The sequence below is a fragment of the Lysobacter brunescens genome (assembly GCF_042677005.1).
Lineage (GTDB): Bacteria > Pseudomonadota > Gammaproteobacteria > Xanthomonadales > Xanthomonadaceae > Lysobacter_I > Lysobacter_I brunescens.
Genome location: NZ_JBHTIF010000001.1, coordinates 340,887 through 571,572, shown reverse-complemented (window position 1 = coordinate 571,572; position 230,686 = coordinate 340,887). Strand labels below are relative to the sequence as shown.

Below are 230,686 nucleotides of genomic sequence, written 5' to 3'. Positions count from 1 at the left end.
CCTTCACCAGCAGGCCGCCGACCGCGGTCACGCCGAAGGCGACGCCCAGTTTCAGGCCGTAGTCGCGGGAATGCGTGCCGTCGCCCGAGCCCGGGCGGAGGAAGCCCAAGGTGAGCGTCCAGAGGCGCTGGCGGTAGATCGCCACCACCGCGAGGATCGCGCCGGCCTGGATCGCGACGTTGAACAGGTCGCTGCGCGCGCCCAGCCAGTGCTGCGCGATGAGCAGGTGGCCGGTGCTGGAGATCGGCAGGAACTCGGTGATGCCTTCGATGATGCCGAGCAGCAGCGCGGCGAGCAGATCGGTCATTGCGCGGGGCTTCTAGCAGTAAACCGCTAGTGTAGCGGCCCGTGCCTGAGCCCGCCGGCCATGCACTTCCGTACCGCCTCCCCACACGGGGAGGCGGCATTGGATCGATCGGTGGTCGATCGATCAGGGACTGGTCACGAGGCTGAGACCCGGGAATGCAGCGAGAACCGGGGCGATCGGCTGGTAGAAGGAGCGCGTGGGATCTTGCAGGGGGCCGACGAACGAGCAGGAGGCCTCATAGCCACGCGTGCCCGAAAGTACGCCCTGCGCCTGACCTTCCGGAGTGACGAACGATCCGCCGGAATCCCCCGGATCGGCGCAGGCAGTCGTTGAAGACAGCCCCCTGACCTGCCCTTCGGCATAGTTGACCGTCACATTGGTGTTGAGCAAGGCGCCGCAGGAAGCGCCGGACGTCCGGCCGGAGCGGCAGATCGCCGCGCCGATCACCGCCGGCTGGGCACCACGCACCACCAGGTTGCCGCCGTACTGGTAAGCGTTCACCCAGGGGCGCGGCATGCCCTGCGGATTGGTGTTGTGAACGACCGCGTAGTCGCTTCCGGGGAACACGCTCTGATAGATGTAGCCGACCGGCTGGCCAGTGATGTGGGTCAGGTTCTGCCCCGTCGGGCCGCAATGGCCTGCGGTGACGAAACCGTTGTTCACCCCCAAGGTGACGGCAAAACCGATCGAGCACCTGTTCTCGTAGCCGGGTCGTCCAGGTGTCGGGTAGCTGTAACCGTCGCCGCCACGGATATCGAAGGCGGTCGTGCGCGGGCGTGCGGCGGATTCCTTGAAGGTCACCATCCGACGATCGACACCCGCGACATAGACGAATTCGGCCGCACGTGCGCCAGCGCCGATGTCCGTGGTGATCACGACGCGATTGCTGCGTGGATCGACATGCCAGGAATGAATGCGCACATCCAGGCCAGTGCCCTTGACGCTGCGCAGGGGGGTACGGGAGGCATTTCGCGCCACGGCATCGAGCTTTGCCTGCGCGCTTTCGAGCTTGTCCAGACTGTAAGCGACCACACGCGTGGGCTGGGCGATACCGCGCACCATGACGGTGCCCGGGTGAGTGGAGGCGACAACGGTGCGGTAGTTGCCCTTGGCGTCGCGTTCCAGCCACGTACCGGCGTATCGGGCACCCAGGCGGGTGCGGGCCTCGCGTTCGGCGCTGGCGGCGAGGCGTTCCGCGTCGAGGTACTGCGGGATCTGCTGCGGCTGGATGTTCAAGTCGCGCTGCATGGCGAACCGCAACTGCGTCGGCAGGGTGTCGGGGGAGGGCGGTGCCGCCGACGCGGTGGCGGCGACGAGCAGCGAAACGACGAGGACACCTGCAGACGTACGGGGATTGCGCATCGAAAACTCCTTTTTCAGGGGGATGCGGACGCGGGTCGATCCCGCGCCGGTCCGCATGGCGCCTTCGGCGACGACGTGCGACATCGAGGCGTGGAATCATTCCCGCGCACCGACATCGGACGTGTCTCCGTCGTATCGACGGCTTCGCGAGGCCGTCGGTACGTACGCATCCATGCGTGACGTGCACAGCGTATGCGGATCCTGTCTCGGTGGATGCGATGTGCCGGAGCCGTCGGGCGGCTGCACACGACCGCTCATCCGCAGCGCGCGAAACCCTGCGCGATCGAAACCCTGCGCGACCTCAGTCCGGTTGCCCCAGCCGGAAGAACACGGCTTCCTCGCCGCCTTCGGCGAGGCCAAGGCCGAAGTAGATCGGGCCCAGCGGCGTGTCCAGCGCGGTGTAGACGCTGCCGCCGAAGATCGTGCGTTCCAGCGAGGGCTCCTGGCCGCGTCCCCACAGCTGGCCGGCTTCGAGCGAGCCGCCGACGAACAGCGGGTACTCCATCACCTGCGCCAGCGGATAGTTGAACTGCAGCGTGCCCAGGGCCGCGCCGTTGCCGCGCAGGGTGTCGATGCCGTAGCCGGACAGGCGGAACGGGCCGCCGAGCGTGGCCACGTCCTCGAACGCGCTGCCGCGCCGGTCGTGGCTGCGCAGGCCCAGCTGCCAGCGTCCGCCGAGGCCGGTGAAGGCGAGGTTCGCGTTGAAGCGCGAGGTGAAGCCGCGGGTTTCGGCATCGAGGATGGGCAGGTAGCGGGTGTGCCGCGCCTGCACGTACCAGCCCTTCGACGGGAATTCGGCGTCGTCCTGGGTGTCGACCACGAAGTTCAGGTCGAGGCCCGCGCTGGTGGTGGTGCGCGGGATCGTGGTGCTGACCGAGTCGCGGCGCAGGTCGAAGTGGTTGCGCCGCGCGAACGGCGCGATCGAGGCTTCGCCCCAGTCGCCGAACACCGCGCCCAGCCCGGTGCGCGCCTGCCAGAAGCTGTAGCGGTACTCGCCTGTGGTGTTGCCGCCGTCGAGCAGGGTCTCGTTCTCGCCGCGCCATTCCAGCGAGGGCCGGAAGAACACGGTGCGCTGCAGGGTGAGCGGCTGGTGCAGTTCGGCGAAGGCGCGGTTGCGGTCGCCGATGCGTGCTTCCAGCAGCAGCTCGCCGCCGAAGCGGTTGAGTTCGCGCCGACCGTAGCGCGCGCCGAGCTGGTATTCGCCCTGGCCCTCGAAGTCGTCCTGCATCAGCAGGCCGAGCTTGAGCGTGCCGTCCTCTTCCCAGCGACGGCTGCGCGCGACGTAGGTCAGCACGGTGTCGTCGCAGTCGTCCGATTCGATCGTGTAGTAGACGCGCGAGAACTCGCCGAGACCGTACAGGCGGCCGAGGTCCTGCTCGATCTTCTTCGCGTCGACGGCCTCGCCGGGCTTGGCGGACATGCGCGCGAGGATGGCTTCATCGTCGACGCCGGAGGTGTTGGCCAGCTCGACGCGGTCGATGGTGCCGATCGGCCTGAGCTTCGCCGCGCGCGCCGTCCTCCAGGCGGCGTAATCGGCTTCCGACACACGCATCGCCTGCAGCTGCGGCAACGCGGCCACGGTCGCGGCTTCGCCCAGCGCCACGCCCTTGTCCATGCCTCCGGTGAAATCGGCCGAGCCCAGGTCGGCCAGCTCGGGCACGATCAGCACGTCGCGCGGGCCGAGCCGGTCGCGCTGGCGCTGGCTTTCCTTCTGCATCAGCGCGGTGATCATCTGGTCGGTGATGCTGAAGGGATCGAGCAGCTGGTCGCGGCTCTTCAGCTTCGCCGCGATGTCGACCGCGATGATCCGCCGCGCACCCCATTTCTGCGCGATCTCGACGGGGAGATTCATCGCCACGCCGCCGTCGATCAGCGAACGCTCGCCGTAGCTCACTGGCGAGAACGCGCCGGGCACGGCCATGCTCGCGCGCACGGCGTTGACCAGGTCGCCGCTGTCCATCGCCACCGCGTCGCCGGTTTCCAGGTCGGTGCCGACCGCGCGATACGGAATCGGCAGGTCGTCGAAACGCGGGATCGTCGCGCTCGGCAGCAGCGCGGCGCGCAGCGCGACCGCCAGGCGCTGGCCTTCGAACAGCGACGGCGGCACGCCGACCTTGCCGTCGCGCAGGCCGAAGCCGCCCTTGGCGAGGAAGCTGCGGTCCTCGGCCTTGCGCCGCGCCGGGAACACGCTGCGGTCGATGCGGTCGACGAACATCGTGTTCCAGTCCAGCGCGCGCATCTGCGTTTCGATCTCGGTCGCGGTCAGGCCGCTGGCGTAGAGGCTGCCGACCACCGCGCCCATGCTGGTGCCGACGATGCAGTCCACCGGGATGCGCTCGCGTTCGAGCACCTTGATGACGCCGATGTGCGCCATGCCGCGCGCACCGCCGCCGCTGAGGACCAGGCAGGTGTCGAAGTCGGCGGCGCGGGCGGGGGCGGGCGCCACGAGGTATGCCAGGGAGAGGGCGAGGGTCGCGGCGAGCTGACGCGCGGTCTTGCGCATGACGGGGAGGCCGGATGGGACTGCCGCGCAGTCTATCGTGCCGCAGCGCGGCCCCGACTATGATCCGGCGCTGTGCCGGCATCACGGGCCCTCGGGAGGGACAGCATGAAGACGATCCGCTGGGGCATCATCGGTTGCGGTGCGGTCACCGAGGTGAAGAGCGGCCCGGCTTACCAGCAAGTGCCGGGTTTCGCGCTGCAGGCGGTGATGCGCCGCAATGGCGCCCTGGCCGAGGACTATGCACGCCGCCACGGCGTGCCGCGCTGGACCGACGGTGCCGATGCGATCATCCGCGCCGACGACATCGATGCGGTCTACATCGCCACGCCGCCGGACACGCACCTGCACTACGCGCTGCGGGTCGCCGCCGCCGGCAAGCCCTGCTGCGTCGAGAAGCCGATGGCACGCACGCCGGAGGAATGCGTCCGGATGAATGCCGCGTTCCGCGAGGCGGGCGTGCCGCTGTTCGTCGCCTACTACCGGCGTTCGCTGCCGCGGTTCGCGCAGGTGGCCGACTGGCTGCGCGAAGGCCGGATCGGCCCGGTGCGCCACGCGCACTGGACCTTCTCGCGGCCGCCGAAGCCCGACGATCTCGCGGGCCGCAGCGGCTGGCGCACGGATCCCGCGCAGTCCGGCGGCGGCTACTTCGTCGACCTCGCCAGCCACGGCCTCGACCTGCTGATGCATCTGCTCGGCGATATCGAGGATGTCGCCGGCACGGCGCTCAACCAGCAGGGCCTGTATCCGGCCGAGGACGCGGTCGTCGCCCACTGGCGCTTCGCGCCGCAGGCCGATGGCAGTCGTGCCCTCGGCAGCGGGTTCTGGAATTTCGCCGCCGACCGGGGCCGGGACAGCGTCGAGATCGTCGGCCGCGACGGAACCCTGCGCTTCTCCGTGTTCGACGAAGCGCCGCTGGTGCTGGAATGCGGCGGGGTCTCGACCGAGCGCGTCATCGCCCATCCGCCCCACATCCAGCTGCCGCACGTTACCGCCATCGCTCGGCACCTGCGGGGCGAGGCATCGCATCCATCGACCGGTGCCTCCGCCGCGCGCGCCACCGAGGTCATGGCGCGGATCCTGGGGCAGGGCTGAGGCGGCCTGCGTGCGCCGCCTGTCCCGGTCGGCACGCGGATGGTGCAATCCAGCCTTGGCTGCACCAGATTGGTGCGATCGTGATTCGGGGAAGCAGCTTGCCCGCGTGGAATCAATGGCTTGCGTGACGAAACTGGCTGGCACGCCCCTTGCAATGGGAGAGGCATTCCTCACCCTGCCGGAGTTTCCGAGATGTCCCTCGAACACGTCGAAAAACTGATCAAGGACCACAAGGTCGAATTCGTCGACCTGCGCTTCGCCGACATGCGCGGCGTGCAGCACCACGTGACCTTCCCGGCCTCGATCGTCGAACCCGGCCTGTTCGAGGACGGCAAGATGTTCGACGGCTCGTCGATCAGCGGCTGGAAGGGCATCAACGAATCGGACATGGTGCTGCTGCCCGATCCGTCGACCGCCTTCCTCGACCCGTTCACCGCCGACCCGACCGTCGTGCTGACCTGCGACATCCTCGACCCGGCGACCATGCAGGCCTACTCGCGCGACCCGCGCGGCGTGGCCAAGCGCGCCGAGGCCTACCTCAAGGCCAGCGGCATCGCCGACCAGGCCTTCTTCGGCCCGGAACCGGAATTCTTCATCTTCGACAGCGTCCGTTTCGCCAATGAAATGGGCCACACCTTCTTCCACATCGACTCGGAAGAAGCGCACTGGAACTCGGGCCGCGAATACGCCGGCGGCAACACCGGCTACCGCCCGATGGTGAAGGGCGGCTACTTCCCGGTCGCCCCGCTCGACTCGCTGCACGACCTGCGCGCCGAGATGTGCAAGACGCTCACCTCGCTGGGCATCGAAGTCGAAGTGCACCACCACGAAGTCGCGAACGCCGGCCAGTGCGAGATCGGCACCAAGTTCAGCACGCTGGTGAAGAAGGCCGACGACCTGCTGACGATGAAGTACGTCATCAAGAACGTCGCGCACCGCAACGGCAAGACCGCGACCTTCATGCCCAAGCCGATCGTCGGTGACAACGGCAGCGGCATGCACGTGCACCAGTCGCTGGCCAAGGGCGGCGTGAACCTGTTCTCCGGCGACGGCTACGGTGGTCTGTCGCAGATGGCGCTGTGGTACATCGGCGGCATCTTCAAGCACGCCCGCGCGATCAACGCCTTCGCCAACTCGACCACCAACAGCTACAAGCGCCTGGTGCCGGGCTTCGAAGCGCCGGTGATGCTGGCCTACTCGGCGAGCAACCGCTCGGCCTCGTGCCGCATCCCGTACGTGGCGAACCCGAAGGCCCGCCGCATCGAGATCCGCTTCCCCGATCCGATGAACTCCGGCTACCTCACCTTCGCCGCGCTGATGATGGCCGGCCTCGACGGCATCAAGAACCAGATCGATCCGGGCGAGCCGAGCAACAAGGACCTGTACGACCTGCCGCCGGAAGAAGAGAAGGCGATTCCGACCGTCTGCCACTCGCTGGACCAGGCGCTGGAAGCGCTGGACAAGGACCGCGAGTTCCTCAAGGCCGGCGGCGTGTTCACCGACGACTTCATCGACGGCTACATCGCGCTGAAGATGCAGGAAGTGACGCGTTTCCGCGCCGCGACGCATCCGCTCGAGTACCAGATGTACTACACGATCTGATGCCTCATCTCCCTCCCCCGCGCGCGGGGGGTGAGGAGGCGCGATTACGGAGCACTGCTCCGTGCGCTGACGAACGCCAGCAGGCTATGCCTGCTGGCAGGGAGGGCTGGGGTGGGGGCGTTTCGCCACCGCCAACAAACAGGTCCCTCACATGCGTTCGGGATGACAGGGGGATATCGGCATCGTGGACATCCGCATCGACGACCTGCGCGGTGTCGAGATCGCCAGGTTCCTGCAGGACCATCTCGACGACATGCACCGGCATTCGCCGCCGGAGAGCGTACATGCGCTGGATCTGGACAAACTGCGTCGTCCGGACATCACTTTCTGGACGGCGTGGGAGGGCGAAGCGCTGCTCGGATGCGGCGCGTTGAAGGCGCTGGACGGCACGCACGGCGAGATCAAGTCGATGCGCACCGCACCGGTGCATCGCAACAAGGGCGTGGCGGCAACATTGCTGCGCCACATCGTGGCGACGGCGCGCGAGCGCGGCTACCGGCGGCTGAGCCTGGAAACCGGTTCGCCCGAGGTGTTCATGCCGGCGCGCATGCTGTACGAGCGGTTCGGGTTCGTGATGTGCGGTCCGTTCGCGGATTACGTCGACGACCCCTGGAGTGTGTTCATGACGCTCGAACTGTGACGGTTCGGGCCTGACGAGAGGAACGAGGCAGACGCCCCGGGCCGGGGCGAACGAGAGTGCGGTATGCGGCCTGGCGCTCTGCGCCGGCCCACATCAGTTCAAGGGTTCAAGGCCGTGCGCGCGCTTCGACGGAAGACGCGGGCGGCGACGAGGTCGCGGGAGACGCATCGCAGCTTCCTTCCCCACGTCGGAATGCGGTGCGGTATCCCGGACGGGAGCCGGCGGGGCGGATCGACGCCTGCGTGCATCGATCCGCCACGACCGGCGTTCATCCTGGAGCGCGTGGTGCGCTTGCGCAGGCATCCGGCGCTCCGTCCACACGGGGAGAGCGCATGAAACTGATCACCGCCATCATCCGGCCGTTCAAACTCGACGAGGTGCGCGAAGCCCTGTCCGAGATCGGCGTGTCCGGCATCACCGTCACCGAAGTGAAAGGCTTCGGGCGACAGAAGGGTCATACCGAGCTGTATCGCGGCGCCGAGTACGTCGTGGATTTCCTGCCCAAGATCAAGGTCGAGGTCGCGGTGTCCACGGACCAGCTCGATGCCGCGATCGAGGCCATCCAGCAATCCGCCGGCACCGGCAAGATCGGCGACGGCAAGATCTTCGTCGTCGCGCTGGAACAGGTCATCCGCATCCGCACCGGCGAAGTCGGCGCGGACGCGCTCTAACCCACACCTCGGAGACCGTCCCATGACGACTGCCCTGTCCGGGTCGCGCGCCCGTGCATTCGCTTTCGCGATGCTGCTCGCTGCGACCACCCTCTGTTCGACCTTCCTCGCCTCCGCGCAGACCGCCCCGGAGGCACCCGTCGCAAGCGAGTCCGTCGCGGCGACATCTTCTGATGCCGCACCTGCAGACGCCGCGCCTGCCGACGCTGCACCGGCCGAAGCAGCAACTGCCCCGGCCGCGCCTGCGGCGGATGCCGCCGCAGAGGCCGCACCCGCACCCGCGCCGACTGCCAACAAGGGCGACACCGCGTGGATCATGGTCTGCGCCGCGTTGGTGATCTTCATGGCGCTGCCGGGCCTTGCGCTGTTCTACGGTGGCCTGGTGCGCAGCAAGAACGTGCTGTCGATCCTGATGCAATGCCTGGTGGTGTTCTCGCTGGTCGCGGTGCTGTGGGCGGTGTACGGCTACAGCCTCGCGTTCACCGCCGGCAACGCCTTCATCGGCGGCGGCGACCGCCTGTTCGGCGCCGGCCTCAACGGCGCGATGGCCGCGACCTTCACCAAGGGCGTGTACATCCCAGAACTGGTGTTCTTCGTGTTCCAGGGCGCGTTCGCCTGCATCACCTGCGCGCTGATCGTCGGTGCGTTCGCCGAACGCGTGAAATTCGCCGGCGTGCTGCTGTTCACGGTGATCTGGTTCACCTTCGCCTACACGCCGATGGCGCACATGGTGTGGTTCTTCCCCGGTCCCGATGCGTTCACCGACGCCGAGGCCGCGAAGACCGCGACCGCCGCCGCCGGTTTCCTCTGGGCCAAGGGCGCACTGGATTTCGCCGGCGGCACCGTGGTGCACATCAACGCCGCGATCGCCGGTCTGGTCGGCGCCTACGTGATCGGTCCGCGCATCGGCTACAAGCGCGAGGCGATCAAGCCGCACAACCTCACCCAGACCATGGTCGGCGCCTCGATCCTGTGGGTCGGCTGGTTCGGCTTCAACGCCGGCTCCGCGCTGGAAGCCAACGGCGTGGCCGCGCTCGCCTTCGTCAACACCTTCCTCGCCACCGCCGCAGCGGTGCTGAGCTGGAGCGCGGCGGAGTGGATCGCGCGCGGCAAGCCGTCGATGCTCGGCGGCGCCTCGGGCGCGGTCGCCGGCCTGGTGGCGATCACCCCGGCGGCCGGTCTGGTCGGCCTGATGGGTGCGATCGCGATGGGTGCCATCGCCGGCGTGGTCTGCTTCTGGGGCGTCACCGGCCTGAAGAAGCTGCTGCGCGCCGACGACTCCCTCGACGTGTTCGGCGTGCACGGCGTCGGCGGCATCGCCGGTGCGCTGCTCACCGGCGTGTTCGCGGCGCCGTCGCTGGGCGGTGCGGGCCTGTGGGACTACGTCACCGAAACCGCGCTCGCCGACTACAGCATCGCCTCCCAGGTCTGGGTGCAGCTGCAGGGCGTGCTGGTCACCGTGGCATTGTCCGGCGTGGTCTCGCTGGTCGCCTTCATGGTCGTGAAGTACACGGTCGGCCTGCGCGTGAACGAGGATGCCGAACGCGAAGGCCTGGACATCGCGTCGCATGGCGAGGCCGCTTACGAGCACTGAGGCGGTCGGCCTGCGACCGCATGCGTGACCGACGGCGCCGGAGCGATCCGGCGCCGTCGCAGTTTGTCGTCGAGGCTTCAGGCAGCGCCCGCGCGGATGCGCGCGAGGACGGGCGCGCGCCACACCGCGATGCCGTAGGCGCTGCCGCAGACCGGATACGCGTCGTCGTGCGTGCGCGCTTCGGCATCGCGGCCCCAGGCGCTGCCGGCGGCCGCATCGCGCACCGGGCGCAAGGCGTGCGCGCCGGCCTCCACGGCGTGCGTCAGCGCCAGCACGAGTTCGGCCGGATCCGGATAGAACGGCGACAGGCTTGCCGCGCGCGCCGGCGCATCGCCGGCCCAGGCCACGGCATCGGCGAGCATCGCGGTCGCGGCGGATGCGCCCGGAAGATGGTCGAGCGACAGCGCGGCCAGCAACGCGAGCACGTTCGCGGTCGCCGTGCAGTCGATCACATCGTGGCTGCGTCCTGCGCGATGCCAGGTCGAGAAGACGCCGGTGCGCAGCCATGGCGGGCGCAGCAGCGGCAGCGTGGCGATGCGGTGCCGACCGATGGTGCGGCAGGCCGTCCGTCGTGCCGCATCGATGTCGATGCGGCCTGCGCGCACGAGTTCGAAGAGCATGATCGCGGTGTCGTCGGCATCGCCCGGCAGCGCGGGTGCCCAGGCCGGGTGTGCGTGCTCCGGCCAGAAACCGAAACCGCCTTCGCCATGCCGACAGCGCTCCAGCGCGTCGAGCATCACGTCCGGGACCGCGCGTCCCTGGCGACGCAGTGCGCGCACGGCGAGCGCGCCGACGAATCCATTGCGGTCCTCGCGCCGCTGGCCGCCGTGCTCGAACACGCCGTGCTCGAACATGCTGGGCACGATGCCGTCGGCATCGACGCCGTCCGGCCACGTCGACGCGCGGCTCAGGTCGGGCGCAGGCCGCACTGCAGCCATGTCCTGCCCTTCACGTCGATGCCCGCGCCGACCATGCCGTGTCGCCAGGCGCCGTCGTCGCTGCCGGCGACGAGCGCGGCATGGACCGCGCGCGGCGCGCCATCGCAGAGTGCGCCGAGCGTGGTGGCCGCTTCGGTGTCGTCGCGGAACAGTGCCTTGGCGAAGATGAACCAGGTCAGCGCGAGCGCGCGGCCTTCGGCATCGAGCGTGAGGCTCAGTCCCGAAGGCCGGGGCAGCTCCTGCCGGCGGGTCAGGGCGGCGAGCAGCGTCTCCAGCGCCGCGCCGTTTCCGGTCACGGCATCGGCGAGCCGGCCGACCGTCGCGCGATCCAGCGATGTCCCCTGGCCGTAATACTCGCGGCTGCCATCGACGTTCAGGCCGACCATGCGCCAGGCCATGCCGTCGGCGCGCAGCAACGGGTGGTGATGGCGGTCGGGCAGCGCGATGCCTGCAGGCAGCTCCACGTAGAGCTTGCCGACCGTGTCGTGGGCATGGCGCATGCCGAGCCAGGCCCCGTACTTCAGTCGTGCGTCGCGCTGGAGCCGATGCCACGGCGCCAGGTCGATGCGCTCCCGGTCGGGCAGGTGGGCAGCGGCGATGGCCAGTCGCGCGCGCTCATCGGATTCCGGCGCCGCGACCTCGGCCGTCCAGCGCACCGCGGTCTCGCGCGACGACCACGCGAACTCCATCGGCATGCCCGATGAGGTGAGCCGACTGAAGCGCCACGCCATCTCCGGCCACAGGCTGTCGCCGATCGGCGACAGCACGCGGCGCAGCCAGGCCTCCGCGATCGTCGCGGCCTGCGGCAGCGGGCCCGCCAGGCGCGCCAGCGTGGCGTCGATGCCGGCGGGCAGTGGCGACAGCGACAGCCGTGCGTCGGCAGTTGGGCAGGCTTGCGCGTTCATCGCACCGGGACCAGTTCTTCCTCGCTCTCTTCCCATGCCCGCTGGTCGAACGTGCCCGCTGTGCCGACGAAGGTGAAGCGGCGGCGATAGCGGCGCAGGGTGCCGTCGCGCAGGGCGATGCGAAGCTTCACGGGATCGGTGGCGTCGCCGCGCAGCTCCAGGCGCTCGCTCCGCTCGTAGGCGTTGTCCGTGTCGCGATACTCCACATCGATGAACACGCGGCTGACCGAGGCGGGATCGAACAGCGGAATGAATTCCAGGCGCAGCGCGGACGCGAACAGGTCGTGGACCACCAGTTGCGGGATGTCGACCTCCACCGGCGTCGTGCGTTCGGAGGTACCGTCCTTGAGCCGCTGCACGTACTGCACGGTGACACCGCGATTCGCCGGCGCAGGCTTCGCGCCGCGCAGTTTCCATGTCTGCGCTCCGCCATCCGCGGTGAGCATGAGGGCGGCGCGCGGTTCCGGCGAGGCGTAGCCGCGCGCCTGCAGGCGCACTTCGATCGCTTCGACGATCTCCCAGTCCACGTCGCCGGGCGTCGCGGCGATTTCGCGGAACTCCACGTGCTCGTAGGGATTGACGAACAGCGTGCGATCCGCAGTGTCCCGCGACGGAACCTCGTAGCTGTGCCGGTCGGCCGCCCAGTCCGACTGCGGGTCGAAGTGGTACTGGAAGCCCGCCGCGTATTCGACGTCGCGGGTCGAATTCATGAAGACCTCGAACGTCTGCGTGGAGGCATCGCCGGGCAGGAAGGTGAAATCGTCGTGGCGGTGGTCCTGCGGGCGCGCGGCATCGCCGTAGTCCAGCGCGACCTGCGCCGAGAGCATGCCGATCCGCGCGAAGTCGATCGGGCAGCTCGCTTCGACCTTGAATTGCCGGAAGAAGGGATCGGCCAGGTCGATCTCGCGGAAATACTTGTCCTTGTTGCGCAGGTCGCCGAGGAGCAGGCCGAAGAAGCCCTGCGGGGCATAGGTGCGACGGGTCGCTTCCGCACGGTTGTAGCGCAGGGTGAGGGTCTTGCGTTCTTCCTGGCGCACGAACTTCAGCTTGAGCGACACCGCGACCGGCGCATTGCCGCCGCCTGCGGCCGGTGGGCGCGGCTGCGGCTGCGGCTGCGGCTGCGGCTGAGGCTGAGGTTGCGGCTGGGGTTGCGGCTGAGGTTGCGGCTGGGGCTCCGGACGGATCGAGGCGGGTCGACGCAGCGTCCCCGACCAGCGCGATGGCGCGCTCGCGGCACGCTGGCCGATCACGTGCACCACGCGGTTGTCCGGATCGCCGCCCATCGCCGAATGGCTACCCGGACGGTTGGAGGCCGGCGCGTCGCCGTGCGCGCTGCCACCGGCGACGGTGCCGCCCGCGCGCTGCACGATCGCCAGCGCCACGTCGCGCCTGCGCTGCGCCAGGCGCATGTTGTGCTGCGCGCGCGGGGCTTCGCCTGCGCCGCTCGCGTGCTCGTGGCTCGCATAGGCTTCGACGCGGACGTTGCGCGGCGTCGGCAGGGACTGGATCCAGGCGCGCAGCCGGTCCGCGCCGCGCTCGCTGCCGCTCCAGTTGCCGTCGCCCTCGATGCGGAGCGTCCCGGACGCGTCGCGGAAGCGGGGATCGGTGGTGGTGTTCTCGACGTAGGCGCGGTACTCGGTCGAAGGCGGGTTCACCCGCCAGCCGGCTTCGGCGGGTTTGTCGAAGTCGAAGAACAGGCCGAAGGTTTCCTCCGTGCGCTGCGCGGGCCATTCCACCTCGATGCGCTTTTGCGTGTTCGGCGATACGGTGGTGCGCACGCGACCGGCGCTGTCGGCGGCGACCGCCTGGCCATCGATGCGGATCGTCGCGCCCGCGCCGGTGATGGTGAGGGTTTCCTCCAGGCCGCTGGCGGCCGGCGAATGGGTGACGGACAGCCCTGCCGGCAGCGGATCGGGCGAATGCGCGTCGTGCGTCAGCGTGGCCGGCTGGATCTGCTCGGCGCCCGGCGTGGCCGGTGTGTTCGCTGGCGTACCCGTCGGGTTGTTCGCGGGGGTGTTCGACGAGGGATTGGTCGTGGTGCTGCCGTTGTTCCCGGTCACGTCGCGAAGCAGGTCGCGACCGGTCGCGATCACCTCCGACAGCGGGTCGGCGTCGGCGACATCGGCGGCGGTCTGCCCGGGCGTGAGGCTGGGCTCGAACCACTTCGACAGCAGGTCTTCCTTGAAGAACTCCAGCGCCCAGCGCTCCTGTTCGCGTTCATCGTCCTGGTCGGTGAAGTTCAGCACCTTGATCTTGATCGCGCCCGACTGCACCAGCGACTCGAAGGCGGCATCGATGCCGCCGCGCAGGTACATGTACTGCGCTTCGAGGCTGGCGCTGAAGTGGGTGAAGATGCGTTCGAAATCCGCAGTGATCTCCACGTCGATCGCGGGACGCATCGCCAGGTACTTCATGTCGTACAGCACGCCGATCGGGGTCATGCCGTTGGACATGGCCTGTTCGAGGATCGTCGCGCCCTCCTGCGACAGGCTCAGGCTGAAGGCAGCGCCGTTCTCGCTGTCCATCGTGGGGACCGATGCGCCCAGGATGTGTTCGACCGCGTTGAACGCACCCTCGGGCGGCGGCGTCGCCGAGGTGCCGCCGCTGCCCTGCAGGTTGAGCGCGATGCACTGCACGGTGCCTTCCTCGAACGGCACCGCAGCGAGCCGCACCGGCGGCGTGACGCCCGGTTCGGCGTTCAGTCGGCCGATGAGGCGCGACTCGGTCGACGGACTCAGGCGCAGCGATGTCTTGAAGGTGACGAAGCCGCCACCCTTGCGGGCCACGTCGACGCTGGCGGCCTTGTACTTGAGGAAGGTGAATTCCGCCAGGTTCTCGCCGGCGCGACGCGCGAGCGAGACCGGTCCGGGCAGATACCAGAACTGGTTCGGATCGGCGTGGTCGCGGAAGACGGTCAGGCCGTCGATGGTGAGCGGTTTCTCGAGGCTGAGCATGGAATGGGTCCTTGCGCCGGTGCGCGTTGCGTTCGGAGCGGCGCCGCGCGAAACCGCGCGGCGCGGCGGTCAGCGGCAGTCGCGCCACCCGTCGAGGAAGTCTTCCCCCATCCGGTTGGCCTGGCCGCGCAACTGCGGCGTCTGCGTCTCGCCGGGAAAATGCGTGGACATCAGCGCGTTGACCTTCGATGTCAGCTCGGTCATCAGCGTGTCGTAGGTGATGGTGTACGGGCAGGTGTCGATGAGGTCCAGGAAGGACTTGGTGAGCAGTCCATGCCCGATCGTCTCGTGTTCCATCGCGACCTGCGCCGCGGAGCTGGCGGCGATCAACGTCGACTTCGCGTTCTGCACCAGGCGTCGCGAGGTGTCTTCCTCGACGACCACGCCGGCATTGCGCGCGGTCACCCGGCGGATGTTGCCGTCGAGGGCGTTGCGCTGCGCCGGCGGGAGGCAGATGCCGCACGGCACCATCGTCCTGCACTGGGTCAGCGCCTGCACCAGTTCGGCGGAGAACGCGGGCGAACGCGCGCGGCGCGCCCGCTCGGCTTCGTCGTGCATGCCGCCGGAATGGCAGCTGTCGAGGATCATCGTGAAGTTGGCGACCGAGTGCTCCAGCGTGTCGGCCAGCGAGAACAGCTCGTGGTCGCTGATGTGCTGGCCGGAGTACGGGATGATGGTCTCGAACATCTGCGCCGGGTTGGACGGATGGGGCGTGCGCCCGCCGTGGCCGGAGTAGTAGAAGCAGATCACGTCGCCCGGCTGCGACTGGCTGACGCAGTAACGCAGCGCCTGGCGGATGCGGCTGGAGGTGGCCCGGGCATCGGTGAGGTAGAACATGTCCTGCGGATCGAAGCCGAAGGCGTCGCGCAGCAGGTGGTACATGGATGCGGCGTCGGCGACGCAGAAGCGCAGGTTGTTGTAGCCCTGCACCGAGTAGTCGTTGACGCCGACGATGACGGCTCGCTTGGTCATGATGGACTCCTTGTGATGTCGTGCGGCGTCGGCGTCAGGCGACGATGCCGAGGATGTCGTCTTCGGTCTCCACGGCCGGGCGGCGCTCGGTGCGGCCGTCGGCGTGGACCAGCGTGAGCTGGTGGCGCCAGACGCGGCGCTTCGGATCCGGGGTGGAGAAGCGCACGCTCAGCTCGGTCGCGTCCGGCTCCAGGCGCAGGCGCTGCTGGCGCACGTAGTGGTGGCTCGCGTCCTCGTAGGTCACGTCCAGCATCGCGGCGCGCAGGCTTCCGAAGTCCAGGCTCGGGAAGATGGTGATGTCGAGCGAACCCGGGAACGGGTCGTCGATCACGACCGAGGTCGCACGCGTCGTCGCCTTCGGCAATGCGCGTTCGGTGCCGTCCTTGAGTTTGTGGCGCACGGTGTAGGACCAGCTGCGCGGTGCGTTCGGCGACGTGCGCAGCTTCCAGGTCTGGGCTTCCGGCGCGTCGGCATCGATGCGTACGGTGTGCTCGCGTCGCCATCCGGCCGGGTCCGCGTATTCCAGGTCGATCTCGATCGCATCCACCACGCCTGCATCGATGCGTCCGGGTTCCAGCCGCACCGAGAGGAAGCCGACCGCCTCGGCCGGGTTCAGCACCAGCGTGCGGTCGTCGGTCGAGGCCACGCGCGGGCCGTCGTATGAGCTGCGCACGCCATCCCAGCCGCTGGCCGGGTCGAAGTGATACTGCGCCTGGTACGCGTACGTCCGGTCCTTGCGCAGGTTGGTCATGAATTCGACGGTCTTCGGCCCGCGATCCTCGGCGGTGAACACGAAGTCCTTGCGGCGGTGGTTGTTCGGGTCGCTGGTCGGGCCGTAGTCGATCTGCAGGTGGATCTCGCGCAGGCCGACGCTCTCGAAATCGAATGGTGCCTTGGCCTCGATGTCGATGCTGCGGAAGAACGCGTCGTCGATGTCGATCTCGATGAAGTACGGCGGGCGGCGCAAGTCGCGCGCGAGCAGGCCGATGAAGCCCTGCGGTGCGTAGGTGCGCTGCTGGGCTTCGGCGCGGTTGTACTCGAACGTGACCTTGCGCCGTTCCTCCTGGCGGATGGTCTTGAGCCTGAACGCCGCGACGGTCTCGTCGCCGCTGCGGCCCGTCGTGCCGCCTGCACCGGCGCCGTCCGCCACCGCGTCCACGGCCGCGCCGCGATCGCGACGGACCGCGAGGCCGGCCGCACCGGAGGCCGGTGCGGGTCCGGTCGTCGCCGGCTCGCCCGTGCCTTCGGTGGGGCTGGCATCCGCACCGCCGCCGCCGGCGGGCAGTGCCATGCCGGCCGGCGCATCGCCGTGGCCGCTGCCTGCGGTCGGGCTCGGGCCGTGGTCGACGGGGTCGGCCGGCGCCGGGGTTTCCGGCGGGCGCTCGGGTGCGGGCGGCTGCGGCGGGCGCAGCTGCGCGCCGAGCGCACGCACCTGGTCCAGGCTGTCCGCCTGCGCGGCCGCAGCGGCGAGGGTGCCGGGCGTGAGCACCGGCGTGAACCAGGTGTTGAGCACCTGTCCCTTGAAGAAATCCAGCGCGTCCTTGATGCGCGTTTCGTTCTCGGCGCTGTTGGTCATGTCGGCGACTTCAATGCGGATCGCGCCATCGCGGACGAGGCGTTCGAAACCGGCATCGATGCCGGCGCGGACGAAGCCGCGCTGGCCGTTGGCCGAAGTGCTGAAATGGGTGAAGACCTGGTTGAAGTCGGCGGTGATCTTGACGTTGAACGCCGGACGCAGGCCGGTGTACTTGAGGTCGTAGATCACGCCGATCGGGGTCGTGCCTTCCTGCAGCGCCTTCTCCAGCAGGGTCGCGCCCTCTGCCGACAGTTCCAGGCTGAAGACCGCAGTATTGCTGCCGGCCAGCGAAGGCTTGCCCGCGCCGAGGATGGTCTCGACCGCATTGAACGCGCCTTCCGGCGCGGGCGTGGCACGCGTGCCGCCCGAACCCTGCAGGTTCAGCGCGACGCAGGCCACGGTGCCCTCGTCGAACGGCACCGGCGCCAGCTTCGGCCGGCCACGACTGATCGAGGCCAGGCGTTCCGTCACCCGGCGTTCGAGATCGCGGTCGAGCGCCAGTTCGGTCTCGATCATCAGGTAGCCGCCGCCGCGTCGCGCGGCGCCGGGGCGGTTCTTGTACTTCAGGAAGGTGAACTTCGCGCGCTGGTCCGCTTCTCGCCGGGCCAGCGACACCGGCCCCGGCAGGTACCAGAACTGCGAAGGATCCGCGTGATCGCGGAACACGGTGACGCCTTCGATCGTCAGCGTGCGCGAATCGAGCTGCAGCATGATGTCCTCCTCATGGAATCTTCGCGGCCAGGTCGGTCGCTGCGGTCGCGGTCCAGTTGCCGCTCTTCGACAGGCCGTTCTCGAACAGGAACGAGGCCTTGTACTCGTAGCGCATGCGCGCCGGATCGACGTAGTCGTACTCGAACTCGGCCAGGCTGCTGCCGTTCTCGAAGACGAACTCGTCCTCGAACGCGAGGCCCGCCGCGAAGTCCTCGAAGCGCAGGCGCATCGTGCACTTGCGGAGCTTCCTGCGTTCGAAGTCGGCGGGCGGGCGCACGGTGACGATGCGGCGGCCCTTCGCGTCGGCGCGCAGCGCGATGCGGTTGGCGTTGGTCATCGACTCGGGCAGCTCGACGAAGCGCCCGTCCTTGTAGTGCAGGCCCACCCGGTAGAACACCGACTTGCGCGAAGGGTCGCGCAGGTCGACCGCGAACGCCTTCGACGACGCGCCCTCGCTGAAGCTGAGCGATTCCTCCACGAGCAGGTCGTTCGCCGGGTCTTCGTAGCGGAAGTCGACGAAGGCTTCGGACACCTCGCTCCAGTTCACGCTCGGCACCACCTGGACCACGCGCCGCGTCGGGAACGGATTGCGCACCACCACCTGGGTGTCGTCGCAAGGCGTCCAGGCGTGTTCCACGTCGCGGTTGTCCTTGGCGCGGAATACCTTGCGCACCTCGAATCCCGTGCGCGCGGGATCGAGCATGAACATCTTCCAGCTGGCCGAAGTCGCCTCGGCGGTCAGCCGGAACATGTCGCGCTGCGCGATGCCGTTGGCGCTCGTCGGTGTAGCGCAGGTGCACTTCCACCGAGGTGTAGCGGTCCCAGGGGAAGTTCTCGGCGAGCACCGGCACGGTCGCGATTGCGTACAGCTCCCTGGGCATGATCTCCAGGTTGTCGACGTCGACCATGCGCGGCTTTGACTTGAGGACCGCAGGCCGCTCGGCGGTGTCGACCGACTTGAACGTGACTTCGTAGTCGACCTCGACCTCGCGCACCATCGCGCCGTTGCGCAGTTCGCTCAGCCACTCGAAGCTCGCCTCCGGGGCCGCCGGGGTCAGCAGCGCGTTCTTGGGTTTGCCCGCATAGCGCGCGCGCAGGTTGATGCTGGCGATGTCGTCCGCGGCCATGTCGGCGCGGACCACGCCCTTGATCCGCCGCTTCTGGAACCAGTCGTTGTCGAGACTCACCTGCTTGACGAAGCGGTCCAGCGGCAGCCCGCCATCGCGCAGCGTCTTCGTCAGTGCCGCCAGGTGGCCCTGCGGATGGATCGACTTCTTCACCGCGACGCGCTCGGAGAAATTCACGTTGAGCGACTTGCGGTCCATGCGCGTGTAGTCCATGCGCTTGTAGGAGAAGCTGGGCATCAGCCCCATCGCCGGTCCGCCCGCCGCATGCGCCGCCTGCTGGCCGGCGAAGCGGCCCACCGCGTCCATCGCGCGTTCCCAGTCCGGCTTCTTTTCCGGCGTCCACGGCGGCAGGCTGACGTTGAAGAACGCCTCGGTGATCATCGCCCGCACCTGGGCCAGCGCGGCATCGCGACGGTCGATGATCCCCTTGGTGTCATCGCTCTCGACGACGAAGGTGTCCGACTCCAGCACGATGGCGCGACTGTCGACGAGTTCATCCACCGCCTTGCCGATCTCCGACGAGCCGAATATGAAGCCGACGGAGAAGCTCTCGTCCATGTGCTTCTGCACGCGGTCCCAGTCGACCTTCAGGCGGATGTTGTAGGCCGGGCGCAGGCCGAGGAAATCCAGCGAATAGATCACGGCCACCGGCAGGATCTCGCCGTCCAGGCAACTGCGCATCAGGCTGAAGCCGTCCTGGTCCAGCCGCACGGAAAACGCCGCCTGGTTGTTGCCGTACAGGGCGGGCTTGGCGTGATGATCGATCTTGAGGACGAAGTCCTGCGTGCCGGTCGGTGCGGCCGTGCTGTCGCTGGCCTTGCCCAGCATCAGCAGGCGGACGGTGCCGTCCTCCAGCGGCACCGGCGCCAGGCGCGGCGCGTTGCGCAGGTTCTCGTCGTTGGCGATGGCCTGGGCCAGCCGGTCGATCTGCGACTGGCTGGCGCCCACGTTCACGTCGAAATTGAGGAAGCCGCCGTTGCCCGCGTCGCCGCGGAAGCCGAGCAGCAGGAACTGCGGGACGTCCACTCCCGCAGTGCGATCGCGCACCGTGGTCAGGTGCGGGGCCAGCGGCATGTAGTACCACTGCTCGGGATCGGCATGGTCCGGAAAGACCGTGATGCCGTCGATCTCGCGCGTGCGGCTGTCGAGTAGGAGCATGGCTGCGTTCCTCAGGCGGGGACTTCAAGGAACAGCGACAGGTCGGTCATCGGCTTCGGGCCCTCGGTGACCCTGCGCCCGCCATCGACCATGAAGTAGGTGATCGTCGCTTCGTAGCCGGTCTTCGTAGCGTCCTTGATCGGCACCTTCCAGTTCTTTTCGGCATCGCCCGACTTGAAGCGCATCTCGATGCGTTCGTTGACGCCGTTGTCGGCATCGACGTACTTCAGCGCGACGTTGACCAGCTTGACCTTGTCCCAGTCCATGAGGTCCGGCACCACCGCGACTTCGAGGAAATCGACGGTGCCGCTGCCGATGGTGATCGTCGGCCGCTTCGCGGGCGTCTCCGGCAACTCGCGCATGGTGCCGTTGCGGAACGTGATCGTCGCCGACCAGCGCACTTCGCCGAGCGTGTCGTCGATCACCGGGAACGACCAGTCTTCCGCCGGGTTGTCCGACGACAGGTTCTTGCGCACGGTCTGCCGATAGTTGTTGCCCGGGTCCACGTAGACCGCGTCGACCGTGATCGCCTGGATGTCGTTCTCCAGGTCGCCCACCGCCCGGAAGGCGACGGTCTTGATCGAGCTGAACGGATCGTCGATGTAGAGCTCGGACGCCAGCTGTTCCTGTTCGGGCCGCTTGATCTCGCGACCGTCGGCCATCTGGTAGGTGACCTGGTAGAGGATCGGGTTCGTGCGCGGACGCTCGATGACCTCGCGCACCGAGAAGGTGTTCGCGTCCTTGGTCATGTTGAACTTCTTCTCGAACGGACGCACGCCGCCGCTGTAGCGCACGGTGATCATCGCCCGGTCGACCTGGCCGAAATTGATGTCGCCCGGCGCGATGTCGAGCGCCAGGATGCCCAGGTCGTCGACGTTGATGGTCAGGTTGGTGTCGTCGGTCTCCTTCTCCTCGGAGCGATAGACGAAGGCGCTTCCGCGGTAGTTGACCGTGTACTGGTACTTGAACTTGCGGATGCCGTTGTGGACGAAGCATTCGAACTTGGCGACATCGTCGGGCGAATCGAAGGTGAATTCCCGGGTCTTGGCCAACGGTCCGTGCGGGTACCAGATCTTCACCTCGACGCTGTGGATCGGCAGCTTCGTGAAGTCGGCGTTGACCCGCATGCTGACCTGCAGGGTCTTCAGGAATTCGTCGACGCTGACCTTGCTGTAGTAGTCCTCCCACTTCAGCGGCTTGTTGTCCTTGCCCTTCATCGCGGGAATCGAAGGCAGCATGCCCTGCGGATTCCTAGGCACGAGGATGGTCTTGGCTTCGCTCCACTTGACTTCGACGTTCGCCATCTGGGTCTTGTTGATGCTGCGGCGGATGTCCTCGATGTCCTGGCCTTCGCGCAGCTCCTTCGTGTTCGGGTCGACTTCGGCGATTTCCTTCAGCAGGTTGCGCTGCACGGCCGCTTCCAGCTGCTTGGTGATGATCGCGCGGATCTCGGCTTCCAGCTTCGTGTTCTCTTCCGGGCTGAGGTTCGGCGCCTGCACGAACTCGAAGTGCGTTTCCGTCACGTCGTTCTTGTATCGCGAGGAGTTCACCACCTCGGTGTAGCTGTCTTCGCTCCAGAAGTTGTCTTCGGTGTTGATGTCCTGGAAGAACGAGTAGAACTCGGATGCGTTCCAGCGGCCCCAGGCCTTCATCTCGGGCAGCCGGATGTAGTGGTTCAGCTTGTAGACGACCGTGATCGCGCTGCCCGCACCGGTGCTCAATGTCTCCTTGAAGACGGCCGTGCCCAGTTCGCTCAGTTCCATCTGGAAAGACGCGACGTTGCTGCCGAACAGGGACGGTTTGCCGGGAGAGCGGATCTTCTCGACCAGGGCGCCGCCTTCGGTGAGCAGGAGCTCCACGGTGCCGTCGGTCCAGCTGACGGTGGCGAGCTGGACCTTGGGCGCCTGCCTGCCGGTGCGCTGGTACTTCGCATCCACTTCCTTCTGGAGGTCGGTGGTGATCTTCTTCATCGCGTCGTCCGGCACGCAGAGTTCGGCGTCGAATGCGATGAAGCCGCCGAATTTCTTGCCGCCGTCCTCGCGGATCTGACCGTACTCGACGAAACGCAGGGCAAGGCCTCCGTTGTCCAGCCGCTTGATGGTCGGCTCCTTGGGGTAGACGTAGAAGGTGTGGTCGCTGGCGTGGTCGCCGTGCACCTGGTAACCGTGGAGCTGGCGGACGTTGTCCAATTGCATCATGGTCGTACTCCTTGACGTGTGCGATGGCCGATCCGTGCGGTGTGAGGCGATGGCGTGGATCGTGCCGTGTGTGATGCCTGCTGCTTCGTCAACGCGTTGCGCGGGTCGATGCGGACAGCCGGCGATGCATGTTTTCGAACGGATTTTCGAGCGGGTTCTTGAGCGGGTTTTCGAACGGAGGCATGGCGGACACTCATTCGCGCGCATGAGTCCGCCCTGCACGATCCCGCGTGGAGATCGCGTCTGGAGATGCCGCCTGGGGACCCTGCGCACGGATCCCATGTGGAAATGCCTTTCGACCCCGCACGGGGTCCGGCGAAGCGCCGGGATCAGGGCGGACGGATTCGCCAGCTCGTCGCATCCGCGAACGCTTCGCCGGACGTCGCATCGCCGCCGCTCGTGGTGTCGGTGGCGAGCGTGTCCGTCGTGGTGAACGATGCGTGGCCCGCAGCGTCGTCGACGCGTACCGAAGCGTCGACGTGCGCCGAGGCGCTGTCGACCGATGAGGTCGTCGTGCGTGCGCCTCCGGGCAGCGTCCACGCGTAGGCGACGCCGAACAGTCCTGCCTCGCCGGCGAGCGCGCGTTTGACTTTGTCGGCGCGCGCGTCGTCGAGCATCAGCGAGAACGCGGCGTGGTAGGGCGGCATGCCGGAGGACTGCGTGCGCGCTGCATCCTCCCAGGCGCCGGCGCCATCGCCGAAGCGCAGCACCACATCGCCGACCGCATGGGGCGACGGGCGCAATTCGATGCGTGTGGCATCGATGCCCGCTTCCGCTGCGAGCGCAGCGCGCGCGGCTTCCAGCTGCGGCGTGGGTACGCCCCAGATCGCCGTCAGCGACAGCATGTGGATGCCTGCGGCCGAGATCAGCGTGATCTGCGACGTTCCTCCGTCCGCAGCGATGCCCGGATGTCGCGCGCGGTAATGCCAGACGCCGGTTTCTCCGGGGACCGGCGAGAACACGGCGTCTTCGATGACTCGTTCCATGTTGGCTCCTTGCGCCGAACCCGGCGCGTTGCTGCTGTGCACGGTCAGTGCCGATTCGGGCGACATCACCGGCGACCACCGGGACTGGCCGTGGCGGCGCCAGAGATAGCCGGGACGCAAGGGCGACGTTGCCGTCCAGGTCCATCGCTCGTGCGGTGACGCAGGCGTGAGACGCAGCAGGCGGATCCGCGTCGGCTCGTGCTCGCGACCTTCCGGCACCACTTCCACCAGGATCTCCCGACTCGCGTCGTCGAAGACGCCCATGACATCCAGCGCGCGCGCGCCGCTGCCTTCGAAGCTGAAGGCATCGAGGGTCAGCGCTTCGACCGGGATGGGCGCCATCGTCGCGCGCGCATCGCCCGCGAGCGCCTCCGCAGTCGCGGACAGGGTCGCGCCGACCACGTCGCGCGGTACCGCGAACGCGGCTGTGGGTGCATCCCGGTCGAGCTTCGCCGAAAGCGACCATGCGCGTCCTTCGCGCGTTCCCTCGACGCGCACGGTGACGCTGGCCTGGTCGAGGAACGACCGTTCGCAGTCGACGTTCACCAGCGAGAGGCCGAAATCCTCGATCCCGACGACCAGCATTTCGCGGGTGGATTCGCGCTCGGGTCCCGGCAGCATCGCCACGCGTCCAGCGTCGACGACGAAGGCCTGGGTGCGCCAGCGGTAGGCGAGCGGCTCCGACGGCGACAGGCGCAAGGTCGCCACGGCAGGCGAACGATCGCCGGGCAGCGGCAAGCTGGCCTTGCTCGCGAATGGGCGTGCCGGTGGCCTGGCTGCGGCGACCATGTCCACCTGTGCGCGCAGCAGGCCGACGCGGCGCTGCGGTACGTTGGCAAGGACCGTGATGGCGTGCCAGCCGCTGTCGAGCGCGGGTGCGGTGCGGTCGCGCAGCACGTCGCGTTCCAGCGCCGATGCGTCGAGGTCGCGCAGCGGGCCGAGCGGATCGGCGGCGAGCGCGAAGACGCGTGGCGCCAGCAGGACGTCGTCCAGCGACCAGCGCAATTGCGCCGGTCCCATCCGTGCAGGATCGAAGCGCAGATGGATGCGGTCGTCGCGCTCGCCCGGCACCGGTTCGGCGAAGCGCGCCGCGCATCGATCGAGAACGGCCTGCACGGCCTGCGTGCGGTCGCGATCGGGCACCTGGCCGAGCGGCGCGAGGCCCAGGCGCGCAGGATCCGCGAGCAGGGTCTCGCGGAGCACGTCGATCGGGATCCCGATCGCATCCGTCGATGCGGCGGCATCGACGGATGCGATCGCCCGCAGGCCGGCGAGCAGTGCGGGCGGATCGACGGAGAGCGAGAGCGGATGACGCGCTGCGACGCCACGGACGCGACACCAGGCATTGGCGTTGACGAGGGCCATGCCGCGACGCAGCGCGCCGATGAACAGTTCGGTCGCCGTCGCGTCCAGCCGGACGCCCAGGGCCATCGAGCCGCCGCCGGCGATGTCGAGCGGCTGCAGCGCGCGTACGGCATCGGGCAGGTCCAGTGCGCCGACGGGATCCAGGCGGATCCAGCCGCGTTCGATGCGCATCGGATGGAAGTCGAGCGCGTCCGTTCCCTGTGCTGCGCCTGGCGTGGGCAGGTGCGTGTCCACCGCGAAAGCGAGCGACAGGAACGAGAATTCGGCGAGGCCGTCGCGATCGCGATCCTGCCGATAGCGGTCCAGCCTGAGTGCGGGGCCGCCGTCGTGCGTGCGCGCCACCAGCGCGGTCGGCGGCACGACGAACATCGCAGGTCGCTCCCATGCGGCGAACGCCGCATGGCCGTCGAAGGCGATGGATGCATTCCAGTCGGGGGAACCAGCGAGCATTGCGGCGCCTGTCGAGCGATCGGTGGGGGAAGTCCTGCCAGGAACGCGTGCGACCGAAGGCGTGTGCCGACGGCGCTGGTCCGCTGGCTCAGGGCATGGGGGCGAACAGCACCGCGAGGTCGGATTCGCGCCATTGCGGATCCGTGCGCTGCGGACCGGACACCGGAATCAGCGTTTGCCGGAAGCGATAGCGGCCTTCGGTATCGCGTCGCAGCAGGATGTCCATCAGCGGCACCGGCACCTGCACGGTCTGTTCGATCTGCGTCGCGCTCAGGCGCACCGATCGATTGCCGGCGAACTCGATGATGATCATGCGCAGCGCGCTGCCCGGCGTGCCGTCGCCGGCCAGCACCGACGGGTCGGTCATCACCGTGATCTCGCGCAGCGTGTCCTGTTCGATGCTGTTGTCGAAGGTCTGAGCGAACACCTGTTCCGGATCGGGCAGCGCAACGATCGCCGACGTGTCGAAGATCGCATCGGTCGCTCCCTGCGCATCGTCCGGCCACGGCGCGTCCGGCAGGACTTCGATCAGCAGCTCGCCATCGGCGTCCATGCGCAGGGGTTGCGAGAGGTCGATGCCGCGCACGCTCGCGGGCAGCATCGTCGCGCCCCGTGCGAGCCATGCAGGCAGTGCGGAAATGGACAGTGCGCCCTCGGTGAGATTGCGCAGGCGGACCGACATGCCGCCAGTGGCGGGATCGGGCGTCTCGACGTACTCGAAGAGTTCGCCCTGCATGCGGCAGACATCGATCTCCACCGGGATCAGCGCATCGCCACCCATGCCCGTGGACACCGCGACGCTGCCGCGCAGCAGCGTACCGGGTTGTTCCGAAGTCAATGCGGCGAACACGTCCTGGAACGCATCCATCGCGAATCGGTCGCTGAGCTGGAATCCGTTGGCCAGGTCGACCGGGATGTCCAGCGTGACCTGCTGCATGCGTCCGCCGCGTGGCAGTCCCAGGCGCAGCACCGAGCGTGCGAGCAGTGGTTCGAGCGTGATCGGGCGCGGTGCGACGCCGGTCGCGGGGATCTTCGCGGCCAGCGCGGTGCGCGCGGCCAGCAGGCGCTTGCCGTCGGTGACCGGCTGCACATCGGCGATCAGTTCCACTTCCGTCGCGTCCTCGCTTTCTCCCTGATCGACCACGAACGCGAGCGCCGGGCGGAACGGCGCCGTGCTGGTGCGCGCGAGGCGGAAGACATCGGGCAGGTACCAGAACCGCGACGGGTCGGACACGCTCTGGAAGTAGGCATGGTTGCGTGCCGCCTGCCCCGGCGCCGTCCACGCCACCGTGTGCAGGGTCAGCGCGCTGCCGGCCGCGGCATCGGGCGCACCGCTGGGATAGATGTAGGGATGCAGGTTGCGATCGAACCACAGCGGGATCGCGATGGGCTGATGCTGCGGCGCCTGCCGGTACAGCGGCTTCGCGATGACGGCCGGCGGCAGTTCGATGCGGGGACGTTCGCGGATCAGCGGACGTGCATGCAGGGTGGGGGTGGCGCGGATCGACGCGATGTCGAGGCGCCGCATGCGCGTCGCCGCGAGCGCGCCATCGGCCGGCACGGCATTCGCAAGCCTGCCTTCCGCAAGCCTGCCCTCGGCAAGCACGCCCTCGGCAAGCGGGGACACCGGACGTGGATCGACCGGCGTCACGCGTCCACGCGGAATCGGCTTGCGCAGGTGCGGAAAGGGCCGATCCGGTTCGATCCGATCGACCGGTATCGACGTGCCCGGATCCACGGGCGTGGCGTCGGCCGGGGCCTCTTCGCCGGTCGGTACCGCGACAGTGTATTGCCGCGCCACGTCGAGCGTCGTCTTCGACTCCCGGGTCATGAATGCGCCGAGGACATCGTCGCGGTCGGCAAGCGGCAGCCGCAGGATCGCCACCGGTCCGCCCGCGTCCTCGACGATCTCGTCGACGGCCAGCCGTCGCTCCACCGTAGTGCCTGGCAGCATGAAGCGCAGCGTGGCCGCGATGGTGTGCGGCAGGCGCGCGGCGGTCTGCGCCGCTGTCGCGATTTCCGGTGCGGGATAGCGTTCCAGCCCGAGGCTCAGCACCCAGCGACCGTCCGCGTCCGCGACCACGCCCACCTGATAGCGACCCTGCGTCGCGGCGCGCAGTCGATAGCGCGGCAGCCAGTAGCGCGTGGCGCCGTCGGCCGATTCGAACAGCTGCGTGTCGTCCGGCTGCGCGGTCGCGGCGATGGGATGCGACGACGACTCGCGCGGGAAGCTGGTCGCGACCTGGAACAGGTCCGGCCGCATCAGCTCGAGCTTCGGGCGAATGCGAAGCAGTTCGGCTCTTGCGGGCTGGATGGACAACGGCTGCGCATGCAGCGCAACCGCGCTGATCGTTGCGGTGGACGCCACCGTGGCCGCATCGGGCGTCGCCGGCGGCGCGACCACCGCCTCGGCGACGCGAAGGTGCGGCGCCAGCACCACGTGCTGGAGTTCGAAGAGTCGTCCGTTGGGCATGCCGTGTCTCCGTGGGCACGCGGTGCGTCCGCACCGCAGGTTTTCCATGTCGGCAGTACGCTTGGGTCCGCCGGTCCGCTTTCACTGCAACGCGTCGCGATGTCGCGAGCGGCCACCCTGCGACGAGCCGAACGCATTCCGACGAACGGTCGGGCCGGCGTGTCCGTCGCCGCGACGCATTCGCGTCACAACCTGAACAGGCAGTCGCACAGGGAGCAGCGCGCATGGCGTTCGTAGTGACAGCGGAACATCTGGCCAGCATCGCGGGCGCATCGACGCGCTGGATGCCCGAGCTGGCGCAGTGGATGAATCACTATTGCCCGCAGTACGAGATCGACACCGCGCAGGAGTACGCGCATTTCCTCGCGCAGGCCTGCCACGAGACCGATCATTTCCGCGTGTTGCGCGAATACGCGTCGGGCAAGGCCTACGAGGGGCGCGCCGATCTGGGCAACACGCGCCCGGGCGATGGGCCGCGCTTTAAGGGCCGCGGCATCTTCCAGACCACCGGACGCGCCAATTACCTGCAGCTGGGCATCCGCAGCGGTCGTCGCGACCAGTTCATCAATGCGCCGGAGCTGCTCGAAACGCCGCAGTACGCGGTGTGGAGCGCATGCGAGTACTGGCGCACGCGCAATCTCAACGACCCGGCGAACCATCCCGACACGAGCAAGCTCTCGAAGAAGTACCGGGGCAAGGTGATCCAGGTGTCGCCGGTGGAATACATCGGCATCACCATCAACGGCGGCTACAACGGCATGGCGGAGCGCAAGAAGTTCTATGCGCTGGCGCGGAAGCTGCTCAAGGATCCGCCGCCGCCGCCCGCGCCCCCGGTGCCGGCCCCCAAGCCTGCGGAACCGAAGCGCGGACGCCTGCGTCGCCTGTTCGATCGTTGATGGCAGGGACGTGCTGCTGCATCGTCGTGATGATGCCGGGCGAGAGGGGCAGTGCATCGCCTCTCAGGACGGAACGACGCATGCGCACGGATCCCGGCATCGTCAAAAAAGACACCCGGCGCGCTTCCGTGCGCGCTGGGTGTCCTGCCGAGGACGGTTACTGGAGGTTGGCGGAGATGCCGACGTAGCCGAGGCAGTCGCCTTCGCCTTCCACGCCGGAGAAGGCTTCGAGGTTGTGGGAAAAATCCGGGCCGCTGTAGACGTATCCCGAGCTGACGTTCGGATAGTTGCCGAACGAGAATTTCTGGGCGATGACGTTGGTGTTGCGGTTCCAGGCGACGGCATGCGCGGAAAGCGAGCCCGATCCGAACGGTACGCCGGGGGGCGCGGACACACTGCCGTTGGCGCTGGCGGCTGCACGCGCGTAGTAGGGGTTGAGCCCGCCGCCACCGTTGCTCATGTAGTACTCGGCGGTCGCGCTGACGTAGGCCGTTCCGCTGTACCAGATGGTCTGACGGGTCGACCAGTTGAAGTAGCTGCATTGGATGGCGCCGAGCTGACTTGCTCGGGTGGTGGCGTTCGAACGCTGGCGTTCGAATCGCTCGGCGGTCCGCTGCAGCCGCTTCACCTGCGACTGGAGCACTGATCGTTCGCGACCGCTGGCGGGCACGCGGGCGCGCAGGGCGGCCAGGTCATAGGCCAGGCCGGATTCGCCGAGCGTGATGGTCCTGCCGGCGAGAGCGCCCTTCGTCACCAGGTATACGCCTGCGTCGATGCGTTCGACGCTATCGGCGTAATCGCGTGCGAACTGGTCTTCGCTTTCGATCCGGAAGCCGTCGGACCTGGGGGTCTCGGCAGTGGCGTGGCCTGCGAACAGCAGGGCTGCGGCGGCGATGTAAAGCGTGCGATGCATGGGTGTCGGATTCCTTGTCTGCGATGCGGCGGCTGGGCCGGTGGAAACCGGCCCGATCGCGCTTCGATGGGCCGGTTTCCTTCATCAGCGGGAATCGCACGGAAACAGGATCATCGCGTCGTGCATCGCATGGTGGCGGCATCGAGTCCGTCCGCGATCGGCGCGCATCACTCGTTCATCATCACGCTCAGCGTTTCCTCCGTCGTGTGCACGGCAGGCGTGAGCACGGACGTCGGGATCGACGGGCTGTGGTAGTTCAGCAGGCCGAACTGCATGCTCTCGGCCCACTGCTCGGGCAGCTCGGCGCGATACAGCACGACGCCGCCGGGGCCGAGGATCTCGAACGCCGAGTCGACGGGATTGACGATGCTGCTGGATCCCTTGTCGCCGATGCCGATGATCCCGATGTCGTCCGTGCCGCCTTGCGGGAGGCTCATGATCTGCAGGTCGTCGCCCGGCGGATCGATCGTGTCGTCATTGTCAGGCAAGCGGTTGCGCTGATGCCACTGCAGCGCCATCGGGATTCTCGCCTCGGGCTGATCCAGCGTGAGGCTCGCCACGACCTGTTGGGTCGAATGGCCCGAATCGGGATCGGGCCGTCGGACTTCGATGACTTCGGCCACGGTCGGCGTGCCCCGATCGGTGCTTTGCCGCAGGCGCAGGCGATACAACGTGGACGGGAGGTTCTTGCCCGTGTCCGGCCAGCCGTTCCAGCGGAACTCGAACTGGATGATGTCCACCCAGTCGCCACCGGCAGGCAGCGGCTGTTTGTCGATCTTGAAATCCAGCCGGTAGGTCAGTGCGGTATTCAGCGGCGCGCTGCGCAGGTCGGGCAGGCCGAGCATGCCGAAGCCCGCGCGTCTGGCGTACGGTGGCTGGATCCCCAGCCCCGGTTCCGTACTGGTGGGACCCGGGAACTCGATGCTGCTGTCGCCCGTCCGGCAGTTGCCGGTGCCGGGCAATTCATTCGAATGCCGCTGCAGTGCCACGAGAACGTCCGCATCGCCGACGAAGCTGGTGGAGACGCTGAGGTGCGGCACGGCGTTGCCGTCCGGCAGGGACAGCACCGGGTCGACGTCGACTGGCTCACGCGGGCAGGGCGGATGGGCGAATGCGACGGGGGCGCACAGCGAGAGCAGGGCAAGGGACAGGGTGCGTCTGGACATGGTCTGGGTGTGTCGGAGGTTGGTGTGTCTGTACGAGCGGAAATCCGATCCGGGGAGGATCAGGGCGTCCGCACGGGCGCAGGGACGGGGGCAGCGATGGTCGGTGCGGGGGAAGCGAAGCGACGCATCGCGGCGGCCTGCTTGTCCGGGATCGCCTGGCCCAGTCGTGTCCACATTCGCTGGATGGCGACGATTTCGGCCATGGCCCGGTCGTGCAGCCCCTGCGCCGCCGCCGCTTCGGCCAGCGCCAGCCTGAGGTTGCCGAGCCGGGTGGCGTCCGACGCGTCCTCGGGCAGTTCCGGCGGATTGGACAAGGCCTCCAGGCATCTCGCATGGCGTCCCAGCGCATTGAGGGCCCGCGCCCATGCAACTTCGAAGCGCAGGACATCGGCATGGCCCCGTCCCTTGAGCCGGCGCCCGATCTCCACGGCTCTCGCAAAGTAGGGTTCGGCCCGGACAATGTCGTTGCGGTACTTCCCCAGGAAATGCCCGGTGTTGAATTCCGCATGCGCGCGTTCCGTCGACACCAGCGGCAGCTTGGCGCGATGGATCGCGTAGGCCTTGGCGACCAGGGCGTCCTGTTCGGCGCGGTCGTCGGTCGTGTCCACCATGTATTCGTAGGCCTTCGCCGCTTCCAGCGATTCCTCGCCGTACAGCCGGACCGCCGTGTCCCGCCAGCGCAGGATGGCGGCCGTGAGCGACGCATCGGCGCGGCTGTCGCTCTCCCGTTCGCGCACGAGCAGGCGCAGCGCGCGGACCTGCAGCGCGGGCGTGAAACCGTCGAGCGGCTCGCCCGCGATCCGCGCGCAGATGCGCCGGCTGTCCTCGATGCGGTTCGCGCTCAGCAGCGCATTGCCCAGGTCCACGCGCAGCTGCAGGGATTGTTCCGGCGACAGGGTCGCCCCGTGGTCGCGCTGCGCCGCTTCCAGGGTCCGCGCCGCCGCGCCGAACTGCGAGCGACGCTCATGCAGGCGTGCGCGCAGGCTGGCCGCCTCCACGCGCATCCACGGTGTCGTGGCGATGGCCTCCAGCTGCGACAGGGCGCGGTCCAGCTCGGGGCCGTCCGTGTCCAGGCGGATGTGGTGACCGAGCGACAGCCGCCGGGCACGCCAGCGCGCATCGGGGTCTGTGGTCGCCAGTCGTTCGATCACCGTGTCGTAGCGGCGCAGCAGGTCTTCGCTTTCGCGCAGCAGGCCCATGCCCGCGTAGCTTTCCGCCAGCAGCAGCGCCAGTTCGGCCTGCACGTCCTGCTGGCTTTCGAGTCCGTCCAGGCGTCGCCGGCCGCGTTCGATCAGCTCGCGCGCGAGCAGGTCGCCGCGCGTGGCTCGTCCCGGATCGGCTTCCTCGAAGGTGTCGCGCATGAACGCGGCGACCGTGCGCGCCCGGTCGCGGTCGACCTCGGACTGCCGCCGCGCGGCCTCGGCGGCATCGCGCTCCCTGCGCAGCGCGTCGGCCTGCCACAGGGTCACGCCGAGTGCGACCAGCAGGCCCGCGAACGCGGTCGTCGCGAGGGCGACGGTCAGCCGGTGCCGCTGCAGGAACTTGCGCGCGCGGTACAGCCGGTCGCCGCGCGCGATCGAGATCGGATGGCCGCCGAGCCAGGCGCGCAGGTCGCGGGCGAGTTCGCCGACTTCGGCGTAGCGCTCGGCAGCATCCTTGCGCAGGCACTGCGCGACGATCGCATCGAGGTCGCCGCGCAGCGCGGCCGCAGGCACCGGCGCGCGTCCCGGCGCCAGGCCCGCGACAACATCGCTCATCCGCGGCGGCACCAGTTCCAGGATCGCGCGCTGCAGCTCGACCGGCGAACGCTTCGGCTGCTCGAAGGGCAGCCGGCCGCACAGCAGCTGGTGCAGCATCGCCCCGAGCGCGTAGACATCCGCGCCGACCGCGACCCGTTCGCCGCGCACCTGCTCCGGGGCGGCGGTCATCGGCGAGAAGAACGCGTCCTGCGCCAGCGTCTGGCCGTCGGCGTTCGGCACCAGCGAGCGGGCGATGCCGAAATCCAGCAGCTTCAGGTGGCCGCTGTCGTCCACCAGCACGTTGCTGTCCTTCAGGTCGCGGTGCACCACGAGGTTGCGGTGCGCGTACTGCACGGCGTCGCACAGCTGCAGGAACAGCGCGATGCGTTCGCGCAGGCTGCTGTTGCGCTGCGCGCACCAGGCGCACAGCGTGTCGCCGGGCACGTACTCCATCGCCAGCCACGGTGTGCCGTCGGGCAGTTCGCCGCCGTCGAGGATGGTGCAGATGTTGGGATGTCGCAGCTGCGCCAGCAGCGCGCGTTCGCGCGCGAACCGCTCGCGGCCGGCCTCGTCGCCGACGAAACGCGGCATGAGTTTCAGGGCGACGCGCTGCGCGAATCCGCTGCGCCGTTCGGCCAGGTAGACCACGCCCATGCCGCCGCGGCCGATCCGTTCGACCAGACGGAACGCGCCGATGTCGCTGATCCCGTCCACGGGGTCGGGCAGTTCCTGCGGGCGCACGCTGCGCGCGGTGTGCGCGGCGTAGGCATCGTCGATGGCCAGCAGCCTGCGCAGCCGCGCGGCCATCGCCGGTTCGCGCGCGGCCATCGCCGCCAGCGCGCGCGCCTGCGCGTCGCGCGTCAGTTCGCAGAGGTCTTCGAACAGCTGGCCTTCGTCGATGCCGCGTCCCTGCTCAGCCATCCCCGACCGGCTCCACCCCGAAGTGATCGATCAGCCAGGCGCGTGCGTAGCGGTAGTGGCGGACCACCGTCGCCCGGGACAGGTCCATCGCCTCGGCGATCTGTTCGTTGGTCAGGCCGGCGAAGAATTTCAGTTCCACCACCTGCGCGGCGGCTTCGTGGTGTTTCGACAGTTCGGTCAGCGCCGCATCCACCGCGATCCAATCCACGGTGTCGTTCAGCGGCGCAGCGGCTTCGTGCTCGATCTGCTCCAGCTTCTCGAACGGCAGGCCGCTGCCGCGTTTCTCGGCGCTGCGCCGGCGCAGGTAGTCGACCACGATGTTGCGCACGATCCGCGCTGCCAGCGCGTAGAAATGCTCGCGGTTGTTGAAGCGCCCGGGGAAGTCGTGCATCAGCGCGATCCACGCATCCTGGGCCAGGTCCGACGCCTGCAGGGTCAGGCCGCTGCGCCCGTGCAGCTGCAGCGCGGCGAGGCGTTCCAGGCGCGGCCACAGTTCTGTCGCCAACGCCTCCAGGGCCGGCTTGTCGGCAGCCTCGCGCCGGTTGATCAGCTCGGTCAGATTGGCGGGCGGTACCACGGACATGACGATGGACTCCGGTCGCAACGCCGTGTCCGTATCGGCGGAAGCGCGGCAATGGCGTGCGACCCCCTTCCCTGGAGCGCGTCCACCCGGGCCAGCCCGGGCGCGTCGCGATCATAGCGCGCGCCCCGGCCGGGGTTTCCCGTGCCGATCGGCACGGGCGGGGCGCGGATCGAAACGCCCCGGGGGTCTGGCCGGGGTTGCCGGAGATGTCGATGGCGCCTGGTGTCTGCGGCCCTGGATTCCGGGCGCCGCGACCTCAGTCCCGCGACAGGTGCGCCAGAGCGACCGTGGCGGCTTCGCGGTCACCGTCGTCGAAGGGCTGGACCCGGACGGCGCGTGCCGGGTCCGGATCGAGGCAGCGCACGTTGACGCTGAAGCCGTCGGGATGGCTGCGTGGGACGTAGAAGGATTTCACGCCGCAATGGCGGCAGAAGAGGTGTCGCGCGGTGCCGGTGTTGAAGCGATAGTCGGTGAGCGCGTCTTCGCCCGAGACCAGCCGGAAGCGGGAGGCGGGGACGATCAGGTGGAGGAAGCCGGTCATCCGGCAGATCGAGCAGTTGCAGTCGAGCGCATCGAGGTCGGCCGGTGCGTCGACCTCGAAACGGACACGGCGGCAATGACAGCCGCCGTGGTGGGTGATGCGTGACGCCGGGGCGTCGGTCATCGGCTCAGTCCTTGCCTTTGCCCTTGCCGTTGCCTTTGCCTTTGCCCTGTCCCTTGCCGCCGCCATGACCGGGACCGTGGTCGCTGCCCCGGCCCTTGCCGCCATGGCCCGGGCCGTGGTCGGGGCCATGATTCGGGCCATGACTGGGGCCGCCCGAGTGGTGCTTCGGCCCCTTGCCGCGTCCGGGGAAGTCGCGTTCGAGCTGGGTGTCGAGGCTGATCGGCCGGCCCCAGCGGTCGTAGCTCGGCACCATGCCGCGTTTGAGGCGGTGGAATTCGGCCGAGCCGGGCTTGATGCCCATGCGCTTGGCGATCGCTCCCCAGCCCTGGCCATGGTCGCGTTCCCAGATGTCGACGACGTAGCGGCACGGCCGGCCGACCAGCTTGGCCAGGGCGCAGGCGAAGTAGACGTCGCCCGGCGCCCAGCGGCGGCGCGTGAGCAGGTCGACCACCAGTTCGCGCGGTGCGCTGTGGTGACGGACCAGTTCATCGATGAAGGGATCGCGGTAGCGACTGCCGTAGCGGTTCATGTCGCCCAGCCAGGTGTCCACCCAGACGTCGCCGCTGCGCGGGTTCCAGCCGATGCTGAAGTCCTGGGCGTGGGCGGTGCCGGCGGCGAGGCCGAGCGCGAGCAGCGAGGTGGCGATCAGGCGGCGCATGGCGGTGGACTCCGGAGGCTCGGGAGGGGCATCTTCCGGCGCATGCCTGCCCGCGTCCAGCCACGGTGTCGCAGTTTGCGGACGGGCATGTCGCATGCCGGAAAGACGAACGCCGCGCGGGGCGCGGCGTTCGGAGGTGGCGGGAGACTGTCTGCGCAGGAAAGGATCAGTGGCGATCGCGCCAGTGACGGCGATCATCGCGGCGGTCGTAGCGCGGATCGTAGTACTCGACCCGGCAGCGACCGCGGCTGTCGCAGACCTGGCGGCTGTAGCGATGGTCGCGGTTGCGGTGGTAGCCATAGGCGTTGCCGTACGGCGGGCCGTCGTGGCGGTAACCACGCGGCACCTGGCGGTAGTAGACCGGGCGACCCCGGCGGTCGCGTTCGACGATGAGGCGGTCGTTGTAGCCGTAGCCGCCGTGGCGGTAGTACGGATGCCCCGAGCGGAACACGATGTCCGGCAGGTCGACGATGACGCGGATCAGATCGTCGCGGGCTTCGGCCGGGGCGGGAATCAGGACGCCGGCGCCGAGGGCGGCGGCGAGGGCGACGGGGGCAATCCAGCGGGCGAGGATCGTCATTTCGGTTCTCCAGCGTGTCGCGGGACGGTGCGACGTGGGGCAGACGATGCCGCCGCGCGCGTGAACCGTTTTTTAATTCTTGCCGGTCGGCGGCAAGCGCCCCGATCCCGTTCAGCTTCCACGTTCAGCCGGCCGCCAGCGCCCGGATCGCCGCAGGCAGTTCCGCGGGGCCGTCGACCGTGCGGATGCGGTCGGGTGCGATCGGCGGCGCGGTCTCGTTCTCGTGCGCCCAGGTCACGTGGTAGGGCATGTGCACGCCGCAGCCGCCCAGCGCGACCACCGGCACGATGTCCGAACGCAGCGAATTGCCGACCATCGCGAACTGCTCGGGCGCGATGTCGAATTCGCGCATCAGCCGCGCGTACGTGGCCTCGTCCTTCTCGCTGACGATCTCGATGCGCCGGAACAGGTCGGACAGCCCGGAGTCGCGCACCTTGGCTTCCTGGTGGAACAGGTCGCCCTTGGTGATCAGCACCACCGGCCAGTCGCGGGCGATGTCCTCGACCGCGTCGCGGATGCCCGGCAGCAGTTCGACCGGATGCTGCAGCACCGATTTGCCGATCTCGACGATGCGGTGGATGTCGGCGGCGCCGATGCGCGCGTCCGTAATGTCGATCGCGGCCTCGATCATCGACAACGTCATGCCCTTGGCGCCGTAGCCGAACAGCGCGATGTTGCGTTTCTCGACCGCGTACAGCCGGTCGTGCGCATCGTCGAGGTCGACGTAGGTGCCGACGATGCGTTCGAATTCGACCTGCGCGTCGCGAAAATAATCCTCGCTGCGCCAGAGCGTGTCGTCGGCGTCGAAGCCGACCATCCTGAAATCGCGTGTCATGCGAGGAGTATGCCGCATGGCTGCGGACTCACGCAGGTTTTGCGGTCGGGGCGGGCGTCTTCACCGGTGCGTTCTGCGACGCCTTCGACGGAACCTGCGCGGGCGGCTGCGCAGGATCAGGGCGCGCCACCGCGTCGGCCGGGCGCTGCGGCGGTGGCGAGAGCGCGGCCTTGTACGCGTGGTACAGCGCCTGCACCTTCTCCAGGTAGGCCTTGGTTTCCGCGTACGGCGGCACGCCGTCGTAGCGCGACACCACGCCGGGCCCGGCGTTGTAGGCGGCGATGGCCAGCGTCACATCGCCCTTGAAGCGCTTCAGCAGCGCGGTGAAATAGCGCGCGCCGGCGTCGATCGATTCAGCCGGTGAGAACGGATCGACGACACCCAGTTCCTTTGCGGTGTCGGGCATCAGCTGCATCACGCCCTGCGCGCCCTTGGGCGAAACCGCCTTCTCGTCGAACAGGCTTTCTGCGTGCGCGATTGCGCGCAGCCAGGCGTCCTCGACCTTGTGCTTCTTCGCGGCGGCCTTGAACAGGCGCGGGTGGCGGTCGAGCTGCGGCTTGCCGACCCGGCCCAGGCCCTCGTGCGCAGGCTCGCCCGGCGGCGTGGCCACGGTGAAGCGCAGGAACACCCGCGAGCCGGGCAGGTTGCGCGTGCCGTAGACCAGTTTGCCGTCCTGCTCGCGCTCGTAGAGCGTGCCGCTGAACACGCCCATCTCGCCCCACAGGTTCGGCGTCTGCACGGCGTTGTCGTCGATCTGCTTCGCTTCGCACTTCGAGCCAGGTTCCGGCGCGGTCGACAGGCTGACCGTGTTGTTGCGCACGCAGCGGTAGACCGTGCGCGCCTCGGCGGGCGCGCAGGCGAGCGCCGCGCAGAGCGCGAGGGTCGAGGCGGTGGGGATGGTGGCGGTCGGGCGGGGCATGGCCGGGGGATTCTATCGGGCGGCCACCGGATCAGCCGCATGCCGTCGGCATGCGGCGATCGCAGGCAGGCTCTAAGATCGACGGGACGACGAGGATCCAGGGGGGCTACGATGATCGACATGGCGGCGATAGGGCGCAGGATCGGCCTGTGGCGGATCCGCGGGCAGCATATCGACCGTGCGGCAGTGCTGGCCCACATCGAGGACGGTGCGCGCCTGGATGCGCGCTACGCGCTGATGGTCACCCTGGCCTGCGGCATCGCCCTGCTGGGCCTGCTGCAGAACTCGGTGGCGGTGATCATCGGCGCGATGCTGATCTCGCCGCTGATGGGGCCGATCATCGCATTGGGCATGTCGCTGGCCACGTTCGATTTCATCAGCATGCGGCGCGCGCTGAAGACGCTGGCGACCGGCGTCGCCCTGGCGCTGGCGATCGCGATCGGCATCGTGCTGGTGTCGCCGCTGCAGGAGGCCACGCCGGAGATCCTCGGCCGCACCGAGCCGACCCTGTTCGACCTGCTGGTCGCGGTGCTGTCCGGCATCGCCGGGGCCTACGCGACGATCACCCGCAAGGGCGAGACCATCGTCGGCGTGGCGATCGCGACGGCGCTGATGCCACCGCTGGCGGTGGTCGGCTTCGGCATCGCCACGGGCAACGGCGGCATCGCCGGAGGCGCCGCCTTCCTGTTCATGACCAACCTGCTGGCGATCGCGTTCTCGGCGACGATCGTGGCGCGCTGGTACCGCTTCGGCACGGCCGATTCGCCTAAGCAGTCGGCCTGGCAGGCGGGCCTGATCGTCGCCGGTTTCGTGCTGCTGTCCATCCCGCTGGGCCTGGCCCTGCGCGACATCGCCGCGCGCGGCGTCGCCGAGCGCACCATCCGCACCGCGCTGGACGACGCGGCGGCGGAAGCGGGCGGGCGCGTCAGCGCGCTGCGCATCGAGCGCGACGGCGAGGTCTACGCGGTCGACGCGGTCCTGCTGGCGGCGAGCCACCGTCCGGGCATGGCGAAACGGATCGAATCGCAGGTCGAAGCGGCACTGGGTCGGCCGTTGCGGCTGCAGCTGCGCGAGGTGCTGACCACCGACGACGGTGCCGTTGCCGCGCAGGCCGATTCGCTGGCGCGCCTGCGCGAGAGCGTGGCCGCGCTGCAGAACGATGCGCAGCGGCGCTCGGCGGCACGCGATGCCATGGAGGCGGTGCGTGCGAAGGCCATCGCGCATCTCGGTGCCTTCGACACGAGCGACGGCGGCCGGGTCGTACGCTGGCGCCTGCATCCGCGCGCGGGCCTGGATCTGGCGGCATCGCGCGCGCTCGAGTCGGCGATGCGTGCCGAGGCCGGCGACATCGCGATCGAGGTGATCCCGGCGCTGCAGGCATTGCCCATCGTCCCCCTGGCTGAGGACGCGATCGACGAGCAGGGCGCACTCGTCGAGGGCGCACCGGCGATTGCGACGCTGGAGTCGGTCGCCTGGGCGCTGGCGCGCTGGAACGTCACGGCGGTGCGGGTCGACGCCGCAGACCGTGCGCGCGGCGACGCGGTCGCGACCTGGCTGGGCGCGCGCGGCATCCGTGCCGAGGTGTCGGTGGTGGCCGGCGCCGGCGATGCGGTGAGCATCGGCCTGCCCTGACCGCGTCGCCTTGCGGTCAGCGCGCGCCGGCGATCAGGCGCGCGATGCGCCAGGCCAGCGGGCGGAACAGGTAGGCCGCGACGATGGCGGCGGGCAACGCGATCGCCCAGGCCTTCAGCCAGCGAAGCGCGAACGCTGCGTCGATGCCGGTATTGACTGCGGTCACCACGGCCGCGACGAAGGCGGACATGCATGCGGCCAGCACCGCCGGGAGCAGGCGTTGCGCGCGTGCGTCCGCGTCGGTGCGGCCGTTGGCGATGCTTCGGTCCGTGCCGCGCGCGCTCAACGCGTCGGCGCCGGATCGCGCGGCCAGGCGTGCGCGCTGCCGCGCAGGCGCATGCGGTTGCGGTCGTGCTCGTCGTGTTCCTTGCCGTAGCGGCTGGTCACGGTGGATTCGAGCGCTTCGACCACGCCGGTGTCGCGACGGAACAGCATCATGCCTTCCTCGCGCAGCGCCAGGTCCTTCGGCCGGCCTTCGCCGCGCGCCGTCTCCAGGCCGCCGGTGGTCAGTTCCGACACCAGGCCCCACAGCGGCGCGGGGTCGCCGGAGGTGTCGAGCGTGTGCGTCCATTCCACGCGCGCCAGCGTCGGATCCTGCTTGTCGACGGTGAAGGTGAATTCGCGGCGTGCCGGCAGCTTGCGGCCCAGCAGCGGCGATTCGATCGGCTCGGCGTCGCGGTAGCGCTTGCCGACTTCGTATTCGCCACCGGAAAACTGGGTGACGCCCTTCACGCCGCCGGTGGTCATGGCCTCGACCATTTCGTCGGTGAAGAACTTCGCCATCATCGCTTCCATGTTGCGCCGGGCGATGGCCAGGATCATCTCGCGGTCGGCGGGCGCCATGTCCGGGTCGATGCGCGCGCTGATGTCCTCCAGGCTGGTGCCGCCGAGCGGCAGCATCACCTGGCGGATCTTCGCGGCGGTCTCGTCGAGGTTGCGCAGCTTTCGGTAGCGACCGTCGGGACCGAGTTCGATCTGCACCACGAAGCCTTCGAACTGGTCGAGCAGCGGCGCCACCGCATCGGTCGTCGCGCGATCGCCCTCGACGGTCTCGATCCGGCTGTCGCGGGTGGTCCAGTGCTGCAGGATGCCGCCGGGCCCGGCCTCGACGATGCGCACTTCGCTGACGTCGCTGCTGCGCGACACGCGGATGCCGCCGTCGTCGAGTTCCCGCTCCAGCGATTCCGATTCGTAGGTCAGGGTCTGCCCGGCCTGCCAGGTCACCGGCCAGCGGATGCGTTCCTGCGCCAGCGCCGGCAATGCGGCCAGCAGCAGGGCGGCGAGCAGGGGCGTGCGCAGGCGATGGGCGGCGCGCGAGAGGGGCATGGGGGTCATGGCGTTTCCTTCGTGGGCGAGCATGGGCTCATGCATCGCGCGAGATCAGCTCGCGCATCCGTTGCAGTTTGGGCGTCACGATCGGCACGGTCAGCATCGTGCTGGCCAGCGCCATCAGCAGCAAGGCGGTGAATGTCGCGCTGGTGATGATGCCCTTGTCCAGCAGCACCGTGGCGAAGATGATCTCGATCAGCGCCTTGGTCTGCAGCAGCCAGCCGATCACCGAGGCTTCGCCGCGTTTCCAGCCCAGCAGGCGGCCGGCGAGGTGCACGCCGGCCTGCTTGCCCAGGATCTGCATCGCGAGCAGGAACCCGGCGGCCAGGAACACGACGGCGCCGCCCACTTCCCAGCTGGTGCGCAGGCCGGTGCTGAGGAAGAACACCGGCATCATCACCAGCAGCACGTTGTGGCGCAGGGTGTCGAGCTTGTCGCGGTCGAACCAGTGGTGGTCCATGACCACGCCCGCGAGAAACGCGCCGACCATGTAATGCAGGCCGCACCAGTCGGCGCCGAAGGACACCACCGCCAGCCAGATCAGCGCGATGTACCAGCGGTCGCGTTCCGGCAGGCGAGTCATGAAGCGGCGGAAGAGGAAGCAGGCCGGCACGAAGGCGGCGATGAAGATCGCCTGGCGTTCGAGGCGTGCCCAGTCCATCACCACGACCGCCAGCACCGCCCAGATCGCGATGTCGTCCAGGCTGGCGTAGCGCAGGATGCGCTGCCCCAGCGGCGTGCGCAGGATGTCCATCTTCTCCATCAGGAGCACGAGGATCGGCAGCGCGGTCACCGCGGCGGCCATGCCGATGCCGAGCACGAACTGCCAGGACTGCGCCTTCTCGCCGATCCAGCCCGGGAACTGGATCAAGGCCAGCGCGGCGAGGCTGCCGAACACCAGCGGCATGCCCAGGGCCATGCCGGCGGTGACCGCGCTCTCGCGGCGCTGCTTCCAGGCTTCGCCCAGGTCCAGCTCGATGCCGGCCAGCCACACGAACAGCATCACCGCCCACCAGGCCAGGCCGTTGAGCGACTGGATCACGTCCTTGGTGAAGACGAACTGGTAGTAGTCGGGAAAGATCGCGCCCAGCACGCCGGGGCCGAGCAGGATGCCGGTGACGATCTGCACCACCACCAGCGGCGCGAAGTAGTCGGTGCGGCCCAGGCGCCAGATCAGGTAGGGCACGCAGAAGATGATCGCCATCGCGATCAGGTACAGCTCGGTGGTGGGGATGGCGTTCGGCATCGGTGCGGGTGGGCGGAGTGGCCGCACAGGATAGCCGTCGCAGGTGCGGCGCGGCGTCGCTCGTCCGGCCTCGCGCGCGGCCGTGACCCGGCCTGGTCGAGGCTGAATCCGCTCCGCCCGGCGGTCGCCGGCCCATCGGCGTGTCCGTGCGCCCGTGCTACCCTCTCGGCGTTGACCCGCCGGATGAGGCGTAACCCATTGATTCGTAGTGCCATGCCCCGTCTCGTGACGACCGTGCTGGCGTCGACGCTGGCAGCCTCGCTCGCCGGCTGCGCGACCCAGACGCCCCCGCCCAAGCCCGCCGCCACGGTGGTCGCGCCCGAACCGGCCCCGGTCGTGGTGTCGCCCCTGCTGCCCAAGGTCCCGCAGCCGCCGGAGCGCCCGGTGGCGCCGCCCGAGGTCACCGACCCGGCCATCCCGCGCGAACAGCGCATCGCCGCCTTCGTCGACTACACCGCGCGTACCTACGGCGTTGCGCCGCAGCAGGTCCGCGACGTGCTGGCGCAGGCCGAATACAAGCAGAGCATCATCGACGCCATCACCCGCCCGGCCGAGGCGGTGAAACCCTGGCGCGACTATCGCCTCATCTTCATGACCCCGGCCCGCATCAATGGCGGGCGCGACTTCTACCTGGCCAACCGCGAGGCGCTCGACCGCGTCTCCGCCGAGACCGGCGTGCCGGCCGAGTACATCGTCGCGATCATCGGCGTGGAGACCAGCTACGGCCGGATCACCGGCAGTTTCCGCGTCATCGACGCGCTGTACACGCTGGCCTTCGACCATCCCAAGCGCGCGCCTTTCTTCGCCGGCGAGCTGGCGCAGCTGTTCGCGCTGGTGAAAGCCGAACCGCAGCTGGACATCGTCGGCCTGAAAGGCAGCTACGCCGGCGCGATGGGCATGGGCCAGTTCATGCCGTCGAGCTACCGCCTGTGGGCGAAGGACGGCGATGCCGACGGCCGGCGCGACCTGCTGACCCACAAGCCGGACGTGTTCGCCTCGATCGCCAACTACTTCGTCATCCACGGCTGGCAGCGCGGCGGCCCGGTGGTGGCCCGCGCCGATCTCGACCCGTCCAAGGCCGAGTTCGTGCCGGAAACCGTCGACCCGGTGCATCCGCTGCCGTCGCTGGCCGAACGCGGCTATCGCCCGCGCAGCGGCGAACCGGTCGCCGAAGGCGCCACGGTGGTGAATTTCGACGGCGAGGCCGGTCGCGAATACTGGCTCGGCTACCGCAACTTCTACGTCATCACCCGCTACAACCGCTCGCCGATGTACGCCCTGGCCGTGCACCAGCTCGCCCAGGCGATCCGCGCCGGCGTGGATGGCGCCGCCATCGCTGCTCCCGCCGGCACGGATGCCGGAACAGGCCAGGGCGCCGCCCCATGAGTGCCGCGCGCCTCCTGACGGTCACCGGGCTGATGCTCGCCCTCGCCGCCTGCAGTACCGCGCCGAAGAAGTCCGCGCCTCCTCCCGCCGAGACGTCTCCGCGTCCGCACGCCTCGGCGCCGGAACGTCCCGCGCACGGGCCCAAGCGTTCGCCCTACGCCCCGGCGCAGGAAGATCCGTCCAAGCGCGGCGATTACGTCGCCGGTGGCCTGTACGCGCCGCACATCAAGGACAGCGTTCCCGACTACGTGCCCGACGTCGACGCCATCCCCGAGCCCGAGGTGAAGCGCGAGCCGCCCTCCCGTTTCGGCAACCGCACCTATTCGGTGCTCGGCAAGACCTACCGCGTGCGCGACTCGGCGCATGGCTACGTCGAGGAAGGCCACGCCTCGTACTACGGCAACAAGTTCCACGGTCGCCGCACCTCCAACCAGGAGGTCTACGACATGTACGCATTCACCGCCGCGCACAAGACGCTGCCGTTGCCCAGCTACGTGCGGGTGACCAATCTCGACAACGGCAAGTCGGTGGTGGTGCGCGTCAACGACCGCGGCCCGTTCCATGCCGGGCGCGTGATCGACCTGAGCTATGCCGCCGCCGTGAAGCTGGGCTTCGTCAAGCAGGGCACCGCGCGGGTGGAAGTGCGCGCGCTCCTGCCCGACGGCAGCGACGGCCGCGAACTGGCCGGCCGCGATGCCGGACAGGAGCGCGACGAGGCCAAGGCGTCGCCGTCGGCCGTGCCGGATACCTCGGTGCGCGCCGAGGAATTCGAGCGCTGGATGCAGGAGAAGGGCATCCGCTTCGCATCCGGCACCTCGGCCTCGGTGGCATCGGCTTCCGCGGCGCCTGCGGAGGTTGATACGCGCGTCGCCGTCGCGTCGCGCCCGGTCGGTGGCGGCCCGCTCGCCAAGGCCGAACCGGTGGTCGTCGCATCGGCCGCACCCGTGCTCGCCGCCACTGCGCCGGCCGTCGGCGCCGACGGCGTGCTGCTGCAGCTGGCTTCGTTCTCGGCGCGCGACAACGCCGAGCGCGCGCATGGACGGCTGCGCGACGCCGGCGTCGAGTCGCTGCGCATCGACCAGGGCCAGGCCAACGGCCAGCCGGTCTGGCGCCTGCGCGTCGGCCCCGTGCCGAAGGCGCGCGTCGCGGAACTTTCCGCGCGCGCGGCCGATCTCGGCTTCGATGCCGTGCACGTCGTGCCGGCGGATGCGACGCACGATTGATACCGGCTGGCCGCATCGCGCTGATTTTCACCGTGCGATCCGACAGAATGCTTGTCCGACCTTGATGATCGAACGGCCCCGCGCCGTTCCGCTGGAGTAACAAATCGATGAAACACCCGCTTGCGATGCGCAGACAGGCGAAACTCCTGATCGCCGGCCTCTGCGCCACGCTGCTCGTCGGCACCGTCCTCGCCCAGACCGCGCCGGCCCCGCAGGCCACGTCCCCGAAGCCCGCCCTCGCGCCGCCGCCGCTGGCCGCACCGCCGGCACCCAAGCCGGTCAGCGCCAAGGCTTGGCTGCTGATGGACGACGCCACCGGCAAGATCCTCGCCGGCGAGAACATCGACACGCGCCTCGAACCGGCGAGCATCACCAAGGTCATGACCTCCTACGTGCTCGGCGCCGAACTGGCCGCCGGCCGGATCAAGGCCAGCGACAGCGTCACCATGACCGAGAACGCCTGGCGCACCGGCGGCGCCGGCACCGACGGCAGCTACAGCGGCTTCGAGGTCAACAAGTCCGCGCCGCTGACCGAGATGGTCAAGGGCATGGCCATCCAGTCCGGCAACGACGCTGCGATCGCCCTGGCCGAGCACACCGCCGGCAGCGAGGCCGCCTTCGCCGACCTGATGAACCAGTACGCCGCGCGCATCGGCCTGAAGAACACCCGCTTCGCCAACGCCACCGGCCTGTCCGCGCCGAACCACTATTCCACCGCGCGCGATCTCGCGCTGCTCGGCCGCGCGCTGATCCGCGACTACCCGGAAGAGTACGCGTACAACAAGATCCGCGAATTCACCGTCGGCCCGATCACCCAGCGCAACCGCAACCTGCTGCTGTGGCGCGACGAGACCGTCGACGGCATGAAGACCGGCCACCACTCCGGCGCCGGCTATTGCCTGCTGTCCTCGGCCAAGCGCGGCGACCAGCGCCTGATCGCCGTGGTCATGGGCGCGGCCAGCGAAGAAGAACGCGCGGTCGATTCGCTGGCGCTGCTCAACTGGGGTTTCCGCTTCCACGAAACCCACCGTCTCTACCAGGCCGACACCGCCATCGCGACGCACAAGGTCTGGAAGGGCAAGACCGACGAAGTGAAGCTCGGCGTCGCCGTGCCGCTGCTGGTCAGCACCCCGCGCGGCCGCTATGCCGACCTCAAGCCGCAGATGGACGTGCCGAAGGTGCTGGAAGCGCCGATCAAGGCCGGCGCCGTGATCGGCACCGTGCGCGTGATGCTCGACGGCCAGGTCGTCGTGCAGGCGCCGCTGGTCGCTGTCGAAGGCGTGCCCGAGGCCGGTTTCTTCAAGCGCCTGTGGCACGAATTCCTGATGTGGTGGGACTCGGTCTGAGCGTGATCTGACCCACCGGCGCGACGCACGACGAGGCGACGACCATGGACCCCGGTGAATTCCTCGCGCTGATCGTCGCGCCGGACGCGCCAGAGCAGACGCAGTTCGAGCGCGTCGCCGCCTTCACCCGCGACGCGGATGAGGCGATGCTCCGTGAAGCGCTGGGCCGCGCCGGCCTGCACCCGTTCTATCGCGACCTGCTGACGCAGGTCCTGCACCTGCGCGAGCTGGAAGAGATCGAGCACGAACGCGAGCAGCAGCGCGAACGCCTGCGCCTGTTGCAGGAAGGCGACCCGGCACGGCAGGAGAAGGGCCAGGAGCCGCCGCGTCGCAGGCGCGTGCGCTGAAGAGCGATTCCGGCGGCATCGACTGCTGACACCGGTGGGTCCCACCGGGGGTAAGCTGCGGGCATTCCCGTCACGGAGGTCCGCCATGGCCCATCGCAGCCGCCTCGCCGGTTTCATCATCGACTGCCAGACCGACGACCTCGACGCCGCCGCACGCTTCTGGAGCGACGCGCTCGGCCTGCCGGTCGGCGAACTGTCGCCGGAGGAATCCGCGACCTACGCCAAGCTCGACGACGCTCCCGGCGGGCTGCACGTCGAAGTGCAGGCGGTCTCGCACCCGTCGCGCGTGCACCTGGACATCGAAACCGACGACATCGAAGCCGAGGTGCATCGCCTCGAAGCCCTCGGCGCGAAACGCATCCGCGTCGTCCACACTTGGGTGGTGATGGAAGCGCCCACCGGCCAGCGCTTCTGCGTGGTACAGATGAAGCACCCGGAGCGTGGCGCCGCGCCGAATGCGTGGTGAGGCGGGATCAGCGGTCGGTGCGTCGCCGCAGCCACGCACGGCGGACGAAGAACGCGGTGGTCATCGCGGCGAGGAACACGCCGTAGCCCAGCGAGGTGGCGAGCACCTGCGGCCACATGCGGCCGTACGAGCGATCGGCGATGTCCTGCGACCAGTGGATGCTCCACAGGAACGCGGCGGTCGACAGCACCAGTGCGGCGAGGTCGAACAGCACGCGCGCGACGTGGCGCGGCTGGCGCGGATAGACCCAGTACAGCACGCCGAGGATCAGGAACCACGGCAGGAACAGGATCAGGGCAAGGTTGAGTTCGGCGAAGGCGTTCATGTCGTGCGACCTCAGCCGGCCTTCGCCTGTTCGCGTGCGTCCTCGGCGCGCTTCAGCGCGTCGAGCGCTTCACTGGCGCGCGCGGCATCGGCGCCGGGTTCGAGCACGGCGTTCGCTTCGGCCAGCGCAGCGGCGCCTTCGCGCTTGAAGCGCGCGACCCAGGCGCCGGCGTCCTTGGGATTGTCGAAGCCGATGCTCTGCAGCAGCACGTCGTCGCCGTCGGCGAGCTTGAAATGGAACTTGCCGTCCTTCTCGCGGTACTGCTTGATCTGCGGCGTCGCGGCGGCCTTGTGCGATTCGGCGGCGACCTCGGCCGGCATCTTCGACAGGTCGCGCAGGCCCACGGCTTCGCGCAGCTGGCGCATGAACGGCGTGCCGAGACGTTCGCGCGCGGTGCGTGCGCCGTCGAGCAGCTGCTGTTCGATCAGCGCCGGCTTCGCCATCAGCGTTTCGTAGCGATCACGCAATGGCGCGATCTCGGCGTCGACGCGATCGAACAGCTTCTGCTTCGCATCGCCCCAGCCAATGCCGTCGGCGAAGGCTGCGCGCATCGCGTCGGTTTCCTCGGCGTTGGCGAAGGCCTGGTAGAGCTGGAACAGCGCCGAGCCCTCGGTGTCCTTGGCTTCGCCGGGCATGCGCGAGTCGGTGACGATCGAGAAGATCAGCTTCTTCAGCTGCTCGCGCGGCGCGAACAGCGGGATGGTGTTGTCGTAGCTCTTCGACATCTTGCGGCCGTCGAGGCCGGGCAGGGTGGCGACGTGTTCCTCGATCATCGCCTCGGGCAGCACGAAATACTGTTTACCCACCGGTTCGCCATACAGATGGTTGAAGCGCTGCGCGAAGTCGCGCGCCATCTCGATGTGCTGGATCTGGTCGCGGCCCACCGGCACCTTGTGCGCGTTGAAGATCATGATGTCCGCGGCCATCAGCACCGGGTACATGAACAGGCCGGCGGTGATGCCGTGGTCTTCCTGCTCTTCGAGGCCCTCGGCGCGGTTGCGGTCCACGGCGGCCTTGTAGGCGTGGGCGCGGTTGAGCAGGCCCTTGCTGGCGACGCAGGTGAGGAACCAGGTCAGCTCCGGGATCTCGTGGATGTCGCTCTGCCGATAGAACCACACCCGGTCGTTGTCCGGCTGCAGGCCGCAGGCCAGCCAGCTCGCGGCGATCTCCAGGGTCGAGCGCTGCACCTTGGCCGGGTCCTGCACCTTGATCAGCGCATGCAGGTCGGCGAGGAAGTAGAAATTCTGCGTGCCGGGCGTGCGGCTGGCTTCGACGGCGGGACGGATCGCGCCGACGTAGTTGCCCAGGTGCGGGGTGCCGGAGGTGGTGATGCCGGTGAGGATGCGGGTGACGGTCATGGGCCAGCACGGGGGAAGCGGAAGCAGGCCGGGCAGTTTACCCGTGGCTGAACATCGCCGCCTGCGGTCCGGGGCCCGGTCAAACCCCATCCATCCAGGCGGGCGTTGAATGACAGTGTCCGAACCGGACACCCACCCACCGCCGGAGTCCTCCCATGCTGCGCGCCACCGCCGTTCTGCTCACCGCGCTCCTCGCCACCACCGCCTGCGGCACCTCGCGCGCGCAGTCGCTGGTGGACATCGACCTCATCGACCGCGACACCGGGCAGTGGCTGCCCGAGTACCGCCACCGCAGCCAGACCTGGGTGCCCGGCGTCCCCGGACACCGCTACAGCGTGCGCCTGACCAACACCACCGGCGAGCGCGTGCTCGTGGTCCTGTCGGTCGACGGCGTGAACGCGATCAGCGGCGAAACCGCCGGCACCGGCCAGGCTGGCTACGTGCTCGGCCCCTGGCAGAGCACCGAGATCGCCGGCTGGCGCAAGTCGCTGCAGGACGTGGCCCAGTTCTACTTCACCGACCTGCCCGACAGCTATGCCGCCCGGACCGGTCGTCCGGACAATGTCGGCGTGATCGGTGTGGCCGTCTTCCGCGAGCGCAGCTACCCGCGCCCGTACTACGAACCGGCACCGATCGCCCGCGAACAGGACGATTACGATCGCAGCCGTCGGGACCAGGCCGGGCGCGCCGAGAAGGCGGCCCCGGCAGCTCCGGCGGCACGCGGCGCCCGCGAAGCCTCCTCGGCCGATGCCTACGGCGGCGTCGGCCAGGGCATCGGCACCGGCCACGGCGACCGCGAGTGGTCGCCGGTGAACCGTACCGAATTCGTCCGCGCCAGCCGCACGCCCACCCAGGTCGCCCAGATCCGCTACGACGATGTGCCGAATCTGGTGGCAATGGGGGTGATGCCGCGCCCGTACGAGTGGGATCGCCGCCGCCGGCCGGCCGGTCCGCAGGCCTTCCCGGGCGGTTTCGCAGCAGATCCCCCGGGTCGCTGGTAATCCATCACGGTTTCATCCGCCATCTTCCCCGAGACGGGCCGGCCATGCCGGCCCGTCGTCGTTGGGGGATTCCTTGTCGCGACAGTTGTGCCAGTATTTGCGCTGCCATCGATCACAGAATGACGACGACGCGAGTCATGCTCGAAGGCCGTCGGGACGGAGTCCCGCCGAAGCAAGGAGACGTGCTGTGGCCAGAGTTGCCGGAAGAGGGGGCAGGGATCGACCGTCGCGAGGACGGTCGCAGGGGACGGGCTTATCCCGTCGCTGGCCCGTGATGCCAATCGGTATCCAGGACATCGGAACAACGCGAAGGCGCGACGCGCGGCATTGACCGCGTCGCGACTCGTGGCGTGGACGCGTGTCCGGGGAGGACGCGCGAGGTCGCTCGCCTGATCGGCGATCGACGGGGAAGGGAGCGGGCGACCCGAAGGTGCCCGTGGCACATATCGAACAGGAGTGGAGCAGGATGCAGTTGATCGGCGAAGACAGGGGAGCGGCGCGTGCCGCCGGAGCAGCGCACCGGGCGTTCGAACGCCATGCCGCGGAACGGCCGCAGGCACTGGCGCTGGTGCACGGGGATGTGCGGATGGATTACGCCACGCTCAACCGACTGGCGAACCAGCTGGCGCACCGTTTGATCGCGCTGGGGGTGGGCCCGGACGACCGGGTCGCGCTGTGCATGCCGCGCGGACCGGGAATGGCGGTCGCGGTGCTGGGGGTGCTCAAGGCCGGTGGCGCTTACGTACCGCTGGACCCGGCGCATCCGACGGAGCGCCTCGCCTACATGCTGCAGGACAGCCAGCCGCGCGCGCTGCTGACCGAGACGCGCCTGCGCGACCTGCTGCCGCCCTGCGATGCGCCGGTCCTGGCGCTCGATGACGATCCGGTGCTGGCGACACAGCCCGTGCACGACCCGGAGGTCGCGACGCTGTCGGCCGACCGCCTGGCCTACGTGATCTACACCTCCGGTTCGACCGGCCGTCCCAAGGGCGTGATGGTTCCGCACGCGGGCGTCCTGCATTACCTCGCCCATGCCGTGCCGAACTACCTCCGCGACGACGTGCGCGGCGGCCTGGTGGCGACCTCGCTGGGCTTCGACGCCACGGTGACGACGCTGCTCGCGCCGTGGCAGGCCGGCAAGACGGTCGTGCTGCTGGACGAGAACCCGCAGCGCTGCCTGGAACAACTGCAGGCGTATTGCGCGGGATCCGAGCCGTGGCTGTTCAAGCTGACCCCGACCCATCTGGATGCCTTGTCCGCGCTTGAGGGCGCATCACCTTCGCCGACGCGGCATCGCGTGGTGGTGGGCGGCGAGCAGTTCACGCGGCGCACGCTGGCGCGCTTCCGTGCGTGCGTGCTGCCGCAGGCGGTCGTCGTCAACGAATACGGCCCGACCGAGACGGTGGTCGGCTGCACGACGTACACCAGCGACGGCGCGGCGCAGGACGACCTGCCGACGATCGACGGCATGCCGCTCGACAACGTGCCGATCGGCCGCGCCATCGAGGGCATGCAGGTTCATCTGCTCGGCGCGGACCTGCAGCCGGTGGCGCCCGGCGAGATCGGCGAACTGTTCATCGGCGGCGCGGGCGTGACGCGCGGCTACCTCGGGCGCCCCGAACTGACCCGTGAACGCTTCGTGCCCGATCCGTTCTCGACGGCGTCGGGCGCGCGGATGGACGCGCGGATGTATCGCAGCGGCGACCTGGCGCGCGCACTGCCGGACGGCACGCTGGAGTACCTCGGCCGCAACGATTTCCAGGTGAAGCTGCGCGGCTTCCGCATCGAACTGGGCGAGATCGAGTCGGTCCTGGCGGAGCAGTCCGGGGTGGCCGAGGCGGTGGTGCTCGCGCGTCCGGATGCCTCGGGCGAAAAGCAGCTGGTGGCCTGGTATCGCCCGGCCGGCGAAGGCGTGACCGCGTCGGCGTTGTGCGATGCGCTGACGCGCGTGCTGCCGGCGTACATGGTGCCCTCGGCCTACGTGGCGGTGCGCGACTGGCCGCAGACCGTGAACGGCAAGCTCGACCGCGACGCGTTGCCCGCGCCTGCGGCGGAGGACTACCCGTCGGAAGCCTATCTCGCGCCGGAAGGTGCGACCGAAACGACCTTGGCCGGGCTGTGGGCGGAGCTGCTCAAGCGCGAGAGGATCGGCCGCGACGACCGCTTCCTGCGCATCGGTGGCGATTCGCTGCGGCTGATCCAGCTGGCCTCGCGCATCCGCGCCGTGTTCGGCGTGTCGCTGCCGATCCATGCGCTGTTCAAGCCGATGTCGCTGGCCGAGATGGCGCGCGCGATCGAGGCCACGGCGGCTTCGGCGGCGGATGCGGGCGAAGCCCCGGGCGTGGACGATTCCTTCGATCGCTGGACGCGGCCCGAAGCGGGTCTGCCGGCGCGTCCACCGCTGTCGTACCAGCAGTACGGGCTGTGGCTGCTGGAGCAGCTGACCTCGACGTCGATCGCGTACAACGCGCAGAACGTGGTGCGTATCCGCGGTCGCTTCGACCCGGTGCGTTTCGGTCGCGCGATCGAACACCTGGCGCAGCGCCACGAGATCCTGCGCACCACCTTCCATGCCGGTGAGGACGGCGAGCCCTACCAGCAGGTGCATCCGGTCGCGGAGGGCATGTTCGAGTATCTGGAGGCGGCGTCCCCGTGGGACGAGGAGACGACCACCGCGTTCGTCCGCAGCCAGGTGCTGCGCAGTTTCGACCTGGCGCAGCTGCCGCTGGCCAAGTTCACCCTGGTGCGGCTGGCGCCGGAGGAATACCTGCTGGTCCAGGTCGAGCAGCACTACGTGCACGATGGCTGGAGCATCAACCTGATCCTGCGCGAGCTGCTGGCGATCTACGACGCGATGGGTCGCGGCGAAGCGCCGCCGCTGGAGCCGATGGCCGTCCAGTTCGGCGACTACGCGACCTGGCAGCGCAGCGAAGCCGCGGCTGCGCGCTTCCGTCGCCAGGCCCGCTACTGGAAGGACAAGCTCGCCGGCGCCGCGCTGCAGCTGCCGATGATCACCGACCGCCCGCGTCCGGCGGTGCCGAGCTATCGCGGTGGCCAGTTGCGCATCGAGCTGCCCGAGGCGCTGGCCTCGGCGCTGCGCGCGTTCTGCCAGCGCGAGGGCTTCACGCTCTACGCCACGATGCAGGCGATGTTCCAGCTGACGATCTCGCGTTACGCCGGCTGCGAGGATTTCGTGATCGGCTCGGCCGTGGGCAACCGCGTCACCCAGCGCAGCGAAGGCCTGGTCGGCATGTTCGTGAACATGGTGCCGGTGCGCTGCACGCTGTCGGGCGACCTGACCGCGCGCGGCCTGCTCGATCGCGTCACCGCCGACCTGGCCGAAGCCTACGACCACCAGGAAGCGCCGTTCGAGTGGGTGGTGCGCGAAGTGCAGCCCGAGCGCGACGCCGGCCGCAACCCGTTGTTCCAGGTCGCCTTCAGCTCGCACAACTCGGTCGGTCCGCGCCTGAAGTGGCCGGAGTTCGAGCTGGACATCCACGAGGCCTACAGCAACGGCACCTCGAAGTTCGATTTCGACGTGATCATGATCCCGCGCACGCGTCACGACCCCGATGGCGTGACCATGCTGTGGAGCTACGCGGCCGACCTGTACGACCGCGAGACGATCGAGGGCATCTGCCGCACCTACCTGCACCTGCTCGCCACCTGCATCGCCGACCCTGACCGCCGCCTGGCACGGTTCGAGGCCTGCGATCCGCAGGCGCGCGCGCGCATCCTGGCGCTGGCCGATGCCGCGCGCGAAACAGCGGATGCACAAGCGGGCGATCTGCTGCCGGTGCACGCGCGGTTCGAGGCCCACGCGGCGCGCGCGCCTCAGGCACTAGCCGTGAGCTGCGATGGCGAGTCGCTCGACTACGGCACGCTCAACGCACGCGCCAATCGCCTCGCGCACTGGCTGCGCGCGCAGGGCGTCGCACCGGACGCGCGGGTCGCGATCTGCACCGAGCGCAGCGTGGCCGCGATCGAGGCGATGCTTGCGGTGCACAAGGCCGGCGGCGGCTACCTGCCGCTCGACCTGTCGTATCCGGTCGATCGCCTGGCATACGTGCTGTCCGATGCACGGCCTGCCGTGGTCCTGGCCGATGCGCCCGGACGCGCGCTGCTGGCGCAGGCGCTGGCGGATGTCGACCCCGCGTCGCGGCCGCGCATCGTCGATCTGCAGGAGGACGCATCGCAGTGGGCCGAGCTGTCCGCGCAGGATCCGGACCGTGCCGAAATCGGTCTGCGCCCGGATCACCTGGCCTATGTCATCTACACCTCCGGCTCGACCGGACAGCCCAAGGGCGTGATGGTCGAGCATCGTCAGCTCGATCGCCTGTTCGCGACCGAGGGATCGTGGGGCGGCTTCCATGCCGACGACACGATCACCGCCAGCCATTCGTTCTCCTTCGACTACTCCGTCTGGGAAATCTGGAGCGCGCTGAGGCATGGCGCGCGGCTGGTGGTGGTGCCGCGCGACGTGGCGCGGTCGGCCGACGACTTGCATGCGCTGCTGTGCCGCGAAGGCGTGACCGTGGCCGCGCAGACCCCCGGCGGCCTGCGCACGCTGATCGAAGCGCAGGCCGCGAGCAGCGAGCGCCACGCGCTGCGCCTGCTGCCGTTCGGCGGCGACAGCTTCGATGCCGCGATGTTCGCGCCGTGGTTCGCCGATCCGCGCAACGCGGGCACGCGTCTGGTGCAGCTCTACGGCATCACCGAGACCACGGTGGTGTCGACCTGGCGCGAAATGGTGCCGACCGACGTCCATCGCGACGGCCCGAACTCGATCGGCGTCGGCTACGACGACACGCCGCTGTACGTGCTCGATCCTGAGCGCCAGCTCTGCGCCTTCGGCGTTGCCGGCGAGCTGTACATCGGCGGCGCGGGCGTGAGCCGCGGCTACCTCGGACGCGAGACCTTGACCGCCGAGCGCTTCATCGACGATCCGTTCCGACCGGGCGGACGCCTCTACCGCTCCGGCGACCTCGCACGCATGCATGCGGACGGCAGCCTGGATTACCTGGGACGCAACGATTTCCAGGTGAAGTTCCGCGGCTACCGCATCGAACTGGGCGAGATCGAGTCGCGCCTGGCCGCGCTGCCGGGCGTGCTCGACGCGGTGGTGCTCGCGCGTCGCGACGGCAGCGATCCGGCGCAGAAACTGGTGGCGTACTATCGGGCCGCCGATGGCATCGAAATACCGGCCGACGCGCTGCGCGGCGGGCTGCAGGGCGCCCTGCCCGAGTACATGCTGCCGTCCGCGTTCGTGGCCGTGGCGGCGTGGCCGCTCACCGCCAACGGCAAGCTCGATCGCGCCGCGTTGCCCGCGCCGGGCGCGGACGACTTCGACGCGGGCGCCGCCTACGTCGCGCCGCGCACGCCGGTGGAAGAGGCCATGGCGGAGATCTGGGCGCGCCTGCTCGGCCTGGAGCGCGTCGGCGTGCAGGACAACTTCTTCACGCTCGGCGGCCACTCGCTGCTCGCGACGAAGCTTGCGCTGGAGACCCGCGAGGCCCTGGGCATGGACGTGAGCCTGCGCGACCTGTTCGAAGGGCCGACGATCGAGCGCCTGCTCGACGTGGTGTTCTCCCGGATGGCGTCCGAAATGGCGGAGATGGCATGACAAGGCGCGGTTTGTCGTAAGGGGTGCCGTGACCGGGCCGTCGCAGTGCGGCCCGGCGGCCACCACGCGGAAGCGCAACCACGCCGGCGCATGCGCCCGGCGCGCGGAGTTCGTGGAACGCAGATCAACCACACGGAGCAGGACCATGGATCCAACACGGCATGATGCCGTCGGGACCGGAGCATCCCGGATGGAGAATTCGCAGGTCGTCGCCCTCCACCGGCGGGTGGAAGCCTGGGCGGCGCGCGAGCCGTCGCGTGCGGCGGCGGTGTGCGGCGAGGATCGCCGCGATTACGCGACATTGAATGCGCAGGCGAACCGGCTGGCGCGGCGGCTCCGCGCGCTGGGCGTGGCGCCGGAGCGCAACGTGGGCCTGTGCATGGCGCGCGGCGTGGGCATGCTCGAAGGCCTGCTGGCGGCGCTGAAGGCCGGCGGCGCCTACGTGCCGATGGATCCGGAGTATCCGGCCGAACGCCTGCGCGCGATGGTCGAGGACGCCGCGCTTGCGGTGGTGCTGACCGATGCGGCGGGACGCACGGCGATGGCTGCGGCACTGTCGGGCCTGCAGGACGCACCGGCATGCGTGTCGCTGGAGGACGCTGCGGACTGGGCCGGCGAACCTGCGGAGAACCTCGACGACACGGACGAAGCGACGGTGTCCTCGCGTCGTGCCTACGTGATCTACACCTCCGGCTCGACCGGCCGGCCGAAAGGCGTGGAAGTCGAACATGCGGCCGTAATGCACCTGTGGCGTTCGCTCGATGCCGTGCTGCATCCGCAGGGCGGCGATGCGGCGCGACCGCTGCGCGCGGCGATGAACGCCTCGCTGTCGTTCGACGTGTCGGTGCAGGGCTGGAGCCGCCTGCTCAGCGGCGACTGCGTGGTGATGGTGCCGCAGGCGGCGAAACAGGACCCCGAGGCGATGCTGTCGCTGCTGGAGGCCGAGCGCGTCGATCTGTTCGACTGCACGCCGTCGCAGCTGGGCGGGCTGCTGGACGCGGGCCTGCAGCGCCGCGACTCGCTGCATGGATTGACCGTGGTGGTGGCGGGCGAAGCGATTCCGGCCGCGATGTGGCGGTCGATGGCATCGAGCACGACGCAGCGGTTCTTCAATGCCTACGGTCCGACCGAGGCGACGGTGTACGCGACGGCGATGGTGATCAACGACGCGGGCGATGCACCGCGGATCGGCGTGGCGCTGCCGGGCGTGCGGATCGGCGTCTTCGACGAGGCGCTGCGTCCGGTCGCCGACGGCGAGAGCGGCGAACTGCTGATCGCCGGCGACGGCCTGGCGCGCGGCTACCTGGCGCGTCCGGAACTGACTGCCGAACGCTTCGTCGCGATCGACGGCGAGCGCTGGTATCGCACCGGCGACCTCGGCCGCGTGCTGGCGGACGGGACCATCGAGTACCAGGGCCGCAACGACTTCCAGGTGAAGGTGCGCGGCTTCCGCATCGAGCTGGGCGAGATCGAGTCGGTACTGTCGAGTCTGCCGGGCGTGCGCGATGCGGTGGTGCTGGCGCGCGACGAAGCGGGCGACAAACAGCTGGTCGCATACGTGCGCGGCGATGCCGAGGCGACGGTGCCGTCGGCACTGCGCGAAGCGCTGTCGACGCGGCTGCCCGGTTTCATGGTGCCGTCGGCCTACGTGCGCGTGGAGGCATGGCCGCAGACGGTGAACGGCAAGCTGGACCGTGCGGCGCTGCGCGCGCCGTCGGCGGAGGACTATCCGTCGGAGGCGTATCGTGCGCCGGAGGGCGAGGTGGAGACCGGCCTGGCGGCGCTCTGGTGCGAACTGCTGCGGCGCGAGCAGGTGGGCCGCGACGACTGCTTCCTGCTGCTCGGCGGCGACTCGCTGCGGCTGATCCAGCTCTCGTCGCGGATCCGCCAGCGTTTCGGCGTATCGCTGCCGATCCATGCGCTGTTCCGGCCGATGACGCTGGCGGAGATGGCCGGCGCGATCGCGCAGGCTCGCGCCGGCGACGACGCGATGGGCGCCGCAGATGAGGGTGGCTTCGACAAGGCGAGGATCGAGCCGATGTCGGCTGGACGCGCTCCGCTCTCCTACCAGCAGTACGGTCTGTGGCTGCTCGAACAGCTGACGTCGACCTCGACGGCGTACAACGCGCAGAACGTGATCCGCATCCGCGGTCGATTCGACGCCGATCGGTTCGGCCGCGCGATCGCGGTGCTGGCCGAGCGCCACGAGATCCTGCGCACGACCTTCCACGCCGGCGCGGACGGCGAACCCTACCAGCAGGTGCATGCCTCGGCACCGGGCATGTTCGAGTACCGCGAGCCGGAGGGCGGGCTGGACGAAACCGGGATCGCGGCGCTGATCGAGTCGCAGGTGTTCCGCAGGTTCGATCTCGCGCAGCTGCCGCTGGCGAAATTCACGCTCGTGCGCCTCTCCGCGGACGAACACCTGCTGATCCAGGTCGAGCAGCACTACGTGCACGACGGCTGGAGCATGAACCTGATCCTGCGCGAACTGCTGGCGATCTACGACGCGATGGGCCGTGGCGAAGCGCCGGACCTGCCGCCGATGGTCGCGCAGTTCGGTGATTACGCGAACTGGCAGCGCAGCGAGGCAGCGGCCGCGCGTTTCCGCCGCCAGGCGCGCTACTGGAAGGACAAGCTCGCGGGTGCCGCGCTGCAGCTGCCGATGATCACTGACCGGCCCCGGCCTGCAGTCCCCAGTTATCGCGGTGGCCAGGTGCGCGTCGAATTGCCGAAGGCGCTGGTCTGCGAACTGCGCGCGTTCTGCCGTCGCGAGGGCGTGACCCTGTACGCCGCGATGCAGGCGGTGTTCCAGCTGACGATCTCGCGCTACGCCGGCTGCGACGATTTCGTGATCGGGTCGGCCGTCGCCAATCGCGTCGCGCGCCGTGCCGAAGGCCTGGTCGGCATGTTCGTGAACATGGTGCCGGTCCGCTGCAACCTGTCCGGCGATCCGAGCTACCGGACCCTGCTCGACCGCGTGATGGCGGATCTCGCCGAAGCCTATGACCACCAGGAAGCACCGTTCGAGTGGGTGGTGCGCGAAGTGCAGCCCGAGCGCGACGCCGGCCGCAATCCGCTGTTCCAGGTGGCCTTCAGCTCGCACAATTCGACGGGACCGCGCCTGGCGTGGCCGGAGTTCACGCTCGACATCCACGAGGTGTACAGCAACGACACCTCGAAGTTCGACTTCGACGTGATCATGATCCCGCGCGCGCGCCACGATCCCGACGGGGTGACGATGCTGTGGAGCTATGCGGCCGACCTGTACGACCACGGCACGATCGAAGGCATCGCACGGACCTACCGGCACCTGCTGGCCGCGTGCATCGCCGATCCGCACCGGCCGCTGGCCGCCTTCGAGGCCTGCGATCCCGATGCGCGCGCGCGCCTCCTCGCGTTCGGCGCGGACGTGCGCGAATACGACCGCAGCACGCCGATCCATGCCCGCTTCGAGGCGCAGGCCGCGCATGCCCCGGATGCGATCGCGGTGAGCTGCGGCGACGACGCATTGCGATACGGCGCGCTCAATGCCCGCGCCAATCGTCTCGCGCACTGGCTGCGCGCGCAGGGCGTCGCGCCGGAAAGCCGCGTCGCGATCTGCATGGAGCGCGGCATCGGCGTGGTCGAATCGGTGGTGGCCGTGCTCAAGTCCGGCGGCGGCTACGTGCCGCTGGATCTGTCGTATCCGGCGGACCGCCTCGCCTACGTGCTGGCCGATGCGCGGCCGACGCTGGTCCTGGCCGATGCCGCCGCGCGACCGCTGCTGGCCGAAGCGCTTGCGGATGTCGTGGCCGACGGGCGGCCGCGCATCGTCGACATCGATGACGATGCCGGTCTATGGGCCGCGATGCCGGAGACGAATCCGGATCCCGCGGCCGTCGGCCTGCGCCCGGATCATCTGGCCTACGTGATCTACACCTCCGGTTCCACCGGCGAGCCGAAAGGCGTGATGGTCGAGCACCGGCAGATCGATCGCCTGTTCGCGACTACGGCCTCGTGGTCCGGTTTCCGTGCCGACGACGTGGTCGCGCTGTTCCACTCGTTCGCCTTCGATTTCTCGGTCTGGGAGATCTGGGGCGCGCTGCGCCACGGCGGCCGTCTCGTGGTGGTGCCGCGCGACGTGGCGCGTTCGGCGGATGCGTTCCACGACCTGTTGTGCCGCGAGCGCGTGACTCTGATCGACCAGACGCCCGGCGCGCTGCGCGCGCTCATCGAAGCGCAGGCACGCAGCGACGACCGGCATGCGCTGCGCACGCTGATCTTCGGCGGCGAGGCGCTGGACGCGAAGATGCTCAAGCCGTGGTTCGCCGATCCGCGCAACGCGGCGACGCGGCTGGTCCAGGTGTACGGCATCACCGAAACCACGGTCATTTCGACCTGGCGCGAGATGACCGTGGCCGACACCGACCACGAAGGCCCGAGCCCGATCGGCGTGCGCTACGACGACGTCAGCCTCTACGTGCTCGATCCGCAGGGACAGCTGTGTCCGTTCGGCGTGGTCGGCGAGATCCACATCGGTGGCGGCGGCGTCGCGCGCGGTTATCTCGACCGCGATGCGCTGACCGCCGAACGCTTCGTCGCCGATCCCTTCCGCCCGGGCGAACGTATCTATCGCTCGGGCGACCTGGCGAGGATGCGCACGGACGGCAGTCTCGAATACGTCGGCCGCAACGATTTCCAGGTGAAGGTGCGCGGTTACCGCATCGAACTGGGCGAGATCGAATCGCGACTGGCCGCACTGCCGGGCGTGCGCGATGCCGTGGTACTGGCGCGACAGGACGCCGGCGATCGCGCCGCGCGGCTGGTCGCGTATTACCGCGTCGAGGGTGACGGCGCGCCGGACCTGCCGGACGCGCTGCGCCAGGGGCTGCAGCGCCAGCTGCCCGAATACATGCTGCCCTCGGCCTACGTGCAGGTGGACGGCTGGCCGCTGAACGCCAACGGCAAGCTGGACCGACGCGCATTGCCGGCGCCGGATGCGGGCGACTTCGGCGGACGCGCCGCCTACGTCGCGCCGCGCACCCCGATCGAAGAAGAGATGGCCCGCATCTGGTCGCAACTGCTCGGCGTGGCGCAGGTCGGCGTCCACGACAACTTCTTCGCGCTCGGTGGACATTCGCTGCTCGCCACGCGACTGGCGATGGCCACGCAGGATGCCCTGGGCGTCGACGTGAGCCTGCGCGACCTGTTCGAGGGACCGACGATCGAACGCCTGCTCGACGTGGTGTTCTCACGGATCGAGCAGGAAGACCTCGTGGAGTAGTCGTGCCCGCCCGATGCGTCGGGCGCGTCGCGTCATCGCAATGTGCGACATCGCCGGCCGCGTACGCGCGCGCCGGCGGCAATCGGATCGAAGGGAGCAATAGATGTTCACGAAAGACATGCTGAGCCGGATGACGCCCGACCAGCTTCGAGCGATGCGACGCAAGTCGGACGAGATTCCGCGCCAGCCACGCGATGGCCGTGCGCTGCCGGCGTCGTTCGCGCAGCAGCGGCTGTGGTTCATGGCGCAGGGGCCTTCGGATGCCTATCCGATCTCGCGCGCGACCGAGTTGCACGGCCCGCTCGACCGCGACGCGCTGGCCTGGGCACTGGGTCGGCTGGTCGCGCGCCACGAGAGCCTCCGCACGCGGTTCGAAGCGGTCGACGGCATGCCGATGCAGTGCATCGAGGACGCGACGTGCTTCGCCATGGCCGAGGACGATCTGTCCGCACTGACCGGCGATGCGGCGCGCGCGGCGCTGGCGAAGCTGCAGCACGACGAAGCCGCGCAGGGCTTCGACCTCGGCCGTGCGCCGTTGCTGCGCGCGCGCCTGGTACGCATGGCGGAGACGCGTCACGTGCTGCTGCTGACCGTGCACCACATCGTGTTCGATGGCTGGTCGATGGCCGTGTTCCTGCGCGAACTCGATGCGCTGTATGCCGCGCGCCTGCGCGGCGAGGACGATCCGCTGCCGCCGCCTGCGCTGCAGTACGCCGACTATGCCGTCTGGCAGCAGTCGCGCATCGACGACGCGCGCATGGACGCCTCGCTGGCCTACTGGCGCGAGACCCTGCGCGGTGCGCCGGTGCTGCTTGAGCTGCCCGCCGACCGTCCACGTCCACCTCGCCAGGATTTCCGCGGCGACTGGATGCCCCTGCGCCTCGATCCGGCGCTTGCCTCTGACCTGAAGGCGTTCGCGCAGCGTGAAGGCGTCACCCTGTACATGCTGATGATGTCGGCATGGGCCGCCCTGCTGTCGCGCCTGAGCGGACAGACCGACATCGTCGTCGGCGCGCCGGTCGCCGGGCGCGATCGCCAGGAACTGCAGGACATCGTCGGCTTCTTCGTCAACATGCTCGCGATCCGCGTGCAGGTCGAGGGCGATGCGCGCACGCTCGCAGCGCGCATGCGCCACGCCATCCTTGCCGCGCAGGACCACCAGGACGCGCCGTTCGAGCGCGTGGTCGAGCAGGTCAACCCACCGCGCAGCGTTTCGCATGCCCCGCTGTTCCAGACCGCCTTCTCCTGGCAGGGCAAGGTTTCCGATGGTCTGCGCCTGCAGGGCGTGCACGCCGTGCCGCTGCTCCAGCCGCACACCGTGTCGAAGTACGACTTCATGCTCAGCCTCGGCGAAACCACGGACGGCGCGGTCGAAGGCGAGATCGAATACGCCACGGCGCTGTTCGATGCGGCGACGGTGCGCCGCTTCATCGGCTACTTCGAGCGCCTGCTGCGCGGCATGGTCGCCACGCCGGAGGTCGCACTGGCCGACCTGCCGATGCTCGACGATGCCGAACGCACGCGCCAGCTGCGCGACTGGAACAGGACGCAGGCCGCATGGACGCCCGGCTTGCTGCAGGACGGCTTCGAGGCGCAGGCGCGACGCACGCCCGACGCCGTCGCGCTCGCGCATGGCGACGCGACGCTGACCTATGCCGATCTCGACGCGCGCGCCAATCGGCTGGCGCATCGGCTGCGTGCGCTCGGCATCGCGCCCGATGCGCGCGTGGGTATCGCGATGCCGCGCGGCATCGATCTGGTGGTCGCGATGCTGGCGGTGCTCAAGGCCGGCGGCGCCTACGTGCCGCTGGATCCGGCGTATCCGCCTGAGCGCCTGGCCGGCATCCTCGACGATGCCGCACCCGTCGCCGTGCTCGCCACCGGCACCGGCATCGACGTGCTGCGCCGCATCGCCGAGTCGCATGTCGCGCCGCTGCCGCCCTGCATCGACCCCGTGGCCGATGCCGCCGTGCTCGCCGCGCTGCCGTCGACCGCGCCGGCGCGCGACGACATCGGCCTGTCGCCCGCGCACCTGGCGTACCTGATCTACACATCGGGTTCGACCGGCAAGCCCAAGGGCGTGGCGATCGAACATCGCCAGGCGTCGAACTTCATCGACTGGGCCTTGCGTTCGTTCGATGGCGACGAACTGGCCAACGTGCTGTTCGCGACCTCCATCAACTTCGATCTGTCGATCTTCGAGTGCTTCGTGCCGCTGTCGGCCGGCGGGCGCGCGACGGTGGTCGAGAACGCACTGTCGCTGCTCGATGCCGCGCCGCCCGTCACCCTGATCAACACCGTGCCATCGGCGATCGCCGAACTGGCCGCCGCCGGCGCGATCCCGCCGAGCGTGCGCACCATCAACCTCGCCGGCGAGGCGCTGCGCCGCGAACTCGGCGAGCGCCTGCTGGCGCTGGAGCACCTGCACCGGCTGTGCAATCTCTACGGCCCGTCGGAAACCACGACCTACTCGACCTGGGTGTCGATGCGGCCGCAGGACGGTTTCGCCACCCACATCGGCGGACCGGTCGGCAACACCCGGCTGTACATCCTCGATGCGCAGCGCCGGCTGCTGCCTGCCGGTGCGATCGGCGAGCTGTACATCGGCGGCGCGGGCGTGGCGCGCGGCTATCTCGGTCGCGACGATCTCAGCGCGGAGCGTTTCCTCGATGATCCTTTCGCTGCCGGCGACGACACGGCGCCCGACGGCCGCACGCCGCGCATGTACCGCACCGGCGATCTCGCGCGCTGGCGCGACGACGGCACCATCGAATACCTGGGGCGCAACGACTTCCAGGTGAAGATCCGCGGCTTCCGCGTGGAACCGGGCGAGATCGAGACGCATCTCGCCACCTGTCCGGGCGTCCGCGAAGCGGTGGTCGTGGCGCGCGAGGACGCGCAGGGCGTGCGCAGTCTGGTCGCGTACTGCCTGGTCCATGCCGCTGCGGATCAGGACGCCTTCGATGCCGGCGTCGTGCGTGCCGCGCTGGCGCGCGTGCTGCCCGCGCACATGGTGCCGTCGGCGTTCGTCGCGTTGGCGCAATGGCCGCTCACCCCGAACGGCAAGCTCGATCGCGGAGCGCTGCCCGCGCCGGTGCTGGAAGCGGTCTCCGCAGCCGATCGTGCGCTGCCCGAGACGCCGCAGGCGCAGGCCATGGCCGCGATCTGGCGCGACGTGCTGCGCGTGCCGGAAGTGGGTCTGCACGATGACTTCTTCGCGCTCGGCGGCCATTCGCTGCTCGGCGCGCGCCTGATCGCGCGCGCGCGCAGCGCGTTCTCGGTCGAAATGCCCCATACCGCGCTGTTTTCCGCGCCGACCATCGAGACCCTGCTGGCGCTGGTCGAGGCGCGCCTGCACGACGACAGCGAAAGCGCCAGGACGCAGACGCGCGACGCGATCAGCAGGATGACGCCCGAACAGTTCAAGGCGATGCGACGCAGGACGAACACCATCGCGCCGCGTGCGCGCGACGGCCGCGACGTGCCGGCCTCGTTCGCGCAGCAGCGATTGTGGTTCCTCTCCGGTCATTCGAACGGGCTCGATGCCTACCTGCTCGCGCAGGCCACCGAACTGCGCGGCGTGCTGGATCGCGACGCCCTGCAATGGGCGCTGGACCGCATCGTCGAACGCCACGAAGCGCTGCGCACGCGTTTCGAAGCGGTCGATGGCATGCCGATGCAGCGCTTCGACCTGCCGCCTGCGTGCCCGCTGGCCTGGCGCGACCTGTCCGCGCTCGATCCCGACGCAGCGCAGGCCGCGCTGCAGGATCTGCAGAACGAGGACATGACGACGCCGTTCGACCTCGGACGCGGCCCCCTGCTGCGCGGCGTCCTCGTGCGGATGGCGGCGACACGCCACGTGCTGCTGCTGACGATGCACCACATCGTGTCCGATGGCTGGTCGCTGGGCGTGTTCGCGACGGAGCTGGAAGCGCTGTACGCCGCGCGCCTGCGCGGCGAAAGCGACCCGCTGCCGCCGCTGCCGGTGCAGTACGCCGACTACGCCGCGTGGCAGCGCGAGCGCCTCTCCGGCGAGCGGCTGGCCCGGGAAGCGACGTTCTGGCGCGAGGCCCTGCAGGGCGCGCCGGCGCTGCTGGAACTGCCGACCGACCGTCCGCGCCCCGCTGTGCAGGACCATCGCGGCGACTGGGTCGAGGTCTGCCTCGATCCGGCGCTGTCCGCATCGCTCAAGGCCTTCGCCCTGCGCGAGCGCAGCACGCTGTACATGATCGTGCTGGCGGCGTGGGTCGCGACGCTGTCGCGTCTGTCGGGGCAGGACGATCTGGTCGTCGGCACGCCCGTGGCCAACCGCACGCGCAGCGAGATCCAGGGCCTGATCGGCTTCTTCGTCAACACGCTGGCGATCCGCATCGGCGTGGAAGGCGCATCGTCTGTGGCGACCTTGCTCGATCGCGTGAAATCGGCGGTGCTGTCCGCGCAGGACCATCAGGACCTGCCTTTCGAGCAGGTGGTGGAGCAGGTGAACCCGGTGCGCAGCCTGTCGTATTCGCCGCTGTTCCAGACCGTGTTCGCCTGGCAGAACAACGAATCCGGCGACCTGCGCTTGCCCGGGATCGAGGCCTCGCACATCAAGCAGCCGCACGCTGTGTCGAAGTTCGACCTCACCCTGAGCCTCGGCGAACGCGAGGACGGCGCCATCGCCGGCCTGGTCGAATTCGCGACCGCGCTGTTCGATGTCGCGACCGTGCGTCGCTGTTTCGACTGCTTCGAGCGCGTGCTGCACGCCTTCATCGCCGACACGACGCAGCCGGTGGACCGCCTGCCGCTGCTGGGCGATGCGCAGCTGCGCGAGGTGACCGAGACCTTCAACGCCACAGCGCATGATTTCGGTTCGTGGCGCCCGGTGCACGCCTGCTTCGAGGCGCACGCGGCTTCGCATCCGCAGGCGCAGGCGCTGACCTGCGGCGACGTGGAACTGACCTATGCCGAGTTGAACGCGCGTGCCAACCGCCTTGCGCACTGGCTGCGGGCGCAGGGCGCGGTCGCCGAGTCGCTGGTTGCGGTGTGCATGCAGCGTTCGGAGTTCGCGATCGAAGCGGTGCTGGCGGTGATGAAGTCCGGTGGCGCCTACGTGCCTGTGGATCCGAACTATCCGCAGGAACGCGTGGCCGAGATGTTGGCCGACGCCGCGCCGGTGCTGGTGCTGACCGATGCGGCGAGCCGCGCGGATGTCGAAGCGGCGCTGGCGTCGGTGGGTGTGGCCTCGCGCCTGGTCGCGGTGGATGCCGACCGCGCGCAGTGGTCGGACGCCGCGTCGACCGACCTGCCGGTCGAGCAGACCGGCGTGCACGTCGACTCGCTGGCCTACGTGATCTACACCTCGGGCTCGACCGGCAAGCCCAAGGGCGTGGCCTCGCGTCACGGCGGTCCGAGCGCGCTGATGCACGCGCTGCGCGAGCCGTTCGGCCTGGACGAGACCACGCGTGTGCTGCAGTTCGCCTCGTTCAGCTTCGACGCGTTCGTGCTGGAGTGGGTGATGGCCTACGGCTTCGGCGGCTCGCTGCACCTGGCCGGACCGGAGGACTCGCTGCTGGGCGAGGGGCTGGAGGCGTTCGTGGTGAAGCAGCGGCTGACGCACTGCTTCCTGACCCCCACGCTGCTGTCGTCGCTGCCGGAGACGGCACGTCTGGAGACGATGCGGCTGCTGAGCTGCGGCGGCGAAGCGGTGCCGTCGGCGGTGTATCGCAAATGGCACACAGGCAGGAAGTTCTTCAACGCCTACGGCCCGACGGAGACGACGGCGCTGAGCATCGTGCAGCACTGCACGCCGGAACTGGCGGCGGGCGAGCGGCTGCCGATCGGCCGTCCGCTGGCGAACGAGCGGGTGTACATCCTCGACGCGCACCGCCAGCCGGTGCCGGTGGGCGTGACGGGCGAGTTGTACATCGGCGGCGCAGGCGTGGCGCGAGGCTACCTGCACCGTCCCGAGCTGACGGCGGAGCGCTTCGTGGACAGCCCGTTCGTGGCCGGCGAGCGGCTGTACCGCACCGGCGACCTGGGGCGCTGGCGGCCGGATGGTCTGATCGAGTACCTGGGCCGCAACGACTTCCAGGTGAAGATCCGCGGTTACCGGATCGAGCTGGGCGAGATCGAGTCGCGGTTGTCGTCGCAGCCGGGGGTGAAGGAAGCGGTGGTGCAGGCGGTGCCGGGCGCGGACGGCCTGCCGCGTCTGGTGGCGTACATCGAAGCCGTGGAAGGTGTCGAGGTGGATGCAAACGCGCTGCGCGCGGCGCTGCAGTCGCAGCTGCCGGAGTACATGGTGCCGACGGCGTACGTGGCGATGACGGCGTGGCCGTCGACGCGCAACGGCAAGCTGGACCGTTCGGCGCTGCCGCTGCCGGAGGCGGCGTCGCTGGGCGGCGGCAGCGAGTATGTCGCCCCCGAAACGCCGCTCGAAATCGAACTGGCCGCGATCTGGTGCGAAGTGCTGGGCGTGCCGGCGATCGGCCTGCGCGACGACTTCTTCGCCTTCGGCGGGCATTCGCTGCTCGGCGTCCGCCTCGTGGCCCGCATCCGCGACCGGCTCGGCCTGGAATTGCCACAGAATGCGTTGTTTGCCACACCCACCATCGAACGGATGATCGGGTCATTGGCCGCCTCGCTGGGTCTGGGCGGAACCGGCGACGACGATCGCGACATGACGCCAGCCCGCGAACAGCTCGAACGTCTCACCCCCGAGCAACTGCGCGCGCTGCGGCGCAGGCGACAGGGCATCCCGCTCCTGCCGCGCGGCGGTCGCAGCCTGCCGGCCTCGTTCGCGCAGCAGCGGCTGTGGTTCCTGTCGCGCATGTCGGGAGCGATCGACGCCTATCACGTCCCGCTCGTCACCGAGCTGCGCGGCGCCCTCGACCATGACGCCCTGCGCTGTGCGCTGGACTGCATCGTTGCCCGTCACGAGGCGCTGCGCACGCGGTTCGAGGCCGTCGATGGCGCGCCCTGCCAGCGGATCGATCCCCCCGCACCGTTCGCCCTGCCGCTGGAGGACCTGTCGGGCCTGGCGGCCGATGCCATCGATGCGGCGCGGGATGCGGCCATCAGGGTCGAGGTCGAGGCACCGTTCGATCTCGAACATGGCCCGCTGTTCCGGGGGCGCCTGCTGCGTCTCGAGGCCACCCGGCATGTGCTGCTGCTGACGATGCATCACATCGTCTCCGACGGCTGGTCGATCGGTGTGCTGACGCGGGAGCTGCATGCGCTGTACGCGGCGCGGCTGCGCGGGGAAGACGATCCGCTGCCGCCGCTGCCGGTGCAGTACGCCGACTACGCCGCGTGGCAGCGCGAGCGCCTGAGCGGCGAGCGCCTGGCGCAGGAAGGCGCGTACTGGCGCGATGCGCTGCGCGGCGCGCCGGCGCTGCTGGAACTGCCGGCCGACCGCCCGCGTCCTGCCGAGCAGGACTTCCGCGGCGCCAGCCTGCCGCTGCGCATCGAGCCGGCGCTGGTGGCGCGCTTGAAGGCCATGGCCGGTACGCGCAGCATGACCCTGTACATGCCGCTGATGGCGGCGTGGACGCTGCTGATGTCGCGGCTGTCGGGTCAGGACGACGTGGTCGTCGGCACCCCGGTCGCCAATCGCGGACGCAGCGAGATCGAAGGCCTGATCGGCTTCTTCGTGAACATGCTCGCCATCCGGGTGCCGCTCGACGACGCGCCTGATGTCCAGACGCTGCTCGAACGCGTGCGCGTCGCCGTGCTGTCGGCGCAGGACCACCAGGACCTGCCGTTCGAGCAGGTGGTGGAGCAGGTGAATCCTGCGCGCAGCCTGTCGTACTCGCCGCTGTTCCAGAGCGTGTTCGCCTGGCAGAACAACGAGGGCGGCGAACTGGCGTTGCCGGGTGTTGCGGCGACGATGCTCGATCCGGTCGGGATGACGGCGAAATACGACCTGACCCTGAGTCTTGCCGAGCGCAGCGACGGTGCGGTGAGCGGTTCGATCGAGTACGCGACATCGCTGTTCGACGCCGCGACGGTGTCGCGCTTCGCCGGCGCCTTCGTGCGCCTGCTCGAAGGGCTGGCCGGCGACACGACGCAGCCGGTGGACCGTCTGCCGCTGCTGGGCGATGCGGAACTGCGCGAGGTGACCGAGACCTTCAACGCCACCGCACATGATTTCGGTTCGTGGCGCCCGGTGCACGCCTGCTTCGAGGCGCACGCGGCCTCCCATCCGCAGGCGCAGGCGCTGACCTGCGGCGACGTGGAACTGACCTATGCCGAGTTGAACGCGCGTGCCAACCGCCTCGCGCACTGGCTGCGCGACGAAGGCGTGCGCACCGAGTCGCTGGTTGCGGTGTGCATGCAGCGTTCGGAGTTCGCGATCGAAGCGGTGCTGGCGGTGATGAAGTCCGGCGGCGCCTACGTGCCGGTGGATCCGAACTATCCGCAGGAACGCGTGGCCGAGATGCTGGCCGACGCCGCGCCGGTGCTGGTGCTGACCGATGCGGCGAGCCGCGCGGATGTCGAAGCGGCGCTGGCGTCGGTGGGTGTGGCCTCGCGCCTGGTCGCGGTGGACGCGGACTGCGATGCATGGTCGTCGGCGGCTTCGACCGACCTGCCGGTCGAGCAGACCGGCGTGCACGTCGACTCGCTGGCCTACGTGATCTACACCTCGGGCTCGACCGGCAAGCCCAAGGGCGTGGCCTCGCGTCACGGCGGTCCGAGCGCGCTGATGCACGCGCTGCGTGAACCGTTCGGCCTGGACGAGACGACGCGTGTGCTGCAGTTCGCCTCGTTCAGCTTCGACGCGTTCGTGCTGGAGTGGGTGATGGCCTACGGCTTCGGCGGCTCGCTGCACCTGGCCGGACCGGAGGACTCGCTGCTGGGCGAGGGGCTGGAGGCGTTCGTGGCGAAGCAGCGGCTGACGCACTGCTTCCTGACGCCGACGCTGCTGTCGTCGCTGCCGGAGACGGCACGTCTGGAGACGATGCGGCTGCTGAGCTGCGGCGGCGAAGCGGTGCCGTCGGCGGTGTATCGCAAATGGCACACAGGCAGGAAGTTCTTCAACGCCTACGGCCCGACGGAGACGACGGCGCTGAGCATCGTGCAGCACTGCACGCCGGAACTGGCGGCGGGCGAGCGGCTGCCGATCGGCCGTCCGCTGGCGAACGAGCAGGTGTACATCCTCGACGCGCACCGCCAGCCGGTGCCGGTGGGCGTGATCGGCGAGTTGTACATCGGCGGCGCAGGCGTGGCGCGAGGCTACCTGCACCGTCCCGAGCTGACGGCGGAGCGCTTCGTGGACAGCCCGTTCGTGGCCGGCGAGCGGCTGTACCGCACCGGCGACCTGGGGCGTTGGCGGCCGGATGGTCTGATCGAGTACCTGGGCCGCAACGACTTCCAGGTGAAGATCCGGGGTTACCGGATCGAGCTGGGCGAGATCGAGTCGCGGCTGTCGTCGCAGCCGGGGGTGAAGGAAGCGGTGGTGCAGGCGGTGCCGGGCGCGGACGGCCTGCCGCGTCTGGTGGCGTACATCGAAGCCGTGGAAGGTGTCGAGGTGGATGCAAACGCGCTGCGCGCGGCGCTGCAGTCGCAGCTGCCGGAGTACATGGTGCCGACGGCGTACGTGGCGATGACGGCATGGCCGTCGACGCGCAACGGCAAGCTGGACCGTTCGGCGTTGCCGCTGCCGGAGGCGGCAGCGCTGGGCGGCGGCAGCGAGTATGTCGCTCCCGAAACGCCGATGGAGGAAGTACTCGCCGGCCTCTGGAGCGAACTGCTGGGCATCGAGCGCATCGGCGTGCACGACCGCTTCTTCGACCTCGGCGGCCATTCGCTGATGGCGATGCGGCTGCTGGCTGCGGTGCAGGACACCTTCGGCTTCAGCCTCCCGCTGAAGACCTTCTTCGAGGCACCCACCATCGCCGACATGGCGCGCGCGCTGCTGCCGGAGGACGAGGCCGCCGGCGTCCACTGAGCCGGCCAGGTCCCGTCCGCAAGGCCTCGTTCTCGAAAACGACGACGCCGCTGCCCGGAGGCAGCGGCGTCGCAGTGGTCCGCCGGAGGGCGGACGCGGTCAGTCGTCGCTGCGGAAGAACGGCTCGACTGTCCCCTTGACCTTCATGGTCATCGGCTGGCCGCGGCGGTCCAGCGCCTTGCCGGCGATCACCCGCACCCAGCCTTCGCTGACGCAGTATTCCTCGACGTTGGTGCGTTCCACGCCGTTGAAGCGGATGCCGATGCCGCGTTCCAGCAGGTCGGCGTCGTAGTACGGGCTGCGCGGGTCGTTGCACAGGCGGTCGGGCAGGGTGTCGGTCATCGGAGGGCGGCCTGATCGTTGCGGAATGGATTGCGAGGGGCGGCATTATCGCCCCGTCCGGGCCGGCTGTGCACCGGCCACGGTCCCATCCTCAGCCGGGGCCGCCGAGCCGTTCGCCGCGTCCCAACGGGTCGGGCAGGGCCTCCCCGTCGCCGACGAAGCCCAGCGCCACCGAGTTCAGGCAGTAGCGCAGCCCGGTCGGCTTCGGGCCGTCGGGGAAGACGTGGCCCAGGTGCGACTCGCAGCGCGCGCAGACGATCTCGATCCGCACCATGCCGTGGCTGTCGTCGCGCAGATTGCGCACATGCTCGGCCGCATAAGGCGCGAAGAAGCTCGGCCAGCCGGTGCCGGAATCGAACTTGGCCGAGGACCGGAACAGCGGCAGGCCGCAGAAGCGGCAGACGTAGGCGCCATCGCGCTTGTTGTCGAGGAACACGCCGCAGAAGGGCGCTTCGGTGCCGTGCGAAAGCAGCACGCGGCGCTCTTCGGGCGACAGGTTCGCCGCCAGCAAGGCGCGCTGGGCATCGGTGGGCGGGGTCAGATCGAACGTGGGCATCGCGATGTCTCCAAGTGCGCGCAGCGGGAATGTCAGTCGGAGGCGGCATCGGCGCCTGCGGTTGCGTTGACCGCAGGCGCTGATGCCGCATGCCCGCTCCACTGCCGGCGGGCGTTGGCGATGATCGCACGCATCCGCGCCCGGTCCCCGATGCGCGACACCGCGATCGCGCCCAGTTCGAGCGCCCGCATGCGCGTGGCCTCGTCGATGTCGTAATGCGCCACGCTGCGCTTGTCCTGGAACGCGTGACGAGGCATGCCCAGCCGTGCGGCGAAGGCATGCAGTTCGTCCAGATCGTCGGCCATCAGGTGCGCCCAGCGCCGGCCGCGCCACGGGAAGACCGCGTTGTCGACATAGACCGCCATGGCCCAGTGAAGCACGCAGCGCCGGGGCCGGCAATCCGCATGACGCAGGGCGGGACCCGCTGTTCCTCGGCATGGAATGGAACGCTGGAACACCATGGATGGGCCGATTACGGGCTTTGAAAGCGGGTGCGCGGGCCTCATCATCCCTGCATGACTTCCCAGACCACTGCGCCCGAAACGCCGGCGCCCACCGTCGTGCCTTCCGCCGTGCGCGCGACCTCGCGTACCGAATGGCAGGTGCTCCGCGAACTCGCGCCGTACCTGCGCCCCTTCCTGGCCCGCATCCTGTTCGCGCTGGGCCTGGTGGTGATCGGCAAGCTCGCCAACCTCGCGGTGCCGTTGACCCTGAAGGAACTGGTCGATGCGCTCGACCTGCGCGGCCAGCCGACGGCGCTCGTGCTGCCGGTCGGCCTGCTCATCGCCTACGGCGCCTCGCGCATCGCCACTACGCTGTTCGCCGAACTGCGCCAGGTCGTGTTCGCGCGGGTCATGGCCCGGGTCTCGCGCCGGGTCACGCTGCAGGTGTTCCGCCACCTGCACGCGCTGTCGCTGCGCTTTCATCTCGCACGCCGCACCGGCGGCGTCGCGCGCGATGTCGAACGCGGCGGCGAGGCCATCTCCGATCTGCTCGACTGGGTGATCTACACCATCCTGCCGACCCTGTTCGAAGTGGCGCTGGCCACCATCGTGCTGGTCTGGATGTACGACTGGAGCTTCGCGCTGATCGTGATGATCACGCTCGCGGCCTACATCGCCTACACCTTCGTCGTCACCGAATGGCGCACGGCCTACTACCGCGCCTCGGTCGAGGCCGACACCCGCGCCAACGAGCGCGCGGTCGACTCGCTGCTCAACTACGAGACCGTGAAGTACTTCGGCAACGAAGAGCACGAAGCCCGGCGCTACGACCAGACGCTGGTGAAACTGGAAGAAGCGCAGGTCATGTCGCGCAAGACGCTCGGCGTGCTCAACCTCGGCCAGGCCGCGATCGTCGCCCTCGGCGTGAGCGCGATGATGTGGCGCGCCGCTGACGGCGTCGTCGATGGACGGATGAGCATCGGCGACCTCGTCCTGGTCAACACCCTGCTGCTGCAGCTGTCCGCACCGCTGAACCTGCTCGGCATGATGTACCGCGAGATCAAGCAGGCCTTCACCAACCTCGAACGCCTGTTCGGCCTGCTCGACGAACGCATGGACGTGCAGGACCGCAGCGACGCCGTGCCGCTGCGCGCGGAGCGCCCGAGCCTGCGTTTCGAGGACGTACGCTTCGGCTACGATCCGCGCCGCGAGATCCTGCGCGGGATCAGTTTCGAGGTGCCGCGCGGCGGCACCGTCGCCGTGGTCGGCCATTCCGGTTCCGGCAAGTCGACGCTGGCGCGGCTGCTGTATCGCTTCTACGACGTCGACGCCGGTCGCATCGCGGTCGAGGATGCCGACGGTGCGGTGCGCGACCTCCGCGACGTGACCCAGGCGTCGCTGCGACAGGCCATCGCGATCGTTCCGCAGGACACCGTGCTGTTCAACGACACCATCCACTACAACATCCTCTACGGCCGGCCCGACGCCAGCCGCGAGGAGGTCGAGGCAGCCGCCAAGGCGGCGCACATCCACGACCGCATCCTCGCCTTCCCCGACGGCTACGACACCGAAGTCGGCGAACGCGGCCTGAAGCTGTCCGGCGGCGAGAAGCAGCGCGTCGCCATCGCCCGTGCACTGCTGAAGAATCCTGCCATCCTGATCTTCGACGAAGCCACCTCTGCGCTGGATTCGAAATCCGAACAGGCGATCCAGGCCGAGCTGGACCGCATCGCCGAAGGTCGCACCACGATCGTCATCGCCCACCGCCTGTCCACGGTGATGAACGCCGACGAGATCCTGGTCATGGACCAGGGCCGCATCGTCGAACGCGGCCGCCACGGCGAACTGCTCGCACACGGTGGGCACTACGCGCAGATGTGGGCGTTGCAGCAGCAGGACTCGAACGAAGGCGCATGAAAAAAAGCCTTCCCCGCGAACGGGGAAGGCTCGGTGTTGCGAGTCATCGTTGCGATTTAGCGCGGGGATGCCATCCGTGGCGGTGCATGATCGGCTTCGGAACGCCCGGCCCGCGCATCCTTGTGCGGGCGTTCGCGCCCGCACATCCCTGTGGCACGCAAGCGCGGGCACTCACCCTTTGACGCACACGACCTGCCGGAGGGTATGCACCACTTCGACTAGGTCGCGCTGCGCCGCCATCACCGCGTCGATGTCCTTGTAGGCTGCGGGCGATTCGTCCAGCACACCCTGGTCCTTGCGGCATTCGACGTGCGCGGTGGCTTCGCGATGCTGCTTCAGCGTGATGCGCTGCTTCGCGGCGCCACGACTCATCGCGCGTCCTGCGCCGTGGCTGCAGCTGCAGAAGCTGTCCGGGTTGCCCTTGCCTCGCACGATATAGCTCTTCGCGCCCATGCTGCCCGGGATGATGCCCAGCTCACCCGCGCGGGCGCTGACCGCGCCCTTGCGGGTGACCAGCAGCGATTCGCCGAAGTGCTCTTCGCGCTGGACATAGTTGTGGTGGCAGTTGACCGCCATTTTCTCCAACTGGAACCTGGGAAGCTGCCGGCGCATTTCGTGTAACACCCGCGCCATCATCGCCTCCCGGTTGGCCCGGGCGTAATCCTGCGCCCACGACACCGCTTCCACGTAATCGTCGAAAAGCGGTTCCCCCTCCATGAAGAAGGCCAGATCCCTGTCGGGAACATGGAAGCCGAGCGTGCGGGTCATCAGCTTCTCGCGAGCGCGTTCGATGAAGTACGTGCCGATGAGGTTGCCGGTGCCGCGCGACCCGGAATGCAGCATCACCCAGACGGCGTCCGATTCGTCGAGACAGATCTCGATGAAGTGGTTGCCGCCGCCGAGGGTGCCGAGCTGCCGGTCGACCTTGTCGATCCGGATCTGGCGGTGCTTGCGTTTGATCGCTTCCAGCCGCGCGAAGAGTCCGGATTGGGAGAGTTGCGTTTCGATGCTGTCGGGGAGCCGTCGGTGTTCGCCGCCGGCGCCGTTGCCCACCGGCACGCTGCGTTCGATCGATGAACGCAGGTAGGCCAGGGACTCGGGCAGGTCCTTCGCCTGCAGCGTGGTGCGCACTGCGGCCATGCCGCAGCCGATGTCCACGCCGACAGCGGCCGGGATGATGGCGCCGCGGGTCGGGATGACCGAACCCACGGTGGCGCCCTTGCCCAGGTGCACGTCCGGCATCACCGCCACCCACGGACCCACGAAAGGGATCATCGCGATGTTCTGCAGTTGCCGGTGCGCCTCGGGCTCGAGCGGCACGCCGTCGACCCAGCCCTTGATCGGGGTGGGCGTGCTTTCGGCGTGCAGGAGTTGGAAGGATGAGGTGCTCATTGGGGTGTCTCCGTGCTGCGTCGGTCGCGCGCAGCACCACGAATCATGTGTTCAACATACCGCGTTGACCAGGCGGCGGGCACGCAGTTCGCGCACCGAAACTTGTTGTTTGTCGGCAGCGTACACGCCGGTGCGTCCGAAGAGCGTGAGATTGCTGGGAATACCCCCTGCATCCACGATGTCCGGGCAACTGCAGGCCGGGAGGCCGCGCAGTTTGTCGAAGATGCCGTGATAACGGCTTCGGGCAACCTTCGCCAGAGTGATTCGATACCAGATGCCATCGATCATGTGCAGCTGCGTCGAGTCATCGATCACGATTCCGGTGCCATGGCTCTTCTTCAGGCGAATCAGGTGCTCGATCTTCTGCTGCAGTCTGATCGCACGCTTTTTCCGTGCGCCCTGTCTGTTCAGGCAAAGCAGACCCGTTCGCGGATCCACATAAAACCTGAGCCAGGTCAGATTGCCGACTGGTTCATAACCCAGTCGACCATTCCAGACGAGGATCGTGTCGCCATCGGCAACGGCACGGGTCTCGACGAAATCCTCCAGATGCTGATGGATATGCCGCTGCACGGTATTGCGACGATCGATGCCTGCGCTGATCTCCGAGTACACCTTGTCCCACGGGCGTCCCACCTGCGAGGCGAGATAGCGTTCCAGCGGGCGCAGGTTCTCGTTCAAGCATTTGCGACTGCGATGTCGGCGTTTCAGGCCTTCCTGCTTCGGCGAATCGTCCAAGTCGGCCGGTATCGGCGCTTCGCTTCGATATCCGCCGCCACGGCGCGGACGCTCGACGATCACCTTGTACATGTCCTTGCGCATGATGCGTACTCTCGAAAAACGCGTGGCCGTCCTCGCGGCCACGCGGGTGGGTTGTCAGGTTGCGAAGTCGCGGCACTTGATCTTGGCGATCAGGCGCTTGCCGCTGCGGGTGCACAGCTCGATCTTCGGCCGCGCGACGATGCCTTCGGCTTCGAAATCGCCCCAGGCGGAGCGGATGCCTGCCTTGGCCCGGGCGACCGCATCGTGCAGCGTGCCCTCGCCGATCACCGGCACGACATCCAGGCCGAGCTTCGCAGCCACGTCCTCGACATCGTCCCGCTGCAGCCACCACCGGTCGACGCGCACGTCGAACAGCACGAAGTCCGCATCCGGGCGATACAGCCCGCCGCCCTTCTGGATCCGCGCGCCGTAGCCTTCGCCGTAGAGCACGACGGGTCCGCTGCCGAACAGTTCGGCGAACGCGACCGCCATCGGCAGGAAGCGACGCTCGAGTCGCGTCAGCAGGAACGAGGGAATCTCCGCCGCATCCGTGCGTCCGCCGAAGCTGACCACGCCGTTCTCGAAGATCACGCGGATGTTGGTGCCGTCCACCTTCTCGGTGAACGTCCAGGTGTTGTCCGCGAGGAACTCGAACTCGGGTCGCGTCCACTGGCCTTCGATCAGCGGCTTGTGCGGTCTCGACATGTCGCGTTTGAACAGGCTCTGGATCTTGTGGTATTCGGTCATGGCACACACTCGAAATACTTGATGGGACATGCGGCCGGATCCTTCCGGCCGCACGCGGTTACTGCTTGAGGGTCACCAGCTGCTTCAGCACGCCATCCAGGCCGCCGAACACGGTGAGCTTGTCGATCTTCTCGGTCACCTTCTCCAGCGCCTCCAGCTCCTTGAGGCGCATCAGGGTCGGGTTGTCCTCGATCAGCTTCGCGGTGTTGAGCAGCGAACGCGTCGCGTTCGACTCTTCGCGACGGCGGATCACGTTGGCCTGGGCCGCCTTCTCCGCCTGCACGACGCTGTTGAGGATCTCGCGCATCTCGCCCGGCAGGATCACGTCCTTGACGCCGACGCTCAGCACCTCGACACCGAAGGCATCGACCTTGCCGCGCACGTGCTCGAAGATGTCGCCATCGAGCGAGGCCTTGTCGCCGAGCAGTTCGTCAAGCGTTTTGGCCGAGACCGCTTTGCGCAGGCCGTACTGCAGCTCGCGGTAGACCTGGTCGGCGAACTTTGCCACCCGGGTCCGGGACGCCACGGCGTCGACGACGCGGATGCTGGCTGCGAGGTTCACGCGCAGCGAGACCTTGTCGCGCGTCAACAGCTCCTGGCCGGCCACGTCGACCGCCTGCACGCGCAGGTCGACGGTTTCGATCACCACGTTCTTCTGGAGGTTCCAGAAGGCGTAGCTGCCCGGGGGCAACATGCGCTCGAAGCGGCCCTCGATGAACAGCAGGCCGACGAACTCGGTCGGCACATCGGCGACGGCGGCCACGCGGGCGAGCGCGCCGAGCTGACGCAGACGTCGTGCGACATCCGGTCGCACGTCCAGGCCGTCCTGCAGCGTGATGCGTTCGATCTCGACGCGCACCGGCGCACGCCAGTACAGCTTGCGCGTGCCGGGCAGGAGCACGTCCTCGATCCTGCCGTTCTTCGACACCAGTCCGACCTCGTCGGTGCCGATGTCGCCGAGCACGAAGTGCGCGCCGAGCGTGTTGCCGAGCGAGGCGACCAGGGTATCCACGTCGGTGCCGGTGTATTCCGGCTTCGCGACGTTGTGCACCTTGATCTCCATGCGGCCCAGCGGGTCGGAGAAACGGTAGACACCGGGGACTAGCACCTGCTCGAACCTGCGGTTACGGAACACCAGGCCGCGTTCGCCGTCGCCGATCACGACCCTCTTCTTCCAGAACATCGGAATTCTCCAGTTGATTTGTTTGTATGTGGATGTGGCTCTGGTGGTGCGATCCGTGTGATGGGCGAGGGATCGTGTCTCGCGTGGAAGGGAGGGGATCGCCCCGGCGGCGATGTCGCGGAGCCGGCGTGCGCCGATCGTGGAGGCTTGCGTCGTCGGCATTGCGGACGAGGAGCCGCGCAATGCGTATCGACGGAACCCGCACGACCGGAGGACGCGAGCCCGGCGGCGTCGCCGTTGCGGTGCGTCGATCGCATGCATTGTTCCGCCTGCGATGGACGCGCCGCGCGGGGCGGTGTCCCTGGGCTTTCGCCCGGTGGGGTGTTTCTTTCGAATCACCAGTTGGGTTTCGGAGCGGGAATCGAACCCGCAAGGCTGAAATCTGAATTCAGTGCTCGACCATTGAGCTTCCAAAGAAGTGACGAACCGGAATCGAACCGGTGGTGGCGTGAGCCGGCGATGTTCAGTCGCTGCCCGACCATCGGGCACTCGTCCTCTCGAAACACCGTCTTGCGTCTCCGGCATACGCCACGGCAGGGCCGCGCGCACCGGGTGGAATGACAATCCACGCCGCTGGAAACGTTCGAGCGATGCTTCGCATTGCCGACGCTCGCGCATCGGCAATTCGTTCGATCGACGTGTGTGCATCGATCATGTCGGGGTTCCGCTTCGAACGCCGCCCGCGTCGAAGCACCACAACGCACGCGAATGCGTCTGGCAGCGTGCCCTTGGCCTCAGCGTGGGGATTGGCGCCGGGTGCTTCAGGGCGAAGCGGAATGTGAAGGGAAACCACGCAGGAATGCCTGCATGGGCGCGAACGCGCGCGGTGTGGACAGCGGGTCGATCAGCGGTTCGGCCGCTGGAAACGAAACGCCCCCGGAGGGCATCCGAGGGCGTTCGCGTTCCTCGGAGATCGGGGCAACCGATCTCCCGGAAGGGTGATCAGTCCGCTGTGAAGCCGATGTCGAATCGTGCCGCGCCATACCCGGCAAGGCACAGACCGTGTTCGCGGCGATCGCGCGACATCGGCTTGTTTTGCTGGTGGTTGGCAGGCTTCATTCGGCGGGCTGTCGTCGTGATGTGGAAGGGAGTCATCGCATTCGTGCTGCGATGGGCGCGCACATTACACCCGTCTTTTTTCGAATGCAAACACTTTTTTTACATCCGGCGACGAATGGCGTGCATGCATGCGACGAATGCGCGGACGCAAAAAAAGACGAAGCGGCCGAAGCCGCTTCGTCGATTCGCTGCAGGATCCGGATGCGATGTGATGCGATGCGATCAGGGCAGCAGCACGCGATCGATCACGTGGATCACACCGTTCTTCTGCTTCACGTCGGCGATGCTGACCTTGGCGGTGTTGCCCTTCGCATCGGTGATGGTCACGCCGCCGCCGGCGGTGCGCGCGGTCAGCGCTTCACCCTGCACGGTGGTCAGCGTCGCGCTGCCGTTGCCGGCCTTGATCTTCGCGAGCAGCGACTTCGCATCGACGTTGCCCGGCACGACGTGGTAGGTGAGCACGCCGGTCAGCGTGGCCTTGTTCTCGGGCTTGAGCAGCGTGTCGACCGTGCCGGCGGGCAGTGCGGCGAACGCGGCGTTGGTCGGTGCGAACACGGTGAACGGCCCGGGGCCCTTCAGCGTGTCGACGAGGCCGGCGGCCTTGACCGCAGCGACGAGCGTGGTGTGATCCTTCGAGTTGACGGCGTTGTCGACGATGTCCTTGCTGGCGTACATCGGCGCGCCGCCGACCATCGGGTTGGCGGATTTGCCGGCCTGCACGGTGAGGGTGGCGGCGGCGAGGGTGGCGAACAGCGTGGCGGACAGCAGTTTCGTGTTCATCGGGCGAACTCCGTTGGTTGGGGGTGTCCGGCGCGGGGGAAGTCCGCATGGCCGGTACGGAGTCGTCTACGCGCACCCGTCGGGGGCGGATGCACGGGGATGCAGAAAAATGCTGAAAATCAGCGATTCCGTGAAAAATCGGCGCGTACGCGCGAAGGCGATGTCCGGATGCAGCCGGTGACGTTCGGATACGCCGTGGTGCGGAATCAGTTCAGCAAGGGCGCCAGTGCGGTCCAGACGTGGTCGCGCAGCTTCGGCTGTGCGGCGGCGGTCGGGTGCAGGCGATCGGCCTGGTACGCGCGGTCGTCGAGCGCGATCGGCTGCAGCAGGAAGGGCAGGAACGCGGTCTTGTGTTCGCGCGCGAGATTCGCGAATGCCTGCTCGAAGCTGCGCGTGTAGTCGGGGCCGTAGTTCGGTGGCATGCGCATGCCGATCAGCAGCACGCGCGCGTTCGCGGCTTTCGCGGCGGTGATCATCTTCGCGAGGTTCGCGCGCGTCTGCGCGACGGGCAGGCCGCGCAGGCCGTCGTTGGCGCCGAGTTCGATCACCACGACCGCAGGCTTGTGCCGATTCAATTCCGCAACGATCCGCGCTGCGCCGCCGGCGGTAGTTTCGCCGCTGATGCTCGCATTGACCACGCGCCAGCCGGGCCTGTCCTTCGCGATCTTCTGCGCGGTCAGCGCGACCCAGCCCTGCGAGGCCGACAGGCCGTACGCGGCCGACAGCGAATCGCCCATCACCAGCACGGTGCGCTGCGCCTTCGGCGTCGGTGCCGGCGCGGTCGCTGCAGGCTTGCGTGCGGGTTGCGCCTGCGCCTGCGCTGCGGAGCAGGCGAGTGCGAACAGCGAGAGCGTCAGGGCGAACGCGGACAGGCGCGCGCGCAGGGCGTTTCGGGTCGAGGGCCGGGCAGCGATCATGGCGAGGCGATGTCCTGTGGGGTGGCTCGGACCGAGAGTGTGGCCTTCGCGCGCTGAATCAACCGAATCGCGCCTTCAGCATCGCCCAGCACGCGCGCAGCGCCTGCGCCTCGCCGCCGGCGGGGCGGCCGGGGCGGTCGCTGTCGTTCCAGCTGTAGACGTCGAGATGCGCCCACGGCAGGTCGTTCGGCACGAAGCGGTCGAGGTACAGCGCGGCGGTGATGCAGCCGGCCATCGGCGTGCTGCTGCCGTTGGCGATGTCGGCGATGCCGCTGCTGAGGTAGCGCAGGTACGGGCGGTGCAGCGGCATGCGCCACAGCGGGTCGTGCGTGCGCAGGCCGGCGTCGAGCCAGTCGTTGGCGACGCGGTCCTCGTTGGCGAACAGCACGGGCAGGTCGGGGCCGAGGGCGATGCGCGCGGCGCCGGTGAGCGTGGCGAAGTCGAGGATCAGCTGCGGCGTCTGCTCGGCGGCATAGGCCAGCGCATCGCACAGCACGATGCGGCCCTCGGCGTCGGTATTGTCGATCTCGACGCTGATGCCCTTGCGCGTGGCGATGACTTCGCCGGGGCGATAGGCGTTCGGGCCCAGCGCGTTCTCCACCGCCGGCACGAGCAGGGTGATCCGCACCGGCAGCCGGCGCGCCATGATCAGTTCGGCGAGTGCGATCGCGTGCGCGGCGCCGCCCATATCCTTCTTCATGTTGCGCATGCCGGCGGCGGCCTTCACGTCCAGGCCGCCGGTGTCGAAACACACGCCCTTGCCGACGATGGCGATGTGCGGGTGCGACGGGTCGCCCCAGTGCAGGACGATCAGGCGCGGATCGCGGTGCGATGCGCGGCCGACGGCGTGGATCGCGGGGAAGTTGTGCAGCAGCAGGTCGTCGCCGACCAGCACGTCGATGTCGGCGCCGTGCGCCTGCGCGATCTCGCGCGTCACGGCTTCCAGATCGGCCGGACCCATGTCCTCGGTCGGCGTGTTCACCAGGTCGCGCACGCGGGCGCAGGCGGCGAGCTGCGCGGCGACTTCGGCGTCGATCGCGCCGATCAGCCGGGCCGGCGCGCGCGTCGCGGCGCGATAGCGGGTGAACCGGTAACTGCCCAGGCCCCAGCCCAGTTGCAGCGCGGCCTGCGCATCGGCGTCCAGTGCGTCGGCCATGCGCCATTCGCCGGCCGGCAGTGCGTACGGTGCATGCGCCCAGGCGAACGGGTCGCGCAGGTCGGCCACGCCCAGTACCGCGCCGGCCAGGCCCTCGCTGCCGGGCAGCAGGGCATGCGTGCCGGCGGCGGCGGTGAAGCCCTGCGCCTGCAACCAAGCCTGCACGGCGGGCGTCTGCTGGTCGCGCCATGCGGCGAAGGTCGCGGCGGTGGCAGCGTGCAGCGGCAGGGCGTGGTCGGCGGTCTCGGCGAGTCCGGGCAGCGAAGTCATGGGTGGTGTTCCTGGGGATGCGTGGCGTGGCGCACGCCGTCTGCGGGCATGCGCTCGATGAGGTCGGCCAGTGCGGCGAGATCGGGGACGATGAGGTCCGGCGCGATGTCGTCGTGCGGCCAGGCGGGATGACGTTCGCGGGCGTCGTCGCGATGCACCCAGGCGGTGCGCAGGCCGGCGCGGGCGGCGCCGAGCACGTCCATCTCGATGTGGTCGCCGACGTGCAGCACTTCGTCCGGCGCGCAGCCGAGGCGGTCGCAGGCGGCGAGGAAGATGCTGGCCTCGGGTTTCGCCGCGCCGTGTTCGCGCGCGCCGAGCTGGAAGGCGAAGTGGTGGTCCAGGCCGATCGCGACGAGGTCGGCGTTGCCGTTGCTCAGCGCGGCGACCGGCAGCGATGCGCTGAGCCGGGCCAGCGCGTCGATCGCGTCGGGATAGCACTCGACGCGGTTGCGTTCGGCGAAGAACACGGCGTACGCGGTCTCGGCGAGCACGTGCGGGTCGGCCTCGCCGCTGGCCTCGAAGGCGGTGCGCAGCGTCAGCCGGCGCAGTTCGCTCATATCGTGGGCCAGGTCTGTGCGCTCGGCGAAGATCCGATCGCGCAGTTCGCGCATCACCGGGATCGGGAAGCGTTCGGCGGTGCGCGGACTGTGCGCGCGCAGCCAGTCTTCGAGGACGCGTTCGATCCGTGCGCCGATCGGCGCGAACGGCCAGAGGGTGTCGTCCAGGTCGAGGGTGATGGCGCGGATGCGGAAGTTCACCGCGCCAGTGTAGCGCGGGGCGCGGGGCGACACCGGTGCGCGGACGGGCAGGGCGCTCATTCCATCAACCGCGCCCAGGCCTCCATGCCGTGCAGGCGCTCCAGCGCCAGCTTCACGCAGGCCAGCAGCGGCACCGCCAGCAGCAGGCCGACCACGCCCCACAGCCAGCCGAAGGTCATCAGGCCGAGGATCAGCACCAGCGGAGAGATGGCCATGCGCCGGCCCAGCACGATGGGCGTGAGCAGCTGACCCTCCAGCGTGTGCAGGAGCAGGTAGCCGCCGGCCGGCAGCAGCGCTTCCAGCGGCGAGTCGAAATGCACGAAGCCCATCAGCAGGGTCATCGTCACGCCGATCAGCGGGCCGACGTAGGGCATGTAGTTGAGCAGGGCTGCCAACGTGCCCCACATCAGCGCCTCGGGCAGCGTCAGGCCCAGCGCGGCCAGCATCCCGGCGAACGCTAGGCCCAGGCCGAAATTGATCACGGTGATGGTCAGCACGTAGCGCGAGACCTCGCGCTCGATCGACTGCAGCAGATCGCGGGTGAAGCGCTGCTGCTGCCGCCCGGGCAGCAGGGCCAGCACCTTTCGCTGCAGGTCGTCGCCGTAGACCATGAAGAAGAAGGTCAGCAGCACCACGGCCAGCACCGTGGCGGCCATGCGCGGCGTGGCGACCAGCGCGCGGTACGGGTCCTCCTCGGTGCGCACCACGCGGACCGGCGCGGCGTCGCCGCCACCGGCGACACGGGCGATGTTCTCGGCGCCCTTGCGCGCCTCCTGCACGGGCTTGATCACCTCGCGCAGCTTCGGCGCGACTTGGCGCATCTCGCGCGGCAGCTGGCGCATCAGGTCGCCGGCCGGCGCGGCCAGCAGGCTGCCCATCAGCACCGCCGAGGCGATGCCCGCCGACAGCACCGCCAGCGCGCCGAGGAAGCGCGGCACGCGCAGCTTCTGCAGCACGCGCAGGATCGGATTGCCGATCAGGGCGAAGAACATCGCCAGCAGGATCGGCAGCAGCAGGCTCTGCATCGCCCACAGCGCGAAGCCGACGGCCAGCGTCGCCAGCACCACCGCCGCCGTGGACGAGCGCGGTCGCGGCGGCGGAGCGACGGCAGGGCTTTCCCCTGGCAGGGAGGCGACCGAAGGAAGGTCGTGGTCGACTGGCGTCGGCTCGGGCGTGCTGCTCATGCGGGGGCGCTGGGGCCGAGGGGCGTGGACCGACAGCTTACGCCGACCTGCCCGCAGCCTGCCGGTCGATCAGCGCAACGATCAGCGCATCGGCAGGTCGCCCTGGCGTCCATTGCGCCAGACGCGCAGCCACAGTTCCTGCGGGCGGTCGCCGAAGCTGGCGCGGAAGCCGCCCAGGTCGCCGAACTCGCCCATCGTGCCGGCCAGCACCACGTCGCCCTTGCGCAGGCCGTTGCGGGCCGCGCGGCTGTTGCGCTCCACCTCTTCCACCAGCACGCCGGACACGCCCTGGCGGCGCAGCGATTCGGGCAGCTCGGCGAACTTCGCGCCGGCCAGGCGCGGGTCGAGGTCGCCGCCCGAGGTCTCGCGCGGCTGTTCGCGCAGCGTCGCCGACAGCTGCAGCGGCTTGCCGTCGCGGCGCACGTCCAGCGTCACCTTCGAATTCACCGGCTGCAGGCCCTGGAAGTTGCGCAGCGCGGCGCTGTTGTCCACGCGCTGGCCGTTGGCGGCCACCACCACGTCGCCGACGCGCAGGCCGGCGGCCGCAGCGGCCGAGCCTGGGTAGACCCGGGTGATCGCCGCGCCGTAGGACTGGTCGAGGCCCAGGCCCTGGGCGATCTGCGGGGTCACGTCCTGCGTCTCGATGCCCAGCGCGCCGCGGCGCACGGTGCCGCCGTCGTTGAGCTGGCGCATGATGCTGGCGGCCAGGTTCGCCGGGATCGCGAAGCCCAGGCCGATGTTGCCCGCCGCGCTGCCGCGCGGGTTGAAGCTGGCGGTGTTGATGCCGACCAGCTCGCCGCGCAGGTTGACCAGTGCGCCGCCGGAATTGCCCGGGTTGATCGACGCGTCGGTCTGGATGAAGTTCTGGAAGCCCAGGCCCGGCAGGTTGCTGCGGCCCACGGCCGAGACAATGCCCGAAGTGACGGTCTGGCCCACGCCGAACGGATTGCCCACCGCGACCACGAAATCGCCGACCTGCAGCTGGTCGGAATTGGCCAGCGCCAGCGCGGTCAGCTTGTCGGCCTTGATCCGCATCAGCGCCACGTCGGTGTCGGGATCGGAGCCGATGAACTCGGCGCGCAGCTCGCGGCCGTCGGACAGGGTCACCGACACGTCGTCGGCGCCTTCGATCACGTGGTGATTGGTCAGCACCAGGCCGCGCGCGGCGTCGACGATCACCCCCGAACCCAGCGACTCGTTGATCCGCTCCTGGGTCATGTCCGGGAACATCCGCCGGAAGAACGGATCGTTCCCGAACGGGCTCACCCGCACGCGCTGCTTGCTGTGCACGCTGACCACCGCCGGGGTGACCTTGCGCAGCATCGGCGCCAGCGAGGGCAGCGGCTGTCCCTCCACCGCCACCGGCAAGGCGGCGACCGTTGTCGCCGGGGGCGGCACCGTGGCGGCCAGGGCCGGGGTCTGGAAGGTCTCGCGGACCCAGGTCGCGGCGAAGCCGCCGAAGGCCGCGGCGGCGGTCAGGGCGAGCAGGAGGGAGGTCTTGGCGCGGCGTCTGGCGGGGCGGCGGTCGGTGGTCATCGTCGTTGGTCGCGTAACGGTCGCAGGGAAGAGGGATGGGATCGGGATGCCGTCCGTCGAAACCCGACACGGCAGGAGCCCCAACATCGCGGCGGATGGGGCGCGAATCAAGAGCGGAATGACCGTTCGTCGGCGTCGAAGGTTCCGCTGGCCCGGCGCAGGTTGGGATGCCGTTCACATCTTGCTGGGCCTGCCACGCAGCGCATTCACGCCCCGCGATCGACCCGCCTGACGCGCAATTCCGGGTCCGTCAAGCCGTTGACTTGCCCCCGGCGGGGGCGTAGCTTGGCAACCCGCGCCGCCACTACATCTTGGGGTGGGAGTGGCAGGCGGCCCTACCAATGGTGTTCCACGGAATCGCTGTTCCACGGAAGTAATGAAGGGCAAGCGGGCGTCGCCAGGCATCAGCGCAGGAGGCAGGCGAACTTTTCCGGATCGCGAATGGAGCGGTATCTCGCGTCAGATCCCGGAACCGCGTCACACGAAATTGCGCCGAAGAGGTAGAGCAGGGGGCTCCGTCGTCGGCATCACCTACAACGAAGGCTGCGGCATGACCGTGGTCACAAACGACGAGGAAACAATTGGATGAGCACAGTGCGTCTTGAGGCCGTCGCCAAGGCAGCCGCCGCAGCCGAAATCCCGATGCAGCCGGCGTCCTGGGACATCTGGGACAAGAAGTACCGCCTCAAGACGAAGCAGGGCGAGGCGGTCGATGCCGACATCGACGGCACCTACCAGCGCGTCGCCCGGGCCCTGGCCGATGCCGAGCCCACCGCCGAGAAGCAGAAGTACTGGTACGACCGCTTCCTGTGGGCGCTGCGTCGCGGCGCGATCCCGGCCGGCCGCATCACCTCGAACGCCGGTGCCCTGGAGCACAAGCCGGCCACCTCGACCATCAACTGCACCGTGTCGGGCACCATCACCGACTCGATGGACGGCATCCTGGAGAAGGTCCACGAAGCGGGCCTGACCCTCAAGGCCGGCTGCGGCATCGGTTACGAATTCAGCACGCTGCGTCCGCGTGGCGCCTTCGTCGCCGGCGCCGGCGCCTACACGTCCGGCCCGATGTCCTTCATGGATATCTACGACAAGATGTGCTTCACCGTGTCCTCGGCCGGTGGCCGTCGCGGCGCGCAGATGGGCACGTTCGATGTCTCGCACCCCGACGTGAAGGACTTCATCCGCGCCAAGCGCGAGGACGGCCGCCTGCGCCAGTTCAACCTGTCGCTGCTGATCACCGACGGCTTCATGCAGGCCGTCGAGACCGACGCCGACTGGCCGCTGGTGTTCCCGATCAACGAGAAGGAAGTCGGCGACATCGACGTGACCAGCGCCGAGCAGGTCGTCTGGCGCGACTGGCCGACCACCCGCAACTACATCACCCGCGACGACGGCATGGTGGCCTGCAAGATCTACGGCCACATCCGCGCCCGTCACCTGTGGGACATGATCATGGTCTCGACGTACGACTACGCCGAGCCGGGCTTCATCCTGATCGACAAGGTCAACGAGATGAACAACAACTGGTGGTGCGAGACCATTCGCGCCACCAACCCCTGCGGCGAGCAGCCGCTGCCCCCGTACGGCGCCTGCCTGCTGGGTTCGGTCAACCTCACCAACTTCGTCCGCAACGCCTTCACCGACCAGGCCACGTTCGACTGGGAGGAATACAAGGAAGTCGTGCGCGTGTTCACGCGCATGCTCGACAACGTGGTCGAAGTGAACGGCCTGCCGCTGGAACAGCAGCGCGCCGAGATCATGCGCAAGCGCCGCCACGGCATGGGCTTCCTCGGCCTGGGCAGCACCATGACCATGCTCGGCATGAAGTACGGCGCGAAGGATTCGCTGGACTTCACCGACCGCATCGCCCGCGACATGGCCGTCGCCGGCTGGGAAATGGGCCTGTCGCTCGCCCAGGAGAAGGGCCCCGCCCCGATCATGGAAGAGCGCTTCACCGTCACCGCCGAGATGCTGCGCAAGCGCCCGGAAATGGCGAAGGACGGCTGGAAGGTCGGCCAGGAGATCCCAGGCAAGGTGCTGCACGCCCGCTACAGCCGCTACATGCAGCGCATCGCCAGCGTCGCGCCGGAACTGGTCGAGCAGCTCGCCGAAACCGGCGCGCGCTTCACCCACCACAGCTCGATCGCGCCCACCGGCACCATCTCGCTGTCGCTGGCCAACAACGCCTCCAACGGCATCGAGCCCAGCTTCGCCCACCACTACAGCCGCAACGTCATCCGCGAAGGCAAGAAGACCAAGGAAAAGGTCGACGTCTACAGCTTCGAGCTGCTCGCCTACCGCGAACTGGTCAACCCGAAGGCCATGCCGTTCAGCGACGACCCCGCCGCCAAGCTGCCGGACTACTTCATCTCCGCCGACGACATCAGCCCGAAGGAACACGTCGACGTCCAGGCCGCCGCGCAGAAGTGGGTGGACAGCTCCATCTCCAAGACCGCGAACGTCCCGACGGATTACCCGTACGAAGACTTCAAGGACATCTACCGCTACGCCTACCAGCAGGGCCTCAAGGGCTGCACCACCTTCCGCTTCAACCCCGCCGCCTTCCAGGGCGTGCTGGTCAAGGAAACGGACCTGGAGAACACCCTGTACCGCTTCGAGCTGGAAGACGGCAGCTACATCGAAGTGAAGGGCAACGAAGAGATCGAATACGACGGCGAAATGCACACCGCCGCCAACCTCTTCGACGCGCTGAAAGAAGGCTACTACGGCAAGTTCTGACCCGCCGCACCCGCTCGAACCCTCTCCCCCGCCAGCGGGGGAGAGGGCAGGGTGAGGGGGGCAGTCCCGCAAGACTTTCCGTCCGTCGTCCTTCGCTCGCCGACCCGCGCCACGCACCAAAGATCGCGCTACATTTTCATTGACGGGCACCCCGCCCGTTGTCCCTGACGAGGAACCACCATGAGCAATGGCAATGTGATTACGGACGCGATTTCCGACGCCGCCGAAGCAGTGGCCGACAAAGCGAAGGAAGTCGGCGAAGCCGCCGCCAACACCCGCGCCGGCAAGGCCGTCACCAAGGCCGTCGGCAAGGCGAAGAAGGCCGCCACCAAGGCACGCAAGCAGGCCGGCAAGGTCGTTGGCGAAGCCAAGGCCAAGGCCGCCGCCGCCGTCGAAACGGTGAAGGCCAAGGTCTCCGGCAAGCCGGCGAAGAAGGCGGCCAAGAAGGCTGCCAAGAAAGCCGCCCCCGCCAAGAAAGCCGTGAAGAAGGCTGCCCCGAAGAAGGCCGCCAAGGCCCCGGCGAAGAAGGCCGCCGCGAAGAAGGCCCCGGCAAAGAAAGCTGCGGCCAAGAGGGCACCGGCCAAGAAGGCCGTGAAGAAAGTCGCCAAGAAGGCCGCCCCGAAGAAGGCCGCCCGCAAGGCCGCGAAGAAGTAACGCATCGCACCACCCGCTCCCCGCCCAGGGGAGCGGGCTGGACCGGAGCCCGGCTCCCGTCCGCACCCGACACCACATCACACGCATCCGGAAACACGTCTCATGGCCGTCAAGATCGACAAGAAAATCAAGGGTTACGCCGTCCTCAAGCCGGAAGACAAGGCGAAGGAGGCCGCCCAGGCCGCGTCGGTCCCGCGCGCCGCCATCGAGGCCGAATTGCCCGTGGCCGACGTCATCCAGATGCACGAGCGCATCGAGCGCCCCGACGTGCTGATCGGCAGCACCTACAAGATCAAGTCCCCGCTGGTCGAACACGCCATGTATGTGACGATCAACGACATCGTGCTCAACGCCGGCAGCGAGCACGAACAGCGCCGCCCCTTCGAGATCTTCATCAACTCCAAATCGATGGAGCATTTCCAGTGGATCGTCGCGCTGACGCGCATCATGTCCGCCGTGTTCCGCAAGGGCGGCGACGTCACCTTCCTCGTCGAGGAAATGAAGGCCGTGTTCGACCCCAAGGGCGGCTACTACAAGGCCGGCGGCGTCTACATGCCGTCCCTCGTCGCCGAACTGGGCATGATCGTCGAAGACCACCTCAAGACCATCGGCCTGATGCACGACCCCGAAATGAGCGAGCACCAGCGCGCCCTCATCGCCGAGAAGCGCCGCGCCTACGAAGAGAACCGCTCAAAAAAAAACAGTGATGTGAGCGCCGCCCCCCAGGCCGACGGCGCCCCGCACCAGGAAGACATCGCCGTCACCGGCGAGGGCGTGTCCTTCCCGCCCTCCGCCACCATGTGCCACAAGTGCAGCACCAAGGCCGTCGTGATCATGGATGGGTGCGCGACTTGTCTGAATTGTGGGTATTCGAAGTGTGGGTGATCTGCTGATTTATCCACAGCTTGTTTCATCGCCAATCCACAAAGAAGAGGCGTATAAAGTCCAGAAAAGGAAACGGCACGAGGTGCGAACTCGTGCCGTTTCGGAAAGCTCGATTGATCAGCACCAAGTCGAGCGTGCAGGTGCGTGGTTGGGATCACTTACTGCTAGCGGAAGTTACCATGTTGCCGGCAACGAGCACAAGCAGTAGTCCTCGCATTTGCAAACTGCTCCCCGCTTTTTCAGTGGGAGCGGTAGGTGCTTTGCAAAAATGAGGAAAACGCATGAAGCTACAACTAACTGATTTCTCCGAAATCGCTACGCAGTCTTTTGCTAAAAAAGCATCAAAAATCAAGGATGTTCTTGAAAAAGGTCGTGAGCCATACAGCCCCCAAAAAGATTTTTACAAGCGGATAAGATCTGCTGTTGTCGCCTTGCACAAGGGCGATGCGGGAATTGAAGGGCTGGACTCGCTAATGTTTACATTGAGCGACCGCAAGAAGCGTGCTCGATATGCGTTGCTGATTCCGGGCTATAAGCGATGGATGGGCAAGAAGAAATTTGGCTGGGTAGCCCCTCCTCAGTCAACTTACCAATACCGTGATCATGCCATTTCCGTAAATCCTGAAGTGGGTTTGGAAAGAAGTGGCACTGTTTACGTTATCAAACTGTATTTCAAGAAGGATGAATTGACTCCCGAGAGTGCAGACGTCATCACGGGAGTAATGGGTCTCTCTCTTCCAAGGTCAGAGGGAATGATCTTTGGCGTGCTTGATGTCGAGAGAAGCAGGCTCTTTGTTGAGAAAAAAACTGTGCGACCGGGCTTGCAGGCAATTATTAATGCGGAACTTGCATACATTGCCGAGATGTGGGGCGACCTAGAGCAGGTTGCGTGAACTCGTAACCCGTAAGGCAAGACATGGATGTCTTGTCGAAAAAACCGTGAAACCGAGTGATCAGATGCCTATCACGGAAGCACGCGGCCTCAGGTAAGACTTTTCCGAAAGCCGAGCGGTGCCATCCGTGATTCCGTGCCTGCTTCGATTCAGTGCGGTTACACGAAGACGCGTGTTGCAGTGCAGCGCGCTGATGCCTGCATAGTGGTCCGCCGTCAGTCCCAAAGCCCCCTTGAAGATGTGATGTCCACCCCAATTCAATTGAACACAGGGCTCGTTAGGCCGTCGCAGCAACTGAGACGCAAACGGGAGACCATAAGAACAGCCAGCGGCCTCAGGGGGCCTAATGCACGATTCCATGCAGGGGAATGCCGACTCCCAACACACCGAGGGGTCTGCAGCGGCCCCATCCAAGTTCCAGATCCTGGCGCTGTCCGGAGGCGGGTATCGCGGCCTGTTTACCGCCAAGATCATTGCTGATCTCGAACAACATATTGGCGCACCGATCGCGACACGTTTCGATCTGCTGGCCGGGACTTCTATCGGCGGCATTCTTGCGCTGGCTCTGTCCTTGGAGATTCCGGCCGAACGCATGGTCCGTCTGTTTGAGCGGCACGGCTCGGATATCTTCCGACCGCGCTGGTCCTTGAAGGGAATCTTGCGCGCCCCATACAGCCAAGTTGCTCTGCGAGACTTGCTGTCTGCAGAAGACATCTTCGGTGACAGGGCCCTAGAAGCCTGTAAGCACCCCGTGTTGGTGCCGAGCATCAATTACAGCACGGGCCACCCAGTGCTGTTCAAGACGCCCCACCATCGCGACTTTTTGCGGGACTGGCGCTACCGGCTAGTCGATGTTGCCTTGGCAACCAGTGCAGCACCAGGGTACTTCCCGCGACATATCTTTGATCATCGCCAATACGTCGATGGCGGCTTGTTCGCCAATGCGCCCGGCGTGCTTGCGGTCCATGAAGCTCAACACTTCTTCGGCCGTTCGCGCGAACAACTGCATGTCGTAGCCATTGGCACGATGTCCTCGCGCTTCACCGTCGACCCTAGACGAAATCGGTCTGGGGGAACGATCGATTGGGGCGGCTGGAATCCAGCGGCGACGCCAAAGCGTCTCTTCGGCATCGCGATTTCCGCGCAAGAGTCGTTGGTTCATCACCTTCTTCGACATCGGCTGCTTGATGGTCAGTATCATCATGTCGATGAAGAGTTGACCGACGAGCGCGCACGCGCAGTCGCCTTGGATAAAACAGATTCAGCAGCTCAAGAGGTATTGCTGGGTTCGGGCGCAGAAAAGGCAAAATGGTGCTTGGGAGACGCCTCATTCCGCGAATTGCTCAATCACTTCCCGGCTCCGCCGGTCTTCTACTACGGCGCCAATGCGCAAAACTCTGGGTCGAATACAAATGCTCACGCTGCATAAGTTGTTCCTCAACGCCGGCAGTCCGGATAGCTTCGACGAGGTGATCGTACCGACGGAAGGCCAACGCAGAACATTGGTGCAAGCTAAGAACACTATTCGTGACCGCCTACGCATCTCGATTCGTGCGGCGACGACCAAGATTCTTGGCATGGATCGAATGGTAGATCCCCGTTTTCGTACCCAAGGTTCTTGGGCGTACCGGACTTGCGTACAAGGCGCGCACCTACCCCCACAAGAGATGGATTGGGACTTCGGCGTCTATCTGCCGGTGACAGTCTGGGCAGATCAGGCTCCGCCTCCGGCGATGGCCAAGCTATACTTCGATCTTGTTGAGCAGGCACTCGACCAGCTCTGCGGCGAACAAGGGTGGAAACTGGATCGGAGTAATCTACGTTGCGTGCGCGTCAAGATCACCGACTGGGCGCACATTGATATCCCACTTTACGCCGCCCCAGAGGACAAATTTCGCGAAGTCGCAGAAAAGGCTGTGACCATGGCTTCTGCCAACGCGCATTACTATCGCGAAAGCATGACGTTGGATGAAAGCGCCGACTTTGGGGAAATGCCAGAGCAATTTTGGGAGTTGATGGAAGACATCCACTTGGCTACACGCGACGGAAAATGGGTGCCGTCTGATCCCGAGATGGTCGCGAAATGGTTCGACGATCGCATCGAAGAACATGGCGAGCAGTTGCGACGGGTGTGTCGTTACCTCAAGGCATGGCGCGATCACCACTGGCGAGATGGCGGTGGCCCAAGCTCCGTACTCCTAATGATCATTGTCGCCCGCAACTTCCAATCGGAGTTCCGTCGGGACGATCTCGCACTGGAACGTGCTGCCAACCACCTTGCTCGTGAACTGAACCAAGACGTGCGCGAGCGCGGCATCGATAATGGCGAAGAGGACTTCAACCGCATGTCGGCTGCGGATCGAAAGCACGCCTCAGGTCTCGCCGAGACCTTGGCCCGGCAGATTTACGCTAGCCGTCACTACGGGCCAGGCTTGATGCAGGCAGCGCTGGACAACATGCGCATCCAGTTCGGCCCCCGCATCTCGAATAACCGCGATCTGGTGCAGCCAGACTCCGGCGCAGAGGTCCGCAGTACACCCGCTGCTGCAGTCGCGCCCCCACTCGTGCAAGCGACCAAGGCCGGCTGAGGAATGGGAGCAGGCATCGGCGATACCGGCCTGGGCGCTGCTTTGCGGCTCCTGCGTGGACGCGGCTTCATCGATCTGCCCCGCAAGGGACTTAAGCGTCGGTTCGAAGGACCGTTGCCATACCGCAATGGGTCGGTTCGGATTCGTCTCGAAATCGAAGACTGGGACTTCGTCGACTACCCGTCGATTCAGCTGCTCGAAGCACCTGCCGACGTCCCAGCGTTGCTTCCACACGTGAATGCGATTGGCGGATTCTGCTACCTCGCCCAAGGGTCGCTCGTATTGGATCGCTATCATCCTGAGCACGCCATTGCGCACTGTCTCGACCGGGCAAGTCAAGAACTTGATCGCTTGTCGACCGATCCTCAGTATCGACAAGGCGAGTTTCAGACCGAGTTCGGTGCCAACTGGAGTGTGGGCCAATTTCCGCTCCCATGGAATGTCTTTCTTGGCTCACTCTCGCCCGACGCCAAGCGAGCCAATGCATTCCTCATAGGCCCAAGCGACGCCCGACTTGCTGCGGTCGTGGGTCGGGACGAAGAAGCGGCCCAGTTATGCCAGACCCGCGGCTGGTCACCTCCAGCGCCAGCAGCAGCCACATGCTGGATTATCCGTAGCGATTGCATGCCCACCCTGGCGACGACCGGACTTCCGTGTTCAGTGGGTGAAATGTTTGCCTGGATCAAGGCTTGGGATCGTCGCGCATACGGCGCAATCCAAGCAGTGCTAGGTCAACGGGAATATCTTGCCCAGCCGAAGGTTGTGTTTTTAGTCAAGAGCCCTGCTGGGTGGTTCGGCTTCGGGCTTTCATTGGACGAATCGAAGCGGAAGGTATTCGCTCGAAAGCCCAATCTCATGCGCCAAAGCCTACACGGACGAGGGAGCACTCGCCCTATCGAGCGCGTGTCGGTGACGGAATTTGGTACTGATTTTGTCCACAGCAGAAACTTGACCTTCCCCAATCTGAAGGACCGCAAGATTGTCCTCGTCGGTTGCGGAGCAATCGGTAGCTACCTAGCGCAAGCACTGGTCAAGCTCGGCGCGGGATCCGGGACAGGGGAACTGGTGTTGATCGACTCCGATAGGCTAGGCGCAGAGAACATTGGTCGACACCTGCTTGGCTTCGAGAGCTTTTTGATGCCCAAGGTGCAGGCTTTGGAGCAGACATTGACCGCGCAGTTCCCGCAGGCACACGTCACCAAGCAGGAGCGCGATGCGTTGTTGCCCGCCGATTTGTCTGGGGACCTGATCATCGATGCGACAGGTGAAGAAGCGCTCAGCGAAGCTATGAACTACCACCGCCAGCAACTTGCGGCGACAGACCGTCCCCCATTGCTGCACGTCTGGGTGACCGGCAACGGGGAATGCGTCCAAAGCCTCTGGCAAGACGCGCAGAAATTCGCTTGCTATCGGTGCTTGCGCCGGAATGATCCTCCTCGAACGCCACGGTTCGACATCATGCCGGCGCCCAAAGAAGTCCGCATTCTTGGCTGTCAGGCATTTACGCCATTTGCGGTTTCCGCACCCATGTCCGCAGCAGCGCTCGCAATCGACAACGTTATTGATTGGATGAAGGGCGACCCTTCGCCTCGATTTCGCACACGGATGGTCGAAAGCAGCCAAGCAAGGAAGATCAGGAATCAGGATCTGTCCCCACTTTCAGATTGTCCTGCATGCAAGAGGCCATAATCGGACCACACCCATTTGCGGCGGATGGGCTATTGCTCATCGAAGGCGGCGTACTCTCCGTGATGCAGAAGTTTCGGCAGGACGCACCACACAAGCCGGAGGCTGGAGGAATTCTTCTCGGGTATCGGCGAGGCAGACATCTTCATGTCGCCTTGGCCTCGACACCTTCTTCAGCAGATAGCCGAGGGCGAACTCATTTTTATCGAAAGGCGCTTGCCCATCAACAATTTGCGATGAAACGGTGGCTCTCCAGTGGTGGCACCCTTGACTATGTTGGAGAGTGGCACACGCACCCGGAGATGCAGCCAACTCCGTCGCGCTTGGACCTTGAACAGTGGCAGGCAATCCATAGCCCTCGCAACAGCGCCGCAATGGTTTTTGTGATCGTCGGAAGCCAGCACCAGAATTGGTATGGCGTTGGTCGAGGAAACATCCTTCGCCGAGCAATCCTCGGACCTGAAACTACTTGATGCTCGCTACATGGGGCCCTGTGTTTTCTCGACAATACGTGTCACCGACTCATACGAATTGACGCCATTGCACTCACACGTGATGAACTTCAACCGAAAGGCCGTAAGGCGTAATCCGTAGGGTGGAACCCGCGCAGCGGATTCCACCTTTTCATGCTCACGGCCAGACTACGGCGACTGATGCAAAGGCGGAATCGCCTTCGGCGGTTCCGCCCTGCGGCAATTACATGCACGGAAGCGGTATCGTGAGGTGTGCCCCCCGTTGCCGTCCTAGGGTCGCACCGTGCTCGGCGCGTCAAGGTCGGGGCGAGTTGCGGTGCAAACCTTGACGCGCCTGCGCGCGATGCGTGTCTGACTCGCCAACGGCGCCCACGGTGGGCGTCGGGCGAATCAAGGAATGCCGTCATGCTCAAGCTGCCCAACGTCCTGCTCGTCGAAGTCCCACCGCAGTTCATCGCCCTGTGCGAAACCACCGGCGTCAGCCCCCAGGCCGCCCTGCGCGGCATGGCCGCGATGATCTGCGGCCTGCGATATGACGCCGACGATCGGCTGGTGCCGTTGGAGGGTGAAGCGGCGTAAGCTTTGCCGGGCGCGGGACGCTCCCGCGCCCGGGTCTTTTCGGCCGATCAGCTCGGTAAGATGAGATGGCTCTCGGCGCAGTGTTCAAAGATGTCGAAGCCGGTGAAATTCAAGGTGAAGAACAAATGACGAGAATTGCAGCGCTTGCCATGTGTGTCCTTGTGCTTGCGGCATTGCCTGCCCAGGCGAAGAAGCTCAACATGGTCGCAGTGCCGGAGGCGCAGGCGCATTGTGCTGCCGAGGCTGCCGATGGTGCCTACTGCTACGAATGGAAGCTCGTTGCCGATCCTGCGCTGCGCATCGTTTCGTCCGGTTATGAGGATGGCGGCAGCGTCATCGTCTACCGTCGCGATGCGCGGGGCCGATATCGGCACCTGGCCGAGATCCTTCCCGCCCTGCGCGATTCACGTTATCCCGGTCAGCTGTTCTGGGGCTATTCCTGGGACATCGAAGACATCGAGGTGGTCACGCATGGCCGCCGTATTCGCATGATGGCGACGTTCGATCATCCCGAACTGGATCGAATGCTCGCCGGCGAAATCACTACCCCGGAGACGCGCGCGCTGGTGCTCTTCGTTGGCAAGACGACCCAGCCTGAAATGAAGCTGGCATCCGTGCGCTTTCGTGAACTGCCTGTCGACGCGTTGGTCTCTTCCGCACCGTAAGCCGTTGACTCGCCAACGGCGCCCACGGTGGGCGTCGGGCGAATCAAGGAATGCCGTCATGCTCAAGCCGCCCAACATCCTGCTCGTCGAAGCCCCCCGCAGTTCATCGCCCTGTGCGAAACCACCGGCGTCAGCCCCCAAGCCGCCCTGCGCGGCATGGCCGCGATGATCTGCGGTCTGCGATACGACGCCGATGACCGCCTGGTGCCGCTGGAGGGTGAAGCCGCGTGAGGTGCGCCTGCGCGCGACACGCGTCCGATCGCGGCTGACAGATTGTCAGGTGCGCGCCTGACATCTCCGGAATTGTTCGTTCGATGTCCTTTCCTGATTCTGGTGTGGGCTGCCGTCGGTGGCTCAACAACACCCAACCACAGGAAGGTTCATATGCAACGACTTCAAGAATTTCCAGGCGCGATGCCGCGCTCGTATCGGCACGGATTTGCCGGCCTGCGCTCGCTCTGCCTGCTGGCATGCCTGGGCACGGCCCTCGCAAGTCCTGCCTACGCGACGAACACCGCCGGCGCTGCGGTGTTCGATGCGCATGCCGTCGACCCCTTGGCGGGTACGGCCCGCCAGGAGCAGGTGGCGAGCGCGATGGACGCCGAAGGACGCTCGGTCACGGTGTGGCTCGATCGGCGTGGCACGAGCGCGCATCTGCGCCTGCAGCGACATGATGCTGCGGGTCTGCCCTACGGCGAGCCGATCCAGGTCAACAACACCGCGATCGTCGGTTCGTATGCCTATCCGCAGGTCGCGATGAGCGCCGACGGCGCGTTCACCGTGGTCTGGACGCAGATGGAGCCCTGGCTGGGCGGCATGCCCCACGTGTTCCGGCGCAGCTTCAACCGCCATGGTCAGCCGCTGATGATGGAACAGCGCGTCGACCCGCCCGGCACGCCCGAAGCAGGCAGCGCACAGGTCGCCATGCGCAGCGACGGCAGCCACAGCATCGCCTGGCTCAGTTATCCCGGTAGCGGGCAACGCGCGCTGTACCTGGCCGGGTTCGACGCCAACGGCCTGTCGCTCGGCGTCCCGCAATTGGTCGCCAGCGGCACTTCCTCCACGCAGTTGACCTGGCCTCGGCTGGCCATGGACGACGCCGGCAATACGCTGGCGGTGTGGAGCGAGGATCGCAACGGCGCGATGGAAGAGGTGTGGATGCGCCGACGATTCGCGAATGGCACGTTCGGCGCGATCGCACGGGTGAACAGCCTTGCGCCTGCGACCGTGCCGAGGCCGGACCTGGCCATGGACGCCGCAGGCAACGCCGTCGTCGTCTGGCGGCAATACCATCGCACGATGGGGCTGCGCATCGTCGGCCAGCGCCTGCTCCCCAGCGGCGTTCTCGCAGGCAGCGAGTTCCTCCTCGCCGCACGCGAGCCCTATCCGAAGGACGAGCCTGCGCATCCGAATGTCGCCATGGCGCGCCAGACCGGCGATTTCGCAGCAGTGTGGCGACGTGCCGATAGCCATATCTATGTCCGCCACTTCCATGCCAACGGCACCCCGCTCGGGCCGGAGCGGCCCAGCTCGCAGGGAGGGGCGCGAACCGACTATCCCGACGTGGCGATGGACGCCGATGGCGACACCCAGGTGGCCTGGCAATCCGTCGTTCCGGCGCAGTCCTACACGCATGCGTTCCAGCGCCGCTTCGCCGGCCTCGCGCCGCTCGACGTCCGCGCACGGCTGCAGCACATCGCGCGCAACGAGTCGCCCTCGGGCGTTCGTCTCCATGAGGTCGAGCTGCGCGGCGCTTTGATCCATGCTGCCAATACCAGCGGACGCGGGGTGGCGAGCGGCATCATCGCCCTGATCGAGACGACCGACGCCCTGGTGCCGCAGATGATCGCCAGCGATGGCTGGGTCTGTTCACCCGCACCTGCGTATGCGCTGAGTTGTGCCTACCTGCCCTCGCTCTGGCCGCTGGGCACGGCTCTGGATCCCGAGACCCCGACCAAGCCGCTGCGGCTGCAACTGAACGTGCCCGCCGAGCTTGCCCAGACCGAATTGCGAGTGCGCATCGGCGTGAACCAGTTCGACGCCTCCGCCCTCAACGACCAGGTCAGCCTGCAGTTGCAGTGACTGCTTCGCGACGACGCTCGGTGGTCTCATGTGTGCGCCGAGACTGCCGGGCGTTGCAGCACCGCGAGGCCGTCAGGCATATGCGCAGTCGCAGGGTGCATGAGCGAAGCGTCATGCACCTTCTCTGATGTCAAAATTGTACAAAGGCCGTAAAACGCAATCCGCAGGGTGGAACCCGCGCAGCGGATTCCACCGCTTCATGCCCCAGCCGCCACGGCCCCACTACGGAGACTGATGCAAAGGCGGAATCGCCTTCGGCGGTTCCGCCCTGCGGCAATCACATGGACGGACACGGTATCGTGAGGTGTGCCCCGTTGTCGTCCCAGCCTCGCGCCGTGCTCGGCGCGTCAAGGTCGGTGCGAGTTGCGGTGCAAACCTTGACGCGCCTGCGCGCGATGCGTGTCTGACTCGCCAACGGCGCCCACGGTGGGCGTCGGGCGAATCAAGGAATGCCGTCATGCTCAAGCCGCCCAACGTCCTGCTCGTCGAAGTCCCCCGCAGTTCATCGCCCTGTGCGAAACCACCGGCGTCAGCCCCCAAGCCGCCCTGCGCGGCATGGCCGCGATGGTCTGCGGCCTGCGATACGACGCCGACGACCGGCTGGTGCCGCTGGAGGGTGAGGCGGCGTAAGTTTATTCCGGGCGCAGTCATTGTCTGCGCCCGGGCATCGGGTAGGCCACCCATGGTCGACGGCTACTTTGCGCTGGTGTGGATCCGTCGATGGGCCGATGCCGACTCGCGGTTCGCTGCGTTTGAACACTGCGAGAATAGGCAACGCACTACCATTCACTCTGGCGGAAACACAATGCCAGGGAATCTATCGATCAGGAAATCATCCAGAAGTAGGCAGCAATCGGAACACACGTGGCAAAAAAGCAACATCCCGTCAATGATTCTGAATTCGTCGATGTCTCCATGGTCGTCCCTAACGAAGAATGTGGCATTGTGCAGGTGTGGGGCGAGCTCGGCGATGTGGCCGCGGAATTCGTCGTATCCGCACCACATCTTGCCTCCGCTCTGTATGGTCAATCTCGCAAAAAGCGACGGCTCGAGTATCGTGTTTCCGAAGTCGAGATTCGCCATGATGTCGCGAATCCCGGCTGGGAGAATCGACGTGTAAAAGTTGCTCGGCTTGTATCGATTCAGAATGCTCTTGACCGCAGGCAGAGCGCCATTCCGAATTTCGATAGCAACACCAAGGCGAACCTCCGGAAATGTCTGTCGAATTTCTCTTTGGTTTCCCATCATGAATCCTGTTGTCAAAAAATAGTAAAGCATAAGGCCGTAAGGCGTTATAGCCGTTGTATGGTGCATAAGAGAAGCGTCATGCACCCTCTTCGGGAACCTCGCGATCGGCAACGCATCACGGCGCATGACGCCTTCGGCTTATGCGCACGACGAAAAGCAAAGGCGGCGACGGAAACGGTACTGTGTGCTGTATCCCGTTGTCGTTCCAATGGCGTGCCGCGCGCGGCGTCCATGGCGTCATGTCGGATGGTTTGAACCGATGGGCAAACATCCAGCCTTGTGGCCTGACGGCACATCGGAATTTCAATGACCCGTCGGACGATAGCCTTTGCCGCAAAGCAGCAAGGCTTCGGATCCGGTTGATGACGCGACAGATCGGTGAGCGAAGGTTTTGCGGCGCATAGGCGTTGTTTTGCATTGCCCAGCAGGCTGTGTTATCTAGACGATGTATGCGCCGAAGCCGCGTACGGACGTGCGAGCCTCTCCAGATTTTGCATTTTCCTTTCCGAAGACTCTTAAGGAGAAGATTCATGAAGAAGAGAATGAAATTGCTGAGCGCTACTCTCGGTTTTCTAGCGGTGTTCGTCATCCCTTCGGCGAATGCGGTGCCTTTCATCATTTTTGATCCAGACCATGGTGATTGCATCCTGTTCGACGCCACGGACAACGACTACCTGTACCAATGCCAGGATGGCGCCATCCTGTACATCAGCAAACGTACGACGGGCGGCGGCGGCAGTGGTGGCGGCAATGGCAGCGGCAGCGGCCCCTTCGACGGTTGATGCTTCCGGTTTGTCATCTGCACGGCGCGTTGAAACCTTTCTGTAGCACTGTAGGGCGGGCACAAGCCCGCCGAGGAGACACTGCGAGATGCAGAAGCGGCATGTCTCCGTGATGTATCTTCGACTGTCTGCGGATACTGCCCGATGCAATGGCCGGCTTGAGTCCGCCCTACAGACGCGCTTCCTTGTGTGAAAGACAAGCCTGTACCCACGGTTGGGAGGCGAGTTCCTGTAACGAACGACCTTTATCTTCTGCACGCTCGTAATCGGCAAAGCCGCAGCCATCGTTTCCATCCAGATCGTCGAGCTTGCCGCTGCACAGGCGCAAGGGGCGATCGATGGCCTCCCAGCCGGTGTCGCATTCTGTGCGGGTCTCGCTGCCGGGTCGGCCGCATACCCGTCTGCGTCGCGCTTCCAGAGGGGACATCACTTCGGCGATGACACGGCCCTCGTAGCTGTCGCCCGAAGCGAAATAAGACCAGGTACCGCAGATGCGTTTCCCGCGCTGCAACAGCAGGTAGCGGCTGCACTGCTCTGCAGCGTCGGTGCCCTTGCAGGATGTCCAAACGCCAGCGAATGGTGTCGATGCGGGCAGATCCAGCTTTGCATCGCCTGCGGCGAGCGAGGGCGCAGGCGGTGTCGCAAGCAGTGATGGTGATTTCGCGCAGCCGGTCGCGGAGATGGCGGAAATGGCGAGAAAGATGCAAATGCCGGGACATTGCCAGCCCCTGGTTTTCTTTCGTGCCTTCCTGGCTGCCAAATGATGCTCAGGGACCGATAGCAAGAAGCGATTTGCGTCTTTCATCACCATGCGTCCCTGCTCGTCATGTGTCGGGGCAAGTATGTGGGGACGTGCAGATCGGCTGCATCCATCTCGGAAGAATGGGCGGTTTTGCCGGAGACAACAATGCGAGCAGTGGCTGAAAGGTGGATTCGCGAAGCCTCATGTCCTCTCTTTTGTCGGCTTGCCAACGGCAACGGGTCGCAGCGCATGACGCCTTCGGCTGATACCCCGCCAAGACAAGGCAAAAGGCGGCATCGGGGCATTATCGAGAAGCAGGTCCCTTTTTTACCCCTGCGGGACACCGTGCTCGGCCGTCCCCCCTGAGGAGGGAGCGCATCCCGAAAGGCCGCAAGGCTATACTTTGGGATCACCGCAACAGAGGTTTTGAAAATGAAGCCCACGCTCGACACCATCGCTTCTGCCAAGGCCAAACTGGCCGAGGAACTGCGCCAGCTCGAAAAACAGGAAGAAGAACTGCGCAAGGAGCAGGCAGCGAGCGCGTTTTCGACCGTGATCGAACTGCTCGGACAGTTCGGCGCGACCTTCGACGCGAAGCAGCGCGCCGAGATCGCGGCGCTGGTCGCACCGAAAACCCAGGCCCCGAAGCAGCCCAGGCAGGCTGCCGCCAAGGCGGAAGTCCAGCCGAAATACTGGCTGCCGCACACCGGCGAAACCTGGTCGGGTCGCGGCCGGCCGCCGCGTTCGTTCACCGCATGGGAAGGCACCGTCTCCCATCGCGAATGGAAGGCGAAGCACCCGAACGAGAAATTCCCGAAATATCCGGGCTGAGTCCGCATCGGCCTTGCGATCCCGTCTTGGCATCGCAAGGCCGCAGGGCCTATGACTGTTGCGCTTTGCATGCGCGACGCGTCATGAGTCGATGATCGTCTGGCGCCGCCGGATGGCGAAGTCGCGTGAGATGTGATCGGGCGTGGGGTGTTCGCGCGCCAGATTTGTGCCCGAGGTGTGGACGCCGTGCAGGACGCGGACCGCCCTGCACAGCGCGTTGTGATCGCCCGATGGGGATTACTCGGTATAGAGCTCGCTGCTCGACAGTTTGACGCTGGTCGATGTGCTGCCGCCTGCGATGACGGCCTTGCCGTTGCCGGCGAGACCGGCGCCCACCAGGTTGCGCCCCTGGGCCAGGTTGCCCGCGACGGACCAGGTGCTTGTGGTCGGGTCGTAGAGTTCGGTCGTAGTGGTGGTGGCAGGCCAGCCGCCGGCGATCAGCACCTTGCCGCTGGGCATGGCGATCGCCGCGTGTTGCTGGCGCGCCATCGACAGCGTGCCGGCGCTGCTCCAGGTGTTGGTCGCGACCGAATAGCGCTCCGTGCTTGCGGTCGGACCGTTGTCGCCCAGGCCGCCCGCCACCAGCACGTCGCCATTGGCGAGTGCGGTCGCGGTATGAAACATGCGGACATTCGCGAGACTGCCTGCCGGGCTCCAGGTGTTGGTGGTCGGGTCGTAGATCTCGGCACCGGGGACCTTGACCCAGCCCACGCCTTCGCCACCGGTCACCAGCACCTTGCCGTTGCCGAGCAGCGTTGCCGTGTGGTCGCGGCGCGCGGTGGTGAGCGGGGCGACCAGCGTCCATGTGTTCGTGGCCGGGTTGTAACGCTCGACGGTGGCCTGCGGCGTGCCATTGGTGATCACGCCGCCGACCGCCAGCACATGACCGTTCTGCAGCGTCGTCAGCGTGAGCGCATAGCGTTGCTGATTGAGCGGCGAGGCGATCGTCCATGTGTTGCTGGCCGGCGCATAGATCTCGGCTGTCGACTGGATGCCGGAACTGCCCAGCCCACCGGCGATCAGCACCTTGCCGTTCTGCAGCAGCGCGATGCCGGGCAGATAGTGGGGGGCGTTGCTGTAGCTGCTCTGGGTCCAAGCCTGGGTGGTCGGGTTGTAGATATCCGCGGTGTAGAAGGCGAAAGCCGAACGTTTCGCATCGGCGCCGCCCACCAGCATGACCCTGCCGTCGGCCAGCGTCACCGAGCCGGTGCCGGCGCGTGCGTTGGTCATGGCGGGGCCTGCGCTCCAGCCTGCGGCAGAGGCCAGCCCGGAAGCGGTGAGCGAGGTCATCAGCGCGGCTGCGATGAACAGCCTTCGGGAAGCGACGGAATGGAGAGCGGAACTGCGGCCATGATGCGTCGTTGTCATGTGGTTGTCGTCCTGAGCGTTGAAGGAGGGTGATGCGCGCTGTGCAGCGACCCGATGGCGCATCCGGCGCCGTCGCGTTGCGTTGCGTTGCGTGCAGGGATCGAGAGGGCGGATCGCCTTGGGTTGCCAGCGATACAGCCTAGGCACGGTGAATCGCCAGCTGCCATCATCGCTCGATGGGGTATCGCGGATTGAGACCACAGGTATTGCCGTGAATGCCGCTCGTCACTGCAGGCAAGCCGGGTTGGTGTGCGGCGCCGCAAGACCGCATGTCGATGCCGGAACCTTCGCTGTGCCCGCATCGTTGATGCGTCGTGCCGCATGCGCCTGCAGGCGCTGATTGTTCATGGGGTGCGCCCCGCTGTCTTGTCGGTGTCGCAGTGTGCAGGGCGCAAAAGCTTCAATCGGGCGTCTCTTCCCTAGATGGCGGATAATGCCCGGAATCATCGACATCGATCAGCCGGGGAACGCGCTCATGTGGAGAAGTCTGTTTTTCGCCATCGTCTGTTTCGGGACGATGTCCGCCGCGCGCGCGGAACCGCAGCGTCACGATGCAGCCGGACCGGGCGCCGCGACGCTTCAGGACGATGCCGACAAGATCAGGAAGCCCAGTGTCGAGATGGCGCCGCCCGCGAGCGAAGACACGACGCGCCGTGTGCGGATCGGCGAAGTGGAAATGACGATTCCACTGCTGAAGGAATATCGCGACCTGGATGGATTGCCCGATGTTTATCGAAGCCTGTTCGAACGTGTCGTGCCGCCCTCGGCGGAATTGCTGGATTTCCATCTGCATCGGTACGACATCGACATGCCTGTCCATGAGATATCGCCGCACGAGCACTATGAGATCTTCGTGATGAAGGCATATGCAGCGAAGCAGACGGACAGGAAGGGTTGGAACGATTTCCGTTCCGAGGTGTCGTCCGCATTGGGGGACGTCGATCTTGCGCCCTTGCTGAAGCGCAACGAGGCGCGCATCAACGATGCATTGACCGAGCATGGCGTCGACATGATCAAGGTCGAGGATCTGCGCACGCAGGCGCCGAAGATCTATCGCTCCGATGAGCGTTCGATGCGGCTCCTGGCGACCGTGGCGAACCAGCAGACGATCGAAGGCAAGGTGTATCGGGTCGAGGAAGTCCGTGCCACTGCCGTTCTGTACATTCGAGGCAAGCTGCTGACCGTGGTCGCGGCAAAGGAGTTTCGTGAAGGCACGTCGAAGCCGCTCGAAGTCGTAGGCAAGCTGGACGCTTTCGCGGATCGGGTCCTGCTGCTCAATCTATGAGGCCCGCCATGCGGACCATCCAGGTGCCGCAGGGCGGGCTCAAGTCCGCCAGTGGCAAGAAGCGAACAGCAAGGAAAGGCATGTCCGCATGGCGCTTCCAGTGCCGCCTGCGTTCGGTGCGCTGAAGTCGAAGCGGGTTGTGGCGAAAGCGCTGACGCGACAGCGTCCGATGTGACCCGGCATCGCATCGGCATCGTGCCGGCCTGAGACCGGTACTGCATCGGGCGCCATTCGACGCATCGATTGATCGCGTCCCGGCCACGGGTTACAACGCATCGGTACGAGGCGCACGGGCGCGACACGTCCCGGTTTCGATGCCGGGCTTCCAGGACAGGAACAGGAGCAGACATGATCCATCACAACACCATCGTGGTCGCGGGCATGTTCGCTGCGCTGGCGTCCATGGCATGCACGACGGCGCGTGCGCAGTCGGTGCCCGACGTGGGCGAACGCGGCGCGGTCAGTTCGGTGCAGGCCACCGCCTGCGTGCCGCCGTCGCCGGTCAACGATCGCTACAACCACTGCGGGTGGGGCGTGTGGCGCCTGGAGACGCAGCGGACGGCGGTGATTGCCACATTGGCGGAAGCGGCGAACTATCTGATCTGCCGCGAGATGGTGGATGCCGCAGAGCCGGGGGGTTATCCCATTAGTGTCGAGGCTGACGGCGTGGTGATCTCGACCGGCACGCCTGCCATGGCGGCAGGACATGCGCCCGGGGGCTGTTTCCTGGTGTCGGGCAAGAAGATCGTGATCAACGGGGCGGCCAGGCCGCAGAAGCCGGTCGGTGGCTACTACATCCGCTTGGGCGCGCTGCCCTGGTCGAACGCGGTGTCGTGGCAGGCGCGGAAGCTGGCGGCGGCCACCGCAGATCGCACGCTGCTGGCGCGCTTCCCGCAGCAACGCCTGCTGCGCGTGTGCTTCGGCAACTACAGCGTGCTGGGCAATCCGCCGCCGTACCTTCGCGACTTCCGCCTCTGGGCCGACAACGGTCACGTCGTCGTGCGCGGCTCTGAAGTCGCCGTGTTCAACTTCGGCAGTTGCACCGATGTGTCCGCTTCGCTGCTGGCGGTGGAGCCGCAGTGGGCCGGGGGCATCGAGGCCAGCCATGGGCGGCTGGTGTTCTGACGCGATCCGTACGCGTCGTGCTCATCCCTGACGTCGGTCAGGGCGCCTTGGCCGACGTGCGGCACGCGGCAAGCGTGTTCGGCGATGTCCAGATCCCGGATGGAATCGCCGTCCTGATCCGGGGCGACAGCTTGCGGAACGTTGCATGATCGCGGGCGAGGCAGGCGAAGTGCGCGTAGTTCTGGATGTTCCACTGGTCGGGGTAGCGCTTGATCACGTCATCGAACCCCGAACGCATGTGCGCCCAGTGGACGCTCGATGCCTCGAACAGCGCGTCTCTGAACTGCGACTGTGCGACGACCCAGTAGATCCGCGCGTACATGCCCTGTCCCTCGGTCTTCCGGGAGCGCTGGACGGCATCGCGCGCGAATGCTTCGACGGCGTCGATGTCGCCATGCCATTTCGGCAGCAGGTAGGTCGCCATGGCGAAGTAGACAGGGTAGTAGTCCGGGAACCGGCGGGTCGCTTCGTCGTAGATCGCATCGACGGCCTTGCGTTCGCTGCCGAGCGCGGTTTCCTGCTGGATCAGCAGCGCGTAGTACTCGGGATATCGCGACGCGACCTTCGAATGCTTCAGCAGATGGCGCCGGGCGCGCGCCATCTCTTCGCGGAACGGTTTCCAGGCCGAGGCCGGCACGCTGGACGCATAGCCACCGCCGCGGATATGCCACGCATGGTCCATCATCACCTGCGCCATGGTCAGGTGTGCCAACGGCGAGTCCGGGCTCGAATCGATCCATCCCTGCACCTGTCGTTCCAGGCGCTGCCACCACGCGAGGGATTCGGGGTGGCTGGCCATCGGCGTGCCGAGACCATGCAGCACGTTCTCCGCGAAGATCCCGCTGGCCCAGCGTCCGCTGCTGCTGCGCGTGCGCTGCGTGGTGTAGTGCGCCATGCGCGCATCGAGACCGGCATGGTCCTTCGCGAGGAATAGCCGGCTGCTTTCCCGCTGCAGCGCGAGATAGCCTTCCGGTTCGGGCAAGCTGGCGGGCTCGGCCGCGGTCGCCAGCGTGCTCGCAAGCATCAGCATGGCCGCGAGAATTCGGGTGTGGATCTTCGTCATGCGCTGGCTCCGCTGTCCGGAATGGCGAGGTCGCGCGCACCATAGCATGCGACCGATTCCCTGGACGCAAGCCCGGCCCGAGTCCCTCCCATGCGCTGTGCCGTCCTGCTCTTACAATGCAGTTCGTCCTGATCCGATTCCGACGATGAAACATCGACGCTCCGCGACCCTCCTGCCGGTGATCCTGATCTGTGCGCTGCTGGCTTACGGCGTGTTCGGCGCCATGTTCAACGACGTCTACATTCCCGGGCGGCGCAGCCAGGGCCTGCATTTCCGCTACGATTCAGCGGTGCCGGCGGGCCTGGCGATCGTGTTCTACGCGATGTCGCTGTTCGTCGGCGCCTTTCGCGCCTCGGCAGCGAAAACATGGGTGATCCGCGGATTCAAGCTTGCCGCGATCCTCTCGCTGGCGACGGCTGTCTATTTTGTCTTTGCGCCCTCCGGGAGGGCGGTAGTCAGCGAGGCGCAGTGCCGCAAGACGTATGCACGCCTCGGACGTTTCGCCACTGACCTCGACGGTAGCGGTTCGGAGAGCGTCCAGATCTTCACGGCCATGGCGGCATCGTGCGATCGCGAGCCGATGCTCAAGACCTTCCACGACTGCGTGATGCGTGCGGCTGTTCCGGCGGACATCAACGGCTGCAGCGACGAGACACGTCGACTCTATCACCGGAGGAACATCGAGTAACCATGGATCGAGCTGGTGTGTTTTTCCCGACCTCCGACATGGCCATCGCGACCTATGCCGTTCGCCGGTCCTTCGAGATCGATGGGCAGCCGCAGACGAGGCATGCGTACGATTTCACGATCCGGGTAAAGACGGATGATCGATGGCTCGCGGTGCGGCACGTGGAATCGCCGCGCCAGTCGACACAGGGCAAGCGCCGCGATCCCTGCGCACTGGATCACGCCTTGCACAGACACGGAAAGCGCAGGGCGTGACCGCCGGGTGGCACTCTCGCCGCCTCCGCCCGCCTGCGCTATCGTGACCGTCCCGAATCCGACCGGAGCCCCTGCATGCGTACGTCCCTTGCCCTGTTGACGATCCCGCTGGTGTCGCTGTTTGCCCTGGCGCATGCAGGAGAGCCCGGGGCCTACGGCAAACCGGTGCCGGCCGGCACGGCGACGCCGGTCTCGAAGGCGATCGCTGACTTCGACGCGCATGCGGGCAAGCCGGGCCTGTTCAGTGGACGCATCACCCAGGTCTGCCAGGCGAAGGGGTGCTGGATGATCCTGGAGGACGAGGGCCGCAGCGCGCGGGTGATGTTCGGCGACCACGCCTTCGCGATCCCGAAGGACAGCAGCGGCCGCGCGCAGGTGCACGGCGTGCTCTCGCGCAAGGCGCTGACGCCGGCGCAGGCGAAGCATCTGGAAGAAGACGGCAAGGGGCTGGCCGTGGCGGCCGAGGAATACCGCATCCTTGCCGATGGCGTGCAGCTGCAGGCCGCAGCGCCGTAAGCCTGGCCGAGGTCGCTGGATCCGGTACGTCCGGATGCCTGGGGGCGCGATGAAGCAGAGGGGCTCGATCGGCCTGTGCTGGGTTCATGGCGTGGCCATCGCGCTGGCGCTGGGCGTCGCGCATGCGCAGGAGGCACCTGCGTCGCCCGCTCTGCCGCAGGACGCGGAGACGACCGTGATGACCACCGTCGATGCCGTCTCGACCCTCGTGGTCTATCGCATCAACGCCTATCCGACCTTGCGCACCCCGAAGGTGATGGTCAACGACCGGCTGATGTTCCGTCCGAAACAGAAGACCTACGCCGAGATGGACCTGCCGCCGGGTCGCCATCGCATCGTCGTCGACTGGTCCATGGACACCGGCTGGCCCGACCTCGGTTTCGAAGTCGAGATCCGGCCCGGCGAGATCAAATACGTGGAGATCAGCGGCAGCTTCACCCGCAATGGGTATGAGTACACGGCGGGATCGGTGGCCCGCGAGGTCGATCCGGCGAAGGGCGCCGAGGACATCCGTACCTGCTGCAGGCGCTTGCCCCTGCGCTGAGTCCGCGCAGGGTGCGAAGGCCCTTCCTTGCAGGCGCCAGGGACGCGGCACGCAGCGCGATCTGCCCGGTTCATCCCCGCGCGATGCCGGGCACAAACCGGGCAGAAATCCGGATTCTGCGCACAAATTACTGATTCGATTGGGAAAGATGCCCTGGCCCGATGGGCGGCGCGGAGCGTCGCCGAACGCCGGTGACGGGATCGATCGGGCAGACCCGCACCATCTCCCAAAGGACTTGCACCATGAACCAACCTGCACAGAGGGACTCGTCCTTGCGACGGGGCCTGTTCGCGCGCGCCCTGTTCGGCGTCGCGCTCGCGCTCTCCCTGGTGACGGCGGCCCACGCCCAGACCTCGGGCCGCATCGCCAAGCCCGCCCTGGTCACCCTGGACCCCGACGACGGCAGCACCGACGGCGGCTGGAAGCGCGTGCCGTTCAGCGCCACCGACGACTCGGGCCGGCTCATCCAGTCCGAGATCTACCAGATCGAAGGCGAGAAGGGCGTGGCCCTGGCGCCCATCCCGGAGCTGATCCGCGACCAGTTGATCGAGGAGCTGGCGTCGGTGCCCAAGGGCGAGAACGTGGTCTTCACGCTCAACGCGCCGATCGTCGACGAAATCCAGCGCTCGCTGGAACTGGGCGAACCGACCAAGGCCCTGATCGCGTATGCCGAGCAGGACCTGGAGATGGCGACCGCGCGCGGCTGCGCCGACACCTTCATCACCCGCAACAAGCGCCTGCAGTACACGCCGAACTTCTCGACCTCGCAGCCCATGGGCGGCGGCTTCACCGGCACGCTGCAGGTCGATGGCGGCGGCAACCTCGACGCCAACGGCGAGATGAAGCTCCGGGTGAAGCGCGCGAAGGTGTGGTTCCTGTGCGTGCCGTACGGCGTTCGCTTCGAACACGTGCGCACGGTCGGCAGCGTGTCGCTGGAAAGCACGCTGACCTTGAACGGATCGATCAGCTACGCGAACCCCAGCCCGTTCGAGCATGAAGTCGCCAAGCCCTTCCTCGGCGGCGTCGCGTTCATGGCCGGCCCGCTGCCGGTCTACATCGGCTTCAACCTGCCGATCGTCATCGGCGTGGAGATCAAGGCCAACGTGACCGGGCAACTGCAGTATCGCGGCGGCCATCGCATCACCGGCAGCTTCGACTACATCTGCACGGCCAACGGCTGCACCGGCTACAACGACATCCAGAACACCGTGCAGAACATCGATAACCCATTCGGTGCCGGCGTGGCCGGGCGCATCCAGCCTTCGCTGTACGCCGACCTCGCGGTGCGCGGCTTCCTCTACCACGATGCCGTGGCCTACGCCCAGGTCGGCGTGCGCGGCTACCTGCACGGCGACCTCTGGGGCTACTACGGCAACACCTGCGGCGACGCCGACCAGAACGGCAACTACGAAACCGTGCGGGCGCTGACCTTCGGGCTGGACTGGCAGGTGGCGATCACCGCGAAGGCCGACACCTTCTTCACCCGGCCGTGGAAGAAGACGCTGTGGAAATCGAAGCAGTGGTACATCGGTTTCTGGGACCTGCTCAGTGGCGGCTCCAGCGCGCTGACGCCGATGATCGATGGCCCGTCGTTCGCCGGCACCGGCACCACGGCCGCGTACAACCTGCGCATGCGCCCGTGCTGGCCGTACACCGACAACGTTGACTACACGATGAACTGGGGCGACGGCACGACCAGCAACCACAGCGGCCCGGCCGCGCCGCCGTCGTGGCAGCCGGTGGTGGCCGCGCACATGTGGAACCAGCCCGGCGCAAAGCCCATCCAGCTCACCGCATGGCGTGATGCGCACGGTCGCCGCTTCGGCGATGGCCGCAGCACCGCGCGCACCATCCAGGTCGGCACACCGCCGCCGGTGAACCTCGCCCGCGAAGCGCTCGCGGTGGCGTCCACCACGTATTGCAGGACGCCCGGCACCATCGACTGCTACGCCCCGGCGCGCGTGAACGACGGCAGCAACAGCACGACGCTCGGCGGCTTCGACAGCTGGTCGAACAACAACGGCGTATCGATGCCGCAGTGGGTCGAACTGCAGTGGGGCCGCATGGTCACTTTCTCGCGGATCGAGCTGTACACCAGCGAAGGTTTCCCGATCCGCGATTACGACGTCGAATACTGGACCGGCACCGCCTGGGCGAAGGCCGCCAGCATCCGCGGCAACACCGCGCTGCATCTCACCCACCGGATCACCCCGGTGCAGACTTTCCGCATGCGGATCCTCGCCATCTCCGGCCCGAACAACCAGACCATCCACGCACGCGTCAACGAGATCGAGATCTACTGATCGCGCTCTACAGATCGTGCTTACATGCTCCGGCCGCCTCGTGCGGCCGGAGTTTTGCGAGTTTGCAGCTGGCGCATATCAGCGCCTGCGGTATGGCTCGCAGCCGATGCCATCGTTGTCCCGGTCGAGATGCGGGCCGTAGCCGGGATCGCCGCGACGCACCGGCGCCGCACCCGCCGAGCGGGCTTCCGCGCAGTTGGCGAACGCGCCGCCTCGGTCACTTGATCCGGCAGGCGCGCGCCTGCTGTCGGGCAGGAACGCACTGCGCGACGGCGCAGGCGAGCCACCGTGGCAGTGGTACTCGCCGGTCTTCCTGTTGGTGTGGCAACCATTCCTGTCCAGACCGCCACCGTGCGCGATGGCCTGGAGCGGCAGGGCCAGTGCAAGCAGCCATGGAAGTGTCGATCGCATCCAGCCCCCTGTGTGTGTCACAGCTTCAAGCGGTTTCTCGATTCGATGCCTTGTCTTCGTAGGACGCATGAGCCGGAGGCGTCATGCGCCATGATGCGTCAGCGATCCGCAATTCTCTGTAGAAGGTGCATGACGCTTCGCTTATACACTCTATTTATGCGTCTTACGCCCTTACTGCTCATTAGCCCCGAGTTTGGGTTTCTGTCTCAGGTGGCGGTGGTGGCTCACTTGGAGTAGATTGCTGTGCTTGAGCGTCGTCAAGATTTCTGACGCGATCTGCATAGTCATGGTACTGGTTGATATCCCTAATCAGGGCTACGCCAGGTAAGACAACGCCTGTGGCGCGATTTGGAATGTAAGCAGAAACAAGGCCGATCATTTCAACATCGTCTCCCCACTTTGCGAAAGCTGGGCCACCACTGACACCGTTAATCGCCACGCCATCCACTAGGTAAGATGTTTCCCTGTCTAGGTATGCGCTGACATGGCCCTGAAAGAAGCACAAATCTGCACCTTGAACTGCAGGGTAGCCTAGCCATCCAATCTCATTGCCAGGTTTGAGGTGATAATCGCGCTGGAATAGTTGGGGGTTGTTCTGTGGGAGATGCAATTCGCCGCTATTGAATATTAGCGCTGCAGTGTCTTTCGCCGAGTCAATTATGATCGCACGTTGGTCGGCTCTAAGTAGAAGGGTGCCGCCACTTTGGTGGTGCGTTATGCGAATGGGCTTTTCCCAGTAATGGGCACTGTCTATTACGTGCGCTGCGGTGGCTAAAACACATAAATCATCAACCTGGCTACGAGAAACAAGCCATCCCGATCCCGAGCCGTCTGGGGTAGATATGCGGAACACGTGCGGAGTCACTTGATCAATTGCTTCATACCATTCCACTATTGTGATACTCCTCAGAATAGGCCTAAAGCCTGAGTTAATTCGTTCCGTGAAGCGGCGTCTGCTTGGGCGAACTGTTAGCTTAGCTCCTGAAGATCTTGCCCAAGGACTTGTTCCCGAATCTGGGCGAGCTTTTGTGTGGCGGTTAAACCCTGGTTCCAGCTGCGGCGATAAGGGGCCCTGACGACGATTAGTCCGTCAAGTCGGTCAGCAACGGCTTCCGCCAATACCATAAGAGGCGAACTCTTAGGCCATATGAATACATCACACTCGTTATTGAATGGTGCTCCGGTAGAGAAGGCATTTCGAGTGATGTTGGAGCTGCCAATTATTCCCAAGATCGGCTTTCCCTTGCGAGAAGCAACGAATACTTTTGCGTGCCAACGAAGGCCAGGCTTGTAGAGGCATTTTACGTTTGCGCCCGCGGCGACCATGCTATTTCGAAAGTTTCTATAGGACGGCTGCCACGACTGGTTATGAACCCCAATAGTTGTGAGCTTTACGCCGCTCCTTGCACATGCGGAAGCGAGCTTCTTCTCCTTGCTCGCTTGATATGGCGAGCCCTTGAAATTTTCTTGAAAGAAGCCGGAGCAAAGTAGCGCCTCATCTGCCTGGCCTGAATCTAGCGTATCGATTATTGTGTCCCGAAACACATTGACTGCAGCCAAGGTTCTGAGGGCGATAGTGATTGGCAAGTGACCTCCTAACTCAGTTAACTACAATTAGAAGTTAAATTTTTTGGATAACAGGGCGGCGCAAAATCCAAGAAGCCAGTATGTTCGCACCAGATCCGCGACCGTAAAATCTTCGTATCAATCAATTGGATGCTGGTCGGTGTCGAGCGACAGCCCTCTCTGCGATCCGGATCTGCGACAGCACCGCCGCCAATCGTCTTTCAATCCCTGCCCGAATGTCATTCCTGTTAGAACTGACAGGTGCTTCTTCGCAAGAGCGTTTTACTGAAAAACAGCTCCCTTGCCTTCAACTCGCGATGACAGGCATCGAACTGATCCCGATCAGATGCCGAACTGATCCCGCTACCATCGCAGTGTCGACATTCGTCGTGATCCCCGAAAAGAAAACGCCCGGGCAAAGCCGGGCGTTTCAATGTTGAGCGGATGCATCCGGATTTCCCGATTGAAATCAGACCTGCATCGTCCTGCGCGTTTCCTGCTCGGGTGCGGCGGGCTGCTGGGTGCGCGAGGTGTCGGCGACGTTCGCGGCGACCTGCACCGGTGTGGTGCGTGCCTCGTTTTCGCTGAGCCGGGCGTGGACGGGGCCTTCGACGCCGTTGCGGCCGTCGAAGACGAACAGGGTGCGGTCCGGTTGGCCGTTGGCGCCTTCGATGCGGTTGCCGATCTCGATGTTGGTGACGCCGGCGAGGTTGGCGCGGGTGGCGGCGGCGTAGACGTTGGCGGCCATGGTGTCGTCCTGCAGGCCCTTGGCGGCCATGGCATTCACCACCTGGCCGAACATCGGATCCTGGCGCATGCGCTCGACGGCGGGGTCGGCGGCGGCCATGCGCGTCTCGGGACGCGCGGGATCGGTGTTGTTGAGGCCGACGATGTCAGGCGAGACCACGCCGGGCGTGCGCAGGTTCGGGCCGATCACGTCGTTGGGTGCGAGGCCGTGCTGACCGCGCGCGACGCGGTCGCTCCATTCCAGGTTGCCGCTGCGGTCGATGGTGACCAGGCGGCCCTGGTTGAGTGCCTGCTCGACCTGGTTGGCGAGTTCCTGCGGTGTCGCGTTGGGATTGGCCGCGCCGATCGAGCGACCGATCTGGTTGTTGTACAGATCCATCGCTTCGCGATTGGCGGTGTTGCCGGGAATGCCTTCGTGTGCGGTCGCGAATGCGGCGGTCCAGCTTTCGCCGTAGCGCTGCGTCATCAGCGCGTTCCAGTAGGCGTGGCGGAACGCGTCTCGGTGGCCGTCGTTGCCCTGCCATTCGCCGGCGCGATCGGCGGGGATGTTGGACGGCACGGGGTTGTTCGGGAAGCGGTTGATCGCCTCGGTGCCGGCGAGCCGGGCGGTGTCGCGGAATTCGCTCAGTCCGACGAGGCCGCGATGGAAGGTCAGCTCATCGAGCAGGGCGCCTTCGGTGCGGGTCATCCTGACCGAATCGGTGAAGGGGATGTCGAACGCGCCGAACGCGCGCGGACGGTAATCGATCATCGTGTCGTCCGCGACCTGGTAATCGGTGCGGACCCTGCCGAGGTCGGGTCTGGACATGACGGGCTCCTGGGTTCCTGAGGCGTTGCGATCCTAGGGAAGGTGTTGCGGTGCGGCCGGCGGTGCGATCAGCGGCGGCCCATGCGATGCGATTCGAGCTTCCCGTCGCGATAGCGCAGCTCGTAGTACTCCTCATCGACGCCGTAGCCGGCGATGCCGAGTTCGTACTGGTCGACGCCGGCCTGGGTGTCGCTGTGATCGGGTTCGCCGAGCAGCTTGACGACCTCGTCGCGGCTCATGCCGGCGTGGAGGACCTTGTCGAGGGCCGGGAGCATGCCCCCGCGGCGATTGTCGCTGGCGGCGGCGCCGCGCTGCGATTTCCAGGCGTCCGAATCGAATGAAGAAGAATGTTCCATGGCGCAGGCCGAGAGTGAGAAGGTGAGGGCGAGAAGCAGGGCGCATGCCGGTGCATGCAGGCGTGGCCCGGGGCCGGGCGGTGGCGCGGACGGTTCCATATCCATGAGTCACGCGGGGAGAGGGGGATTCCGGCCGAACGTAGCACGGTGCCGCGACGGGGATGAAGACAGCCGGGGCAGGCCTTCATCCCCGGTTGTCGTTCCGCCGACGAGCGGTCAGCCCGCGCGCAGGGCCTCGGTCACCGGAATCCGCGCGGCGCGGATCGCGGGGGCGAGGCCGCCGATGAAGCCGATGCCCAGCGCGAGCGTGACCCCGAGCAGCACCAGCCCGGGCGTGACCGCGAACTGGAACGCGACCTGGGTGAAGCCGCCGCCGAGGGTGGACACCGCGTAGCCGTTGAAGGCGAGGTACGCGATGACCGCGCCGAGCACGCCGCCGCACAGCGAGAGCAGCAGCGATTCGGCCATGACCGAGGCGACGACCGGCAGGGCGCCGAAGCCCAGCGCGCGCAGCGTGCCGATCTCGCGGGTGCGCGCCGACACGGCGGAGTACATCGTGTTCAGCGCGCCGAAGGTGGCGCCGAGGGCCATGATGACGGCGACGATGGTGGCGAGGAAGCCGATGACGCTGGTCAGGCCTTCCGACTGCCCGCTGTAGTAGTCGCGCTGGCTGCGCACGTCGACATCGAGCTGCGGGTCGGCGACCAGGCGGGCCTTCATCGGCTCGACATCATTGGCGCTGCGCAGCTGCGCGAGCAGCGAAGACACGCCGGCACGGCCGAAGGCGCTCTGCAGCGTGTCGCGATCGGTCCACAGCTCCGAGTCGTAGGCATCGCCGCTGCGGAAGTGGCCGACGATCGTCCAGGTGCCGCCACGGAAGCGCAGCTGGTTGCCGATGGCCAGGCCCTCGAACTGTCTCGCGGCGCCGTCGCCCACGATGATTTCCTGCACGCCGGGACGGAAGCGGCGGCCTTCCACCAGGGTGAAGTCCGGGCGCAGCCGGAAACTGGTCGGTTCGACGCCGCGCAGGGTGACGTTCGCGCCGGTGCTCTGCCCGGGGCGCGGGACTTCGGTGATGACGATCAGTTCGCCGGCCGCCAGGGGCAGGCCGTCGCTGCCGCGCGCGATGGCGCGGTCCTGCTTGATCAGGGTCATCGAGGCGATCGCGAGGAAGCTGGACAATTCGCCCTGCGAACCTCCTCGGGTGATCACCGCCTGGTCGTCCCGGCCGTTGCCGCCGAGGGTCTGTTTCAGGCCGGTGGACATCGACAGCAGTGCGACCAGCACGCCGACCACGCCGGCGATGCCGATCACGATCACCAGCGAGGGCGCGAGGCGCTCGGGGATCGAGCGCAGGTTGAGCATGACGATTTCGCGCGTCTGCGTCAGGATGCTCATGCCGCTTCCTCCTCTTCCGTGCGGCGGCCGAAGAGTCGGGTCAGGGCGTCCAGGCCGCGATGCAGCAGGCGCTCCAGCGGCGAATCGTCGCCGCGCCCGGCGAGCGCATCGACGATCTTCAGGCGTTTCGCGGTCAGTGCGGGCGGCATGCCGATCATCACCGTCAGCACCAGCACGCTGATGCCGGCGATGATCCACACGCGGAGGTCGGTGGTGATCGGGAATTCCGGTGGCAGCAGCAGGGTCAGCGCGCTGGCCAGCAACATGCCCGCGAGCGCGCCGAGCAGGCACAGCGCGAAGGCTTCGGCCAGCACCAGCCACATCACCTGCCGATCGGTGAAGCCCAGGCACTTGAGCACGGCCAGTTCCGGGATGCGTTCGCGTACGGCCTGCGACATCGACACGCCGGTCAGGAACAGGATCGAGAAGAACACGGCGGCGGTGATCAGGTTGACGATGGCGCCGATGTCGCCGAACTGGCGGGCGAAGCCGAGCTGGAACTCCTGTTCGCTCTGGGTTTTGGTCTCGTCGGAGGAGTTGTCGAACTTGGCGTCGATTTCGGCGGCGATGCGCGCGGCTTCGTTGGGATCGGCGATGCGCACGGCGAAGATGCCGGCGAGTCCGCGCGCGGCGGCGCTGCGGCCTTCGTCGAACTGGCCGTAGTTGAGGTACATGACGTTGGCGCGTTCGTCCCACTCTTCGTCGCGGCCTTCGAAGATGCCGACCACGCGCCATTCCCAGGTGCGCGAGCCATCGGCCTTGGTCCAGATGAAGGAGTTCAGCGGGATGATGTCGCCGACCTTCCAGCCGTTCGTCTCGGCGAGATTGCGGCCGACGATGGCGCCATCGCGGGTCGAGATGAACTGGCGCCAGCCGTCCTCGGCCATGACCCATTCGGGATAGGTGTCGCGCAGGCGCTGCGGGTTCACCGCGAACTGCGGGAAGAAGCCGCGTCCGTCCTGGTACACGCCGCCGAAGAACTGCGAGTGCATCACCGATTCGACGCCGGGCACGGCCTCGATCTGCGGCATCAGGCGCATCGGCAGCGGCTGGGTGAACGAGGTCGAGGCCTGGGTGATCAGCCGGTTGGCGCCGAGGAAGTCCGCCGCGCCACCGAACAGCGAGTTCACCGCCTGCAGCAGGCCGAGCAGGGTGAAGGCCATCAGCAGCGCGAGCAGCGTGAGGCCGGTGCGCAGTTTCCTGCGCAGCAGCCCGGAGAGCACCAGTCCGACGTATTTCATGCGTGCTTCTCTCCCTCCCCCGCATGGCGGGGGAGGGTTGGGGTGGGGGCGAAGCAATGCGCGGGTATGGGATTCACTTTAGTGATGCCCCGGGTCGTCGACCAGACGACCCTTGTCAAGGTGCACCGTGCGCCGTGCGTACTCGGCGGCCTTCGGGTCGTGGGTGACCATCACGATGGTCTTGCCGTAGTCGCGATTGAGCGTCTGCATCAGCGTGAGCACTTCGTCGGCGGTCTTGCGGTCGAGGTCGCCGGTGGGTTCGTCGCAGATCAGCAGCAGCGGGTCGGAGACGAGCGCACGCGCAATCGCGACGCGCTGCTGCTGGCCGCCGGACAGCTCGTTCGGCTTGTGCCGCGCGCGGTCGCCCAGGCCGACCAGGTCCAGCGCGATCTTCGCGCGCTTCGCGCGTTCGCCGCTGCCCATGTCGGTGAGCAGCAGCGGTAGCTCGACGTTCTTCTGCGCGGTGAGCACCGGCATCAGGTTGTAGCTCTGGAAGATGAAGCCGACGGTGTCGGCGCGCCACGCGGCCAGCGCATCGGCGGGCAGGTCCTCGATCGCCACGCCGTTCACCAGCAGCCGGCCGTCGCTGGGTGTGTCCAGCCCGCCGATGATGTTCAGCAGGGTGGTCTTGCCCGAGCCGGATGGGCCCATCAGCGCGACGAAGTCGCCGCGCGGGATGTCCAGGTCGATGCCGTGCAGCACCGGCACCAGCTGCTTGCCGCGCGTGTAGATCTTGGTCAGCGCGCGGATTTCGACCAGCGGTCGGGTCGCATCGTCCATGGCGGTCACTTCGCGGCCTTGGCCTTCGGGTCGGCGACGACCACGCGCTGCCCGTCCTGGATCTTCGAGGCGTCGTCGACGATGCGTTCGCCGGCCTTGAGGCCGGAGGTGATGCGGCGGTCGCTGTCGCGGGCTTCGCCCAGCGCGACTTCGCGCGCCTGCGCCTTGTCGCCATCGATCGCGAACACCGTGCCGCGCGTGGCCTTCGCCGCGGTTTCGCCCTCGGCGAGGCGGATCGAACGCGAGGGCACCCACACGCCGGTCGGCTTCGGCGCGCCGGGCACGGCCTTTTCGAGGAAGCTCACGCGCACGCCCATGTCGGGCACGATCTTCGCGTCGCGCAGCTTCAGTGCGATGCGCACCTTGACCGTGGCCTTGCTGCGGTCGGCGGCGGGGATGATCGCGATGACCTCGGCCGGGATCTTCCAGTCCGGATAGGCGTTGAGCACCGCTTCGACCGGCATGCCCGGCTTCACGCGGCCGATGTAGGCCTCGTTGACGTCGACCTCGATCTCCAGCGAGTCCATGTCGACGATGGTGCCGATGCCGGTGCGGGTGAAGCCGCCGCCGGCGGAGATCGGCGAGACGATTTCGCCGGGCTGCGCGGCCTTGGCGGTGATGACGCCGGCGAATGGTGCGCGGACGATGGTGTTGTCGACGCCGATCGCGGCGACGTCGCGCTGGCGGCCGGCGACATCGGCGCCGCGCCGCGCGCTGACCAGCGAGGCGCGCAGGGCGTCGCGCTGGGCAACGGCCTGGTCGTACTGCTGGCGCGAGACCAGCTTGTCCTTCACCAGCGACGACAGCCGGCGCGCGCTGGCTTCGGCTTCGACCAGCTGCGCCTCGACCTGGGCGATCTGGCTCTGCGAGGCCGCGAGCTGGGCGTCGGCGAGCGCGCGCTGGGCATCGGCGTCGATCGGATCGAGCGTGGCCAGCACCTGGCCGGCCTCGACGCGCTGGCCTTCCTCGATCAGCACCTCGCGCACGCGGCCGGTGGTCTTGCTGGACACCGTGGCGATGCGCCGGGCGACGATGAAGCCGGAGGCGTCGAGCAGCGAGGCGTTGGCCGGGTCGGCGGCGTCGCGGGCGACGGCGGCCTGCACCTCGACCGGGCGGTTCATCGACATCACCGCCAGGCCGGCGATGACGACGACCAGGCCGCCCACCACCCAGGGCCAGCGCTTGCGGCGCGGCTTGCGCGCGCCTTGGCTGCGGTCGATGCGGAGCTGGGACAGCGGGTCGGCGGGGGTGGGGGTGCTCATGGCGATCCGTGGCAAGGCGGGAAGGGTGGGGCGCGGTCGCAGTCTGACGAAGCCGACGGCGCGCCGGATGCAGTGGAGGCCAGCATATCGGGCCGACCTCGCCCGCGTCAGGTGACGTTTGTCACCTCCGATGGCTGACGCCCGCGACTGCCGGCCGGGCCGGGCGATGTCGAGACTGTGCCCATCCCGACACCAGGACCGGTCATGTCACCCCAATCCCTCCCGTCCCTCCCGTCCCCTGCGACCGTCCCGCTGGCCCGCCTGCACGGCGTGCGCAAGGCCTACCGTACGCTCACCGCGCTCGATGGCGTCGGCTTTTCGATCCGCCGCGGCGAGGTGCTGTCGGTGCTCGGCGCCAACGGCGCCGGCAAGAGCACGTCGATCGCGGTGCTGCTGGGCCTGGTCGCCGCCGATGCCGGCGAGGCCGAGGTGCTCGGCCTGCCCCCCGGCGATATCGCCGCGCGCAGGCGCATCGGGGTGATGCTGCAATCGGCCGGCATTCCCGAGAACGCGCTGGTGGGCGAACTGCTCGACCTCACCCGCAGCTACTACCCGCGCCCGCGCAGCGTGGCCGATTGCGTGGCGATGGCTGGCCTCGACGGGCTGATGGACCGCCGCTACGGCCAGCTCTCGGGCGGGCAGCAGCGCCGCGTGCAGTTCGCGCTGGCGATCTGCGGCAGCCCGGAACTGCTGTTCCTCGACGAACCGACCACCGGGCTGGACATCGATGCGCGCCAGCGCATGTGGGCGACGATCCGCGAGCTGGTCGCCGGCGGCACCGGCGTGCTGCTGACCACGCATTACCTGGAAGAGGCCGAGGCGCTGGCCGATCGTGTCGTCGTGCTCGATCGCGGCCGCGTGGTCGCCGATGGCGCGATGGACGAGGTCCGCGCGCGCGTCTCGCAGCGGCGCATCCGCTGCCTGTCCGCGCTCGACGTCGCACGTGTCGGCACCTGGCCCGGCGTGCGCGCCGCCAGCCGCGACGGCGCGCGCATCGAGGTCGTCGCCGACGCCGCCGAGGACGTGGTCCGCCGCCTCCTCGCAGAAGATGCCGCGCTCACCGAACTGGACATCCGCCGCGCCGGCCTGGCCGACGCCTTCCTCGAACTCACCCGCGACACCGACCGCAACACCGACCGTGAGGCCGCCTGATGAACACCACGACCGCACTCGATCTCCCAGGCGTCCCGCATTCGCCGCTGCGCAGCTACGCGCTCGAAGCCTGGTACGAATGGCGGCGCCTGCTGCGCACCCCGTCGTACGTGATCCCGACCCTGCTGTTCCCGGCGCTGTTCTACGTGCTGTTCGGGCTGGTGCTCAACAAGGGGCGGGGCGATGCAGCGCAATATCTGCTCGCCACCTACGGCGTGTTCGGCGCGATGGGCGCCGGCCTGTTCGGCTTCGGCGTGACTGTCGCGATCGAACGCGAACAGGGCCTGCTGACCTACAAGCGCGCGCTGCCGATGCCGCCGGGTGCCTATCTGGTCGCGAAGATGGTCACTGCCGTGCTGTTCGCCTCGGCGATCTTCGCGCTGCTCGCGGTGCTGGCCGCGTCGTTCGGCGGCGTGTCGCTGTCGGTCGCGCAATGGCTGCTGCTCGCCCTGGTCTGCGCGCTCGGCGTGCTGCCGTTCTGCGCGATCGGCCTGTTCATCGGCACGCTGGTCGGCGGACAGGGCGCGCCGGCGGTGGTGAACATGCTGTTCCTGCCCATGGCCTTCCTGTCCGGCCTGTGGCTGCCGCTGAAGCTGCTGCCGTCATGGATCGCCGGCATGGCCCCGGTGTGGCCGGCCTATCACCACGCGCAGATCGCGCTGAAGGTGATCGGCCTGGACGGCGGCGGCCTGCTCGCGGTGCACATCGGCGTGCTGATCGGCATCACCGTGCTGTTCGCCGCGCTGGCACGGCGCAGGCTCGCGGGTTGATGCCAGATCCTGTCATCCCGAGCCGAAGGCGAGGGACCTGCTTGAAAAGCGAATCTGCGGACGCGCATCAAAAACAGGTTCCTCGCCACAGGCCCGGAATGACAGAATCATGAATCGACCGCAGTTGTCTGAATGACCCTGACGCCCTCTCGCAACATCCTCCAAGAACCTTCCATGTCCAGATCCCTCATGCCCCTGCTGCTGCGCTGGCGCAACCGACTGGTGCCCGATTCGCTGGGGCTGGGCTGGATGCCGGTGTTCACGCTCGGCTACCTGCTGTTCCTCTTCGTGCCGTTCGTGGTGGGCTGGCTGGCCGACACGCGCGGCAGCTGGGTTGGTGAGCCGGCCGAAGTGCTCGGCCCGACTCTGCTGTCGATCGTGGTGTTCCTACCGCTGTACTTCGCCTCGTTCCGCTTCGAGGGCGCCGCGCGCCCGGTGTGCATGCTCGCGATCGCCGCTGTCGGCTATGCGCTGATCCCGGTCAATCCGTTCGGCAACACCTACATCATCTATGCCGTGGCGATCGCCGCCGGGGTCGGGCGTTCGCTGTGGCCGCGCGTGGCCTGGGCCTTCCTGATCCTCGCCGGCATGCTGGTGGAAACCCTGGTCCTGCGCATCCCGCCGTTCGTGTTCGTGATCACCCTGCTGGTCGGGCTGGGCGCGTTCTTCGGGCAGTACCAGTTCATCGAGAACCTGCGCAAGCGCGCCGAACTCAAGCTCAGCCACGACGAAGTGCGCCGCCTGGCCACGGTGGCCGAGCGCGAGCGCATCGGCCGCGACCTGCACGACCTGCTCGGCCACACGCTGTCGCTTGTCGCGTTGAAGAGCGACCTGGCCGGCAAGCTGCTGGCGCGCGGCGAAGGCGACGACGCCCGCGCCGCCGAGGCCCGCGCCGCCGCGCAGCGCGAGATCGCCGAGGTCAGCCGCGTCGCGCGCGAAGCCCTGGCCCAGGTGCGTTCGGCGGTGACCGGCATCCGCGCCGCCGGCATCGCGGCGGAACTGGTGTCGGCGAAACTCCTGCTCGAAACCGACGGCGTCACCTTCGCCTCGCAGATAGATCCGCGCTGGCTGGAAGGCGGCGCGCTGCGGGCCGAGGTTGAGACCGCGCTGGCGATGACCGTGCGCGAAGCAGTGACCAACATCCAGCGCCACGCCCGCGCGCGCAAGGCGAGTGTCGAACTCGAAACGATCGGTGGCGACGCGGTGCTGCGCATCGACGACGACGGGCGCGGCAGCGACATCGTCCCGGGCAACGGCCTCGGCGGCATGCGCGAGCGGATCGAGGCACTCGGCGGACGCCTGCGCATCGACTCGCGACGTGGCGAAGGCACGCGCATCGAGGCGCGGCTGCCGCTGCAGGCCGGCCATGACGTGGCCATGGCGGTGAACGCATGATCCGCATCCTGCTCGCCGAAGACCAGGCGATGGTGCGCGGCGCGCTGACCGCGCTGCTGTCGCTGGAAACCGACATCGAGGTGCTCGGCGCAGCGCCCGATGGCGAAAGCGCCTGGCGCGAGGTGCAGCGCCTCAAGCCCGACCTGCTGGTCACCGACATCGAGATGCCCGGCCTCAGCGGCCTGGAACTCGCGCAGCGCATCCAGCGCCACGAGTTGCCGACCAAGGTGGTGATCGTGACCACCTTCGCCCGCGCCGGTTTCCTGCGCCGCGCGCTGGATGCCGGCGTCTCCGGCTACCTGCTCAAGGACGCGCCGGCCGAGGACCTCGCCGAAGCCCTGCGCAAGGTGCATCGCGGCGGTCGCGCGATCGATGCCCAGCTCGCGCTGGAAGCCTGGTCCGAACCCGATCCGCTCAACGACCGCGAGCGCCAGGTGCTGCGCCTGGCTGGCGAGGGCCTGTCCGCCGGCGAGATCGCGACGCAGCTGAGCCTGTCGCAGGGCACGGTGCGCAACTATCTGTCCGAGGCCATCGGCAAGCTCGGCGTCGGCAACCGCATCGAGGCGTACCGGCTGGCGCGGCAGAAGGGGTGGCTCTGATGCCGCCCGACCGTCCCGATTCCGGATAGCCGCCCGGTCCGATCCCGCCCGGCCCCGTCCCCTCTCGTTCCGATCCCGCATGCGGCCGGTCACATCGGCCGCACTGGATCGTCCTGTCCCTCCATCGCCCACGCGGTCCCCCACCAAGGAGTCCACCCATGTCCCTGTCCACCCCTTCCCGCCGGCTGCCGTTCGCGGCCGCCACCGCCATCGCGGTCGCGATCGCGGCCTCGCTCTCCGGTGGCTCGCAGGCCGCCTCGCCGATGCGCGACAACGACCCGGCCAACGACGTGCTGATCGACAACGTCCGCGTGTTCGACGGCAGTCGCGTGCTGTCCAACACCCGCGTGCTGGTCATCGATGGCCGCATCGTCGACATCGGCGGCAAGGCCGCCGCGCCCGCTGGCGTGACCCGCGTCGACGGCAGCGGCAAGACCCTGTATCCGGGCCTGATCGACGCGCACGCGCACAGCTGGGGCGAAGCCCGCACCGATGCGCTGCGTTTCGGTGTCACTGCCGAACTCGACATGCTGGGCGACTGGAACCGCTTGCCAGACCTCAAGCGCGAGCGCGAATCCCTGGCACGCACGCAGCAGGCCGACCTGTGGAGCGCGGGCGCTGCCGTCACCGCGCCCGGCGGCCACGGCACGCAGTACGGCATGAAGGTGCCGGCGCTGGACAAGGACGGCGATCCCGCTGCCTTCGTCGCCGGCCGCATCGCCGAAGGTTCCGACTACATCAAGATCATCCTCGAAGACTTCAGCGCGCACAGCGAGACGCGACGCATCCCGACGATCACCCACGCGCAGGCGAAGGAGGCGATCGACGCCGCGCATGCCGGCAAGCGCCTCGCCGTGGTCCACGTCTCGCGCATGCGCGACGGCACCGCCGCGATCGAGGCCGGTGCCGACGGCCTCGTGCACATCTTCGGCGAACCCGCCGACGCGGCCTTCGTCGCCGCCGCGAAGCGCCGCAAGGCGTTCGTCATCCCGACGCTGTCGGTGCTCGGCACCATGGCGCAGGCCGGCGAAGGTGCGAAGCTCGTCGACGACGGCAAGCTCTCGCCGTGGCTGACGAAGGAACAGCGCGACAGCCTGAAGGCGACCTTCGGCGCGGGCGATCCGCACCCGGCGGTGCTCGCCGACGCCATCGCCAACGTGCGCGCGCTGCACGCGGCCGGCGTCGACGTGCTTGCCGGCACCGACGCCGGCAATCCCGGCACCGCGCACGGCGTGAGCATGCACGGCGAACTGGAACTGCTGACCCGCGCCGGCCTTTCGCCGAGCGAAGCCCTCGCTGCGGCGACCTCGGTGCCTGCGCGTCGTTTCGATCTCGCCGATCGCGGCCGCATCGCGCCGGGCCTGCGCGCCGACCTCGTGCTGGTCGAAGGCGATCCGACCACCGACATCCGCGCCAGCCGCGCGATCGTGACGGTGTGGAAGAACGGCTACGCGGTCGAGCGCACGCGCCCGGTCGCCGGCGAGGCCGCGAGCCCGGCCGGCGAAGCGCTGCCGGCGCAGACCGTGCTGTCGGATTTCGATGCGGACGCTGCAGGCAACGCGCCGGGCATGGTCCCCGCGAACTTCGGTGCCGGCTGGATGCCGACCACCGACAGGATGGCCGGTGGCGCATCGACCGGACAGATCCGCCGCATCGCCGGTGGCGCCAACGGCAGCGCCGGTGCGCTGGAAGTGAGCGGCGAAATCAAGCCCGGCTTCGCCTTCCCGTGGTCCGGCGCGATGGTGTTCCCGTCGAAGGTGCCGATGCAGCTCGCCGACTTGTCCTCGCGCAAGGACCTGGTCTTTCGCGTCCGCGGCGACGGCCGCCGCTACGCACTGATGCTGTTCCACGGCAACCAGCAGATGCCGAGCATGCAGATGTTCGAAACCACCGCCGACTGGACCGAAGTCCGCGTGCCCTTGAAGAACTTCCCCGGCGCCGACCTCAGCCGCGTGCGCGGCCTGGCCTTCACCGCCGGCAATCCCGTGGGCGCGTTCGCCTTCGTGCTGGATGATGTGCGGATCGAGTGAGGGTTTTGACAGCGTGCGTCCTTCCTCTGCGTGCAGAAGGCAGGACGCACTGCTTTCGCAGGAGCGCCGCGAGTCGCGACGCTCCTTGATTCGAGCATTGTGAAGCGTGAAAGCGTCGCGACTTGCGTCGCTCCTGCGAGATCGGCAGGTCGCTCAACGCTTGCCCTTCACGCACGCCCGCAGGGCGTCACGTGCGGCGTGGCCGCCGTGCCATTCGATCTTCATCACCGGCTGGCCCTTGATCGAGAGTTCGAAGGGCTGGCGGTCGACCATCGTTTCCAGCGCGGCATCGATGGTGGGCACGGTGAAGGCGATGGCGCCGGCGGTGCCGCCGGGCAGGGTGTAGTTGAGCGCCTTCACGGTCTGCACCGGACCGTCGAACTGGTTGAGCGAGACGGAGATCGTGGCGACCTTGTCGGGCTTCGGCACATCCAGTCCCCAGAAGACCAGCATCGCGCCGGTGTATTCGCCGCCGGGGCCGGCCACCGCGACCGCACCGTCGAGATTGGCGAACATCGCGACGCAGCCCTGGCCGGGGCGCGGCGTCGCGCTGGCCTGGAAGTGGTCCCAGAAGCCCTCGCGGTAGCGCTTGTATTTCGGGTCGCGCTGCAGCGCGGCCTGCTGCTCCATGTTCGCGACCATCGCGGTGAGCGCCGACAGGCTGGCGTCGATGCGCAGGCGCATCGGGTCCGGCGCGGGGGTGTGCTGTTGCGGCGCGTCTTCTTCTCCGCCGTTGCCCTGATCCCCGTACGCGCACAGCGGAATCGCGGCGATGCCGTGCGAGCCGCCGGTCACGCCGATCTGGCGGTCTCCGGGCCCCGGCCCGTTGGGGCAGGGATAGGTGTCGGCGAGCGCGAGGCCGGGCAGGGCCAGTGACGCGAGGGCTGCGAGCAACGCGAGCGGGCGGCGGATCGGGTGTCGAGTCATGACGGCTGGGGCGGAGGGGGTGTGGGCAGGGTAGCGGTTCGCATGCGCCGACGGCAGGTCAGGTGTTGAGGTCGGCGAAGGTGCCGGTGTCGTCGGAAGCGAGGCGCGCGATGTGGAAAGGGGTGTTGTCCAAGGTGCGCCTCCGGCGGGGGATGCCCGGATGGTCGCCCGCCGCCGCTGCATCCGCCACCCCGTCCCGCCCGTCCATGCCATCAGTTGGGTCCCGGCGGGCTTGCGTCCCCGGGGCCTTCGCCCAATATCCCCAGTTCGACCCCTGCCCCCGGAAGCTCCCCATGACCTTGACCCCCGAGGCCGCCACGCCGCCGTCCGACGACGCCACCCCCGCCGGGGCCAAGCCTGCCGGAGCCACGCCTGCAGGAGCTCCGGGGTCCGCGCCGCCCGCGCTGCGGGTGGAGGGGCTGGGCAAGCGGGTCCGGCTGCCTTCGGGCGAGCTGACCATCCTCGACGGGGTCGGCTTCGACATCGCCCGGGGCGAGAGCGTGGCCATCGTCGGCGCCTCGGGCTCGGGCAAGAGCACGCTGCTCGCGCTGATGGCCGGGCTCGACACCCCCAGCGACGGCCGCGTCCTGCTCGACGGCGCGCCGCTGTCGACCCTCGACGAGGACGGCCGGGCCAAGGTGCGCGGCGAGAAGGTCGGCTTCGTGTTCCAGAGCTTCCAGCTGCTGCCGTCCCTGACCGCGCTGGAGAACGTGATGCTGCCGCTGGAGCTGCGCGGCGACGCCGATGTCGAGGGCCCGGCGCGCGAGATCCTGCGCCGCGTCGGCCTGGGCGAGCGCCTCAACCACTATCCGCGCCAGCTGTCCGGCGGCGAGCAGCAGCGCGTGGCGCTGGCCCGCGCCTTCGTCACCCGGCCGTCGCTGCTGTTCGCGGACGAACCCACCGGCAACCTCGACACCCGCACCGGGCAGGCGATCATCGAACTGCTGTTCGGCCTGAACGCCGACGCCGGCACCACGCTGGTGCTGGTCACCCATGACGACCATCTCGCCGAGCGCTGCGACCGCGTGCTGCGCCTGGACAGCGGGCGGCTGGTGTCGGCATGAGCATGGTGTCCAGCGCAGAAGCAAATCCCCCCGCCGACCGCTGCGCGGCCGTCGGCCCCCTTTTGCAAAGGGGGCGACAGCGGAGGCGCTCGAAGAATTCGATATCGCGAGCGATGGCGACGACCGGCCTGCAGCAGAAAGGTCGCAGCGATGCTTTCTCCCTGTTCCAGATCGGTGCCGATGCTTTCCCCCCTTTGAAAAAGGGGGGCAGGGGGGATTTGCCTTTCGTGACTGAAACGACAGGAGGCCGCGCATGAGGCTCTTCTCCCTCGCCTGGCGCCAGCTGCGGCGCGACCTGGCGGCCGGCGACATCCGCATCCTCGTCGCCGCGCTGGTGCTGGCGGTGGTCGCGGTGAGCGCGGTCGGGTTCGTCACCGATCGGGCCGAACGCATGCTCGCCAGCGAAGCCAATCGCCTGCTCGGCGGTGATGCGGTGGTGCGCGGCGACGCGCCGATCGCCGGTCGCATCCGCGAGGCCGCGAACCTCGGTGGCCTCAAGCGCACCGAAACCGTGGAGATGCCGACCATGGTGCGCGTCGGCGCCGGCGAAGCCGCACGCCTGAAATTGGGCGAACTGCGCGCGCTGGGCGACGGCTTTCCGCTGCGCGGCGGTTTCCGCATCCGCGATGCGCGTGGCGAGCGCGACGTCGTCGGTGGACCGGCCGCCGGCACGCTCTGGCTCAGTCGTGCGGGTGCCGACCAGCTGGATGCGAAGCCGGGCGACCGCATCGGCATCGGCGAGCGCGAGTTCACACTCGCGGCGGTGGTGCTGCAGGAACCCGACGGCGCCATCGACTATTTCAACGTCGCGCCGAAAGTCTTCCTGCCGCTGTCCGACCTGCCTTCGACCGGCCTGATCCAGCCCGGCAGCCGCGCCGGCTACAAGCTCGTGATCGCCGGCGAGCCCGCTGCCGTCGAATCGTTCGTGAAGACCGCCAAGGCCGCGATCGGTCGCGGCCAGCGCCTGGAAACCATCGCCGATGCGCGCCCGGAGATCCGCTCCGCGCTCGATCGCGCCAGCCGCTTCCTCGGCCTCGCCGCGCTGGTGTCGGTGGTGCTCGCGGCGGTGGCGGTGGCGATGGCCGCGCGCCGGCACAGCGAACGCCATCTGTCCGGCGCGGCGGTGATGCGCTGCCTCGGTGCGAGCCAGCGCACGCTGGCCGCGATCCACATCGGCGAGCTGCTGATCCTCGGCGTGCTCGCCAGCGGCATCGGCGTCGCCATCGCCTATGCGCTGCAATGGGGCATCGGCTTGTGGCTGGCCGATCTGCTGAAGGTCTCGATCCCGCCGGCCAGCCTCGCCCCTGCGCTGCAGGGCCTCGGCGTCGGCCTGGTCGTGCTGCTGTCCTTCGGTGCGCCGCCGGTGCTGGCGCTGCGTCGCGTGCCCGCGCTGCGCGTGCTGCGCCGCGACCTCGATGTCGCCGAGCCCAGCGCCTGGCTGGTCGCGCTGGCCGGCTTCTCCGGCCTCGGCGCGCTGCTGTGGTGGCAGGCCGGCTCGGCCACGCTCGGCGCCGTGATGCTGCTGGGCATCGTCGCCACGCTGGCCGCGTTGGCGTCGATCGCCTGGGCGCTGATCCTCGTCGTGCGCCGCGCGCGTTCGCGGCTGCGCGGCAGCCTGCGCTACGGCCTGGCGAACGTGAGCCGTCGCGCCGGCACCAGCATCGCCCAGGTGTCCGCGCTCGGCCTCGGCCTGATGGCGCTGCTGCTGCTGACCTTCGTGCGCACCGACCTGATCGACCGCTGGCGGTTGTCGCTGTCCGACGAGGCGCCGAACCGCTTCATCGTCAACGTGCAGCCCGACCAGATGACCGGCGTGCGCGACTTCCTCACCGAGCAGGGCATCGCCGCGCCGACGCTGTATCCGATGATCCGCGGCCGCCTGGTCGAGCACAACGGCAAGCCGGTGACCGGCGCGCAGTACGCGGAAGACGGCGAACGCGCGCGTCGCCTCGCCGAACGCGAGTTCAATCTGTCCACCGCCGAGAGCCTCGGCGACGACAACCAGGTCACCGCAGGCAAGCTGTGGCCGGCGAAGCGGCTGGCGAAACCGGAGCTGTCGGTCGAGGAGGAGTTCGCCGCACGCCTGAAATGGAAGATCGGCGACCGCGTCGCCTTCGACATCGCCGGCCAGCGCTTCGAAGCCACGATCACCAGCTTCCGCAAGGTCGAATGGGAAAGCTTCAAGCCGAACTTCTTCGTCGTCGCCTCGCCGGGTGCGCTCGAAGGCTATTCTGGCAGCTACATCACCGCCGTGAAGGTGCCGCCCACGCGTCCGCGCTTCACCGCCCAACTGGTCGAACGCTATCCCAACCTCACCGTGATCGACGTCGATGCGATCCTGACCCAGGTGCGCAGCATCGGCGACCAGGTCGCACGCGTGGTGCAGGTGGTGTTCTGGTTCTCGCTGGCGGCCGGCGTGCTGGTGCTGCTTGCTGCAGTGAGCGCCAGCCAGGACGAGCGCCTGCGCGAAGGCGGCGTGATGCGCGCCCTCGGCGGCAGCCGCCGCCAGCTGCGCCTGGCGCAGGCCTCGGAATTCGCGGCCATCGGTCTGCTGTCCGGCGTGGTCGCGGCGGTGGCCGCATCGGTGCTCGCGGGCGTGGTCGCGACCCAGGTCTTCGACCTGCCCTGGGAAGCGGACTGGGGCATGGCCGCCACCGGTGCCGCCATCGGCATTGCGGCTGCGCTGGTCGCCGGCCTGTTCGCCACGCGCCGCGTGCTGGACGCGCCGCCGTCGATCACCCTGCGCGAGCTCGACGCCTGAGCGACGGCGTGATGTCGCGATGACCCCGCACTGAATCCGGGCGCCGTTCGCGGCGTCCGGGCCCCGCTTCGTGTCGCGATTCACTGTCGAGGCGAGGCCGGGGCTGCTAAGTTGCCACGCGGGGGATCCGCCATGTCGTGAAGGGAGATCGGAGATGTCGCGGGCTCGTCCATCCTGTGCCGCCTGGCTGGCGGTGTTGCTGTCGATCGCGGGCCTCGTGTCGCCCGTCCATGCGCAGACCCAGAACGCCACCACGCCCGGCGCCACCACGGCGCCGTATCCGACCCTGCAGTCGCTGACCCTCGAATGGGCGATCGGCGGCGACAGCAACCGCAACGGCGTGGTCAACGTGCGCTACCGCGCGCAGGGCGAGACGCTGTGGCGCGCGGCGATGCCCTTGCGGCGCATCCCGGCGGGACTGAACCAGGGATTCCAATGGGCCAACCGGCACTCCGGCAGCCTGTTCGACCTGCGCCCGGGCACGACCTACGAGATCGAACTGTCGCTGTCCGACCCCGACGGCGGGCAGGAGACCCGTGTCATCACCGCGACCACGCGCAGCGTGCCCCGGCCGGCGACCGATGCGGTGATCAAGCCGGTCACGCCCGGCGACCTGACGGTGAACATCGCGAATGCGCAACCCGGCGACATCCTGCTGCTCGGCCCGGGGACGTATCCGGGTTTCGTGTTCGGTCGCGACGGCACCGCCGCGCGGCCGATCGTGATCCGCGGCCAGCCCGGCGCGGTGATCGAAGGCGAACTGGGCATGTTCAACCGGAGCCATGTGCATCTTGAATCGCTCACGGTCAACGGCCGCATCCGCTTCAACGCTTCGAACCACATCAGCATCACCCGGTGCACGGTGAGCGCCAGCGCCACGCAGTTCAGCGGCGACGGCATCGTCAGCTACCTGCGCGCGGAGAACGCCTACATCGCCGACAACGTGGTCAACGGCACCACGCCATGGCGGGAAGACGCGTTCGGTGCGAGCGGCATCAATCGCGGCGAAGGCATCCTGGTGACGGGGCCCGGGCACGTGATCGCGCACAACCGCGTCAGCGGCTTCCGCGACAACATCTCGCTGCTCGAAGACGGCGAAGCGCGCGAGCAGTACAGCATCGACATCATCGGCAACGAACTGGGCGAGGCCGCCGACGATGCCATCGAAGCCGATTTCTGCTTCCACAATTGCCGGATCCTGCGCAATCGCGTCACCAACGCCTTCATTGCCTTCTCCTCGCAGCCCGGCCTCGGCGGCCCGACCTACTTCGTCCGCAACGTCGCGTACAACGTGCCGCACGTGGCGTTCAAGCTGTATCGCGGCAGCAGCGGCGACGTGCTGCTGCACAACACCATCGTCAAGGCCGGCGATGCCTTCGGCCTGTATCCCGGCGTCGGCGTGTCGCGCCTGCTCACCCGCAACAATCTGTTCCTCGGCGGTTTCCCCGGCACGTACAACGGCTTCGACAACGGCACCGGCGCGGTGCTGGCCATCGCCGACCTCGTGGTCGACGGATCGAGCCTCGACTTCGACGCCTTCGGCTCCGAGACCGGTCGCTTCGAGGGCCGCTTCGCCACGACCAGCTTCAGCTCGCTGGCCTCGCTGCGCGGTCTGACCACCGAGGTGCACGCTGTGCAGGCCTCGCGTGCGGTGTTCGCCAAGGCCATCGCCGCACCGTCCTCGCCGCTGACCCGCTACGCACCGCAGGACCTGCGTCCTGCGCGCGGCAGCGTGCTCGATGCCGGCCAGGTCATTCCGAACATCAACGACGGTTTCCTCGACGTGGCGCCGGACATCGGCGCCCATGAAGCCGGCAGCGACCTGCCGGAATATGGTCCGCGCAGGCCGCGATTCGTCAGTCGTCCACTGCCGCCGCTGCAACGGCCGGTCGGAGGTGCGCAGGGTGGGAAGCCGTTGCCGCGCGTGACGAGGCAGCGACTTCAACTGGGGCATTGATGGAGTGGCATCAGCCGCAACACCCTTGTGCTGTGCCACTTTCCGTTCCTGCAACGCCTTTGCACCCTGGACCGATACTCTTCAGGGGACTTCGGTCTTGGTGCCTGATGCCTGCGCCTGTTGCAGACATGGTGTGCGGCGACGATGTTTTCGGGTGAATCTCCACCGCCATCCCTTCTGGCATGAAGATGTTCAGCGGTTGCGAGCAGGGCGCGAGCTTCTCGCGCCTTCAGTCCATGCGCTCTGGCGAACGACTGGAGTTCTTCAGGCGATGCGGCCATGGGGAGATTGCAGTAGAAGCACAGGCCTTGCTGTGCGTCGAAGGCGCGGGCGCGGATATTGCGGATGGACATGTTGGACTCCCTCGCAGGCGAGACCCGGGCAGTCCGAACGACCCACGATAGACGCAGGCATCGGAGGCCCGAGGAATCTCCTACGAGGCGCCATCACCCGATAACGGGATGAGGCTGAGGATCATGGGTCACGGTGCAGCGGTTATCGCCACCCTTCAATGGGTCTGCCTCCGCTGTCGGGGCAGGCGCTGATCCTCACGACGCGAATTTATCGACAGGCAACGATGTGCGCAAGCTCGCCCACTCAAGCCTCTGACAAGCGGCGCAGTGCACGCCTCACTCCGCCATGAACCGCTTCAACTCGTCGAGCTGCGCCTGCGCGCGGCGCAGGCTGCCGCCGGCGGCGCCGTCGTCCATGCGCTTCGCGAGGGCTTCGCGTCCCGGGCGATGCAGCCAGTGGTGGAAGACCAGCGTGCCGAACAGACCGATCGTGCCGCCGGCAAGGCACAGCCACAGCCACATCGGGATGTCGGTTGCGCTGCCACCGGCCTTCATCGCCTGCAGTGCGGCGATGGCGAACAGCGGCACCACCCACAGCACCCACCATGGCAGGCCGACCACCATGCCGCTGATGAGATAGGCCCTGCGCATGCGCAGCAGGCGATGCTGCACCTCGACCACAGGCAGGCTGGCGTCGATCTTCGCGATGTGGCCGAGCATCACGCCCGAGGCGATGATCGCGGCGATACCGTAGACGTGGCTGATGATGCCGGCGACGAACAGCGGCATCGTGACGCCATGCCCGATACGCCACATCCACACACCAAGCACCACGAAGCCGAGGCCGAACGCCATCTGCACCAGCTGGCCCCAGAACAGCGGGCGTAGCGTCTTGCCGATGCCGCGCAGTTTCGATTCGCGATACTGCTGCAATTGCAGCGTGTTCTGCCGCTGGAGCTGGCGGTCCAGCGACTGCCAGGCCTGCTTGAGATCGTCGAGTTCCATGGTCGTGTCCATCATGTCGTGTGTCGCCTCGTGGGGGAGGTCAGGAAAGATCGGAAGCCGTCGACGTGTTGTCGGACAGCTGTTCACGGATGCGTTGCTTGAGCCGGTTGAGCTTGGTCGAGACGTTGCTTTCGCTGAGGCCCAGCACCTCGGCGATCTCGCGTTGGCTGCGTTCGTCCAGCCACAGCATCAGCAGCGCGCGATCCAGCGGCGGCTGGCTGTCGATCACCGCATACAGCGCGGCGATGCGTTCGTCTTGTTCGTGCGCCGTGCTGTGGTCGTCCACCGACAGGCTCGGGTGCGGATCGTGGGGCTCGTCCAGCGGCACGTGAGATGCGCGCTGTCCGGCGCTGCGCACGTGCGAGATCGCCACGTTCAGCGCGATCCGGTACATCCAGGTCGAGAAGCTGCGTTCGCTGTCATAGCCGGGCCAGGCACGCCACAGCTGCGCGGCGATCTCCTGGACGAGGTCCTGCCGGTCGTCGGGGTGCCGGCAATAGGTACTCGCGACCTTGAACACGATGCCGCGATGGGCGTCGAGCAGGTCGGCGAAGCGCTGGCGGGCGGCATCCATGGCGTGGGCGGTGGCGATCACGGCGAGCGGGTCTGTCGTGGCGGGGATGCTCACATGATTCGCGGCGGGGCGGGAAACCTCACAGCCGGCATTACAATGCGCGGATGCCCGCTCCGCAGAAGTCCCGCCGCCATGGCCGCTGACCACGGCGATCCCGCCCTCGACATCCTCTGCCTGCCGTTCGACACCGACGTGCTGGCGTGGCCGCAGGCCGGTGGCGCCCTGTTTCTCAGGGCACGCGCTGGCGTGGCCCTGCGCACAGCGACCCGGCCGAGGCTGATCTGCGAGCAGAGCTTCCGGCCCGCCGCCGATGCCCTGGAACGCGACGGCTGGACGGTCCGCGATGCGAGCGTCGACCGGAACACGCACTACCCGTTGGTGCTGGCGCTGCCGCCGCGCCAGCGCGACGAGGCCCGAGCCCTGTTCGCACGCGCGGTCGCGCAGTGCGCACCGGGCGGCACCATCGTCGCCTGCATGGCCAACGATGAAGGCGCGAAGTCAGGCGAATCCGATCTCAAGGCGCTGTGCGGCCTCTCCGGCAACCTGTCGAAGCAGCACTGCCGTGTGTTCTGGTCGACGCCCGATCCCGCGCGCATCGACGCCGACCTGCTGTCGCGCTGGTCCGCGCTGGATGCGCCGCGCATGCTGATGCCCGACACCGATGACGCCTTCGTTTCCCGGCCCGGCGTGTTCGCCTGGGATCGCATCGACGCCGCGTCCGCACTGCTGGTCGCGCACTTGCCCGACGATCTGGCCGGTCGCGCCGCAGACCTTGGCGCGGGCTGGGGCTATCTCTCTCGCGCGTTGCTGCGGCACTGCCCGGGCATCGTTTCGCTCGATCTGTACGAAGCCGAGGCGCGTGCGCTCGATCTGGCAAGGACCAATCTCGCAGAGGCGCAGGTGCCGGTCGACTTCCATTGGCACGACGTGACGACTGGCCTGCCGCAGCGCTACGACGTGATCGTCAGCAATCCGCCGTTCCACGCGCAGGGCCGCGCCGATCGCCCCGACATCGGTCGCGCGTTCATCGCCGCTGCGGCCGATGCACTGAATCGGCGCGGACGACTCTGGCTGGTCGCCAACCGCCATCTTCCCTACGAACAGGTCCTCGACGCGCGGTTCGCCAGTGTACGCACCGTGGCGCAGGCCGACGGCTTCAAGATCATCGAAGCCATCAAACAATGAGTACCGCATGGCCGTGAAAATCCTCAAGCGCATCGCCAACCTCGGCTACGGCAGCCGCAAGCAGGTGATGGCGCTGTTCCGCGAAGGCCGCATCACCGATGCCGATGGCGAAGTGCTGTACGCCGACGACGAGCTGGACGTGCATGCGGCGCACGAGTCGATCCGCGTCGACGGCGAACCGCTCGATCCCGCGCCCGGCCTGCTGCTGATGCTGCACAAGCCGGTCGGCGTGACCTGTTCGAGCAAGGACCAGGGCCGGCTGGTCTACGACCTGCTGCCGTCGCGCTTCAAGCTGCGCGATCCGGTGCTGTCGACCGTGGGCCGGCTCGATCGCGAGACCAGCGGCCTGCTGCTGCTGACCGACGATGGCGTGCTGCTGCACCGGATCATCTCGCCGAAGGCGAAGGTGCCGAAGGTCTACGAGGCGACCCTCGCGCGGCCGTTGAACGGCGACGAGGCCGCGATCTTCGCCAGCGGCACGCTGATGCTGGAATCGGAGCAGACGCCGCTGTTGCCCGCCGAACTCGACGTGCTCGACGCGCAGCGCGTGCGGCTCACCCTGCACGAAGGCCGCTACCACCAGGTGCGGCGGATGTTCGCGGCGGTCGGCAACCACGTGGAAGCGCTGCATCGATCGCAGGTAGGCGGACTGACCCTGGGCGACCTGCCGGACGGGCAGTGGCGCATCCTCGACGACGCGGGCCGCGCCGCGCTCTTTGCCGGAGCGACGGCATGAGCCCGGTCGATTTCGTTCCCGAAGCGGTGCTGTTCGACATGGATGGCCTCATGCTCGACAGCGAGCGCGCGATCATCGACTGCTGGCGCGAGGCCGCCATTGACCTGCAGGTCGAGGTCGACGACGACCTGTGGTTCCGCATGATCGGCATGCACGAGAAGGATTACGTGCCGCTGATGCTGCGCACGATGCACGAGGACCAGGTGCGCGCGCTGCGCGAAGCCTGCTACGTGCGTTACCACCAGCGCATCGAGGACGGCATCCCGCTGCATGCGTACGTGCGCGACGTGCTTGCTGACCTGCAGGCGCGTGCGGTGCCGCGCGCCGTGGTCACGTCCACGCAGCGCCTGCGCGCGGATCGCAAGCTCGCCACCAGCGGCATCGCCTCGTTCTTCGAGATCGTGGTCACCGGCAGCGACGTCACCGAACCCAAGCCCGCGCCCGAGGGTTATCTCAAGGCCGCCGCTGCACTCGGCGTCGATCCCGCCCGCTGCGTGGTCTTCGAGGACTCCGCGTTCGGCGTGCGCGCGGCATTGGCGGCAGGCATGACCCCGATCCAGGTGCCGGATCTGATCGAACCCGATGACGCGACACGCGCGCTGGGGCATCGGATCGTGGCGGATCTTGCCGAGGCGTATGCGTTGATTCGATAGGTTGCGATTCATCCTGAGCTATCCCCAGTTTTTCTCTCGATGGATCATCGACTTAGGTCAGCGAATCCTTGCCTGTCATCCCGAGCCGAAGGCGAGGGACCTGCTTGTTGCTTCTTCAAAGCAGTCGGAAGGATTTTCCGCCGACCCAGTGTTTCGCTCGCTGTCGCGAGCGAGCCACCTTTCTTTGCTTGTGCAAAGAAAGAGTGGCCCAAAGAAAGCACACCCCGTCGGTTGCGCCCGGCGCTGCGCGCCGGGTCCACGGGCTTCGCGGGGTTTTTCGACAAGACGTCCGTGTCTTGTCGAAAAACGCGCGGCGTCCTGCCGCGCGCCCTGCGGGCCTGATCCGCGAAACCCGTCGCAACCAGGGGCCCCGGTAGATCAAGATCAAAACCGGCGGTAGCTGACGGATTGTTTGGCGAACGAAGGATCCCGAGGGTTTCTGCAAAAAACCGGGGATAGCTCAGGATTCATCGCATCGCTTCAAGACGCCTCGCGAATAAAAGCGGTGCGATGAATCGCCCCCTATGGCGCATTCACGCGATGCGGCGGCTGCCGATGCAGGGCTCGTTCGAGCGCCTGGAACTCGCGTTCATCGGCCCAGACATTCGCGCCGTTGATGGTGTAGTCGTCGTGGGTCGCGACCAGGAGGCGACCGTTGTCCTGCGGAACGCCGCCGCAGCTGTCGACGACGAGCACGCCGTCCGGTGGCGCCTTGCCGCGATGCACGCGCACATCGGCGACATGCACGACCACGTGATACGGCGGCTGCGATCGCGTGCTGGATTCGTCGTGAATCGTCGCGACCACCCGCGCCGTGAAGATGTTCGTGTAGGTGGGCATCGCCAGCCGTTCCTGCCATGCGCGGCTGCGATAGTCCGCATCGCGCTCGCCGTGCAATTGGGACGGCGGCGGCATGGGGCTGCAGGCGGCCGCATCGATGCAGGCCGTGGCGAGCAGGCAGGTCACGACCAGGCGAGTCATGCGCATGGCGTTGCCTCGTCGTCGAGCAATCGGCGCAAGCCGTCCAGTCCGAGCCTCTCCATCGTCTCCAGATTGCGCTGCACGATCGCGTCCGGATCGGGATACGCGGCGACCGCGCGATCGAGGCTGTCTTCGCGCAGCAGGTGCAGGGTCGGGTAGGGCGCGCGGTTGGTGCCGTTGCCGGGGTCGTCCGGATCGGTGTCGGCGAACTGGTACTGCGGATGGAAGCTCGCAACCTGCAGCACGCCGTCGAGGTCCAGCGCCTCGATCAGCGCGTCGACGCGGTCGAGGAAGTCGTTGTAGTCGAGGAAATCGCCCAGCACGCGCGGATGCACCAGCAGCGTGGTGTCGACTTCCTCGGCCGGCGTGTCGCGCAGGCGCAGCAGCTCCTCCGCCAGTTCCTCCAGCAGATCGTCCTCCAGCTCGGCATCGCTGAGCACGAAGCGGACCTGCTGCTTCACATGCACCGCCTTGGCGAACGGGCACAGGTTCAGGCCGATCACCGCGCGTTCCAGCCAGCGGCGGGTGGCGGCGAGTTCGGGGGCGTCGTCGTTGCGATCCGGGTCCTGCATCGGATCAGTCGCGGAAATTGTCGAACTGCAGCGGCTGCTCGAAGGTCTGGGCGCGGAGCAGGGCCATGGTGGCCTGCAGGTCGTCGCGCTTCTTGCCGGTGACGCGCAGCTTGTCGCCGTTGATCTGCGAGTCGACCTTGAGCTTGGCGTCCTTGATCGCGGCCTGGATCTTCTTCGCCAGTTCGCGTTCGATGCCCTGCTTGACCGTGACCTTCTGGCGCGCGCCGGCGAGGTTGGTCTCGACATCGCCGAAGTCGAGGCAGCGCGCGTCAATACCGCGTGCGATCAGTCGCGCGCGCAGGATCTCGGTCATCTGCTGCAGCTGGAACTCGCTGGGCGCCGACTGGTTGATCAGCTTGTCTTCCAGCACGAACTTGGCATCGACGTTCTTGAAGTCGAAGCGGTTGGACAACTCGCGGTTGGCCTGGTCGACGGCGTTGGTCAGTTCGTGGACGTTGACTTCGGAGACGATGTCGAAGGAGGGCATGGCGGCAGCGGTGTGGGTCGGGGGTGCACAGGGTAACCGATCGGCTTTCCTGACCGATTCAAGGCTCGCGTCTGGACCGAGCCCCCTTTGGAAAAGGGGGCGGCGGGCGCGAAGCGGCCGCGGGGGATTTGCGACCGATCGCCGTTCACGACGGTTCAGGCGCAACACTTGCGTTCGCAAATCCCCCCGCCACGCTTTGCGTGTCGCCCCCCTCGCAAACGGGGCTTTCTGAAACACGCGGCTCAGCGCTTCACCAGCTCCACGCGGCGGTTCTTCGCCCGGCCGTCCTCGGTGCCGTTGTCGGCGATGGGCTTGTCCTGGCCGAAGCCCTTCGAGCTGAGCCGCGCCGGGTCGATGCCCAGGCCGACCAGCGCGCCGAGCACGCTGCGCGCGCGGGCCGTGGACAGCTGCAGGTTGTGCGCGGCGGCGCCGGTGTTGTCTGTATGCCCCTCGATCGACAGCTTCAGCGTGGCGTCGCCGTCGAGCAGCTTGCCGATCTCGTCGATCACCGGCTGCGCGTCGGGGCGCAGGGTGGCCTTGTCGGTGTCGAAGTTGATGTACAGCGCGACGCGGCCGTCCTTGTCGATGGCCTGCTTCATCGCGGCGGCATCGAGAAAGCCCAGCGACTGCTTCATGCCGGCCTTTTCGAGCACCACGACATGGCCGTGCAGCGGGAAGGATCCGGTGCTGACGTCGATCCACCACTCCTTGCCGCCCTGGCGGAGCAGGTAGATGTCGTGCGGAGAGTCGGGATTCATCGGCGCCGCATGGTTGACCTTCTCCAGCGCGTCACGGCCGCCGGCGGCCTCCATCACCTCGTAGGTGTAGCCGGTGGTGTTGATCTTCTTGCCGCCCAGCGCCTGGATGGCGTTCTCGTAGTTGCGGCGGAATTCGATGTCGCTGTACTTGCGGCCGTCTCCGGCGAGGTTGAAGCGGTCGTGGAAGATCCGTCCTTCCACCGCCACGGCCTTGCTGCCGGCGATGAAGAAGTGACGGTCGAAGTTCACGTGTTTGTCCTTCTCGTCGAAGGTGCTGGTCAGCCCTTCGGGAATGTCGAAGAACGGGAACGGCGGCAGCACGGCGGTGCTCTCGGGCACGCTGGCCGGGTCGAAATCCGCAGCCGGCGCGGCGACCGGCGCTTCGGGCGCGGGTGCCGCCGGCGCGGTCGGGGCCGCCACGGGAGCGGGCGGTGCGGGCTCGGCCGGAGCCTCGCGGTTGCACGCCGACAGCCACAGGGCGGACGACAGCAGGCAGAGCAGGGGCAGTGCGCGGGCGGTGTTCGGCGTCATGTGCGGTCTCGGGAAGCGGGATGGATGTCGCCCGGGCAAACGTCGAAAACACCGTCTCCGGGTCACCCGCACGCAGTGTCCCGTGGCCCGGGGTGGTCGAATCCGGCCCGGCCGGTATCCTTGCGCGATGACTCCCCACGCCTCTCCTGTGCGCCTGCGCTGGCGCGCCGTCGTGCTCATGCTCGTCGCGGTCGCCTTGTTCGCCCTGATGGATGCCGGACTCAAGCTCCTGTCGGCGCACTATCCGCCGTTCCAGGTCGCGGCCATCCGCGGCGCTTCCTCGCTGCCCTTCGTGCTGGTCTGGGCGCTGGCCACGGTCGGCGTGACGCCGCTGTTCCGGGTGCGCTGGCCGCTGCACCTGTTCCGCGGGGTCATGGGCGTGCTGATGATGGCGACCTTCGTCTCGGCGCTGCGCACGCTGCCGCTGTCGACGGCCTACACCATCTTCTTCGTCGCCCCGCTGCTGATCACCGCGCTCTCGGTGCCGGTGCTGGGCGAAAAGGTCGGCCCGCGACGCTGGACGGCGATCGCGGTCGGTTTTGCCGGGGTGATGGTGGTCCTGCGCCCGAGCGGCGAGGGCGTGCTGACCTTCGCCGGCCTGGCGGTGTTGCTTTCGGCCCTGGGCTACGCGGTTTCCGCGATCACCGTGCGCGTACTGGCGCGGACCGACAGCACCCAGTCGATGGTGGTCTGGCTGATGACGAGCATCGCCCTCGGCGCCGGCGTGCTGGCCTGGCCGGACTGGGTGCCGGTGGCCGGCGGTCACGGCTGGCTGATCGCCGGGATCGGGCTGTCGGGCGCGCTGGCCCAGTACTGCGTCACCGAGGCCTTCCGCCAGGGCGAGGCCTCGTCGATCGCGCCACTGGAATACACCGCCCTGCTGTGGGGCGTGATGCTCGACTTCAGCCTGTGGGGCGTGCTGCCCGACGGCATGACCTGGGTCGGCGCCGCGATCATCGTCCTCAGCGGCCTGTACCTGCTGCACCGCGAGCGGGTCCACGTCGAGGCCGAGCATCCCTGACCGACGCGTCTGTCCGGATCCCGGGCACAAGCCGGGCACAAATCCCGGTTTTCGCTACAAATCATTGAATCGATTGGGAAAGATGCGCGCCTCCGAAGGGCGCGATCCCGGCGCAGGCGTCCTTCGGTTGTCGCCCGCGCCGTGACCCGATGAATCGATCCGATGAAGACACTTTCCCGCACCGCCTGCGTCCTGCTCACCACGACCCTGTTCGCCGCCGCTGCGGCGGTCTATGCCCAGCGCGATGCGTTGTTCGACGCCGGCGGGCCGCTGCCGCCTCCGGTCGACCCGCGCTACGAGATCGAGGGCGAGCGGGCGGTGTCCGCACCCACGTCGATGCTCGCCGACCTGCCCGAGATGGCGCCCAACCTGCCGAACGATTACGGGGTCGACCACGCCCAGGTCGGCGATGCCGACTCCTTCGGCCGCAACCTGCGCTGGCTGGGCCTGACCCAGGGCCTGATGTGGCTCGACATCGGCTGCCCGCGCGCGGACCTGTCGCCGACGACACCCTGCGTGCGCATCCCGAACATGGCCAACGAAACCCTCTTCGATGTCCCCGATGTGGCGAAGATCGACCTGCCTGCGCGTGCCAGCACCTCGCAGATCTGCCAGTGGTTCTCGCCGCAGATCGGCCTGACCCACCAGAACAGCGGCACGACGCGCGCCTACAGCTACCTGAGCTACTGGCCGGTGGTGACCGTGCGCAGCGACGTCCTGATCGGACAGGTCAACGCGATCACCGGCCAGCCCTTCGACGGCAAGATCGTCATGCCGCTGACCAGCCACGGCAGCTTCGTGAACATGGCGCTGGAGCCCGGCGTGGTGTTCGGCCAGCGCTCGCGCGACAGCCAGGTGTGCCTGGCCGGCATGGTGTCGCGGCGCGCGCTGATCGAGCGCTATGGCCTGGATGAGGCCACCGCCGACCAGGTCTTCGCCTCGCCCATGCAGATCAGCATCGGCCTCAAGGGCGTGGCGCGGAACATCCGCCAGGGCTACATCCTGTTCGGCACGCGCCTGATCGGCGATTGACACTGTGTCCGGCTGGTTTCCTAGCCATGGACTGCCCGCGATCCCCGGATCGCGGGCACAAGCCGGGCACAAATCCCGGTTTTCGCTACAAACCATTGAATCGATTCGGAAAGATGCGCTGCCTCGAGCGCTGTGGTGGCTTGCCCCCGGGCGCTTGAGTCCCTCCGCCTTCCGCACAGGATCGATCCAGCCCCATGACCAAGACCACCCGACTCGCCGCTCTCGCCGCCGCCATTGCCCTGGCCTCGGCCGTCGTCTACGCCCAGCAGTTCGACCTGTTCGGGCCCGATACGCCTCCGGCACCGCCCGCGCCGTCGCCCGACCTGGTGTCCGCGCCGGTGTCCATGGCCGAGCCTGGTCTTCGGGTCGAGGCCGCGTCCAACCTGCCCAATGACTACGGGGTCACGCATGACCAGGTCGGCGATGCGGACTCTTTCGGCCGCCCGCTCAAGTGGCTGGGCATCCACTTCATGCAGGTCGCCTTCCAGGCCAGTTGTCCCCGTGCCAATGCGCGCCCCGACGAGATCTGCCAGCCGATCGTCGACGTCAACGCCCCCACGTCCTTCACCTTGTGGTCGACCACCTCGATCGAACTGCCGCCGCAGGCTGCCCAGTCCCTGATCTGCCAGTGGGTGTCGCCGGTGCAGAGCGTGAACTTCCAGAACAACACCAGCGCCCGTCGTTACGGCATCTTCCGCACCACGCCCATGGTCGTGATCTACAGCGATGTGCTGAACGACGACAGCAGCACGTCCGGCCCGTCCGCCGGGATCACGCCCGCCGTGCCGTGGTCGAGCGGCAAATGGGTGATGCAGATGGCCTCGCACTACAACAACATGACGCGTCCGCTGGAACCGGGCGTGGTCTACAACGAGAGTTCGCGCAACAGCCAGCTCTGCCTCAGCGGCATCGTGAACCGCCGCACCCTGATCGAAGCCTATGGCATGAGCGAAACGATGGCGGACGAACTCTTCCGCCGGCCGATGCGGCTCCAGTTTGGCGTCACCGGCCTGACCCAGAACGTGTACTCAGCGTATCTGACGATGGGGACGAGGGTGGTCGGCGACTGAGCCACGTCGCGCCGTGGCCGGTGCGGGCATCGCCCCCGCACCGGTCCGGCGCACTGTCCTGTCCCGCGTCGCGCCCGCGTTCTGCTCCGGTTGCCACCCACGCAAACGGAGTTCCATCCATGCAACGCAAGCATGTCCTCGCCCTCGGCCTCGCCGTCGCGGCCACCGTGTCGATCGCCGCTTTCGCCCAGAAGGGCACCCTGCTGCGCGACGAACTGGTGCGCGGCCGCTCGGCCGACATCGTCGCCACGCCGAAGCAACGCCTGCTTTCGCAGCGCGCCGGCACCGTCGCCAAACCCGCCGCGCGCCGCGTGCCGGTGACGGCGCGACTGGCGTCGCCGCTCTATCCGGTCACCGAGGACGAGGTGTATGACGTCGATTCCTTCGGCCGCAACGTGCGCTGGCTGGGCCTGACCAGCGCCTTCATCAACGTGCAGAGCGGTTGTCCCAAGCCGACCACGCCCGATGAGTACTGCCAGGAGCTCAATGCGACGCCGGGCGCCTCGACCAGCTTCACTTTCAGCGACGCCGCGCGCATCAAACTGCCCAAGTACGCATCGAACTCGCTGCTGTGCTACTGGTTCTCGCCGGTGCTCAACGTCACCTACAGCAACGTCACCGCCAGCCGCGTGATCGGCCGCTTCCGCTACAGCCCCACCTTGACCATCGAAAGCCCGGTGCTGTCCGATCCGGCGCTGATCGATCCCACCACTGGTGTGCCGTTCGGTGGCCAGCTGCTGACCAGCATGACCTCAAGCGAGAGCTTCCAGGAATCGCTGGAGCCTGGCGTCACGCTGAGTGAACGCAGCCGCGATTCCACCGTGTGCATGGCCGGTTTCCTCAGCCACAAGGCGCTGATCCAGAACTACGGATTGACCCCGGCGCAGGCGGACGATTTCTTCGCCGGTCCGATCACTGTCCGCCTCAACGTGAGCGGCAGCGTGCAGCACGTCAGCAACGCCTCGATGGTGTTCGGCCTGCGCGTGGTCGGCGACTGATGCCGCGCACCGTTCGTCCGGTCGCCCGTGCGGCACCGGACGAACGGTGGCCTGCAGATCCGCGCGCCGGCGTTCAGATCGGGTACCTGTCCACCTCTGGAGCGTCGTTCATGTCACGCAAGACCCTGTTGTCCATCGGTATCGCCGTCGCCGCATTGGCCTCCATCGCCGTGTTCGCCCAGCAGCGCGGGCCGAGCCGCGACGACATCATCGAGGCGGTGTCGCCCGACCTGCCGACTGGCGCACGCCAGCAGCAGCGCATCCAGAGCCAGAAGGCCATCGCTGCCTCGCGCGCATCCGCACCGAAGATCGCCGCACGCGCGCCGGCTGCGCCGACGATCGACGACGTGTACGACGTCGATTCGTTCAAGCGCAGCGTCACCTACCTCGGCCTGGCCAGCGCCTTCATCAATCTGAGCGATACCTGCCCGGTCGATCCGGCCAATCCGGACGAGCTCTGCCAGGTGCTCGCTCCGGCGCCGGCCTTCACCAACTTCAATTTCCAGGATGCCGCGCGCATCAAGCTGCCGGCCAAGGCGTCGAACTCGATCCTCTGCTACTGGTTCTCGCCGGTGCTCAACATCGGCTACGGCAACTTCGGCACCACGCCTGCCTACGGCCGCCTGCGCTACAACCCCACGCTGACCATCGAGAACCCGGTGCTCGACGATCCGGCGCTGATCGATCCCACCACCGGCGCGCCGTTCGGCGGCAAGCTGCTGACGAGCATGAGCTCCAGCGAAAGTTTCGTGGTCCCGCTGGATCCGGGCGTGAGCTTCAGCGAGCGCACCCGCGATTCCACGGTCTGCATGGCGGGCTTCGTGTCGAAGAAGGCGCTGATCGACAACTACGGCCTCACAGAGGCGCAGGCCACGAAGTTCTTCAACAAGCCGACGACTGTCCGTCTCAACGTGACCGGCGCGGCCCAGAACGTGACGTTCGCCTCGATGGTGTTCGGCCTGCGCGTGATGGGCGACGAACGCTGAGTTCGATCCCGGCCTGATCGCTTGCGACGAAGCCCGGCACGCCCGGGCTTCGTCGTGTCGGGAACGAGGGTGCGCTGCATCGCGCCATGACGGCGACGCGCACGACGTGTACCTTCGGGGACATCGCCCGGAGAGTGCACGACCATGACCCTGACCCACGCTGCCGGTTCGCCGGTCTGGTTCGAGTTGATGACGACCGATCCGTCTGGTGCGGAGGCCTTCTACGGCGCGCTGTTCGGCTGGACCCTGCAGCGCCACGACATGGGCGAATATGGCCAGTACACGATTTTCCAGCTCGGTGGCCGCGATGTCGCTGCGGCATCCCCGCTGACGCCGGAACAGCGCGAACGCGGCGCGCCGCCGCACTGGGGCGTGTATTTCCAGGTGGACGATGCCGACGCCAGTGCTGCGGCGGTCGCCGACCGCGGCGGCACGGTGCTCGCGCCGCCGTTCGAGGTGATGGACGATCTGCGCATGGCGGTCTGCGCCGATCCCGAGCAGGCCGTGTTCATGCTCGATCAGCCTCGCCAGCATCCCGGCGTCGGCGCGATCCGCGAACCCAATGCCGTGTGCTGGGTCGAACTGGCCACGCGCGACCTCGCGCGTGCCGAAGCGTTCTATGCCGGCCTCTTCGGTTGGACCATGGGCGATCACCAGGCATCGCCGCCTGGCGGCTATCGGATCTTCTCAAACCGCGACGGCATGCTTGGCGGCCTGCTGCGCATGACCGAGGAATGGGGCGACATGCCCTCGCACTGGTCGATCTACCTGCAGGTGGAGGACGTCGATGCCACCGTCGACAGGGCCGTGGCGCTCGGCGGCGCGCTCTGCTTCCCGGCCTTCGACGCGCCCGGGGTCGGACGCATCGCTCGCATCGACGATCCGGCAGGCGCAGGTTTCTATGTCATCCGCTTCATGGAAGGCCCCTGAGGATGGTGACCAGCGCCGCGCCCACGGTCGACGCCTATCTGCTCGAACTCCCGCCGGAGCGTCGCGCCTCCGCGGCCGCCATCCGTGCCCTCATCCGCGAGCACCTGCCGCCCGGCTACGAAGAGGCGATGACCTGGGGCATGCCTTCGTACGAAGTGCCGCTGTCCCGCTATCCGAAGACCTACAACCGCAAGCCGCTGGCCTATGCGGCCTTCGCCGCGCAGAAGCAGTACTTCGCGATCTATCTCAACATGGCGTACGCCGACTCCGAGCAGGAGCGCGTTCTCCGCGACGCCTACGCCGCCGCCGGCCGGCGCCTGGACATGGGCAAGTGCTGCCTGCGCTTCAAGCGTCTCGACGACCTGCTGTCTGCGCCCGTGGCCGCCGCCATCGCGAGCACCTCCGTCGATCGTTTCATCGAACAGTACGAAGCCGCGCGCGCCGCCGCCGTGCGCTGACCGGGTTCGGCCCTGAGTTTTCGATTTCAATACGCTGCCGTCTGGTTGGCGGACGGGCGGTCCGCGTCCACAATAGCGACCGTATACGCCGCGCGTGCGCGCAACCGCATCCGTGCCCGGCACCCCCACCGTGACCCCCCATTGCACAAGGCCCAGACATGACAGCACTGAAGGAAGCGCACGTCCCCGACATCGGCGATTTCTCCGACATCCCGGTGATCGAGATCCTGGTCGCCGTGGGCGACACGGTCGCCAAGGACCAGGGCCTGGTGACGCTGGAATCGGACAAGGCGACGATGGAAGTGCCCGCGCCCTTCGCCGGTGTCGTGCGCGAACTCAAGGTCAAGCTGGGTGACACCCTGTCCGAAGGCGCGCTGGTCGCACTGATCGAGCCCGCCGAAGGCGCCCCCGAAGCGACTGCACCGGCTGCGCCCGCCGCTGCACCGGCGCCCGCGCCCGTGGCGGAAGCGCCCAAGCCTGCTGCCGCACCGGCACCCGCGCCTGCCGCGCCGCCCGCGCCCGCCGCGAATCCGATGGGCGCAGGCCTGCCGCCGGTACGCTTCGAAGCCGCTGCCGTGCTGCCCGACAAGGTCCCCTACGCCAGCCCGGCGGTGCGCCTGTTCGCCCGCGAGCTCGGCGTCGACCTGGCCCGTGTCAGCGGCAGCGCGCGCGGTGGCCGGATCAGCAAGGAAGACGTGCAGAATTTCGTGAAGTCGGCCATGCAGGGCGGCGCTGCGTCCGCCGCACCGGTCGCCGGTGGTGGTGGCGGACTCAACCTCCTGCCGTGGCCGAAGGTCGATTTCAGCAAGTTCGGCGAAGTCGAGGTGCGCGAACTGTCGCGCATCAAGAAGATCTCCGGCGCCAACCTGGCCCGCAACTGGGCGATGATCCCGCACGTCACCCAGCACGACGATGCCGACATCACCGATCTCGAAGCGCTGCGCGTCGCGCTCAACAAGGAGAACGAGAAGGCGGGCATCAAGCTCACCATGCTTGCCTTCCTGATGAAGGCCGCAGTGTCTGCGCTGAAGAAGTACCCGGATTTCAATTCGTCGCTCGACGCCGACGGCAACCACGTCCTGAAGAAGTATTTCCACATCGGCTTCGCCGCCGACACCCCCGGCGGCCTCGTCGTGCCGGTGGTCCGCGATGTCGACAGGAAGGGCGTCATCGAGATTGCGCAGGAAACCGGCGAACTGGCGAAGAAGGCCCGCGACGGCAAGCTCGGCCCGGCCGACATGAGCGGCGGCTGCTTCTCGATCAGCTCGCTTGGCGGCATCGGCGGCACCAGCTTCACCCCGATCGTCAACGCGCCGGAAGTCGCGATCCTCGGCGTCTCCAAGTCGGCCATGAAGCCGGTCTGGGACGGCAAGCAGTTCGCCCCGCGCCTGATCCTGCCGCTGTCGCTGAGCTACGACCACCGCGTGATCGACGGCGCTGCCGCCGCGCGCTTCACCGCATACCTGGCGCAGGTCCTCGCCGACATGCGCCGCGTGCTGCTCTGAGGTGCCGACAATGACGAACACGATCGAAGTGAAGGTTCCCGACATCGGCGATTTCGACGGCATCCCGGTCATCGAGATTCTGGTGCAGCCCGGCGACACCGTGGCCAAGGATCAGGGTCTGGTCACGCTGGAGTCGGACAAGGCGACGATGGAAGTGCCCTCGTCCGCCGCCGGCGTGGTGAAGGAACTCAAGGTCAAACTCGGCGACACGGTGTCGGAAGGCAGCGTGATCGCGATTCTGGAAAGCGCAGACGGCGTGGGCGCCGCACCCGCTGCACCGAAAGCGGAGACATCGCCGGCACCTGTCGCTGCCCCTGCCCCTGCGCCTGCCGCACCGCCTGCTGCCGCGACGCCCGCACCCGCTGCCGCCGCATCCACCGGCCGCAAGGCCGACGTCGAATGCCGCATGCTCGTGCTCGGCGCCGGTCCCGGCGGCTACACCGCCGCGTTCCGCAGCGCCGACCTCGGCCTCGACACTGTGCTGGTCGAGCGCTACGCGAGCCTCGGCGGCGTCTGCCTCAACGTCGGCTGCATTCCGTCGAAGGCGCTGCTGCACGCTGCGAACGTGATCGACGAAGCCGCGCATGCGAAGGACTACGGCATCGACTTCGGTGCGCCGAAGATCGCGCTCGACGCGCTGCGCGGCTACAAGGAGAAGGTCGTCGGCCAGCTCACCAAGGGCCTCGCCGGCATGGCCAAGCAGCGCAAGGTGCGCACGCTGCAGGGCGTCGGCCGGTTCGTGTCGGCGAACGAGATCGAAGTCACCGGCGACGCCGGTACGCAGCTGGTCCGTTTCGAGCAGTGCATCATCGCCGCCGGCTCGCAGCCGGTGAAGCTGCCGGCGTTCCCGTGGGAGGATCCGCGCGTGATGGATTCGACCGACGCGCTCGAGCTGAAGGACATCCCGAAGTCCCTGCTCGTCGTCGGCGGCGGCATCATCGGCCTGGAAATGGCGACGGTCTATCGCGCGCTCGGCGCCGAAGTCACCGTGGTCGAGTTCATGGACCAGATCATGCCCGGCGCGGACACCGACCTGATCAAGCCGCTCGCCGATCGCCTGAAGAAGCAGGGCATCGCGATCCATCTGAAGACTAAGGTCGTCGAAGCAAAGGCGACGAAGGCCGGCATCGTCTGCGGCTTCGAAGGCGCGAGCCTTCCCGCGAAGGACACCTACGACCGTGTGCTGGTCGCCGTCGGCCGCGCGCCGAACGGAAAGAAGATCGATGCGGAGAAGGCAGGCGTCGCGGTGACCGATCGCGGCTTCATCGAGGTCGACCGGCAGATGCGTACCAATGTGCCGCACATCTTCGCGATCGGCGACATCATCGGCCAGCCGATGCTCGCCCACAAAGCCACGCACGAAGGCAAGCTCGCCGCCGAAGTCGCCGCTGGCGAGAAGAAGGAGTGGGTCGCGCGCGTGATTCCGTCGGTGGCCTACACCGATCCTGAAATCGCCTGGGTCGGCGTCACCGAAACCGAAGCGAAGGCGAAGGGCCTGAAGGTCGGCGTCGGCAAGTTCCCGTGGGCCGCCTCCGGCCGCGCCATCGGCATTGGCCGCACCGAAGGCTTCACCAAGCTGATCTTCGACGAGGCCACGCACCGCATCATCGGCGCCGGCATCGTCGGCGTGCATGCCGGCGACCTGATCGCCGAAGCCGCACTCGCCATCGAAATGGGCTGCGAAGTCGAGGATATCGGCCACACCATCCACCCGCATCCCACGCTCAGCGAATCGGTGGGCATGGCGGCGGAAGTGTTCGACGGCACGATCACCGACCTGTACATCCCGAAGAAGAAGTAAGCCCGTGCGCACGCTCGGGCTGATCGGCGGCATGAGCTGGGAATCGACGATTCCCTACTACCGCATCCTCAACGAACGGGTGCGGCAGCGCCTCGGCGGCCTGCATTCGGCGAAGTTGCTGCTGCACAGCGTCGACTTCGCCGACATCGAGGCCCTGCAGCGTGCCGACGACTGGGATGCTGCCGGCGCGATCCTCGCCGATGCCGCGCGCGGGATGCGTGCGGCGGGCGCCGACGGGATCGTCGTCTGCACCAACACCATGCACCTTGTCGCGCCGCAGATTCAGGCGGCGGTCGACCTCCCGCTGCTGCACATCGCTGACGCCACCGCCGCGCGCATCCGCGCCGCAGGCCTGTCGCGCGTGGCGCTGCTGGGCACGCGCTTCACGATGGAGCGCGATTTCTATCGTCATCGCATCGAGATCGCAGGCATCGACGTGATCGTGCCCGAGGCGCCGCAGCGCGAGATCGTCCACCGCGTGATCTACGACGAACTGTGCCTGGGGCGCATCCTCGACGCCTCGCGCGAGGCCTACCGCGCGATCATCGCCGACCTCGTCGCGCGCGGCGCGCAGGGCGTGATCCTCGGCTGCACCGAGATCGGACTGCTGGTGGGCGAGGGCGATGCCACTGTGCCGCTGTTCGACACCACGCGCATCCACGCCGAGGCTGCCGCCGACTGGGCGCTGGACGCCTGATCGCCGCAAAAACGAAGCCCCGGACATGCCGGGGCTTCGCTGCCTGTTACGACCGAGGGAGATGTTTGCAGGCGAAGGATGAGACTGGCGGCTGCGCGTCGAGTTCCGGCGGGCCGGCGGCTGGATTCAGGTACCGATCAGCCTTCCGGCGCCACGCCGGGCCTCGATCCGCTTCCATACCTTTTCGTGCAGGTGAAAGACCACCGTATTGCAGGCCGGCTCGACCAGGGCCAGGGCGCCGCCGACCCAAGGACTGCCGGTCATGGCGTAGCCGATACCGAAGGCGGTGCCCATGTGCAGGCCGGCGAAACTGAGGGTCTTGGCCATGGCGGGCTCCGGAAGGAACGGATCTGCAGGGTGCGACGAACCGCAAGCCCTTGCAAATCAAAGATTTGGAATGGATCGATAGGCGCCGGCTATCGATCCGGGGGTGCCGGCCAGCTCCCGCTGTCCCGGGACAGTCGCGGTTGCCCCTCAAAAGCCCCCGCTGCTATACTTTTGCGGCTTCGCGGGGCGCTTTTCGATGTCGGTTCGACGCCGGATCGCCGTTCCGCCGCTTCTCGCCATTTACCGGGTGCCGCGCGTGCTGAATTCTGTCGCTGCGGGTCGCCGGCTGGCGCGACGCGCGATCGCCTACCAGGTGATCGCGTTGTGCGCAGCCTCGCTGGTCTGCCTCGCGCTGGGTGTCGAGAGCGCGCTGGCCGTGCTCGCGGGGGGCGGGGCGGTCACGCTGGGTGCGGCGCTGTCGGCCGGTTGGTCGCTGCGACGCGACGTGGTGCCCTCCGGGGTCGCGCTGGCCCGCATGTTCGGCGGCGTGGTCCTCAAGTGGTTGCTGGTCTTCACCGTGTTTTCCCTGGGTCTCCTCCTCTGGCGCCTTCCTGCGCTGCCTCTTCTGGCCGGAGTCCTGGTCGCGCTGGCCGCGCAGTTCGTTGCGATGGTCAGGCGCTGAAACCCCAATTCAACTTGAAAGGTCTGTACCTATGGCGGCGGGCGAGCACCACGAACTCACTCCCACGAGTTACATCCAGCACCACCTGCAGAACCTCACGGCTTCGGTCGGCGAGGGGAACTTCTGGACGCTGCATGTCGATACCCTGATCACGTCCTTCGCACTGGGCCTGGTCATCGTGTTCGCCTTCTGGGCAGGCACCCGCAAGGCCACCGCCGGCGTCCCCGGCAAGTGGCAGGCGTTCGTCGAGATCATGCTCGAGTTCGTCGACAAGCAGGTGCGCGACACCTACCACGGTTCCAGCAAGCTGGTGACGCCGATCGCGATCACCCTGTTCTTCTGGATCCTGCTGATGAACCTGCTGAAGATGATCCCGGCGGACTTCATCGCGCTCCCGCTGGAAATGCTCGGCGTTCCGTACTGGAAGCCGGTGCCGACCGCCGACGTCAACGCCACCCTCGGCATGTCGATCAGCGTGTTCTTCCTGATGCTCATCTTCGCCCTCCGTTCGAAGGGCCTCGGCGGCTTCACGCACGAGTTCCTGACCGCGCCGTTCGGCAAGTGGATGATGCCCTTCAATCTCCTCCTCAACATCGTCGAATGGCTGAGCAAGCCGGTGTCGCTGGCCATGCGACTGTTCGGCAACATGTTCGGTGGCGAGATCGTCTTCCTGCTCATCTGGGTGCTCGGCGGCGCCGGCCTGCTCGGTGCCCTCGCGGGCGGCGCGTTCGGCCTCGGCTGGATGCTGTTCCACCTGCTGGTGATTCCGCTGCAGGCCTTCATCTTCATGATGCTGTCGATCGTCTACCTCAGCCTCTCGGAAGAAGCGCACTGATCGCTTCGCCGCGCGAACCCCACTTCATTTCGTCTCACCCTTCCACCCTTACGCACTCGCTTCGGAGATCACCATGGAAATCCTCGCCCACCTCGCTTCGGTTCAGGCTTCGACCGTTCTCGCCGTCGGCATCATGATCGGCCTCGCCGCGCTCGGCGCCGGTATCGGCCTCGCCATCATGGCCGGCAAGTTCCTGGAATCGGCCGCCCGCCAGCCGGAACTGATCCCGGTCCTGCAGGTCCGCATGTTCATCACCGCCGGCCTGATCGACGCCGCGTTCATCATCACGGTCGCCGTGGCCCTGCTGCTCGCCTTCGCCAACCCGCTCGCCTCGGCCCTGCTGGCCGAAGCCGCGCGTCTCGCCGGCTGATCCAGTCTCCAGCGGATCGACGACGCGCACGGCCCGTCCGCGCGCGTCGTGACTGAAAGGACGGGCGCCTTGCGGCGCCCTTTCCCGTCACTTCAGGCAGAGCCCTACGCATGAACATCAATCTCACTCTATTTGCCCAGGCGCTCGCGTTCGCTGGTCTGATCTGGATCATCGCGACCAAGATCTGGCCGCCGCTGCTGAAGGCCATCGAAGAGCGCCAGCAGAAGATCGCCGAAGGCCTCGCCGCCGCCGACAACAGCCAGGCGCTGCTGCAGCAGGCGGAAGAGAAGGTCAACGAAGAGCTGAAGCTCGCCCGCGGCAAGGCCAACGAGATCATCGAACAGGCCCACCAGCGCGCGAACCAGATCATCGACCAGGCCAAGAACGAAGCCGTCGCCGAAGCCCACCGGCAGAAAGCGCTGGCCGAGGCCGAAATCGCCGCAGCCGCCAATCGCGCCAAGGAAGACCTGCGCAAGCAGGTGTCCGCCCTGGCCGTGTCGGGTGCCGAGAAGCTGCTGAAGCGCGAAATCGACGCCAACGCCCACAAGGCGCTGATCGACGACCTCGCCGCCCAGCTCTGACGGGACGCAACCACCGATGAGCCAGGCCCTCACTCTCGCACGCCCCTACGCCCGCGCCGCCTATGCGCTCGCGCGCGACGCCGGTGCCGCCCAGCAATGGTCGGACGCGCTCGCGTTCGCATCGCAGGTCGCCGCCGATCCCCGCGTGCAGGCACTGCTCGGCCACCCGCACCTGGGTCGCGCCGACGCCGTCGCCCTGCTGTCGCCGGAGTCCTCCTCGCAGGCCTTCGCTGATTTCCTCGCACTGCTCGCGGACAACCGCCGCCTGCCGCTGCTGCCGGAAATCGCCGGGCTGTTCGAGGAACTGCGCGCCGACGCCGAACGCATCGTCAAGGCGAAGGTCACCTCCGCCACCGCGCTGCAGGCTTCGGAAGTCGACGGCATCAAGGCCGCCCTCAAGCGCCGCTTCGGCCGCGAGGTCGAGCTGCAGACGGCGGTCGACGAGAGCCTGATCGGCGGCGCGGTGATCGACGCCGGCGACGTGGTGATCGACGGTTCGCTGCGCAGCAAGCTCGCCCGGCTGCAGACCGCGCTGGCGCAATAACACACACTTGAAGAGGCGGGCCGCGGCCTGCTTTCAAACCAGGAAACAACCATGGCTACCTCCCAGCTCAACCCGTCCGAAATCAGCGAACTGATCAAGACCCGCATCGAGAAGGTCAAGCTCGCCGCCGAAGCGCGCAACGAAGGCACCGTGACCTCGGTGTCCGACGGCATCGTGCGCATCCACGGCCTGGCCGACGTGATGCAGGGCGAAATGATCGAGCTGCCGGGCAACACCACCGCGCTCGCCCTGAACCTGGAGCGCGACTCGGTCGGCGCCGTGGTCCTCGGCGACTACGAGCACCTGCGCGAAGGCGACACCGCCAAGACCACCGGCCAGATCCTCTCGGTGCCGACCGGTCCGGAACTGCTCGGCCGCGTCGTGAACGCGCTGGGCGAAGCCATCGACGGCAAGGGCCCGATCGAGGCAAAGGTCCATGCGCCGGTCGAAACCATCGCGCCCGGCGTGATCTGGCGCAAGTCGGTCGACCAGCCGGTGCAGACCGGTTACAAGTCGGTCGACGCGATGATCCCGATCGGTCGCGGCCAGCGCGAGCTGATCATCGGCGACCGCCAGACCGGCAAGACCGCGCTGGCGATCGACGCGATCATCAACCAGAAGAATTCCGGCATCAAGTGCATCTACGTCGCGATCGGCCAGAAGAACTCGACCATCGCGAACATCGTGCGCAAGCTCGAAGAGAACGGCGCGATGGCCTACACGACCGTCGTCGCCGCCTCGGCGTCCGAATCGGCCGCGATGCAGTACATCGCCGCCTACTCGGGCTGCACGATGGGCGAGTACTTCCGTGACCGCGGCGAAGACGCGCTGATCATCTACGACGATCTGTCCAAGCAGGCCGTGGCCTACCGCCAGATCTCGCTGCTGCTGCGCCGTCCGCCGGGCCGCGAAGCCTACCCGGGCGACGTGTTCTACCTGCACAGCCGCCTGCTCGAGCGCGCCGCGCGCGTCTCGGAAGAGTATGTCGAGAAGTTCACCAACGGCGCCGTGAAGGGCAAGACCGGTTCGCTGACCGCGCTGCCGATCATCGAGACCCAGGCGGGCGACGTCTCGGCGTTCGTGCCGACCAACGTGATCTCGATCACCGACGGCCAGATCTTCCTCGAAACCGATCTGTTCAACGCCGGCATCCGCCCGGCCGTGAACGCCGGCATCTCGGTGTCGCGCGTCGGTGGTGCGGCCCAGACCAAGATCATGAAGAAGCTGTCGGGCGGCATCCGCATCGCGCTTGCCCAGTACCGCGAGCTCGCTGCGTTCGCGCAGTTCGCTTCGGACCTCGACGAAGCCACCCGCAAGCAGCTCGAGCGCGGCCAGCGCGTCACCGAGCTGATGAAGCAGAAGCAATACGCGCCGATGTCGGTCGCCCAGCAGTCGCTGTCGATCTACGCCGTCGACAAGGGCTACATGGACACCGTGCCGGTCAACAAGATCCTCGCCTTCGAAGCCGGCCTGCAGGCCCACTTCGCCAACAACTACGGCGACCTGATCGGCAACATCGACACCACCGGCGCCTGGAACGACGACATCGAAGCCTCCTTCAAGAAGGGCATCGAAGAGTTCGTCACGACGGGCAGCTGGTAATCGCGTCGCAGGGCGGGTCTCGTACCCGCCTTTCGGCACGGCGACAGTATCTGCAACGGTGGGTCCAGGACCCGCCCTACGCGAGAAACGAAGATGGCAGGCGGCAGAGAAATCAAGACCAAGATCAAGTCGGTGCAGAACACCCGCAAGGTGACGCGTGCACTCGAAATGGTCTCGGCATCCAAGATCCGCAAGGCGCAGGACCGGATGAAGGCCTCGCGTCCGTATGCGCGCGCGATGAAGCAGGTCGTCGGCCACCTGGCCCAGGCCAACTCCGAGTTCCACCATCCGTACCTGGAGGAACGCAAGGAGATCAAGCGCATCGGCTACGTGATCGTCTCCTCCGATCGCGGCCTCGCCGGCGGCCTGAACAACAACCTGTTCCGCAAACTGCTCGTCGAGATCCGCGACTGGCAGGCCAAGGGCGTCGAAGTCGACGTGGTCACCATCGGCCAGAAGGCGACGGTGTTCTTCCGCCGCATCAAGGTCGGCATGCTGGCCTCGGTCACGCACCTGGGCGACACGCCGCACGTCGACCAGCTGATCGGCGTCATCAAGGTCATGCTGGACGCCTACACCGCCGGCAGCGTGGACAAGGTCTTCCTCGTCTACAACGACTTCGTGAACACCATGACCCAGCGCGCGGCGTTCGACCAGCTGCTGCCGCTGCCGCCGTCGGAAACCGCCGTTGCCGAGCACGACTGGGACTACATCTACGAGCCGAGCGCGCAGGCCGTGCTGGAGCACGTGCTGACCCGCTACATCGAGTCGCTCGTCTACCAGGCGGTGATGGAGAACGTGGCGTCCGAGCACGCGGCGCGCATGGTGGCGATGAAGGCCGCCAGCGACAACGCGACCAAGCTGATCGGCACCCTGAACCTCGTCTACAACAAGGCGCGCCAGGCCGCGATCACCCAGGAAATCTCCGAAATCGTCGGCGGCGCGGCCGCGGTCTGACGACCCGGCACCGCGACGCGACGACACGGCCTCGACCTCATGCAACAAGACATTTTCGAATCGGGAACCTCCATGAATACCGCTGCCAACACGCAAGGCAAGATCGTCCAGATCATCGGCGCCGTCGTCGACGTCGAATTCCCGCGCGAGCACGTGCCGCGCGTGTACGACGCGCTCAAGGTGCAGAACACCGACATCACCCTCGAAGTCCAGCAGCAGCTGGGTGACGGCGTGGTGCGTACCATCGCCCTCGGTTCGACCGACGGCCTGAAGCGCAACCTGATCGCCGACAACACCGGCAAGGCCATCTCGGTGCCGGTCGGCATCGGCACGCTGGGCCGCATCATGGACGTGCTGGGCAATCCCATCGACGAAGCCGGTGCGGTCAAGTGCGACACCACCTGGGAAATCCATCGTGCAGCGCCGTCGTACGAAGACCAGGCCTCGACCACCGAACTGCTGGAAACCGGCATCAAGGTGATCGACCTGATGTGTCCGTTCGCGAAGGGCGGCAAGGTCGGCCTGTTCGGCGGCGCCGGCGTGGGCAAGACCGTGAACATGATGGAACTCATCAACAACATCGCGACCGAGCATTCGGGTCTGTCGGTGTTCGCCGGCGTGGGCGAGCGTACCCGCGAAGGCAACGACTTCTACCATGAAATGCAGGAATCCGGCGTCGTCAACGTGCAGGAGCCGGAGAAGTCGAAGGTGGCGATGGTGTACGGCCAGATGAACGAGCCGCCGGGCAACCGCCTGCGCGTCGCGCTGACCGGCCTGACCATGGCCGAGTACTTCCGCGACGAAGGCCGTGACGTGCTGCTGTTCGTCGACAACATCTACCGCTACACGCTGGCCGGTACCGAAGTGTCGGCGCTGCTGGGCCGCATGCCGTCGGCGGTGGGTTACCAGCCGACCCTCGCCGAGGAAATGGGCGTCCTGCAGGAGCGCATCACCTCGACCAAGACCGGCTCGATCACCTCGATCCAGGCCGTGTACGTGCCTGCGGACGACCTGACCGACCCGTCGCCGGCGACCACCTTCGCGCATCTCGACGCGACCGTGGTGCTCAGCCGCAACATCGCGTCGCTCGGCATCTACCCGGCCGTCGACCCGCTGGACTCGACCTCGCGCCAGCTCGACCCGAACGTGATCGGCAACGAGCACTACGACACCGCCCGCCGCGTGCAGTCCACGCTCCAGAAGTACAAGGAGCTGAAGGACATCATCGCGATCCTCGGCATGGACGAACTGTCGGAAGACGACAAGCTGGCCGTGTCGCGCGCGCGCAAGATCGAGCGCTTCTTCTCGCAGCCGTTCACGGTCGCCGAAGTGTTCACCGGCTCGAAGGGCAAGTATGTGTCGCTGAAGGACACCATCCGCGGCTTCAAGGGCATCGTCGACGGCGAATACGACCACCTGCCGGAGCAGGCGTTCTACATGGTCGGCTCGATCGAGGAAGCCGTCGAGAAGGCGAAGAAGCTGGCTGCGTAAGCCACATGTAGGGTGGGCTTCGAGCTCACCATTGCAAGACCACGGATGCGTCCGCGCATCCGGGGTTGCGAGTAGAACGGCGGGCTGAAGCCCGCCCTACAGGAATCGATACCCATGGCCACCATTCGTTGCGACATCGTCAGCGCCGAAGCCGAGATCTTCCACGGCGAAGCCACGCTGGTCGTCGCCACCGGCGAAGAAGGCGAACTCGGCATCGCGCCGCGCCACGCGCCGCTGATCACCCGCCTGAAGCCCGGCAAGGTCATCGTGACCCAGCCGAACGGCGAAGTCCTCGACTTCGCGATCTCCGGCGGCATCCTCGAAGTGCAGCCGCAGGTCGTGACCGTGCTGGCCGATACGGCCGTGCGCGCGCAGGACATCGACGAGGCTGCGGTGAAGTCGGCGATCGAGGAAGCCAAGCGCGCCCTGGCGCACAAGGATCCGAAGATGAGCGCCGAGGAAGCCCAGGCCCAGCTGGCCATGAGCCTCGCCCAGCTGAGCGCGCTGGAGCGCCTGCGCAAGAACCTCAAGCACTGAGGTCGAGCTTCGCACCGTGACACCCGAAACGCCGGCGGAAGCCGGCGTTTTTCGTTGAACAAGTGCATGACGCAATAGGGAGCGGCTCGCCGCACCGGCTTTGGGATCGTGGCAACAAAAAGTGGTGCGGCCAGCCGCGCCCTATGCCTTGTACACCCAGTGCCGCGAGAGCAGGAAGCCGATCACGCCGAGGCTCAGTTCCACCATGGGCTTCGCGATCCACGCCCACTGCAGGCCGAACACGTCGTCGATGTGGCCGAGGGCGAGCGTGCTGGCGGCGGTGGTGCAGAGCCACATGGTGACGAAGCGACGCAGCTGCGTCCGGCCGATGCGGGTGTCGTTGCCGGCGAAGGTAATGCGTCCGTTGAGCCAGAACCCCAGGCTGGCACCGCTGATCCGGCCGCAGATGTTCGCAGCTTCCACCGGCAGGCCGAGGTGGCTGAGCAGCACCATCACGCCCCAGTCGACCAGCCACTGCACGCCGCCGATCATCAGGTAGTGGCCACCCTGTCGCGGCAGGCTCATGGCGTGTCCTCGGTTGCGGGCGGCAGCCGCCACAGTTCGATCTCGTGCAGCGTGTCGATGCGTCGCGCACCGGCGCGGCGCAGGCCCGCATCGAGCGCGTGCGAGGCGGTTGCACGATTCACCAGTGCCCAGCCGATGCGTCCGCGGGCGAGCAATGCGGCCCATGCCGTGCCGCTGGCATCGCCCTCGGCCGACTTCGCATCGGCAGCGAGCGACGGGTCGTGCAAGGACGTCGTACGGCCGCGCCCGGCGAGTTCGGCGACGACATTGCGCGCCGGATCGGTGGCGAGCACGGCGCGCGTGTCGTTCGAGGGAATGCGTCGGATCAGCACGCGCTCGGGAATGTACTCGGCGACGACCGCATCATGTTCGGCGAAGCTGCGGATCGTGCGCTTTACCGCTGCGGAATGGTGCAGCCAGCTCGCGTTCGCCTGATAGGCGAGGTTGAGCGCACACAGCCCGGCGAACAGCCAGACGAACAGGCGGCGACCGAGCATCGCTTCCGCGCCGAAGCACAGCAGCGCGAGCAACAGCAGCATGCCCGGCCAGGCGTAGCGCGCGTACTGCATCGGCACCAGCGGCAGCAGCACGCAGGCGGTCACGGCGAGAAACAGGCCGGAATGCGCGCCGCCGGGCACCGGACGCAGCAGGCGCAGCAGCCACAGGCCGGCGAGCGCGATCAACGCGAAGCCGAGGCCGCCTGGCCAGCCTTCGACGTAGCGGGCGGTGTCGAAGGTGATCCGCCAGAGGATGTCGGGGCCGAAGCCGGCATGCCAGCGCGGATCGTGGAACTGTTCGCGCGGGAAGAACGGCGATTCGAACACGTGGTTGAACATCGGCAGCACCGGGTTGCCGGTCGCGAGCCACGCATGCACGTGGCTCGACGTCGCCAGTGCGGCGCTCAGCACGGCCGCCAGTGGCAGCCAGCGCCAAGGCAGCCAGGTGCGATGCCGCCACAGCGCGAACGCCAGCAGCGGCAGCGCGGCGAGCGCATGCACCAGCTTCAGCGCGAACAGGCCGGCGAACAGGATGGCGCCCGCGAACAGCCCGCGCGGCACGCGCGCATCGGCATCCGGGCCGAGGACCAGCGCGACCAGCGCGAGCAGCACGGCGGTCGACGCCAGTTCGGTCTGCATCCCGGCCGCCATCCACACCAACGGCGGAAAGGTCGCGAACAGGGCGACGGCGATCCAGCGTTCCAGCGACGTGGCGCGGAGGGCCGTCGCCATCGGCCCGCCGATCAGGGTCGCGATGAGCATGAGCCACAGCGCATTGAGCGCGCCGTGCGCGTCCTGCCGCGCCAGCACGAAGGCGATGCCGTGCAGCGCGTCGCCGGCCCAGGGCGCGTAGGACCAGACCTGGTATTCGGCATCGGGCGCGTAGCGGCCGTGCAGCATCAGCTGCATCGGCAGGTTGAGGTGATAGCCGAGATCGTCCGACTGCAGCGTCGGAATCCAGCACGCGACCGAGGCCGCGCCGAGCAGCATCGTCGTCCAGGCAGCGGCGCGCGGTGCGTCGGCGACGGTGCCGCGCCAGCGCGATGCGGCATCGCGCGCGGCGGTGGCCAGCGTGCGGTGGCGCAGCGCGATCGGCACGAGCAGCAGCACCATCCACACGACGGGATGGTGGATCGGCCAGGTCAGCGTCCAGCCCGTGAGCATGCCGATGAGGATCAGTCCGAGTGTGGTGGCGAGCGCGGGGCGCCCCGGTGATGTCGTCGACAGCAGCGCGTCGCCCACCGTCCAGGCAGCGGTGCCGAGCAGTGCCACGGCGAGGACCGGCAGCGGCCCGCAGTACGCCACCAGCGCGAGCAGCCACACGACAGCGAAGGCCGTGGCCGCAGACCAGCGCAAGGCGCGACGCAGCGGCCAGGCGATCAGCCAGGCGATGGCCATGAGGACCAGCGACAGCAGCAGGCGTTCGGCAGGCAGGTCGCGCCACACCGCGTGCCCGATCAGGCCGGCCACGGTCGCCAGCACGCCGGCGAGGGCCAGCAGGGGGCCTGGGCGACGGAAGGGCGAGGGCGGGTGGGTGTCGGCAGCGACGTCCATGCGGACCAGGGTGGCGGGGGCGGACGCATCGTAGCAGCCGGGCGGGGCGGCATCGGTCGCGGGCAGCGCCGGTAGAATGGCCGGATCACCGATCAGGAGTTCCCATGGCCGCGCCCCTCCACGTCGTCGTCCTCGCCGCAGGCGAGGGCAAGCGCATGAAGTCCGCCTTGCCCAAGGTGCTGCAGAAGGTCGCCGGCGTGCCGATGCTCGGTCACGTCATCAACACCGCGCGCGAACTGGCACCGGCCGGCATCCACGTGGTCTACGGCCATGGCGGCGACCAGGTCCGCGCTGCGTTCGCCGACCAGCCCGACCTGCACTGGGCCGAGCAGACCGAGCGCAAGGGCACCGGCCACGCCGTGCAGCAGGCGATGGACGGCGTGCCGGACGACGCGCGCGTGATCGTGCTCTACGGCGACGCGCCGCTGAACCGTGCCGCGACCCTGCGCAGCATGCTCGCGATCGATGCGCCGCTGGTAGGCCTGACCACCGAAATGCAGAACCCCTTCGGCTATGGCCGCGTGGTGCGCGATGCGCAGGGCCATGTCGCGGCGATCGTCGAGGAAAAGGATGCCGACGAGGAACAGCGCCGCATCCACCTGGTCTACACCGGCGTGATCGTTGCCCAGGCCGTCGCGCTCAAGCGCTGGCTGGCCGGACTGAAGAACGACAACGCGCAGGGCGAGTACTACCTGACCGACGTGTTCGCTGCCGCCGCGCACGAGTTCACCCCGGCCGAGATCGTCATCGCGGAGGATCCGCAGGAAACCGAAGGCGCCAACGACCCGTGGCAGCTCGCCCAGCTCGAACGCGCCTTCCAGCTGCGCGCCGTGCGCAAGCTCTGCGTCGACGGCGCACGCTTCGCCGACGTGCATCGCGTCGATGTGCGCGGCGAAGTGATCGTCGGCCGCGATGTCGAGATCGACGCGAACGTCGTGTTCGAAGGACGCGTCGTGCTCGGCGACAACGTGCGCATCGGCCCGTTCTGCCGGCTGAAGGATGTCGAACTCGCCGCCGGCACCGAGGTGCGCGCGCACTGCGACCTGGAAGGCGCGAAGACCGAAGGCGCGGCGCACATCGGCCCGTTCGCGCGCCTGCGCCCCGGCACGGTGCTCGCCGACGGCGTGCACATCGGCAATTTCGTCGAGACCAAGAACGCCACGCTCGGCATCGGCAGCAAGGCCAACCACCTGACCTATCTCGGCGACGCCGTGATCGGCGCAGGCGTGAACGTGGGCGCCGGCACCATCACCTGCAACTACGACGGCGCGAACAAATCGACGACGACGATCGGCGATGGCGCCTTCATCGGCTCCAACAGCGCACTCGTCGCCCCGGTCACCATCGGCGAAGGCGCCACCATCGCCGCCGGCTCCGTGATCAACAAGGACGCCGCCCCGGGCAAGCTCACCGTCGCCCGCGCGAAGCAGATCACCGTCGATGGCTGGAAGCGGCCGGTGAAGAAGCCGAAGGGGTGAGTGTTCCAATCGACACCTAGGGGGGCGGATACTTCATGGCGGGCAAATTCCTGAAACGCGGCGCGATCATCGACGTCATCAAGAGTCAGGAGCGCACCAATGCGCTTCAGAAACGCGCTGGTCTTTCCGATCGTGCAGTCCGTTTCACTACGTGTGGCTGTCCAGACCCCGATTGCGGTGGCTGGCACACGATTCTGGAAGACCGCATTCTTCCGACGGATGCGGAATCCGCAGCCATTCTCAAGGTGGATAACGGCGCGCGCAAACCGTCGAAGCCGCATCGGCGAACGAAGGCGCCAAGGACGGCGCTGTAGCGTTGTAGGGTGGGCTTTCAGCCCGCCGCTTTATCGTTGATGCAGCGTGGATGATTGGTTTTGATATCAAAGTCTGCTCGCCGTGATAAGGCATATCGGGGTGCAGGTGCAGCCTATGTGGCAGCGCATCTCGCTTGTGATGCTGGTGCGCGTCCGGCTCCTCTTGTATTAAGTGCGTTTTCCTGGATTGACCGTCCGGAAGGCGTGTGGCAGCCTCGGTGTCGTGCCCCGATTTGGGGCCTAATCGTAGTTAGGCTTTGCAGGGAGACTTTCCTTACATGAAGCAAGAAAACAGACTTGTCGCCGAGTTGTATCGCTTCATCGCCCCTTTCATCGACACCACAAAAGACCTCTTTGTAAGCCTAGACGGGCAGGCCGCAAGCACTGCTACAAAGGCCGGCCGCTTCGCGGACGCAGCCCTCCCTGACCTATGGTTCACGCTCCTTGGTGCGGATAATTGCACTCTGATTGAGGCGAAGATCATTGAGAACAATGGTAAGGCTCTACTGATGCAGAGCCAACTGTCGGCCTGGCGAAGTACCGGTTCTGGGGCGTACAAACCCAAGTACTGGGTGGCCGCAAACCGTTCTTTTGATCGGTTCTACTTTTGGAGGCATGAGCACTTCCTTCCTGTTCTCGACAAATCAAAAGCGAAGACGAATACGCTGACGCTCTACCCTCCGCTAGAGCGGGTCGAGTTCGCTTCTGTCCCGGAGTTGGCCTTGCATGTCTTGCGCGAGGCCTAACCCTTCCATCGAGCGGATGCCCAACCGGCTGTGTCGGTCGGTCCCTCTCATCATGTCAAACGTTAGTTTTTTGAGTTGACCTCCATGCGTGCACGACGAAAGCCACGAGCAATTAACTTCGACACCGCTACCCATGAAGAACTGGATAACTACGGGATGGGCTTGCTCGCGCTTGACGACGCGCCAGAGTTGTCAAAGGTGCTGCGCGGGCATCTCTTGATCGAGCGAACCATAGAGACGTCGATTGCACGAAAGCTAGAGAAGCCAAAAAAGTTCTTTGACAATCATCGCGTCACCTTTGAGATGAAAGTTGATTTGGCAGATGCACTCGGCGTTCTGCCCGCGCCATATGTTAGCGCTGCTAAAGCGTTGAACCATATTCGAAACGCCTACGCTCATCGCGAAGACCACAAGCTCTCGATTGAAGAGCTGAACGCACTGAAGATCAAGTGGGTTCCCATCCAGGAACAGGCATACGCCGTCGCGTCGGCAAAGGGGCCGGAAGAAGCGGCGGGTCTCGCCGTGATATTCCTAAACTGGTCTTTCCTAAGGCTTCTGCATCCTTCCGGGTCATGAGCGCGCAGAGGCCTAACAATTCACCTATGGACTCTCCACGCAAGCACCACTCTTCGGCTGTTTGAACATCACTGATCATCGGCAAAACGGAACGGTTGCATTCGCCTATCCGGCTTTTCGATATGCGCGCAGCGCCCGGGTCATCATGAAAGTCGCGAAGCGGAAAGACCGGCGGAAAGACCGGGGTGCGCACCTTTCCTCAAGCCAGCACAGAGATCCAATTATTCCCAATCTTCTCCGCCGATTTGGGCTGTGAAGGTGGGTTAGAGAAAATCATCGCCCACGCGTCATCCTCCCGGCCGAGCGATCCTTCTCCTCGCGATGTCTTATCCCAAGTTCAACGCAAGCCGGACGCCCTTCAGTCACTTTTTCCATCTGTTCGGGGCTTAACTTAGGTGTTATGCGCCATGCCCAAGCTATCCGCAATCTGCTACAGGCTTTTTGAAGGCGAGGAGTCCTCCGCAGACTCGGCGGCAAGGGGCGAGATCCATGAATTTGGCGGGGAGCTTGCGCTGACCTTCGATGATGGCCAGAGGCTCTTTGTTTCGTGGGTAAGTGCGCCAGTCCAGTATGCAATCGGCATCAAGGGCGCATCGCACTTCGTGCCAGATGCACGACTCACTGACTTCGATGTCTCTGATTCAGCCATCTGGGCTGGCCTGGTCGGACAAGATGTTTCACTCCAGTACGTCGGACCTGACAATCAGGTTCTAGAGGTGTCATCGGCAACCGACAGTCTCTTTCTCTGCTCCTTTGAAAGAGGAGGCTGGTGGGCAGATGCGGTCACCGTTTGCAAACAGGCGCCGGCAATTTATGGCGTCTGATATTCAAGCCTCATATGCCTGCAGTCACGCACCCGCAGCCCTCTGATAGCTCTGCTGAAGAATCACCTCGCCATCGACTACCGTCGTGACGAGGGTATGCGACGCATGCGACTCCGCAACGAACGCAACGGAGCGCCTGACGACCGGCCGTGACGCGCAGAGCGCCAGCGTCACCTGTCCCGTATCGACCTCGCAGGCGAATCCGATCGGCTGGTCCAGCGTGTTGCGGAAACGCAGGTCGCGATGGCCGTAGACCACGGTGGCGTCGGCGCCGAGCGGGGCAAAGCGGGTGGTGTCGGTGTAGATGTCGAGGCTGTGCGGATGGCGTTCGAGGATCTCCAGGCTGCATTCGAGCGCGGCGACGTAGAGCAGGCCGCTGAGCTGGCACAGACCGCCGCCGATGCTGGCGGCGACTTCGCCGCCGACGAGGGTCCGACCGGCGCGGAAGCCGCGCGAGACGATCGGTGGCCCGACGACGCGCGCGAACGAGAACACCTCGCCCGGTGCGATGCGCGTGCGCTGCAGCGTATCGGCAGCGAGCCGCAGGTTGTGGCGCTTGGCCTCGGCGGTCGGTGTCTCGTGGATGACCTGTGTCCAGTCGTGGCACGGCGGCAGTCCGTGCGGTCCGTCGGGACGCGCGAAGCGGAGGTCGGTGCGCAGCAGGTCGCGCGCGTGCATGCGCGCCTGCAGCAGGCGTGCGCGTGGCGCGTCGGGCAATGCGCGGAACAGTCGACGCAGCATCGTCGGGCCCTCAGCTTCGCCGCAGCGCGATCAGCTGGTACGAGGCCAGCGGTCGCAGCAGCCGGCAGAGCAGGCGATCGAGGCCCGCGCTCAGTGGTCGCAGGCGCGTCGGCAGGCGATGCAGCGGCAGCATCAGCAATCCGTCCGCGCGATCGAGCGTGAAGCCCGCCGCCATCCTGAGAATGTCGGTGACATCGTGCGCCGAGTGCCCGTGCCACTGCGCGATGTCCGAGCGATGCGGGCGCAGGCGGCGACGCAGGCGCCCGGGTACGTCGATCAGCAGCAGCCCGCCGGGCTTCAGGCAGCGCGCGGCTTCGGCGAACAGCGCGCGCAGTTGTTCATCGCGCAGGTGCATCGCCAGATGAAAGCAGAAGGCTGCGCCGAGCGTGCCGTCGGCGATCGGCCAGGCGGTGGCGTCGGCGCGCGCGAACGCATGCGCGGGATGCGCGGCGCGGGCGACGCGGAGCATGCCGGCGGCGAGATCGATGCCGAGGTCCGCGCGATCGCTGAAGCGACCGTCGCCGCAGGCCAGGTCGAGCACCGGGCCGTCCGGGCGTCGTTGCAGGCAGGCCTCCAGCCAGCGACGTTCGGCGGCGTCGATGAAGCGGCCGTAGCTGTTGCCGAAGCGGTCTTCGCGATAACCCGACGCGATGCGGTCGTAGTAATCGACGGGCGCGCGGTCCGTGGTGATCCGATCTGCAGGCATGTGTGGCGTGCGCCCTCCCCGGCGTCGTCCGCCGCAGGATAGCGTGCAGTGTGTTGCGCGTCAGCGCGCCGGCAGGCTGAGGCTGACCAGCAGGCCGCCGCCTTCGCGGTTCTGCAGGGCGATGCGTCCGCCATGGGCTTCGATGATGTCGCGGCACAGCGCGAGGCCGAGGCCGGTGCCGTGGCGCTTGGTCGAATAGAACGGCAGCAGCGCCTGGGCGAGCACCGCATCGCTCATGCCGCTGCCGCGATCGAGGATGTCGATGCGCCACTGTTCGGGCAGGCGGCGCAGCTGCAGCTGCACGTCGCCCGGCGGCGAGCCGGATTCGTGCGCGTTCTTGACCAGGTTGAGCAGGGTCTGCTCGAACTGCGGGATGTCCACGTGCACCACGTCGTCGGCATGCGTCCCGTCCCAGGCGAATTCCACCTGGCTGCGCAACTGGGCGAGGAAGCGACCCCAGGCGAGGGGTTCCAGGCGCGGTGCCGGCAGCTTGGCGAAGCGGGCGTAGTCGCGGATGAAGCCTTCGAGGTGGCGTGCGCGCTCTTCGATGGTGGCGAGCGCGGTGGGCAGTCTTTCGAGCTGGCCGCGCTTGAGGAATTCCGCGCTGGAGTGCGCCAGCGAGGCGATCGGCGCGAGCGAGTTGTTGAGCTCGTGGCTGATGACCCGGATCACCTTCTTCCAGGTCTGCACTTCCTGTCGGCGCAGTTCGGCGGTGAGCTGGCGCAGCAGCACCAGTTCGTGGCGGCGGCCGTTGAGGCGGAAGCCGCGGCGCGAGAGATGGAAGATGTCCTCGCTGTCCTCGTCGCCGACCGCGAAGATGCCGTCGCCGCCGCGATCGATGGCGTCGCGCAGCGGCTGCGGTGCTTCGGAGAGGATCTCCGCGAAGGCGCGACCTTCGAGCCGCCGGCCGTCGCCGAGCAGCTTGCGCGCGGCGAGGTTGCCCAGCACGATGCGCCCGGATTCGTCGACCAGCACCATCGACACCGGCGTGTTCTGCACCATCGTGTCGAGCAGCAGTTCACGCTGCACCAGCGACACTCGCTGTTCTCGCAAAGCGTCGCCGAGCGCATTGTGCGCATCGACCAGTTCGACCAGTTCGCTGTACTTGTCCCAGGTGATGCCGAAGCCGAAGTCGCCGTCGCGATAGCTGGCCACGGTGCCGGCGAGGGCGCGGAACAGCGCGCGCATCGGCGCGACCGTGCGCCACAGTTTCCAGCCGAACAGCGCGGATACCAGCAGCGCGGGCAGCAGGGCGGCGGCCCACTCCGGCAGCCAGCGCATCAGCAGCACGGCCGACAGCGAGGCCAGCACGATGCACAGCGTGCCGAGGACGATCAGGCGCAGGGTGAGCGGCAGCAGGCGAAGGATGTGCATCGTCCCGGGCCCGGTCAGTCGCGTGCGATGCCGAGGCGGTCGATGCGGCGATACAGGGCCTGTCGCGACATGCCCAGTTCGTTCGCGGCCTGCGCGAGCACGCCGCCGGCACGCGCGATGGCGGCCTCGATCGTCGTGCGGTCCGGTTCGTGAGCGTCGCCATTGCCGGCAGCGACCGGTGCGGCGATGACCGGCGCGGGCAGGCCCAGGTCGGCGGCGGTAATGCGCGGCCCGCGTGCGAGCAGGGCCGCGCGCTGCAGGGTGTTGCGCAGTTCGCGGACGTTGCCGGGCCAGCGATGCGCGAGCAGCGCGCGCTCGGCAGAGGCCTCCAGCGACTTGTCGGCCGGCAGGAAGTGCCGTGCGAGCGGAAGGATGTCGTCCGGACGCTCGGCGAGCGGCGGCAGGCGCACTTCGATGGCGTTGAGCCGGTAGTAGAGATCTTCGCGGAACTGGCCGTTGGCGATCATCGTCGGCAGGTCGGCATTGGTCGCGCTGACCACGCGCACCTTCACCTCGCGCTCGCGGTTGCCGCCGAGGCGCTGGAAGCGCCCGGTTTCGAGCACGCGCAGCAGCTTGATCTGCCCGGCCAGCGGCAGCGTGCCGATTTCGTCGAGGAACAGCGTGCCGCCGTCGGCGGCCTCGAACTTGCCTTCGCGCGCGCGGTTCGCGCCGGTGTACGCGCCCTGCTCGGCGCCGAACAGTTCGGCTTCGATCAGGTCGGCCGGCAGCGCACCGCAGTTCAGCGCGATGAACGGCCCGGCGGCGACCGGCGAATTGGCGTGCACGATCTCGGCCATGCGCTCCTTGCCGGCGCCGTTGGGGCCGGTGATGAGCACCGGCAAGTCCGAGCGCGCGACCTGGCAGGCCAGGGTCAGTGCGGCGGCGGTCATCGGGTCGGCGTGGACGAAGCCGCGCAGGTCGAATTCGCCGAGCGCCGCGCGGCGCCGCCGTTCGCCGGCATCGCGGCGCGCGAGCTGCTGGCGCGTCTGCGACAGCTCCAGCAGGTTGTTGACTGTGGCCATCAGCTTGCGGTCGTCCCACGGCTTGGCGAGGTAATCCGCCGCGCCGGCCTTCACCAGGTCGACCGCAGCTTCGAGATGCGTCCAGGCGGTGAGCAGGATCACCGGCAGGTCCGGGTGCCGCGCGCGGATCTCCCGGAACAGCGCTTCGCCTTCCTCGCCCGAGGTGGTGTCGGCCTCGAAGTTCATGTCCTGCACGACGAGGTCGATGCCCGCTTCCTCCAGTGCTGCCAGTCCGCTCTGCGGGCCATCGGCGGTGCGGGTGTCGATGTCGTGCAGCGCGAATAGCGTTTCGAGCGCGGTCGCGACGGCCGGGTTGTCGTCGATGACGAGGATGGTGGGCATGGTGTCAGGTTAACCCAGTCCGTGGAGCCGTCGATGCGGCGAAGGTCATGCGCGTCACACGCTGCGCGTGGCGATCGCCGGGGGCACCGCCGCCGCGCGCCGCGCCGGGCCGAACACCGCGATCTGGCCGAGCAGCCACAGCACCAGCGCGCCGACCGGGAGATAGAGCGCCGGCAGTCGAGGCAGTTCGTAGTGCGTCATCAGCAGCTGGTTCAGGCCGAAGGCGCCGAGCATGCCCAGGACGATGCCGAAGCTGGTCAGCAGGAAGTTCTCGGTCTGGAAGTAGCGCAGGATCTGCGCCCGGGTCGCGCCCAGCGCGCGGCGCACGCCGATCTGTTTGGTGCGCTGCTGCACCCAGAAGCTGGCCAGGCCGACGATGCCCAGCGCGGTCACCACCAGCAGCGCGGCGCAGACCGACACCAGCAGCCACGCCATCGCCTTGTCCTGCCGGTACCAGCGCTCGATGAGGTCGGTGAACGGCGCCTGGTCGAGGATGATGCGGCTGTTGCTGGTCTTCTCCAGCGTCGCCACCGCTGCCTTCAGCACTTCTTCACGGCGCTCGGGCGAGGTGCGCAGGGCGAAACGGCCGAATACCGGGCGCACCGGCAGCAGCGTCGAGAAATGCGACTCGGCCGGGCCGCCGTTGTCGTTCGGGCGGATCACCGGCGCCATCACGCCGATCACGCGGATCGGGTTGGGGCCCCAGAAGTCGTACAGCAGCTTGCCCACCGCGCTCTCGCCAGGGAACAGGCGGTCGGCGAGCGGCTTGCTCAGGATCGCCACCGGCGGCTGGTTGGTGTTGAACTGCTGCAGCACTTCCCAGTCGATGAACTCGTCGGCGTTGAAGTCGCGGCCCTCGATGATCCTGATGCCGAGCGTCTCGACCATCTGCTCGTCGCCCAGGTACACCGCCGTGCTGGCGCTCGGCCGCTGCTGGTCGGGCTTGAGGTTGATCGACGAGTTCCACGACGAGTAGTCGAACGGCACGTGGTTGAGCGAGGTCGCGGCCTTCACGCCGGGGATGGCGCGCAGCGCCGCCGCGTCGACCTTCGCCTGCGCGCCGGCATTGTCGTCCTTGCCGATGCCGGCGACGTTGATGCGCACGATCTCGTCGTTGGCGATGCCGGTCTCGCGGTTCATGCGGTCGAGGCGGCCGGTGATGAGGAACAGCGCGTTGCAGATGATCGCGCAGCTCAGCGCGATCTCCAGCACGATCAGCGCGGCCGCGGTCTTGTGCCGGCGCAGCGTGGAAAGGATGGGGCGGATGTCCATGGTGGGCTCCGGGAGTGCGGGAAAAAGGGAAGGGGCGACGACGGGGGAGGGGAAGGCGTCGCCCCTGTCCGCGAACGGTTACTGGGACTTGAGCTGCATCGCGGGCGTCACCTGGCAGGCGCGCCACGCGGGCAGCAGGCCGGCGGCGAGGCTCGCGACCAGCGTCAGCGCGAGCGTGGCGAGCACCATCGTCGCGTCGATGCGCACGAACTCGGCGTAGTCGGTCGGTTGCTGGCGCACGGCCCACAGGCCGAGCTGGGCGAGCCCCAGGCCGAGTACGCCGCCCGCGACGCCGATGACGCCGGCTTCGACGAGGTACTGCGCGAAGATCGTCCGGCGCGTGGCGCCCAGCGCGCGGCGCACGCCGATCTCCGGGGAGCGACGCAGGAACTTCGCGAGCAGCAGCCCGACGGTGTTGAGCAGGCAGACGAACAGGAAGCCGAAGGCCAGCCATGCCTGCAGGCGCACATCGCCCGGCACCGCGCCGTTTTCGTCCAGCCAGCCCATGACATCGTCCAGGTCGACGTTCGGTTCGCGCTCGAAGCGGCCGGCCGCGCGCTGCTGGTTCGAATAGTTCACCAGGTACTCGCGATAGGCCTTCACCTTCTCCGGCGTGGACAGTTCCACCCAGTACTGCAGCCAGGTGCAGGGCACGTTGAGGCCGTAGTTGCCCTCGTCGTTCCGCGGCGCCTCGTCATCCGGCTGGGCCCAGCAGCTCATGTTGCCGCTCGGCTGCATGTTCGCCGCGCGCGAGCTCCAGAACGGCACGAACACCTGTTCGTCGGTGCCGTAGCGGGACTGGCTGAGGTCGTAGAAGCGCGGATTCGGTTCCCACTTGCCGATCACGCCGATCACGGTGAAGTCGCCCTGTTCGATGCGGATGGATTTGCCGACTGCATTGGCGCCCTCGCCGAACAGGCGCTCGGACAGCGCGCCCGAGATCACCACCAGCTTCGCGCGCGCCTCGTCCTCGGCCGCGGTCCAGCTGCGTCCCGCGGCCATCGGCACGTCGAACATCGGGAAGAAGTCGGCGGTGGTGTAGCGCGCGCTGGCCATGAACGGATCGATCCCGGCCTTCGCCGGCACGACCGCGACGTTGCCCGCGGACATGAAGGCCTGGCGGTCGCCGCGTTTCTCGCGCAGCAGCTGCTCGGCGTCGAAGCGCGACATCTGCCATTCCGGGTCGTCGCCCGGCTGGAAGCCCTGGCGGCTGCGCGGATCGATGCGCGGATAGAAGAGCTTCTCGCTCTTCTGCGGGATCGGATCGCCCGACAGCACGTGGAACACGGTCAGCGTGGTAGTGCTGGCGCCGATGCCCAGCGCGATCGCCACCACCATCAGCGCGGTGAGCACCTTGTTGCGCCGGAAGCTGCGCAACGCCAGCGAGAGGTAATAGCCGAACATGGCGGTCTCCTCAGAGGGTCGCGGTCTGCGTGGTCGCGGCGCCACGCACCAGACCGGCCTCGCGCTGCAGGTCGGTGGCCATGCCGTCGACGATGTGCACGTTGCGCTGCGCGCGCGCGGCCAGTTCGGGGTCGTGGGTGACCATCACGATCGTCGTGCCCTGGCCGTTGATCTCCTCCAGCAGCTCCATGACGCTGCGCGCCATCTGCGAATCGAGGTTGCCGGTCGGTTCGTCGGCGAGCAGCAGGCGCGGGCTGCCGGCGAGCGCGCGCGCGATGGCGGCGCGCTGCTGCTGGCCGCCGGACAGTTCGGACGGATAGTGCTTCATCCGCGAGCCCAGGCCGACCCGGGACAGCGCGTCCTCGATGCGCTGGCGACGCTCGGCCGCGGGCATGCCGCGATAGCGCAGCGGCGCATCGACGTTGTCGAACAGGTTGAGGTCGGGAATCAGGTTGAAGCTCTGGAAGATGAAGCCGATCTTGCGGTTGCGCAGCTTCGAGCGCGCGTCGTCGCCGAGCTTGCTGACGTCTTCGCCGTCGAGCAGGTAGGTGCCGCCGGTGAACTCCTCCAGCAGGCCCGCGATGTTGAGGAAGGTGGTCTTGCCCGAGCCGGAGGGGCCGGTGACCGCGACGAATTCGCCTTCGCGCACGTGCAGGTCGAGCGATCGCAGCGCGTGCGTTTCGACCAGTTCCGTGCGGTAGACCTTGTTGACGCCTTGCATGTGCAGCATGGGGAACTCCGGGAGGCGGGCAGGGGAGAGAGGGAAGGAAAGGGAGCGGCGGACCGGGTGTCGCTGCGCTGCGCGCCGGGGAGAGAGAGGGCCCGGCGCGGGCGCTGCGACGCCTCAGCCGCCGATCCGGAAACGGGCGGCCAGCGGCGGCGTGGCGAGGAAGCGCAGCGTGCGCCGCGGGCGGTGCAGTCGCGCGTCGTTGGCCGACGGCGCGAAGGCTTCGCAGTGCAGCGGCAGGCGCACGGCTTCGACCAGGTCGTCCGCCGACCAGACCATGCGTGGCGAGAAGGGACTGGACGGGAACGGATCGGATGCGGTGTCGCGCGCGCTGTCGCATGCGATGTCGGGCGTTCCGGGCCGGCAGGGCTGGGGGATCTGGGCGTGCATGGTCATTCTCCGGAGATGCGGATGCGTTCGGCGTCGCCGAACTGGTCGCTGCCGGAGACCACGATGCGGTCTCCGGACTTGGCGCCGTCGACGATCTCGACCGCGGCGAGGCTGCTGACGCCGGTGCGCACGGCGCGCTTCACGGCGATGGCACCGTCCATGACGTAGGCGCTGTTGCCGCCGCCCTGGTCGACGAAGGGGCCGCGTTCGACCATCAGCACGTTGCGGCGCGTGTCGAGCACGATGCGCGCGCTGAGCCGCTGGTTCTGGCGCAGCGCGGGCGGCTGCTTGCCGGTGAAGCGCAGGCGCGCGGCGACCTCGCCGTTCACCACTTCCGGCGACACCGCCGAGATGGCCGCCGCGAACGTGCCGGTGTTGCCGCTGACTTCGGCCGGGATGCCGATGCCCAGGTCGCGGGCGAAGCTTTCCGGCACCTTGATCTCGACCTCGAACACCGACAGGTCGACCACGCTCAGCACAGGCGCGTTGGCCGCGACGTTGGCGCGCTGCGCGATCATCAGCTGGCCGACCTGGCCATCGAACGGCGCGCGCAGGGTCAGCGCATCGACCTGGCGCTGCAGTTCGGCGACGACCGAACGCTGGCGCTCGGCCTGCAGGCGCTTGTTGCGGGTGTCCAGGCCCGCACCCCGGCCCTGCAGCGCATGTTCCTGGCGCGCGGCGGCCAGGCCGAGGTCGGCCTTCTTCAGGGCGTCCTGCGCGCGGGCCACGTCGATCTGCGCGACCGCGCCGCCTTCGAAGGCGCGCTGGTTGCGTTCCAGGTCGCGCTGCGCGGCGAGGCGGTCGATCGTGGCCTGGTCCAGCGTCTTGCGGGCGTTGGCGCGGGTCAGCTCGGCGTCCAGTTCGGCGCGGTCGGCCTCGGCTTCCAGGCTGGCCAGCGTCGATTCCTCCTGGGCCAGCCGGCTGCGCAGCTCCGGGCTGTCGATGGTCGCCAGCGCCTGGCCGCGCTTCACCGCATCGCCGGCCACCACCGACAGCGTGACCGTGCCTGCGGCGATGGTGTACAGCGTCGGGCTGTTGGCCGAGATCACCCGGCCCTCGGCCGACAGGTCGCGGACCAGGTCGCCGCGCGTGACTTCGGCGATGCGCACGCGCTCGGCGCTGATCGACTGGCCGCCGGCGCGCCATGCGGCCACCACGCCGATGCCGGCAGCGGCGATCGCCACGGCGGCGCCGATGGCGATCAGGCGACGGCGCGGCATGCGTCCGGCGCTGGCGGCGAGGGGGCGGTCCTGTGCGGAGGTGTCGCGGATGCTCATGGGGGTCGTGGTGCTGAATGCCTGCCCAGTGCTCAGCAAACCGCGTGCCAATCGCAACATGTTGAAATGAAAGAATATTGTCGCCGTCCGCAAGTGTCCGCGCGGCGTCCGGACGCGTCCGCGCGGACGGTCCGGCGCGGTTTCGCCGCTAGAGCGTGTGATGCCCCTTTTCGTATGCCGCGAAGGTCGTCCGGGAGCGTGAGCCAAGGCGCGCACCTTGCCAAGGCTGGCCGCCTTGGCAAGGTGCGCAACGCCGGATCGCGCTCCCGGACGACCTTCCCTTCGGGTTGCGCCCCTGTGGTGCCGATCCTGCGGCCCGTGGCTGGCCTTGGCCACCAGCCAAGGACGGCGCCACGGAACCTTGTCTCGGCGCCACAGGCTGCGCAACGCGGCATACGAAAAGGGGCATCACACGCTCTAGACTACGCACACCAGAATCGAGGACGGCAGGACATGTGCGGCATCGTTGGCGCGATCGCGGATCGCGATGTGGTTCCAGTGCTCATCGAGGGTCTCAAGCGCCTCGAATATCGTGGTTACGACTCCGCCGGCATTGCCATCGTCGGCCCGGGCGCTGCCGACCAGGGTGCCGAAGCGTCCGCCGATGTCCGCCGCGTGCGCCGGACCGGTCGCGTCGCCGAGATGGAGAGCGCCGCCGCCAGCGAAGCCTTCAGTGCAGGCCTGGGCATCGGCCACACCCGCTGGGCCACCCACGGCGGCGTGACCGAACACAACGCGCATCCGCACATCAGCCACGGCGTGGCGCTCGTGCACAACGGCATCATCGAGAACCACGAAGCGCAGCGCGAACGCCTGCGCGCGCTCGGCTACAGCTTCGAGTCGCAGACCGACACCGAAGTCATCGCGCATCTCATCCATCACTACCTCACCCAGGGCGACGACCTGCTGCAGGCGCTGCAGCGCGCGGTGAAGGAACTGGAAGGCGCCTATGCGCTGGCCGTGGTCAGCCGCCAGGAACCGGACCGCATGGTCTGCGCGCGCATGGGCTGTCCGCTGCTGGTCGGCCTGGGCGAGGGCGAGAACTTCATCGCCTCCGACGTGTCGGCGATCATCCAGGCCACGCGCCGGGTGATCTTCCTCGAAGAAGGCGACACTGCCGAAGTGACCCGCGAAGGCGTGCGTGTGTTCGCCGCCGACGATGTTGAAGTCAAGCGCGACGTGCACGTCTCCGACGTGTCGCTGGCGTCGCTGGAGCTGGGCCCGTACCGCCACTTCATGCAGAAGGAAATCCACGAGCAGCCGCGCGCGATCGCCGACACCATCGAGGCGATCATGGACTGCGGCGGCTTCTCGCCCGAGCTGTTCGGCGCGGATGCCGCGCACGTGCTGCGCAACATCGACGGCCTGCAGATCCTCGCCTGCGGCACCAGCTACTACGCCGGCCTCACCGCGCGCTACTGGTTTGAGGCCATGACCGGCCTGCCGTGCACGGTCGAGATCGCCAGCGAATACCGCTATCGCAAGGTCGTCGCCAATCCCAATCAGCTGATCGTCACCATCTCGCAGTCCGGCGAAACGCTCGACACGATGGAGGCGCTGAAGTACGCCAAGTCGCTGGGCCACGACAAGACGCTGTCGATCTGCAACGTGCCCGAGAGCGCGATCCCGCGCGCCAGCCGTCTCGTGTTCTATACCCGCGCCGGCGCCGAGATCGGCGTCGCCTCGACCAAGGCCTTCACCACGCAGCTGGTCGCGTTGTTCGCGCTCACCGCCACCGTGGCGAAGGCGCAGGGCAAGCTGTCGCCGGAGCAGGAAGCCGAACTGCTGGACGCGCTGCGCCACCTGCCGGGCAGCGTGCAGCACGCGCTGAACCTCGAACCGCAGGTCGCGGTGTGGTCGGAACGTTTCGCCCCGAAGCAGCACGCGCTGTTCCTCGGTCGCGGCATCCACTACCCGATCGCACTGGAAGGCGCGCTCAAGCTCAAGGAAATCTCGTACATCCACGCCGAGGCGTATCCGGCCGGTGAACTGAAGCACGGCCCGCTGGCGCTGGTCGATGCGGAGATGCCGGTGGTGGTGATCGCGCCGAACGACAGCCTGCTGGAGAAGGTGAAGTCCAACATCCAGGAAGTGCGCGCGCGCGGCGGCGAGATGTACGTGTTCACCGACGCCGACAGCCATTTCAGCGAATCCGAGGGCGTGCACGTGATCCGCACCCCGCGCCACGTCGGCATCCTGTCGCCGATCGTCCATGCGATTCCGGTGCAGCTGCTCGCCTACCACGCCGCCCTCGCGCGCGGTACGGATGTCGACAAGCCGCGCAACCTGGCGAAGTCGGTGACGGTGGAGTGATGCGTTCCCGGGCCGCGCCAGTGGCCCGGGTTCCTGACGGCATGGCATGCCGCACCGGCGGATGAACCGGATTTGCCCGGCCGCGCAGGTCGTAACGGCTCCATAACTGACAGCCCCGGGGCCCGGGCGTAACTTGAGCCCATGCAAGGAGGTACGTCGGGCCAGCTCCACACCCACCCGACAGGCGCATCCCGCGCCGCCTCGCAACCCCTAGGGGTCAACGGCAGGCATCGGCGTTCCAGGGCGCCATGCCTGCCGTCGATTTTTCCGGGGTTCGAATTTCGCCTCTGCCGGGCGGTGCCGCTGCTTCCGGCGCTGATCAGGCCCCTCTGGGTGATCCCGCTGCACACCTCGGTCCCGGTTTCGCCTGTGTCGCCGGCCGCCCGTATGATCGCGGGCTCATGATCCGGTTCCGTCTCCCCCGCATGTCCGCCCCCGCCACGTCCAAGCGCCGGCAGCTCTCGCACGTCCTGCTGGTGAGCTACATCGGCCTGGTGCTGTTCTTCGCCGTGTTCCTGCTCGGCGCCAGCGTGGGCACGATCCGCGCGGCGGCCCAGGCGCAGGCGCGCAACGAGGCCGAGCGCAGCGCGTCCGAGGCGCGGCGCCGGCTGGTCGAATGGCAGCGCGAACCGGCCGTGGTCGCCGATCTGCTGATCAAGCAGCCGTCGTTGCCGTTCTACCTGCAGCGCGGGCAGTTCACCAAGGCGCGCGCGCTGATCGCCGACGTGGGCAAGACCAGCGACATCGACTACATCGGCCTGGAACGCCAGGGGCAGATGATCGGGCAGGTGGGTCTGCGTCCGCCGACCTCCGTGGCCGGCCTGGCCTTCGGCAAGCGCTCCGAGGCCTGGCGCATCGTGCGCCGCCCGGTGCCCTATGTGCAGGACGTGTTCATCGTCGTCGCGCAGCGGCTGGGCGACCGGCTGTCGCAGCGATCCGACGTCGAATACGTCGATGTCCGCCTGCGTCCGGCGATCCGCCAGCGCAGGGCGCAGCCCGATGCCTGGACCGCCGCGCTGCAGGAGGTCTCGTTCACCGGCGAAGCGGACACCTACGAGGACATCCGCGGCACGGCGGCCGTGCGCATCGTCGCCATCCGCGACACCGACGGCCGCATCGGCGCGCTGCTGGTCGCCAGCGTGCACGAACAGTGGATGACGCGGCGCATCCTCGAATGGCTGGGCATCTTCGGCCTGTCCAGCCTGGTGACCGGCGGCATCGCCTTCGCCCTGGCCTACCTGCTCGCGGCGCGCATCGCGCTGCCGTTCGCGCGCCTCACCAGCGTGGCGCGACGCCTCGGCTCCGGTGACCTCTCGACGCCGGTGGCGCCGCCGGGCACCTTCCTGTCCGAGCCGGTGGCGCTGGCCGAGAACCTGGAAAACATGCGCGCGCGGGTGAGCGCGCTGACCGAGAGCGAACGCGAGCAGCGCCAGGAACTCGACGTGATCCTCGATGGTGTCGACGAAGGCATCGTCGGCATCGACGACCACGACGTGGTGCATTACGCCAACCGCCAGTTCCTCGAACTGGTCGGACGCGAGCGCAGCGACGTGATCGGCCGGCCGCTGCAGGACACCCTCAAGCCGGTGCCGTCGTCGGCGGCGGCGGGTGAGGGCGCGATCCCCGGCCTGCCCGCGCCGGAACGCTATTTCGCGACCGACATGATGCGCCCGGTGATCGCCCGCCGCCTGCGCGCCGCCGAGGACCGCCACGTGATGGTGGTGCGCGAGGAGAACGCCATCGAGGCCGCGCGCGGCATGCGCGACCGCATCCTCGCCAACCTCTCGCACGAGTTCCAGACGCCGCTGTCGGCGCAGATCGCCTCGATCGAGCTGCTGCGCGACCACCTGCGCGACCACGGCGACGAGATCGCGATGCGCCTGGCCGACGCGCAGTATCGCGGCAGCATCCGCCTGTCGCAGCTGGTCAACAACCTGCTCGACAGCGTGCGCATCGAAAGCGGCGAGATGCGCCTGCGCCGCGCGCCGCTGGACCTGATCTCGGTGATCGCCGAAGCCATCGAACTGATGCAGCCGCTGATCGAACAGCGCGACCAGCGCGTGCTGTCGTCGCTGCCTGCGGGACCGCTGCTGGTCGGCGATGCGCAGCGCCTGTTCTCGGTGATCGTCAACCTGGTGGCCAACGCCAACAAGTTCGCGCCTGACCAGACGCGAATCTGGATCGAAGCCGAATGGGCGGCGGACCGCGTCACGGTGTGGGTCGAGGACGAAGGCCCGGGCCTGCCGGTGTCGCACACCGTCAGCGACCTGTTCGCGCCGTTCAAGCGCTCGCCGCACGAGGAACCCAGCCAGCGCGGCACCGGCCTGGGCCTGACCATCGTCCACGCCATCGTGCTCGCGCACGGCGGCGTGGTGAAGGTGGTGGAACCGCTGCGCGCGCGCGGCACGCGCATCGGCATCGTCCTGCCGCTGGAGTCGAATGCATGAGGGACTGCCCGTGAGAATCCTGGTCGTCGACGACGACGTCGAACTGGCGGGCCTGCTCCGCTTCGCGCTCAACGGCGCGGGCTACGACGTCATCAGCGCCTTCGATGGCGAGCAGGCGGTCGCGCGTTTCCGCGAGCACAAGCCCGACCTGGTCATCCTCGACGTGAACCTGCCGATCCGCAACGGCTTCGAGGTGCTCGACCTGATCCGTCGGCACAGCCAGGTGCCGGTGATGATGCTGACCGTGCGCGCGGCCGAGGAAGACGAAGTCCATGGCCTGAACCTCGGCGCCGACGACTACCTGAAGAAGCCCTTCAGTCCGCGCACCCTGCTGGCCCGCGTGCGTTCGCTGCTGCGCCGTGGCAACGAGCAACTGGAGGATGCGGTGCTGTCGCATGGCGCGCTGACGCTCAACGTCGAGCGCAGCGAAGCCCAGATCGAAGGCGGCGAAAGCTTCCGCGTCTCGATGCTCGAACTGCGCCTGCTGCGCCTGCTGCTGAGCCAGCGCGGGCGGCCGGTCGATGCGGACAAGCTGATCGGCTTCGTCTGGTCCGACCGCGACGCCGCCGACCGCGAGTCGCTGAAGCAGGTGGTGCATCGCCTGCGCCGCAAGCTGGCGGCGGCAGGCGGATCGGCGAACTGGATCGAGTACGTACCGAACGTGGGCTACGCGGTCACGACGCAGGGGCCGGGCTGAGCGCCTTCCCGATCACCGCTGCGCCCGCGGCGATCAACCGACCCTGAGCGGCAGGCGCATGCCGTCGCCTGCGCCTGCGGTGGTTTCGACCAGCCAGTCGGTCACGCGCGCGGTCGCGATCTCGCGGCTCTGCAGCGCGTCGCGCTGCTGTCGATAGATCGCCCGCTGCGCGTCGGCGCTGGTGCCGGTGTCGACGATATGCTGCAGCTGCGCGATCTCGCGCTCGCAGCGCAGGCTGGCGACGTCGGGCGCGATCAGTGCGCAAAGCCGAGCGAGGGCTTCGGCCACGCGCTCGGTGGCGCCGGTCGACGGATCGATGAACTCGGCCGCGAGTCCATGGCGCTTCGCGCGCCAGCGGTTCTCGTCGACGATGCGTCGCGTGGCGGCATCGCCGGGCGCGTCGGCACCGGGCGCGCCCAGGCGCGGATCGCGGATGTGCGCGCGCACGAGGCAGCGGAACGCGGACGCCAGCGCCAGCGTGTCCTCGATCCGCGTGCAGGCGTCGCAGATGCGCAACTCCAGGGTCGGGAAGCGCGAGGAGGGACGGATCGCCCACCACACCTCGCTGCCATCGCGCGCGGCGCCGGCGACGCGAAGGGTGTCGAGGAAGCGCGCGTACTCGGCATCGTCGGCGAAGGCGTCGGGCAGGCCGGCGCGCGGCCACTCGTCGTACGCGGCCTGCCGGTAGCTGGCGAGACCGGTGTCCTGGCCGCGCCAGAACGGCGATGAACAGGACAGCGCGAGGAACAGCGGCAGCCACGGCAGCAGGCGGTTCATCAGCGCGACGCGGTCCACGCCGTCGGGCACGCTGACGTGCACGTGCAGGCCGCAGACCAGGCTGCGCCGGCCGATCGCGGCGTAATCGTGCATCAGGCGCTCGTAGCGCGCCTTGTCGGTCGCGGCCTGCGCGCGCCAGGATGCGAACGGATGCGTGCCTGCGGCGAGCGGCTGCAGGTCGAGCTTGTTGGCGATGCGGGTCACCGCATGGCGCAGCTCATGCAGGTTCTCGTAGGCCATGGAAGCGGTGTGCAGCACCGGCGTGGCGATCTCGATCTGGGCACGATGCAACTCCTCGTGCACGCGGTCGCCGAGGCGGGCGCGGCACGCCGACAGCAGCGCCGGCGTGCGCTCGCCGCACAGATCGCGGGTTTCGGGATCGACCAGGAAGAATTCCTCTTCGATGCCGAAGGTCAGGGTGGGCACGGGCTTGGGCATGGACAGGGCGGTGCGCGTCGTCGCGAGCGGTATCGCGGGGGAGATCGTGGTGGAGGTGGCCATGGCGACAGTCTGCGATGCCGCAGGCGCGATCGCAGTTACCGTGCGGTTACGCGTTTTTTGCAGGATTTGCCGTGAAAACCGCACGATCGCGTGCGAGCGCCTGGCGAAGATGGCCGCAGGCTGAACGGGCCGGCTCCGACGGGGGCTCTATAATGGCGACCTGCCCGCGACGGGCCGGGGGCGTGGCCTCCCGCGTCGCCGGCGTCGGAATCCGCAGAATGAGTGACCGCATCGTCGTCCAGCGCCCGACCCGCATCGAGGTCGATCTCGATCGTCTCGCTGGCAACCTCCGCGCGATCCGCGACCACGTCCGCGTGCCGGTGATGGGCATCGTCAAGGCGAACGCCTATGGCCATGGCCTCGTGCCGGTCGCGCGGCACTTGGTGCGTTCGGGCGTCGACCAGCTCGGCGTGGCCTTCCTGGAGGAAGGCATCGCCCTGCGCCGCGCCGGCATCCGCGTGCCGATCCTCGTCCTCGGCGGCATCTTCGGCCCGCAGATCGCCGAATTCATCGATCACGACCTGGAGATCACCGTCTCCTCGCTCGACAAGCTGCGCCAGGTCGAGGCTGCGGCCGAGGCCAAGGGCCGCAAGGCGGTGGCGCACCTGAAGATCGACACCGGCATGGAACGCGTCGGCGTGCACAGCTATTCCTGCGCCGCGTTCATCGAAGCTGCGGTCGCTTCGCGATGGTGCGAGATCAAGGGCGTGTATTCGCACCTGGCCTGCTCGGACGATCCGGCCTCGCCGATGACCGCGCGCCAGGTCGAGCGCTTCGCCGAGGCCTGCGCGCATTTCGATCGCTTGGGCGCGCCGATGCCGCTGCGCCATCTCGCCAATTCCGGCGGCGTGCTGCATTTCCCGGAAACGTGGCTGGACATGGTGCGCCCCGGGATCCTGCTGTACGGCGTCGCGCCCGATCCCACAGCGCGCATGACCGTGCCCGTCGCGCCGGTGCTGTCGCTGAAGTCGCAGGTGGTCTACTTCAAGGTCGTGAAGGCCGGCAACACGGTCAGCTACGGCGCGACCTGGTCCTCCGACCACGACTGCCGCGTGGTCACCATTCCCATCGGCTACGGCGACGGCTATTCGCGCGCGCTGTCCTCGCGCGGCGAGGTGCTGATCCGCGGCCGTCGCTACCCGATCGTCGGCCGCGTGTGCATGGACCAGTTCATGGTCAACATCGAACGCGACACCGCCTACAACGAGGACGAGGTCGTGCTGATCGGCGAGCAGGGCGGTGAACGCATTTCCGTCGACAGCGTGGCCGCGACCATCGGCACCATCGCCTACGAAGTCCTCACCGGACTCAACGAACGCATTCCGCGCCTCTACATCGGCGGTTGAGCGCGACACGCCGCCGCCCCGCATCGCCCGAGCACCACGACCATGACCGCACGCTCCTGGACGGCTTCGGCCATCCGCCGCATCGAAGCCGACTTCAACCGCTCGGCCGACACCCACCTGATCCCGATGCGCCTGCCGGGCTTTCCCGGCATCGAGGTGTACTTCAAGGACGAGTCCAGCCATCCGACCGGCAGCCTCAAGCATCGCCTCGCGCGTTCGCTGTTCCTGTTCTCGCTGGCCAACGGCTGGCTGCGCGAGGGGCGGCCGGTGATCGAGGCGTCGAGCGGTTCGACGGCGGTGTCGGAAGCCTACTTCGCGCGCCTGCTCGATCTGCCGTTCATCGCGGTGATGCCGACCTGCACCTCGCCGGACAAGCTGCGCGCGATCGAATTCCACGGCGGGCGCTGCCACCTCGTCGACGACCCGGCGGCGATCAACGCCGAGTCCGAACGCCTCGCGCGCGAGACCGGTGGCCATTTCATGGACCAGTTCACCTACGCCGAGCGCGCGACCGACTGGCGCGCCAACAACAACATCGCCGAATCGATCTTCCTGCAGATGTCGCACGAACCGCATCCCATTCCGGATTGGATCGTGTGCAGCCCGGGCACTGGCGGCACCGGCGCGACGCTCGGCCGCTACGTGCGCTATCGCCGCTACGACACCCGCATCCTCTGCGCCGATCCCGAGCATTCGGTGTTCTACGACCACTACGCCAGCGTGCTGCGCGGCACGCCCTGCCACGAGATGACGCTGCCGCGCGGCTCGGGCATCGAAGGCATCGGCCGGCCGAAGGTGGAGCGCAGCTTCATCGCCGCCTGCATCGACGCGATGGTCAAGGTGCCCGACGCGCTCAGCCTGGCGGCGATGCGCCACGTCAGCGAGACCCTGGGTCGCCGCGTCGGCGGCTCCACCGGCACCAATTTCGTCGGCGTGCTCGCCGCCGCCGAGCGCATGCGCCGCGATGGTCGCGAAGGCTCGATCGTCACCATCCTCTGCGATGGCGGCGAACGCTATTCGCACAGCTACTACAACCCGGCGTGGTATCTCGAACAGGGCATCGATGTCGTCGCCGCCGATGCCGAGATCGCGCGCGCGGTGGCCGCAGAGGCCGTGCCCGACGCGGACTGGCTCGCGCAGTAGCGCGCGCCGACACGAGGCAGCCACCGGCGTAGACTGCATCGATGCGCAAGATCATCCACATCGACATGGATGCCTTCTACGCCTCTGTGGAGCAGCGCGACGACCCCTCGCTGCGCGGCAAGCCCGTGGTGGTGGCCTGGCGCGGCGCGCGTTCGGTGGTCTGCGCGGCCTCGTACGAAGCGCGCAAGTTCGGCGTGCGCTCCGCGATGCCCGCGGTGCGCGCCGAGCGGCTCTGCCCGCAGGCGATCTTCGTGCCGCCGGATTTCCCGCGCTACAAGGCGGTGTCGAAGCAGGTGCGTGCCATCTTCGCCCGGCACACCGAGCTGATCGAACCGCTGTCGCTGGACGAGGCCTATCTCGACGTCACCGATCCGATGACGCGGCTGGACGACGGCAGCGTGCCCAGTGCCACCGCCATCGCACAGATCATCCGCGCGCAGATCCGCGAGGAGACCGCGCTCACCGCATCTGCTGGTGTGGCACCGAACAAGTTCCTCGCCAAGATCGCCTCCGACTGGCGCAAGCCGGACGGGCAGTTCGTGATCAAGCCTACGCAGGTGTTCGACTTCCTCACGCCGCTGCCGGTGGGCTGCATCCCCGGGGTCGGCAAGGTGATGCAGCAGAAGCTGGAGACGCTGGGCATCGCCACCGTCGGCGACCTGCGCCTGCTGGGCGCGGAACGCCTGCAGCGCGAGTTCGGCAGCTTCGGCCTGCGCCTGCACCAGCGCGCGCAGGGCATCGACGAGCGACCGGTCGAACCCGACCAGCCGGTGCAGTCGATCTCTTCGGAAGACACCTTCGCGCGCGACGTGCCGCTGTCGGAGATCGAGCCGATGATCCGCCAGCTCGCCGAACGCACCTGGACCGCGACGCGCAAGACCGAGCGCATCGGTCGCACCGTCGTGCTCAAGCTCAAGACGGCGCAGTTCCGCATCCTCACCCGCAGCCACACGCCCGACGCGCCGCCCGCGAGCCTCGAACAGTTCACCGCGATCGCGCTGGCGCTGCGCGATCGCGTGGATCTGCCAGCCTCCACGCTGTATCGACTGGTGGGCGTCGGACTCGGCGGATTCCGCGAACGCGACGAGACGCTGCCGCCGCAGCCGGAGTTGTTCGGCGCAGCGGAGTGAATGGATTCAGCCGGGTTTTTTAGGCTTCCACGCCTTCGCCGCTGCGACGGCCTTTGCGGCGTCGATGCGGCCGAAGCCGTAGCGGTTCGAATGGCCGTTGGTCTTGTACGCGGAGGCGGGGCCGATCTTCTTCGCGGTGCTGGTGAGCAGCTTGCGCACGTCCTCCGGCGCGAGCTGCGGCTTGAGCGAGAGCATGAGGCCGCACAGGCCTGCGACGAGTGGTGTGGCCGAGGAGGTGCCGCCGAAGTCGTCGCAGTACAGGCCGTTCGCATCGCCGGTCTTGCCGGGGTTGAAACCGCGACCGGGGATGGAGACATCGGTGGTGAAGATGCCGCGCGTGCCGCCGTTGGAGGGCGCGACCACGCAGATCTGCGCGCCGCGATTGGAATAGCCGGCGAGTTCGTCCTTGTCGGTCGAGGCGCCGACCGCGATCGCGTTCGGATCGGTGGCGGGGTAGTCGACGGTGTTGGTGCCGTCGTTGCCTGCCGCGCAGACGATGATCGCGCCCTTGCCCTTGCGGCCGAAGCGGCGCGCATCCTGCAGGGCGAATTCGATGTCCGGACTCTTCGCGCCGCCCCACGAGCAGGAGATGACGTCGGCGAAGGTCGCGGCGTAGCGGATCGCGTCGGCGACCTGGCTTTCCGCCGCGAAGTCGTCTGCATGGAAGACCTTCACCGGCAGCAGCCGGCAGTTCGGCGCGATGCCGTAGGCGCGCGGGCCGCGACCGACGGCGACGCCGGCGCAGGGCGTGCCGTGCACATCGTTGCCGCCCATCTGGTCGAACGGCGCGCGGAAGCGCTTGGGGCGCGGGTTGAAGTGGTCGGCGTCGTCGTCGGGCAGGAAGAAGTCGCGTCCGCACAGATCGCGGGCTTCGTCGGGGTCGGGATTGCGCAACACGTTGCCGCGCAGTTCGGGGTGTTCCACATCGACGCCGTCGTCGAGCACGGCGATCACCACGCCGCGCTTGCCGCGCGTGAGTTTCCACGCCTTCGCCGCGCCGATCGTGCGCAGGTGCCACTGCTTCGCGGGTGGCGTGGAGGCCGCCGCAGGCAGGCTGCGCCGGAACTGCGACACGAAGTTCGGTGCGGCGAACGCCACTTCGTCGAGCATCGAGAGCTGAGCGGCGAGCCTGACGAGCGCTTCGCCGGGATGCCGCTGCTCGGCATCGGTGAGGATCATCTGGTCGGGGATCAGCGGATTGCGCGCGCGCACCTTGAGGCCGCTGTCGCGCAGGATCGCATTGCGCGTCTTCTGCGCGACTTCGGGATGGAAGCGCAGCACCACTTCCTTGTACAGGATGCGCATCAGCCGCGTGTCGCGATCCATCCACGCGGTGATGGTCTTGCGCTGCAGCGGCGTTTCCTTCGCGCGTCGCGCGGTGGTGCGCGGGGCGTTGAGCACTTCGCCGCCGACGCGGCTGCGATCGGGCAATTCGAAGAAGGCCTGGGCGGCGCGCATGACGCGCGCGGTGGCCATCGCGGCGACCGGCGTGCCCGAAAGCCGCGCGACGGTCTCGCCGTCCACGGATTCCAGCGACAGCGGCAGCGGTTCGAGGTCGATCCATTCGCCGGAGCCCATGCGCATGCCGAGGTCTGTGCGTGTGGCCGATTCAACAGGGACTTCGACGGCGGCGCCCGGGCGGGCGTGGGCGGACGGTTTGGGGGACATGGCGACCTCACTTCCTGTAAGGGAGGATTCGATTATCGCGGGAATCGCGTCATGGCGTGAGACTGGCGCGCCGTCGGTCGGATCGCGCGCGGCATGACCGTCTTACGAGCGGTGGAACGCGCTTTCCGCGTCGAACCAGACGGCCTCGACGTGCGCGTCGCCCTGGATCTTGCCGGTGATGTCGGGCAGGAACACGTCGCTGCCTTCGGCGGGACGGAACAGCGCCTGCTGCCGGGTGAACTTGGCGCGCGCGACGAACTCCAGGCCGTAGGCGCGCGCCAGCGCCTGCAGGTCCTGCTCGCTGGCCTCGTCCTCCAGGCGCAGCGACAGCAGGCCCGTGGGGTAGCGGCACTCGCCGCGTTCGTCGACCAGCGCGGGCATGACCAGGAAATCGTTGCCGAGCAGCTTGTGCAGGCTGCGCCAGCCCTCGCGGGCGCTGCGCGGCCGCTTGTTCAGCTTGACCACCCAGCCCGGCAGGCGACCGCCCAGCGGGCTGACGCTGGCCTTGCCCTCCAGGCGTGCCAATCCCGCAGCCTCGACCTGTGCGGTCGCGGGCCGGACGACGAAAAGGCCGGGGCTGATCTGTTCGGAGCTGGACGACATGTCCGTCCTTCGGTACTGCTGCGGGGACGCGAAACTGTGCGCGGGTGCGCATTTGGTATCACACGCCGGAGAGCGTGCGCAAGCGGATAGATGGGGGCATTCTCCGTCTGCGGCAAGCCCTCCCGATGGCCGGGAGGGCTGGGTGTCGACCGCAGCAGCGTGGGTCGCGGAGCGGTGTGGCGACCGGATCAGTCGGCCGGCTGGAAGCGCAGCATCAGCGACCAGGTGCGACCGGGCTGGTTGTAGAACGACGTGGTCTCGTAGCGCTCGTCGAACAGGTTCGCGACCCGCGCCTGCACGGTCCAATGCCGCGCGAAACGGTACTCGGCGCGCAGGTCGAGGGTGGCGAAACCGTCGATGCGACGGGTGTTGGCGAGGTTGTCGTAGCGCTTGCCCTCGGCGACGCCGGTCAGGCCGAGGCTGAAATCGCCGAAGGCGCGATCGACGTCGATGCGCGCGGTCTCGCGGGCGCGACGCGGCAGGTCGTTGCCTTCGTTGGCGCCGCGCACGCGGTTCTCCGGGTCCAGCCAGCTGGCGGCGCCGTTGACGCTCCAGCCGAACACCACGGTCTCCAGTTGCAGCTCGGCGCCGCGCAGTCGGGTCTTCTCGATGTTGTTCGGCAAGAAGATCGAACCGTCGTAGGCGATCAGGTCGTCGACCCGCGTTTCGAAGGCATTGAACGCGATGCGGCTGCGCTCGCCGCGCCAGGCCAGGCCGAGGTCGACGGTCTTCGAGGATTCCGGGCGCAGGGCCGGGTTGCCGAAGAACGGGAAGTACAGTTCGTTGAAGGTCGGCGCCTTGAATGCGGTGCCGTAGCTGGCGGTGATGCGCCAGTGCTCGGCGAAGCCCAGGCCCCACGCGACGCTGCCGGTGGTCTTGCCGCCGAACTGGTCGTTGTCGTCGCGACGCAGGGCGAGCTGCACGTCCTGCGCGCCAAAGCCTCCCTGGTACTGCGCGAACAGCGCGCGGTTGCCGCGACGGGTGTCGTCGTAGACGGTGTCGCTGTCGACGCGATCGCGCAGCCAGTCGAGGCCGACGGTCAGCACCTGGCGTTCGGCCAGGGTGATGTCGGACTGCACCGAGGCGCTGTCGCGCCGCGTGGCGAATGCGCCGCTCGGCGTGCTGCCGAGGAAGTTCTCGGACTCGTCCTTGTTGCTGCCGGCGGCGAGCTGCACGGCGACGCGCTCGCCTGCCTGCCACTTCAGCTGCGCGCCGACCACCTGCTGCACGATGTCGGAATTGTCGACGAAGCTGCCGTCGTATTCGTTCTCGCCGCTCACGCGCAAAGCATGGCCCTGCAGCGTGACCGATTCGCCGAGGTTCACGCCGCCGCGCAGCGAGAACGCATGCTGGCGGTAGCCGTCGCGATCGGGCTGGTCGTCGACGAAGCAGCCGGCGAAGATCGGGAAGCCCGCGCCACGGCATGCGTTGATGCCGTTGGTCTGCTTGAAGCCGGCGTCGAGGCCGAACCAGCCGCGTTCGCTGCCGCCGCCGATGCCGATGCCGCCTTCGCGGCGGCCGTGGCTGCCGGCGCCGGCGTTGAAACGGAACGTCGCCTCGCCGCGATCGCGACGGGTGAAGATCTGGATCACGCCGCCGATCGCTTCCGAACCGTACAGGCTGGAGCGCGGGCCGCGCACGATCTCGATGCGGTCGATCAGCGCGACCGGCAGGTCCTGGAACGAGACCAGGCCGGAGGTGGCCGAGCCCACGCGCACGCCGTCGATCAGCACCAGCACGTGGTCGGACTCGCTGCCGCGCACGAACATCGTCGTGAGCTTGCCGTCGCCGCCCTGGTTCGACAGGTTGATGCCGGCGCGGCCGCGCAGCAGGTCGGCCAGCGAGGTCGCCTGCGCGCGCAGGATCTCGTCGCGGTCGATCACTTCGACCGGCGCCAGCGCGGCGTCGGTGGTCACTGCAGTGCGGGTGGCGGTGACGACCACTTCGTCCAGCTCGTCGCCGGCATCGGCATTGGCGGCGAGGGCGGTGCCGGGCAGCGCGGCGGCGATCGCCAGGCCGAGGGGCAGCAGGCGGGAAAGACGGGGGAAGCCGGCAGACAGGCCGGCAGGAAGGACTCGGAACGACATGCAGGGACTCCATCGCGCGCACCCGCGCGCCGAACTGGTGAGGAGTCGCGATGGGACAGGCAGGGACGAGCGAAGGGCCGACGCGGACGGACGGCGACATCGCCGCGACGCCCTCCGCATCGCAACCATAGGGCTTCGTGGCCGGTCTCCGGGCTTGCGCGTCCGGCCGGCGCCCGAGGGCGTGGCCGGGGCCTTCGCGCCTTCCCGCAGCGCGTGCTGCAGTGGCGGATGATGCGAAGGGTTCACGTGCTTACCGTTGCGGGGGCAGCGCCGGAATGATGCCGTCGACGACGGCACGCACCGGCTTCCCGTTTCAATCCGGCCCAGGAACCTGTGGCCGGATCACCGCGAAGCGGCCGGCATTGTAGCGGATCGGGTCGGCTACCGCCGGCAGGCGGCGAGGGCGGTCGGGCTCAGTCGCCGCTGTCGGCGTGGTGCCCGCCGTCGGGCTCGTCGAACAGGCTGAACACCGGTGCGGCTTCTTCGCGGGCGTGGTGCGTGGTCGTCACCGGTGCGGCGGCGGGACGGCCGCGCGGCGGCGGGAGCAGGGCGATGGCCGCTTCGGCGGCGGCCAGCAGCTCGGCGCGGCGTTCCTGCGGGACTTCCTGCCAGTGGCAGCCGACCAGCGCGCCTTCGAGCGCGTAGAGCAGGTTGAGGCTGGGCTTGAAGCCGGCACGCTTGACGCGCATGAAGGCTTCGAGCGCGCCGGTCGCGCGCAGGTCGTCCTCGGTGCGGAGGCCCACCTGGCGCAGCCAGGCAGCGCTTTTCGGACCGATGTTGCGCAGTTTGAGCGGAGTGGTCATGCGGCGTCGTCGAGGAAGGTGGGCCGGGCCGCGTGCCGTCAGGCTGGTCGCAGCGAACGCAGGAAGGCCGCCGCGATGGCTTCCAGGCCTGCCTGATCTTCAACGTCGAAACGATCGGGGACCGGACTGTCGAGGTCGAACACGCCGATGAGGGTGTCGCCCTCGGCCAGCGGCACGACCAACTCCGAGCGCGAGGCCGAATCGCAGGCGATGTGTCCCGGGAAGTCATGCACGTCGGCGACGCGCTGTGTGGTGCGGGTCCGCGCGGCGGCGCCGCAGACGCCCTTGTCCAGCGGGATGCGCACGCAGGCCGGCAGGCCCTGGAAGGGGCCGACGACCAGCTCGGTGCCATCGAAGAGATAGAAACCCACCCAGTTGAGGTCGGGCAGGGCGTGGTAGACCAGCGCCGACAGGTTCGCCGCGTTGGCGATGCGGTCGGTCTCGCCATCGAGGAGGGCCTCGGCCTGGGCGAGGAGCTGGGCGTACTGTTCCGGCTTGCTGCCGGTGAGCGGGATCGATGCGAAACTCATGCGCCGAGTGTAGCAGCGACGACGCACCCGCCGCGTCGCCAGAGGAATGCCCGTGCCCGCCATCGTTCCGTACCGCAATCTGTTCGTCACCGGCACCGACACCAGCGTCGGCAAGACCGTCGCCGCGACCGCCCTGGTCCATCGCCTGCGCCTCGAGGGCCTGCGTGTCGCCGGGATGAAGCCGGTCGCCAGTGGCTGCGAGCGCACACCCGACGGCCTGCGCAACGAGGACGCGCTGGCGTTGCTGGCCGCGAGCGAGCCGCAGCCGGACTATGCCGACGTGAATCCGTATGCGCTGGAGATCCCGACCGCTCCGCAGCTCGCGGCGCGCGCGGCCGGTGTGCGGGTCGATCCCGGCGTGCTGCATGCGGCTCACGGCAGGCTCGCCGCGCGCGCCGATGTCGTGATCGTCGAAGGCGCTGGTGGCTGGCTCGCGCCGATGGACGACGGCCTGGACCAGGGCGATTTCGCCCGTGCCCTCGATGCGTGGGTGGTGCTCGTCGTCGGCCTGCGCCTGGGCTGCCTCAGTCATGCGCGACTCTCCGCCCGCGCGATCCTCGCCGACGGTTTCAAACTGGCGGGTTGGATCGGCAACACCGTCGATCCCGCCTTTGCCGAGCGCGACGCCTACGTCGAATTGTTGCGCGATGCCCTGCCGGCCCCGTGTCTCGGCGTGCTGCCGTTCGCGCCCGGCGCGGATCCTGCGCACATGGCGGAATCGCTCGCATTACCCTGAGGTGATTGTGGGAGCGACGCAAGTCGCGACACAGGTGGGGGTAAACGTCGCGACTTGCGTCGTTCCCACGGTTTTCCGGGCTTGGCCATCACAAAAGAAAAGCGCGCCGAAGCGCGCCTTTCCGTGAAGCATTGCCTGCGTGATCAGCCCAGCTGCGGCTGCGTGTCGTCGGCATCGCCCGATGCGGCATGCTCCGCTGCCTTCGGGTCGTGGGCGTGGTCGCGGGCGAGGTAGATGTAGAACGCCGGCAGCACGAACAGCGTGAACAGCGTACCGATGGTCATGCCCGAGGCGATCACCGTGCCCATCGAGAAGCGTGCGGCGGCGCCGGGGCCGCTGGCGAGCAGCAGCGGGATCATCGCGAACACCAGCGCGGCGGTGGTCATCAGCACCGGGCGCAGGCGGATCGCGGTGGCTTCCTCGATCGCTTCGCGCTTGCTGAGGCCACGTTCGATCTGCAGCTTGTTCGCGAACTCCACGATCAGGATACCGTGCTTGGAGATCACGCCGACCAGCGTCACCAGGCCGACCTGGGTGTAGATGTTGATGCTCATGCCGGGGAATGCCTCGATCCCGCTCCTGCCGAGGAAGCCGCTGGCGATGGCCAGGATGTTGAGCACCAGCAGGGCGCCGCAGATCGCCATCGGCACCGTGATCAGCATGATGATCGCGTCGCGGAAGCTCTCGAACTGCGCGGCGAGGACCAGGAAGATGATGATCAGCGCGAACAGCAACGTGACCAGCATCGTCGTGCCTTCCTGCTTGAACTGCCGCGATTCGCCGGCGTAGTCGACGCTGTAGCCCTGCGGCAGGACTTCGTTCGCCGCCTGCTCCAGGATCGCCAGCGCCTCGCCCTTGCTCACGCCGGGGCGCGGGGCGAAGGTGATCGACACGGCGTTGAGCTGCTGGAAGCGCTTGAGCGACTGCGGCTGCGCGCTTTCCTTCAGTGTGACCACGGTCGACAGCGGGATCAGCTCGCCGGTGCGCGTGCGCGTGTAGTAGTTCTCCAGCGCGCTGGCGTTGAGGCGGTCCTCGCGCTGCACCTGCGGGATCACGCGATAGGAACGGTTCTGCATCGCGAAGCGGTTGGTATAGCCGCCCGAGAGCAGCGCTGCCATGTCGGCCGCGAGGGTGCGCATGTCGATGCCCAGCGAGGCCGCCTTGTCGCGGTCGATGTTCACCTCGATGCGCGGCTTGTCGATCTTCAGGTCCTTGTCGAGGAAGATGAAGCGCTTGCTCGCATAGGCCTTGCCGAGGATCGCATCGGCCAGCTCCGACAGCTGGCTCAGTTCGCCGACGCCGCCGATGATGAATTCGCCGCCGCCACCGTCGCCGCCCGCGCTGGGCAGCGAGGGCGGGACGAGCGCGAACACGTTCAGGCCGGTCACCTGGCTGATCTGCGGCTGCAGCGCCTGCTGCAGCACCTGCTTCGTCGAGCGTTCGCGTTCGCTCCACGGCTTGAGCACGAAGCCGGCCATCGCCATCGGGCTCGCGCCGCCGCCGCTGCCGCCGAAACCGCCGTTGAACAGGAAGTAGCCGTCCACTTCGGGCGTGGCCTTCGCGATCTTGGTGATCTCGTCGGTATAGCGTTCCACGTAGTCGAGCGTGGAGTAGGGGTCGGCGCTGGCGATCGAGAAGATGAAACCCTCGTCCTCCATCGGCGCCGGTTCCTTCGGCGACTGCATGTACAGCAGCACGCAGGACACGAACACCACCGCGCCGAACGCGCCGATCATGTGCCGGGCGTGCAGCGCGCCGTGCAGCATGCGCTGGTAGGCGCGGCGCAGGCGGTCGAACTTCTCGTCCAGCCAGGATTCGAGCTTGCCCTTGGCGTGGTCGGCGTCGTGCGCCTTGAGCATCTTCGCGCTCATCATCGGCGACAGGGTCAGCGCGATCACGCCCGACAACAGCACGGATCCCGCAAGCGTGAACGCGAATTCGGTGAACAGCACGCCGGTCAGGCCGCCCTGGAAACCGATCGGCAGATACACCGCGACCAGCGTGGTGGTCATCGCGACCACCGGCCATGCCAGCTCGCGCGCGCCGCGCAAGGCCGCGTCGAACGGCTTCATGCCTTCCTCGATGTGCCGGTGGATGTTCTCCAGCACGATGATCGCGTCGTCGACGACGATGCCGATCGCCAGCACCATCGCCAGCAGGGTCAGCAGGTTGATCGTGAAGCCCATCAGCAGCATCAGGAACAGCGTGCCGACCAGCGACAGCGGAACCGTCACGGCCGGGATGATCACGCTGCGCAGCGAGCCGAGGAACAGGTAGATCACCACGATCACGATGATCACCGCCTCGATGATCGTGCTCACCACTTCATCGATGGCTTCCTGGATCGACTTCGTGCTGTCGTAAGGAATGGTGCCCTTGATGCCCTGCGGCAGCTGCGGAATGATTTCCGCTTCCCACAGCTTGCGCACTTCGCGGATCACGTCCAGCGAGTTGGCGTCCGGCGCGACGTACACGCCGACGAAGGTCGCGGCCTCGCCGTTCATGCGTACCGAGGTGCCGTACGACTCGGAGCCCAGGACCACGTCGGCGACGTCGCCCAGGCGCACGATCGCGCCGTCCTGCTCGCGGATGACCAGCTGGCGGAATTCCTCCGGCGTGCGCAGGTCGGTGCGTGCAGTCATGTCGATCGCGACCATCTGGCCCTTGGTCGAGCCGACGGCGGACAGTACGTTGTTCGACTGCAGCGCGGCCGACACATCGCTGGCCGTCACCTTCAACGCGGTCATGCGCTCGGGCTTGAGCCACACGCGCATCGCGAACGTGCCTGCGCCGAGGATGTCCGCGCGCTGCACGCCGGGCACGGTGACCAGCTTGGGCTGGATCACCCGGTTGAGGTAATCGGTGATCTGGTTGTTGTCGAGGGTCTCGCTCGCGAACGACAGGTACATCGCCGCGATCTGCTGGCCCTGCTGCAGGTCGATCACCGGGTCTTCCGATTCCGGCGGCAGCTGGCCGCGCATCTTGTTGACCTTCGCCGCGATCTGGGTCAGCGCCTCGTTCGGGTCCTGGTCCAGGCGGATGTAGGCCTGGATGGTGCTGACGCCGGCCGCGCTGGTCGAGCTCATGTACTCGATGCCCTCGGCGCTGGCGATCTCGCGCTCCAGCGGCGTGGTGATGAAGCCCTGGATCAGGTCGGCGTCGGCACCGAAGTACACGGTGCTGATGTTGATCACCGCGTTGCGCATCTCGGGGTACTGGCGGACGTTGAGTTCCGAGTACGCGCGCAGGCCGAACAGCAGGATGAACAGGTTGACCACGACCGCAAGGACGGGCTTGCGGATGAAGATGTCGGTGAATTTCATGGTGTGCCTCCGTGCCTCAGCTGTTGCCGGGCTTGGGTGCGGCATCGGCGGCCGGCTGCACCTTGTTGTTGACCGTGACCTCGGCGTCGTTGCGCAGCTTCAGCAGGCCGCTGGTGACCACGCGCTCGCCGGGCTTGAGGCCTTCGGTCACCGCGATCAGGTCGCCGCGCGTGGCGCCGGTCTTGACGAAGCGCTGGCGCACGATCAGCTTGTTGCCGGTCGCAGGCTGGCCCTTGGCATCCTTCTCGCCCGGCGCGCGCTTCACTTCCTCGATCACGAACACCGCGTTGCCGTAGGGATTGAAGGTGATCGCGGTCTGCGGGATCACCACGACGCTGCGGTCGCCGCCGAGATCGAACGCGATCCTCGCGAACATGCCCGGGCGCAGCGCGAGGTCTTCGTTGACGAAGCGCGCCTGCACCTTGAAGTTGCGCGTCTGCGGATCGATCTGCGGCTCGATCGCGACGATGGTGCCGTCGAAGGTCTTGCCGGGCATGCCGTCGAGCGATGCGCGCACCACCGAACCTTCGGCCACCTGCGCCAGCCGCTGCTGCGGCAGGGTGAAGTCGAGCAGGATCGGGTCGAGGGCCTGCAGGTTCACCAGCGGATCGCCGGGGGCAACGAACTGGCCGATGTTGATCTTGCGGATGCCGAGGACGCCGTCGAACGGCGCGCGCACGGTCTTCTGCGCGATCACCGCGCGTTGCGCTTCGACCTGGGCCAGCGAGGTTGCGGCCTGCGTCGCGCGTTCCTCGACTTCGGCCTGCGAGACGAGCTTCTGTTTGCCCAGCTCGCGCCAGCGATCGCGTTGCTGCGCCGCCAGGTTCGCCGAGGCTTCCAGCGCGCGCAGCGTGGCTTCCTCGTTTGCGGTGTTCAGCCGCACCAGCACGGTACCGGCCTTCACCCGCTGACCCGGCTGGAACAGGATCTCGCGTATCACGCCGCCGGCTTCGGCGGTCACGTCGGTGCCGTTCACCGCGACGAAGGTGCCGACCGCTTCGCCGCTCTGGCGCCAGCGCTCGCCCTTCGCAGTGGTGGCGGTCACCGCGACCGCCGGCTGCGCCATGTTGTCGAAATGCGCGTTCGTGGCCTTGGTGATGATCGCCTTCATGCCGAACACGGCGCCGAACAGCAGCACGGCGCCGAGCAGCACGATCCCCATCAGCACGTTGGGCGGAAGCCTGCGGAGGAACCCCTTGCGGGGGGGGGGCGGTACGGTCAGTCATGGGGGGATGCCTCGGGAAATGACGAAAGGGTGGCCGCGCGGGCAGTCATGGGGCGACAAGCGTTCGGGCAATGCGTGTCGAACACGTCGCGGCACAGGCGCGCGTTGAGCGCATCGAGCGCGCCGTCGTCCGACGGGTCGAACAGTGGCTGCCATCCGTAGCCGTTGAGCAGGTAGTGCAGGTGCTTCATGAGCAGCCGGTAGGGATCGCTCAGCGCATGCGCTTCGAGCAGGCCCTCGGTATGGGTCAGGGTATGCATCCCCAGGCACAGGGTCCATGGGCCAAGCGTCAGGGCCTGGGGCGTGAGGCCCAGGCCGGTGGGCAGATCGCCGCAGGCCTGCGCGCTTTCGACGATGCCGTCGACCAGCGCGCCCAATGGCGCACTGGCATCCAGCGAACGCCGACGCGTCTCCGCCGAAGCGGCGCCCCAGATCACCTCGGTCCACACGAACTGGGCCAGGCGGAAGTGCTCGGGCTGCGCGCGGATCACCATCAGGTCGGCCAGCGCGATGCTGACGATGCGCTCGCGGCTCGGACCTGACCAGCGCGCGGCGCGCTCGAACAGGCCCACCCGGCTCAGGCAGTTCCGCGTGGCCAGGGTGACCAGCAGGTCCTCCTTGCTGGCGAAGTGCTGGTACAGGGTGCCGATCGCGTAGTCGCACTCCTCGGCGATCCGCGACATCTGCAGCGACAGCAGGCCGTCGCGCTGGATCAGCTCCTGGGCCTTGTCCAGGAAGCGTTGCTCGCGTTCGGCCCGCTCGCGCAGGCGTCGGTCCTTGGTGCTCATGGGGAGGGTAGACAATACGGGCTCGCATTTTGAATCAGATTCACAATCTGATCAAGAATGATTCTCGTAAAGCCCTTTGCCGGTCGTGGCGGCCTGGGTCCGGCCGACAGGCAAAGAAAAAGCCCGACGGTGGGGGCCGTCGGGCTGGAGAGAAATGAAGCGACTTGCGAATGACGGGTGCAGACCGGGGGTGTCTGCAATCCCATGGGGAGCGGTGAAGCGGCAGCGCCGGAGAGGGCGTCGCCAGGTCGGAAGCCGCAGGCTGCCGACCGGTTGTCGCATGATCAGATCAACGCGAAGCCTTGCGGCCAGCGGCCTTCGCCACGGCTTCGGCCTCGGTCTCGACGGTCTTGGCGACGGTCTCGAACTGGGTCTTGGCGATCTGGGCAATGGCTTCGTTGGTCTTCAGCGTGCGGCCGAACACTTCCTGGCCGGCGCCGATGGTGCGCTCGACGTTCTCGCGGGCCACCTGCACGCCCTTCGGCCACACGTTCTTCAGGCCGTCGACGTCACGGACGTCGGCCAGCTCGCCGAAGAAGGCGAAGGTCGCGTTCATGTTCTCTTCGATCGCGTTCAGCTGCAGGCCGAACACGGCTTCGGTGTTGGCGAGGGCCAGACGACCGACCTGGGCGGTGGTGTCGGCGAAGTGACGGGTCGACTTGGCGAACTGTTCGTTGAACTGCTGGTACATGACGGGCTCCTGGGGCTGTTGGCCGGCCGAGGGGGATGCCGGTGTTTGGTGCGGTGCAACATACCCGGTTTTTGTTGCATCGCAACAAAAAGCCGACGAGCGGTCACGTCGGAGCCAGCGTCTCCTTGAAAATCAATGGTTTGCAGATGAATGCCGGCGCTCAGCCGCGGTAGCGGCTGCCCGAAGTACAGGTCTCGTGGACCACGACTTCGCTCAGCAGGGGCAGGGCCGGCTTGAGCCGGTCCCAGATCCACCGCGCCAGCTGCTCGCTGGTCGGGTTCTCCAGGCCCTCGATGTCGTTGAGGTAGTGGTGGTCGAGCTGGTCGTACAGCGGCTTGAAGGCCGACTTGATGTCGGCGAAGTCCATCACCCAGCCGGTGTGCGCATCGATCTCGCCGGAGACGTGGATCTCGACCCGGAAGGAATGGCCGTGCAGCCGCGAGCACTTGTGGCCCGGCGGCACGTTCGGCAGCCGGTGCGCGGCTTCGAGGGTGAAGATCTTGAAGATGTCCATGGACGGCATTCTCGCGCGAACGGCCGGCGGATGCGCCGGATACGAAAAACCCGCCGATCGGCGGGTCTGTCGGGATTGCGGCCGGCGTGCGCGGCTGCAGGGATTATGGTGGCTATGGGTGGACTCGAACCACCGACCCCAGCATTATGAGTGCTGTGCTCTAACCGGCTGAGCTACATAGCCTTGGGGGCGGGCATTGTCCATGGCGGCGCGTCGGCCGTCAACCTGTGCCAAGGGCGGATGACGCTGCGGCGGCCCCTCCCGGATAATGGCGGACTTCAGTCACCCGCTTTCCGGCCGCGCAAGGCCGCCGGCGCCGACCTCGGCCCGCGCGCTGCGCGTGCGCCGACTTCGCCCAGGACGCCGCCGCCCATGAACAGCACCCACCGCAAGCCCCTCCCGGGCACCGCCCTCGACTATTTCGACGCCCGCGCGGCGGTGGAGGCGCTGCAGCCGGGGGCCTGGTCGGGCCTGCCGTACACCTCGCGCGTGCTGGCCGAGAACCTGGTGCGCCGTGCCGATCCCGCGCGGATCGACGCCTTCCTGTCGCAGCTCATCGAACGCCGCCGCGACCTCGACTTCCCCTGGTTCCCGGCGCGCGTGGTCTGCCACGACATCCTCGGTCAGACCGCGCTGGTCGACCTCGCCGGCCTGCGCGACGCCATCGCCGACCAGGGCGGCGATCCGGCGCAGGTCAATCCGGTGGTGCCGGTCCAGCTCATCGTCGACCACTCGCTCGCGGTGGAATGCGGTGGCTACGATCCGGATGCGTTCGCGAAGAACCGCGCCATCGAGGACCGCCGCAACGAGGACCGCTTCCACTTCATCGATTGGACGAAGAAGGCCTTCCGCAACGTCGACGTGATCCCGCCGGGCAACGGGATCATGCATCAGATCAACCTGGAGCGGATGTCGCCGGTGATCGGTGTACAGCATTTCGATGACGGCCGGGGTGTCGCCTATCCCGACACCTGCGTCGGCACCGACAGCCACACGCCGCATGTCGATGCGCTGGGTGTCATCGCGATCGGCGTCGGCGGGCTGGAAGCGGAGAACGTGATGCTCGGCCGCGCCTCGTGGATGCGTCTGCCCGACATCATCGGCGTCGAACTCACCGGCAAGCCGCAGCCGGGCATCACCGCGACCGACATCGTGCTCGCGCTCACCGAATTCCTGCGCAAGCAGAAGGTCGTCGGCGCCTACCTCGAATTCTGCGGCGAAGGCGCGGCGGCGCTCACGCTGGGCGATCGCGCAACGATCTCGAACATGGCGCCCGAATACGGCGCGACTGCCGCGATGTTCTTCATCGACGGCAACACCCTCGACTACCTCAGGCTCACCGGTCGCAGCGACGAGCAGGTCGCGCTGGTCGAGACCTATGCGAAGACCCTCGGCCTGTGGGCCGACGATCTCGGGGCTGCGCAGTACGAGCGCACGCTGACGTTCGATCTGTCCACAGTCGTGCGCAACATGGCCGGCCCGTCGAACCCGCATGCGCGCGTCGCGGTGAGCGAGCTTGCCGCGAAGGGTATCGCCGACGATGCCAAGCTGCAGGCGGGCAAGGCACAGGAAGCCGAAGGCCTGATGCCCGATGGCGCGGTGATCATCGCCGCGATCACCAGTTGCACCAACACCTCGAACCCGCGCAACGTCATCGCCGCCGGCCTGCTTGCGCGCAACGCGCGTCGCGCCGGCCTGGTGCGCAAGCCGTGGGTCAAGAGCTCGCTCGCACCGGGTTCGAAGGCGGTCGCGCTGTATCTCGAAGAAGCGGGCCTGAAGGACGATCTCGAAGCACTCGGCTTCGGCATCGTCGCCTTCGCCTGCACCACCTGCAACGGCATGAGCGGCGCGCTCGATCCGAAGATCCAGCAGGAGATCATCGATCGCGACCTGTACGCGACCGCGGTGCTGTCGGGCAACCGCAATTTCGACGGCCGCATCCATCCCTACGCGAAGCAGGCGTTCCTGGCCTCGCCGCCGCTGGTCGTCGCCTACGCCATCGCCGGCACGATCCGCTTCGACATCGAGAAGGACGCGCTGGGTCATGACGCGGCTGGCAACCCGATCACGCTCAAGGACCTGTGGCCGAGCGACGCGGAGATCGACGCGATCGTGAAGGCGAGCGTGAAGCCCGAGCAGTTCCGCAAGGTCTACGAGCCGATGTTCAAGGTCGTGGTCGAACACGGCGAGCGCGTGACGCCGCTGTACGACTGGCGCCCGATGAGCACTTACATCCGTCGTCCGCCGTACTGGGAAGGCGCGCTGGCGAAGCCGCGCACCCTGCAGGGCCTGCGTCCGCTCGCTGTGCTTGGCGACAACATCACGACGGATCACCTGTCGCCGTCGAACGCGATCCTGGCCAGCAGCGCTGCGGGCGAATATCTCGCGAAGATGGGCCTGCCGGAAGAAGACTTCAATTCCTACGCCACGCATCGCGGCGACCACCTCACCGCGCAGCGCGCGACTTTCGCGAACCCGACCTTGCTCAACGAAATGGTGCGCAACGCCGACGGTACGGTGAAGAAGGGCTCGCTCGCCCGCGTCGAACCGGAAGGTCAGGTCATGCGCATGTGGGAAGCGATCGAAACCTACATGCATCGCGGCCAGCCGCTGATCATCATCGCCGGCGCCGACTACGGCCAGGGCAGCTCGCGCGACTGGGCGGCCAAGGGCGTGCGCCTCGCCGGTGTGGAAGCGATCGTCGCCGAAGGCTTCGAACGGATTCACCGGACCAACCTGATCGGCATGGGCGTGCTGCCGCTGGAGTTCAAGCCCGGCACCACGCGCCTCACCCTCGGCCTCGACGGCACCGAAACCTACGACGTCATCGGCGACCGCACCCCGCGCGCCGACCTTACCCTCGTCGTGCACCGCCGCAGCGGCGAGCGCCTCGAAGTCCCGGTCACCTGCCGCCTCGACACCGCAGAGGAAGTCTCGATCTACGACGCCGGCGGCGTCCTGCAGCGATTCGCGCAGGATTTCCTCGAAGCGAGCAAGGTGGCCTGATCATGACTCATCATCCGCAACGACATGCGCCTCAATTGAGGATTCCCGCCACCTACCTGCGCGGCGGCACGTCGAAGGGCGTGTTCTTCCGGCTCGATGACCTGCCGGCGGCGGCGCAGGTGCCCGGTACGGCGCGCGATGCGCTGCTGATGCGGGTCATCGGCAGCCCGGACCCGTACGCGAAGCACACCGACGGCATGGGTGGGGCGACGTCGAGCACCAGCAAGTGCGTGATCATCTCGAAGAGCACGCAGCCGGGTCACGATGTCGACTATCTGTACGGACAGATTGCGATCGACACCGCGTTCGTGGACTGGAGCGGCAACTGCGGCAACCTGTCGACGGCGGTGGGGCCCTTCGCGATCGCGAACGGGTTCATCGACAAGGCGCGCTTGCCTGAGAACGGCACGTTCCCGGTCCGCGTGTGGCAGGCGAACATCGGCAAGACCATTGTCTGCCACGTGCCGATCGCGAACGGCGAGGTGCAGGAAACCGGCGACTTCGAGCTGGACGGCGTGACCTTCCCGGCGGCGGAGATCGTGCTGGAGTTCATCGACCCGGCGGACGAGGGCGAAGGCGAGGGCGGTGGCTCGATGTTCCCGACCGGCAACCTCGTCGATGATCTGGAGGTTCCGGGCGTCGGCACGCTGAAGGCGACGATGATCAACGCCGGCATCCCGACCGTGTTCGTGAACGCGGCCGACATCGGCTACACCGGCACCGAGCTGCAGGACGCGATCAACGGCAATCCCGACGAGCTGGCGATGTTCGAGGCGATCCGCGCGCACGGCGCGGTGCTCATGGGGCTGATCAAGCACGTGTCCGAGGCGCCGAAGCGCCAGCACACGCCGAAGGTCGCGTTCGTCGCGCCGCCTGCCGATTACACGGCGTCGAGCGGCAAGCGCATCGCCGCCGGCGAGATCGACCTGCTGGTGCGCGCGCTGTCGATGGGCAAGCTGCACCACGCGATGATGGGCACGGCGGCGGTGGCGATCGGCACTGCGGCGGCGATCCCCGGCACCCTGGTCAGCGACGCAGCCGGCGGCGGCGCGCGCACGGCGGTGCGCTTCGGGCATCCCTCGGGGACGCTGCGTGTGGGCGCGGAAGCCGCGCAGGTCGACGGCCAGTGGGTGGTGCGCAAGGCGGTGATGAGCCGCAGCGCCCGCGTGCTGATGGAAGGCGCGGTGCGGGTGCCGGCGGACACGCTGCCGGGCTGAATCCGCGCTGCGGTGCGCACCTGAACGGAGGCGACCGGGTTCGGCTTGTCGTCGCCGGAAAGCCGTGGCAGAGTCGGTCCCAGCGGCCCTCGTGGCCAACAGAGCAGGAGTCCGCATCGTGATCGATCCGGACGGTTATCGACCGAATGTCGCGATAGTCCTCATGCACCCGGATGGCCGGGTGTTCTGGGCGCGCCGTATCCGCCGCGACGGCTGGCAGTTCCCGCAGGGCGGGATGAACAGCGACGAGACGCCCACCGAGGCGATGTATCGCGAGCTGCGCGAAGAGACCGGGCTGCTGCCCGAGCATGTCGACGTGCTGGGCTCGACGCCGGGCTGGCTCCGGTACCGCCTGCCGCCCCGAGCCGTCCGCCGGCATGAGCGCATGGTCTGCATCGGCCAGAAACAGGTCTGGTTCCTGCTCCGGTTCACCGGCGAGGAGAGCGACCTCAAGCTGGACCTGACCGATTCCCCCGAGTTCGACCACTGGCGCTGGGTGGATTTCTGGTACCCGCTGGAGCACGTGGTCAACTTCAAGCGCTCGGTCTATGCCGATGCCCTGCGGCACCTGGCGCCATTCGCCCGGCAGGTGGCCGGTGCCCAGGCGATCCCGCCGATGAGCCTGGAGCCCCGGCGCTGGTCGCGCTTCGGCGGTCGTCGCCGGCCGCCGGGTCCGCGGAGTGCGGGCGGGCCGGGCGCAGGAGCGGGTTCCGGCTCCGAGTCCGGCCAGAATTGACAATCATTCTCATCCGTGGCGAAATGAGAACCGTTCCCACAGGACCGGTCCTTCCGCCATGTACGTTTGCCTCTGCAACGGCGTCACCGAACGAGACATCCGCCAGACCGCGCACAATGGCTGCCGCACCATGGCGGAGCTGACGATGCGCACCGGCTGCGGCGCGGGCTGCGGCAGCTGTGTATGCATGGCCACCGCGATCCTGGACGAAGTGCACGGCACTGCCGAGTCCGCTGCGGTCGCCAACGCGGCCTGATCCTTCCGGGCGGTGCGCCACGCGGCCACTCGCGCAATCGCACACGATTCGCATTCCTTCATCGTTTTTCGATCGCGGCTACAGTACCGGCCTGTTTGCAACGGAGGCCGGACATGAAGGGCAACCCCAAGACCATCGAATTCCTCAACAAGGCGCTCTTCAACGAGCTGACCGCGATCAACCAGTATTTCCTTCACGCGAAGATGCTGAAGAACTGGGGCCTGAAGGAACTGGCCGAGCACGAGTACCACGAGTCGATCGACGAGATGAAGCATGCCGACAAGCTGTCGGACCGCATCCTCTTCCTCGACGGCCTGCCGAACTTCCAGGCGCTGGGCAAGCTGCGCATCGGCGAGAACCCCAAGGAACTGCTTGAGTGCGATCTCGCGCTGGAATACGAAGCAGTGCCGCTGCTGCGCGAGGCGATCGCGCACTGCGAGCAGGTCGGCGATTACGTCAGCCGCCAGCTGTTCGCCGACATCCTCGACTCCGAGGAAGAGCACATCGACTGGATCGAGACCCAGCTGTCGCTGATCGAGCGCCTGGGCGAGCAGAACTACCTGCTGACCAAGATCGAGAGCTGATCGCGCGATTCATCGCTCCGGCGAACGAAGCAAAGAAAAAGGCGACCGCGAGGTCGCCTTTTTCGTGGGCGCATCCCGGCCGGCTTCAGCCCGTGGATGCCTGCGACATGCTCGCGCGCAGCGCCGCACGGGCGCGGGCGAACTCGTTGGCGATCATCGCCACCGCCACGGCCGGGCGCTCGAGCGTGCCCATGCGCGCGCCGAGTTCGACGCGCTTGGCGGCGTTGGACAGCGACATCGCGCCGAGGTTGGCGCTGGACGACTTGAGCGTGTGCGCCGCGTTGCGCAGGCCGTCCATGTCCGGACCTGCAGCGGCGGTTTCGAGCGCGGCGATGATCGTCGGCGTGTCGTCGAGGAAGACCTCGATCAGGCGATCGACTTCGCCGCCGAGGATGCTGCGCAGTTCGTCCAGCACCGAGGGGTCGAGGACCGGAGCGGGCGGTTCGGCCGGGGTGGCGGCGGGCTTGGCGGGAGGCGTGGTGTTCACGAAAGGATTGGTCGGGAGGTGCGAACGGGTGGCCGCCGCCTGGAGCGTGGCGTCGGGCGATGATGCCGTGGCTGGCGGGTGCGCCGCCACGGGTGCAGCCGGCGGCGGCACGAAGATCGGTGCGGGCGCAGCGGGAATGGCCTGGGGCGACGGCGGCGCGGCGACGGGCGTCGGCGTGATGGCTGCAGGCGGTGCGGCGGGCACGGCACGCGGTGCGAGCGAGGGGCGGGCTGGCGGAGCCGCGGGCTGCGATGTGGCTGGCTGTGGCGCGGCCGGTGCCGGCGTCTGCAGCGGCGCCGCGACGGGAGCGGGTGGCTGGATCGATGTCGGCGCGGGCGTCGGAGCGGGCGGAGGCGCTGGAGTAGGCACTGGGGCGGGAGCCGGAGCAGGAGCAGGCGCAGGCGCCGCTACCGCCACCGGAGCAGGGATCGGTTCCGGCGCGGCCGGCGCCGCAACCGGTGCAGGCGCTGCAGCGGGTTCCGGTGCCGGTTCGGGCGAGGGCGGTGTCGCGTGCTCAGTGGCGTGCTCTGCCGGGTGCTGGGACGAGATCTGGTGCCAGTGGAACAGGCAGCGTTCGAGTTCGCCACGCGTCACCGGCTTGGCCAGGTAGTCGTCCATGCCCGCATCCAGGCACTTCTGGCGGTCGCCGGCCATGGCATTGGCGGTCATCGCCACGATCGGCAGGCGGCGACCGCCGGTCACGGCCTCGTGCTCGCGCCAGCGGCGTGTGGCGGTGTAGCCGTCCATCACCGGCATCTGGCAGTCCATCAGCACCAGGTCGTAGCGCGATGCGGACATCCGCAGCAGGGCGGCCTCGCCGTTGGTGGCGCTGTCGCAGTGGGTGCCGAGCACGCTCAGCAGGCGCTGGCCGACCATCAGGTTGACCGGATTGTCCTCGACCAGCAGCACACGCATCGGGCGCGCCGGCTCGGGCTCGACAGGCGGCGACGCGGCCTCGGCGGCTGCGGCGACAGGGGCGGCGGTTTCGCCCTCCTGCGCGTGCATCGGGGCTTCGCCGAGCGGCGTCTCGAGGGCGAATTCGCCGACGGTCGGCTGCGGCGCGGTGTCGACCGTGCCCAGCAGCGCGGCGCGCAGGTCGGCGTCGGGCGAATGCCGCTGCAAGAGCGTCGCGCTCATCAGCAGCTCTTCCGGCGCCGGTTCGTCGCCGAGCAGGCCGATGAGCCGGACCTGGCCGTAGGTGTTCTGGCGTTCGAGATTGCGCTGCAGCGCGACGGCGGTGCTGCGCACGCTGGCGAGGTCGGCGATCACCGCCGTGTAGACCCATTCGCCGCCCTGGTTGGCGGCCGAGCGCAGGCGTTCCAGCGCCTCCTGGGTGGTTTCGACCGTGGTGATGCGCAGCCCCCAGTTCGGCAGGAGCATGCTCAGGCGCAGGCGCAGGCGCTGGTCGCCGGTGAGCAGCAGGACGCGGCCGCCGGTGTTCTCCACGGGCTTGTGGGCGATGATGTCGCCCTGCACCTTGAGCATCGGCACTTCGAACCAGAACAGCGCGCCCTGGCCGGCCTCGGATTCCACGCCGATGCGTCCGCCCATGAGGTCGACGATGCGCTTGGAGATCGCCAGGCCCAGGCCGGTGCCGCCGTAGAGGCGCGTGGTGGAGGCGTCGGCCTGGCTGAAGGCCTGGAAGAGGCGTTCCTGCGCGGCCAGCGGGATGCCGATGCCGGTGTCGCGGACCTCGAAGCGCAGCTGGTGCTGCGCGCTGGTCTCGCCGATCTTGCGCACGTTCAGGCTGACGCTGCCGCGCTCGGTGAACTTCACCGCATTGCTGATCAGGTTGGTCAGCACCTGGCGCAGGCGCACCGAGTCGCCGCGTACCGGCAGGCGCACCGAGGGATCGATCTGCAGGGTCAGGCGCAGGCCCTTGCCCTGGGCCGGGCGCTCCATCAGCTGGATGACCGATTCGAGCGTCTCGCGCAGGTTGAAGGTGGTGGATTCGAGCTGGAGCTTGGAGGCTTCGAGCTTCGAGTAATCGAGGATGTCGTCGACGATGCGCAGCATCTGCTGGGCGGAGAGGTAGGCGGTGTGCACCATCTCGGCCTGGTCGACGGCCAGGCGGTTGCTCATCAGCAGGTCGAGCATCGGGATGATGCCGTTGAGCGGGGTGCGGATCTCGTGGCTCATCGTGGCCAGGAACTCGCCCTTGGCCATCACCGCCGATTCTGCGTCCTGCTTGGCCTGGCGCAGCTGCTGTTCGAGCTGGTTGCGGCGCTGCAGTTCGAGCTGCAGTTCGCTGCGCTCGGCGTCGTTGCGCTCGGCGATTTCGGAAGCCTCGCGCATGTGCCGCTCGTAGTTGCGCGATGCGTAGGCCAGGTAGCCGACGATGACGGCGGTGGCGGCGGCGAGGGCGAGGCTGGTCACCCGGAAGGTGTCGGTGCCGTTGAGGACATCGGCGATCAGCGCGAGAAACGCGCCCGTGGCGGTGGCGATGGCCACCCACCGGAAGATCAGCAGCGAGGGTTTCGGCTCGTTCAAGATCGGGGTACCTGCGTTGCGAACGAAGGACCGCGCCGTGGCTCCCCCCTGGACCGCGGCGCGCCGGCCCGACGCGCCACGATCGGCACGCCGGAAGAGGGATGATGCCCCAGCCCGACCCGGCTTGACCAGCGACGGGGCCCGCAGGGGCCGCGTCCCGCCGGGCTGGCGTTTACAGCAGCGAGTGCTGGAAGTCGAAATCCATGGACTGGTTGGCGCGCTGCACCAGGTCGCCCTGGATGAAGTCGATGCCGCTCAGCCAGAGGGTCGCGGCGGTCTGCGGGTCCTCCACGTGCTGGCCGATGACCTGCAGGCCGAGTTGGTGGGCACGCTCGATCAGCAGCTTCATCTCGTCCTGCACCGCCTGCTGGTCGATCTTGTGGGCATAGTGCGACGACAGGCGCACGTAGCTCAGCGGCAGCTGCGAGAGCAGGGCGTCCGCTTCGGGATTGGACTGGAACTGGCTCAGGCACAGGCGCACGCCCGCAGCCATCATCTGCTGGCAGAACTCGCGGACGATCATCGAGTGCAGCTGGGCCTCGCTCAGGCGCACGTCGACGACCAGCAGGTCGCCCGCGATGTCGAGCTTCTTCAGCGAATCGAGCAGCCAGTGCGCGTAGCCCTCCTGGCCCAGGCTGCGCGCCGACTGCGGCACGAACAGGCGCGCGCGCCTGCCGCCGACCGGCTGCTCGCCGAGGATCGCGATCGCCCGGCTCATGACGCGGCGGTCGATCTCGTGCACCAGCCCGGCACGCTCGGCCAGCGGCACGATCTCTGCGGCGGTATGCAGCTGGCCGCTGCCGTCGCGCAGGCGCACGAGCGTCTGGTACTGCTCGTGGTCGCCGCCGACCACCGAGACGATCGGCTGGAAGGCCAGCTCCAGGCGCTCGTTCTTGAGCGCTTCCTGCAGCTGCGACAGCAGGTTCGCGGCATGCTCGGACACCGCTTCGGACGGCGGCCGGTAGGCGGCGATGCCGACCGGATCGTTGCGCGCTGCGCGCAGCGCCTCTTCGGCGGCGGCCAGCGCGGCGCCGGCATCGCTGAAGCCGTGCGCCAGGTCGACGTAGCCGACGCAGGCGCGCAGGCGCAGGGTGTCGCTGCCGATCTGCAGCTGGCGGCCGGTGAAGGTGTCGCGCAGCTGGCGTGCCCACAGCATGTGGCGGTCCGGCGGCAGGCCGGGCCAGTAGACGACGAAGGTGTTGTCGTTGAGGCGCGCCGCAGGACGTTCGCCGGAGACTTCGCCGATCAGGCGGCCGGCTTCGGACAGCACGGCGTCCAGCGCGGCGTAGCCATAGTGGTCGCGCAGCGCCGAGGTGCCTTCGATCACGACGAAATGCACCGCGCCGACGGTCTGTGTCGGGAACGCCTGCGTCAGCTGCTGCAGCATGAAGGTGCGGGTGAGCAGGCCGGTGGTCGGATGCCGGCGGACTTCCTGTTCGCGCTGCTGCTTGAGCGCGCGCGCGCGGCGGACGCGGTTCTGCACGGCGGCGATGAGGTGGCGCGGGCGCACCGGCTTGCTGAGGTAGTCGTCGGCGCCGCTGTCGAGCACTTCCAGGTGGCTTTCCGGATCGGTGTCGCCGGTGAGGAACACCACCGGGATGTGCGCGTACGCGACATCGCTGCGGATCTGCGCGGTCAGCTCGGTGCCGCTCATGCCGGGCATGTGCAGGTCCATCAGCACCAGGTCGGGCTGCAGGCGGGCGAGCATCGACATCGTGTCGCTGGCCAGCGGCACCACTTCCGCTTCCATGCCCGCGCCGCGCAGGACGCCCTGGGCGAACAGCGCCTGGCTGCGGTCGTCCTCGACGATCAGCACGCGGTACGGTGGTTCGCCCTGTTCGGTCGGCACCACCTTCGGCGCTGGCGCGACTGCGGCTTCGGCCTCGGGCGGAGCGGTGGTCAGGGCTTCGGTCGGCGGCGACGCGTCGCCGCACCAGCGGCGCCAGTAACCGCTGGGCGGATACTCGGCGCGGGCCTGCGCGCCGCTGCGCGCGGCGGAACCGGATGACGGGCGCTCGTTGGCTGCGAAAGACATCGTGACTCCCTGCGAATCCCTGCATTATGCGGGTTCGTTCCGCGATGGGAAGCGGCTGCGGCGCAGCGGATGCGGTTCGTCATCCGGTTGGTCCCGGCGAGGCGCCGTCGCCGGGCGATCCGGGTTCAGGTCGAGAGCAGCCGCGAGACCCCGCGATAGACCTTGCGGCACACCCACCAGACCACCAGCGCCACGCTCAGGCCGACCAGCACGACCACGCCCAGGGCGATCCACGGATAGCTCCAGGCCAGGGCCAGGCCGCCGACCACGGCGGTGTCCTCGGCGACCGAGGCGGTCCAGTTGCTCAGCGGTTCCGGCGACGTGTTGATCATCGCGCGGGTGCCCGATTTCAGCGTGTGGCTGACCAGTGCGGCGCCGGCGCCCGCAGCGAGCATGCCGGCCCCCAGCTCGCCGTCGGGCGAGATCGCGGCGGCGGCCAGGAAGGCGCCGGCGGGCACGCGGAGCAGGGTGTGCAGCAGGTCCCAGCCGGTGTCGACGCCGGGAATCTTGTCCGCGAAGAACTCGGCCAGGGCCAGTGCGCCGGACGTGCCGAGCACCCAGGGCGAGGTCGTCGCTTCCAGCGCGGGGGGCAGGTCCAGCCATCCCATGACCCCGGCGATGCCGACGCCGAAGACGGTGAGATAGACCCGCACGCCGGCCAGCCAGGCCAGCAGGATGCCGACGACGAACACATGGGCTTCGGTCATGACGCGTTTCCCCCGGAACAGGCGTGCCTGCGGCCGGTGCGGCAGCAGCGGGCCCAGTATCGGTCAGGAAGCTGGCTGATCGCTTAAGACCCGGAGCCGACGACGACGAGCGGACGCGCGTCCGGTCGGGCCGAACCCGGCCGATGCCGCCAATCCGGCCGTCCGTCACCCAGCCGCCGGCGGACAGACGGTAGGATGTGGGGATGACCGAGACTCCCGACAGCGTCGGCCCGGCGTCCCCCGCCACCGACACGCCCGAGGCCGCGCCTGCCGTGCGCGCGCTGCTCGACCGTGCCTTGTCGGACGGCGAAGCGGCTGGCCAGGCGCGCGGCAAGGCCGGCAAGCGGCGGCGCAAGCGTCGCGGCGGACAGGCCGAGCGGACGATGCCGTCCGTCGAATCGATTGCCGAGGACGCTCCGGACACCGCCGAAACGGCGGTCGAGACACCGGACATCCAGGCATCCGATACCCGGTCCGACGCCCGCATCGACTTCGACGCCCCGATCGTCGTCGATACGCCGCAGGCATCGCCGCCATCGCCGGTCCCGTCGATCTACGACACCTGGACCGTGGTCGGCGCCTCCGGCGGTGACTGGAATGGCGGCGGCCAGGCCGGCGATGTCCCACCGACCGACGGCGCCGCGCCGGGGACGCCCAGCGCCGAGGCCCCGCGCGCGGGTGGGGCGGGCGGCAGATCCGGTGGCGGCCACCTGTTCGATCCGCACCTGCACGCGGGCGGCCACCACTGGGTCTACGTCGCGCTGGCGGTGTTCCTGATCGCGTTGGGGTTCGGGCTGTGGGGCGCGTGGACGACCTTCTTCTCCGCCGACGCCGACAGCCGCAGCGCCTCTGCGCTGCGCGCGCGCAACGACCGCCTGACCCAGGAAGTGTCGACGCTGCGCCGCTCGGACCAGATCAGCCGCGAGGCCAATCGCGACCTCGAGCGCACGCTCGCCGAGCGCGACGAGGAGATCGCCGGCCTGCGTGCCGACATCGCCTTCTACGAGCGTTTCGTGGGCGCCACTGGCCAGCGTCGCGGGCTGAGCGTGCACGACCTGGACATGCGCCTGCAGAGCGGCGACGTGTGGCAGTTCACCGCCACGCTCACCCAGAACCTCAACCGCGGCGCGGTGAACACCGGTCGCCTCACCCTGGGCATCGAGGGCACGCGCAACGATCGCCTGGAGAAGCTCGCCTGGTCGGGCCTGCGCAAGCTGAACAACGCGCCGGGGCTGGAATACTCCTTCAAGTATTTCCAGCAGGTCGAAGGCGAGGTGATGCTGCCGGAGGGCTTCAAGCCGCTGCGCGTGACCGTGCGCCTGGTGCCCTCGGGCGGCAGCGCGGTCGAGCAGTCCTTCCCGTGGCCGGACACCATCCGCACCGGCGCGACGAACTGATCGCGCCTTGTCGATCGTTGGCGGGCGTGCCGGTGCGTTGCGACGGCGCGCTTGAACCGTCATCGCCCGGGCCCCATCCTGTGCGCATGGATACCCAGACCGCCACGCCCTCCGCGCCCGATGCCGCGGCGCCCCTGATCGACTTCACTGCCGCCGCTGCCGCCAAGGTGCGCGAACTGATCGCCGAAGAAGGCAATCCCGCGCTGAAACTGCGGGTCTACATCCAGGGCGGCGGCTGTTCCGGCTTCCAGTATGGTTTCGAGTTCGACGAACAGCAGAACGAGGACGATTTCGCGGTCGCGACCGACGAGGTCACCCTGCTGGTCGACCCGCTGAGCCTGCAGTACCTGGTCGGCGCCCAGGTCGACTACACCGAAAGCCTGCACGGCTCGCAGTTCGTCATCCGCAATCCCAACGCGAAGACGACCTGCGGCTGCGGCAGCAGCTTCAGCGCCTGAGGCTCGCCGTGACCCCGGCGCCGCGTTTCGCCTTCGTCGAGGACGCGCTGGAGCGCGCCGACCATCTCCGCGACCAGGATGACGCGCTGCGCACGCTGTGGCGCAACGGGCGCGTGCTGCGCGTCGATGCGGAGGGCCGCACCTGCGTGGATGCGCAGGGCCTTCTGGACGCGCCGACCGGCATGACCCTCGGCGAGTTGCCGGACGAGGCTGTGTTCCTCGGCCTGCGCGGCGACGAGGCCTGGTTCGCGCTGGACATCGGCGAAGGCGCGCCCGGCCCGGTGTCGGCGCCGTTCGAGGCGCGCCCCGCCAGCGAGGGCCGCATCGACCTGCGCAGCGCCGCCACGCACTGGCCGGCATTCGACGCCACCGCCTTCGCGCAGGCCCGCGCGGTGCTGCACTGGCGCCGTCGCCACCGCTTCTGCGGCGCCTGCGGCGGAGCCCTGCGTCCGACGCGTGGCGGCTGGCAGGGGCATTGCGATGCCTGCGGCCTCGATCACTATCCGCGCACCGATCCTGCAGTGATTGTTGCCGTCACCGACGGCGAGCGCCTGCTGCTCGGGCGTCAGGCCAGCTGGCCGGCGCGTCGTTATTCCACGCTCGCCGGTTTCGTCGAGCCCGGCGAAACACTCGAACAGACCGTCGCCCGCGAAGTCATGGAGGAATCCGGCGTTCGCGTGCGCACGTCGCGCTATCTCGGCTCGCAGCCGTGGCCGTTCCCGTCGTCGCTGATGCTGGGCTTCGTGGCTGACGCCGAGCCCGATCCGCCGCAGGCCGCCGACGAACTCGAGGACGCGCGCTGGTTCACCCGCGACGAGGTCGGCGCCGCGCTGCGCGGCGAGACGAAGGATGAAGGCTTGCTGCTGTCGCCGTCGGTGTCGATCTCGCGCTGGCTGATCGAAGCGTGGCACGCCGGGGTTGCGGTCGCGGAGTAGACTCGGGCATGGCCGCCACCCTGATCGCCGTGATCTTCGCCCTCGCGCTGGGCCATCTCGCGCCCGGGCTTGCCGGCCTGGTGCGGCGCCATGACCTCTACACGCATTGGCTGCGCTGGCTGTCAGGCCTGTTCCCGGCGCCCGGCGGCCTGTGGCACGGCCGCGCCGGTGTCCTGATCGGGCTGCTGCCGCCGCTCTTGCTCGTCGCGCTGCTGCAGTACGCCCTGCATTCGCCGCTGTTCGGCATCTTCGGCCTGCTGTTCGGCCTCGCGGTGCTGTTCGTCGCCTGGGGGCCTCGCGACCTCGACGCGGATGTCGCTGCTGTCATCGATGCCGAACACGCCGACGCGCGCCGCGAGGCCATCGTCCGCCTCGGCGCCGATCCCGCGCGCGGCGGCGAAGGCCCGGCGATGATCGAGGCGGTGTTCGCCAGCGCGCTGCGGCGTTGGTTCGGCGTGCTGTTCTGGTTCCTGCTGCTGGGCGCGACCGGCGCGCTGCTGTATCGCCTGGTGGCGTTGAGTGCGCAGGACGACAGCGGCGAAGCCCTCTCGCCGGCCGCCCGTGGCGCCGCGAAGCGCTTGCATGCGTTGCTCGACTGGCCGGTCGCGCAGGCGATGTCGCTGGCGCTGGCGCTGGTCGGCAACTTCGACACCGTGCTCGCCGCCTGGCGCGACGCCGGCGGCGCATCGCTGCGGCTCGACAACGCCTTCCTCGGCGCCGCCGGCCGCGCCAGCGTGCGCAGCGAAATTGCGGAAGAAACCTCGGAGCTCATCGAGGAGGGCGTGGCCCCCGGCAATGCCTGGGTGCAGCTCGGCGAGCTGCCGGAACTGCGTGACGCCATGAGCCTGGTCTGGCGTGTACTGCTGCTGTGGCTGGCGATCCTCGCCTTGTTTGTCGTGGCGGGTTGGGTGAGCTGACGCGCGCTTTGTAGGAGGGCCTTCAGGCCCGAGCTCTTGATCTTCGATAACGCAAAGAACTCGGGCCTGAAGGCCCTCCTACAAAAGCGTTGGGATGCTGAGCGGTCGCGACTTGCGTCGCTCCCACAAGAACAGGGTCGTGGCGCGTTACAGTCGCGCCAGCACCGACTGCGTGGGCTTGGCGAGGTTGAGCGTGTAGAAATGCAGTGACGGGGCGCCGCCGGCGACCAGCTTGCGGCACATGTCGGCGACGAGGTCGGCGGCGAACTCGCGGATGCCGTCGGCGTCGTCGCCCAGGGCCTGCATGCGCTTGCCGATCCAGCGCGGGATCTCGGCGCCGCAGGCGTCGGAGAAGCGCTTGAGCTGGCTGAAGTTCGAGATCGGCATGATGCCCGGCACGATCGGCACTTCGACGCCGAGCCTGCGCACGTCGTCGACGAAGCGGAAATAGGCGTCGGGGTTGTAGAAATACTGGGTGATCGCGGCATCGGCGCCGGCGTCGACCTTGGTCTTGAAGTTGCGCAGGTCGGCGAAGGCGTCGTCGGCCTGCGGATGCACTTCCGGATATGCGCCGACCTCGATGTGGAAATGATCGCCGTGTTCGTCACGGATGAACTTCACCAGGTCCGAGCCGTAGCGCAGGTCGCCCATGCGCGCCATGCCCGAGGGCAGGTCGCCGCGCAGCGCGACGAGGCGGGTGCAGCCGAGCGCGCGGTACAGGCGCAGCAGTTCGCGGATCTCCTCGCGGCTGCCGCCCATGCACGAGATGTGCGGCGCGGCGTCGAGGCCGTGGGTCTGGTGCAGGTGGCGCACGGTCTCGGAGGTGTAGCTCAGCGTGGAGCCGCCGGCGCCGAAGGTGCAGGAGACGTATTCCGGCGCGTAGGCCTTGAGCTTCGCCGCAGTGCGGTCGAGCAGGGCGCGCTGGTCGTCGGTCTTGGGCGGGTAGAACTCGAAGGAAATCGGGGTCATGACGGGCGTCCGGGCGGGTCGGGCGAGATTCTATCTCTTTATCGCGATGAAAGTAAAAATGTATACGCAGCCCGCTCCCCCGACCGGACAGCGGCCATGCCCGCGAACCGGTAGGCTGTCGGCCGTCTCAACCGCCGCCACCGCCGATGTCCATCGTCCTCACCCCGTTCGCCCGCCCCCGCCTGTTCCCCGCCGAGCCGCGCCGCAACACCATCCAGGACTGCACCGCCGAGCAGTTCGTCCAGCGCCTCAACGAGGAACCGCCGCTGGCCGTGCTCGACGGCTACGCACCGTTCTGCAAGCTGCACGTGCACCGCAACTGGACCTCCACGCGCTGCATGGCCATCCCGATCGACGACAGCAACCGCCACCTGCTGCGCAGCGGCTACGACGCGCGCAGCCGCGAGGAACTGCCGGTGCTGGTGCGCTGGTTTGAAGGCATCGACCCGCCGGTCGCCAACTACCTGATCCCGATCCTCTACGACCGCGAACAGATGGCGAAGGAAGGCACGCCGATCGACGCCGACTGGGGCATCGTCGGCTGCCTGTACACGATGACCCCCGAGGAAACCCCGCTCGCCCCGATCACGATGATGCGCAATGCGCTGGGCGTGGAAGAGGGCGGCTCCGGCGTGCCGATCGACCGCGAGGCGTATCGGCGCAGCGTCGCGTTCTGGGACGTGCATGCGAACTGGAAGGCATGAGCGGCTGCATGCAAGCGAAGATCGCCTGATGTAGAGCGGGTCGGAGACCCGCTGCACCATAATGACCGCATCGAACGCCGACCCTTTCGCATGTTCAAGAAACCTCTGCATCACCGTGCCTACGCCGCCATCGATCGCGGCGATCTGCGAGAGGCCGCCCGACTGTTCGACACGTTGATCGAACGTTCCCCGAAAAACACGGCCTACCGCTACATGGCCGGTCTGGCGAGCAAATACCTGCGCGACTGGCCGACCAGCTTGCGCCACAATCTCGATGCGATCGCCCTGTCGGAGGAGATCGACGAAGCTGCGCACTGGAATGCCGCGATCGCAGCGATCGCCCTGCAGGACTGGGCCACGGCGCGCAGATTGTGGGAGGCGTGCGGCATCCGGGTGCCGGAAGGCGAAGGCCCGATCGTCCACGACTATGGCCTGGCCGTTGCCAGGCTGCACCCATGGCACGGTGGCGAGACTCTGTGGATGCAGCGCATCGACCCGGTCCGTGGTCGCCTGCTCAACGTGCCGTTGCCGGAGAGCGGCCACCGCTACGGCGACATCGTGCTGCACGACGGGGCTTCAACCGGCCATCGCTCCAGCGGAGGGCACGATTACCCGGTCTTCAATGCCCTGGAGCGCGTGATTCCCTCGGACTTCCGCACTTTCGTGGTGTTCGTCCGCTGTCGCGCTGAAGCCGACATCGCGGCGCTGAGCGGGGCGAGCGCACCCGGGCTGGGCCTTCTGGAAGACTGGACTTCCAACCTGGTGAACTACTGCATGCGCTGCAGCTACGGCACGCCGCACCGTGATGCGGAGATGCACGATCGCGCGCATGAGGGTGACGACGATGGGCAGGGCTGGATGCAGGAGCGCACGCTCGGCATCGCAGCGCAGAGTCGGCAGACCGTGGACCATCTCCTAGATGCATGGCGTCAGGGCGGACGCGACAGGGAGGTGGATGCGATCGAGAGCCGTGAATGCGAGGTGCCGGCGCAGTCGACGGACCATGTCTGGTGGCGTGGTCCGGGCGACGACGAATGAGTCGAAAATCTGCGGACGACTTCGTCGATCCAGCCTGATCGGCAGGATGCTCGCAACGCTGGGTCGAAGAGTCAGCGGGTCTTCGACCCGCTCTACAATGGGGTCAGGATAGCGTGCCCGCAAACAACAACGGGCGCCGAGGCGCCCGTCGTGGTGAAGCATCGCGGATGACGCGTCGCGATCAGTAGCGGTAGTGGTCCGGCTTGTACGGGCCGGCCACGTCGACGCCGAGGTACTCGGCCTGTTCCTTGGTGAGCGTGGTCAGCTTCACGCCGATCTTCTCCAGGTGCAGGCGTGCGACTTCCTCGTCCAGCGCCTTCGGCAGGCGGTAGACGGTCTTCTCGTACGTGTCCTTGTTCGCCCACAGGTCGATCTGGGCGAGGGTCTGGTTCGCGAACGAGTTCGACATCACGAAGCTCGGGTGGCCGGTGGCACAGCCGAGGTTGACCAGGCGACCTTCGGCGAGCAGGAAGATCTCCTTGCCCGGGCCGATGATGTACTTGTCGACCTGCGGCTTGATGTTCACGCGCTTGGCGCTGGAGGCGTTCAGCGCATCGACCTGGATCTCGTTGTCGAAGTGGCCGATGTTGCAGACGATCGCCTGGTTCTTCATCTGCTGCATGTGCGACAGGGTGATCACGTCCTTGTTGCCGGTCGTGGTCACGTAGATGTCGGCGAGGCCGAGGGTGTCTTCGATGGTGTTGACCTCGAAGCCTTCCATCGCGGCCTGCAGGGCGCAGATCGGGTCGATCTCGGTGACGATGACACGGCAGCCGTAGGCGCGCAGCGAGTGCGCCGAACCCTTGCCGACGTCGCCGTAGCCGCAGACCACGGCGACCTTGCCGGCCAGCATCACGTCCATCGCGCGCTTGAGGCCGTCGGCCAGCGACTCGCGGCAGCCGTACAGGTTGTCGAACTTCGACTTGGTGACCGAGTCGTTGACGTTGATCGCGGGGACCAGCAGCTTGCCGGCTTCGGCGATCTGGTACAGGCGGTGCACGCCGGTGGTGGTCTCTTCGGAGACGCCCTTCCAGTCCTTGACGACGTTGGTCCAGAAGCCCGGGCGCTCCTTGGCGACGCGCTTGAGGAGGTTCTTGATGACCTGCTCCTCGTGCGAGCCCGACGGGGTGTTCACCCAGTCCGAACCCTGTTCGAGTTCATAGCCCTTGTGGATCAGCAGGGTCACGTCGCCGCCGTCGTCGACGACCAGCTCCGGGCCTTTGCCGCCCGGGAAAGTCACCGCGTCGAGGGTGCAGTCCCAGTACTCTTCCAGCGTCTCGCCCTTCCACGCGAACACCGGGGTGCCGGTGGCGGCGATGGCGGCGGCGGCGTGGTCCTGGGTCGAGAAGATGTTGCAGGACGCCCAGCGCACGTCGGCGCCGATGTCCTTCAGGGTCTCGATCAGCACGGCGGTCTGGATGGTCATGTGCAGCGAGCCGGTCACGCGCACGCCCTTGAGCGGCTTGGCGGTGGCGTGCTTGCGGCGGATCGACATCAGGCCCGGCATCTCGTGCTCGGCGATGTCGATTTCCTTGCGGCCCCAGTCGGCCAGCGAGATGTCGGCGACCTTGTAATCACCTTCGGTCGAGAAGGTCTTGGCGACAGCGTTCATGCGGTCGGTTCTCCGTTGAGTGCCCAACCCGTGGGGGGCGGGGCAGTGAACGGGCGCCGTTGGGACGGTTGGAGACCTCCGCCGAGCCTGATCCCGGGCTGTGCCGGGCTTGCAGCGCCCCTCGGCGGGGAGGGCGGCATTATATCGCCTGCTCGCGATGAAGCGATGAATGGGCGTCGGGCAGGCGACGGATGGCCGCGAAGCGCAAAGCCGCCGCCGGAGCGACCGCCTCCGGCCCGACGAGAGGTTGCCGCGATGCCGCTTCGATCCCGTTGGATGCGACAGGGGGCGCGCAAGATCGAGGTGCGCAGGCCAGTGCCCGCGCCACCCGGCCCCGGATCAGGGCCGGCCTCGCCCCGCCACCCTCCGCCAGCAGGAACGGCCATGCCCTCGACCCACATCGTCCATCTCAAGGATTACCTGGAGCGCATCGAGCGCTATCCGAACCGGAAGAACATGCTGACCATCGGCGATTCCTGGTTCCAGTACCCCCTGCGGACCTACTTCGACCTGCAGAGCGGGATCGCCGCCAACAGTCGGCTGGGCCGGCGCGCGAACATCCTCGACGACAGCGCCCCCGGCCGCGATGCCAGCCAGGTGAAGTCGAAGATCGGCCAGTGGCAGCGCATCGCGGCCGAGCTGCAGGCCCGGGGCAAGCCGTTCGCGGCGATCCTGCTGTCGCTCGGCGGCAACGACGTGATCGGCAAGGATTTCAGCAGGCATCTCAGTGTGGACGATGTCCTCGACGCCTCGCCCTGGCCCTGGACAGCACAGGTGCCCGAGGTGGCGCGGCGCTGGATCGATCTGACGGCGCTGGCGGCGACGTTCGCGACGATCAGGGCGAACTACATGCGCATCGTCGCGATGCGCGATGCATCCGCGCCCGGCGCGACGATCGTCGCCCACACCTACGCGGACGTGACCCCGATGGACAAGCCCTACACCTTCGGACTGCCGGGCCTGCGCGCCGGGCCGTGGATCTGGAAGTACGTGGCGCCGCTGGGGCTGACGTCCGCCGAGCAGAAGACCCTCGTGCGCTGGCTGCTGGAGAGCTTCCATGCGCTGCTGCAGGACATCCGCGCGAACAGTGCCGATCCGGAACGCTTCATCGTGCTCGACACCCGCCTGCAGCTGGCCGACACCGCGCTGTGGGACAACGAGATCCATCCGCTGGGGCCGGGGTTCGAGCAGCTCGTCGACGACGCCTGGATGCCGAGGCTGGATGCGCTGGTCTAGCCACCGCTGCCGCGCCACCGGCGGAGTACAGTCGGGCACGAGGAAGCGACATCCGGTGATCCGGACCCGTCATCGCGACAGGAGGAGGGACCCATGAGCACGACCGGCGACAACGCACGCGATCCGGAGGTTGCGGCCGCGACGGACACACCGCGCCCCTTCGCGGGCCGCATTTCCGATGCCGAGCACGATGCGCTGCGCGCCCGACGCGCGCGCAACGGCGACAGCGCCGACGACGGCACGCCGCTGATCGGCCTGGCCTTGTCCGGTGGCGGCATCCGCAGCGCGACGTTCTGCCTCGGCCTGCTCCGCGGGCTCGCGCAGCGCGGCCTGCTGAAACGCTTCGACTACCTGTCCACCGTGTCCGGTGGCGGCTACATCGGCGCGATGTTCGCGCGCCTGGTCAGCGTGCTCGGCATCGATCGCGCGCAGGCCCTGCTGGCGCGCAGCGATTCCATCCCGCTGTCGTGGCTGCGCCGCTACGGTCGCTACCTCGCGCCGATGGGCGCGCGCGACTTCGGCATCGGTATCGCCACCTACCTGCGCGCGATCATCGCCGTGCACATGGAATTCGCGATGATGGCGATGGTGGTCGGCCTTCTGGCCACGTCCGCCTACACGCTCGATGCCCAGGTCGGCGCGCTGGACGCCGGTGCGTGGTCGGGCTGGGGCAGCATCTGGTGGCCGCTGGCCGTGGCCAGCTGGCTGGCGGTCGCGCCGGGCCTGCTCGTCCTGTACTGGATGGTGCGGGTCGATGCGCGCACGCCGCGATCGCCGGTCCGGTCCACCGAGTCGCGCATCGACCAGCCTGCGCGCATCGGTGCCGTGGATGCGCTGTTGATCCTCGGTTCGGGAGCGCTCGGCATCAGTCTCGTCGCCGGCTGGGGCGAGGACTGGACAGACGCCGTCGGCGCGTGGTTCTCCGGTGGCGCGGGCGGTCGCTGGCCGGCGCTGCCCGGTCCGACCTGGTCGCTCGGCATCGGCATCGGCCTGGTCGGCATCGGTGCGGCCGGCGTGGCGGCGATGCTGCGCCTGACCCGCGCCCGCCGCGCGGGCGACCCGGTGTCGCTGCCGGCAGCGCGCAGGATCCTCACCGCCTGGCTGCGCGGCATCAACCTGATGGCGGTGGTGCTGGCTGCCCTGGGCCTGCTCGACTGGCTCAGCTGGGAGCTGCACAAGATCCTGTCGGCGTCGTACGCCGGGCTGTTCGGTGGCCTGGGCCTGGGCGGCGCGTTCCTGCTGGCGATCCGCTCGCTGTCGGAACCGCTGCAGCGGACCATCCAGTCCAGCCGCAGCGCCAGCGCCGACCTGCTGCCCAGGCTGGTCAACATCGCCGGCTACACGCTCGCGTTCGGCCTCGTGCTGCTGTGGACCACGCTGGTGCAGCACCTGATCTACGGCGGCTTCTCGCTCGGCGACTGCCAGCCCAGCCTGCCTGTGGCCGCCTGCGATGCGCTCGTGTCCAGCGCGGGCTGGCGCTGGCTGTTCGTGGCGCTGCTGCCGCTGGCGTGGTTCTTCGCCACCGGCTGGAACGCCGACAACGCGAACGCGTCGTCGCTGCACAACATGTACGCGGCGCGGCTGGCGCGCGCCTACCTCGGCGCGGCCAATGTCGAACGCTTCGGCGGCGAGGACGCGCTGCAGGCCAGCGCCGCCGACACCTCGCCCGAAGCGCTGTCCGATGTCACCGCCGTCGACGAATCCGACGACGTGCCGCTGCGTGCGCACCGTCCGACCGAGCAGGGTGGTCCGATCCATCTCATCAACGTCTGCCTCAACCAGACCCGCGGCCACCAGACCCGGCTGTACAACGCCGATCGCAAGGGCGTGCCGATGGTGCTCAGCGGCTACGGCATCGATGTCGGCCACAAGCCCTTGCCCGACGCGACGCTCGACGGCATCGGCGGGCTCGCGCGCTGGGTCGGCATCTCCGGCGCGGCGGCTTCGCCCGGCGCGGGCGTCAACACCACGCCCGGCTGGGCGGCGCTGCTGTTCCTCGCCGGCGCGCGCCTGGGCTACTGGCTCAACCTCGGCGACGCCTGGGCCGCGCTGGAACGCGGCATGGTCGCGCGCGCGCCGCGCTGGTGGGAGCTGCGCTTCGCCAAGATGCTGCGCCTGTACGCGGAATTCCGCGCCGCCTACGCCGGTCCGCTGGCGCCGGACTGGTATCTGTCCGATGGTGGTCATTTCGACAACACCGGCGTGCATCCGCTGCTGCAGCGCCAGCTCGACCTGATCGTGCTGGCCGACTGCGGCGCCGACCCGAAGTTCGAATACGCCGACCTGGAGAACCTGGTGCGCAAGGCGCGCATCGATTACGGCGCCGAGATCGAGTTCTACCGCGCCGAGGAAGCCAATCGCCGCTTCGGCCCGCCCGCCGGCGAGGGCGCGGCCGCGCGACTCGTCTATCTGTCGCCGCAGGAACTGGTCGACAACCACACTGCGCGCGGCGTGCTGCTGGCACGCATCCTCTACCGCGCCGATGCGCAGGGCCGCCGCCGCGAAGGCACGCTGCTGGTGTTCAAGCCGAACCTGCACGCGCTGCTGGACGTGGACATCCTCGCCTACGCGCGGCGTCGCCGCGATTTCCCGCAGCAGGGCACCGGCGACCAGTTCTTCGACGAAGCGCAGTGGGAGAGCTACCACCGCCTCGGCGAGGATTTCGGCACCGAACTGGGGGCCGCGATGCTGGCGCGCCTGCCCGGGTGGTCGCAGTCGGTCCTGCTGCCGCCGGACCGGCAATTGCGCATCGCCACGTCCAGCCTGAGCAAGCCGCACGATGAATCGCGGCCGTTCTGGAAACTGCAGACGCAGCAGGCCGCCGTCGGTGCGCTGTCGCTGGGCGCATTGGTCGCCGTGCTGATGCCGGTGTGGCAGGCCTTCGACGAGTGGCGCAGCGAACAGGCGCGCAACCGCGAGACCCTGGCGACGCTGCTCGACAAGGCCGAGGGCATCTTCCGCGTGGCCTCGCAGCGCACGCTGGAACAGCGCGCCTACGAGGCGATGATCGATGCGCTGTCGCCGTCGGGCACGGACATGGGCGCGGGCACCGATGACGCCGCGACCGCGCCGGCACGCTTCCGCGCGTTCGATGCGTATGCCGGCAGCGATCCGGTCGCAGGGCGGCTGCTGAAGGATCTCGCCGCCACGCTCGAACCGATGCGCGCGACGCTGCAGTCCGGGACGGTCGATGCCGCCGCGTTCGCGCAGCGCGTCGACGCACTGGCGAGCGTGCTGCGCCAGCGACGCCATGCCATGCCCGATCCCGCCAGCTACAGCGACCGCATGGCGATCGCGCGCTTCCGCCAGCTCAGCGATACCGTGCGTGGCGATGACAGCGACGTGCGCATCGCGAAAGCTTTCCTGGTCATGGCCGCCAAGACCTGCGGCAACCCCACCGACACGCATGTGCGGCCCGAAGTCCTCTGCGGCGAACTGCGCGGCAACGACACCCGCGACCTCGATCCGAGCGCGTACTGGGTGCGCCTGCGCGAAGACGAGCACCTCGATGCCGGCCCGACGCTGCGCTACGCCGTGGCCGAGCCGGTCGTCGCGCCGGTCGCCGCACGACTGCCCGTCGTGGCGGCGCAGGACAAGGGCACCACCACCGATGCCGTCGCATCGCAGGTGGTGACGCCGCCCATGCCGACCGCCGTGGTGAAGACCGATCCGTCGACATCGACCGACATCGCGGATGCCGCGACAGTCGCGACGGTCACGACGCCCGACCGCGATGTCGCGATGACCGAAACGCGTCGACTGGACCCGAGGCGGCTGAAGATCCTGCGGTCGGTGCCCGCATCGGTCGCCACCACGCCGGCCGCCACGATGCCTGCAGCCGCCCTGTCCGTCGCGCTGCCCGCCGATGCCTGGCCTGCGCGTCTGGCCAGAAGCTGCCCGGGATCGCGCAAGCAGCTGTTCGTCCACATCCACGAGGAGTCCGCGCGTGCGCCCCTCGCCGGGCTGGCCTGGGACAGCATCGCGGCGACCTTCCGCATGCAGGGCATCGAGAACGTCAGCATCACTTCGGCCGCACAGGGCCGCGAGGCGCCGCGGCCGCATCCGGTGCCGACCCTGCTCGTCCACGATCTCCGTCGCAATGGCGACTGCGCCGCCGCGCTCACCGAGTGGATCGCGACGCAATGGCCACAGCGCGACGCCTCGCTGGAGTTCCGCATCCGCGGCCTGCCGAGGGGCTACACCGGTCGCCCGGGCGTGATCGAACTGTGGTGGCCGCCACAGGACGCACAGGCCGGGATTGGCGCGAAGGGCGGGCCGTGAGTCGACCATGACCTGTGGCGGTTGACGCCCCGCGACGGCGCCCCGAACGATGGCGGGCTGGTCGATCCGACGACCGTCCGCCGTCGAACCCGTCGCAAGGAGTCCCTGCGCATGTCCCTTCGTTCCGTCCCGTCCCGGTCGCGTGTGCTGCGTCCGCTGCTCCTGCCGCTGCTGCTCGGCGCCGTGCTGGCTCTGCCGCCGGCCCTGGCCCAGCAGGCCGCTCCGGCCGCCACCCGGCAGGCCGCGCCCGCTGCGCCCGCCAATGGCTACCGCGAGCCCGTCGCCGAACTGAAGGCCATCGTCGATGCCCCGCGCGCGCCGCAGCCCTCGCTCAGCCCGCGCGGCGACCTGCTTGCGCTGCAGCAGATCCCCACGCTGCCGTCGATCGCCCTGGTCGCGCAGCCCGAACTCAAGCTGGCCGGCCTGCGCCTCAACCCGCGCAGCTATTCGCCCAGCCGCTTCACCTTCGGCACCGACCTGTGGCTGATGGACGTGGCCACCGGCAAGGAACAGCGCATCGACGGCCTGCCCAAGCCGCTGTCGATCGCCGGCATGTCCTGGTCGCCCGACCAGAAGCACATCGCGCTGAACCAGCAGGACCCCAACACCGGTGGCAACGAGCTGTGGCTGGTCGACGTGGGCGCGCGCAAGGCGCGCAAGCTGCTGGACCAGCCGCTCAACACCGTCACTGCCGGCATCCGCTGGATGCCCGACAGCAAGCGCCTGCTCGTCCACCTGCGCACGGGGCAGGGCGGTGCGCCCGCCGCCGACATCATCCCGACCGGGCCGAACGCCCAGGAAGCGCGCGGCGGCGGCGCGGTGCGCCAGCTGCGCACCTACCAGGACATGCTGCGCAGCGCGAGCGACGAACGCATCTTCGAACACTACCTGCACGTGCAGCCGGCCCTGGTGTCGCTGGACGGCAAGGTCCGCAACGTCGGCAAGCCCGGCCTGTACGTCGGCCTGAGCCCGTCGCCCGACGGCAAGCACCTGCTCTCGCAGCGTATCGAACGCCCGTATTCGTACGTCGTGCCGATGAATTTCTTCCCGCGCCGCATCGAAGTCACCGACCTCGACGGCAAGGTGCTGCATGAAGTCGCGAAGCTGCCGCTGTTCGAAGGCCTGCCCAGCGGCAACGACGCCACCACCACCGGCGTGCGCAGCGTGTCGTGGCGCAGCGATGCCCCGGCCACGCTGGTCTGGGCCGAGGCGCAGGACGGCGGCGACCCGGCGAAACAGGTCGAGATCCGCGACCACGTCTATCTGCAGGCCGCGCCGTTCGACAAGGCGCCGGTGCTGCTGGCCAAGCTCGGCACGCGCTACGCCGGCATCGACTGGGGGCGCGGCGATGTCGCCCTGCTCGGCGAATACTGGTGGAAGACGCGCAAGGTCAAGAGCTGGAAGATCGCGCCCGACGCGCCGCAGACCGCGCCGAAGCTGGTGTTCGACGGTTCCAGCGAAGACCGCTACAACGACCCCGGCAACCCGGTGAGCGAGCGCGACGAGAACGGCTTTGCGCGCCTGAAGTTCGCGCCCGACGGCAAGAGCATCTACCTGATCGGCGACGGCGCTTCGTCCGAAGGCGACCGCCCCTTCCTCGATCGCTGGAACCTCGACGACAACAGCAAGCAGCGCCTGTACCGCTCGGAAGCGCCGTACTACAGCGACGTGGTCGCCGTGCTCGACGCCAACGCCGACAAGGTGCTGATCACCCGCGAATCGCCGACCGAACCGAGCAACCTCTATCGTCTCGATCTCGCCGCCAAGGCCGCACCGGTCGCGCTCACCGCGTTTCCGCATCCCACGCCGCAGCTCAAGGACGTAAAGAAGGAGCAGATCCGCTACAAGCGCAAGGACGGCGTCGAACTCACCGCCAACCTGTTCCTGCCGCCGGGCTTCCAGCCGGGCCGCGACAAGCCGCTGCCGGTGCTGATGTGGGCCTATCCCGGCGAGTTCAAATCCGCCGAAGCTGCCTCGCAGGTCACCGGCTCGCCGTATCGCTTCAACGCGATCAGCTACTGGGGCCCGCATCCCTTCCTCGCGCGCGGCTTCGCCGTGCTCGACGACCCGTCGATGCCGATCGTCGGTGAAGGCGACAAGGAACCGAACGACACCTACCTGCCGCAGCTGATCGCCAGCGCAGAAGCCGCCGTCGACGAACTCGAACGTCGCGGCATCGGCGACCGCAACCGCATGGCCGTCGGTGGCCATTCCTACGGCGCGTTCATGACCGGCAACCTGCTCGCCCACACCCGCCTGTTCAAGGCCGGCATCGCCCGCAGCGGCGCCTACAACCGCACGCTCACCCCGTTCGGTTTCCAGGCCGAAGAGCGCAACTTCTGGGATGCACGCGACACCTACCAGACCATGTCGCCGTTCAACTACGCCAACCAGGTCAAGGATGCGCTGCTGATCATCCACGGCGAGGAAGACAACAACTCCGGCACCTTCCCGATCCAGAGCGAACGCATGTTCGCCGCGGTCAAGGGCCTCGGCGGCACCGCACGCCTGGTCATGCTGCCCAAGGAATCCCACGGCTACCGCGCCCGCGAATCCATCCTGCACATGCTCGCCGAAACCGACGCCTGGCTGGAGGAATTCGTGAAGAACCCCAAGCCCGCACAACCCGCCGCCGCACCCGCCAAGCCGGCTGAAGCGAAGAAGTAAGCGCACCCCGCGCGAACGCAACACGACAACGGCGCGTCCCACGGGGCGCGCCGTTTTCTTTGCTCCCCTCTCCCGCCGGGAGAGGGGTCGGGGGAGAGGGTCGGTGAAGCCGCGAGCGTCGAACACTCGCGCGCGTACCGAACCCTCATCCGGCCCTGCGGGCCACCTTCTCCCGGTGGGAGAAGGGAACAACAAAACATCGTCATCCTCGCGAAAGCGAGGACCCAGCTCACCGCCGCAACCATGCATGGCCCTCGCGCAAGCGAGGGCGACGAAGCACGCAGCCGCCGCGCTTGTCTCCTTCCCCCGCGCGCGGGGGAAGGCCGGGATGGGGGCGTTCGACTAATTCAACCCATCCCCACCCCGTCCCTCCCCTTGAAGGGGAGGGAGACAAGCGCGGCGCTTTGAAGCCCTCCCCTTCAAGGGGAGGGTTGGGTGGGGATGGGTTTCCGTTCTAAGCATCAAGCAGTGGCGAGAATGGCCTCGCCCCACGCACCGCAGCACGACAACCCACCCCCGACCGTCGTACCCTCGACCCGCCGCCAAGCAACGCGGCGCGGCAGGGGCGCGGCGCATGCGGGTCGCGCGCATGCCCTACACACGACCCGCATGCACACAGCCAAGGACGCCACGCATGAAGCACCGCCTCACCACCGGCCTCGTCGCCACCATCTTCGCCATCGGACTCGCCCTCGCGCCCCTCGCCCACGCACGCGACATCGTCAGCGACGACGTCGTCGGCATGGTCTGCGACGAAAGCACCGCCGGCACGATCGCCGACGACGGCTACAACGTCTACTACTGCGATGGACGGAACTGGATCCGGACTGGATCGATCTGATCTTGCTGCAGGGAACACCCGGCGGTTGTCGGGTGTTTTTGTGTTGGGGTGTGGGGGTGCTGTCAGATCTTGCAGGGTGGAGTGAAGCTTGGAGCGCAAGAGAATCTGTCGTTACAGATTTTGACTCGAAGCGGACAGTTGTAGGGTGACGGTGATTGCAGCGAACCCCACCTGTGTGCCGTCCTCGATGCTCTTATCGCCAATAGCAGTGGGTGGTTACGAATATGAAGATGGAGCGCTGTGCGTTCACTCTGACTAAGAGATGGAATAATTATTTCGTTAAAGGATCTCAATGTGTGCTTGATGCTCTGATGACTCCTTTGCTTGGAATCAATTTTCCGCTTGTGCATGAATTTAATAGTGGAGTTAATAGGAATGCAGTTCATTCCCAATGGTCCTGATATTCCGGATGCGCTATTGCAGGCTCACGAAGAAGGCCGTGTGGTGTTTTTCTGTGGCGCAGGGATTTCCTATCCTGCCGGCCTGCCGGGCTTCAAAGGTTTAGTGGAGCAGATTTACAAAATTAACGGCGCGGCACTCTCAGACTCGGACATCGAGCATGAGGCATTCAAGCGCGATCAGTTCGATGCCACGCTCGACCTGCTGGAGCGACGCCTGCCTGGTCAGCGCATGGCTGTCCGGCGCGCACTAGCAAAGGCACTAAAACCGAAACTTCGGCGCAAGGCCGCCACAGATACTCAGGCGGCTTTGCTGCGTTTGGCGCGCTGCCGCAAGGGCGCGCTGCGCTTGGTGACCACCAACTTCGATCGTATTTTCCACGTGGCAGCAAAACGTACGGGGCAAGCGTTCCAAGCTTACACCGCCCCGATGCTGCCCATTCCAAAGAACAGTCGCTGGGACGGGCTGGTCTATCTGCATGGCTTGCTGCCAGAGAAGACAGATGACACTGCCCTAAACCGACTGGTAGTTACTAGCGGTGATTTTGGTTTGGCTTACCTAACAGAGCGCTGGGCGGCGCGCTTTGTGAGCGAATTATTCCGTAACTACGTGGTCTGCTTCGTGGGCTACAGCATTAACGACCCGGTGTTGCGCTATATGATGGATGCGCTGGCTGCTGACCGGATGTTGGGCGAAGTTACGCCGCAAGCTTGGGCATTTGGTGACTGCGAGCCTGGGCAGGAGCGTCGGAAAACTATCGAATGGGAGGCCAAAGGTGTCGCTCCCATCCTTTATACGGTATTGGCTGGTACCTACGACCATTCGGCGCTGCATCAGACCTTGCACGCCTGGGCAGACACCTATCGCGATGGAGTGCAGGGAAAAGAATCAATCGTTGTTAAACATGCCATGACCCGCCCACAAGACAGCACACGGCAAGACAATTTCGTCGGCCGCATGCTGTGGGCCTTGTCGGATAAATCGGGATTGCCGGCAAAACTGTTTTCGGAGGTCAATCCCGTCCCATCCTTGGATTGGCTACTGGAAGCCTTCTCGGACGAACGTTTTCAGTACAGTGATCTTCGACGCTTCGGTGTTCCTCCTCATGATGAAATAGATAGCAAGCTTCGCTTCAGCGTAATTAGCCGGCCTGCACCCTATGACCGCGCGCCGCCAATGCTACTGATATCTAGAGGAGGCAGCAGTAGTCAGTGGGATGAAGTGATGTTTCATCTTGCTCGCTGGCTTCTGCGCCACTTAAATGATCCGAGGCTGGTCATCTGGATAGCAGGTCGCGGGGGGCAGTTGCACGACCGCTTGTCGTGGCTGATCGAGCATGAATTGGATCGCTTTGCCGCGCTGGAGCGTGATGGTAAGGCTTCTGATTTGGATGAAATTCGCTTGCACGCTCCTAATGCCATTCCAAGTCCCATGATGCGCACTTTGTGGCGGCTACTGCTCAGCGGCAGGGTGAAATCGCGGTGGCACGATCCATCTCTGTATCGCTGGCAAGGTCGTCTTAAGCGTGAAGGTTTGACTGTCACGCTTCGCCTAGAGTTGCGCGAGTTACTGGCCCCGAGAGTTGCGTTGAAAGAACCTTTTCGATGGGGTGATGGCGATCTGAATACGACTGAGGAGCCTGTGCGAATCAAGCAGTTGGTGGACTGGGAGCTCGTGCTGGCCGCTGATCACGTGCATTCCACCCTGCGCGATCTTGCCGATGACTCATGGAAGTCGACACTGCCGAACCTGCTGGAAGACCTTCAGCAACTGCTGCGCGATGCTCTGGACCTGTTGCGCGAGCTAGGCGAGGCCGACGACCGTAACGATCGTTCGCATTGGGATCTACCTTCCATTACGCCACATTGGCAGAACCGTGATTTCCACGACTGGGTGATCCTGATCGAATTGCTGCGCGATGCATGGCTTGCTGTTCGCACCAAGGACAGTCCGCGAGCTACCTACATCGTCCAAGCTTGGTTTGACTTGCCATATCCCACGTTCAAACGTTTGGCTCTGTTTGCTGCGAGTTACGATGACTGCATCCCGCCTAAGCAGTGGGTGGAGTGGCTACTGGCCGACGACGCATGGTGGCTGTGGACCACGGACCTAGGGCGCGAAGTGTTTAGGTTATTAGTCCTCCAAGGGCGTACTTTGGCAGAGACTGTACAAGAACGCCTTGAGAGTGCCATCTTGGCAGGGCCACCGCGAGAAATGTATCGGGATGATTTGGAAGCAGATCTGTGGCAAGGCTTGGTGGCCCGTTCAGTCTGGCTGCGGCTGGCCAAGCTCGATTCTTCGGGCTTGATTTTGGGGGTGTCTGCTGCGGCACGCTTGGCGGAATTATCCAAAGCCAATCCCGAATGGCATTTAGCAGACAATGAACGGGATGAGTTCTCGCACTGGATGAGCGGCACCGGCGACCCGGATTACGAGAGCATCCGAGATGTCGACATTGCCCCCCGTATGCGGCGTGACTTGGTGCAGTGGCTTGTAAAACCTCAGCCCGATGGGCGGCCTTTCTACGAAGATACATGGCGTGATGTTTGTCGCACGCGATTTTTTCATAGTTTGTTTGCGCTATGTGATCTGGCGCAGGCTGGCGCGTGGCCTCAGGGTAGATGGCGGCAGGCGCTTCAGACTTGGGCCGAAGAGAGCATGGTCTCGCGCTCCTGGCGGTTTGCTGCGCCGCTAGTTCAGACCATGCCAGATGCAGTGCTTTTTGAGAATTGTCCCGCAGTGACTTGGTGGATGGAAGCCGCATCCAAGTCCATCATTTGTCACGATGAAATACTTTTGAATCTATGTCGCCGCGTGTTGGCTCTGCCGCTGCAAGCAGACATAGGCTCTCGAATCTCTCGCAATGGCACCGAGACCTATGACCCTGTTGGGTCTGCAATCAATCATTCCATCGGGCATGTCACGCAGGCGCTGCTCAATCTGTGGTTCAAACAGAACCAGAATGACAATGATTTGCTTCCTGCAAGCCTCAGAACAATCTTTACTGATTTGTGTGATGCGAAAGTGGATCGCTTTCGCCACGGACGAGTCTTGCTGGGTTCACGGCTGATCGCTTTTTTCCGCGTGGACCGTTCGTGGACTGAGCAGCGTCTTTTGCCATTGCTTGACTGGAGCAATCCAGTCGAAGCGAAAGCCGTGTGGGAGGGCTTCCTCTGGTCGCCTCGTCTTTACCAGCCGTTGCTGACTGCCTTCAAGACGCAGTTCCTTGATAGCGCAAGTCACTATGCTGATCTAGGCAAACATCGCAAGCAATTCGCAACCTTTTTGACCTATGCGGCACTGGGGCCAACCGATGGATATACCGTGGAAGAATTCCGAATCGCGATCGGTGCTCTCCCGCAAGAAGGTCTTGAGGAATCCGCACAGGCACTGTCGCAGGCGATTGAAGGTGCGGCAGATCAGCGTGAAGACTTCTGGAAAAATCGTTGCCTGCCATTTTGGCACGGGGTCTGGCCAAAATCCCGTGACCGAGCTACTTCGCGCATCGCTGAATCCTTGACTCGTGTGGTGATTGCCACTCGTGGCGAGTTTCCGGCTGCCCTGGCGACGGTGCAGGATTGGCTGCAACCAATTGAGCATCCGCATTACGTCGTTCATCTACTCTACGGCTCTGGCCTATGCAGGCGATTTCCAGTGGAGGCACTGTCACTGCTGAATGCTCTAATTGTAGATCAGCAGTGGGTACCCCCTGAGCTGGGTCAATGCCTCTATGAGGTCCAGCAGGCCGCGCCACAGCTTCTGCACGATGCGCGTTACCTGAGACTAAGCGAGCTCGTGCGGATGCGCGGATAACTCTGAAGTCCCGTATCCCGGGTAGAGGCGCAGCCGAAACCCGGGAGCAGTGAAGAAACCGCGCTACGACGTACTCAGGCGCAAGCCCATCCCCGGCTTTCGCCTTCGACTCTACCCGGGCGACGAAGCCGAGGCCTTCAGGTCGTCATACGGGATGCCGCGAATGACATCCATGTCCAGCCAGCCGCCCTGCGGCCAGTCCGGAAACTGTTCGTGCGGGAGGACGACTTCCGGTTCCAGTACGTCGCCTCGGCAGATGAGGTCGGCGAGGTAGCCTTCGGTTCGATGCCGGAGCACTTCGAACTCCGTGCACGGGAAGCGGCGTGGCTGCGGTGGGCGCAGGTCATCTTCATCGCCTTCGTCCGGCTCGAATGCGTACAGCAATTGCCCCGTGAGGTAGAGCACGTCCCCGTTGGTCAGTTCGATGAAATAGTGCAGTCCCTCGTCTTCGTATTCCGCCACCGCGAACGCGCGCGTGGCGGAGAAGGATTCGCGGACCAGGATGCCATCGCGTTCGA

Annotated in this window: 184 protein-coding genes, 2 tRNA genes and 2 riboswitches (2 of these 188 only partly in view); of the genes, 95 read left to right on the top strand and 91 right to left on the bottom strand. The window is 67.7% G+C overall.

The window, feature by feature from the left end:
• From ACFQ0E_RS02420 to ACFQ0E_RS02410, 3 genes are all read right to left on the bottom strand, one after another.
• Nucleotides 1–307: the 5' portion of an undecaprenyl-diphosphate phosphatase gene (locus tag ACFQ0E_RS02420; RefSeq protein WP_386822106.1), read on the bottom strand. Its footprint begins 518 nt before the window's first position; the window shows 307 of its 825 coding nt (coding positions 1–307); the start codon lies at nt 305–307; the stop codon falls past the left edge of the window.
• Between the two features lie 123 nt (nt 308–430).
• Entirely contained in the window at nt 431–1,753 is a 1,323-nt protein-coding gene (locus tag ACFQ0E_RS02415) for a S1 family peptidase (RefSeq protein WP_386822105.1), read from the bottom strand.
• A gap of 217 nt (nt 1,754–1,970) precedes the next feature.
• The gene (locus ACFQ0E_RS02410; protein WP_386822104.1) at nt 1,971–4,172 is read right to left on the bottom strand and encodes a patatin-like phospholipase family protein; all 2,202 of its coding nucleotides are present in this window, start codon (nt 4,170–4,172) and stop codon (nt 1,971–1,973) included.
• A 105-nt stretch (nt 4,173–4,277) separates the two neighbouring features.
• On the opposite strand from ACFQ0E_RS02410, the gene ACFQ0E_RS02405 reads away from it, so the two are divergent.
• From ACFQ0E_RS02405 to ACFQ0E_RS02385, 5 genes are all read left to right on the top strand, one after another.
• Nucleotides 4,278–5,264 carry a Gfo/Idh/MocA family protein gene (locus ACFQ0E_RS02405; protein WP_386822103.1) on the top strand — a complete coding sequence of 329 codons (987 nt, stop codon included), beginning with the start codon at nt 4,278–4,280 and terminating at the stop codon, nt 5,262–5,264.
• 192 nt (nt 5,265–5,456) lie between these two features.
• Nucleotides 5,457–6,866, top strand: a complete 1,410-nt coding sequence (gene glnA, locus ACFQ0E_RS02400; RefSeq protein ID WP_386822102.1) for a type I glutamate--ammonia ligase — start codon at nt 5,457–5,459, stop codon at nt 6,864–6,866.
• 184 nt (nt 6,867–7,050) lie between these two features.
• A complete protein-coding gene (locus tag ACFQ0E_RS02395) occupies nt 7,051–7,506 on the top strand; it encodes a GNAT family N-acetyltransferase (RefSeq protein ID WP_386822101.1) in 456 nt (151 codons plus the stop codon).
• A gap of 332 nt (nt 7,507–7,838) precedes the next feature.
• On the top strand, nt 7,839–8,177 hold the full coding sequence (locus tag ACFQ0E_RS02390) for a P-II family nitrogen regulator (RefSeq protein ID WP_137851158.1): 339 nt from the start codon (nt 7,839–7,841) through the stop codon (nt 8,175–8,177).
• A 22-nt stretch (nt 8,178–8,199) separates the two neighbouring features.
• Nucleotides 8,200–9,771, top strand: coding sequence for an ammonium transporter (locus ACFQ0E_RS02385; RefSeq protein ID WP_386822100.1), 1,572 nt, complete (start codon nt 8,200–8,202; stop codon nt 9,769–9,771).
• 77 nt (nt 9,772–9,848) lie between these two features.
• Here the strand turns inward: ACFQ0E_RS02385 and ACFQ0E_RS02380 are convergent, their stop codons facing one another.
• From ACFQ0E_RS02380 to ACFQ0E_RS02340, 9 genes are all read right to left on the bottom strand, one after another.
• A complete protein-coding gene (locus ACFQ0E_RS02380) occupies nt 9,849–10,709 on the bottom strand; it encodes a hypothetical protein (RefSeq protein WP_386822099.1) in 861 nt (286 codons plus the stop codon).
• Nucleotides 10,679–11,614, bottom strand: coding sequence for a hypothetical protein (locus ACFQ0E_RS02375; RefSeq protein WP_386822098.1), 936 nt, complete (start codon nt 11,612–11,614; stop codon nt 10,679–10,681). Before ACFQ0E_RS02375 ends, ACFQ0E_RS02380 begins: the two co-directional genes overlap by 31 nt.
• On the bottom strand, nt 11,611–14,568 hold the full coding sequence (locus tag ACFQ0E_RS02370) for a hypothetical protein (RefSeq protein ID WP_386822097.1): 2,958 nt from the start codon (nt 14,566–14,568) through the stop codon (nt 11,611–11,613). The genes ACFQ0E_RS02375 and ACFQ0E_RS02370 overlap by 4 nt, the downstream gene beginning before the upstream one ends.
• Before the next feature lie 69 nt (nt 14,569–14,637).
• Nucleotides 14,638–15,540, bottom strand: a complete 903-nt coding sequence (locus ACFQ0E_RS02365) for a caspase family protein (RefSeq protein WP_386822096.1) — start codon at nt 15,538–15,540, stop codon at nt 14,638–14,640.
• A 34-nt stretch (nt 15,541–15,574) separates the two neighbouring features.
• Nucleotides 15,575–17,827 (bottom strand): hypothetical protein, encoded by a 2,253-nt coding sequence (locus ACFQ0E_RS02360; protein WP_386822095.1) that lies wholly within the window; start codon nt 17,825–17,827, stop codon nt 15,575–15,577.
• Nucleotides 17,800–20,028 carry a hypothetical protein gene (locus ACFQ0E_RS02355; RefSeq protein WP_386822094.1) on the bottom strand — a complete coding sequence of 743 codons (2,229 nt, stop codon included), beginning with the start codon at nt 20,026–20,028 and terminating at the stop codon, nt 17,800–17,802. Before ACFQ0E_RS02355 ends, ACFQ0E_RS02360 begins: the two co-directional genes overlap by 28 nt.
• Before the next feature lie 95 nt (nt 20,029–20,123).
• The gene (locus ACFQ0E_RS02350; protein ID WP_386822093.1) at nt 20,124–22,310 is read right to left on the bottom strand and encodes a hypothetical protein; all 2,187 of its coding nucleotides are present in this window, start codon (nt 22,308–22,310) and stop codon (nt 20,124–20,126) included.
• 329 nt (nt 22,311–22,639) lie between these two features.
• Nucleotides 22,640–25,111 (bottom strand): hypothetical protein, encoded by a 2,472-nt coding sequence (locus ACFQ0E_RS02345; RefSeq protein ID WP_386822092.1) that lies wholly within the window; start codon nt 25,109–25,111, stop codon nt 22,640–22,642.
• Nucleotides 25,112–25,199: 88 nt separating this feature from the next.
• On the bottom strand, nt 25,200–27,584 hold the full coding sequence (locus ACFQ0E_RS02340; RefSeq protein WP_386822091.1) for a hypothetical protein: 2,385 nt from the start codon (nt 27,582–27,584) through the stop codon (nt 25,200–25,202).
• Between the two features lie 224 nt (nt 27,585–27,808).
• Between ACFQ0E_RS02340 and ACFQ0E_RS02335 the strand changes: the two genes are divergently transcribed.
• A complete protein-coding gene (locus ACFQ0E_RS02335; RefSeq protein ID WP_386822090.1) occupies nt 27,809–28,480 on the top strand; it encodes a glycoside hydrolase family 19 protein in 672 nt (223 codons plus the stop codon).
• A 157-nt stretch (nt 28,481–28,637) separates the two neighbouring features.
• Here the strand turns inward: ACFQ0E_RS02335 and ACFQ0E_RS02330 are convergent, their stop codons facing one another.
• From ACFQ0E_RS02330 to ACFQ0E_RS02290, 9 genes are all read right to left on the bottom strand, one after another.
• On the bottom strand, nt 28,638–29,393 hold the full coding sequence (locus ACFQ0E_RS02330) for a hypothetical protein (protein WP_386822089.1): 756 nt from the start codon (nt 29,391–29,393) through the stop codon (nt 28,638–28,640).
• A 167-nt stretch (nt 29,394–29,560) separates the two neighbouring features.
• Nucleotides 29,561–30,559, bottom strand: a complete 999-nt coding sequence (locus ACFQ0E_RS02325) for a hypothetical protein (protein WP_386822088.1) — start codon at nt 30,557–30,559, stop codon at nt 29,561–29,563.
• Between the two features lie 59 nt (nt 30,560–30,618).
• A complete protein-coding gene (locus ACFQ0E_RS02320; protein ID WP_386822087.1) occupies nt 30,619–33,219 on the bottom strand; it encodes a serine/threonine-protein kinase in 2,601 nt (866 codons plus the stop codon).
• Nucleotides 33,212–33,802 carry an ECF-type sigma factor gene (locus ACFQ0E_RS02315; RefSeq protein WP_386822086.1) on the bottom strand — a complete coding sequence of 197 codons (591 nt, stop codon included), beginning with the start codon at nt 33,800–33,802 and terminating at the stop codon, nt 33,212–33,214. Before ACFQ0E_RS02315 ends, ACFQ0E_RS02320 begins: the two co-directional genes overlap by 8 nt.
• 256 nt (nt 33,803–34,058) lie before the next feature.
• Entirely contained in the window at nt 34,059–34,466 is a 408-nt protein-coding gene (locus tag ACFQ0E_RS02310; protein WP_386822085.1) for a GFA family protein, read from the bottom strand.
• A 4-nt stretch (nt 34,467–34,470) separates the two neighbouring features.
• Entirely contained in the window at nt 34,471–35,124 is a 654-nt protein-coding gene (locus tag ACFQ0E_RS02305; RefSeq protein WP_386822084.1) for a hypothetical protein, read from the bottom strand.
• A 166-nt stretch (nt 35,125–35,290) separates the two neighbouring features.
• Nucleotides 35,291–35,704, bottom strand: coding sequence for a hypothetical protein (locus ACFQ0E_RS02300; RefSeq protein WP_386822083.1), 414 nt, complete (start codon nt 35,702–35,704; stop codon nt 35,291–35,293).
• 124 nt (nt 35,705–35,828) lie between these two features.
• Complete coding sequence (locus ACFQ0E_RS02295) at nt 35,829–36,539, bottom strand: HAD family hydrolase (protein ID WP_386822082.1); 711 nt, start codon at nt 36,537–36,539, stop codon at nt 35,829–35,831.
• A 28-nt stretch (nt 36,540–36,567) separates the two neighbouring features.
• A complete protein-coding gene (locus tag ACFQ0E_RS02290) occupies nt 36,568–37,458 on the bottom strand; it encodes a lytic transglycosylase domain-containing protein (RefSeq protein WP_386822081.1) in 891 nt (296 codons plus the stop codon).
• 111 nt (nt 37,459–37,569) lie between these two features.
• On the opposite strand from ACFQ0E_RS02290, the gene ACFQ0E_RS02285 reads away from it, so the two are divergent.
• Nucleotides 37,570–39,090 (top strand): DUF389 domain-containing protein, encoded by a 1,521-nt coding sequence (locus ACFQ0E_RS02285; RefSeq protein ID WP_386822080.1) that lies wholly within the window; start codon nt 37,570–37,572, stop codon nt 39,088–39,090.
• Nucleotides 39,091–39,106: 16 nt separating this feature from the next.
• Here ACFQ0E_RS02285 and ACFQ0E_RS02280 read toward each other — a convergent pair whose 3' ends face one another.
• The 3 genes from ACFQ0E_RS02280 to ACFQ0E_RS02270 form a co-directional block, all read right to left on the bottom strand.
• Nucleotides 39,107–39,280 (bottom strand): DUF2798 domain-containing protein, encoded by a 174-nt coding sequence (locus ACFQ0E_RS02280; protein WP_386822079.1) that lies wholly within the window; start codon nt 39,278–39,280, stop codon nt 39,107–39,109.
• Between the two features lie 92 nt (nt 39,281–39,372).
• Entirely contained in the window at nt 39,373–40,425 is a 1,053-nt protein-coding gene (locus tag ACFQ0E_RS02275; RefSeq protein ID WP_386822078.1) for a hypothetical protein, read from the bottom strand.
• Between the two features lie 28 nt (nt 40,426–40,453).
• On the bottom strand, nt 40,454–41,665 hold the full coding sequence (locus ACFQ0E_RS02270) for a cation:proton antiporter (protein ID WP_386822077.1): 1,212 nt from the start codon (nt 41,663–41,665) through the stop codon (nt 40,454–40,456).
• Between the two features lie 213 nt (nt 41,666–41,878).
• On the opposite strand from ACFQ0E_RS02270, the gene mltB reads away from it, so the two are divergent.
• The 5 genes from mltB (at nt 41,879) to ACFQ0E_RS02245 (ending at nt 46,433) form a co-directional block, all read left to right on the top strand.
• Entirely contained in the window at nt 41,879–43,051 is a 1,173-nt protein-coding gene (gene mltB / locus ACFQ0E_RS02265; protein WP_386822076.1) for a lytic murein transglycosylase B, read from the top strand.
• Entirely contained in the window at nt 43,048–44,274 is a 1,227-nt protein-coding gene (locus ACFQ0E_RS02260; protein WP_386822075.1) for a septal ring lytic transglycosylase RlpA family protein, read from the top strand. The genes mltB and ACFQ0E_RS02260 overlap by 4 nt, the downstream gene beginning before the upstream one ends.
• 125 nt (nt 44,275–44,399) lie before the next feature.
• Nucleotides 44,400–45,620, top strand: a complete 1,221-nt coding sequence (locus tag ACFQ0E_RS02255; protein ID WP_386824003.1) for a D-alanyl-D-alanine carboxypeptidase family protein — start codon at nt 44,400–44,402, stop codon at nt 45,618–45,620.
• 44 nt (nt 45,621–45,664) lie between these two features.
• Nucleotides 45,665–45,967: a hypothetical protein gene (locus tag ACFQ0E_RS02250; protein ID WP_386822074.1), complete on the top strand. Its 303-nt coding sequence runs from the start codon at nt 45,665–45,667 to the stop codon at nt 45,965–45,967.
• Nucleotides 45,968–46,052: 85 nt separating this feature from the next.
• Nucleotides 46,053–46,433 (top strand): VOC family protein, encoded by a 381-nt coding sequence (locus ACFQ0E_RS02245; RefSeq protein WP_386822073.1) that lies wholly within the window; start codon nt 46,053–46,055, stop codon nt 46,431–46,433.
• Between the two features lie 7 nt (nt 46,434–46,440).
• On the opposite strand, the gene ACFQ0E_RS02240 is transcribed toward ACFQ0E_RS02245, so the two are convergent.
• Both ACFQ0E_RS02240 and ACFQ0E_RS02235 read right to left on the bottom strand, forming a co-directional pair.
• Entirely contained in the window at nt 46,441–46,758 is a 318-nt protein-coding gene (locus ACFQ0E_RS02240) for a hypothetical protein (protein ID WP_386822072.1), read from the bottom strand.
• 11 nt (nt 46,759–46,769) lie between these two features.
• Nucleotides 46,770–48,116, bottom strand: a complete 1,347-nt coding sequence (locus ACFQ0E_RS02235) for a tryptophan--tRNA ligase (RefSeq protein WP_386822071.1) — start codon at nt 48,114–48,116, stop codon at nt 46,770–46,772.
• 155 nt (nt 48,117–48,271) lie between these two features.
• On the opposite strand from ACFQ0E_RS02235, the gene ACFQ0E_RS02230 reads away from it, so the two are divergent.
• The 4 genes from ACFQ0E_RS02230 to ACFQ0E_RS02215 all read left to right on the top strand — a co-directional run bounded on the left by ACFQ0E_RS02230 (nt 48,272) and on the right by ACFQ0E_RS02215 (nt 69,934).
• The gene (locus tag ACFQ0E_RS02230) at nt 48,272–49,117 is read left to right on the top strand and encodes a hypothetical protein (protein ID WP_386822070.1); all 846 of its coding nucleotides are present in this window, start codon (nt 48,272–48,274) and stop codon (nt 49,115–49,117) included.
• Between the two features lie 436 nt (nt 49,118–49,553).
• Nucleotides 49,554–54,740, top strand: coding sequence for an amino acid adenylation domain-containing protein (locus tag ACFQ0E_RS02225; protein ID WP_386822069.1), 5,187 nt, complete (start codon nt 49,554–49,556; stop codon nt 54,738–54,740).
• 190 nt (nt 54,741–54,930) lie between these two features.
• The gene (locus tag ACFQ0E_RS02220; protein ID WP_386822068.1) at nt 54,931–60,006 is read left to right on the top strand and encodes an amino acid adenylation domain-containing protein; all 5,076 of its coding nucleotides are present in this window, start codon (nt 54,931–54,933) and stop codon (nt 60,004–60,006) included.
• Between the two features lie 103 nt (nt 60,007–60,109).
• Complete coding sequence (locus tag ACFQ0E_RS02215) at nt 60,110–69,934, top strand: non-ribosomal peptide synthetase (RefSeq protein ID WP_386822067.1); 9,825 nt, start codon at nt 60,110–60,112, stop codon at nt 69,932–69,934.
• A 99-nt stretch (nt 69,935–70,033) separates the two neighbouring features.
• Here ACFQ0E_RS02215 and ACFQ0E_RS02210 read toward each other — a convergent pair whose 3' ends face one another.
• From ACFQ0E_RS02210 to ACFQ0E_RS02200, 3 genes are all read right to left on the bottom strand, one after another.
• Nucleotides 70,034–70,276, bottom strand: a complete 243-nt coding sequence (locus tag ACFQ0E_RS02210; protein WP_386822066.1) for a DUF3297 family protein — start codon at nt 70,274–70,276, stop codon at nt 70,034–70,036.
• 91 nt (nt 70,277–70,367) lie between these two features.
• A complete protein-coding gene (gene msrB, locus ACFQ0E_RS02205; protein ID WP_386822065.1) occupies nt 70,368–70,832 on the bottom strand; it encodes a peptide-methionine (R)-S-oxide reductase MsrB in 465 nt (154 codons plus the stop codon).
• A gap of 32 nt (nt 70,833–70,864) precedes the next feature.
• Nucleotides 70,865–71,197: a DUF4031 domain-containing protein gene (locus tag ACFQ0E_RS02200; protein ID WP_386824001.1), complete on the bottom strand. Its 333-nt coding sequence runs from the start codon at nt 71,195–71,197 to the stop codon at nt 70,865–70,867.
• A 150-nt stretch (nt 71,198–71,347) separates the two neighbouring features.
• Between ACFQ0E_RS02200 and ACFQ0E_RS02195 the strand changes: the two genes are divergently transcribed.
• Entirely contained in the window at nt 71,348–73,192 is a 1,845-nt protein-coding gene (locus ACFQ0E_RS02195) for an ABCB family ABC transporter ATP-binding protein/permease (RefSeq protein ID WP_386822064.1), read from the top strand.
• A gap of 171 nt (nt 73,193–73,363) precedes the next feature.
• Here the strand turns inward: ACFQ0E_RS02195 and ACFQ0E_RS02190 are convergent, their stop codons facing one another.
• From ACFQ0E_RS02190 to ACFQ0E_RS02135, 12 genes are all read right to left on the bottom strand, one after another.
• Entirely contained in the window at nt 73,364–74,584 is a 1,221-nt protein-coding gene (locus ACFQ0E_RS02190) for an RtcB family protein (RefSeq protein WP_386822063.1), read from the bottom strand.
• A 51-nt stretch (nt 74,585–74,635) separates the two neighbouring features.
• Complete coding sequence (locus ACFQ0E_RS02185) at nt 74,636–75,406, bottom strand: hypothetical protein (protein WP_386822062.1); 771 nt, start codon at nt 75,404–75,406, stop codon at nt 74,636–74,638.
• A 54-nt stretch (nt 75,407–75,460) separates the two neighbouring features.
• Nucleotides 75,461–76,093: an RNA ligase family protein gene (locus tag ACFQ0E_RS02180; RefSeq protein ID WP_386822061.1), complete on the bottom strand. Its 633-nt coding sequence runs from the start codon at nt 76,091–76,093 to the stop codon at nt 75,461–75,463.
• 58 nt (nt 76,094–76,151) lie between these two features.
• The gene (locus tag ACFQ0E_RS02175; RefSeq protein WP_386822060.1) at nt 76,152–77,276 is read right to left on the bottom strand and encodes a slipin family protein; all 1,125 of its coding nucleotides are present in this window, start codon (nt 77,274–77,276) and stop codon (nt 76,152–76,154) included.
• A 343-nt stretch (nt 77,277–77,619) separates the two neighbouring features.
• A tRNA-Leu gene (locus ACFQ0E_RS02170) sits at nt 77,620–77,692 on the bottom strand.
• Between the two features lie 526 nt (nt 77,693–78,218).
• Nucleotides 78,219–78,371 carry a hypothetical protein gene (locus ACFQ0E_RS02165; protein ID WP_386822059.1) on the bottom strand — a complete coding sequence of 51 codons (153 nt, stop codon included), beginning with the start codon at nt 78,369–78,371 and terminating at the stop codon, nt 78,219–78,221.
• A gap of 186 nt (nt 78,372–78,557) precedes the next feature.
• Complete coding sequence (locus tag ACFQ0E_RS02160; RefSeq protein ID WP_386822058.1) at nt 78,558–79,115, bottom strand: fasciclin domain-containing protein; 558 nt, start codon at nt 79,113–79,115, stop codon at nt 78,558–78,560.
• Between the two features lie 206 nt (nt 79,116–79,321).
• Nucleotides 79,322–80,032 (bottom strand): arylesterase, encoded by a 711-nt coding sequence (locus ACFQ0E_RS02155; protein ID WP_386822057.1) that lies wholly within the window; start codon nt 80,030–80,032, stop codon nt 79,322–79,324.
• Between the two features lie 58 nt (nt 80,033–80,090).
• Complete coding sequence (locus ACFQ0E_RS02150; protein ID WP_386822056.1) at nt 80,091–81,458, bottom strand: leucyl aminopeptidase family protein; 1,368 nt, start codon at nt 81,456–81,458, stop codon at nt 80,091–80,093.
• Nucleotides 81,455–82,216 (bottom strand): HAD family hydrolase, encoded by a 762-nt coding sequence (locus tag ACFQ0E_RS02145; protein WP_386824000.1) that lies wholly within the window; start codon nt 82,214–82,216, stop codon nt 81,455–81,457. The genes ACFQ0E_RS02150 and ACFQ0E_RS02145 overlap by 4 nt, the downstream gene beginning before the upstream one ends.
• Before the next feature lie 56 nt (nt 82,217–82,272).
• Nucleotides 82,273–83,400 carry an AI-2E family transporter gene (locus ACFQ0E_RS02140; RefSeq protein WP_386822055.1) on the bottom strand — a complete coding sequence of 376 codons (1,128 nt, stop codon included), beginning with the start codon at nt 83,398–83,400 and terminating at the stop codon, nt 82,273–82,275.
• Nucleotides 83,401–83,481: 81 nt separating this feature from the next.
• Nucleotides 83,482–84,936 (bottom strand): Do family serine endopeptidase, encoded by a 1,455-nt coding sequence (locus tag ACFQ0E_RS02135; protein WP_386822054.1) that lies wholly within the window; start codon nt 84,934–84,936, stop codon nt 83,482–83,484.
• A 585-nt stretch (nt 84,937–85,521) separates the two neighbouring features.
• Between ACFQ0E_RS02135 and ACFQ0E_RS02130 the strand changes: the two genes are divergently transcribed.
• The 11 genes from ACFQ0E_RS02130 to ACFQ0E_RS02080 all read left to right on the top strand — a co-directional run bounded on the left by ACFQ0E_RS02130 (nt 85,522) and on the right by ACFQ0E_RS02080 (nt 98,180).
• Nucleotides 85,522–87,675, top strand: a complete 2,154-nt coding sequence (locus tag ACFQ0E_RS02130) for an adenosylcobalamin-dependent ribonucleoside-diphosphate reductase (protein ID WP_386822053.1) — start codon at nt 85,522–85,524, stop codon at nt 87,673–87,675.
• Nucleotides 87,676–87,855: 180 nt separating this feature from the next.
• Nucleotides 87,856–88,329 (top strand): hypothetical protein, encoded by a 474-nt coding sequence (locus tag ACFQ0E_RS02125; protein ID WP_386822052.1) that lies wholly within the window; start codon nt 87,856–87,858, stop codon nt 88,327–88,329.
• Nucleotides 88,330–88,431: 102 nt separating this feature from the next.
• Nucleotides 88,432–89,214 carry a TSCPD domain-containing protein gene (locus ACFQ0E_RS02120; RefSeq protein ID WP_386822051.1) on the top strand — a complete coding sequence of 261 codons (783 nt, stop codon included), beginning with the start codon at nt 88,432–88,434 and terminating at the stop codon, nt 89,212–89,214.
• Between the two features lie 281 nt (nt 89,215–89,495).
• Entirely contained in the window at nt 89,496–90,107 is a 612-nt protein-coding gene (locus tag ACFQ0E_RS02115) for a hypothetical protein (protein ID WP_386822050.1), read from the top strand.
• A gap of 346 nt (nt 90,108–90,453) precedes the next feature.
• Nucleotides 90,454–91,536, top strand: a complete 1,083-nt coding sequence (locus tag ACFQ0E_RS02110) for a CBASS cGAMP-activated phospholipase (protein ID WP_386822049.1) — start codon at nt 90,454–90,456, stop codon at nt 91,534–91,536.
• Nucleotides 91,520–92,695, top strand: coding sequence for a CBASS cGAMP synthase (locus tag ACFQ0E_RS02105; RefSeq protein WP_386822048.1), 1,176 nt, complete (start codon nt 91,520–91,522; stop codon nt 92,693–92,695). The genes ACFQ0E_RS02110 and ACFQ0E_RS02105 overlap by 17 nt, the downstream gene beginning before the upstream one ends.
• Nucleotides 92,696–92,698: 3 nt before the next feature.
• Entirely contained in the window at nt 92,699–94,384 is a 1,686-nt protein-coding gene (locus ACFQ0E_RS02100) for a ThiF family adenylyltransferase (protein WP_386822047.1), read from the top strand.
• Entirely contained in the window at nt 94,369–94,854 is a 486-nt protein-coding gene (locus ACFQ0E_RS02095; RefSeq protein ID WP_386822046.1) for a Mov34/MPN/PAD-1 family protein, read from the top strand. Before ACFQ0E_RS02100 ends, ACFQ0E_RS02095 begins: the two co-directional genes overlap by 16 nt.
• A 405-nt stretch (nt 94,855–95,259) precedes the next feature.
• Nucleotides 95,260–95,433, top strand: coding sequence for a hypothetical protein (locus tag ACFQ0E_RS02090; protein ID WP_386822045.1), 174 nt, complete (start codon nt 95,260–95,262; stop codon nt 95,431–95,433).
• Nucleotides 95,434–95,498: 65 nt separating this feature from the next.
• Nucleotides 95,499–96,098, top strand: coding sequence for a hypothetical protein (locus ACFQ0E_RS02085; protein ID WP_386822044.1), 600 nt, complete (start codon nt 95,499–95,501; stop codon nt 96,096–96,098).
• A gap of 384 nt (nt 96,099–96,482) precedes the next feature.
• A complete protein-coding gene (locus tag ACFQ0E_RS02080) occupies nt 96,483–98,180 on the top strand; it encodes a hypothetical protein (protein WP_386822043.1) in 1,698 nt (565 codons plus the stop codon).
• 786 nt (nt 98,181–98,966) lie between these two features.
• Here ACFQ0E_RS02080 and ACFQ0E_RS02075 read toward each other — a convergent pair.
• Nucleotides 98,967–99,554, bottom strand: a complete 588-nt coding sequence (locus ACFQ0E_RS02075; protein ID WP_386822042.1) for a hypothetical protein — start codon at nt 99,552–99,554, stop codon at nt 98,967–98,969.
• 404 nt (nt 99,555–99,958) lie between these two features.
• On the opposite strand from ACFQ0E_RS02075, the gene ACFQ0E_RS02070 reads away from it, so the two are divergent.
• On the top strand, nt 99,959–100,210 hold the full coding sequence (locus ACFQ0E_RS02070; RefSeq protein ID WP_386822041.1) for a hypothetical protein: 252 nt from the start codon (nt 99,959–99,961) through the stop codon (nt 100,208–100,210).
• A 169-nt stretch (nt 100,211–100,379) separates the two neighbouring features.
• On the opposite strand, the gene ACFQ0E_RS02065 is transcribed toward ACFQ0E_RS02070, so the two are convergent.
• A complete protein-coding gene (locus tag ACFQ0E_RS02065; protein ID WP_386822040.1) occupies nt 100,380–101,015 on the bottom strand; it encodes a hypothetical protein in 636 nt (211 codons plus the stop codon).
• 369 nt (nt 101,016–101,384) lie between these two features.
• Here ACFQ0E_RS02065 and ACFQ0E_RS02060 point away from each other — a divergent pair, with 369 nt between their 5' ends.
• Nucleotides 101,385–101,783 (top strand): H-NS histone family protein, encoded by a 399-nt coding sequence (locus tag ACFQ0E_RS02060; protein WP_386822039.1) that lies wholly within the window; start codon nt 101,385–101,387, stop codon nt 101,781–101,783.
• 237 nt (nt 101,784–102,020) lie between these two features.
• On the opposite strand, the gene ACFQ0E_RS02055 is transcribed toward ACFQ0E_RS02060, so the two are convergent.
• Nucleotides 102,021–103,073 (bottom strand): Kelch repeat-containing protein, encoded by a 1,053-nt coding sequence (locus ACFQ0E_RS02055; protein WP_386822038.1) that lies wholly within the window; start codon nt 103,071–103,073, stop codon nt 102,021–102,023.
• Between the two features lie 511 nt (nt 103,074–103,584).
• Here ACFQ0E_RS02055 and ACFQ0E_RS02050 point away from each other — a divergent pair.
• On the top strand, nt 103,585–104,436 hold the full coding sequence (locus ACFQ0E_RS02050; protein WP_386822037.1) for a hypothetical protein: 852 nt from the start codon (nt 103,585–103,587) through the stop codon (nt 104,434–104,436).
• Between the two features lie 348 nt (nt 104,437–104,784).
• Nucleotides 104,785–105,561 (top strand): hypothetical protein, encoded by a 777-nt coding sequence (locus ACFQ0E_RS02045; RefSeq protein ID WP_386822036.1) that lies wholly within the window; start codon nt 104,785–104,787, stop codon nt 105,559–105,561.
• 37 nt (nt 105,562–105,598) lie between these two features.
• Here ACFQ0E_RS02045 and ACFQ0E_RS02040 read toward each other — a convergent pair whose 3' ends face one another.
• Nucleotides 105,599–106,624: a tetratricopeptide repeat protein gene (locus ACFQ0E_RS02040; RefSeq protein WP_386822035.1), complete on the bottom strand. Its 1,026-nt coding sequence runs from the start codon at nt 106,622–106,624 to the stop codon at nt 105,599–105,601.
• Between the two features lie 145 nt (nt 106,625–106,769).
• Here ACFQ0E_RS02040 and ACFQ0E_RS02035 point away from each other — a divergent pair, with 145 nt between their 5' ends.
• The 5 genes from ACFQ0E_RS02035 (at nt 106,770) to ACFQ0E_RS02015 (ending at nt 110,929) form a co-directional block, all read left to right on the top strand.
• The gene (locus ACFQ0E_RS02035; RefSeq protein WP_386822034.1) at nt 106,770–107,312 is read left to right on the top strand and encodes a hypothetical protein; all 543 of its coding nucleotides are present in this window, start codon (nt 106,770–106,772) and stop codon (nt 107,310–107,312) included.
• Between the two features lie 38 nt (nt 107,313–107,350).
• Nucleotides 107,351–107,566, top strand: a complete 216-nt coding sequence (locus tag ACFQ0E_RS02030; RefSeq protein ID WP_386822033.1) for a hypothetical protein — start codon at nt 107,351–107,353, stop codon at nt 107,564–107,566.
• A gap of 75 nt (nt 107,567–107,641) precedes the next feature.
• Nucleotides 107,642–108,082: a DUF4920 domain-containing protein gene (locus ACFQ0E_RS02025; protein WP_386822032.1), complete on the top strand. Its 441-nt coding sequence runs from the start codon at nt 107,642–107,644 to the stop codon at nt 108,080–108,082.
• Between the two features lie 49 nt (nt 108,083–108,131).
• Nucleotides 108,132–108,626: a DUF2846 domain-containing protein gene (locus tag ACFQ0E_RS02020; protein ID WP_386822031.1), complete on the top strand. Its 495-nt coding sequence runs from the start codon at nt 108,132–108,134 to the stop codon at nt 108,624–108,626.
• 242 nt (nt 108,627–108,868) lie between these two features.
• Nucleotides 108,869–110,929 (top strand): hypothetical protein, encoded by a 2,061-nt coding sequence (locus ACFQ0E_RS02015; protein WP_386822030.1) that lies wholly within the window; start codon nt 108,869–108,871, stop codon nt 110,927–110,929.
• Nucleotides 110,930–111,007: 78 nt separating this feature from the next.
• Here the strand turns inward: ACFQ0E_RS02015 and ACFQ0E_RS02010 are convergent, their stop codons facing one another.
• The 8 genes from ACFQ0E_RS02010 to ACFQ0E_RS01975 all read right to left on the bottom strand — a co-directional run bounded on the left by ACFQ0E_RS02010 (nt 111,008) and on the right by ACFQ0E_RS01975 (nt 119,498).
• Nucleotides 111,008–111,340: an excalibur calcium-binding domain-containing protein gene (locus ACFQ0E_RS02010; protein WP_386822029.1), complete on the bottom strand. Its 333-nt coding sequence runs from the start codon at nt 111,338–111,340 to the stop codon at nt 111,008–111,010.
• A gap of 181 nt (nt 111,341–111,521) precedes the next feature.
• Nucleotides 111,522–112,232 carry a trypsin-like peptidase domain-containing protein gene (locus tag ACFQ0E_RS02005; protein ID WP_386822028.1) on the bottom strand — a complete coding sequence of 237 codons (711 nt, stop codon included), beginning with the start codon at nt 112,230–112,232 and terminating at the stop codon, nt 111,522–111,524.
• Between the two features lie 1,143 nt (nt 112,233–113,375).
• A complete protein-coding gene (locus ACFQ0E_RS02000; RefSeq protein WP_386822027.1) occupies nt 113,376–114,461 on the bottom strand; it encodes a DUF6973 domain-containing protein in 1,086 nt (361 codons plus the stop codon).
• Nucleotides 114,462–114,529: 68 nt separating this feature from the next.
• Nucleotides 114,530–114,736 carry a hypothetical protein gene (locus ACFQ0E_RS01995; protein ID WP_386822026.1) on the bottom strand — a complete coding sequence of 69 codons (207 nt, stop codon included), beginning with the start codon at nt 114,734–114,736 and terminating at the stop codon, nt 114,530–114,532.
• 297 nt (nt 114,737–115,033) lie between these two features.
• On the bottom strand, nt 115,034–116,215 hold the full coding sequence (locus ACFQ0E_RS01990) for an ABC transporter permease (protein ID WP_386822025.1): 1,182 nt from the start codon (nt 116,213–116,215) through the stop codon (nt 115,034–115,036).
• Nucleotides 116,212–117,456 carry an ABC transporter permease gene (locus ACFQ0E_RS01985; RefSeq protein ID WP_386822024.1) on the bottom strand — a complete coding sequence of 415 codons (1,245 nt, stop codon included), beginning with the start codon at nt 117,454–117,456 and terminating at the stop codon, nt 116,212–116,214. The genes ACFQ0E_RS01990 and ACFQ0E_RS01985 overlap by 4 nt, the downstream gene beginning before the upstream one ends.
• A 78-nt stretch (nt 117,457–117,534) precedes the next feature.
• A complete protein-coding gene (locus tag ACFQ0E_RS01980) occupies nt 117,535–118,236 on the bottom strand; it encodes an ABC transporter ATP-binding protein (protein WP_386822023.1) in 702 nt (233 codons plus the stop codon).
• A 5-nt stretch (nt 118,237–118,241) separates the two neighbouring features.
• Nucleotides 118,242–119,498 (bottom strand): efflux RND transporter periplasmic adaptor subunit, encoded by a 1,257-nt coding sequence (locus ACFQ0E_RS01975; RefSeq protein WP_386822022.1) that lies wholly within the window; start codon nt 119,496–119,498, stop codon nt 118,242–118,244.
• Between the two features lie 204 nt (nt 119,499–119,702).
• On the opposite strand from ACFQ0E_RS01975, the gene ACFQ0E_RS01970 reads away from it, so the two are divergent.
• The 5 genes from ACFQ0E_RS01970 (at nt 119,703) to ACFQ0E_RS01950 (ending at nt 125,444) form a co-directional block, all read left to right on the top strand.
• The gene (locus ACFQ0E_RS01970) at nt 119,703–120,650 is read left to right on the top strand and encodes an ABC transporter ATP-binding protein (protein WP_386822021.1); all 948 of its coding nucleotides are present in this window, start codon (nt 119,703–119,705) and stop codon (nt 120,648–120,650) included.
• A complete protein-coding gene (locus ACFQ0E_RS01965) occupies nt 120,650–121,420 on the top strand; it encodes an ABC transporter permease (RefSeq protein ID WP_386822020.1) in 771 nt (256 codons plus the stop codon). Before ACFQ0E_RS01970 ends, ACFQ0E_RS01965 begins: the two co-directional genes overlap by 1 nt.
• A 174-nt stretch (nt 121,421–121,594) precedes the next feature.
• Nucleotides 121,595–122,815 carry a sensor histidine kinase gene (locus ACFQ0E_RS01960; protein WP_386822019.1) on the top strand — a complete coding sequence of 407 codons (1,221 nt, stop codon included), beginning with the start codon at nt 121,595–121,597 and terminating at the stop codon, nt 122,813–122,815.
• Nucleotides 122,812–123,414 (top strand): response regulator, encoded by a 603-nt coding sequence (locus ACFQ0E_RS01955; protein WP_386822018.1) that lies wholly within the window; start codon nt 122,812–122,814, stop codon nt 123,412–123,414. Before ACFQ0E_RS01960 ends, ACFQ0E_RS01955 begins: the two co-directional genes overlap by 4 nt.
• 158 nt (nt 123,415–123,572) lie before the next feature.
• The gene (locus tag ACFQ0E_RS01950; protein WP_386822017.1) at nt 123,573–125,444 is read left to right on the top strand and encodes a CIA30 family protein; all 1,872 of its coding nucleotides are present in this window, start codon (nt 123,573–123,575) and stop codon (nt 125,442–125,444) included.
• A gap of 153 nt (nt 125,445–125,597) precedes the next feature.
• Here the strand turns inward: ACFQ0E_RS01950 and ACFQ0E_RS01945 are convergent, their stop codons facing one another.
• On the bottom strand, nt 125,598–126,371 hold the full coding sequence (locus ACFQ0E_RS01945; protein ID WP_386822016.1) for a hypothetical protein: 774 nt from the start codon (nt 126,369–126,371) through the stop codon (nt 125,598–125,600).
• Nucleotides 126,372–126,664: 293 nt separating this feature from the next.
• Between ACFQ0E_RS01945 and ACFQ0E_RS01940 the strand changes: the two genes are divergently transcribed.
• The 3 genes from ACFQ0E_RS01940 to ACFQ0E_RS01930 all read left to right on the top strand — a co-directional run bounded on the left by ACFQ0E_RS01940 (nt 126,665) and on the right by ACFQ0E_RS01930 (nt 132,153).
• Nucleotides 126,665–127,435 carry an ABC transporter ATP-binding protein gene (locus ACFQ0E_RS01940; RefSeq protein ID WP_386822015.1) on the top strand — a complete coding sequence of 257 codons (771 nt, stop codon included), beginning with the start codon at nt 126,665–126,667 and terminating at the stop codon, nt 127,433–127,435.
• Between the two features lie 253 nt (nt 127,436–127,688).
• Nucleotides 127,689–130,196, top strand: a complete 2,508-nt coding sequence (locus ACFQ0E_RS01935) for an ABC transporter permease (RefSeq protein ID WP_386822014.1) — start codon at nt 127,689–127,691, stop codon at nt 130,194–130,196.
• A gap of 154 nt (nt 130,197–130,350) precedes the next feature.
• Complete coding sequence (locus tag ACFQ0E_RS01930) at nt 130,351–132,153, top strand: hypothetical protein (protein WP_386822013.1); 1,803 nt, start codon at nt 130,351–130,353, stop codon at nt 132,151–132,153.
• On the opposite strand, the gene ACFQ0E_RS01925 is transcribed toward ACFQ0E_RS01930, so the two are convergent.
• The 3 genes from ACFQ0E_RS01925 to ACFQ0E_RS01915 all read right to left on the bottom strand — a co-directional run bounded on the left by ACFQ0E_RS01925 (nt 132,138) and on the right by ACFQ0E_RS01915 (nt 134,025).
• Nucleotides 132,138–132,434, bottom strand: a complete 297-nt coding sequence (locus tag ACFQ0E_RS01925) for an HNH endonuclease (protein WP_386823999.1) — start codon at nt 132,432–132,434, stop codon at nt 132,138–132,140. The genes ACFQ0E_RS01930 and ACFQ0E_RS01925 overlap by 16 nt on opposite strands.
• Before the next feature lie 348 nt (nt 132,435–132,782).
• The gene (locus ACFQ0E_RS01920; protein WP_386822012.1) at nt 132,783–133,451 is read right to left on the bottom strand and encodes a hypothetical protein; all 669 of its coding nucleotides are present in this window, start codon (nt 133,449–133,451) and stop codon (nt 132,783–132,785) included.
• Between the two features lie 40 nt (nt 133,452–133,491).
• Nucleotides 133,492–134,025 carry an RNA polymerase sigma factor gene (locus tag ACFQ0E_RS01915; protein ID WP_386823997.1) on the bottom strand — a complete coding sequence of 178 codons (534 nt, stop codon included), beginning with the start codon at nt 134,023–134,025 and terminating at the stop codon, nt 133,492–133,494.
• A gap of 132 nt (nt 134,026–134,157) precedes the next feature.
• Between ACFQ0E_RS01915 and ACFQ0E_RS01910 the strand changes: the two genes are divergently transcribed.
• Genes ACFQ0E_RS01910 through ACFQ0E_RS01900 form a run of 3 tightly spaced genes read left to right on the top strand, consistent with a single transcriptional unit; the run spans nt 134,158 to nt 136,599 of the window.
• Nucleotides 134,158–135,210 carry a class I SAM-dependent methyltransferase gene (locus ACFQ0E_RS01910; RefSeq protein WP_386822011.1) on the top strand — a complete coding sequence of 351 codons (1,053 nt, stop codon included), beginning with the start codon at nt 134,158–134,160 and terminating at the stop codon, nt 135,208–135,210.
• A 13-nt stretch (nt 135,211–135,223) separates the two neighbouring features.
• Nucleotides 135,224–135,946: a pseudouridine synthase gene (locus tag ACFQ0E_RS01905; protein ID WP_386823996.1), complete on the top strand. Its 723-nt coding sequence runs from the start codon at nt 135,224–135,226 to the stop codon at nt 135,944–135,946.
• Entirely contained in the window at nt 135,943–136,599 is a 657-nt protein-coding gene (locus ACFQ0E_RS01900) for an HAD family hydrolase (protein ID WP_386822010.1), read from the top strand. Before ACFQ0E_RS01905 ends, ACFQ0E_RS01900 begins: the two co-directional genes overlap by 4 nt.
• Before the next feature lie 522 nt (nt 136,600–137,121).
• On the opposite strand, the gene ACFQ0E_RS01895 is transcribed toward ACFQ0E_RS01900, so the two are convergent.
• The 4 genes from ACFQ0E_RS01895 to ACFQ0E_RS01880 form a co-directional block, all read right to left on the bottom strand.
• The gene (locus tag ACFQ0E_RS01895) at nt 137,122–137,586 is read right to left on the bottom strand and encodes a hypothetical protein (RefSeq protein ID WP_386822009.1); all 465 of its coding nucleotides are present in this window, start codon (nt 137,584–137,586) and stop codon (nt 137,122–137,124) included.
• Nucleotides 137,577–138,152 (bottom strand): DUF1415 domain-containing protein, encoded by a 576-nt coding sequence (locus tag ACFQ0E_RS01890; protein ID WP_386822008.1) that lies wholly within the window; start codon nt 138,150–138,152, stop codon nt 137,577–137,579. The genes ACFQ0E_RS01895 and ACFQ0E_RS01890 overlap by 10 nt, the downstream gene beginning before the upstream one ends.
• 4 nt (nt 138,153–138,156) lie before the next feature.
• A complete protein-coding gene (locus ACFQ0E_RS01885; RefSeq protein ID WP_137853417.1) occupies nt 138,157–138,639 on the bottom strand; it encodes a YajQ family cyclic di-GMP-binding protein in 483 nt (160 codons plus the stop codon).
• A 242-nt stretch (nt 138,640–138,881) separates the two neighbouring features.
• The gene (locus ACFQ0E_RS01880; RefSeq protein ID WP_386822007.1) at nt 138,882–139,928 is read right to left on the bottom strand and encodes an OmpA family protein; all 1,047 of its coding nucleotides are present in this window, start codon (nt 139,926–139,928) and stop codon (nt 138,882–138,884) included.
• Between the two features lie 127 nt (nt 139,929–140,055).
• Here ACFQ0E_RS01880 and ACFQ0E_RS01875 point away from each other — a divergent pair, with 127 nt between their 5' ends.
• The 10 genes from ACFQ0E_RS01875 to ACFQ0E_RS01830 all read left to right on the top strand — a co-directional run bounded on the left by ACFQ0E_RS01875 (nt 140,056) and on the right by ACFQ0E_RS01830 (nt 150,426).
• On the top strand, nt 140,056–140,949 hold the full coding sequence (locus ACFQ0E_RS01875) for a DMT family transporter (RefSeq protein WP_386822006.1): 894 nt from the start codon (nt 140,056–140,058) through the stop codon (nt 140,947–140,949).
• Between the two features lie 162 nt (nt 140,950–141,111).
• On the top strand, nt 141,112–141,981 hold the full coding sequence (locus ACFQ0E_RS01870) for a hypothetical protein (RefSeq protein WP_386822005.1): 870 nt from the start codon (nt 141,112–141,114) through the stop codon (nt 141,979–141,981).
• 194 nt (nt 141,982–142,175) lie between these two features.
• Entirely contained in the window at nt 142,176–143,051 is an 876-nt protein-coding gene (locus tag ACFQ0E_RS01865) for a hypothetical protein (protein WP_386822004.1), read from the top strand.
• Nucleotides 143,052–143,170: 119 nt separating this feature from the next.
• On the top strand, nt 143,171–144,049 hold the full coding sequence (locus ACFQ0E_RS01860) for a hypothetical protein (protein ID WP_386822003.1): 879 nt from the start codon (nt 143,171–143,173) through the stop codon (nt 144,047–144,049).
• A gap of 110 nt (nt 144,050–144,159) precedes the next feature.
• Nucleotides 144,160–145,035 carry a hypothetical protein gene (locus tag ACFQ0E_RS01855; RefSeq protein ID WP_386822002.1) on the top strand — a complete coding sequence of 292 codons (876 nt, stop codon included), beginning with the start codon at nt 144,160–144,162 and terminating at the stop codon, nt 145,033–145,035.
• 144 nt (nt 145,036–145,179) lie between these two features.
• Nucleotides 145,180–145,965, top strand: coding sequence for a VOC family protein (locus ACFQ0E_RS01850; RefSeq protein WP_386822001.1), 786 nt, complete (start codon nt 145,180–145,182; stop codon nt 145,963–145,965).
• 2 nt (nt 145,966–145,967) lie between these two features.
• On the top strand, nt 145,968–146,423 hold the full coding sequence (locus ACFQ0E_RS01845) for a DUF1801 domain-containing protein (RefSeq protein WP_386822000.1): 456 nt from the start codon (nt 145,968–145,970) through the stop codon (nt 146,421–146,423).
• Between the two features lie 158 nt (nt 146,424–146,581).
• Nucleotides 146,582–147,928 carry a dihydrolipoyllysine-residue acetyltransferase gene (gene aceF / locus ACFQ0E_RS01840; protein WP_386821999.1) on the top strand — a complete coding sequence of 449 codons (1,347 nt, stop codon included), beginning with the start codon at nt 146,582–146,584 and terminating at the stop codon, nt 147,926–147,928.
• 10 nt (nt 147,929–147,938) lie between these two features.
• On the top strand, nt 147,939–149,729 hold the full coding sequence (gene lpdA / locus ACFQ0E_RS01835; protein WP_386821998.1) for a dihydrolipoyl dehydrogenase: 1,791 nt from the start codon (nt 147,939–147,941) through the stop codon (nt 149,727–149,729).
• Nucleotides 149,730–149,733: 4 nt separating this feature from the next.
• Nucleotides 149,734–150,426, top strand: a complete 693-nt coding sequence (locus ACFQ0E_RS01830; RefSeq protein ID WP_386821997.1) for an aspartate/glutamate racemase family protein — start codon at nt 149,734–149,736, stop codon at nt 150,424–150,426.
• A gap of 126 nt (nt 150,427–150,552) precedes the next feature.
• On the opposite strand, the gene ACFQ0E_RS01825 is transcribed toward ACFQ0E_RS01830, so the two are convergent.
• On the bottom strand, nt 150,553–150,753 hold the full coding sequence (locus ACFQ0E_RS01825; protein WP_386821996.1) for a DUF2061 domain-containing protein: 201 nt from the start codon (nt 150,751–150,753) through the stop codon (nt 150,553–150,555).
• A gap of 256 nt (nt 150,754–151,009) precedes the next feature.
• On the opposite strand from ACFQ0E_RS01825, the gene ACFQ0E_RS01820 reads away from it, so the two are divergent.
• The 9 genes from ACFQ0E_RS01820 to ACFQ0E_RS01780 all read left to right on the top strand — a co-directional run bounded on the left by ACFQ0E_RS01820 (nt 151,010) and on the right by ACFQ0E_RS01780 (nt 158,292).
• Nucleotides 151,010–151,375 carry a hypothetical protein gene (locus ACFQ0E_RS01820; protein WP_386821995.1) on the top strand — a complete coding sequence of 122 codons (366 nt, stop codon included), beginning with the start codon at nt 151,010–151,012 and terminating at the stop codon, nt 151,373–151,375.
• Between the two features lie 31 nt (nt 151,376–151,406).
• Nucleotides 151,407–152,210 (top strand): F0F1 ATP synthase subunit A, encoded by an 804-nt coding sequence (atpB, locus tag ACFQ0E_RS01815; protein WP_386821994.1) that lies wholly within the window; start codon nt 151,407–151,409, stop codon nt 152,208–152,210.
• 67 nt (nt 152,211–152,277) lie between these two features.
• A complete protein-coding gene (gene atpE, locus ACFQ0E_RS01810; RefSeq protein WP_137853405.1) occupies nt 152,278–152,580 on the top strand; it encodes a F0F1 ATP synthase subunit C in 303 nt (100 codons plus the stop codon).
• Nucleotides 152,581–152,690: 110 nt separating this feature from the next.
• Nucleotides 152,691–153,161, top strand: coding sequence for a F0F1 ATP synthase subunit B (locus ACFQ0E_RS01805; RefSeq protein ID WP_137853404.1), 471 nt, complete (start codon nt 152,691–152,693; stop codon nt 153,159–153,161).
• A gap of 16 nt (nt 153,162–153,177) precedes the next feature.
• Nucleotides 153,178–153,705 (top strand): F0F1 ATP synthase subunit delta, encoded by a 528-nt coding sequence (locus ACFQ0E_RS01800; protein ID WP_386821993.1) that lies wholly within the window; start codon nt 153,178–153,180, stop codon nt 153,703–153,705.
• Between the two features lie 51 nt (nt 153,706–153,756).
• Nucleotides 153,757–155,307 carry a F0F1 ATP synthase subunit alpha gene (gene atpA, locus ACFQ0E_RS01795; protein WP_386821992.1) on the top strand — a complete coding sequence of 517 codons (1,551 nt, stop codon included), beginning with the start codon at nt 153,757–153,759 and terminating at the stop codon, nt 155,305–155,307.
• Between the two features lie 93 nt (nt 155,308–155,400).
• A complete protein-coding gene (atpG, locus tag ACFQ0E_RS01790) occupies nt 155,401–156,264 on the top strand; it encodes a F0F1 ATP synthase subunit gamma (protein WP_386821991.1) in 864 nt (287 codons plus the stop codon).
• A gap of 72 nt (nt 156,265–156,336) precedes the next feature.
• Complete coding sequence (gene atpD, locus ACFQ0E_RS01785) at nt 156,337–157,755, top strand: F0F1 ATP synthase subunit beta (protein ID WP_386821990.1); 1,419 nt, start codon at nt 156,337–156,339, stop codon at nt 157,753–157,755.
• Between the two features lie 114 nt (nt 157,756–157,869).
• A complete protein-coding gene (locus ACFQ0E_RS01780) occupies nt 157,870–158,292 on the top strand; it encodes a F0F1 ATP synthase subunit epsilon (RefSeq protein ID WP_386821989.1) in 423 nt (140 codons plus the stop codon).
• A 141-nt stretch (nt 158,293–158,433) separates the two neighbouring features.
• Here the strand turns inward: ACFQ0E_RS01780 and ACFQ0E_RS01775 are convergent, their stop codons facing one another.
• Nucleotides 158,434–158,817: a GtrA family protein gene (locus ACFQ0E_RS01775; protein ID WP_386821988.1), complete on the bottom strand. Its 384-nt coding sequence runs from the start codon at nt 158,815–158,817 to the stop codon at nt 158,434–158,436.
• Nucleotides 158,814–160,868 (bottom strand): hypothetical protein, encoded by a 2,055-nt coding sequence (locus ACFQ0E_RS01770; RefSeq protein WP_386821987.1) that lies wholly within the window; start codon nt 160,866–160,868, stop codon nt 158,814–158,816. The genes ACFQ0E_RS01775 and ACFQ0E_RS01770 overlap by 4 nt, the downstream gene beginning before the upstream one ends.
• A gap of 104 nt (nt 160,869–160,972) precedes the next feature.
• Between ACFQ0E_RS01770 and glmU the strand changes: the two genes are divergently transcribed.
• From glmU to ACFQ0E_RS01745, 5 genes are all read left to right on the top strand, one after another.
• Nucleotides 160,973–162,346: a bifunctional UDP-N-acetylglucosamine diphosphorylase/glucosamine-1-phosphate N-acetyltransferase GlmU gene (glmU, locus tag ACFQ0E_RS01765; protein ID WP_386821986.1), complete on the top strand. Its 1,374-nt coding sequence runs from the start codon at nt 160,973–160,975 to the stop codon at nt 162,344–162,346.
• Nucleotides 162,347–162,381: 35 nt separating this feature from the next.
• Nucleotides 162,382–162,660, top strand: coding sequence for a hypothetical protein (locus ACFQ0E_RS01760; protein WP_386821985.1), 279 nt, complete (start codon nt 162,382–162,384; stop codon nt 162,658–162,660).
• A 278-nt stretch (nt 162,661–162,938) separates the two neighbouring features.
• Nucleotides 162,939–163,406: a hypothetical protein gene (locus ACFQ0E_RS01755; protein ID WP_386821984.1), complete on the top strand. Its 468-nt coding sequence runs from the start codon at nt 162,939–162,941 to the stop codon at nt 163,404–163,406.
• 75 nt (nt 163,407–163,481) lie between these two features.
• On the top strand, nt 163,482–163,982 hold the full coding sequence (locus tag ACFQ0E_RS01750) for a hypothetical protein (protein ID WP_386821983.1): 501 nt from the start codon (nt 163,482–163,484) through the stop codon (nt 163,980–163,982).
• 407 nt (nt 163,983–164,389) lie between these two features.
• Entirely contained in the window at nt 164,390–164,806 is a 417-nt protein-coding gene (locus ACFQ0E_RS01745) for a hypothetical protein (RefSeq protein WP_386821982.1), read from the top strand.
• Between the two features lie 24 nt (nt 164,807–164,830).
• Here the strand turns inward: ACFQ0E_RS01745 and ACFQ0E_RS01740 are convergent, their stop codons facing one another.
• The 9 genes from ACFQ0E_RS01740 to ACFQ0E_RS01700 form a co-directional block, all read right to left on the bottom strand.
• On the bottom strand, nt 164,831–165,547 hold the full coding sequence (locus ACFQ0E_RS01740) for a VanW family protein (RefSeq protein WP_386821981.1): 717 nt from the start codon (nt 165,545–165,547) through the stop codon (nt 164,831–164,833).
• A gap of 10 nt (nt 165,548–165,557) precedes the next feature.
• Nucleotides 165,558–166,253, bottom strand: a complete 696-nt coding sequence (locus ACFQ0E_RS01735; protein ID WP_386821980.1) for a class I SAM-dependent methyltransferase — start codon at nt 166,251–166,253, stop codon at nt 165,558–165,560.
• A 60-nt stretch (nt 166,254–166,313) separates the two neighbouring features.
• On the bottom strand, nt 166,314–167,627 hold the full coding sequence (locus tag ACFQ0E_RS01730; protein WP_386821979.1) for a sensor histidine kinase: 1,314 nt from the start codon (nt 167,625–167,627) through the stop codon (nt 166,314–166,316).
• Nucleotides 167,628–167,641: 14 nt separating this feature from the next.
• Nucleotides 167,642–168,991, bottom strand: a complete 1,350-nt coding sequence (locus ACFQ0E_RS01725; RefSeq protein WP_386821978.1) for a sigma-54-dependent transcriptional regulator — start codon at nt 168,989–168,991, stop codon at nt 167,642–167,644.
• 54 nt (nt 168,992–169,045) lie between these two features.
• Nucleotides 169,046–170,263 (bottom strand): ABC transporter permease, encoded by a 1,218-nt coding sequence (locus tag ACFQ0E_RS01720; protein WP_386821977.1) that lies wholly within the window; start codon nt 170,261–170,263, stop codon nt 169,046–169,048.
• 78 nt (nt 170,264–170,341) lie between these two features.
• The gene (locus tag ACFQ0E_RS01715) at nt 170,342–171,667 is read right to left on the bottom strand and encodes an ABC transporter permease (RefSeq protein ID WP_386821976.1); all 1,326 of its coding nucleotides are present in this window, start codon (nt 171,665–171,667) and stop codon (nt 170,342–170,344) included.
• 10 nt (nt 171,668–171,677) lie between these two features.
• Nucleotides 171,678–172,397, bottom strand: a complete 720-nt coding sequence (locus tag ACFQ0E_RS01710; protein WP_386821975.1) for an ABC transporter ATP-binding protein — start codon at nt 172,395–172,397, stop codon at nt 171,678–171,680.
• A gap of 114 nt (nt 172,398–172,511) precedes the next feature.
• Nucleotides 172,512–172,784 carry a hypothetical protein gene (locus ACFQ0E_RS01705; protein ID WP_386821974.1) on the bottom strand — a complete coding sequence of 91 codons (273 nt, stop codon included), beginning with the start codon at nt 172,782–172,784 and terminating at the stop codon, nt 172,512–172,514.
• A gap of 2 nt (nt 172,785–172,786) precedes the next feature.
• The gene (locus ACFQ0E_RS01700) at nt 172,787–174,061 is read right to left on the bottom strand and encodes an efflux RND transporter periplasmic adaptor subunit (protein ID WP_386821973.1); all 1,275 of its coding nucleotides are present in this window, start codon (nt 174,059–174,061) and stop codon (nt 172,787–172,789) included.
• A 453-nt stretch (nt 174,062–174,514) separates the two neighbouring features.
• Between ACFQ0E_RS01700 and glmS the strand changes: the two genes are divergently transcribed.
• The 3 genes from glmS to ACFQ0E_RS01685 all read left to right on the top strand — a co-directional run bounded on the left by glmS (nt 174,515) and on the right by ACFQ0E_RS01685 (nt 179,518).
• Nucleotides 174,515–176,374, top strand: a complete 1,860-nt coding sequence (gene glmS / locus ACFQ0E_RS01695; protein WP_386821972.1) for a glutamine--fructose-6-phosphate transaminase (isomerizing) — start codon at nt 174,515–174,517, stop codon at nt 176,372–176,374.
• Between the two features lie 425 nt (nt 176,375–176,799).
• Nucleotides 176,800–178,821, top strand: a complete 2,022-nt coding sequence (locus ACFQ0E_RS01690; RefSeq protein ID WP_386821971.1) for a sensor histidine kinase — start codon at nt 176,800–176,802, stop codon at nt 178,819–178,821.
• 10 nt (nt 178,822–178,831) lie between these two features.
• Complete coding sequence (locus ACFQ0E_RS01685; RefSeq protein ID WP_386821970.1) at nt 178,832–179,518, top strand: response regulator transcription factor; 687 nt, start codon at nt 178,832–178,834, stop codon at nt 179,516–179,518.
• Nucleotides 179,519–179,551: 33 nt separating this feature from the next.
• On the opposite strand, the gene ACFQ0E_RS01680 is transcribed toward ACFQ0E_RS01685, so the two are convergent.
• Complete coding sequence (locus ACFQ0E_RS01680; RefSeq protein WP_386821969.1) at nt 179,552–180,796, bottom strand: carboxylate-amine ligase; 1,245 nt, start codon at nt 180,794–180,796, stop codon at nt 179,552–179,554.
• Nucleotides 180,797–181,014: 218 nt separating this feature from the next.
• On the opposite strand from ACFQ0E_RS01680, the gene alr reads away from it, so the two are divergent.
• Genes alr through dinB form a run of 3 tightly spaced genes read left to right on the top strand, consistent with a single transcriptional unit; the run spans nt 181,015 to nt 184,415 of the window.
• Entirely contained in the window at nt 181,015–182,142 is a 1,128-nt protein-coding gene (gene alr, locus ACFQ0E_RS01675) for an alanine racemase (protein WP_386821968.1), read from the top strand.
• Nucleotides 182,143–182,184: 42 nt separating this feature from the next.
• A complete protein-coding gene (locus ACFQ0E_RS01670) occupies nt 182,185–183,285 on the top strand; it encodes a PLP-dependent cysteine synthase family protein (protein WP_386821967.1) in 1,101 nt (366 codons plus the stop codon).
• A gap of 41 nt (nt 183,286–183,326) precedes the next feature.
• Nucleotides 183,327–184,415, top strand: coding sequence for a DNA polymerase IV (gene dinB, locus ACFQ0E_RS01665; RefSeq protein ID WP_386821966.1), 1,089 nt, complete (start codon nt 183,327–183,329; stop codon nt 184,413–184,415).
• 6 nt (nt 184,416–184,421) lie between these two features.
• Here dinB and ACFQ0E_RS01660 read toward each other — a convergent pair whose 3' ends face one another.
• The 5 genes from ACFQ0E_RS01660 to ACFQ0E_RS01640 all read right to left on the bottom strand — a co-directional run bounded on the left by ACFQ0E_RS01660 (nt 184,422) and on the right by ACFQ0E_RS01640 (nt 190,106).
• Nucleotides 184,422–186,083 carry a S8 family peptidase gene (locus ACFQ0E_RS01660; RefSeq protein ID WP_386821965.1) on the bottom strand — a complete coding sequence of 554 codons (1,662 nt, stop codon included), beginning with the start codon at nt 186,081–186,083 and terminating at the stop codon, nt 184,422–184,424.
• Between the two features lie 102 nt (nt 186,084–186,185).
• A complete protein-coding gene (locus ACFQ0E_RS01655) occupies nt 186,186–186,686 on the bottom strand; it encodes a hypothetical protein (RefSeq protein ID WP_386821964.1) in 501 nt (166 codons plus the stop codon).
• 188 nt (nt 186,687–186,874) lie between these two features.
• Nucleotides 186,875–188,773 (bottom strand): TonB-dependent vitamin B12 receptor, encoded by a 1,899-nt coding sequence (btuB, locus tag ACFQ0E_RS01650; RefSeq protein ID WP_386821963.1) that lies wholly within the window; start codon nt 188,771–188,773, stop codon nt 186,875–186,877.
• 122 nt (nt 188,774–188,895) lie between these two features.
• A riboswitch (cobalamin riboswitch) is annotated at nt 188,896–189,138 on the bottom strand.
• Nucleotides 189,139–189,186: 48 nt separating this feature from the next.
• Nucleotides 189,187–189,576, bottom strand: a complete 390-nt coding sequence (locus ACFQ0E_RS01645) for a TfoX/Sxy family protein (protein ID WP_386821962.1) — start codon at nt 189,574–189,576, stop codon at nt 189,187–189,189.
• A gap of 38 nt (nt 189,577–189,614) precedes the next feature.
• Nucleotides 189,615–190,106 (bottom strand): GAF domain-containing protein, encoded by a 492-nt coding sequence (locus ACFQ0E_RS01640; RefSeq protein WP_386821961.1) that lies wholly within the window; start codon nt 190,104–190,106, stop codon nt 189,615–189,617.
• 46 nt (nt 190,107–190,152) lie between these two features.
• On the opposite strand from ACFQ0E_RS01640, the gene bioD reads away from it, so the two are divergent.
• On the top strand, nt 190,153–190,842 hold the full coding sequence (bioD, locus tag ACFQ0E_RS01635; RefSeq protein WP_386821960.1) for a dethiobiotin synthase: 690 nt from the start codon (nt 190,153–190,155) through the stop codon (nt 190,840–190,842).
• A gap of 143 nt (nt 190,843–190,985) precedes the next feature.
• Here the strand turns inward: bioD and ACFQ0E_RS01630 are convergent, their stop codons facing one another.
• The 6 genes from ACFQ0E_RS01630 to ACFQ0E_RS01605 form a co-directional block, all read right to left on the bottom strand.
• Nucleotides 190,986–194,165, bottom strand: a complete 3,180-nt coding sequence (locus ACFQ0E_RS01630) for an efflux RND transporter permease subunit (protein WP_386821959.1) — start codon at nt 194,163–194,165, stop codon at nt 190,986–190,988.
• Nucleotides 194,166–194,181: 16 nt separating this feature from the next.
• A complete protein-coding gene (locus ACFQ0E_RS01625) occupies nt 194,182–195,327 on the bottom strand; it encodes an efflux RND transporter periplasmic adaptor subunit (RefSeq protein WP_386821958.1) in 1,146 nt (381 codons plus the stop codon).
• A 56-nt stretch (nt 195,328–195,383) separates the two neighbouring features.
• Nucleotides 195,384–196,178, bottom strand: a complete 795-nt coding sequence (locus ACFQ0E_RS01620) for a TetR/AcrR family transcriptional regulator (RefSeq protein WP_386821957.1) — start codon at nt 196,176–196,178, stop codon at nt 195,384–195,386.
• A gap of 289 nt (nt 196,179–196,467) precedes the next feature.
• Nucleotides 196,468–196,869, bottom strand: a complete 402-nt coding sequence (locus ACFQ0E_RS01615) for a phasin family protein (protein WP_386821956.1) — start codon at nt 196,867–196,869, stop codon at nt 196,468–196,470.
• A 160-nt stretch (nt 196,870–197,029) separates the two neighbouring features.
• Nucleotides 197,030–197,383, bottom strand: a complete 354-nt coding sequence (gene queD / locus ACFQ0E_RS01610; RefSeq protein WP_386821955.1) for a 6-carboxytetrahydropterin synthase QueD — start codon at nt 197,381–197,383, stop codon at nt 197,030–197,032.
• A gap of 106 nt (nt 197,384–197,489) precedes the next feature.
• Nucleotides 197,490–197,566, bottom strand: a tRNA-Met gene (locus tag ACFQ0E_RS01605).
• 189 nt (nt 197,567–197,755) lie between these two features.
• Here ACFQ0E_RS01605 and acnD point away from each other — a divergent pair.
• The 5 genes from acnD (at nt 197,756) to bfr (ending at nt 203,182) form a co-directional block, all read left to right on the top strand.
• Nucleotides 197,756–200,389 carry a Fe/S-dependent 2-methylisocitrate dehydratase AcnD gene (gene acnD, locus ACFQ0E_RS01600; protein ID WP_386821954.1) on the top strand — a complete coding sequence of 878 codons (2,634 nt, stop codon included), beginning with the start codon at nt 197,756–197,758 and terminating at the stop codon, nt 200,387–200,389.
• Between the two features lie 2 nt (nt 200,390–200,391).
• A complete protein-coding gene (gene prpF / locus ACFQ0E_RS01595; protein ID WP_386821953.1) occupies nt 200,392–201,606 on the top strand; it encodes a 2-methylaconitate cis-trans isomerase PrpF in 1,215 nt (404 codons plus the stop codon).
• Between the two features lie 118 nt (nt 201,607–201,724).
• Nucleotides 201,725–202,342, top strand: a complete 618-nt coding sequence (locus tag ACFQ0E_RS01590) for an RNA pyrophosphohydrolase (RefSeq protein ID WP_386821952.1) — start codon at nt 201,725–201,727, stop codon at nt 202,340–202,342.
• 58 nt (nt 202,343–202,400) lie between these two features.
• Nucleotides 202,401–202,598, top strand: a complete 198-nt coding sequence (locus tag ACFQ0E_RS01585; protein WP_386821951.1) for a (2Fe-2S)-binding protein — start codon at nt 202,401–202,403, stop codon at nt 202,596–202,598.
• 113 nt (nt 202,599–202,711) lie between these two features.
• On the top strand, nt 202,712–203,182 hold the full coding sequence (gene bfr / locus ACFQ0E_RS01580) for a bacterioferritin (protein ID WP_137852897.1): 471 nt from the start codon (nt 202,712–202,714) through the stop codon (nt 203,180–203,182).
• A gap of 85 nt (nt 203,183–203,267) precedes the next feature.
• On the opposite strand, the gene ACFQ0E_RS01575 is transcribed toward bfr, so the two are convergent.
• From ACFQ0E_RS01575 to ACFQ0E_RS01565, 3 genes are all read right to left on the bottom strand, one after another.
• On the bottom strand, nt 203,268–206,159 hold the full coding sequence (locus ACFQ0E_RS01575) for a hybrid sensor histidine kinase/response regulator (RefSeq protein WP_386821950.1): 2,892 nt from the start codon (nt 206,157–206,159) through the stop codon (nt 203,268–203,270).
• Nucleotides 206,160–206,331: 172 nt separating this feature from the next.
• A complete protein-coding gene (locus tag ACFQ0E_RS01570) occupies nt 206,332–208,194 on the bottom strand; it encodes an EAL domain-containing protein (protein WP_386821949.1) in 1,863 nt (620 codons plus the stop codon).
• A 125-nt stretch (nt 208,195–208,319) separates the two neighbouring features.
• Nucleotides 208,320–208,901: a DUF4126 domain-containing protein gene (locus ACFQ0E_RS01565; protein ID WP_386821948.1), complete on the bottom strand. Its 582-nt coding sequence runs from the start codon at nt 208,899–208,901 to the stop codon at nt 208,320–208,322.
• Between the two features lie 203 nt (nt 208,902–209,104).
• On the opposite strand from ACFQ0E_RS01565, the gene ACFQ0E_RS01560 reads away from it, so the two are divergent.
• The 4 genes from ACFQ0E_RS01560 to ACFQ0E_RS01545 all read left to right on the top strand — a co-directional run bounded on the left by ACFQ0E_RS01560 (nt 209,105) and on the right by ACFQ0E_RS01545 (nt 212,608).
• Nucleotides 209,105–210,298 (top strand): DUF6776 family protein, encoded by a 1,194-nt coding sequence (locus tag ACFQ0E_RS01560; protein WP_386821947.1) that lies wholly within the window; start codon nt 209,105–209,107, stop codon nt 210,296–210,298.
• Between the two features lie 86 nt (nt 210,299–210,384).
• Nucleotides 210,385–210,756: an iron-sulfur cluster insertion protein ErpA gene (erpA, locus tag ACFQ0E_RS01555; RefSeq protein ID WP_137852894.1), complete on the top strand. Its 372-nt coding sequence runs from the start codon at nt 210,385–210,387 to the stop codon at nt 210,754–210,756.
• 8 nt (nt 210,757–210,764) lie between these two features.
• Nucleotides 210,765–211,691, top strand: a complete 927-nt coding sequence (nudC, locus tag ACFQ0E_RS01550) for an NAD(+) diphosphatase (RefSeq protein WP_386821946.1) — start codon at nt 210,765–210,767, stop codon at nt 211,689–211,691.
• Nucleotides 211,692–211,699: 8 nt separating this feature from the next.
• A complete protein-coding gene (locus ACFQ0E_RS01545) occupies nt 211,700–212,608 on the top strand; it encodes a hypothetical protein (protein WP_386821945.1) in 909 nt (302 codons plus the stop codon).
• A 147-nt stretch (nt 212,609–212,755) separates the two neighbouring features.
• On the opposite strand, the gene metF is transcribed toward ACFQ0E_RS01545, so the two are convergent.
• Complete coding sequence (gene metF, locus ACFQ0E_RS01540) at nt 212,756–213,577, bottom strand: methylenetetrahydrofolate reductase [NAD(P)H] (RefSeq protein ID WP_386821944.1); 822 nt, start codon at nt 213,575–213,577, stop codon at nt 212,756–212,758.
• Between the two features lie 146 nt (nt 213,578–213,723).
• Here metF and ACFQ0E_RS01535 point away from each other — a divergent pair, with 146 nt between their 5' ends.
• Both ACFQ0E_RS01535 and ACFQ0E_RS01530 read left to right on the top strand, forming a co-directional pair.
• A complete protein-coding gene (locus ACFQ0E_RS01535; protein WP_386821943.1) occupies nt 213,724–214,281 on the top strand; it encodes a DUF3228 family protein in 558 nt (185 codons plus the stop codon).
• 90 nt (nt 214,282–214,371) lie between these two features.
• Nucleotides 214,372–215,319: a tetratricopeptide repeat protein gene (locus tag ACFQ0E_RS01530; protein ID WP_386821942.1), complete on the top strand. Its 948-nt coding sequence runs from the start codon at nt 214,372–214,374 to the stop codon at nt 215,317–215,319.
• Between the two features lie 181 nt (nt 215,320–215,500).
• Here the strand turns inward: ACFQ0E_RS01530 and ahcY are convergent, their stop codons facing one another.
• Nucleotides 215,501–216,931 carry an adenosylhomocysteinase gene (ahcY, locus tag ACFQ0E_RS01525; protein WP_386821941.1) on the bottom strand — a complete coding sequence of 477 codons (1,431 nt, stop codon included), beginning with the start codon at nt 216,929–216,931 and terminating at the stop codon, nt 215,501–215,503.
• A 44-nt stretch (nt 216,932–216,975) separates the two neighbouring features.
• A riboswitch (S-adenosyl-L-homocysteine riboswitch) is annotated at nt 216,976–217,060 on the bottom strand.
• 255 nt (nt 217,061–217,315) lie between these two features.
• Here ahcY and ACFQ0E_RS01520 point away from each other — a divergent pair.
• The 5 genes from ACFQ0E_RS01520 (at nt 217,316) to dsr1 (ending at nt 230,168) form a co-directional block, all read left to right on the top strand.
• Nucleotides 217,316–218,167, top strand: a complete 852-nt coding sequence (locus ACFQ0E_RS01520) for a hypothetical protein (protein ID WP_386821940.1) — start codon at nt 217,316–217,318, stop codon at nt 218,165–218,167.
• Nucleotides 218,168–218,260: 93 nt separating this feature from the next.
• Nucleotides 218,261–222,448 (top strand): patatin-like phospholipase family protein, encoded by a 4,188-nt coding sequence (locus ACFQ0E_RS01515; protein WP_386821939.1) that lies wholly within the window; start codon nt 218,261–218,263, stop codon nt 222,446–222,448.
• A 111-nt stretch (nt 222,449–222,559) separates the two neighbouring features.
• Complete coding sequence (locus ACFQ0E_RS01510; RefSeq protein ID WP_386821938.1) at nt 222,560–225,115, top strand: alpha/beta hydrolase family protein; 2,556 nt, start codon at nt 222,560–222,562, stop codon at nt 225,113–225,115.
• Between the two features lie 634 nt (nt 225,116–225,749).
• Entirely contained in the window at nt 225,750–225,956 is a 207-nt protein-coding gene (locus ACFQ0E_RS01505; RefSeq protein WP_386821937.1) for a hypothetical protein, read from the top strand.
• 324 nt (nt 225,957–226,280) lie between these two features.
• Entirely contained in the window at nt 226,281–230,168 is a 3,888-nt protein-coding gene (gene dsr1, locus ACFQ0E_RS01500) for an anti-phage defense-associated sirtuin Dsr1 (RefSeq protein ID WP_386821936.1), read from the top strand.
• 111 nt (nt 230,169–230,279) lie between these two features.
• Here the strand turns inward: dsr1 and ACFQ0E_RS01495 are convergent, their stop codons facing one another.
• Nucleotides 230,280–230,686, bottom strand: the 3' portion of a protein-coding gene (locus tag ACFQ0E_RS01495; protein WP_386821935.1) for a hypothetical protein. Its footprint extends 268 nt past the window's final position; 407 of the gene's 675 nt are visible here — the last part of the coding sequence; its start codon lies beyond the right edge, outside the window; its stop codon occupies nt 230,280–230,282.

Coding starts and splice junctions, on each gene's coding strand:
- ACFQ0E_RS02050 (WP_386822037.1), top strand. CDS start 103,585: ATGCCCGGAATCATCGACATCGATCAGCCGGGGAACGCGCTCATGTGG.
- ACFQ0E_RS01955 (WP_386822018.1), top strand. CDS start 122,812: ATGATCCGCATCCTGCTCGCCGAAGACCAGGCGATGGTGCGCGGCGCG.
- ACFQ0E_RS02415 (WP_386822105.1), bottom strand. CDS start 1,753: ATGTCGCACGTCGTCGCCGAAGGCGCCATGCGGACCGGCGCGGGATCG.
- ACFQ0E_RS01960 (WP_386822019.1), top strand. CDS start 121,595: ATGTCCAGATCCCTCATGCCCCTGCTGCTGCGCTGGCGCAACCGACTG.
- ACFQ0E_RS02295 (WP_386822082.1), bottom strand. CDS start 36,539: ATGACACGCGATTTCAGGATGGTCGGCTTCGACGCCGACGACACGCTC.
- ACFQ0E_RS01780 (WP_386821989.1), top strand. CDS start 157,870: ATGGCCACCATTCGTTGCGACATCGTCAGCGCCGAAGCCGAGATCTTC.
- ACFQ0E_RS01615 (WP_386821956.1), bottom strand. CDS start 196,869: ATGTACCAGCAGTTCAACGAACAGTTCGCCAAGTCGACCCGTCACTTC.
- ACFQ0E_RS01935 (WP_386822014.1), top strand. CDS start 127,689: ATGAGGCTCTTCTCCCTCGCCTGGCGCCAGCTGCGGCGCGACCTGGCG.
- ACFQ0E_RS02380 (WP_386822099.1), bottom strand. CDS start 10,709: ATGGCTGCAGTGCGGCCTGCGCCCGACCTGAGCCGCGCGTCGACGTGG.
- ACFQ0E_RS02095 (WP_386822046.1), top strand. CDS start 94,369: ATGCAAGAGGCCATAATCGGACCACACCCATTTGCGGCGGATGGGCTA.
- ACFQ0E_RS02120 (WP_386822051.1), top strand. CDS start 88,432: ATGGCCGTCAAGATCGACAAGAAAATCAAGGGTTACGCCGTCCTCAAG.
- ACFQ0E_RS01945 (WP_386822016.1), bottom strand. CDS start 126,371: ATGACTCGACACCCGATCCGCCGCCCGCTCGCGTTGCTCGCAGCCCTC.
- glmS (WP_386821972.1), top strand. CDS start 174,515: ATGTGCGGCATCGTTGGCGCGATCGCGGATCGCGATGTGGTTCCAGTG.
- ACFQ0E_RS01640 (WP_386821961.1), bottom strand. CDS start 190,106: ATGAGTTTCGCATCGATCCCGCTCACCGGCAGCAAGCCGGAACAGTAC.
- ACFQ0E_RS01740 (WP_386821981.1), bottom strand. CDS start 165,547: ATGCTGCGTCGACTGTTCCGCGCATTGCCCGACGCGCCACGCGCACGC.
- ACFQ0E_RS02045 (WP_386822036.1), top strand. CDS start 104,785: ATGATCCATCACAACACCATCGTGGTCGCGGGCATGTTCGCTGCGCTG.
- ACFQ0E_RS02110 (WP_386822049.1), top strand. CDS start 90,454: ATGCACGATTCCATGCAGGGGAATGCCGACTCCCAACACACCGAGGGG.
- ACFQ0E_RS01995 (WP_386822026.1), bottom strand. CDS start 114,736: ATGCTCCCGGCCCTCGACAAGGTCCTCCACGCCGGCATGAGCCGCGAC.
- ACFQ0E_RS01930 (WP_386822013.1), top strand. CDS start 130,351: ATGTCGCGGGCTCGTCCATCCTGTGCCGCCTGGCTGGCGGTGTTGCTG.
- ACFQ0E_RS01760 (WP_386821985.1), top strand. CDS start 162,382: ATGGCGGGCAAATTCCTGAAACGCGGCGCGATCATCGACGTCATCAAG.
- ahcY (WP_386821941.1), bottom strand. CDS start 216,931: ATGAACGCTGTCGCCAAGACCTTCTCGACCGAAGGTGATTACAAGGTC.
- ACFQ0E_RS01865 (WP_386822004.1), top strand. CDS start 142,176: ATGACCAAGACCACCCGACTCGCCGCTCTCGCCGCCGCCATTGCCCTG.
- ACFQ0E_RS01975 (WP_386822022.1), bottom strand. CDS start 119,498: ATGAGCACCCCCACCCCCGCCGACCCGCTGTCCCAGCTCCGCATCGAC.
- ACFQ0E_RS01990 (WP_386822025.1), bottom strand. CDS start 116,215: ATGAGCATCCTGACGCAGACGCGCGAAATCGTCATGCTCAACCTGCGC.
- btuB (WP_386821963.1), bottom strand. CDS start 188,773: ATGTCGTTCCGAGTCCTTCCTGCCGGCCTGTCTGCCGGCTTCCCCCGT.
- ACFQ0E_RS01630 (WP_386821959.1), bottom strand. CDS start 194,165: ATGAAATTCACCGACATCTTCATCCGCAAGCCCGTCCTTGCGGTCGTG.
- ACFQ0E_RS02210 (WP_386822066.1), bottom strand. CDS start 70,276: ATGACCGACACCCTGCCCGACCGCCTGTGCAACGACCCGCGCAGCCCG.
- ACFQ0E_RS01755 (WP_386821984.1), top strand. CDS start 162,939: ATGAAGCAAGAAAACAGACTTGTCGCCGAGTTGTATCGCTTCATCGCC.
- ACFQ0E_RS02040 (WP_386822035.1), bottom strand. CDS start 106,624: ATGACGAAGATCCACACCCGAATTCTCGCGGCCATGCTGATGCTTGCG.
- ACFQ0E_RS01725 (WP_386821978.1), bottom strand. CDS start 168,991: ATGCCCACCATCCTCGTCATCGACGACAACCCGGCCGTCGCGACCGCG.
- ACFQ0E_RS02070 (WP_386822041.1), top strand. CDS start 99,959: ATGAAGAAGAGAATGAAATTGCTGAGCGCTACTCTCGGTTTTCTAGCG.
- ACFQ0E_RS02230 (WP_386822070.1), top strand. CDS start 48,272: ATGCTGCGCGCCACCGCCGTTCTGCTCACCGCGCTCCTCGCCACCACC.
- ACFQ0E_RS01925 (WP_386823999.1), bottom strand. CDS start 132,434: ATGGCCGCATCGCCTGAAGAACTCCAGTCGTTCGCCAGAGCGCATGGA.
- ACFQ0E_RS02340 (WP_386822091.1), bottom strand. CDS start 27,584: ATGCCCAACGGACGACTCTTCGAACTCCAGCACGTGGTGCTGGCGCCG.
- ACFQ0E_RS01825 (WP_386821996.1), bottom strand. CDS start 150,753: ATGGCCAAGACCCTCAGTTTCGCCGGCCTGCACATGGGCACCGCCTTC.
- ACFQ0E_RS01980 (WP_386822023.1), bottom strand. CDS start 118,236: ATGGACGATGCGACCCGACCGCTGGTCGAAATCCGCGCGCTGACCAAG.
- ACFQ0E_RS02245 (WP_386822073.1), top strand. CDS start 46,053: ATGGCCCATCGCAGCCGCCTCGCCGGTTTCATCATCGACTGCCAGACC.
- bioD (WP_386821960.1), top strand. CDS start 190,153: ATGCCCGTGCCCGCCATCGTTCCGTACCGCAATCTGTTCGTCACCGGC.
- ACFQ0E_RS02105 (WP_386822048.1), top strand. CDS start 91,520: ATGCTCACGCTGCATAAGTTGTTCCTCAACGCCGGCAGTCCGGATAGC.
- ACFQ0E_RS02010 (WP_386822029.1), bottom strand. CDS start 111,340: ATGCGATCGACACTTCCATGGCTGCTTGCACTGGCCCTGCCGCTCCAG.
- ACFQ0E_RS01770 (WP_386821987.1), bottom strand. CDS start 160,868: ATGGACGTCGCTGCCGACACCCACCCGCCCTCGCCCTTCCGTCGCCCA.
- ACFQ0E_RS02135 (WP_386822054.1), bottom strand. CDS start 84,936: ATGACCACCGACCGCCGCCCCGCCAGACGCCGCGCCAAGACCTCCCTC.
- ACFQ0E_RS02235 (WP_386822071.1), bottom strand. CDS start 48,116: ATGACCGTCACCCGCATCCTCACCGGCATCACCACCTCCGGCACCCCG.
- ACFQ0E_RS01730 (WP_386821979.1), bottom strand. CDS start 167,627: ATGCACATCCTTCGCCTGCTGCCGCTCACCCTGCGCCTGATCGTCCTC.
- ACFQ0E_RS02350 (WP_386822093.1), bottom strand. CDS start 22,310: ATGATGCAATTGGACAACGTCCGCCAGCTCCACGGTTACCAGGTGCAC.
- ACFQ0E_RS01535 (WP_386821943.1), top strand. CDS start 213,724: ATGTCCATCGTCCTCACCCCGTTCGCCCGCCCCCGCCTGTTCCCCGCC.
- ACFQ0E_RS01625 (WP_386821958.1), bottom strand. CDS start 195,327: ATGGGGATCGTGCTGCTCGGCGCCGTGCTGCTGTTCGGCGCCGTGTTC.
- ACFQ0E_RS01720 (WP_386821977.1), bottom strand. CDS start 170,263: ATGGACATCCGCCCCATCCTTTCCACGCTGCGCCGGCACAAGACCGCG.
- ACFQ0E_RS02015 (WP_386822030.1), top strand. CDS start 108,869: ATGAACCAACCTGCACAGAGGGACTCGTCCTTGCGACGGGGCCTGTTC.
- ACFQ0E_RS02030 (WP_386822033.1), top strand. CDS start 107,351: ATGGCCATCGCGACCTATGCCGTTCGCCGGTCCTTCGAGATCGATGGG.
- ACFQ0E_RS02390 (WP_137851158.1), top strand. CDS start 7,839: ATGAAACTGATCACCGCCATCATCCGGCCGTTCAAACTCGACGAGGTG.
- ACFQ0E_RS01950 (WP_386822017.1), top strand. CDS start 123,573: ATGTCCCTGTCCACCCCTTCCCGCCGGCTGCCGTTCGCGGCCGCCACC.
- ACFQ0E_RS01900 (WP_386822010.1), top strand. CDS start 135,943: ATGAGCCCGGTCGATTTCGTTCCCGAAGCGGTGCTGTTCGACATGGAT.
- acnD (WP_386821954.1), top strand. CDS start 197,756: ATGAACAGCACCCACCGCAAGCCCCTCCCGGGCACCGCCCTCGACTAT.
- ACFQ0E_RS02175 (WP_386822060.1), bottom strand. CDS start 77,276: ATGTTCTGGAAGAAGAGGGTCGTGATCGGCGACGGCGAACGCGGCCTG.
- ACFQ0E_RS02260 (WP_386822075.1), top strand. CDS start 43,048: ATGAGTGCCGCGCGCCTCCTGACGGTCACCGGGCTGATGCTCGCCCTC.
- ACFQ0E_RS02310 (WP_386822085.1), bottom strand. CDS start 34,466: ATGACCGACGCCCCGGCGTCACGCATCACCCACCACGGCGGCTGTCAT.
- ACFQ0E_RS01860 (WP_386822003.1), top strand. CDS start 143,171: ATGCAACGCAAGCATGTCCTCGCCCTCGGCCTCGCCGTCGCGGCCACC.
- ACFQ0E_RS02185 (WP_386822062.1), bottom strand. CDS start 75,406: ATGCGCAAGGACATGTACAAGGTGATCGTCGAGCGTCCGCGCCGTGGC.
- ACFQ0E_RS02355 (WP_386822094.1), bottom strand. CDS start 20,028: ATGCCGCTGGCCCCGCACCTGACCACGGTGCGCGATCGCACTGCGGGA.
- ACFQ0E_RS02375 (WP_386822098.1), bottom strand. CDS start 11,614: ATGAACGCGCAAGCCTGCCCAACTGCCGACGCACGGCTGTCGCTGTCG.
- ACFQ0E_RS01800 (WP_386821993.1), top strand. CDS start 153,178: ATGAGCCAGGCCCTCACTCTCGCACGCCCCTACGCCCGCGCCGCCTAT.
- ACFQ0E_RS01510 (WP_386821938.1), top strand. CDS start 222,560: ATGTCCCTTCGTTCCGTCCCGTCCCGGTCGCGTGTGCTGCGTCCGCTG.
- ACFQ0E_RS01645 (WP_386821962.1), bottom strand. CDS start 189,576: ATGACCACTCCGCTCAAACTGCGCAACATCGGTCCGAAAAGCGCTGCC.
- ACFQ0E_RS02275 (WP_386822078.1), bottom strand. CDS start 40,425: ATGACCCCCATGCCCCTCTCGCGCGCCGCCCATCGCCTGCGCACGCCC.
- lpdA (WP_386821998.1), top strand. CDS start 147,939: ATGACGAACACGATCGAAGTGAAGGTTCCCGACATCGGCGATTTCGAC.
- ACFQ0E_RS02405 (WP_386822103.1), top strand. CDS start 4,278: ATGAAGACGATCCGCTGGGGCATCATCGGTTGCGGTGCGGTCACCGAG.
- ACFQ0E_RS01920 (WP_386822012.1), bottom strand. CDS start 133,451: ATGGAACTCGACGATCTCAAGCAGGCCTGGCAGTCGCTGGACCGCCAG.
- ACFQ0E_RS02250 (WP_386822074.1), top strand. CDS start 45,665: ATGGACCCCGGTGAATTCCTCGCGCTGATCGTCGCGCCGGACGCGCCA.
- ACFQ0E_RS01570 (WP_386821949.1), bottom strand. CDS start 208,194: ATGTCTTTCGCAGCCAACGAGCGCCCGTCATCCGGTTCCGCCGCGCGC.
- ACFQ0E_RS02360 (WP_386822095.1), bottom strand. CDS start 17,827: ATGCTGCAGCTCGATTCGCGCACGCTGACGATCGAAGGCGTCACCGTG.
- ACFQ0E_RS02240 (WP_386822072.1), bottom strand. CDS start 46,758: ATGAACGCCTTCGCCGAACTCAACCTTGCCCTGATCCTGTTCCTGCCG.
- ACFQ0E_RS02155 (WP_386822057.1), bottom strand. CDS start 80,032: ATGATCGCTGCCCGGCCCTCGACCCGAAACGCCCTGCGCGCGCGCCTG.
- ACFQ0E_RS02300 (WP_386822083.1), bottom strand. CDS start 35,704: ATGACGATCCTCGCCCGCTGGATTGCCCCCGTCGCCCTCGCCGCCGCC.
- ACFQ0E_RS02180 (WP_386822061.1), bottom strand. CDS start 76,093: ATGACCGAATACCACAAGATCCAGAGCCTGTTCAAACGCGACATGTCG.
- ACFQ0E_RS01895 (WP_386822009.1), bottom strand. CDS start 137,586: ATGCGCATGACTCGCCTGGTCGTGACCTGCCTGCTCGCCACGGCCTGC.
- ACFQ0E_RS02335 (WP_386822090.1), top strand. CDS start 27,809: ATGGCGTTCGTAGTGACAGCGGAACATCTGGCCAGCATCGCGGGCGCA.
- alr (WP_386821968.1), top strand. CDS start 181,015: ATGAGTGACCGCATCGTCGTCCAGCGCCCGACCCGCATCGAGGTCGAT.
- ACFQ0E_RS02220 (WP_386822068.1), top strand. CDS start 54,931: ATGGAGAATTCGCAGGTCGTCGCCCTCCACCGGCGGGTGGAAGCCTGG.
- ACFQ0E_RS01910 (WP_386822011.1), top strand. CDS start 134,158: ATGGCCGCTGACCACGGCGATCCCGCCCTCGACATCCTCTGCCTGCCG.
- ACFQ0E_RS02255 (WP_386824003.1), top strand. CDS start 44,400: ATGCGCAGACAGGCGAAACTCCTGATCGCCGGCCTCTGCGCCACGCTG.
- ACFQ0E_RS02385 (WP_386822100.1), top strand. CDS start 8,200: ATGACGACTGCCCTGTCCGGGTCGCGCGCCCGTGCATTCGCTTTCGCG.
- ACFQ0E_RS02305 (WP_386822084.1), bottom strand. CDS start 35,124: ATGCGCCGCCTGATCGCCACCTCGCTGCTCGCGCTCGGCCTCGCCGCC.
- ACFQ0E_RS02410 (WP_386822104.1), bottom strand. CDS start 4,172: ATGCGCAAGACCGCGCGTCAGCTCGCCGCGACCCTCGCCCTCTCCCTG.
- ACFQ0E_RS01705 (WP_386821974.1), bottom strand. CDS start 172,784: ATGCACGCCCAGATCCCCCAGCCCTGCCGGCCCGGAACGCCCGACATC.
- ACFQ0E_RS02215 (WP_386822067.1), top strand. CDS start 60,110: ATGTTCACGAAAGACATGCTGAGCCGGATGACGCCCGACCAGCTTCGA.
- ACFQ0E_RS02330 (WP_386822089.1), bottom strand. CDS start 29,393: ATGCATCGCACGCTTTACATCGCCGCCGCAGCCCTGCTGTTCGCAGGC.
- ACFQ0E_RS01710 (WP_386821975.1), bottom strand. CDS start 172,397: ATGCTGCACATGCAAGGCGTCAACAAGGTCTACCGCACGGAACTGGTC.
- queD (WP_386821955.1), bottom strand. CDS start 197,383: ATGGACATCTTCAAGATCTTCACCCTCGAAGCCGCGCACCGGCTGCCG.
- ACFQ0E_RS02325 (WP_386822088.1), bottom strand. CDS start 30,559: ATGTCCAGACGCACCCTGTCCCTTGCCCTGCTCTCGCTGTGCGCCCCC.
- ACFQ0E_RS01880 (WP_386822007.1), bottom strand. CDS start 139,928: ATGACGCCGAACACCGCCCGCGCACTGCCCCTGCTCTGCCTGCTGTCG.
- glnA (WP_386822102.1), top strand. CDS start 5,457: ATGTCCCTCGAACACGTCGAAAAACTGATCAAGGACCACAAGGTCGAA.
- ACFQ0E_RS01660 (WP_386821965.1), bottom strand. CDS start 186,083: ATGTCCCCCAAACCGTCCGCCCACGCCCGCCCGGGCGCCGCCGTCGAA.
- ACFQ0E_RS01530 (WP_386821942.1), top strand. CDS start 214,372: ATGTTCAAGAAACCTCTGCATCACCGTGCCTACGCCGCCATCGATCGC.
- bfr (WP_137852897.1), top strand. CDS start 202,712: ATGAAGGGCAACCCCAAGACCATCGAATTCCTCAACAAGGCGCTCTTC.
- ACFQ0E_RS01965 (WP_386822020.1), top strand. CDS start 120,650: ATGAACACCACGACCGCACTCGATCTCCCAGGCGTCCCGCATTCGCCG.
- dinB (WP_386821966.1), top strand. CDS start 183,327: ATGCGCAAGATCATCCACATCGACATGGATGCCTTCTACGCCTCTGTG.
- ACFQ0E_RS02100 (WP_386822047.1), top strand. CDS start 92,699: ATGGGAGCAGGCATCGGCGATACCGGCCTGGGCGCTGCTTTGCGGCTC.
- ACFQ0E_RS02140 (WP_386822055.1), bottom strand. CDS start 83,400: ATGAGCAGCACGCCCGAGCCGACGCCAGTCGACCACGACCTTCCTTCG.
- ACFQ0E_RS02165 (WP_386822059.1), bottom strand. CDS start 78,371: ATGACTCCCTTCCACATCACGACGACAGCCCGCCGAATGAAGCCTGCC.
- glmU (WP_386821986.1), top strand. CDS start 160,973: ATGGCCGCGCCCCTCCACGTCGTCGTCCTCGCCGCAGGCGAGGGCAAG.
- ACFQ0E_RS01855 (WP_386822002.1), top strand. CDS start 144,160: ATGTCACGCAAGACCCTGTTGTCCATCGGTATCGCCGTCGCCGCATTG.
- ACFQ0E_RS02125 (WP_386822052.1), top strand. CDS start 87,856: ATGAGCAATGGCAATGTGATTACGGACGCGATTTCCGACGCCGCCGAA.
- ACFQ0E_RS01505 (WP_386821937.1), top strand. CDS start 225,750: ATGAAGCACCGCCTCACCACCGGCCTCGTCGCCACCATCTTCGCCATC.
- ACFQ0E_RS02000 (WP_386822027.1), bottom strand. CDS start 114,461: ATGTCCAGACCCGACCTCGGCAGGGTCCGCACCGATTACCAGGTCGCG.
- ACFQ0E_RS02320 (WP_386822087.1), bottom strand. CDS start 33,219: ATGGCTGAGCAGGGACGCGGCATCGACGAAGGCCAGCTGTTCGAAGAC.
- ACFQ0E_RS01680 (WP_386821969.1), bottom strand. CDS start 180,796: ATGGCCACCTCCACCACGATCTCCCCCGCGATACCGCTCGCGACGACG.
- ACFQ0E_RS02195 (WP_386822064.1), top strand. CDS start 71,348: ATGACTTCCCAGACCACTGCGCCCGAAACGCCGGCGCCCACCGTCGTG.
- erpA (WP_137852894.1), top strand. CDS start 210,385: ATGGATACCCAGACCGCCACGCCCTCCGCGCCCGATGCCGCGGCGCCC.
- ACFQ0E_RS01885 (WP_137853417.1), bottom strand. CDS start 138,639: ATGCCCTCCTTCGACATCGTCTCCGAAGTCAACGTCCACGAACTGACC.
- ACFQ0E_RS01560 (WP_386821947.1), top strand. CDS start 209,105: ATGACCGAGACTCCCGACAGCGTCGGCCCGGCGTCCCCCGCCACCGAC.
- ACFQ0E_RS01985 (WP_386822024.1), bottom strand. CDS start 117,456: ATGAAATACGTCGGACTGGTGCTCTCCGGGCTGCTGCGCAGGAAACTG.
- ACFQ0E_RS02315 (WP_386822086.1), bottom strand. CDS start 33,802: ATGTCCGTGGTACCGCCCGCCAATCTGACCGAGCTGATCAACCGGCGC.
- prpF (WP_386821953.1), top strand. CDS start 200,392: ATGACTCATCATCCGCAACGACATGCGCCTCAATTGAGGATTCCCGCC.
- ACFQ0E_RS02115 (WP_386822050.1), top strand. CDS start 89,496: ATGAAGCTACAACTAACTGATTTCTCCGAAATCGCTACGCAGTCTTTT.
- ACFQ0E_RS01775 (WP_386821988.1), bottom strand. CDS start 158,817: ATGAGCCTGCCGCGACAGGGTGGCCACTACCTGATGATCGGCGGCGTG.
- msrB (WP_386822065.1), bottom strand. CDS start 70,832: ATGCCCACGTTCGATCTGACCCCGCCCACCGATGCCCAGCGCGCCTTG.
- metF (WP_386821944.1), bottom strand. CDS start 213,577: ATGACCCCGATTTCCTTCGAGTTCTACCCGCCCAAGACCGACGACCAG.
- ACFQ0E_RS02365 (WP_386822096.1), bottom strand. CDS start 15,540: ATGACCAAGCGAGCCGTCATCGTCGGCGTCAACGACTACTCGGTGCAG.
- ACFQ0E_RS01735 (WP_386821980.1), bottom strand. CDS start 166,253: ATGCCTGCAGATCGGATCACCACGGACCGCGCGCCCGTCGATTACTAC.
- atpG (WP_386821991.1), top strand. CDS start 155,401: ATGGCAGGCGGCAGAGAAATCAAGACCAAGATCAAGTCGGTGCAGAAC.
- ACFQ0E_RS01845 (WP_386822000.1), top strand. CDS start 145,968: ATGGTGACCAGCGCCGCGCCCACGGTCGACGCCTATCTGCTCGAACTC.
- ACFQ0E_RS01915 (WP_386823997.1), bottom strand. CDS start 134,025: ATGGATGCCGCCCGCCAGCGCTTCGCCGACCTGCTCGACGCCCATCGC.
- ACFQ0E_RS02025 (WP_386822032.1), top strand. CDS start 107,642: ATGCGTACGTCCCTTGCCCTGTTGACGATCCCGCTGGTGTCGCTGTTT.
- ACFQ0E_RS01655 (WP_386821964.1), bottom strand. CDS start 186,686: ATGTCGTCCAGCTCCGAACAGATCAGCCCCGGCCTTTTCGTCGTCCGG.
- ACFQ0E_RS01585 (WP_386821951.1), top strand. CDS start 202,401: ATGTACGTTTGCCTCTGCAACGGCGTCACCGAACGAGACATCCGCCAG.
- aceF (WP_386821999.1), top strand. CDS start 146,582: ATGACAGCACTGAAGGAAGCGCACGTCCCCGACATCGGCGATTTCTCC.
- ACFQ0E_RS01520 (WP_386821940.1), top strand. CDS start 217,316: ATGCCCTCGACCCACATCGTCCATCTCAAGGATTACCTGGAGCGCATC.
- ACFQ0E_RS02035 (WP_386822034.1), top strand. CDS start 106,770: ATGAAACATCGACGCTCCGCGACCCTCCTGCCGGTGATCCTGATCTGT.
- ACFQ0E_RS02090 (WP_386822045.1), top strand. CDS start 95,260: ATGCTCAAGCTGCCCAACGTCCTGCTCGTCGAAGTCCCACCGCAGTTC.
- atpD (WP_386821990.1), top strand. CDS start 156,337: ATGAATACCGCTGCCAACACGCAAGGCAAGATCGTCCAGATCATCGGC.
- ACFQ0E_RS01745 (WP_386821982.1), top strand. CDS start 164,390: ATGCCCAAGCTATCCGCAATCTGCTACAGGCTTTTTGAAGGCGAGGAG.
- ACFQ0E_RS01690 (WP_386821971.1), top strand. CDS start 176,800: ATGTCCGCCCCCGCCACGTCCAAGCGCCGGCAGCTCTCGCACGTCCTG.
- ACFQ0E_RS02130 (WP_386822053.1), top strand. CDS start 85,522: ATGAGCACAGTGCGTCTTGAGGCCGTCGCCAAGGCAGCCGCCGCAGCC.
- ACFQ0E_RS02060 (WP_386822039.1), top strand. CDS start 101,385: ATGAAGCCCACGCTCGACACCATCGCTTCTGCCAAGGCCAAACTGGCC.
- ACFQ0E_RS01870 (WP_386822005.1), top strand. CDS start 141,112: ATGAAGACACTTTCCCGCACCGCCTGCGTCCTGCTCACCACGACCCTG.
- ACFQ0E_RS01970 (WP_386822021.1), top strand. CDS start 119,703: ATGTCACCCCAATCCCTCCCGTCCCTCCCGTCCCCTGCGACCGTCCCG.
- ACFQ0E_RS02065 (WP_386822040.1), bottom strand. CDS start 101,015: ATGAAAGACGCAAATCGCTTCTTGCTATCGGTCCCTGAGCATCATTTG.
- mltB (WP_386822076.1), top strand. CDS start 41,879: ATGCCCCGTCTCGTGACGACCGTGCTGGCGTCGACGCTGGCAGCCTCG.
- ACFQ0E_RS02285 (WP_386822080.1), top strand. CDS start 37,570: ATGATCGACATGGCGGCGATAGGGCGCAGGATCGGCCTGTGGCGGATC.
- ACFQ0E_RS02370 (WP_386822097.1), bottom strand. CDS start 14,568: ATGCTCAGCCTCGAGAAACCGCTCACCATCGACGGCCTGACCGTCTTC.
- ACFQ0E_RS01700 (WP_386821973.1), bottom strand. CDS start 174,061: ATGAGCATCCGCGACACCTCCGCACAGGACCGCCCCCTCGCCGCCAGC.
- ACFQ0E_RS02280 (WP_386822079.1), bottom strand. CDS start 39,280: ATGTCCGCCTTCGTCGCGGCCGTGGTGACCGCAGTCAATACCGGCATC.
- ACFQ0E_RS01805 (WP_137853404.1), top strand. CDS start 152,691: ATGAACATCAATCTCACTCTATTTGCCCAGGCGCTCGCGTTCGCTGGT.
- ACFQ0E_RS02075 (WP_386822042.1), bottom strand. CDS start 99,554: ATGCGCCGTGATGCGTTGCCGATCGCGAGGTTCCCGAAGAGGGTGCAT.
- ACFQ0E_RS01545 (WP_386821945.1), top strand. CDS start 211,700: ATGGCCGCCACCCTGATCGCCGTGATCTTCGCCCTCGCGCTGGGCCAT.
- ACFQ0E_RS01515 (WP_386821939.1), top strand. CDS start 218,261: ATGAGCACGACCGGCGACAACGCACGCGATCCGGAGGTTGCGGCCGCG.
- ACFQ0E_RS01670 (WP_386821967.1), top strand. CDS start 182,185: ATGACCGCACGCTCCTGGACGGCTTCGGCCATCCGCCGCATCGAAGCC.
- ACFQ0E_RS01875 (WP_386822006.1), top strand. CDS start 140,056: ATGACTCCCCACGCCTCTCCTGTGCGCCTGCGCTGGCGCGCCGTCGTG.
- ACFQ0E_RS02190 (WP_386822063.1), bottom strand. CDS start 74,584: ATGAGCACCTCATCCTTCCAACTCCTGCACGCCGAAAGCACGCCCACC.
- ACFQ0E_RS01940 (WP_386822015.1), top strand. CDS start 126,665: ATGACCTTGACCCCCGAGGCCGCCACGCCGCCGTCCGACGACGCCACC.
- ACFQ0E_RS02200 (WP_386824001.1), bottom strand. CDS start 71,197: ATGGCGGTCTATGTCGACAACGCGGTCTTCCCGTGGCGCGGCCGGCGC.
- atpB (WP_386821994.1), top strand. CDS start 151,407: ATGGCGGCGGGCGAGCACCACGAACTCACTCCCACGAGTTACATCCAG.
- ACFQ0E_RS01715 (WP_386821976.1), bottom strand. CDS start 171,667: ATGTTCGGCTATTACCTCTCGCTGGCGTTGCGCAGCTTCCGGCGCAAC.
- ACFQ0E_RS02085 (WP_386822044.1), top strand. CDS start 95,499: ATGGCTCTCGGCGCAGTGTTCAAAGATGTCGAAGCCGGTGAAATTCAA.
- ACFQ0E_RS01620 (WP_386821957.1), bottom strand. CDS start 196,178: ATGAGCACCAAGGACCGACGCCTGCGCGAGCGGGCCGAACGCGAGCAA.
- ACFQ0E_RS02345 (WP_386822092.1), bottom strand. CDS start 25,111: ATGCTCGCTGGTTCCCCCGACTGGAATGCATCCATCGCCTTCGACGGC.
- ACFQ0E_RS02270 (WP_386822077.1), bottom strand. CDS start 41,665: ATGCCGAACGCCATCCCCACCACCGAGCTGTACCTGATCGCGATGGCG.
- ACFQ0E_RS01850 (WP_386822001.1), top strand. CDS start 145,180: ATGACCCTGACCCACGCTGCCGGTTCGCCGGTCTGGTTCGAGTTGATG.
- ACFQ0E_RS01890 (WP_386822008.1), bottom strand. CDS start 138,152: ATGCAGGACCCGGATCGCAACGACGACGCCCCCGAACTCGCCGCCACC.
- ACFQ0E_RS02160 (WP_386822058.1), bottom strand. CDS start 79,115: ATGAACACGAAACTGCTGTCCGCCACGCTGTTCGCCACCCTCGCCGCC.
- ACFQ0E_RS02020 (WP_386822031.1), top strand. CDS start 108,132: ATGAAGCAGAGGGGCTCGATCGGCCTGTGCTGGGTTCATGGCGTGGCC.
- atpA (WP_386821992.1), top strand. CDS start 153,757: ATGGCTACCTCCCAGCTCAACCCGTCCGAAATCAGCGAACTGATCAAG.
- ACFQ0E_RS02150 (WP_386822056.1), bottom strand. CDS start 81,458: ATGACTTCGCTGCCCGGACTCGCCGAGACCGCCGACCACGCCCTGCCG.
- ACFQ0E_RS01565 (WP_386821948.1), bottom strand. CDS start 208,901: ATGACCGAAGCCCATGTGTTCGTCGTCGGCATCCTGCTGGCCTGGCTG.
- ACFQ0E_RS02080 (WP_386822043.1), top strand. CDS start 96,483: ATGCAACGACTTCAAGAATTTCCAGGCGCGATGCCGCGCTCGTATCGG.
- ACFQ0E_RS02055 (WP_386822038.1), bottom strand. CDS start 103,073: ATGACCTCGCTCACCGCTTCCGGGCTGGCCTCTGCCGCAGGCTGGAGC.
- ACFQ0E_RS02290 (WP_386822081.1), bottom strand. CDS start 37,458: ATGCCCCGCCCGACCGCCACCATCCCCACCGCCTCGACCCTCGCGCTC.